Source organism: Streptococcus oralis (assembly GCF_019334565.1).
GTDB classification, from domain to species: domain Bacteria; phylum Bacillota; class Bacilli; order Lactobacillales; family Streptococcaceae; genus Streptococcus; species Streptococcus oralis_CR.
In genome coordinates this window covers 1354919-1585604 of record NZ_CP079724.1, presented here as the reverse complement: position 1 = coordinate 1585604, position 230686 = coordinate 1354919, and the positions used below count along the sequence as shown (strand labels likewise).

General features: G+C 42.5%; 206 protein-coding genes, 2 tRNA genes, 1 other RNA gene and 1 riboswitch (2 of these 210 cut by a window edge). Of the genes, 158 read left to right on the top strand and 51 right to left on the bottom strand.

Annotation, left to right across the window (positions count from 1 at the left end; translation table 11 throughout):
* Positions 1 to 7859, top strand: the 3' portion of a protein-coding gene (locus KX728_RS07730) for an SIALI-17 repeat-containing surface protein (RefSeq protein ID WP_215804349.1). The gene continues 397 nt to the left of window position 1, outside the view; the window shows 7859 of its 8256 coding nt (coding positions 398–8256); its start codon lies beyond the left edge, outside the window; it ends in the stop codon at positions 7857 to 7859.
* A gap of 167 nt (positions 7860 to 8026) precedes the next feature.
* On the opposite strand, the gene pbp1a is transcribed toward KX728_RS07730, so the two are convergent.
* The gene (pbp1a, locus tag KX728_RS07725) at positions 8027 to 10195 is read right to left on the bottom strand and encodes a penicillin-binding protein PBP1A (protein ID WP_001041840.1); all 2169 of its coding nucleotides are present in this window, start codon (positions 10193 to 10195) and stop codon (positions 8027 to 8029) included.
* On the bottom strand, positions 10192 to 10788 hold the full coding sequence (gene recU, locus KX728_RS07720) for a Holliday junction resolvase RecU (protein WP_000248759.1): 597 nt from the start codon (positions 10786 to 10788) through the stop codon (positions 10192 to 10194). The genes pbp1a and recU overlap by 4 nt, the downstream gene beginning before the upstream one ends.
* 66 nt (positions 10789 to 10854) lie before the next feature.
* On the opposite strand from recU, the gene KX728_RS07715 reads away from it, so the two are divergent.
* From KX728_RS07715 to tig, 18 genes are all read left to right on the top strand, one after another.
* Positions 10855 to 11382, top strand: coding sequence for an SLOG family protein (locus KX728_RS07715; RefSeq protein WP_215804350.1), 528 nt, complete (start codon positions 10855 to 10857; stop codon positions 11380 to 11382).
* Positions 11383 to 11451: 69 nt separating this feature from the next.
* Positions 11452 to 11781 (top strand): cell division regulator GpsB, encoded by a 330-nt coding sequence (gene gpsB, locus KX728_RS07710; protein WP_000146523.1) that lies wholly within the window; start codon positions 11452 to 11454, stop codon positions 11779 to 11781.
* Positions 11782 to 11801: 20 nt separating this feature from the next.
* Positions 11802 to 12183, top strand: an RNA gene (gene rnpB / locus KX728_RS07705) — RNase P RNA component class B.
* A gap of 83 nt (positions 12184 to 12266) precedes the next feature.
* Complete coding sequence (locus KX728_RS07700) at positions 12267 to 13424, top strand: THUMP domain-containing class I SAM-dependent RNA methyltransferase (protein WP_215804351.1); 1158 nt, start codon at positions 12267 to 12269, stop codon at positions 13422 to 13424.
* Between the two features lie 12 nt (positions 13425 to 13436).
* Positions 13437 to 14882 (top strand): cell division site-positioning protein MapZ, encoded by a 1446-nt coding sequence (mapZ, locus tag KX728_RS07695; protein ID WP_215804352.1) that lies wholly within the window; start codon positions 13437 to 13439, stop codon positions 14880 to 14882.
* A 75-nt stretch (positions 14883 to 14957) separates the two neighbouring features.
* Positions 14958 to 16382, top strand: coding sequence for an NADP-dependent phosphogluconate dehydrogenase (gnd, locus tag KX728_RS07690; RefSeq protein WP_061587344.1), 1425 nt, complete (start codon positions 14958 to 14960; stop codon positions 16380 to 16382).
* An 11-nt stretch (positions 16383 to 16393) separates the two neighbouring features.
* A complete protein-coding gene (locus tag KX728_RS07685; RefSeq protein ID WP_000518005.1) occupies positions 16394 to 17083 on the top strand; it encodes a response regulator transcription factor in 690 nt (229 codons plus the stop codon).
* Between the two features lie 98 nt (positions 17084 to 17181).
* Positions 17182 to 18060 carry an N-acetylmuramoyl-L-alanine amidase family protein gene (locus KX728_RS07680; protein ID WP_215804353.1) on the top strand — a complete coding sequence of 293 codons (879 nt, stop codon included), beginning with the start codon at positions 17182 to 17184 and terminating at the stop codon, positions 18058 to 18060.
* 17 nt (positions 18061 to 18077) lie between these two features.
* Positions 18078 to 19097 carry a cell wall-binding repeat-containing protein gene (gene cbpC / locus KX728_RS07675; protein ID WP_215804354.1) on the top strand — a complete coding sequence of 340 codons (1020 nt, stop codon included), beginning with the start codon at positions 18078 to 18080 and terminating at the stop codon, positions 19095 to 19097.
* A 117-nt stretch (positions 19098 to 19214) separates the two neighbouring features.
* The gene (gene mvk / locus KX728_RS07670; RefSeq protein ID WP_215804355.1) at positions 19215 to 20093 is read left to right on the top strand and encodes a mevalonate kinase; all 879 of its coding nucleotides are present in this window, start codon (positions 19215 to 19217) and stop codon (positions 20091 to 20093) included.
* Complete coding sequence (gene mvaD, locus KX728_RS07665; RefSeq protein WP_215804356.1) at positions 20075 to 21028, top strand: diphosphomevalonate decarboxylase; 954 nt, start codon at positions 20075 to 20077, stop codon at positions 21026 to 21028. The genes mvk and mvaD overlap by 19 nt, the downstream gene beginning before the upstream one ends.
* The gene (locus KX728_RS07660; RefSeq protein ID WP_215804357.1) at positions 21015 to 22022 is read left to right on the top strand and encodes a phosphomevalonate kinase; all 1008 of its coding nucleotides are present in this window, start codon (positions 21015 to 21017) and stop codon (positions 22020 to 22022) included. Before mvaD ends, KX728_RS07660 begins: the two co-directional genes overlap by 14 nt.
* Complete coding sequence (gene fni, locus KX728_RS07655; protein ID WP_042767917.1) at positions 22006 to 23007, top strand: type 2 isopentenyl-diphosphate Delta-isomerase; 1002 nt, start codon at positions 22006 to 22008, stop codon at positions 23005 to 23007. The genes KX728_RS07660 and fni overlap by 17 nt, the downstream gene beginning before the upstream one ends.
* Positions 23008 to 23173: 166 nt before the next feature.
* Positions 23174 to 23872, top strand: coding sequence for a cell wall-active antibiotics response protein LiaF (liaF, locus tag KX728_RS07650; protein WP_215804358.1), 699 nt, complete (start codon positions 23174 to 23176; stop codon positions 23870 to 23872).
* On the top strand, positions 23869 to 24867 hold the full coding sequence (locus KX728_RS07645; RefSeq protein WP_215804359.1) for an envelope stress sensor histidine kinase LiaS: 999 nt from the start codon (positions 23869 to 23871) through the stop codon (positions 24865 to 24867). The genes liaF and KX728_RS07645 overlap by 4 nt, the downstream gene beginning before the upstream one ends.
* Positions 24868 to 24876: 9 nt before the next feature.
* Entirely contained in the window at positions 24877 to 25509 is a 633-nt protein-coding gene (locus tag KX728_RS07640; protein WP_215804360.1) for a response regulator transcription factor, read from the top strand.
* Positions 25510 to 26166 (top strand): DNA alkylation repair protein, encoded by a 657-nt coding sequence (locus tag KX728_RS07635; RefSeq protein WP_215804361.1) that lies wholly within the window; start codon positions 25510 to 25512, stop codon positions 26164 to 26166.
* Positions 26167 to 26256: 90 nt separating this feature from the next.
* Positions 26257 to 27540, top strand: coding sequence for a trigger factor (tig, locus tag KX728_RS07630; RefSeq protein ID WP_215804362.1), 1284 nt, complete (start codon positions 26257 to 26259; stop codon positions 27538 to 27540).
* A gap of 47 nt (positions 27541 to 27587) precedes the next feature.
* Here tig and recD2 read toward each other — a convergent pair whose 3' ends face one another.
* The 3 genes from recD2 to rnhC form a co-directional block, all read right to left on the bottom strand.
* Positions 27588 to 29957 (bottom strand): SF1B family DNA helicase RecD2, encoded by a 2370-nt coding sequence (recD2, locus tag KX728_RS07625; protein WP_215804363.1) that lies wholly within the window; start codon positions 29955 to 29957, stop codon positions 27588 to 27590.
* A 129-nt stretch (positions 29958 to 30086) separates the two neighbouring features.
* The gene (lepB, locus tag KX728_RS07620; protein WP_001083992.1) at positions 30087 to 30701 is read right to left on the bottom strand and encodes a signal peptidase I; all 615 of its coding nucleotides are present in this window, start codon (positions 30699 to 30701) and stop codon (positions 30087 to 30089) included.
* Positions 30702 to 30704: 3 nt separating this feature from the next.
* Complete coding sequence (rnhC, locus tag KX728_RS07615; protein ID WP_215804364.1) at positions 30705 to 31586, bottom strand: ribonuclease HIII; 882 nt, start codon at positions 31584 to 31586, stop codon at positions 30705 to 30707.
* A gap of 86 nt (positions 31587 to 31672) precedes the next feature.
* Between rnhC and zapA the strand changes: the two genes are divergently transcribed.
* From zapA to KX728_RS07580, 7 genes are all read left to right on the top strand, one after another.
* Positions 31673 to 31975 (top strand): cell division protein ZapA, encoded by a 303-nt coding sequence (gene zapA / locus KX728_RS07610; protein WP_000002028.1) that lies wholly within the window; start codon positions 31673 to 31675, stop codon positions 31973 to 31975.
* A complete protein-coding gene (locus tag KX728_RS07605; RefSeq protein ID WP_215804365.1) occupies positions 31972 to 32520 on the top strand; it encodes a CvpA family protein in 549 nt (182 codons plus the stop codon). Before zapA ends, KX728_RS07605 begins: the two co-directional genes overlap by 4 nt.
* A gap of 100 nt (positions 32521 to 32620) precedes the next feature.
* Positions 32621 to 34957, top strand: a complete 2337-nt coding sequence (locus tag KX728_RS07600; RefSeq protein ID WP_215804366.1) for an endonuclease MutS2 — start codon at positions 32621 to 32623, stop codon at positions 34955 to 34957.
* Positions 34958 to 35125: 168 nt separating this feature from the next.
* A riboswitch (glycine riboswitch) is annotated at positions 35126 to 35214 on the top strand.
* A gap of 89 nt (positions 35215 to 35303) precedes the next feature.
* Positions 35304 to 36626 (top strand): alanine/glycine:cation symporter family protein, encoded by a 1323-nt coding sequence (locus KX728_RS07595; protein ID WP_215804367.1) that lies wholly within the window; start codon positions 35304 to 35306, stop codon positions 36624 to 36626.
* A 131-nt stretch (positions 36627 to 36757) separates the two neighbouring features.
* The gene (locus KX728_RS07590; RefSeq protein WP_215804368.1) at positions 36758 to 37306 is read left to right on the top strand and encodes a carboxymuconolactone decarboxylase family protein; all 549 of its coding nucleotides are present in this window, start codon (positions 36758 to 36760) and stop codon (positions 37304 to 37306) included.
* A gap of 14 nt (positions 37307 to 37320) precedes the next feature.
* Entirely contained in the window at positions 37321 to 38385 is a 1065-nt protein-coding gene (locus tag KX728_RS07585) for an acyl-CoA dehydrogenase family protein (RefSeq protein WP_215804369.1), read from the top strand.
* Between the two features lie 107 nt (positions 38386 to 38492).
* Complete coding sequence (locus KX728_RS07580) at positions 38493 to 39392, top strand: TDT family transporter (RefSeq protein ID WP_215804370.1); 900 nt, start codon at positions 38493 to 38495, stop codon at positions 39390 to 39392.
* 23 nt (positions 39393 to 39415) lie between these two features.
* Here KX728_RS07580 and serS read toward each other — a convergent pair whose 3' ends face one another.
* The 3 genes from serS to KX728_RS07565 form a co-directional block, all read right to left on the bottom strand.
* On the bottom strand, positions 39416 to 40690 hold the full coding sequence (gene serS / locus KX728_RS07575; protein WP_215804371.1) for a serine--tRNA ligase: 1275 nt from the start codon (positions 40688 to 40690) through the stop codon (positions 39416 to 39418).
* Between the two features lie 214 nt (positions 40691 to 40904).
* Complete coding sequence (locus KX728_RS07570) at positions 40905 to 41276, bottom strand: DUF956 family protein (protein WP_215804372.1); 372 nt, start codon at positions 41274 to 41276, stop codon at positions 40905 to 40907.
* Positions 41277 to 41278: 2 nt separating this feature from the next.
* Positions 41279 to 42643, bottom strand: coding sequence for an aspartate kinase (locus KX728_RS07565; protein WP_215804373.1), 1365 nt, complete (start codon positions 42641 to 42643; stop codon positions 41279 to 41281).
* Positions 42644 to 42925: 282 nt separating this feature from the next.
* Here KX728_RS07565 and KX728_RS07560 point away from each other — a divergent pair, with 282 nt between their 5' ends.
* From KX728_RS07560 to KX728_RS07495, 14 genes are all read left to right on the top strand, one after another.
* On the top strand, positions 42926 to 43711 hold the full coding sequence (locus tag KX728_RS07560) for an enoyl-CoA hydratase (RefSeq protein WP_001015588.1): 786 nt from the start codon (positions 42926 to 42928) through the stop codon (positions 43709 to 43711).
* 90 nt (positions 43712 to 43801) lie between these two features.
* On the top strand, positions 43802 to 44236 hold the full coding sequence (fabT, locus tag KX728_RS07555) for a fatty acid biosynthesis transcriptional regulator FabT (RefSeq protein ID WP_215804374.1): 435 nt from the start codon (positions 43802 to 43804) through the stop codon (positions 44234 to 44236).
* Positions 44236 to 45210: a beta-ketoacyl-ACP synthase III gene (locus KX728_RS07550; RefSeq protein ID WP_000852970.1), complete on the top strand. Its 975-nt coding sequence runs from the start codon at positions 44236 to 44238 to the stop codon at positions 45208 to 45210. The genes fabT and KX728_RS07550 overlap by 1 nt, the downstream gene beginning before the upstream one ends.
* A gap of 55 nt (positions 45211 to 45265) precedes the next feature.
* A complete protein-coding gene (locus KX728_RS07545; RefSeq protein WP_000257840.1) occupies positions 45266 to 45490 on the top strand; it encodes an acyl carrier protein in 225 nt (74 codons plus the stop codon).
* A gap of 117 nt (positions 45491 to 45607) precedes the next feature.
* Entirely contained in the window at positions 45608 to 46582 is a 975-nt protein-coding gene (gene fabK / locus KX728_RS07540; RefSeq protein WP_215804375.1) for an enoyl-[acyl-carrier-protein] reductase FabK, read from the top strand.
* A complete protein-coding gene (gene fabD / locus KX728_RS07535) occupies positions 46575 to 47495 on the top strand; it encodes an ACP S-malonyltransferase (protein ID WP_215804376.1) in 921 nt (306 codons plus the stop codon). The genes fabK and fabD overlap by 8 nt, the downstream gene beginning before the upstream one ends.
* A 45-nt stretch (positions 47496 to 47540) precedes the next feature.
* Positions 47541 to 48272 (top strand): 3-oxoacyl-[acyl-carrier-protein] reductase, encoded by a 732-nt coding sequence (gene fabG / locus KX728_RS07530; protein ID WP_001177612.1) that lies wholly within the window; start codon positions 47541 to 47543, stop codon positions 48270 to 48272.
* 28 nt (positions 48273 to 48300) lie between these two features.
* Positions 48301 to 49536, top strand: a complete 1236-nt coding sequence (fabF, locus tag KX728_RS07525; RefSeq protein WP_000774052.1) for a beta-ketoacyl-ACP synthase II — start codon at positions 48301 to 48303, stop codon at positions 49534 to 49536.
* A gap of 2 nt (positions 49537 to 49538) precedes the next feature.
* Positions 49539 to 50027 (top strand): acetyl-CoA carboxylase biotin carboxyl carrier protein, encoded by a 489-nt coding sequence (gene accB / locus KX728_RS07520; protein WP_001052306.1) that lies wholly within the window; start codon positions 49539 to 49541, stop codon positions 50025 to 50027.
* Positions 50024 to 50446, top strand: coding sequence for a 3-hydroxyacyl-ACP dehydratase FabZ (fabZ, locus tag KX728_RS07515; protein ID WP_000565515.1), 423 nt, complete (start codon positions 50024 to 50026; stop codon positions 50444 to 50446). Before accB ends, fabZ begins: the two co-directional genes overlap by 4 nt.
* Positions 50447 to 50457: 11 nt before the next feature.
* The gene (accC, locus tag KX728_RS07510; RefSeq protein WP_000488665.1) at positions 50458 to 51825 is read left to right on the top strand and encodes an acetyl-CoA carboxylase biotin carboxylase subunit; all 1368 of its coding nucleotides are present in this window, start codon (positions 50458 to 50460) and stop codon (positions 51823 to 51825) included.
* 35 nt (positions 51826 to 51860) lie between these two features.
* Complete coding sequence (accD, locus tag KX728_RS07505; protein ID WP_001173376.1) at positions 51861 to 52727, top strand: acetyl-CoA carboxylase, carboxyltransferase subunit beta; 867 nt, start codon at positions 51861 to 51863, stop codon at positions 52725 to 52727.
* The gene (locus KX728_RS07500) at positions 52724 to 53491 is read left to right on the top strand and encodes an acetyl-CoA carboxylase carboxyl transferase subunit alpha (RefSeq protein ID WP_215804377.1); all 768 of its coding nucleotides are present in this window, start codon (positions 52724 to 52726) and stop codon (positions 53489 to 53491) included. Before accD ends, KX728_RS07500 begins: the two co-directional genes overlap by 4 nt.
* 147 nt (positions 53492 to 53638) lie before the next feature.
* Positions 53639 to 54322, top strand: coding sequence for a CPBP family intramembrane glutamic endopeptidase (locus KX728_RS07495; RefSeq protein ID WP_215804378.1), 684 nt, complete (start codon positions 53639 to 53641; stop codon positions 54320 to 54322).
* Between the two features lie 66 nt (positions 54323 to 54388).
* Here the strand turns inward: KX728_RS07495 and nusB are convergent, their stop codons facing one another.
* The 9 genes from nusB to gatC form a co-directional block, all read right to left on the bottom strand.
* On the bottom strand, positions 54389 to 54811 hold the full coding sequence (nusB, locus tag KX728_RS07490) for a transcription antitermination factor NusB (protein WP_215804379.1): 423 nt from the start codon (positions 54809 to 54811) through the stop codon (positions 54389 to 54391).
* On the bottom strand, positions 54804 to 55193 hold the full coding sequence (locus KX728_RS07485; RefSeq protein ID WP_000510584.1) for an Asp23/Gls24 family envelope stress response protein: 390 nt from the start codon (positions 55191 to 55193) through the stop codon (positions 54804 to 54806). The genes nusB and KX728_RS07485 overlap by 8 nt, the downstream gene beginning before the upstream one ends.
* Positions 55194 to 55214: 21 nt before the next feature.
* Positions 55215 to 55775 (bottom strand): elongation factor P, encoded by a 561-nt coding sequence (gene efp, locus KX728_RS07480; protein ID WP_000568642.1) that lies wholly within the window; start codon positions 55773 to 55775, stop codon positions 55215 to 55217.
* Positions 55776 to 55856: 81 nt separating this feature from the next.
* Positions 55857 to 56984, bottom strand: a complete 1128-nt coding sequence (locus KX728_RS07475; protein ID WP_000505816.1) for an SPFH domain-containing protein — start codon at positions 56982 to 56984, stop codon at positions 55857 to 55859.
* 8 nt (positions 56985 to 56992) lie between these two features.
* Positions 56993 to 57709: a zinc-ribbon domain-containing transport protein gene (locus KX728_RS07470; protein ID WP_504224331.1), complete on the bottom strand. Its 717-nt coding sequence runs from the start codon at positions 57707 to 57709 to the stop codon at positions 56993 to 56995.
* A gap of 5 nt (positions 57710 to 57714) precedes the next feature.
* Complete coding sequence (locus KX728_RS09455) at positions 57715 to 57879, bottom strand: hypothetical protein (RefSeq protein WP_504223686.1); 165 nt, start codon at positions 57877 to 57879, stop codon at positions 57715 to 57717.
* Positions 57880 to 58011: 132 nt separating this feature from the next.
* Positions 58012 to 59457 (bottom strand): Asp-tRNA(Asn)/Glu-tRNA(Gln) amidotransferase subunit GatB, encoded by a 1446-nt coding sequence (gene gatB / locus KX728_RS07465; RefSeq protein ID WP_049519382.1) that lies wholly within the window; start codon positions 59455 to 59457, stop codon positions 58012 to 58014.
* The gene (gene gatA / locus KX728_RS07460) at positions 59457 to 60923 is read right to left on the bottom strand and encodes an Asp-tRNA(Asn)/Glu-tRNA(Gln) amidotransferase subunit GatA (RefSeq protein WP_215804381.1); all 1467 of its coding nucleotides are present in this window, start codon (positions 60921 to 60923) and stop codon (positions 59457 to 59459) included. The genes gatB and gatA overlap by 1 nt, the downstream gene beginning before the upstream one ends.
* Complete coding sequence (gatC, locus tag KX728_RS07455; RefSeq protein WP_000705419.1) at positions 60923 to 61225, bottom strand: Asp-tRNA(Asn)/Glu-tRNA(Gln) amidotransferase subunit GatC; 303 nt, start codon at positions 61223 to 61225, stop codon at positions 60923 to 60925. The genes gatA and gatC overlap by 1 nt, the downstream gene beginning before the upstream one ends.
* 165 nt (positions 61226 to 61390) lie before the next feature.
* Here gatC and KX728_RS07450 point away from each other — a divergent pair, with 165 nt between their 5' ends.
* The 14 genes from KX728_RS07450 (at position 61391) to asp5 (ending at position 83715) form a co-directional block, all read left to right on the top strand.
* Positions 61391 to 62083: a YwaF family protein gene (locus KX728_RS07450; protein WP_000468959.1), complete on the top strand. Its 693-nt coding sequence runs from the start codon at positions 61391 to 61393 to the stop codon at positions 62081 to 62083.
* A gap of 143 nt (positions 62084 to 62226) precedes the next feature.
* Positions 62227 to 63771: a peptide chain release factor 3 gene (locus KX728_RS07445; RefSeq protein WP_000155105.1), complete on the top strand. Its 1545-nt coding sequence runs from the start codon at positions 62227 to 62229 to the stop codon at positions 63769 to 63771.
* A gap of 726 nt (positions 63772 to 64497) precedes the next feature.
* Positions 64498 to 70554 (top strand): accessory Sec-dependent serine-rich glycoprotein adhesin, encoded by a 6057-nt coding sequence (locus KX728_RS07440; RefSeq protein ID WP_215804382.1) that lies wholly within the window; start codon positions 64498 to 64500, stop codon positions 70552 to 70554.
* A 219-nt stretch (positions 70555 to 70773) separates the two neighbouring features.
* Positions 70774 to 72000 (top strand): glycosyltransferase, encoded by a 1227-nt coding sequence (locus tag KX728_RS07435; protein WP_215804383.1) that lies wholly within the window; start codon positions 70774 to 70776, stop codon positions 71998 to 72000.
* A gap of 15 nt (positions 72001 to 72015) precedes the next feature.
* Positions 72016 to 73245, top strand: coding sequence for a glycosyltransferase (locus KX728_RS07430; protein ID WP_215804384.1), 1230 nt, complete (start codon positions 72016 to 72018; stop codon positions 73243 to 73245).
* Between the two features lie 85 nt (positions 73246 to 73330).
* Complete coding sequence (gene secY2, locus KX728_RS07425; RefSeq protein ID WP_215804385.1) at positions 73331 to 74548, top strand: accessory Sec system protein translocase subunit SecY2; 1218 nt, start codon at positions 73331 to 73333, stop codon at positions 74546 to 74548.
* Between the two features lie 9 nt (positions 74549 to 74557).
* Positions 74558 to 76138 carry an accessory Sec system protein Asp1 gene (gene asp1 / locus KX728_RS07420; protein ID WP_215804386.1) on the top strand — a complete coding sequence of 527 codons (1581 nt, stop codon included), beginning with the start codon at positions 74558 to 74560 and terminating at the stop codon, positions 76136 to 76138.
* Positions 76122 to 77651: an accessory Sec system protein Asp2 gene (gene asp2 / locus KX728_RS07415; protein ID WP_215804387.1), complete on the top strand. Its 1530-nt coding sequence runs from the start codon at positions 76122 to 76124 to the stop codon at positions 77649 to 77651. The genes asp1 and asp2 overlap by 17 nt, the downstream gene beginning before the upstream one ends.
* Positions 77648 to 78088, top strand: coding sequence for an accessory Sec system protein Asp3 (gene asp3, locus KX728_RS07410; RefSeq protein ID WP_070696606.1), 441 nt, complete (start codon positions 77648 to 77650; stop codon positions 78086 to 78088). The genes asp2 and asp3 overlap by 4 nt, the downstream gene beginning before the upstream one ends.
* The gene (secA2, locus tag KX728_RS07405; protein WP_215804949.1) at positions 78081 to 80453 is read left to right on the top strand and encodes an accessory Sec system translocase SecA2; all 2373 of its coding nucleotides are present in this window, start codon (positions 78081 to 78083) and stop codon (positions 80451 to 80453) included. The genes asp3 and secA2 overlap by 8 nt, the downstream gene beginning before the upstream one ends.
* Before the next feature lie 12 nt (positions 80454 to 80465).
* Complete coding sequence (gene gtfA / locus KX728_RS07400; RefSeq protein WP_215804388.1) at positions 80466 to 81986, top strand: accessory Sec system glycosyltransferase GtfA; 1521 nt, start codon at positions 80466 to 80468, stop codon at positions 81984 to 81986.
* On the top strand, positions 81970 to 83316 hold the full coding sequence (gene gtfB / locus KX728_RS07395) for an accessory Sec system glycosylation chaperone GtfB (RefSeq protein WP_215804389.1): 1347 nt from the start codon (positions 81970 to 81972) through the stop codon (positions 83314 to 83316). Before gtfA ends, gtfB begins: the two co-directional genes overlap by 17 nt.
* Positions 83309 to 83488 carry an accessory Sec system protein Asp4 gene (asp4, locus tag KX728_RS07390; protein WP_000161925.1) on the top strand — a complete coding sequence of 60 codons (180 nt, stop codon included), beginning with the start codon at positions 83309 to 83311 and terminating at the stop codon, positions 83486 to 83488. Before gtfB ends, asp4 begins: the two co-directional genes overlap by 8 nt.
* A 2-nt stretch (positions 83489 to 83490) precedes the next feature.
* Positions 83491 to 83715: an accessory Sec system protein Asp5 gene (asp5, locus tag KX728_RS07385; RefSeq protein WP_044021264.1), complete on the top strand. Its 225-nt coding sequence runs from the start codon at positions 83491 to 83493 to the stop codon at positions 83713 to 83715.
* Positions 83716 to 83751: 36 nt separating this feature from the next.
* On the opposite strand, the gene KX728_RS07380 is transcribed toward asp5, so the two are convergent.
* On the bottom strand, positions 83752 to 84705 hold the full coding sequence (locus tag KX728_RS07380) for an aromatic acid exporter family protein (protein WP_215804390.1): 954 nt from the start codon (positions 84703 to 84705) through the stop codon (positions 83752 to 83754).
* Positions 84706 to 84754: 49 nt separating this feature from the next.
* On the bottom strand, positions 84755 to 85966 hold the full coding sequence (gene sstT / locus KX728_RS07375; protein ID WP_215804391.1) for a serine/threonine transporter SstT: 1212 nt from the start codon (positions 85964 to 85966) through the stop codon (positions 84755 to 84757).
* A gap of 149 nt (positions 85967 to 86115) precedes the next feature.
* Here sstT and KX728_RS07370 point away from each other — a divergent pair, with 149 nt between their 5' ends.
* The 22 genes from KX728_RS07370 (at position 86116) to KX728_RS07265 (ending at position 107655) form a co-directional block, all read left to right on the top strand.
* Positions 86116 to 86676, top strand: a complete 561-nt coding sequence (locus tag KX728_RS07370) for a mechanosensitive ion channel family protein (RefSeq protein ID WP_001150572.1) — start codon at positions 86116 to 86118, stop codon at positions 86674 to 86676.
* A gap of 57 nt (positions 86677 to 86733) precedes the next feature.
* On the top strand, positions 86734 to 87642 hold the full coding sequence (locus KX728_RS07365; RefSeq protein ID WP_215804392.1) for a magnesium transporter CorA family protein: 909 nt from the start codon (positions 86734 to 86736) through the stop codon (positions 87640 to 87642).
* A gap of 17 nt (positions 87643 to 87659) precedes the next feature.
* Complete coding sequence (locus KX728_RS07360) at positions 87660 to 88187, top strand: YqeG family HAD IIIA-type phosphatase (RefSeq protein WP_006153778.1); 528 nt, start codon at positions 87660 to 87662, stop codon at positions 88185 to 88187.
* A gap of 2 nt (positions 88188 to 88189) precedes the next feature.
* On the top strand, positions 88190 to 89296 hold the full coding sequence (gene yqeH, locus KX728_RS07355; RefSeq protein WP_215804393.1) for a ribosome biogenesis GTPase YqeH: 1107 nt from the start codon (positions 88190 to 88192) through the stop codon (positions 89294 to 89296).
* A gap of 98 nt (positions 89297 to 89394) precedes the next feature.
* Positions 89395 to 89706: a ribosome assembly RNA-binding protein YhbY gene (yhbY, locus tag KX728_RS07350; RefSeq protein WP_070657738.1), complete on the top strand. Its 312-nt coding sequence runs from the start codon at positions 89395 to 89397 to the stop codon at positions 89704 to 89706.
* A 51-nt stretch (positions 89707 to 89757) separates the two neighbouring features.
* A complete protein-coding gene (locus KX728_RS07345) occupies positions 89758 to 90387 on the top strand; it encodes a nicotinate-nucleotide adenylyltransferase (RefSeq protein WP_070657739.1) in 630 nt (209 codons plus the stop codon).
* Positions 90387 to 90980: a bis(5'-nucleosyl)-tetraphosphatase (symmetrical) YqeK gene (gene yqeK / locus KX728_RS07340; protein ID WP_070657741.1), complete on the top strand. Its 594-nt coding sequence runs from the start codon at positions 90387 to 90389 to the stop codon at positions 90978 to 90980. Before KX728_RS07345 ends, yqeK begins: the two co-directional genes overlap by 1 nt.
* A complete protein-coding gene (gene rsfS / locus KX728_RS07335) occupies positions 90981 to 91334 on the top strand; it encodes a ribosome silencing factor (protein ID WP_007517833.1) in 354 nt (117 codons plus the stop codon).
* 321 nt (positions 91335 to 91655) lie between these two features.
* Complete coding sequence (locus KX728_RS07330; RefSeq protein ID WP_070657743.1) at positions 91656 to 92396, top strand: class I SAM-dependent DNA methyltransferase; 741 nt, start codon at positions 91656 to 91658, stop codon at positions 92394 to 92396.
* Between the two features lie 9 nt (positions 92397 to 92405).
* Entirely contained in the window at positions 92406 to 93503 is a 1098-nt protein-coding gene (locus KX728_RS07325) for a nucleotidyltransferase (protein WP_070657745.1), read from the top strand.
* Positions 93504 to 93706: 203 nt separating this feature from the next.
* Positions 93707 to 95320 carry a ribonuclease Y gene (locus KX728_RS07320; protein ID WP_033606008.1) on the top strand — a complete coding sequence of 538 codons (1614 nt, stop codon included), beginning with the start codon at positions 93707 to 93709 and terminating at the stop codon, positions 95318 to 95320.
* 134 nt (positions 95321 to 95454) lie between these two features.
* Complete coding sequence (gmk, locus tag KX728_RS07315; RefSeq protein ID WP_000775041.1) at positions 95455 to 96081, top strand: guanylate kinase; 627 nt, start codon at positions 95455 to 95457, stop codon at positions 96079 to 96081.
* Between the two features lie 24 nt (positions 96082 to 96105).
* Positions 96106 to 96420, top strand: coding sequence for a DNA-directed RNA polymerase subunit omega (gene rpoZ, locus KX728_RS07310; protein WP_002875802.1), 315 nt, complete (start codon positions 96106 to 96108; stop codon positions 96418 to 96420).
* Positions 96421 to 96485: 65 nt separating this feature from the next.
* Positions 96486 to 98882, top strand: a complete 2397-nt coding sequence (locus KX728_RS07305; RefSeq protein WP_215804394.1) for a primosomal protein N' — start codon at positions 96486 to 96488, stop codon at positions 98880 to 98882.
* 12 nt (positions 98883 to 98894) lie between these two features.
* Positions 98895 to 99830 carry a methionyl-tRNA formyltransferase gene (gene fmt, locus KX728_RS07300; RefSeq protein WP_215804395.1) on the top strand — a complete coding sequence of 312 codons (936 nt, stop codon included), beginning with the start codon at positions 98895 to 98897 and terminating at the stop codon, positions 99828 to 99830.
* Positions 99823 to 101136 (top strand): 16S rRNA (cytosine(967)-C(5))-methyltransferase RsmB, encoded by a 1314-nt coding sequence (rsmB, locus tag KX728_RS07295; protein ID WP_215804396.1) that lies wholly within the window; start codon positions 99823 to 99825, stop codon positions 101134 to 101136. Before fmt ends, rsmB begins: the two co-directional genes overlap by 8 nt.
* Before the next feature lie 15 nt (positions 101137 to 101151).
* Positions 101152 to 101892, top strand: coding sequence for a Stp1/IreP family PP2C-type Ser/Thr phosphatase (locus tag KX728_RS07290; protein ID WP_215804397.1), 741 nt, complete (start codon positions 101152 to 101154; stop codon positions 101890 to 101892).
* Entirely contained in the window at positions 101889 to 103787 is a 1899-nt protein-coding gene (pknB, locus tag KX728_RS07285) for a Stk1 family PASTA domain-containing Ser/Thr kinase (protein WP_219108621.1), read from the top strand. Before KX728_RS07290 ends, pknB begins: the two co-directional genes overlap by 4 nt.
* Before the next feature lie 87 nt (positions 103788 to 103874).
* Positions 103875 to 104633: a threonine/serine exporter family protein gene (locus tag KX728_RS07280; protein ID WP_070657751.1), complete on the top strand. Its 759-nt coding sequence runs from the start codon at positions 103875 to 103877 to the stop codon at positions 104631 to 104633.
* A gap of 1 nt (position 104634) precedes the next feature.
* Complete coding sequence (locus tag KX728_RS07275; protein WP_000176909.1) at positions 104635 to 105090, top strand: threonine/serine exporter family protein; 456 nt, start codon at positions 104635 to 104637, stop codon at positions 105088 to 105090.
* 118 nt (positions 105091 to 105208) lie between these two features.
* Positions 105209 to 106381: a hydroxymethylglutaryl-CoA synthase gene (locus KX728_RS07270; RefSeq protein WP_215804950.1), complete on the top strand. Its 1173-nt coding sequence runs from the start codon at positions 105209 to 105211 to the stop codon at positions 106379 to 106381.
* Entirely contained in the window at positions 106381 to 107655 is a 1275-nt protein-coding gene (locus tag KX728_RS07265; protein ID WP_215804399.1) for a hydroxymethylglutaryl-CoA reductase, degradative, read from the top strand. Before KX728_RS07270 ends, KX728_RS07265 begins: the two co-directional genes overlap by 1 nt.
* A 151-nt stretch (positions 107656 to 107806) precedes the next feature.
* On the opposite strand, the gene KX728_RS07260 is transcribed toward KX728_RS07265, so the two are convergent.
* Positions 107807 to 108772: a LacI family DNA-binding transcriptional regulator gene (locus tag KX728_RS07260; RefSeq protein ID WP_215804400.1), complete on the bottom strand. Its 966-nt coding sequence runs from the start codon at positions 108770 to 108772 to the stop codon at positions 107807 to 107809.
* A complete protein-coding gene (locus KX728_RS07255) occupies positions 108753 to 110207 on the bottom strand; it encodes a sucrose-6-phosphate hydrolase (RefSeq protein ID WP_215804401.1) in 1455 nt (484 codons plus the stop codon). The genes KX728_RS07260 and KX728_RS07255 overlap by 20 nt, the downstream gene beginning before the upstream one ends.
* Positions 110208 to 110587: 380 nt before the next feature.
* On the opposite strand from KX728_RS07255, the gene KX728_RS07250 reads away from it, so the two are divergent.
* Together KX728_RS07250 and scrK are read left to right on the top strand one after the other, a co-directional pair.
* Positions 110588 to 112474 carry a sucrose-specific PTS transporter subunit IIBC gene (locus KX728_RS07250; RefSeq protein ID WP_215804402.1) on the top strand — a complete coding sequence of 629 codons (1887 nt, stop codon included), beginning with the start codon at positions 110588 to 110590 and terminating at the stop codon, positions 112472 to 112474.
* 158 nt (positions 112475 to 112632) lie between these two features.
* Complete coding sequence (gene scrK / locus KX728_RS07245; RefSeq protein ID WP_000164292.1) at positions 112633 to 113520, top strand: fructokinase ScrK; 888 nt, start codon at positions 112633 to 112635, stop codon at positions 113518 to 113520.
* Between the two features lie 46 nt (positions 113521 to 113566).
* Here the strand turns inward: scrK and KX728_RS07240 are convergent, their stop codons facing one another.
* Positions 113567 to 114184 (bottom strand): TVP38/TMEM64 family protein, encoded by a 618-nt coding sequence (locus KX728_RS07240; protein ID WP_215804403.1) that lies wholly within the window; start codon positions 114182 to 114184, stop codon positions 113567 to 113569.
* 112 nt (positions 114185 to 114296) lie between these two features.
* Between KX728_RS07240 and KX728_RS07235 the strand changes: the two genes are divergently transcribed.
* The 23 genes from KX728_RS07235 to KX728_RS07125 all read left to right on the top strand — a co-directional run bounded on the left by KX728_RS07235 (position 114297) and on the right by KX728_RS07125 (position 138938).
* The gene (locus KX728_RS07235; RefSeq protein WP_215804404.1) at positions 114297 to 117290 is read left to right on the top strand and encodes a type I restriction endonuclease subunit R; all 2994 of its coding nucleotides are present in this window, start codon (positions 114297 to 114299) and stop codon (positions 117288 to 117290) included.
* 406 nt (positions 117291 to 117696) lie between these two features.
* Positions 117697 to 117912, top strand: a complete 216-nt coding sequence (locus KX728_RS07230; protein WP_044021224.1) for a hypothetical protein — start codon at positions 117697 to 117699, stop codon at positions 117910 to 117912.
* Positions 117913 to 117937: 25 nt separating this feature from the next.
* On the top strand, positions 117938 to 118699 hold the full coding sequence (locus tag KX728_RS07225; protein WP_044021222.1) for a DUF6261 family protein: 762 nt from the start codon (positions 117938 to 117940) through the stop codon (positions 118697 to 118699).
* Between the two features lie 300 nt (positions 118700 to 118999).
* On the top strand, positions 119000 to 119659 hold the full coding sequence (locus tag KX728_RS07220; RefSeq protein ID WP_044021220.1) for a DarT ssDNA thymidine ADP-ribosyltransferase family protein: 660 nt from the start codon (positions 119000 to 119002) through the stop codon (positions 119657 to 119659).
* Positions 119660 to 119661: 2 nt separating this feature from the next.
* Positions 119662 to 121599: a restriction endonuclease subunit S gene (locus KX728_RS09390; RefSeq protein WP_223335585.1), complete on the top strand. Its 1938-nt coding sequence runs from the start codon at positions 119662 to 119664 to the stop codon at positions 121597 to 121599.
* 9 nt (positions 121600 to 121608) lie between these two features.
* Complete coding sequence (locus KX728_RS07210; protein ID WP_044021218.1) at positions 121609 to 122148, top strand: KwaA family protein; 540 nt, start codon at positions 121609 to 121611, stop codon at positions 122146 to 122148.
* A gap of 1 nt (position 122149) precedes the next feature.
* Positions 122150 to 122977, top strand: coding sequence for a hypothetical protein (locus tag KX728_RS07205; RefSeq protein WP_044021216.1), 828 nt, complete (start codon positions 122150 to 122152; stop codon positions 122975 to 122977).
* A 41-nt stretch (positions 122978 to 123018) separates the two neighbouring features.
* Positions 123019 to 123774: a hypothetical protein gene (locus KX728_RS07200; protein ID WP_215804405.1), complete on the top strand. Its 756-nt coding sequence runs from the start codon at positions 123019 to 123021 to the stop codon at positions 123772 to 123774.
* Between the two features lie 45 nt (positions 123775 to 123819).
* On the top strand, positions 123820 to 125421 hold the full coding sequence (locus KX728_RS07195) for a type I restriction-modification system subunit M (RefSeq protein WP_044021212.1): 1602 nt from the start codon (positions 123820 to 123822) through the stop codon (positions 125419 to 125421).
* 92 nt (positions 125422 to 125513) lie between these two features.
* Complete coding sequence (locus KX728_RS07190) at positions 125514 to 125918, top strand: YbgA family protein (protein WP_044021210.1); 405 nt, start codon at positions 125514 to 125516, stop codon at positions 125916 to 125918.
* Positions 125902 to 126267 carry a TIGR02328 family protein gene (locus KX728_RS07185; RefSeq protein WP_044021208.1) on the top strand — a complete coding sequence of 122 codons (366 nt, stop codon included), beginning with the start codon at positions 125902 to 125904 and terminating at the stop codon, positions 126265 to 126267. Before KX728_RS07190 ends, KX728_RS07185 begins: the two co-directional genes overlap by 17 nt.
* Before the next feature lie 186 nt (positions 126268 to 126453).
* Complete coding sequence (locus KX728_RS07180) at positions 126454 to 126747, top strand: helix-turn-helix domain-containing protein (protein WP_044021206.1); 294 nt, start codon at positions 126454 to 126456, stop codon at positions 126745 to 126747.
* Between the two features lie 351 nt (positions 126748 to 127098).
* A complete protein-coding gene (gene metE, locus KX728_RS07175; protein WP_044021205.1) occupies positions 127099 to 129348 on the top strand; it encodes a 5-methyltetrahydropteroyltriglutamate--homocysteine S-methyltransferase in 2250 nt (749 codons plus the stop codon).
* 94 nt (positions 129349 to 129442) lie between these two features.
* The gene (gene metF / locus KX728_RS07170) at positions 129443 to 130309 is read left to right on the top strand and encodes a methylenetetrahydrofolate reductase [NAD(P)H] (protein WP_044021764.1); all 867 of its coding nucleotides are present in this window, start codon (positions 129443 to 129445) and stop codon (positions 130307 to 130309) included.
* A gap of 367 nt (positions 130310 to 130676) precedes the next feature.
* Positions 130677 to 132890, top strand: coding sequence for a polyribonucleotide nucleotidyltransferase (gene pnp / locus KX728_RS07165; protein ID WP_215804406.1), 2214 nt, complete (start codon positions 130677 to 130679; stop codon positions 132888 to 132890).
* A gap of 15 nt (positions 132891 to 132905) precedes the next feature.
* Complete coding sequence (gene cysE / locus KX728_RS07160; protein WP_215804407.1) at positions 132906 to 133523, top strand: serine O-acetyltransferase; 618 nt, start codon at positions 132906 to 132908, stop codon at positions 133521 to 133523.
* Between the two features lie 49 nt (positions 133524 to 133572).
* Positions 133573 to 133773, top strand: coding sequence for a YdeI/OmpD-associated family protein (locus KX728_RS07155; protein ID WP_002882686.1), 201 nt, complete (start codon positions 133573 to 133575; stop codon positions 133771 to 133773).
* A 13-nt stretch (positions 133774 to 133786) separates the two neighbouring features.
* On the top strand, positions 133787 to 134551 hold the full coding sequence (locus tag KX728_RS07150) for a nucleoside phosphorylase (RefSeq protein ID WP_215804408.1): 765 nt from the start codon (positions 133787 to 133789) through the stop codon (positions 134549 to 134551).
* Positions 134552 to 134559: 8 nt separating this feature from the next.
* Complete coding sequence (locus KX728_RS07145; protein WP_215804409.1) at positions 134560 to 135081, top strand: dihydrofolate reductase family protein; 522 nt, start codon at positions 134560 to 134562, stop codon at positions 135079 to 135081.
* A gap of 17 nt (positions 135082 to 135098) precedes the next feature.
* Positions 135099 to 136442 (top strand): cysteine--tRNA ligase, encoded by a 1344-nt coding sequence (gene cysS, locus KX728_RS07140; protein WP_215804410.1) that lies wholly within the window; start codon positions 135099 to 135101, stop codon positions 136440 to 136442.
* Positions 136435 to 136821, top strand: a complete 387-nt coding sequence (locus KX728_RS07135; protein ID WP_049504727.1) for a Mini-ribonuclease 3 — start codon at positions 136435 to 136437, stop codon at positions 136819 to 136821. The genes cysS and KX728_RS07135 overlap by 8 nt, the downstream gene beginning before the upstream one ends.
* Positions 136822 to 136824: 3 nt before the next feature.
* Positions 136825 to 137694 carry a PucR family transcriptional regulator gene (locus tag KX728_RS07130; protein WP_215804411.1) on the top strand — a complete coding sequence of 290 codons (870 nt, stop codon included), beginning with the start codon at positions 136825 to 136827 and terminating at the stop codon, positions 137692 to 137694.
* Positions 137695 to 137807: 113 nt separating this feature from the next.
* Positions 137808 to 138938 carry an ABC transporter ATP-binding protein gene (locus KX728_RS07125; protein WP_000229944.1) on the top strand — a complete coding sequence of 377 codons (1131 nt, stop codon included), beginning with the start codon at positions 137808 to 137810 and terminating at the stop codon, positions 138936 to 138938.
* Positions 138939 to 139031: 93 nt separating this feature from the next.
* On the opposite strand, the gene KX728_RS07120 is transcribed toward KX728_RS07125, so the two are convergent.
* Positions 139032 to 141407, bottom strand: a complete 2376-nt coding sequence (locus tag KX728_RS07120) for a bifunctional 2',3'-cyclic-nucleotide 2'-phosphodiesterase/3'-nucleotidase (protein ID WP_215804412.1) — start codon at positions 141405 to 141407, stop codon at positions 139032 to 139034.
* A gap of 292 nt (positions 141408 to 141699) precedes the next feature.
* On the opposite strand from KX728_RS07120, the gene KX728_RS07115 reads away from it, so the two are divergent.
* Together KX728_RS07115 and dtd are read left to right on the top strand one after the other, a co-directional pair.
* Complete coding sequence (locus KX728_RS07115; RefSeq protein WP_215804413.1) at positions 141700 to 143916, top strand: RelA/SpoT family protein; 2217 nt, start codon at positions 141700 to 141702, stop codon at positions 143914 to 143916.
* Between the two features lie 29 nt (positions 143917 to 143945).
* Positions 143946 to 144389 carry a D-aminoacyl-tRNA deacylase gene (gene dtd, locus KX728_RS07110; RefSeq protein WP_215804414.1) on the top strand — a complete coding sequence of 148 codons (444 nt, stop codon included), beginning with the start codon at positions 143946 to 143948 and terminating at the stop codon, positions 144387 to 144389.
* 31 nt (positions 144390 to 144420) lie between these two features.
* Here dtd and KX728_RS09385 read toward each other — a convergent pair whose 3' ends face one another.
* The 6 genes from KX728_RS09385 to KX728_RS07085 form a co-directional block, all read right to left on the bottom strand.
* Positions 144421 to 144834, bottom strand: a complete 414-nt coding sequence (locus tag KX728_RS09385; protein ID WP_000732787.1) for a hypothetical protein — start codon at positions 144832 to 144834, stop codon at positions 144421 to 144423.
* 107 nt (positions 144835 to 144941) lie between these two features.
* Complete coding sequence (locus KX728_RS07105) at positions 144942 to 145592, bottom strand: metal-dependent transcriptional regulator (RefSeq protein ID WP_215804415.1); 651 nt, start codon at positions 145590 to 145592, stop codon at positions 144942 to 144944.
* 83 nt (positions 145593 to 145675) lie between these two features.
* Positions 145676 to 146170: a thiol peroxidase gene (gene tpx, locus KX728_RS07100; RefSeq protein ID WP_000206544.1), complete on the bottom strand. Its 495-nt coding sequence runs from the start codon at positions 146168 to 146170 to the stop codon at positions 145676 to 145678.
* Positions 146171 to 146285: 115 nt separating this feature from the next.
* Positions 146286 to 147218, bottom strand: coding sequence for a metal ABC transporter substrate-binding protein (locus KX728_RS07095; RefSeq protein WP_000733063.1), 933 nt, complete (start codon positions 147216 to 147218; stop codon positions 146286 to 146288).
* A 25-nt stretch (positions 147219 to 147243) separates the two neighbouring features.
* Positions 147244 to 148092: a metal ABC transporter permease gene (locus KX728_RS07090; protein WP_000634601.1), complete on the bottom strand. Its 849-nt coding sequence runs from the start codon at positions 148090 to 148092 to the stop codon at positions 147244 to 147246.
* On the bottom strand, positions 148089 to 148811 hold the full coding sequence (locus KX728_RS07085; RefSeq protein WP_000619158.1) for a metal ABC transporter ATP-binding protein: 723 nt from the start codon (positions 148809 to 148811) through the stop codon (positions 148089 to 148091). Before KX728_RS07085 ends, KX728_RS07090 begins: the two co-directional genes overlap by 4 nt.
* 178 nt (positions 148812 to 148989) lie before the next feature.
* On the opposite strand from KX728_RS07085, the gene KX728_RS07080 reads away from it, so the two are divergent.
* On the top strand, positions 148990 to 150882 hold the full coding sequence (locus KX728_RS07080) for a M13 family metallopeptidase (RefSeq protein ID WP_215804416.1): 1893 nt from the start codon (positions 148990 to 148992) through the stop codon (positions 150880 to 150882).
* 88 nt (positions 150883 to 150970) lie between these two features.
* Complete coding sequence (locus KX728_RS07075; protein ID WP_215804417.1) at positions 150971 to 151735, top strand: hypothetical protein; 765 nt, start codon at positions 150971 to 150973, stop codon at positions 151733 to 151735.
* A 104-nt stretch (positions 151736 to 151839) separates the two neighbouring features.
* Here the strand turns inward: KX728_RS07075 and KX728_RS07070 are convergent, their stop codons facing one another.
* From KX728_RS07070 to KX728_RS07050, 5 genes are all read right to left on the bottom strand, one after another.
* The gene (locus KX728_RS07070; RefSeq protein WP_215804418.1) at positions 151840 to 152469 is read right to left on the bottom strand and encodes an MBL fold metallo-hydrolase; all 630 of its coding nucleotides are present in this window, start codon (positions 152467 to 152469) and stop codon (positions 151840 to 151842) included.
* A gap of 101 nt (positions 152470 to 152570) precedes the next feature.
* Positions 152571 to 153764 carry a ferredoxin reductase family protein gene (locus KX728_RS07065; protein WP_215804419.1) on the bottom strand — a complete coding sequence of 398 codons (1194 nt, stop codon included), beginning with the start codon at positions 153762 to 153764 and terminating at the stop codon, positions 152571 to 152573.
* Positions 153765 to 153926: 162 nt separating this feature from the next.
* Positions 153927 to 155000 (bottom strand): DUF2974 domain-containing protein, encoded by a 1074-nt coding sequence (locus KX728_RS07060; RefSeq protein WP_215804420.1) that lies wholly within the window; start codon positions 154998 to 155000, stop codon positions 153927 to 153929.
* 111 nt (positions 155001 to 155111) lie between these two features.
* Positions 155112 to 155888, bottom strand: a complete 777-nt coding sequence (locus tag KX728_RS07055; RefSeq protein WP_038804854.1) for a ferredoxin reductase domain-containing protein — start codon at positions 155886 to 155888, stop codon at positions 155112 to 155114.
* Between the two features lie 85 nt (positions 155889 to 155973).
* Positions 155974 to 156543, bottom strand: a complete 570-nt coding sequence (locus KX728_RS07050; RefSeq protein WP_215804952.1) for a TetR/AcrR family transcriptional regulator — start codon at positions 156541 to 156543, stop codon at positions 155974 to 155976.
* 325 nt (positions 156544 to 156868) lie between these two features.
* On the opposite strand from KX728_RS07050, the gene KX728_RS07045 reads away from it, so the two are divergent.
* The 3 genes from KX728_RS07045 (at position 156869) to KX728_RS07035 (ending at position 159872) form a co-directional block, all read left to right on the top strand.
* Positions 156869 to 157546, top strand: coding sequence for a response regulator transcription factor (locus KX728_RS07045; protein WP_000548982.1), 678 nt, complete (start codon positions 156869 to 156871; stop codon positions 157544 to 157546).
* Entirely contained in the window at positions 157539 to 158513 is a 975-nt protein-coding gene (locus tag KX728_RS07040; protein WP_215804421.1) for a sensor histidine kinase, read from the top strand. Before KX728_RS07045 ends, KX728_RS07040 begins: the two co-directional genes overlap by 8 nt.
* 309 nt (positions 158514 to 158822) lie before the next feature.
* Positions 158823 to 159872 carry a DUF389 domain-containing protein gene (locus KX728_RS07035; RefSeq protein WP_215804422.1) on the top strand — a complete coding sequence of 350 codons (1050 nt, stop codon included), beginning with the start codon at positions 158823 to 158825 and terminating at the stop codon, positions 159870 to 159872.
* A gap of 212 nt (positions 159873 to 160084) precedes the next feature.
* On the opposite strand, the gene thrS is transcribed toward KX728_RS07035, so the two are convergent.
* From thrS to KX728_RS07025, 3 genes are all read right to left on the bottom strand, one after another.
* Positions 160085 to 162028 (bottom strand): threonine--tRNA ligase, encoded by a 1944-nt coding sequence (gene thrS, locus KX728_RS07030; protein ID WP_215804423.1) that lies wholly within the window; start codon positions 162026 to 162028, stop codon positions 160085 to 160087.
* Between the two features lie 87 nt (positions 162029 to 162115).
* Positions 162116 to 162487 carry a hypothetical protein gene (locus KX728_RS09380; protein ID WP_223335650.1) on the bottom strand — a complete coding sequence of 124 codons (372 nt, stop codon included), beginning with the start codon at positions 162485 to 162487 and terminating at the stop codon, positions 162116 to 162118.
* Between the two features lie 324 nt (positions 162488 to 162811).
* Positions 162812 to 163186, bottom strand: coding sequence for a hypothetical protein (locus KX728_RS07025; RefSeq protein WP_215804424.1), 375 nt, complete (start codon positions 163184 to 163186; stop codon positions 162812 to 162814).
* Between the two features lie 207 nt (positions 163187 to 163393).
* Between KX728_RS07025 and KX728_RS07020 the strand changes: the two genes are divergently transcribed.
* The 4 genes from KX728_RS07020 (at position 163394) to KX728_RS07005 (ending at position 167040) form a co-directional block, all read left to right on the top strand.
* Positions 163394 to 164245 (top strand): metallophosphoesterase family protein, encoded by an 852-nt coding sequence (locus tag KX728_RS07020; RefSeq protein WP_215804425.1) that lies wholly within the window; start codon positions 163394 to 163396, stop codon positions 164243 to 164245.
* 160 nt (positions 164246 to 164405) lie between these two features.
* Positions 164406 to 165347 (top strand): hypothetical protein, encoded by a 942-nt coding sequence (locus KX728_RS07015; protein ID WP_215804426.1) that lies wholly within the window; start codon positions 164406 to 164408, stop codon positions 165345 to 165347.
* 165 nt (positions 165348 to 165512) lie between these two features.
* The gene (locus tag KX728_RS07010) at positions 165513 to 165950 is read left to right on the top strand and encodes an Rrf2 family transcriptional regulator (protein WP_001167392.1); all 438 of its coding nucleotides are present in this window, start codon (positions 165513 to 165515) and stop codon (positions 165948 to 165950) included.
* A 67-nt stretch (positions 165951 to 166017) separates the two neighbouring features.
* The gene (locus tag KX728_RS07005; RefSeq protein ID WP_215804427.1) at positions 166018 to 167040 is read left to right on the top strand and encodes a YdcF family protein; all 1023 of its coding nucleotides are present in this window, start codon (positions 166018 to 166020) and stop codon (positions 167038 to 167040) included.
* A gap of 288 nt (positions 167041 to 167328) precedes the next feature.
* Here KX728_RS07005 and KX728_RS07000 read toward each other — a convergent pair whose 3' ends face one another.
* From KX728_RS07000 to KX728_RS06980, 5 genes are all read right to left on the bottom strand, one after another.
* Entirely contained in the window at positions 167329 to 168111 is a 783-nt protein-coding gene (locus KX728_RS07000; RefSeq protein WP_215804428.1) for a DUF4037 domain-containing protein, read from the bottom strand.
* 130 nt (positions 168112 to 168241) lie between these two features.
* Positions 168242 to 168901, bottom strand: a complete 660-nt coding sequence (locus KX728_RS06995) for an amino acid ABC transporter permease (RefSeq protein WP_215804429.1) — start codon at positions 168899 to 168901, stop codon at positions 168242 to 168244.
* Positions 168902 to 168910: 9 nt separating this feature from the next.
* Positions 168911 to 169588 (bottom strand): amino acid ABC transporter permease, encoded by a 678-nt coding sequence (locus KX728_RS06990; protein WP_042768514.1) that lies wholly within the window; start codon positions 169586 to 169588, stop codon positions 168911 to 168913.
* A 12-nt stretch (positions 169589 to 169600) separates the two neighbouring features.
* Positions 169601 to 170395 carry a transporter substrate-binding domain-containing protein gene (locus KX728_RS06985; RefSeq protein WP_215804430.1) on the bottom strand — a complete coding sequence of 265 codons (795 nt, stop codon included), beginning with the start codon at positions 170393 to 170395 and terminating at the stop codon, positions 169601 to 169603.
* 10 nt (positions 170396 to 170405) lie between these two features.
* Entirely contained in the window at positions 170406 to 171164 is a 759-nt protein-coding gene (locus KX728_RS06980) for an amino acid ABC transporter ATP-binding protein (protein ID WP_215804431.1), read from the bottom strand.
* A 177-nt stretch (positions 171165 to 171341) separates the two neighbouring features.
* Between KX728_RS06980 and recJ the strand changes: the two genes are divergently transcribed.
* From recJ to brnQ, 12 genes are all read left to right on the top strand, one after another.
* The gene (gene recJ / locus KX728_RS06975; RefSeq protein WP_219108689.1) at positions 171342 to 173558 is read left to right on the top strand and encodes a single-stranded-DNA-specific exonuclease RecJ; all 2217 of its coding nucleotides are present in this window, start codon (positions 171342 to 171344) and stop codon (positions 173556 to 173558) included.
* Between the two features lie 286 nt (positions 173559 to 173844).
* Positions 173845 to 174492, top strand: a complete 648-nt coding sequence (locus KX728_RS06970; RefSeq protein ID WP_215804432.1) for a COG3942 and LysM peptidoglycan-binding domain-containing protein — start codon at positions 173845 to 173847, stop codon at positions 174490 to 174492.
* A 510-nt stretch (positions 174493 to 175002) separates the two neighbouring features.
* On the top strand, positions 175003 to 176664 hold the full coding sequence (locus KX728_RS06965) for a ribonuclease J (protein ID WP_215804433.1): 1662 nt from the start codon (positions 175003 to 175005) through the stop codon (positions 176662 to 176664).
* Between the two features lie 68 nt (positions 176665 to 176732).
* Positions 176733 to 177512: an alpha/beta hydrolase gene (locus tag KX728_RS06960; protein ID WP_215804434.1), complete on the top strand. Its 780-nt coding sequence runs from the start codon at positions 176733 to 176735 to the stop codon at positions 177510 to 177512.
* 104 nt (positions 177513 to 177616) lie between these two features.
* Positions 177617 to 178318, top strand: a complete 702-nt coding sequence (locus KX728_RS06955; RefSeq protein WP_215804435.1) for a M57 family metalloprotease — start codon at positions 177617 to 177619, stop codon at positions 178316 to 178318.
* 100 nt (positions 178319 to 178418) lie between these two features.
* On the top strand, positions 178419 to 180266 hold the full coding sequence (gene uvrC, locus KX728_RS06950; protein WP_215804436.1) for an excinuclease ABC subunit UvrC: 1848 nt from the start codon (positions 178419 to 178421) through the stop codon (positions 180264 to 180266).
* Positions 180256 to 181110 carry a metallophosphoesterase family protein gene (locus KX728_RS06945; RefSeq protein WP_215804437.1) on the top strand — a complete coding sequence of 285 codons (855 nt, stop codon included), beginning with the start codon at positions 180256 to 180258 and terminating at the stop codon, positions 181108 to 181110. Before uvrC ends, KX728_RS06945 begins: the two co-directional genes overlap by 11 nt.
* Positions 181111 to 181283: 173 nt before the next feature.
* On the top strand, positions 181284 to 181889 hold the full coding sequence (locus KX728_RS06940; protein WP_215804438.1) for a nitroreductase family protein: 606 nt from the start codon (positions 181284 to 181286) through the stop codon (positions 181887 to 181889).
* Positions 181890 to 181901: 12 nt separating this feature from the next.
* The gene (gene pepV, locus KX728_RS06935; RefSeq protein ID WP_215804439.1) at positions 181902 to 183302 is read left to right on the top strand and encodes a dipeptidase PepV; all 1401 of its coding nucleotides are present in this window, start codon (positions 181902 to 181904) and stop codon (positions 183300 to 183302) included.
* 53 nt (positions 183303 to 183355) lie between these two features.
* On the top strand, positions 183356 to 183946 hold the full coding sequence (locus KX728_RS06930; protein WP_215804440.1) for a uracil-DNA glycosylase family protein: 591 nt from the start codon (positions 183356 to 183358) through the stop codon (positions 183944 to 183946).
* Positions 183943 to 184230, top strand: a complete 288-nt coding sequence (locus KX728_RS06925; protein ID WP_215804441.1) for a rhodanese-like domain-containing protein — start codon at positions 183943 to 183945, stop codon at positions 184228 to 184230. Before KX728_RS06930 ends, KX728_RS06925 begins: the two co-directional genes overlap by 4 nt.
* A 184-nt stretch (positions 184231 to 184414) precedes the next feature.
* On the top strand, positions 184415 to 185740 hold the full coding sequence (gene brnQ / locus KX728_RS06920; RefSeq protein WP_215804442.1) for a branched-chain amino acid transport system II carrier protein: 1326 nt from the start codon (positions 184415 to 184417) through the stop codon (positions 185738 to 185740).
* Between the two features lie 48 nt (positions 185741 to 185788).
* On the opposite strand, the gene KX728_RS06915 is transcribed toward brnQ, so the two are convergent.
* Both KX728_RS06915 and KX728_RS06910 read right to left on the bottom strand, forming a co-directional pair.
* Positions 185789 to 186340 carry a DUF1307 domain-containing protein gene (locus KX728_RS06915; protein WP_215804443.1) on the bottom strand — a complete coding sequence of 184 codons (552 nt, stop codon included), beginning with the start codon at positions 186338 to 186340 and terminating at the stop codon, positions 185789 to 185791.
* Between the two features lie 316 nt (positions 186341 to 186656).
* A complete protein-coding gene (locus tag KX728_RS06910) occupies positions 186657 to 187208 on the bottom strand; it encodes a DUF1307 domain-containing protein (RefSeq protein ID WP_215804444.1) in 552 nt (183 codons plus the stop codon).
* A gap of 136 nt (positions 187209 to 187344) precedes the next feature.
* Here KX728_RS06910 and KX728_RS06905 point away from each other — a divergent pair, with 136 nt between their 5' ends.
* From KX728_RS06905 to KX728_RS06830, 16 genes are all read left to right on the top strand, one after another.
* Complete coding sequence (locus KX728_RS06905; protein ID WP_215804445.1) at positions 187345 to 188382, top strand: M42 family metallopeptidase; 1038 nt, start codon at positions 187345 to 187347, stop codon at positions 188380 to 188382.
* Between the two features lies 1 nt (position 188383).
* Positions 188384 to 188845, top strand: a complete 462-nt coding sequence (locus KX728_RS06900; RefSeq protein ID WP_215804446.1) for an HIT family protein — start codon at positions 188384 to 188386, stop codon at positions 188843 to 188845.
* A gap of 14 nt (positions 188846 to 188859) precedes the next feature.
* The gene (ldcB, locus tag KX728_RS06895) at positions 188860 to 189576 is read left to right on the top strand and encodes an LD-carboxypeptidase LdcB/DacB (protein ID WP_000747739.1); all 717 of its coding nucleotides are present in this window, start codon (positions 188860 to 188862) and stop codon (positions 189574 to 189576) included.
* A gap of 122 nt (positions 189577 to 189698) precedes the next feature.
* Positions 189699 to 190124, top strand: coding sequence for a 50S ribosomal protein L11 (gene rplK, locus KX728_RS06890; RefSeq protein WP_001085808.1), 426 nt, complete (start codon positions 189699 to 189701; stop codon positions 190122 to 190124).
* A gap of 97 nt (positions 190125 to 190221) precedes the next feature.
* On the top strand, positions 190222 to 190911 hold the full coding sequence (gene rplA, locus KX728_RS06885; RefSeq protein ID WP_001085675.1) for a 50S ribosomal protein L1: 690 nt from the start codon (positions 190222 to 190224) through the stop codon (positions 190909 to 190911).
* A 173-nt stretch (positions 190912 to 191084) separates the two neighbouring features.
* A complete protein-coding gene (locus tag KX728_RS06880) occupies positions 191085 to 191597 on the top strand; it encodes an adenine phosphoribosyltransferase (RefSeq protein WP_001049316.1) in 513 nt (170 codons plus the stop codon).
* Between the two features lie 181 nt (positions 191598 to 191778).
* On the top strand, positions 191779 to 192723 hold the full coding sequence (gene metA / locus KX728_RS06875; RefSeq protein ID WP_215804447.1) for a homoserine O-acetyltransferase MetA: 945 nt from the start codon (positions 191779 to 191781) through the stop codon (positions 192721 to 192723).
* An 8-nt stretch (positions 192724 to 192731) separates the two neighbouring features.
* On the top strand, positions 192732 to 193409 hold the full coding sequence (locus tag KX728_RS06870; protein WP_215804448.1) for a DnaD domain-containing protein: 678 nt from the start codon (positions 192732 to 192734) through the stop codon (positions 193407 to 193409).
* 96 nt (positions 193410 to 193505) lie between these two features.
* Entirely contained in the window at positions 193506 to 194264 is a 759-nt protein-coding gene (gene tpiA, locus KX728_RS06865) for a triose-phosphate isomerase (protein ID WP_049490291.1), read from the top strand.
* 188 nt (positions 194265 to 194452) lie between these two features.
* Positions 194453 to 194971, top strand: a complete 519-nt coding sequence (locus KX728_RS06860; RefSeq protein ID WP_215804449.1) for a Dps family protein — start codon at positions 194453 to 194455, stop codon at positions 194969 to 194971.
* A gap of 209 nt (positions 194972 to 195180) precedes the next feature.
* Positions 195181 to 195519 (top strand): zinc ribbon domain-containing protein YjdM, encoded by a 339-nt coding sequence (locus KX728_RS06855; RefSeq protein WP_001061600.1) that lies wholly within the window; start codon positions 195181 to 195183, stop codon positions 195517 to 195519.
* Between the two features lie 2 nt (positions 195520 to 195521).
* Positions 195522 to 196145, top strand: coding sequence for a Pr6Pr family membrane protein (locus KX728_RS06850; protein WP_215804450.1), 624 nt, complete (start codon positions 195522 to 195524; stop codon positions 196143 to 196145).
* 115 nt (positions 196146 to 196260) lie between these two features.
* Positions 196261 to 197412, top strand: coding sequence for an MFS transporter (locus tag KX728_RS06845; RefSeq protein ID WP_215804451.1), 1152 nt, complete (start codon positions 196261 to 196263; stop codon positions 197410 to 197412).
* Positions 197413 to 197508: 96 nt separating this feature from the next.
* Positions 197509 to 198258 (top strand): tRNA pseudouridine(38-40) synthase TruA, encoded by a 750-nt coding sequence (gene truA, locus KX728_RS06840; protein WP_215804452.1) that lies wholly within the window; start codon positions 197509 to 197511, stop codon positions 198256 to 198258.
* Positions 198248 to 199021, top strand: coding sequence for a bifunctional hydroxymethylpyrimidine kinase/phosphomethylpyrimidine kinase (locus KX728_RS06835; RefSeq protein WP_215804453.1), 774 nt, complete (start codon positions 198248 to 198250; stop codon positions 199019 to 199021). The genes truA and KX728_RS06835 overlap by 11 nt, the downstream gene beginning before the upstream one ends.
* Positions 198999 to 199460, top strand: coding sequence for an ECF transporter S component (locus KX728_RS06830; protein WP_215804454.1), 462 nt, complete (start codon positions 198999 to 199001; stop codon positions 199458 to 199460). The genes KX728_RS06835 and KX728_RS06830 overlap by 23 nt, the downstream gene beginning before the upstream one ends.
* Positions 199461 to 199502: 42 nt before the next feature.
* Here KX728_RS06830 and KX728_RS06825 read toward each other — a convergent pair whose 3' ends face one another.
* The 6 genes from KX728_RS06825 to KX728_RS06805 form a co-directional block, all read right to left on the bottom strand.
* On the bottom strand, positions 199503 to 200585 hold the full coding sequence (locus KX728_RS06825; protein WP_215804455.1) for a M24 family metallopeptidase: 1083 nt from the start codon (positions 200583 to 200585) through the stop codon (positions 199503 to 199505).
* Positions 200586 to 200712: 127 nt separating this feature from the next.
* The gene (gatD, locus tag KX728_RS06820) at positions 200713 to 201495 is read right to left on the bottom strand and encodes a lipid II isoglutaminyl synthase subunit GatD (RefSeq protein ID WP_215804456.1); all 783 of its coding nucleotides are present in this window, start codon (positions 201493 to 201495) and stop codon (positions 200713 to 200715) included.
* Positions 201495 to 202838, bottom strand: coding sequence for a lipid II isoglutaminyl synthase subunit MurT (murT, locus tag KX728_RS06815; RefSeq protein ID WP_215804457.1), 1344 nt, complete (start codon positions 202836 to 202838; stop codon positions 201495 to 201497). The genes gatD and murT overlap by 1 nt, the downstream gene beginning before the upstream one ends.
* 83 nt (positions 202839 to 202921) lie before the next feature.
* The gene (locus KX728_RS09375; RefSeq protein ID WP_223335588.1) at positions 202922 to 203623 is read right to left on the bottom strand and encodes a hypothetical protein; all 702 of its coding nucleotides are present in this window, start codon (positions 203621 to 203623) and stop codon (positions 202922 to 202924) included.
* A 16-nt stretch (positions 203624 to 203639) separates the two neighbouring features.
* Entirely contained in the window at positions 203640 to 204125 is a 486-nt protein-coding gene (locus KX728_RS09370) for a hypothetical protein (protein ID WP_223335589.1), read from the bottom strand.
* A gap of 164 nt (positions 204126 to 204289) precedes the next feature.
* Positions 204290 to 205606, bottom strand: a complete 1317-nt coding sequence (locus KX728_RS06805) for an FAD-containing oxidoreductase (RefSeq protein WP_215804458.1) — start codon at positions 205604 to 205606, stop codon at positions 204290 to 204292.
* Between the two features lie 349 nt (positions 205607 to 205955).
* On the opposite strand from KX728_RS06805, the gene cshA reads away from it, so the two are divergent.
* From cshA to KX728_RS06710, 18 genes are all read left to right on the top strand, one after another.
* On the top strand, positions 205956 to 207533 hold the full coding sequence (gene cshA, locus KX728_RS06800) for a degradosome RNA helicase CshA (protein WP_215804459.1): 1578 nt from the start codon (positions 205956 to 205958) through the stop codon (positions 207531 to 207533).
* A gap of 282 nt (positions 207534 to 207815) precedes the next feature.
* On the top strand, positions 207816 to 208604 hold the full coding sequence (codY, locus tag KX728_RS06795; protein ID WP_000940725.1) for a GTP-sensing pleiotropic transcriptional regulator CodY: 789 nt from the start codon (positions 207816 to 207818) through the stop codon (positions 208602 to 208604).
* On the top strand, positions 208604 to 209179 hold the full coding sequence (locus KX728_RS06790; RefSeq protein ID WP_096753642.1) for a cysteine hydrolase family protein: 576 nt from the start codon (positions 208604 to 208606) through the stop codon (positions 209177 to 209179). Before codY ends, KX728_RS06790 begins: the two co-directional genes overlap by 1 nt.
* Positions 209180 to 209259: 80 nt before the next feature.
* Positions 209260 to 209345: transfer RNA gene (locus KX728_RS06785), tRNA-Leu, on the top strand.
* Between the two features lie 393 nt (positions 209346 to 209738).
* Positions 209739 to 211016 (top strand): ABC transporter permease, encoded by a 1278-nt coding sequence (locus tag KX728_RS06780; protein ID WP_215804460.1) that lies wholly within the window; start codon positions 209739 to 209741, stop codon positions 211014 to 211016.
* A gap of 118 nt (positions 211017 to 211134) precedes the next feature.
* On the top strand, positions 211135 to 211767 hold the full coding sequence (vex2, locus tag KX728_RS06775) for an ABC transporter ATP-binding subunit Vex2 (RefSeq protein ID WP_050242291.1): 633 nt from the start codon (positions 211135 to 211137) through the stop codon (positions 211765 to 211767).
* Between the two features lie 308 nt (positions 211768 to 212075).
* Positions 212076 to 213455: an ABC transporter permease subunit Vex3 gene (gene vex3, locus KX728_RS06770; protein ID WP_061087752.1), complete on the top strand. Its 1380-nt coding sequence runs from the start codon at positions 212076 to 212078 to the stop codon at positions 213453 to 213455.
* A gap of 140 nt (positions 213456 to 213595) precedes the next feature.
* Positions 213596 to 214252, top strand: a complete 657-nt coding sequence (gene vncR, locus KX728_RS06765; protein ID WP_049518934.1) for a response regulator transcription factor VncR — start codon at positions 213596 to 213598, stop codon at positions 214250 to 214252.
* On the top strand, positions 214249 to 215577 hold the full coding sequence (gene vncS, locus KX728_RS06760; RefSeq protein WP_215804461.1) for a sensor histidine kinase: 1329 nt from the start codon (positions 214249 to 214251) through the stop codon (positions 215575 to 215577). The genes vncR and vncS overlap by 4 nt, the downstream gene beginning before the upstream one ends.
* A 139-nt stretch (positions 215578 to 215716) precedes the next feature.
* Positions 215717 to 216598, top strand: coding sequence for a class II fructose-bisphosphate aldolase (locus KX728_RS06755; protein WP_001018995.1), 882 nt, complete (start codon positions 215717 to 215719; stop codon positions 216596 to 216598).
* A gap of 321 nt (positions 216599 to 216919) precedes the next feature.
* On the top strand, positions 216920 to 217789 hold the full coding sequence (locus KX728_RS06750) for a hypothetical protein (protein ID WP_096753639.1): 870 nt from the start codon (positions 216920 to 216922) through the stop codon (positions 217787 to 217789).
* Positions 217790 to 218499: 710 nt separating this feature from the next.
* On the top strand, positions 218500 to 219492 hold the full coding sequence (locus KX728_RS06745) for an ABC transporter ATP-binding protein (RefSeq protein WP_200730319.1): 993 nt from the start codon (positions 218500 to 218502) through the stop codon (positions 219490 to 219492).
* 1 nt (position 219493) lies between these two features.
* On the top strand, positions 219494 to 220312 hold the full coding sequence (locus tag KX728_RS06740; RefSeq protein ID WP_096753638.1) for an ABC transporter permease: 819 nt from the start codon (positions 219494 to 219496) through the stop codon (positions 220310 to 220312).
* 1 nt (position 220313) lies between these two features.
* Positions 220314 to 221099, top strand: a complete 786-nt coding sequence (locus KX728_RS06735) for an ABC transporter permease (protein ID WP_215804462.1) — start codon at positions 220314 to 220316, stop codon at positions 221097 to 221099.
* Positions 221100 to 221530: 431 nt separating this feature from the next.
* Entirely contained in the window at positions 221531 to 227962 is a 6432-nt protein-coding gene (locus KX728_RS06730; protein WP_215804463.1) for a S8 family peptidase, read from the top strand.
* Between the two features lie 223 nt (positions 227963 to 228185).
* A tRNA-Thr gene (locus KX728_RS06725) sits at positions 228186 to 228258 on the top strand.
* Between the two features lie 294 nt (positions 228259 to 228552).
* Positions 228553 to 229452, top strand: coding sequence for a DUF6287 domain-containing protein (locus KX728_RS06720; RefSeq protein ID WP_070535579.1), 900 nt, complete (start codon positions 228553 to 228555; stop codon positions 229450 to 229452).
* A 225-nt stretch (positions 229453 to 229677) separates the two neighbouring features.
* Positions 229678 to 229995: a hypothetical protein gene (locus tag KX728_RS06710; protein ID WP_215804977.1), complete on the top strand. Its 318-nt coding sequence runs from the start codon at positions 229678 to 229680 to the stop codon at positions 229993 to 229995.
* Positions 229996 to 230022: 27 nt separating this feature from the next.
* Here KX728_RS06710 and KX728_RS06705 read toward each other — a convergent pair whose 3' ends face one another.
* A protein-coding gene (locus KX728_RS06705) for an N-acetylmuramoyl-L-alanine amidase (protein WP_215804465.1) crosses the window boundary here: on the bottom strand, positions 230023 to 230686 show its final stretch. It continues 1136 nt past the right edge of the window; only the last 664 of its 1800 coding nucleotides appear in the window; its start codon lies off the right edge, out of view; its stop codon occupies positions 230023 to 230025.

The following is a 230686-nucleotide window of genomic DNA, read 5'->3' as shown; positions in this document are numbered from 1 at the left end:
CAGTAAAACCAGCTGAAAAGACAATCGAAGATAGAGAAGATGTCAACCATCTCGAGGGTGCTACTGCTCAGGCAAGCAACCATGAGACTGGTACCAACTTTACTGCGGATAAAGCTATCGATGGAGATGACAATACTCGTTGGGCTACAGACAAAGATGTACCAAAACCAACTTTTGAACTAACTCTGCCAAAGACTACCTTGATCAAACATGTAGAAATTGACTGGGATCGTCGTCTTCGTAATGGGCAAAATGACCCTAATATCAAATCTTGGAGTCTCTACTATGCAGGTCAAGAAGACGTGGGCGCTAATGGAGAAAAACAATGGAAACTAGCTCATACCAAAACTGGAGAACCTGTTTTAGATGAGAAAGTTGACCTAGCTGAAAGTATTCAAGCTAAGTACCTCAAATTAGAGATTAATGACTACCAAGCTGGTACAATGAACTGGAGAAACGTTGGTATCCAAGAAATTCGAGCTTATTCGAATATTCCTGATACAAGTAAGGTAACGGATATCCGCCAAGTAACCGAACTAACAGTAGCAGAAGATGGACAGTCTCTTGTCTTACCAACTTTACCAGGGAAAGTTAGCCTTATCGGAAGCAACAAGCAAGGTGTGATTGACCTTCAAAATCGTATCCATAAACCTCTGACAGATCAACGCGTTAAGGTTATGGTGCAGCAAATCAGAGACAGTCATACCTTTACCAAAGAGTTTGAAGTAGTCATCAAGGGCTTACATCAGGACGAAGGTGTGGGTGTGAAACCAAAAGTAGCACCAGCTGTTCAACAATGGTATGGAAAAGAAGGCCAATCTTCTATCACTTCAGATACAGTCCTTGCGACAGGAGATTCTGGCTTTGATCAGGCTGCAACCTTCTATCAGTCAGACCTTGCCAGCCGTGGATTGGAACTAGCAACAGGTGACAAGCAGGCTCAAAAACGAATCGAATTTAAAAAAGTTGAAAACAAGGGTTATGGTAAAGAAGGGTATGGCATCACTATCCAAAATGATGTGATTACCATCGAAGCTGCCACAAACACAGGAGCCTTCTACGCCACTCGTACTCTTCTTCAAATGGGAGAAAGTAACCTCCAAAATGGCGAAATTCGTGATTTCCCAAGTTTCAGCCACCGTGGCTTTATGTTGGATACAGGTCGTAAATTTATCCCTTATGACACCCTTGTAGACATCATGCTCAACATGGCCTACTACAAGATGAACGACTTGCAGTTGCACCTCAACGATAACTATATCTTCCTTAAGGAACACTTGGCAGGTAAGAGCTTAACACCAGAAGAACAACTCAAGTATGTTCTTGAACATGCCAAGACTGGTTTCCGTGTGGAGACAGACATTGTCGGTAAGAATGGTCAAAAATTGACATCAGATGAGCACTATACCAAGGAAGAAATGCAAAATCTGATTAAACTTGCCAAGGCTTTGCATATCAACCTAGTACCAGAAATTGACACACCAGGTCACGCCTTGTCCTTTGTCAAAGTCCGCCCAGACCTTATGTATCAAGGTAGTTTGAGCGATTATGCAGGCAAGCACAATGTTGAGCGCGTAGCCATGCTAGACTTGGATAACAAGTACGAAGAAACTCTTAAATTTGTCAAATCAGTTTATGACAAACTCCTCGATGGTCCAGATGCACCGCTTCATGGGGTATCAACTGTTCATATCGGAACGGATGAATACTATGGCAGCAGAGAAAGTTACCGTCGCTATGTCAATGATTTGACCCAATATATCAAGTCTAAAGGTTACACCCCTCGTATCTGGGGCTCACTCAGTGCGAAACGTGGGAACACTCCTGTTGATTGGAACGGAGTAGAGGTTGATATCTGGAGTATCGGATGGCAACGACCAAATGAAGCCATTGCTCAGGGAGCTAAGATTATCAATATCACGGATGTACCGACCTATAGTGTGCCAAGTGGAAGCAATAGTCAAGCAGCCTACGGGGACTATGCTAACTACGAACGTCAGTACAATAGCTGGACACCAAATGATTTTAGAACAGGTGGCGGTCCACTTCTACCAGCTTCTCATCCAAGTATCCTTGGTGGTGGTCACGCAGTTTGGAATGATAATATCGACCTTCATGAGACCGGTTTGACCTCTTATGATATCTTTAAACGCTTCTTCAAGAGCATGCAAACCACTGCGGAGCGCACTTGGGGATCTGACCGTGCAGCTGCGACCTTTGCAGAACGCACCCTACCAACGAGCCCTTATGCGCCACAGTCAAATCCTGATAAAGAGATTGATCAAAGCGACTTGTTTACTATCAATCCTGAAACAGTCAAGAACTATGCAAGCAAGAAGGTGAAGACAAGCGAGCAGGGATTGGCTTTTGAGAAAGACAGCAGTATCGAAGGCTTGGCTGGCGATGTTGGTCCAAGTCACGTCTTGAAGTTTGATGTAACTGTCACTGGAGACGGTGAACAAACCTTCTCAACAAGTGGGGACAACCGTATCTATCTAGCTGATAAAGACGGCTATCTTGCTTACCAGTTTGAACAGTTCCATATCCAATTCAAGAAAAAACTTGAAAAGAACAAACGTTATCAAATCTCTATTGTGACCAAACCACAATCTACAGAAGTCTATGTAGATGGTGAAAAGATTGAGCGTATCGCAAATCCAGCCCACCCTCGCTTTGCCCACAATAGCTTGGTTCTACCGCTTGAAAGCATCGGTGGTTTCAAAGGAATCTTGCATAGCGCAGAGTTGTCAGACAAACCATTTGTAAATCCTCGCTTGATTTCAAATGATAAGATTACAGCAACCGCAAGCAGTCAGCAACTTCCAGGAAACGCAACTGAAGGCGCTGTTGAAAAGGCCTTTGACAATGATCCAAATACCTTCTGGCATACTAAATGGACTGGTGACACTGCGCCATACACTCTTACTATGACCTTGAAAGAAGCAGAAAAAGTCAATGGCTTGACGTATCTCCCACGTCCAGGTGGTGGAAATGGTGTTGTGACGCGCTACGAAATCTACGCACAAAAAGATGGCCAAATGGTCAAGGTTTCAGAAGGAAGCTGGGACAACAACGCCCAAGAAAAAACAGTCAACTTTGCGGCGGTACATACCAACAAGATTGAGTTGAAAGTATTGGAAGGCGTTGGTGGTTTTGCAAGTGCAGCCGAAGTTCATCTATTGAAACCTGTCAAAGAAGAGCAAGAAACGCCTGCACCAAGTCAACCAGAAAAACCAACTACACCAGAAAAACCAAAAGTAGAGCAAACAGGTGATGGAACAGTTGAATTGGCAGATCAATTCACTGCAAGTAAACCAGCTAGCGAAGACAGCATTGCCACTGCCAGCAAGAGCGCAGACTATCTCAAGAAAGAGTACAAGGTCTTCCCAACTCCACAAAAAGTGACTTATGGAGAAGGAGTCACAGCCCTTCGCAAGCAAGTCAATCTAGTCATGGGCGATCAACTCGATATCTATACTCGCAATCGCTTGAAGAGTGTCTTGCAGGACAATCAAGTATCTTATACAACTGGTAAGGCAGCAATCGCTGGCGCAACCAATATCTATCTTGGAGTGCATGGACAAGGTTCACAAGCAGAGCAAAACTTGTCCAATGTTTCAGCAGGTCTCTTTGACAAGATTGACGCCTATGTCTTGACCATTAAGGATAACTCGATTTCTATCGTCGGGAAAGATACAGATGCAGTCTTCTATGGTTTGACAACTCTGAAACACATGCTCAAGGAAAGTCAAGTTCCAGTTCTTCGCAATGTGACAGTAGAAGATTACGCAGAGCTCAAGAACCGTGGTTTCATCGAAGGTTACTATGGAAATCCATGGTCGAATGCCGATCGTGCAGAGCTCATGCGTTATGGTGGCGATTTGAAATTGAACCAATACTTCTTTGCACCAAAAGATGATCCATATCACAACAAGAAATGGCGTGAACTCTATCCAGAAGAAAAACTAGCTGAAATCCGTGAACTTGCTCGTGTCGGAAATCAAAGTAAAACCCGCTATGTCTGGACTATTCATCCATTCATGAACAACCGCATCCGCTTTGGCAATGAAGCGCATTACCAAGAAGATTTGGCAACCATCAAGGCCAAATTTACCCAGTTGATGAAAGTGGGTGTCCGCGAATTTGGTATCCTTGCAGATGATGCTCCAAGCCCAGTCGGAGGCTACAATAGCTACAACCGCTTGATGCAAGATATGACCAAGTGGTTGACTGAAATGCAGGGAACTTACAGTGGTCTTCGTAAAGAAATGATCTTTGTTCCTGGCCAGTATTGGGGTAATGGACGTGAGGATGAGTTGAAATCCCTCAATGAAAATCTCCCAAGTTCAACATCCATGACCTTGACGGGTGGTAAGATTTGGGGTGAAGTCTCTGAAAGCTTCCTTTCAACTCTCAAGAACAATCTATCCGCAGGAGGCAAGACCTATCGCCCAGTCTCACTTTGGATTAACTGGCCTGTAACAGATAACTCTAAACAGCACTTGATTCTAGGTGGTGGTGAGAAATTCCTTCATCCGAATGTGGATCCTAGCTTGCTATCTGGTATCATGTTGAACCCAATGCAACAGTCTGAACCATCTAAGATTGCCCTCTTTTCAGGAGCTCAATACTCATGGAAACAATGGAAATCAGAAGAAGAAGCTAAGAAAATCAATGACATTGCCTTCAATTTTGTAGAAAATGGCCATTTTGAGGATAGCAAGGTATCAGCAGCCTTCCGCGAACTTGGTAAGCACATGATCAACCAAAACATGGATAATCGTGTCGTTAAACTAGAAGAATCGGTAGACTTAGCTCCAAAATTAACAGACTTCATGACCAAGCTCAAAGCTGGTCAGGATGTGACTGCCGAACGTGCAGCCTTGCGTGCAGAATTTGCCAAGATTAAAGAAGCAGCCGAACTTTACAAAGCATCAGGAGATAAAAAAATGGTTGCCCAAATCCACTATTGGTTGGATAATGCAATCGATCAAATGAATGCTCTCGATGCCTTCCTTACAGGAACTGAAGCCATGGCTACAAACGATGCAGCCAAACTTTGGGATAGTTACTATAAAGGTTTGAAATTGTACGAACAGTCTCAAACTCACACCTTCCATTATGTAGACCATATGGAAAAGGCTGAATTGGGTGTTCAACATATTCGTCCATTTATCCTATCCTTGAAGGAAGTTCTAGCGTCTGAAGTTCAAAAAGTCTTGCACCCAGACCAAATCATCAGCACCTTTATCACCAATCGAACAGGTGTAGAAGGTGGTTTGGCAGAAGTGACGGATGGCGATTTGGCAACTCATGCGATTATTAAATCACCAAATAGCATCAAGACAGGTGATTATATTGGTATGAAGTTCAACAAACCGATAGCGATTCAAACCTTGACCTTTGCTATGGGAACGCAGGCAAATCCACGTGATACCTTTAGTAAGGCAGAAGTGCAGTATCTAGATGAAAATGACAACTGGGTAACCTTGAAAGAGCCAAGCTATGTCGGAAATGAATCCCTACTTAAGTTTGAAAATCTCACTATCAAGGCCAAGGCAGTTCGCATGATTGCGACAGCAGACCGTGAGAATACCTGGTTTGCAGTTCAGGAAATTGCAGTTAACCGTCCAGTCGAAAAAGCTCGTAGCCAACAAGCAACGACAGTTAGTCTAAGCTCAAACTTAGTTTACAAACTAAATACCTCAGCCCGTCAAATCACTGATGGCAAGGACAATACAGAAGCCATGATGGCAAACGCTGACGGTAGCAATACAACTCCAGTAGATGCCTGGGCACAACTTGACCTCGGTGAAGTCAAGTCAGTCACTAAAGTTCGCCTTCGCCAAGGAACGGGTGATAAACTTGCCGCAGGTGTACTTGAGTATTCTACAGACGGTACTACTTGGCAGGAACTCGATCGCTTGTCAGGTGAGCAAGCCAAGGAAGTGACCAGAGCGATCAATGCTCGCTACATCCGAGTCCGCAATACCAAGGCCCTCGACCTCTGGTGGCGTATCCAAGACTTCTCTGTTGAGACACGTTCTGGAAACAGTGAGTTAACGGACACCAACGTGGACGCCTTGAAGGAAACGCCGGTATTGGATAGCTTGGGCAGTTACGAGCTTCAAATTCCAGCTGGAACCAAACTCCCTGCTCATAGCTATCTAGGAATGAAGCTTGACCGTATCCATCAGATCAAGAGCATCCAGCTCAAAGGTCAGGCCAACCCTGCTCTTACTCTAGAGTACTCTGCAAATGCGCAAGAATGGACGCCAGCTAGCCAGTTGGCAGACAGATCTGTAGTGAGTCATTTGGTACGTTATGTTCGTCTGGTCAATAAAACAGATCAGGAACAAGCTGTGACATCCACTTCTCTCCTTGTGACAACCAAAGAAGTGCAACCAACCAAACTAGAATCTACAACTATGGCCATTCATCCAACATACGGAAGCAATGATGTTCGTAAACTGAACAATCTAGATCAACTGTTTGACGGTGTTTACAACAACTTCGTTGAGTTTTCAGACTATGCCCGTAAAGATGGTCATGTGACCTTGAAACTTGGCAGCGAACGCACCATCAAGAAGATTAGAGCTTACATCCAAGACGGAACTCAAAACTATCTTCGTGATGGTAAGATCCAAGTCAGCCAAGACGGTAAAACTTGGACAGATGTCGTTACAGTAGGAGATGGTGTAGCTAATAGTACACACGATGATTCATTGACAGATGGTTGGACACATGATTCTAAGATGCCAGGAAATCGCTACATCGAAGGTGAATTGACGACACCAGTCAAAGCCAACTATCTCCGTGTCCTCTATACGGCAGACTATGATGCCCGTTTTGTAGGTTTTACAGAATTGGTCATCAACGATGGTGAGTTTGTCAAACCAATCAATGATCCAACAGTAGAAGGAAGTAGTGGAGAAAGCCAAGGCAACTTCTACAATAATCTTGTAGACGGCAAAGTCTTGACCAGCTACAAGTCTGAAAAAGACAAGGGCGAATTGGTGTATCACTTGTCTGAGCCAACTAATGCCAACCACCTTCGTCTCGTTTCCAGTCTTCCTGAAGGAGCTAAGGCACGTGTTCTTGCTAGAACACTTAAGGATGGCCAAGACAGTTGGCTAGACCTCGGTGCCATTACATCCAGTCTCCAAACCTTCGCTATCCGAAATAGTGGCTCTCTTCTAGACGTCAAATTAGTCTGGGAAGGTGGCAAGGCTGAGTTTTATGAATTGGCAAGCTTCCATCAAGAATTAACAGAAGAACCGGTTCAATCAAGCAAGGGCGAAGAGCCAGCACCCGTTCTTGACGTTCCTGAATTCACAGGTGGTGTCAATGCAGTTGAAGCCCTAGTACATGAACTTCCAGAGTACACAGGCGCATTAGCAACAGTAGGTGACCAAGCTGCTCCAATAGTAGAGAAACCTGAGTTCAAGGGTGGTGTCAATGCAGTTGAAGCCCTAGTACATGAACTTCCAGAGTACACAGGCCCAGTAGCGACAGTAGGTGACCAAGCTGCTCCAACAGTAGAGAAACCTGAGTTCAAGGGTGGTGTCAATGCAGTGATGGCTCTAGTGCATGAATTGCCAGAATACACAGGCCCGCTAGCAACAGTAGGTGATCAAGCTGCTCCAACAGTAGAGAAACCTGAGTTTAAACTGAGCTCACTTGCTTCAGATGAAGGTAAGGCACCGGCACCGGAACTAAAACAAGAAGTGACGAAGCGAGAAACAGCTGAACAAAGCTTGCCAGCAACAGGTGAGAGTCAATCTGACACAGCCCTCTTCCTAGCAGGTGTTAGCCTAGCCCTATCTGCTCTCTTTGTAGCAAAAACGAAGAAAGATTAGTATTTAGTAAAACCTCTTAACAAGATTACGAAATCCGTTTCCTATCTTTCCCAATGAGGTTTATAGTACAGAAAAAGCCTGAGAAGATGTCTTCTCAGGCTTTTGTTAAGCACATAAATGCAATAGTGCTATGAAAAAATCACCCAGAAAAATCCGGGTGATAAATGTTATGGTTGTGCTGGTTGAGGATTCTGATTTTGATTCTGGTTTTGTTGACCAGGCGTTGTATTTGGTTGCTGGTTATTGGTATTATTGTTTGCACTATTATTCGTGCTTGGAGTAGTTGAGCTTGACTGTGAAGTTGAACTTTCTGATGTCGAGCTCGAACTTTCAGGTGTTGGGGCTTGTTGCGGAGCAGGGGCAGTCCATGCAGAACGAGCACCGTTTTTAAAGACGAACTCACCACTTCGATAGAGGCCTTCTGGCATAGTCCAGTCGCCAGGGTTGTTATCCTCAGACAGATAAGTCATCATTGAACGGTAAACCTTAGCTGCAACATAGAAGCCATCACCAACGATAGGAGTAAGGCGGTTTGAGTAACCTGTCCATACCGCCATTGAATATTTGCGAGTATAACCAACAAACATTTCGTCTGGAGCTACATAACCAGTATTTTTGATGTAGTTTTCAATTTCATCATCTGTATAGTTTGATGTACCAGTCTTACCAGCTTGAGGTAGCCAAGGGAGATAAGCACCACGACCAGTTCCGTATGCTAAGACAGTCTTCATCATTTCTGTCATCATATAGGCGGTCGTCTCTTTCATGGCACGAGTACCAGGATCAGCGTATTCTTTTGAGCTACCATCGCTAAAGACGATTTTGTTGATATACATTGGTTTATGGTAGATACCACCGTTAGCAAAAGCAGCGTAAGCAGCAGCCATTTTCTCACTACTTGCTCCGTACTTTTTGTTTGACTCAGTTGTATTACTTGAAATCGCGTTGGCATAGTGCATATCGGGATAGTCAATACCGATTCCATTTAGGAAGGTCTTGGCTCTGTCCAAACCAACTTTGTTCAAGGTTTCTACAGCTGTAACGTTCCGTGATTGTTGGAGCGCATATTGGATGGTGATGTTTCCAAAATAACTTCTATCCCAGTTGTAAACAGGGGTATCTGTACCAGGATAGTTGTATGGAACATCATGTACAATCGAAGCAGTTGAGTCGTAGATGTCATACTCTAAGGCAGGAGCATAGTCTGTGATTGGCTTCATGGTAGAACCCCAGTCACGGTTGGTTTCAACAGCTTGGTTGATTCCGAAGGAAACATTGCTTGATTGGTGACGAGAACCTAACTGAGCAATAACTTTCCCGTTTGTCACATCCACGATTGTTGAAGCCACTTGCATTTCATCATCAGGATAGTTGACATACTCGTCGGTATTGTAGATATCCCAGAGATGTTGTTGAACTTTAGGATCAACGTTGGTGTAGACGTCCATACCAGTCGTTAAGAGATTGTAGCCTGTTTCTTGTTCGACTTGATCGATTACCTCTTTGAGATAGTTGTCCATGTATGGAGGATAACTATTAGCTGATTTTAGACTTTGAAGTCCATCTGTAATCGGAGTATTAATCGCTTTTTCATATTGCTCAGCTGAAATGTAACCTTGCCCCTTCATCTCAGAGAGGACGAGATTACGACGTTCTTGAGCAGCTTCTGGATGCGAGTATGGATCATACTGGTTTGGAGCCTGAGGCATACCAGCAAGGAGAGCCAATTGAGGAATACTTAGATCTTTGAGATCCTTGCCATAGTAACTTTGGGCAGCTGTCTGCATTCCGTAGTTCCCGTTTGACATGTAAACCTTGTTGATGTAGTAGGTCAAGATCTCTTGTTTAGTCGCTTTTTGTTCTAGCTGAACGGCTAACCAAGCTTCCTGGGCCTTACGAGAAAGGGTTTGATCAGAAGTTGACGTAGAGAAATAAGTTAACTTAATCAACTGCTGCGTCAAGGTGGAAGCTCCTTGCAGACCTCCACCACCACGAAGGTTTCGTAGGGTAGCACCTAGGATACGGATTGTGTCGATTCCTCGGTGATTAAAGAAGCGATGGTCCTCAATCGAAACAATAGCGTTGACCAAATCGGTCGGTATTTCGTTTGCTTGGGCATTGACTCGACGTTCCGATCCAAGATCAGCAATAAGCTCGTCATTGCTATCATAGATCTTACTTGACGTTGTAGCAACTAGTTTACTTTCAGAAAGTTCTGGAGCCTTGCTAACATAGTAGAGGAAGAGACCTCCACCAAGCATTACAGCTGCGATAAATACAGTTAAGAGACTGATGCTGACATACTTAGCTATTCGCAGAAAAGTTTGTTTGTTCATCTTGTTTTACCACCTAGTAAATGTTCTTTGATAATGTCGAGGTAGGGAATTTGAGGAAAGGCACCAGGCTCAATCCTATATCCATTTTCTCGAATATATCCAAGTGGCATTGACTTCTGTCCCTTATCTTGATGATAGAAACGGATGAGGTCAATAGCCGGTAATAAGTAGGTTTCTTGCTGAGAAGAAAAGTGAAGGAGTACAAAGCAGATTCCTTGCTGGGCAAGGACTTGTTCCATATGCTGGATCTGATGGGGATGAAAATTCTTCATCGGTATCGCATGTTTTTGCCTGGTTTCCTTTGCTTCAAAGTCGATGTAGTATCCATCATAAACCCCTGAATAGTCAGTAGTTGAGGCTTGTCTAAAGTAGGCTTCAACAATCTTGGCACGACTTCGTTGGGGATAATCAACACGTACAATTTGGATGGGAGTCGGTTTCTTGTGAATAACAGCTAACCCATGCGACAAATAGTAGTCGTTCGTAGCATTGATCATCTTTTCAAAAGACATTCCCCGATTTGCGAAATTTTTAGTTTGTGACAGGGGTGCTTGCCTCTTTTGAGATGAAATTTTATGTGGATAGTTGACCATAATTCTCCTTATTGGTACAATAACATCACTCTATTATATCATAAATTTACAAAGAAAGGGTTAAAAATGACATCAGCCTTGATTTTAGGCTATTCAGCCTTCGACCTTGGTCTCTTTAATGACAAGGATATTCGCGTTGATATTATCAAAACAGCCATTCGGAGAGACCTGGAACGTTTAGTAGAGGATGGGGTGACCTGGCTTGTCTTTACAGGGACTTTGGGCTTTGAGTACTGGGCGCTTCAGGTAGCGAAAGACATGAAAGCAGACTATGGATTTCAGCTGGCGACCATTTTTGATTTTGAAACCCATGGCAGTAATTGGAATGAAGCAAATCAAGCCAAATTGAGTGAGTTCAAGCAGGTTGATTTTGTCAAATACGCCTATCCACAATATGAGCACAAGGGACAATTACGCGATTATCAAAAATTTCTGCTGGAAAATACAGATACTTGTTACCTTTTTTACGACGAAGAAAACGAAACCAAGTTACGATATTTTTACCAAATGATGAAAAATCAAGCGGACTATGTTACAAGAAGATTAACATTTGAGGACTTGAATGAAATAGTCGAAAATTTTTCTGAAAAGTAAGCCTTTGACCTTGATTTTTACTTGTCTTTTTTTATATAATAATACTAGTAAACCAGAATGGAGAGAGACATGGCAAGTATTATATTTTCAGCGAAAGATATTTTTGAACAAGAATTTGGACGTGAAGTACGTGGATATAGCAAAGCAGAGGTAGATGAATTCCTAGACGATGTGATTAAGGACTATGAAACCTACGCAGCTTTGGTCAAATCCCTTCGTCAAGAGATTGCTGATTTGAAGGAAGAATTATCTCATAAACCACAGGTAGCTCCAACTCAACCAGACTCTATTGAAGTAACAGCTTCTACCTCAATGACAAACTTTGATATTTTGAAACGCTTAAATCGTCTCGAAAAAGAAGTATTTGGTAAGCAAATCTTAGACAACCAAGATTTATAATTGACTAAGGAATGAGTGCAATTTTTGGATAATCGCGTGAAGAGGTTCTCTTTTCATGAGGAAAGTCCATGCTAGCACAGGCTGTGATGCCTGTAGTGTTTGTGCTAGGCGAATCCATAAGCCTAGGGACGAGAAATCGTTACGGCAGTCGAAATGGCTAAGTCTTCGGATAGGTCAAAATAGGCTTGAAAGTGCCACAGTGACGGAGTCTTTCTGGAAACAGAGAGAGTGGAACGCGGTAAACCCCTCAAGCTAGCAACCCAAATTTTGGTCGGGGCATGGAGTGCACGGAAACGAACGTAGTACTCTGACTGCTAGCAGATTTATGCTGTTAGCAGTAGACAGATGATTATCGAAGGAAGTGGTCCTAGTCACTTCTGGAACAAAACATGGCTTATAGAAAATTGCATATAGGTTGGGGCTGAGAAATCTTTCTCAACCTCATTTTTTAAAGTGAACAAGAGAAAGGTCTTGCAAGACTAGAAATGAAAGAACAATTTAATTTAATCGCAACTGCTGCGGCGGGTCTTGAGGCTGCCGTTGGACGTGAGGTGCGAGACCTTGGTTATGATTGCCAGGTTGAAAATGGGCGTGTTCGCTTTCAAGGAGATGTGAAGGCAATCATCGAGACCAACCTTTGGCTTCGCGCAGCGGACCGCATTAAGATTGTAGTCGGAAGTTTTCCAGCTAAGACTTTTGAAGAGCTTTTTCAAGGTGTTTTTGCTCTAGATTGGGAAAACTATCTCCCTCTAGGAGCACGTTTCCCGATATCAAAGGCAAAATGTGTCAAGTCTAAACTCCACAACGAGCCCAGTGTTCAGGCTATTTCCAAGAAGGCTGTTGTGAAGAAATTACAAAAACACTATGCCCGTCCAGAAGGAGTTCCCTTGATGGAAACTGGTCCCGAGTTTAAGATAGAGGTATCTATCCTGAAAGATGTGGCAACTGTCATGATTGATACGACAGGTTCTAGCCTTTTTAAACGTGGTTATCGTACTGAAAAGGGTGGGGCGCCGATCAAGGAAAATATGGCAGCGGCCATTTTACAACTCTCTAACTGGTATCCAGACAAGCCCTTGATTGATCCGACCTGCGGGTCAGGAACTTTCTGTATCGAGGCGGCTATGATTGCCAGAAAGATGGCTCCAGGCCTTCGCCGTTCCTTTGCTTTTGAGGAATGGAACTGGGTCAGCGATCGGTTAATCCAAGAAGTTCGCACAGAGGCGGCTAAGAAAATGGATCGTGAACTTGAGCTGGACATTATGGGCTGTGATATTGATGCTCGCATGGTGGAGATTGCCAAGGCAAATGCCCAAGCAGCAGGCGTCGCAGGTGATATCACCTTTAAGCAAATGCGGGTACAGGACTTGCGTACAGACAAGATTAATGGCGTTATCATTTCCAATCCACCATATGGGGAACGCTTGTCTGATGATGCAGGAGTTACCAAGCTCTATGCTGAGATGGGACAAGTCTTTGCACCACTGAAAACGTGGAGTAAGTTTATCCTGACGAGTGACGAAGCTTTTGAAAGCAAGTACGGAAGTCCAGCTGATAAAAAGCGAAAACTCTATAACGGGACCTTAAAAGTGGATTTGTATCAATACTTTGGTCAGCGTGTCAAACGCCAAGAGGTAAAATAGAAAGGTGAACTCATGAGTAAGAAAAGACGTGATCGTCATAAAAAAGGACATCAAGAACCACAATTCGACTTTGACGAAGCAAAAGACTTGACTGTTGGTCAAGTCATTCGTAAGAATGAAGAGGTTGAAGCAGGAGTATTGCCTGAGGACAGTATCTTAGACAAATACATCAAACAACACCGTGAAGAAATCGAAGCCGACAAGTTTGAAACTCGTCAGTTTAAAAAAGAAGAACTGGCTTCTACTCAAAACCTAGAGGAAATGATCCAAGAAGTGCGAGAATCTAGTGAGACTTCTGATCAGGTAGACGATTCAGACCTGGTTGCTGAGGAATCTATTGAAGAGATAGGAAATGAAGAGACTACTCAGTTTGTTCCACCACTTCAAGATGAAGAAAATGCTGAAATAGAGCCTCTCGTTTTAACAGAAACAGAGCCCAAGGAAATAAACGAGGAACAAGAAGAGGAGGCCTATACACCTCTATCACGTTCGGCTCAAACAGAACCTGAAACAGGCTCTAAGAAGAAAGGTGTCATCATCATTGCTTCTGTAGTAGCTGCAATCCTTGTGCTTGCTGGAACATATTATGTCTACCGTCAAGTATCTCGTTCAAACCAAGAGATCCAGTCTTCTCAAGCAGCCTCTTCGGATGATCAAGGGACACAAACAGCTTTGAAAGACTTCAATGATCTCTATGATACTTTCTATACAGATGCTAATAAGACTGCTCTGAAAAACAGCCAGTTTGATAAATTGAGCCAACTGAAAACCTTGCTAGATAAGTTAGAAGGTAGCCGTGATTATACACTAGCTAAGTCAAGATATGATAGCCTAGCAACTCAAATCAAGGCCATTCAAGATGTCAATGCCCTCTTTGAAAGCCCAGCAATCACTGACGGTGTCTTGGATACCAATGCGAAAGCCAAAGCAGACGCTAAATTTACAGAAATCAAGACAGGGAACACAGAACTAGACAAACTCTTGGATAAGGCCATTAGTCTTGGCAAGAGCCAACAAACCAGTGCTTCCAGCTCAAGTTCGAGCTCTAGCACGAGTCAAGCAAGCTCAAGTTCAGCTACAGAAAGCAATTCAAGTAGTACGACACCTTCAACAAGCACTACGGCACCAGCTAGAGATACGAATGGTGGTTTGTCTGGCGATGGGGTTAATCTTCAAAGAAGTGCTAGTCGTGTACCTTACAACCAATCAGCTGTAGATGATAGCAACAACCCTGCTTGGACCTTTGCGGATGGTGTATTGGAACAAGTCCTAGCAACATCACGTGCTCGTGGCTATATCACTGGCAATCAATATATCCTAGAACGTGTCAATATCGTAAACGGAAATGGTTATTACAACCTCTATAAACCAGATGGAACCTATCTCTTCACCCTCAACTGTAAGACTGGTTACTTTGTAGGGAATGGTTCTGGTCATGCGGATGACTTGGACTACTAGGAGACCGTTACAAAATTCTTTCCTTTCATAGGTAAAAATGATAAAATAAAACATATTAAACAAGAGGAGTGTCACATGACAAAAGCTAACTTTGGTGTCGTAGGTATGGCCGTAATGGGTCGTAACCTTGCCCTAAATATCGAATCTCGTGGTTATACAGTTGCCATTTACAACCGTAGTAAAGAAAAAACAGAAGATGTAATTGCCTGTCATCCTGAAAAGAACTTTGTGCCAAGCTATGACGTGGAAAGCTTTGTAAACTCAATCGAAAAACCTCGTCGTATCATGCTCATGGTTCAAGCTGGACCTGGTACAGACGCAACTATCCAAGCTCTTCTTCCCCACCTTGACAAGGGTGATATCTTGATTGATGGAGGAAACACTTTCTACAAAGATACTATCCGTCGTAATGAAGAACTAGCAAACTCAGGTATCAACTTTATCGGTACTGGAGTTTCTGGTGGTGAAAAAGGTGCCCTTGAAGGTCCTTCTATCATGCCTGGTGGACAAAAAGAAGCCTACGAATTGGTTGCTGATGTTCTTGAAGAAATCTCAGCTAAAGCACCAGAAGATGGCAAACCATGTGTGACTTACATCGGTCCTGATGGAGCTGGTCACTATGTGAAAATGGTCCACAACGGTATCGAGTATGGTGATATGCAATTGATCGCAGAAAGCTATGACCTCATGCAACACTTGCTTGGCCTTTCTGCAGAAGACATGGCTGAAATCTTTACTGAGTGGAACAAGGGTGAATTGGACAGCTACTTGATCGAAATCACAGCTGATATCTTGAGCCGTAAAGACGATGAAGGTCAAGATGGCCCAATCGTAGACTACATCCTTGATGCTGCAGGTAACAAGGGAACTGGTAAATGGACTAGCCAATCAGCACTTGACCTTGGTGTGCCATTGTCACTCATCACTGAGTCAGTCTTTGCCCGCTACATCTCCACATACAAAGAAGAGCGTGTACATGCTAGCAAGGTCCTTCCAAAACCAGCTACTTTCAAATTTGAAGGTGACAAGGCTGAGTTGATCGAAAAGATTCGTCAAGCCCTTTACTTCTCAAAAATCATTTCATACGCACAAGGTTTTGCCCAATTGCGTGTGGCTTCTAAAGAAAATAACTGGAACTTGCCATTTGCGGATATCGCATCTATCTGGCGTGATGGCTGTATCATCCGTTCTCGTTTCTTGCAAAAGATCACAGATGCTTACAACCGCGATGCTGATCTTGCAAACCTTCTCTTGGATGAGTACTTCTTGGATGTTACTGCCAAGTACCAACAAGCAGTGCGTGATATCGTAGCTCTTGCTGTTCAAGCTGGTGTACCAGTGCCAACTTTCTCAGCAGCTATTACTTACTTTGATAGCTACCGTTCAGCTGACCTTCCTGCTAACTTGATCCAAGCGCAACGTGACTACTTTGGTGCCCACACTTACCAACGTAAAGACAAAGAAGGAACATTCCACTACTCTTGGTATGACGAAAAATAAGTAGGTCTGCCATGGGGAAACGGATTTTATTACTTGAGAAAGAACGAAATCTCGCTCATTTTCTCAGTCTGGAACTCCAAAAAGAGCAATACCGTGTTGATCTGGTAGAGGAGGGGCAAAAAGCCCTCTCCATGGCTCTCCAGACAGATTATGACTTGATTTTACTGAATGCTCGTCTGGGGGATATGACGGCCCAGGATTTTGCAGAGAGGCTGAGTCGGACAAAACCTGCCTCAGTGATTATGGTCTTGGACCATCGCGAAGAATTGCAAGACCAGATTGAGACAATCCAGCGCTTCGCCGTTTCTTACATCTATAAGCCAGTGATTATTGATCAGCTGGTGGCTCGTATTTCAGCGATTTTCCGAGGTCGGGACTTTATCGACCAACACTGTAGTCAGATGAAGGTCCCAACGTCTTACCGCAATTTGCGTATGGATGTAGAACATCATACCGTTTATCGTGGCGAGGAGATGATTGCTCTGACGCGCCGTGAGTATGACCTTTTGGCCACTCTCATGGGAAGCAAGAAGGTCTTGACTCGTGAGCAGTTGTTGGAAAGTGTTTGGAAGTACGAAAGTGCGACAGAAACCAATATCGTGGATGTTTATATCCGTTATCTACGTAGCAAGCTTGATGTAAAAGGTCAAAAAAGCTACATTAAAACCGTGCGTGGTGTTGGGTACACCATGCAAGAATAGAAAAGCAGTTGCAGTTGTGTAACTGCTTTTTTGAGCAATTTCTATATATTGACATACAATAAAGTCTTTGCTACAATCAGTTATGGAGGAAAGATCTAATGAAAATAGTAAAAAAAATAATGCAAGTTGGACTGACAGTCTTTTTCTTTGCTTTGCTAGTGACAAGCACCGTCTTTGCGGATGATGCTGATTCAGAAGGCTGGCAATTTGTCCAAGAAAATGGTAGAACCTACTATAAAAAGGGTGAGATCAAAGAAACCTACTGGCGAGTGATTGATGGGAAGACCTATTATTTTGATCCTTTATCTGGAGAGATGGTTGTCGGCTGGCAGTATATACCTGCTCCACACAAAGGGGTTACGATTGGTCCTTCTCCAAGACAAGAGATTGCTTTTAGACCAGATTGGTTTTACTTTGGTCAAGATGGGGTACTACAAGAATTTGTTGGCAAGCAAGTGTTAGAAGCAAAAACTGCTACAAACACCAACAAACATCATGGGGAACAATATGATAGCCCAGCAGAGAAACGAGTCTATTATTTTGAAGATCAGCGTAGTTATCACACTTTAAAAACTGGTTGGGTTCATGATGAGGGACGCTGGTATTATTTGCAGAAGGATGGTGGCTTTGATTCTCGCATCAACAGATTGCCTGTTGGGGAGCTAGTGCGTGGCTGGACCAATGATAACTCAACTTGGTACTATCTAGATCCAACAACTGCTATAATGCAAACTGGTTGGAAACAACTTGGCAATAAGTGGTACTATCTCCGTTCATCAGGAGCTATGGCAACTGGTTGGGTGAAAGACGGTTCAACTTGGTACTACCTAAATGCAAGTAATGGAGATATGAAGACAGGTTGGACCAAAGTAAATGGAAACTGGTATTATCTCAATTCAAATGGAGCAATGGTTACAGGTAGCCAAACTATCGATGGTAAAGTTTATAATTTCGCCTCATCTGGTGAGTGGATTTAATATTGGAGGGTATATAGATGAAAATTTTGAAAAAAATGATGCAAATCGCATTAGCAGTCTTTTTCTTTGGTTTGCTAGCTACAAATACTGTATTTGCGGATACCACAGGTGGCCAATTTGTTGATAAGGATAATAGAAAATATTATGTAAAAGATGATCATAAAGCAATCTATTGGCATAAAATAGACGGTAAAACTTACTATTTTGGTGATAGAGGAGAGATGGTTGTCGGTTGGCAATACGTAGAAATTCATGGAACAAGTTATCGTGATAATTTATTTAATAATCGTCCAGTCTTAGAAATTGGCCTTCAACAGAAGTGGTACTATTTTGGACAAGATGGTGCTTTGCTAGAACAAACAGATAAACAAGTACTAGAGGCAAAAACGTCTGAAAATACAGGAAAAGTATACGGTGAACAATATACTCCATCTGCTGAAAAGAGAACTTATTATTTTGATAATAATTATGCTGTAAAGACTGGCTGGACTTATGAAGACGGCAATTGGTATTATTTAAATAAGCTAGGAATTTCTGGCGATGATTCTTACAATCCACTACCAATTGGTGAAGTTGCTAAGGGTTGGACTCAAGATTTCCATGTTACTTTTGGCATTGATAGAAGCAAACCTGCTCCATGGTACTACTTAGATCCAACAACTGGCATCATGCAAACAGGTTGGCAACATCTTGGTAATAAATGGTACTATCTCCGTTCATCAGGATCTATGGCGACTGGCTGGTATCAGGAAGGTACCACTTGGTATTATTTAGACCAACCAAATGGCGATATGAAAACTGGTTGGCAAAACCTTGGGAACAAATGGTACTATCTCCGTTCATCAGGATCTATGGCAACTGGCTGGTATCAGGAAGGTTCGACTTGGTATTATCTACATACAAGTAATGGCGATATGAAGACAGGCTGGTTCCTGGTTAATGGAAAATGGTACTATGCTTATAGCTCAGGTGCTTTGGCGGTGAATACTACCGTAGATGGCTACTACGTCAACTATAATGGCGAATGGGTTCAATAATGAAAGAGGCGATTGTGAAGGAAACAATCGCTTTTTTTGTGAAAATATAATAAAATAGATAGGAGAAAATACTACTGTATGAAATGAGACGGTCTTTCCGTCTGGTTAAAGGAAAACATGACAAAAAAAGTTGGTGTCGGTCAGGCACATAGTAAGATAATTTTAATAGGAGAGCATGCGGTAGTCTACGGCTATCCTGCCATTTCCCTGCCTCTCTTAGAGGTGGAAGTGACTTGCAAGGTGGTCCCTGCTGAAAGTCCGTGGCGTCTTTATGAGGAGGATACCTTGTCCATGGCAGTGTATGCCTCGTTAGAATATTTAGAGATTAAAGAAGCCTGCATTCGATGTGAGATTGACTCGGCTATCCCTGAAAAACGGGGGATGGGTTCGTCAGCGGCTATCAGCATAGCAGCCATTCGTGCGGTATTTGACTACTATCAAGCCGAACTGCCTCATGATGTACTAGAAATCTTGGTCAATCGGGCTGAAATGATTGCCCATATGAATCCAAGTGGTTTGGATGCTAAGACCTGTCTCAGTGACCAGCCCATTCGCTTTATCAAGAATGTTGGTTTTACAGAGCTTGAGATGGAACTATCAGCCTATTTGGTCATTGCCGATACGGGCGTTTATGGTCATACTCGTGAAGCCATTCAAGTAGTTCAAAATAAGGGCAAGGATGCCCTACCGTTTTTGCATGCTTTAGGAGAATTGACCCAGAAGGCAGAGGATGCGATTTCACAAAAAGATGCTGAAGGATTGGGACAAATCCTCAGTCAAGCGCATTTACATTTAAAAGAAATTGGTGTCAGTAGCCCTGAAGCAGACTCTTTGGTTGAAACGGCTCTTAACCATGGTGCTCTGGGTGCCAAGATGAGCGGTGGTGGGCTAGGAGGTTGTATTATCGCCTTGGCAACCAATTTGACTCAAGCACAAGAACTAGCAGAAAGATTAGAAGAGAAAGGAGCTGTTCAGACATGGATAGAGAGCCTGTAACAGTACGTTCCTACGCAAATATTGCCATTATCAAATACTGGGGAAAGAAAAAAGAAAAAGAGATGGTACCTGCCACTAGCAGTATCTCTCTGACTTTGGAAAATATGTACACGGAGACGACCTTGTCGTCGCTACCGACGGATGCGACTGCCGATGCCTTTTATATCAATGGTCAGTTACAAAATGAGGCTGAGCATGCCAAGATGAGCAAAATAATCGACCGCTACCGTCCAGATGGTGAGGGCTTTGTTCGTATCGACACTCAAAACAATATGCCTACCGCAGCGGGCTTGTCCTCAAGTTCTAGCGGTTTGTCCGCCTTAGTCAAGGCTTGCAACGCTTATTTTCAGCTTGCTTTGAATCGGAGCCAGTTGGCGCAGGAGGCTAAGTTTGCCTCAGGTTCTTCCTCTCGCAGTTTTTATGGACCGCTAGGTGCCTGGGATAAGGATAGCGGGGAAATTTACCCTGTAGAGACAGACTTGAAACTAGCTATGATTATGTTGGTGCTAGAGGACAAGAAAAAAACAATCTCTAGCCGTGATGGGATGAAACTTTGTGTGGAAACCTCGACGACCTTTGATGACTGGGTGCGCCAGTCTGAGAAGGATTATCAGGATATGCTAGTTTATCTCAAAGAAAATGATTTTGCCAAGGTTGGGGAATTGACTGAGAAAAATGCCCTAGCCATGCACGCTACGACCAAGACTGCTAGTCCAGCCTTTTCTTATCTAACGGATGCTTCCTATGAAGCCATGGACTTTGTTCGCCAGCTTCGTGAGCAAGGTGAAGCCTGCTACTTTACCATGGATGCCGGTCCCAATGTCAAGGTCCTCTGTCAGGAGAAAGACTTGGAGCATTTATCAGAAATCTTTGGTCAACGTTACCGCCTGATTGTGTCAAAAACAAAGGATTTGAGTCAAGATGATTGCTGTTAAAACTTGCGGAAAGCTCTATTGGGCTGGTGAATATGCTATTTTAGAGCCAGGACAGTTAGCCTTGATAAAAGCTATCCCCATCTATATGAAGGCTGAGATTGCTTTTTCTGAGAACTATCGTATCTACTCAGACATGTTTGATTTCGCAGTGGACTTAACACCAAATCCTGCCTACAGTTTGATTCAAGAAACAATTGCTTTGGTGAATGACTTCCTCGCTGATCGTGGGCAGACCTTGCGACCTTTTTCCTTGGCAATCCGTGGCAAAATGGAACGAGAAGGGAAAAAGTTTGGTCTAGGCTCTAGCGGTAGTGTTGTTGTCTTGGTGATCAAGGCCCTGCTGGCTCTATATGATATTACGGTTGATCAGGATTTCTTGTTCAAGCTGGCTAGCGCGGTCTTACTCAAGCGAGGAGACAATGGTTCTATGGGAGACCTTGCCTGTATTGTGGCAGAGGATTTGGTTCTCTACCAGTCTTTTGATCGAAAGAAGGTGGCTGCTTGGCTAAAAGAAGAAAACTTGGCGACAGTTTTAGAGTGTGATTGGGGCTTTTCGATCTCACAAGTGCAACCAGCTCTAGAATGTGATTTCCTAGTTGGATGGACCAAGCAAGTGGCTGTATCGAGTCAAATGGTTCAGCAAATCAAGCAAAACATCAATCAGAATTTTTTAAGTTCCTCAAAAGCAACGGTGTCTGCTTTGGTAGAAGCCTTGGAGCAGGGGAATGCAGAAAAAATTATCGAGCAGGTGGAAACAGCTAGTCGACTTTTAGAAGGCTTGAGCGCAGATATTTACACACCTTCGCTGAGACAGTTGAAAGAAGCCAGTCAAGATTTGCAGGCTGTTGCCAAGAGTAGTGGTGCTGGTGGTGGTGACTGTGGCATTGCCTTGAGTTTTGATGAGCAATCAACTGAAACCTTAAAAAATCGTTGGGCCAATCTGGGGATTGAGCTCTTATACCAAGAAAGGATAGGACATGACGACAAATCGTAAGGACGAGCACATCCGCTATGCCCTTGAGCAGAAAAGTTCCTATAATAGCTTTGATGAGGTGGAGTTGATTCATTCTTCCCTGCCTCTTTATGACCTAGATGAGATTGATTTGTCTACAGAGTTTGCAGGTCGAAAGTGGGACTTTCCTTTTTATATCAATGCCATGACAGGTGGGAGCAAAAAAGGTAAAGAAATCAATCAAAAGCTGGCTCAGGTGGCAGAAGCCTGTGGGATTTTGTTTGTGACGGGATCTTATAGCGCAGCCCTAAAAAATCCTACAGATGACTCTTTTTCTGTCAAGACTAGCCATCCAAATCTCCTCCTTGGAACCAATATTGGATTGGACAAGCCTGTCGAGTTGGGACTTCAGACTGTAGAAGCGATGGATCCACTTCTCCTGCAAGTGCATGTCAATGTCATGCAGGAATTACTCATGCCAGAGGGAGAAAGAAAGTTTCGAAGCTGGCAATCGCATCTAGCAGATTATAGCAAGCAAATCCCAGTTCCTATTGTCCTAAAGGAAGTGGGGTTTGGGATGGATGCCAAGACTATCGAAAGAGCCTATGAACTGGGTGTTCGAACGGTTGACCTGTCAGGTCGTGGTGGCACCAGCTTTGCCTATATCGAAAACCGTCGCAGTGGTCAACGTGATTACCTCAATCAATGGGGCCAGTCTACTATGCAAGCCCTTCTCAATGCCCAAGACTGGAAAGACAAGGTCGAACTCTTGGTCAGTGGAGGGGTTCGTAATCCGCTGGATATGATTAAGTGCCTGATCTTTGGAGCCAAGGCTGTGGGAATGTCACGGACAGTTCTGGAATTGGTTGAAACCTACTCGGTCGAGGAAGTGATTAGCATCATCCAAGGGTGGAAAGACGATCTGCGTTTGATCATGTGTGCCCTTAATTGTGCCACCATAGCGGATCTGCAAAAAGTTGACTACATTCTTTATGGCAAACTAAAAGAAGCAAAAGATCAGATGTAGAGAGGTCGGGACAAGAATCCCGCCCTTTTTTGTAGCCTTTTGTCAACTGTGGTGAGTTGATGAAACCTAGCTTCTAAGAGCAATTTCTGTCCCATCGCCTTTTTCCATCCTTAGACCGAGGTGACTTTTTTGAATTGTGATAAAATAGAAAGGAAAGGATGCAGCTATGAAAAAATTTCAAATCTTTTTATTTATTGAAGCCTGTCTGTTGACGGGAGCTCTGATTTTGATGGTATCAGAGCATTTTTCGCGTTTTCTGCTGATTCTATTCCTCTTTTTGCTCTTGCTCCGCTATTATACAGGGAAAGAGGGCAACAATGTGTTCCTCCTTGTGGCGACTATTCTTTTCTTTTTCATCGTCATGCTCAATCCCTTTGTGATTTTAGCTATCTTTGTGGCAGTTATCTATAGTCTCTTTCTTCTTTATCCAATGATGAATCAAGAAAGAGAGGAGACCGACTTTGTCTTTGAAGAGGTGGTGACGATTAAAAATGAACGCAATCCTTGGTTTGGTAATCTCCATCATTTCTCTAGTCACCAGACCTGCCAGTTTGACGATATCAACCTCTTTCGCCTCATGGGCAAGGACACCATTCATTTGGAAAGAGTTATCCTAACCAATCATGACAATGTCATTATCCTTAGAAAGATGGTCGGAACGACTAGGATTATCGTACCTGTTGATGTGGAAATCAGCCTCAGCGTCAACTGTCTTTATGGAGATCTAACTTTCCTCAATCAACCTAAGAGATCCCTCCGCAATGAACACTATCATCAGGAGACCAGAGACTATCTCAAGAGTAACAAGAGCGTCAAGATTTTCCTAACTACTATGGTTGGTGATGTGGAGGTGGTCAGAGGATGAAAAAGCAATCGTATCTGTTAATTGGGCTGACTTCTTTCCTCTTTATCCTCTTTTTGACTAATAGTTTACTTGATATTTTTGAACTGGATTGGTCCTATTTGCTACAGGATATCGAGAAAACAGAGAAACTCATCTTCTTGATCTTGGTCTTTAGCCTTTCCATGACCTTCTTTTTTGTCCTCTTTTGGCGCGTGATAGAAGAAGTCTCTCGCAGAAAAATGCAAGTCAATCTCAAGCGACTGCTAGCAGGAAAAGAGGTGGTTGCCTTTGCAGATCCAGACTTGAATGCTAGTTTCCAATCCTTGTCTGGCAAGCTCAATCTCTTGACAGAAGCTGTTCAAAAGGCTGAAAATCAAAGCCTGGTCAAGGAAGAAGCAATCATCGAGAAAGAACGGAAGCGGATAGCACGTGACCTGCACGATACAGTTAGTCAGGAGTTGTTTGCAGCCCATATGATTTTATCAGGCGTCAGCCAGCAGGCTTTGAAGCTGGATAGAGAAAAGATGCAGACCCAGTTGCAAAGCGTTGCAGCCATCCTAGAAACAGCCCAGAAAGATCTGCGGGTCTTGCTCCTACATTTGCGACCAGTTGAGTTGGAAGAGAAGAGTTTGATTGAGGGGATTCAAATCCTCTTAAAAGAGCTTGAGGACAAGAGCGATCTCAAGGTTAGTCTCAAGCAAAACGTGTCTAAATTGCCTAAAAAGATTGAAGAACATATCTTCCGTATTCTTCAGGAGTTGATCAGCAATACCCTTCGCCACGCCCAGGCATCTTGTTTGGATGTCTATCTCTATCAGACAGATGTTGAATTGCAGTTGAAGGTGGTGGACAATGGGATTGGTTTCCAGTTAGGGAGTTTAGATGACTTGAGTTATGGACTGCGAAATATCAAGGAGCGAGTCGAAGATATGGCAGGAAACATTCAACTTTTGACAGCTCCAAAGCAAGGACTGGCGGTTGATATCCGTATTCCCCTGTTAGATAAGGAATTATAAGGAGTAGAGATGAAAATTTTACTTGTAGATGACCATGAAATGGTTCGATTGGGCTTGAAAAGCTATTTTGATCTCCAAGACGATGTGGAAGTTGTGGGCGAGGCTGCCAATGGGGCTCAAGGTATTGACTTGGCCTTGAAACTGCGTCCAGATGTCATCGTCATGGATATAGTCATGCCTGAGATGAATGGGATTGACGCGACCTTAGCCATCCTGAAAGAATGGCCTGAAGCCAAGATTTTGATTGTAACTTCTTACTTGGACAATGAAAAAATTATGCCGGTCTTGAATGCGGGTGCCAAAGGTTACATGCTCAAGACTTCTAGTGCAGACGAACTGCTTCATGCCGTCCGCAAGGTGGCTGCTGGAGAGCTGGCTATTGAACAAGAGGTCAGCAAAAAGGTCGAATACCACCGCAATCATATAGAGCTTCATGAAGAACTGACTGCGCGTGAGCGAGACGTGCTTCAACTCATCGCCAAGGGCTATGAAAATCAGCGCATTGCAGATGAACTCTTTATCTCCCTAAAGACGGTGAAGACCCATGTGTCCAACATCCTAGCCAAGCTTGAGGTCAGCGATCGCACTCAGGCTGCAGTCTATGCCTTTCAGCACCACTTGGTAGGGCAGGAGGATTTTTAGATGAATCTTACAGATTTACTTGTGGAGCTAGAAGCGGGAAAAGACCCTGAGAAAGCAGGCCCAATGGAAGCCTATATGCGCCATCAGTTTCCCTTTCTAGGTATTGCAGGTCCTGAAAGAAATTCACTCTATAAAAAGTATTTTCCAGAAGCGAAAAAAACAAAGATGATCGATTGGGATTTTGTAGACACTTGCTGGGAAAAGGAGCCTAGAGAATACCAATATGTGGCTGCCAACTATTTGAAAGCCATGCAGACTTATCTAACGAAGGACGATTTGCCTAAGCTTGAGCGTCTGGTCGTGACCAAGTCTTGGTGGGACACGGTAGATATCTTAGATAGAGTAGTAGGAAGTTTGGTAGCCGACTATCCAGAACTTGAAGAAGTGCTTTTAAAATGGAGCCTATCAGACAATATCTGGCTGAGACGAGTCGCTATTGACCACCAGTTGTTAAGAAAAGAGAAAACAAATGTCCAACTGATGGAAAAGACCCTGCTCAACAATCTGGACCAGACAGAATTTTTTATCAACAAAGCCATAGGCTGGGCTCTAAGAGACTACTCTAAAACCAATCCCGAATGGGTAGCACGTTTTATTGAAAAAAATAAGAAGAGAATGGCTGAACTTAGTATCAGGGAAGCGAGCAAGTACCTCTAGCACTATTGAAAAGCGCATTCATTACTTGAAAAAAGTCGCTATCATATGGTATAATGGACTGTATTAAAAATTTTAAGGAGAAATGACAGAATGTCTGTATCATTTGAAAACAAAGAAACAAACCGTGGTGTCTTGACTTTCACTATCTCTCAAGACCAAATCAAACCAGAATTGGACCGTGTATTTAACTCAGTAAAGAAAACTCTTAACGTTCCTGGTTTCCGTAAAGGTCACCTTCCACGCCCTATCTTCAACCAAAAATTTGGTGAAGAAGCTCTTTATCAAGATGCAATGAACGCTCTTTTGCCAAACGCTTATGAAGCTGCAGTAAAAAAAGCTGGTCTTGAAGTCGTTGCACAACCGAAAATCGACGTGACTTCAATGGAAAAAGGTCAAGACTGGGTTATCACTGCCGAAGTCGTGACAAAACCTGAAGTTAAATTGGGTGACTACAAAAACCTTGAAGTATCAGTTGATGTAGAAAAAGAAGTGACAGATGCTGACGTTGAAGAACGTATCGAACGCGAACGCAACAACTTGGCTGAATTGGTTATCAAAGAAGGCGCTGCTGAAAATGGCGACACTGTTGTGATTGACTTCGTTGGTTCTATCGACGGTGTTGAATTTGACGGCGGAAAAGGTGAAAACTTCTCACTTGGACTTGGATCAGGTCAATTCATTCCTGGTTTTGAAGACCAATTGGTTGGACACTCAGCTGGCGAAACTGTTGATGTTATCGTAACATTCCCAGAAGACTACCAAGCAGAAGACCTTGCAGGTAAAGAAGCTAAATTCGTAACAACTATCCACGAAGTAAAAGCAAAAGAAGTTCCAGCTCTTGACGATGAACTTGCAAAAGATATCGACGAAGAAGTGGAAACTCTTGACGAATTGAAAGAAAAATACCGCAAAGAATTGACTGCTGCGAAAGAAGAAGCATACAAAGATGCCGTTGAAGGTGCAGCAATTGATAAAGCTGTAGAAAACGCTGAAATCGTAGAACTTCCAGAAGAAATGATCCACGAAGAAGTTCACCGTTCAGTAAATGAATTCCTTGGAAACTTGCAACGCCAAGGGATCAACCCTGACATGTACTTCCAAATCACAGGAACTACTCAAGAAGACCTTCACAAACAATACGAAGCAGAAGCTGAGTCACGTACGAAGACTAACCTTGTTATCGAAGCAGTTGCCAAAGCTGAAGGATTTGACGCTTCAGAAGAAGAAATCCAAAAAGAAATTGAGCAATTGGCAGCAGACTACAATATGGAAGTTGCACAAGTACAAAACTTGCTTTCAGCTGACATGTTGAAACACGATATCACTATCAAAAAAGCTGTTGAATTGATCACAAGCACAGCAACAGTTAAATAATCTTAAAAGAGAAAAAGCCCACCTGACTAGGTGGGCTTTCTGTTGCACTATTTTCCAAAAATCTCTTTTAAGTCAGCATCTGTAATTCCAATCATAGCGGGAATACTAGACCAGTTTTCCTCGGTGAGGATGTAGGATTGTTCAGAGTCACTTGCTGTGGCAGTTTCAGAGAAGGCTTGTTTACTTTCTTCAATATTATTTTCAATTAAATCACTGAAACGCTCAATCAGATAGGTCTTGCGGGCAGTCCCGATATGCTTGACTGCATAGTCAAAGGCCTGTAATTCACCGAGAAGGATGAGCTTGCTTTTGGCCCGTGTAATGGCTGTGTAGATGAGATTTCGCTCCAGCATGCGCTTGCTAGAACTGGTGATGGGCAGGATGACAACAGGAAACTCACTTCCCTGAGACTTATGGATACTCATGGCATAGGCTAGTCGAATTTTGTACCATTCGTTACGTGGGTAGATGACCTCATTGCCATCAAAATCAATGACAATCTCGTCTTGTTTGGACTCGGTGTATTTACCAGGAATTAGGTCTGTGATGTAGCCTAGGTCTCCATTAAAGACATTGACTTCAGCGTCGTTGACTAGGTGAATAACCTTGTCCCCTGTTCGATAGTGACACTGAGTGGCTTCAAAGCTAACTTGCCCCTTTTGCTGAGGATTGAGCAGGTCTTGCATGAGTTGGTTGATGGCGTCAATACCAGCAGTACCTCGATACATAGGCGCTAGCACCTGAATATCTCGAGCCGGAATGCCACTTCTGAGGGCAGCACCAAGAATTTTCTCAATCGTAGCTGGGATATGACCGCTAGCGATTTCAAAGTAGGAGCGGTCTGCCTTTTTCTGGGTAAAGTCAGCTGGCAAGATGCCTTGTCGAATTTGACTCGCCAAGGTAACGATAGTTGATTCTTCGCTCTGACGGTAAATCCGTTCCAAGCGGGTCTGCGGAATCAGGGATATCTGGAGCAGGTCAGCAAGGACTTGTCCGGGACTAACAGAAGGTAGCTGATCGCTATCCCCCACGATGAGAATTTTACTGTTAGAAGAGATGTTGGAGAAGAGTTGGTTAGCTAGCCAAGTGTCCACCATAGAAAACTCATCCACGATGATGAAGTCGGCATCCAGATAATCTTCCAGATGACTGGTATCATCGTCTCCTGTCATCCCCAAATGACGGTGTATGGTCGCGCTAGGCAAACCTGTTAATTCATTCATGCGCCGAGCCGCTCGACCAGTTGGAGCAGCGAGAAGAATCGGCAGGTTGCTTTTCTTCCTGAGATCAAGCCCTTCTAAAAGGGCATAAACAGCGATAATTCCATTGATAACAGTCGTCTTACCTGTACCAGGCCCACCTGTCAGGATAAAGACCTTGTTCTGGATAGCGTCGCAGATAGCCTGTTTTTGAATGGTATCGTACTGAATGCCCAGTTCTTGCTCGACAGTAGCGATATACTTGTGAATGGTTTCTAAGTTCTGACTCTTCTGCTTTCCTTTTTCAAGGATACGAACCAAGTGACTGCGAATGCCTTCTTCAGCGAAAAAGAGGCTGTTATCAAAGATTTTGGTATCAATCTGCTGAACCTTGTCTTCTTCGATCAAATGAGATAATTCCTGAGCTACTTGACTGGGGTCTAGTTCCACAGGACGGGAAGACTCGAGGAGAGTCAGGGTTTGTTCCAGCAAATCTCGGGCTTCCATATAGGTATCGCCTGTATCCATACAACCTTGAAAGAGACTATGGACAAGGCCAGCACGGAAGCGCTCGGGAGCTTGACTTTCGATGCCTAGTTCGGCAGCCAATTGGTCTGCAATGGTAAAACCCAATCCTTTGATATCTTCAACCAGTTGGTAGGGATAGTTTTCGACAATATCCAGCGTTTCTTCCTTGTAAAAGTCTTGAATCTGAAAGGCCAGTTTATTGGGAATGCCGTAGTTAGCTAGTTTAGCTAAGACCATCTCGGTTCCGTAGTTAAGACGAAGGGTGGAAACAAAAGCCTCACGGTTTTTGGCAGAGAGTCCTGCAATACTTTCTAGCTTTTCAGGATGTTCCAGAATTTCGTCAATGGTATTTTCACCATAGCTATCGACGATTTTCTGAGCAGTTTTGAGACCAATTCCCTTGAAATGACTGCTAGAAAAGTACTTGACGAGGCCCTTGCTAGTTGGTTTTGCTCGCTCATAACGACTGATCTGTAGCTGTTCTCCATACTTGGAGTGCTGAATGATTTGCCCCCAAAAAGTGTAGTCTTCACCCTCAATCACGTCCGCCATAGTTCCTGTAACAATGATTTCAAAATCGTCAAAGTTCTCCGCATTGGTATCTTCGATATCTAGGAGGAGAATGCGATAAAAATTACTGGGATTTTCAAAAATAATCCGTTCAATAGTGCCTGAAAAATAAACTTCCATAGGTTTCCTTTACATGAGTTCGTGAGAGTTGTACCCTTAGCTTCTTTCAACAAGCTAGGAGACTAAAAGGTCTTCTTCTCGCAATAGAAAAAGAGGCTGAGACTTAGCATTCTCGGCCTCTTCCTTATCTTAAAAAGTTCCGATACGGTTAAGTGGCCAGAAACGGAATTTTGCTTCACCCTTGATATCGCTGGCCTTGAAGGTACCGACATGGCGGCTGTCGCTAGAGACTAGACGATCGTCACCAAGGAGAAGATACTCACCTTGAGGGACAGTAAAGCTGAAGCTGGTATTGGAATTGACATCGACTGTAAAGGCTTGTGCTTTTTGAGCAAGTTCTCTAAAGTAAACTCCCTTATTGCCTTCAAATCCTTTGCCAGTATAGGTGTTTTGCAACTTTTCTGTTTTGAACAAGTTGAGGTATTCAGCTAGGTAAGGTTCATTCGTTTCTTCACCGTTGATAAAGAGTTTGTCATTTTCGTAGCGGATGGTATCACCAGGCATACCGATAACCCTTTTGACAATGTCTTTATTTCCGTCTTCCTCGTGCGCAACCACGATGTCGAAGCGGTCAATTGGGAGGTGTTTAACAACGAAGAGAACTTCTCCGTCGGCTAGGGTAGGGTCCATAGAGTGTCCTTCTACACGGACATTGCTCCAAAGAAAGATACGGCTAAGACCGACCAGTGCGATAATCAGGAAGAAAACTCCCCATTCTTTTAGAAATGTTTTAAACGAATTCATAATTTACCTTTCTAGAAGTGTTTTGGCTTTTTCAGTGTTTTTAAAATGCAGTTTAGCGCAGAAATGAAGTCCCTTCATACCATAGGCTTGAAGGATTTTGCTAGCAACCTTATCAGATGCAGTTCCAGCGCCGCTTGGCAGTTGATAGCCTAGTTCTCGTCCAAGATTTTCTAAGTTTTCGAGGAAGAGATCACGCGCAATGATGGAGCTAACCGCAACAGCCAGATATTTGCCCTCAGCTTTTTCTTCCAAAGTGATCTTATTTGGAAAACGGTTGGCTTCTTGCGCCAAGTACTTGTCATAGTTTTTAGCGCTTGTAAAAGCATCAATCACGATTTTCTCTGGCTGGACTCCTTTTTGAAGCAGGAGAAAGATAGCCTGGTTGTGAAGGGCAACCTTTACAGAAACAGCATTGTAACGCTCTCCGATAACTTCATTATACTTGCTCGGTGAAAGAAGGAGCGCTTGGTGCTGGACCTTTTCTTTAAGGATAGGGGCAATCTGACGAATCTTTTGGTCTGTCAGAGTCTTGGAATCCCCCACACCGAGTTTTCGCAAGAAGTTATGCTGGTCAGGTGTCACGAAGGAAGCCACGACAGCCAGTCCACCAAAGTAGGAACCATTTCCCACCTCATCAGTCCCAATCATAGGAAAATCTTGACCACTGTTTTCTTGTTGAACTTGATAACCAAAGAAACTAGCGTATTGCTCAGCAGCTTCGCCCTGCAGGAGGACTTTTCCAGAAGTATAGATGGAAACCGTTGCCTGAGGCAGTCTCAAAAAATAGCGAATATAGGGATTTTTACTAGGACTGAGAGCCTTATGATACTGACTTAAAAAGCTCTGAATTTCCTGTTCACTTGGTATGAGTGTGATACTTGCCATAGTCTCTATTGTACCACAAAAGCAGGAGAATTGGTAAAAACTGACAAAGTTAGCGAAATTTGGTATAATATCGTGAGGTGAATTTTATGGCAAATCTAAATCGATATAAGTTTACATTCGGAAAAAAGACATTAACCTTAACAACCGAGCATGACAACCTCTTTATGGAGGAAATTGCCAAGGTTGCGACTGAAAAATACCAAGCAATTAAAGAACAAATGCCTGGGGCGGATGATGAAACCATTGCGCTTCTTTTGGCGGTCAATTGTCTGTCTACACAACTCAACCGTGAAATTGAATTTGATGACAAGGAGCAAGAGTTGTTAGAACTCCGCCACAAGTTAATTGCTGTCAAACAAGAACAGAGCAAGATTGAGGACTCCCTATGATTTCAATCATACTCTTATTGGTTCTTGCTTGGGGCTTTTACATCGGCTACCGTAGAGGTTTGGTCCTGCAAGTTTATTATTTCCTCGTGGCAGTGATTTCAGCCTTTGTTGCGGGACAGTTTTATAAATCACTGGGAGATCACTTCCACTTACTTGTCCCTTATGCCAATCCTCAGGAAGGACAGGGAACCTTTTTCTTCCCTTCAGACCAGCTGTTTCAGCTAGACAAGGTCTTTTATGCGGGCCTAGCCTACCTTTTAGTTTTCGGAATTTGTTATAGTATCGGACGTTTTGTCGGTTTGTTCCTGCACTTGATTCCAACTAAAAAGCTCGATGTCAAATGGTTGCGTATTGGATCAGGCCTCTTATCTCTATTGGTAACCTTATTTGTCTTGCAAATGGCTCTGACTATTCTTGCAACAGTGCCTCTGGCAGTCATTCAAAATTCACTCGAAAAAAGTATAGTAGCCAAACATATCATCCAAAGTGTCCCTTTTACGACAAACCTTATCAAACAACTTTGGGTGACAAATTTAATCGGATAAAAAGGGCGGGATTTTTCCTAGCCCTTTGTTTACAGATTGGACGACTAGGTCAAAACCTCTAGTTGCTATAATCTTGTAAACCAGCATACAAGGAAAAAATATGAATACAAAAATACTAGAAACCTTAGAATTTAATAAAATCAAAGCCTTGTTTGAACCGCATCTCCTGACAGAACAAGGACTAGAGGAGCTAAAAGGCTTGGCTCCGACTGCCAAGACTGATAAGATCAAGCAAGCCTTTACAGAGATGGAGGAAATGCAAGCTCTATTTGTGGAGCAACCCCACTTTACCATCCTAGCGACACGTGAGATTTCAGCTGTCTGCAAGCGTCTGGAGATGGGGGCGGACCTCAATATTGAGGAGTTCCTGCTCCTCAAACGGGTCTTGCTTGCTAGCAGAGAGTTGCAAGGTTTTTATGCCAATCTTGAAAATGTACGTTTGGAGCAGTTGGCGAGATGGTTTGAAAAACTACATGATTTTCCACACTTGCAAGGAAGTCTCCAAGCCCTAAATGATGCAGGATTTATCGAGAATTTTGCCAGCGAAGAACTGGCACGCATCCGTCGGAAAATCCATGATAGCGAGAGTCAAGTTCGAAATGTCTTGCAAGACTTGCTCAAGCAAAAAGTGCAAATGTTGACGGAAGGCATAATCGCTAGCCGAAATGGCCGTCAAGTCTTACCCGTGAAAAACACTTACCGCAACAAGATTGCGGGTGTTGTCCATGACATCTCTGCCAGTGGAAACACCGTCTATATCGAACCCCGTGAAGTGGTCAAGCTGAGCGAAGAAATCGCTAGTCTGCGAGCAGACGAACGCTATGAGATGATTCGCATCCTACAGGAACTCTCAGAACGGGTCCGCCCTCATGCTGCAGAGATTGCTAATGACGCATGGATTATCAGCCATTTAGACTTGATTCGTGCCAAGGTGCGTTTCATTCAAGAAAGACAAGCAGTTGTTCCTCAACTTTCAGAGAACCAAGAGATTCAACTCCTTCATGTCCGCCATCCTTTGGTCAAGAATGCTGTCGCAAATGATGTACACTTTGGTAAGGAATTAACGGCTATTGTCATTACAGGTCCCAATACTGGTGGGAAGACCATCATGCTCAAAACCCTGGGCTTGACTCAACTCATGGCCCAGTCAGGCTTGCCCATTTTAGCTGATAAAGGAAGCCGTGTTGGTATTTTCGAAGAAGTCTTTGCAGATATTGGCGATGAACAGTCTATTGAGCAGAGTTTGTCTACCTTCTCCAGCCACATGACCAATATCGTAGATATTCTTGGCAAGGTCAATCAGCACTCGCTCTTATTGCTAGATGAGCTCGGGGCTGGGACCGATCCGCAGGAAGGAGCAGCACTTGCTATGGCTATTCTGGAGGATCTTCGTCTGCGTCAGGTCAAGACTATGGCGACGACCCACTATCCAGAACTCAAGGCTTATGGTATTGAGACAGCCTTTGTGCAAAATGCCAGTATGGAGTTTGATACAGCCAGCCTGCGTCCGACCTATCGCTTTATGCAGGGAGTTCCTGGTCGAAGCAATGCCTTTGAAATCGCCAAACGCCTAGGACTGTCAGATGTCATCGTCGGGGATGCCAGTCAGCAGGTCAATCAAGATAATGATGTCAACCGTATCATTGAGCAATTGGAAGAGCAAACGCTTGAAAGCCGTAAACGCTTGGACAATATCCGTGAGGTGGAGCAAGAAAACCTCAAGATGAACCGTGCACTCAAAAAACTCTACAACGAACTCAATCGTGAAAAAGAAACCGAGCTTAACAAGGCGCGTGAACAAGCTGCCGAGATTGTGGAACTCGCTCTAAATGAGAGTGACCAGATTCTCAAGAACCTCCACAGTAAGTCTCAACTCAAACCCCACGAAATCATTGAAGCCAAGTCTAAACTGAAAAAACTAGCCCCTGAAAAAGTCGACTTGTCTAAAAACAAGGTCCTTCAAAAGGCCAAGAAAAAACGAGCTCCGAAGGTGGGGGATGATATTGTGGTCCTCAGTTATGGACAACGTGGAACCTTGACCAATCAGCTTAAGGACGGCCGTTGGGAAGCCCAAGTCGGTTTGATCAAGATGACCTTGGAAGAGAAAGAATTTGACCTTGTTCAGGCCCAGCAAGAAGCCCCAGTCAAGAAGAAACAAGTCAATGTCGTCAAACGTGCTTCTGATCGTGGTCCGCAAGCCAGACTGGATCTTCGTGGCAAACGGTACGAAGAGGCCATGAATGAGCTGGACGCCTTTATTGACCAAGCCCTGCTCAATAACATGGCGCAAGTCGACATCATCCATGGTATCGGAACAGGTGTCATCCGTGAAGGAGTCACCAAATACCTACAAAGAAACAAGCATGTTAAGACTTTCGGCTATGCTCCACAGAATGCTGGAGGCAGTGGCGCAACCATTGTGACCTTTAAAGGATAGAGAGAAGAAGGATTCGCTCTTTCTGAAAAAGGGAATGAAAGGTCAAAAATTTTCATAGAATATATTGACAAAGGCTAACTTTTCTTGTAGAATAATAAAAAATAAAATACCAACACCGAATGAAGTTTAATAGAAGTGGAGAAAGGTTTGTTTTCCATGACTGTAAATGGACGGAACTCTGGAGAGACCGTAAAGGCACCGAAGGGGCAAGGCAGGTAACTGCTCAAACTCTCAGGTAAAAGGACAGAGCTAGGATAGACCGCTTTTTGGCATTTATCTAAGCATTCCAGAGTACATGTATCTTGCATGTGCTCTTTCTTTTGGGGTTGAAAGATAGGAGAAGGATATGTTAGAATTGCTAAAAGCGCTTGATGCTTTCGTTTGGGGGCCTCCCCTCTTGATCTTATTGGTCGGAACGGGTATCTATTTGACAATCCGACTAGGCCTTTTGCAGGTGGCTCGTCTCCCAAAGGCCTTTCAGTTGATCTTTACCAAGGATAAGGGGCATGGCGATGTGTCGAGCTTTGCTGCTCTCTGTACGGCTTTAGCCGCCACCGTTGGTACGGGAAATATCATCGGGGTTGCAACAGCCATTAAGGTTGGGGGACCAGGGGCACTCTTTTGGATGTGGATGGCGGCCTTCTTTGGGATGGCGACCAAATATGCCGAAGGCTTGTTGGCCATCAAATATCGCACAAAGGATGCAAATGGAGCTGTAGCTGGAGGACCCATGCATTACATTCTTTTGGGGATGGGAGAAAAGTGGCGTCCCCTTGCAATCTTCTTTGCCCTAGCTGGTGTATTGGTTGCCCTTCTAGGGATTGGTACCTTTACCCAAGTCAATTCGATTACAGAATCCATTCAAAATACAGCTCAAATTGATCCAGCCATCACAGCTCTGATTTTATCGATTTTTGTAGGGATTGCTGTCTTTGGTGGCCTCAAATCCATATCAAAAGTTTCGACAGCAGTGGTTCCTTTTATGGCTATTGTCTATATTTTAGGGACTCTTACAGTTATTCTCTTTAATATCGAGAAAATCCCAGCCACACTTGCCCTGATTTTTACTTCAGCCTTTAGTCCAGCTGCTGCGGTAGGCGGTTTTGCAGGTGCCAGCATTCGGATGGCTATCCAGAATGGTGTGGCGCGAGGAGTCTTTTCTAACGAATCTGGTCTTGGTTCTGCTCCCATTGCAGCGGCTGCGGCCAAGACAAATGAGCCTGTCGAGCAAGGCTTGATTTCCATGACAGGAACCTTTATTGATACTTTGATTATCTGTACTCTGACAGGTCTAACAATCTTGGTAACTGGGGTTTGGAGTGGTGATTTGAATGGAGTTGCCTTGACCCAGTCAGCCTTTTCAACAGTTTTTTCACACTTTGGACCAGCTCTTTTGACCATCTTCCTTGTACTCTTTGCCTTTACGACGATTCTCGGATGGAACTACTACGGAGAGCGCTGTTTTGAGTTTCTCTTTGGTGTCCACTTTATCTGGCTTTACCGTGTAGTCTTTGTAGTCATGGTCTTGTTGGGAGGATTTATCGAATTGGACATGGTCTGGATTATCGCAGATATCGTCAATGCCTTGATGGCATTGCCTAACTTGATTGCCCTCTTAGTTTTGTCGCCAGTCGTCATTGCTGAGACTAAAAAGTATTTTAAACATTAACCTAATCACACTTTTAGTGTGATTTTTTTCATTTCATAGACATTTCTTATCAAGGCGATTGAAAATATATATTATCCAAGGGGAAAATTCTATGATAGACTAAATGACAATAAAATGAAAAGAGGTTTCTTATGACAACATTTACAATCCACACAGTAGAATCAGCACCAGCAGAAGTAAAAGAAGTTCTTGAAACTGTACAAAAAGACAACAACGGCTATATTCCCAACCTAATCGGTCTCTTGGCCAATGCCCCAACCGCGCTTGAAGCCTACCGAACTTTCGGAGCTATCAACCGCCGCAATAGCCTGACACCAGTGGAACGCGAAGTAGTACAAATCACAGCTGCCGTAACCAATGGTTGTGCTTTCTGCGTCGCAGGTCACACAGCCTTTTCAATCAAACAAATCCAGATGAATGATGATCTTCTCCAAGCTCTCCGCAACCGCACTCCGATTGAAACAGATCCTAAATTGGACACCCTAGCTAAGTTTACCTTGGCGGTCATCAATACCAAAGGGCGTGTAGGAGATGAAGCCCTTAGTGAATTTTTGGAAGCTGGCTACACGCAACAAAATGCCTTGGATGTGGTTCTCGGTGTTAGTCTTGCCAGCCTTTGCAACTATGCCAACAACCTAGCCAATACGCCTATTAACCCAGAATTACAACCTTATGCTTAAGAGGAGGGAAAAGTATGGGATTTTTTTCCGAAGAGTTTTTGAGCTGGTTAGACCAGCATGCTGATGAAATTGATAAACAGTCTTGTGAGGCTGGAGAGCAACTGATTGAAAGGATTGCAGCAGAAGGAGCTTTTCGGGTAGGTGTTCCAGAATCTCTCGGCGGTTCAGACGGAAGTGATCAAGATGTCATTGATATCCTTGCAGAACTTGCACAACATTCCTTGACGGCCTCCTTTATTTCCTGGGGACAACGTACCCTAATTGACAATATTCTCCAATCAGATAATTCCTATTTGAAAGAAAACTATCTGGAAAAACTCTTGTCTGGTGAATATGCAGGTGCAACTGCTCTGTCTAATGCTGTCAAGTATTTATCTGATTTAGAAGAGCTGAATGTTTATATCGTCGAAGAAAATGGACAATTTTATCTAAAAGGGCGACTGCCATGGGTAACCAATGCCCGTAGAAATCGATTCTTAACCATTTTTGTAGCAGGTTTTGCTGATGATCCAAGTAAAAGTTATGTGGTGGCTGTGCCATCAGATGCAGAGATTTTTAGTCGTTCGGAAGACTTAGAATTCGTTTCTCTTCAGGGAGGAAATACGGCTGCTTTGACCTTTAATCGGGTTCCTTTAAAAGAAGAGTGGATTCTATCTAAGAATGCTAAAGAATTTTTAACTCAAAATCGTCCAGCATTTTTAGGTTACCAATTTGGTTTGGCTTTTGGTTTAGCTGAACGCTCTCTATCAGAAGTAGAAAAAGAATTGGGGAAACGAAGTGTATTAACAGATGAATGGCAATATCGGGTAGAGCAGTTAGATGCTATTCGACAAGCTCTTTATCAGGGATTGTCTGATCGTTCCTATTTCGTTACCAATCCGCGTGAACTCTTTCAGTTAAGAATAGACATTGTGGACATAGTTGCTCAAAGTCTGCTATTAGAGTTACAAGCTGGTGGAGGTAGAGGCTACTTTAGCAAATCAACATCTGGTTTTATCCGTCGTTGGAATGAAGGAGCCTTTCTTCCGATTGTTTCTCCAAGCGCTGTTCAGTTGCGCCATATCTTAGCAACGAGTTAAAAAATAGTAGAATAAAAACGAAGTTTGAATTTCCAACTTCGTTTTTTAAGTCCTCATTTAAGCGCTTTTATGCTATACTAATAATAACATGATTATTGGAGGCTCGGATGAAAAAGCTCCCCTTAGTATTCTCTGGCTGTTTATTAGGTTTAGCAGGTGCAGGAAATCTGATTGCAGATACTTGGCCAGTTCTGTCGCATTTATTGAGTCTGACTGGATTAGTTTTGTGGCTTTTCTTTCTGATTCTTCATCTTTTTAATTGGGAAGAAACCAGGAAAGAATTGACCAAGCCCCCTCTTTTGTCTGGGATGGCTACCTTTCCCATGGCTGGGATGATTTTGTCGACCTATGTCTTTCGCGTATTCCCTGCTCTTCCTATAGTAGCACAAGGGATCTGGTGGTTTTCATTTCTCTTGGATTTGGCTTTGATTGCTACTTTTACCATCAAATTTGCCTGTCCAGGTCGGAAGGTCAATGCGACTCCAAGCTGGACGGTGCTCTATGTGGGGATAGCAGTAGCAGCCTTGACCTATCCTCTGGTAGGCATTATCGAGATTGCCTATGCGACCTTGAGTTTTGGTTTTGTCTTGACCTTCTATCTCTATCCCCTTATTTATAGGGATTTAAAGAAAGATCCACTCCCAGTGGCCTTGCTTGGACAGGAAGGAATCTACTGTGCTCCCTTTTCTCTACTCTTGGCTTCCCTAGTTCGAGTTGGAGGAGCAAGCCTACCGACTTGGCTCTTGATCGTCATGATTTTGGCATCTCAGTCCTTCTTTTTCTTTGTTTTAACTCGCCTGCCCAATATTTTAAAACAAGGATTTCAACCAGCCTTCTCAGCCCTAACCTTCCCAACCATTATCACAGCTACTTCGCTCAAGATGGCTCAGGGAATCTTGAAACTTCCATTTCTGGATTATCTGGTATTGGCTGAAACCGTTATTTGCCTCACTATTTTATTCTTTGTCTTGGTTGGTTATCTGATTTGGTTACGAAAAAAGGTCTAGCTAGAAATAGCTAGGCCTTATTTTTATGGTTTGATAACTTCAGCGCCACCCATGTATGGACGAAGAGCTTCTGGAATGGTTACAGAACCATCTTCATTTTGGTAGTTTTCAAGAATAGCAGCAACCGTACGTCCAACTGCAAGTCCAGAACCGTTCAAGGTATGAAGGAGTTTCACCTTGCCATCGGCTTCATCACGGTAACGGATTTGGGCACGACGGGCTTGGAAATCTTCTGTATTTGAACAGCTTGAGATTTCACGGTAGGTATTTTGTGCTGGAATCCAAACTTCCAAGTCGTAAGTCTTAGCAGCTGAGAAGCCCATGTCCCCAGTAGAGAGGGCAACGACACGGTATGGAAGGTTGAGTTTTTGAAGAATATTTTCAGCGTTGGCTGTCATCTTTTCCAATTCTTCGTAAGATTCTTCTGGTTTGGCAAATTTGACCATTTCAACCTTGTGGAATTGGTGCAGACGAATCAAGCCACGTGTATCACGACCAGCTGAACCAGCCTCAGAACGGAAAGATGGACTCATAGCGGTAAAGTAGATTGGTAGGTCTTTACCGTCAAGAATTTCATCACGGTAGTAGTTTGTTAGAGGAACTTCAGCTGTAGGAATGAGGACATAATTAGTGTCTTTCAATTCAAAAGTATCTTCCTTGAATTTTGGATATTGACCAGTACCAAACATTGAGTCATGGTTAACAATGTATGGTGTGATAACTTCCGTATAGCCCTCTTTACCATGCTCATCCAACATGAAGTTGTAGATAGCACGTTCCAAACGAGCACCGAGTCCTTTATAGAAGAGGAAGCGAGCTCCTGTTACCTTACCACCGCGTTCCCAGTCAAGGATACCCAAGTCTTCACCAAGATCCCAGTGAGCTTTTGGCTCGAAGTCAAACTCGCGTGGACTACCCCAACGGCGAACTTCCACATTGTCATCTTCGTCAGCCCCAACAGGAACGCTGTCAGCAGGGATGTTTGGAAGAGTAGTGGTAAATTCTGTTAATTTAGCATCGATGTCCGCCAATTCAGCATCCAAGGCTTTGACTTCAGCAGATAGGGTTTGCATCGCAGCAATCTTGTCATCGGCATTTTCCTTGTTGCGCTTAGCTTGGGCAATCTCAGCAGAAACTGTGTTACGTTCTGCTTTTAGAGTTTCAACCTTGACCAAGATGTCACGACGTTTAGCATCGATTTCTTTCATCTCATTTAAGATAGCAGCATCTACACCACGTGTAGCTAATTTTTCAGCGACAGCATCAAAATCTGTACGAATACGTTTAATATCTAACATAAGAACTCCTTTATGAAAAAAAGCACACCTGACAAAGTGTTGGAGTGGCAGGGCCACGGTTCCATCCAACTTCACAGGTGTGCACTTGATTCTGTATTTAATTGTGAACAACGGTAGAATTTCACCTATCCCTCCTATCTGCTCGCAACACCCGCAGACTTTCTGAAAGAAGAGGATAACCTACTTATCCGTTGCTATGATTATACTAAAGTTTCTACTTTTTTGCAAATAGATTTTTAAGTTTTTGTCCAATGGTCTGGAGTAGAGTCGGAAGTTTCACAACCTTGTCGTTTCCTAATTTTTCCCGAGCGATTTTGAGGATAGCTCCAGAGTCTTTTGAAGCAAAAAGGAATTTTCCTTGATCAGTGAAGACTTCAAAGTGGCGGCTGATCTTGCGACCACTTACGTTAGCTCCTATTTGCTGAATGCTGGACCAAGGGATTTGGATATATTGTTCGACATTGACATCAGGATAAAACTCTAAGGCTTGATCCCCGACTAAAAATTTTCCAACTTTTCCAGAGATAGAGAGGTAAGATGTCCCAGTGGTTTGGAGGACAATGACTTGATTGAGTGATTGGGCCATGATTAGTCTTCCTTACTTTCACCGAAAAAGGCATGATAGAGAGCCTTGATAGCTGCTTTTTCTTGCTCTTTATTGACAACAAACATGATGGAAACTTCACTTGAACCTTGGGACATCATCTGGATGTTAATCTTGTTTTCAGATAGAGCTCGTGTTGCAGTAGCAGTTACCCCGATATGGCTCTTCATCTTTTCTCCAACAATCATAATGATGGAAAGGTCATGTTCGATTTCAGCATGGTCCACTTCAGCCTTTTGAACGAGTTGACGTAGAATTTCTTCTTCTTTGATAGGAGTCAATTCGCGGGAGCGGAGGATGATTGAAAGATCGTCAATACCTGTAGGCATGTGTTCCCAACCGATGTTGAGGTCCTCAAGGATTTGAAGAACCTTGCGACCAAATCCGACTTCGCGGTTCATGAGGTATTTAGACATGTTGATGCTGACGAATCCTGAGTCACCCGCAATCCCTACTACTGGGAATTTATCACTACTGTGTTCTAAAACAATGCGTGTTCCTGGGTGGTCAGGGTTGTTGGTATTCTTGATAACAAGAGGAATTTTTCCGCGGTAGGCAGGGAGAAGGGCTTCATCATGAAGAACTGAAAATCCAGCATATGCCAACTCACGCATTTCACGGTAGGTTAATTCAGGAATGGAGTGAGGTTGGTGGATAATACCAGGATGGGCAGCAAAGATACCATCTACGTCTGTAAAGTTCTCATAGAGATCAGCCTTAACACCTGCTGCAATGATAGAACCTGTGATATCTGAACCTCCACGTGAAAAAGTACAGATTTGATTTTCCTTAGTCACACCAAAGAAACCAGGGATGACAAGGACTTCGGTGCTATCAGCCAAGGCTTCAATCTTGTCATAACTAGATGGAATGATACGTGCGTTTCCAGGTTCACTTGTGACAACAATTCCAGCTTCTCTTGGGTGAACATAGCGTGCATCGATACCGTTTTGGTTAAAGTAGGCTGCAATCAATTTGGCATTGTTATTTTCTCCAGCCGCTAGGAAGGTATCATAGAGAAATTCATTGTCCTCTATAGGAAGAGTTGCCAAGGCCCGAATACTTTTAGAGATTTTTTCTAAAACAGCAGGTTTTAACCCTAGTTCACTAACCATAGCGGCATAACGGTCAATGATCCAGCTTTGACTAGCACTGATGTCATTACCAGCCACATAGTCACGATAGTATTTGATCAAGGCATCGGTTACCTTAGTATCTTCAGCATTGCGTTTGCCGGGTGCAGAAACGACTACAAAACGGCGTTCTTTATCACTTTTAACGATGTTTAAGACTTTTTCTAACTGACCAGCAGAGGCAAGCGAGCTTCCACCAAATTTTACAACCTTCATAAGGACTCCTCAAGTAAGTATTTTATACGATTATAGCAGAAAGAGGGGCATTTTTCAATGAAGAAAATAACTTCCTATTATAATAGAAGAAAACACTAACTTATTCTGAAAAGCGATAACGGTTTAAAAGTAAATGTGTAAAATTTCTCTCACATTCATAATGAATGGAAAAATAATCAGCTGAGACACTTTCCTTTAGTTTTTCCTTGCCTCTTTATCCAAAAAAAGGTATACTTTGATAATAAAACGATTTTATTACCTTATAAAAGAAAAGGAGAAGCTATGAATCATATCTTATATCAGATCGTAGATGATCTTGCTATCATTACTTTGAATCGTCCCGAAGTGGCAAATGGTTTCCATATCCCAATGTGTGAGGAGATTTTAGAAGCTTTGACCCTAGCAGAGCAGGATCAAGCTGTGCAGTTCATCTTGATTAATGCTAATGGGAAGGTTTTTTCAGTTGGGGGAGACTTGGTTGAGATGAAACGAGCAGTAGACGAAGATGATATCCCTTCTTTGAATAAGATTGCAGAATTAGTCAATACAATTTCTTTTAAAATCAAGCAAATTCCAAAACCTGTTTTGATGGAGGTAGATGGAGCGGTTGCTGGTGCTGCAGCAAATATGGCAGTAGCAGTCGATTTTTGTTTGGCGACTGATAAGGCAAAATTTATTCAAGCCTTTGTCGGAGTTGGATTGGCGCCAGACGCTGGTGGGATTCATCTCTTGAGTCGTAGCATCGGGGTAACACGAGCTGCACAACTTGCCATGACAGGAGAAGCCTTAACTGCTGAAAAAGCATTAGAATGGGGCGTGGTATACCGTGTTTGTGAAGTTGACAAATTAGAAAAAACAAGAGAACAAGTTCTGAAAAAATTAAGAAGAGGTTCAGCAAACTCATACGCAGCGATTAAAAAGTTAGTTTGGGAAAGTCAATTCAAGGATTGGCAGAATTATGCTGAATTAGAATTGAAACTACAAGAATCGTTATCTTTAACTGAAGATTTTAAAGAAGGGGTTCGAGCACATTCTGAAAGAAGAAGACCGAAATTTACAGGAATGTAAAAAAATACTTGCACAATTTTTTGAAGTTTGTTATACTTCTTTTATCAAATGTTTTGATTGTAAAAGTTTTTTGAGGGGGAGGGAAACGATTTGGACTACCAACAAGTAAATGATTATCTAACATCTATTTTTAATAACGTCCTTGTGATTGAGGAGGTTAGCTTACGAGGTAGTCGATTCAAAGACATCTCCATCAAAGAAATGCACACGATCGATGTGATTGGGAAGTTCCCGGAGGCAACGCCAAGTAAGGTTTCAAAAGAACTGATGGTAACTCTTGGGACAGTGACGACGAGTTTGAATAACCTGGAGAGAAAAGGTTATATTGAGCGTATTCGTTCTGACCAAGACCGTCGATTGGTCTATCTGCATTTGACAAAGAAAGGTCGTTTGGTTCACCGCCTTCATAAACGATTCCACAAGGCTATGGTCGAAAAAATCATTGATGGCATGAGCCCTGAGGAAAAAGAAGTCATGGGCAGAGGCTTAACGAACCTTTATCAATTTTTGGAGGATTTGAAATAATGGCTTTTGCAAAGATAAGCCAGGTTGCTCATTATGTTCCAGAGCAAGTGGTCACTAATCATGACTTAGCCCAAATCATGGACACAAGCGATGAGTGGATTTCAAGTCGGACAGGAATTAAACAGAGACATATTTCAAAAACAGAGTCTACAAGTGACTTGGCGACAGAAGTAGCTAAGAGCTTGTTGGCTAAAGGGAGCTTAACAGCGGATCAGATTGATTTTATCATTGTAGCGACGATTACCCCAGACTCGATGATGCCTTCCACAGCAGCTCGAGTTCAGGCAAATATCGGAGCGCATAGAGCTTTCGCCTTTGATCTGACAGCAGCTTGCAGTGGCTTTGTATTCGCTCTCTCAACTGCAGAAAAGTTTTTAAGTTCTGGACAGTTCAAAAAAGGGATTGTTATCGGGGCTGAAACCTTATCCAAAGCAGTTGATTGGTCAGATCGTTCGACAGCTGTTCTCTTTGGGGATGGTGCTGGAGGGGTTCTCTTGGAAGCGAGCGAAACACGTCACTTCCTTGTGGAAAGTCTCTATACGGATGGCTCTCGGAGCGAGTGTTTGACCTATGGTCAAACGGCTTTGGCTTCTCCTTTCTCGGATCAAGAAGCAGTTCCTGCTTTTTTGAAGATGGATGGACGAGCAGTTTTTGATTTTGCAAATCGTGATGTTGCTAGATCGATCAAAGAAACCATTGAAAATGGTCCAATCGCAGCATCAGAATTGGATTATCTATTGCTTCATCAGGCAAATATCCGCATTTTGGATAAGATGGCTAAGAAGATCGGCGTAGACCGAGACAAGCTTCCTGCCAATATGATGGAGTATGGAAATACCAGTGCAGCAAGTATCCCGATTTTGCTCTCAGAGTGTGTGGAAAATGGCATGATTCGTTTAGATGGTAGCCAGACGATTCTCCTATCAGGCTTCGGTGGAGGTTTGACATGGGGCACACTCATTCTTACAATCTAGGTAATCATGTGGAACACATAGTTATAAATTTTTTATATTTTAAAGGAGTCCTATCATGGCAGTATTTGAAAAAGTACAAGAAATTATCGTTGAAGAACTTGGGAAAGATGCATCAGAAGTAACACTTGAATCTACTTTTGATGATTTGGATGCAGATTCATTGGACTTGTTCCAAGTAATCTCTGAAATCGAAGATGCTTTCGATATCCAAATCGAAGCAGAAGATAACTTGAAAACAGTTGGTGACTTGGTTGCCTACGTTGAAGAGCAAACAAAATAATTAACATATTACTAGAAGGAGTAGGGGAAACCCACTCCCTCTTGTTTAGGTAATAGTTTGAAACTCAAATGATAAACTCATCGAACTATTACGTAAGCAAGGAATGATGGAGGCACTATGAAAACACGTATTACAGAATTATTGAACATTGATTATCCTATTTTTCAAGGAGGAATGGCCTGGGTTGCGGATGGTGACTTGGCTGGTGCAGTATCAAAAGCTGGTGGTCTAGGGATTATCGGTGGTGGGAATGCACCTAAAGAGGTCGTAAAGGCTAATATCGATAAAATCAAATCACTTACGGACAAACCTTTTGGTGTCAACATCATGCTCTTGTCACCTTTTGTAGAAGACATCGTTGATCTCGTGATTGAAGAAGGGGTCAAGGTTGTTACAACTGGTGCAGGAAATCCAAGTAAATACATGACTCGTTTCCATGATGCAGGAATTACAGTTATTCCCGTTGTTCCAAGTGTTGCTTTGGCAAAACGCATGGAAAAAATTGGTGCAGATGCAGTTATTGCAGAAGGAATGGAAGCCGGTGGACATATTGGTAAATTAACAACGATGACCTTGGTTCGCCAAGTTACTGCAGCTGTTTCAATTCCAGTTATCGCAGCTGGAGGAATTGCGGACGGTGAAGGTGTTGCTGCAGGCTTTATGCTTGGTGCTGAGGCTGTTCAAGTTGGTACGCGTTTCGTAGTAGCTAAGGAATCTAACGCCCATCCAAAATACAAGGAAAAAATCTTAAAAGCGCGTGATATCGATACGACTATTTCCGCTCAACACTTTGGACATGCTGTTCGTGCCATTAAAAATCAGTTGACACGTGACTTTGAGCAGGCTGAAAAAGATGCCTTTAAACAAGAAAATCCTGATTTAGAAATCTTTGAACAAATGGGAGCTGGTGCTCTAGCTAAAGCCGTTGTTCATGGAGATGTAGAAGGTGGGTCTGTCATGGCAGGTCAGATCGCTGGTTTGGTTTCTAAAGAGGAAACTGTCGAAGAAATTCTAAAAGATCTATACTATGGCGCAGCCAAAAAAATTCAAGAAGAAGCCTCTCGTTGGGCAGGAGTTGTAAGAAATGACTAAAAAAGCCTTTCTATTTGCAGGTCAAGGTGCTCAGTATCTAGGAATGGGGCGTGATCTCTATGATCGCTACCCTATCGTCAAGGAAACAATTGACCAAGCCAGTCAGGTTTTGGGTTATGACCTTCGTGACTTGATTGATAAGGAAGAAACCAAGTTAAACCAGACTCGCTACACGCAACCAGCTATTCTAGCTACATCCGTTGCTATTTACCGATTATTGAAAGAAAAAGGCTATCAGCCAGACATGGTGGCAGGACTGTCCCTCGGAGAATATTCAGCTCTTGTAGCAAGTGGTGCCTTGGACTTTGAGGATGCAGTTGCCTTGGTTGCTAAGCGTGGGGCTTATATGGAAGAGGCTGCACCTGCAGGATCTGGAAAGATGGTTGCCGTTCTTAATACTCCAGTTGAAGTGATTGAGGAAGCTTGTGAAACAGCCTCTAAAGTTGGAGTAGTGACTCCAGCTAACTACAACACCCCAAGCCAAATCGTTATCGGTGGCGAGGTGGCTGCGGTTGACCGAGCAGTTGAACTCTTGCAGGAAGCAGGAGCTAAACGATTGATTCCTTTAAATGTATCTGGTCCTTTTCATACGGCCCTTCTTGAGTCAGCCAGTCAGCAACTAGCTGGAGCCCTTGAGGGAGTGAGTTTCGCTGATTTTACTTGCCCACTAGTTGGCAATACGGAAGCTGCTGTTATGGAAAAAGATCGAATCCCAGAGCTTTTGACGCGTCAGGTCAAAGAACCTGTTCGTTTTTATGAAAGTATTGCTGTGATGCAGGATGCTGGGGTAACCAACTTTATTGAAATTGGTCCTGGCAAGGTCCTATCAGGCTTTGTCAAAAAAATTGATAAAACAGCTCAGCTAGCTAACGTTGAAGACCAAGCAAGCTTGGATGCTTTGTTAGGAAACTAATGATCCCTTCTCCCACAAAATACAACAGGAAATAGGAGAAATAGAATGCAACTTACAAACAAAAATGTCTTTGTAACAGGTTCAAGTCGTGGTATCGGACTTGCCATTGCTCACAAATTTGCCCAACTAGGCGCTAATGTAGTTTTGAATAGTCGCGGAGCAATCTCAGAAGAATTGCTGGCTGAGTTTTCAAACTACGGCGTCAAAGTAGTACCGATTTCAGGTGATGTTTCAGACTTTGCAGATGCCAAGCGTATGGTAGATCAAGCGATTGCGGAACTCGGTTCTGTCGATGTCTTGGTCAACAATGCTGGGATCACTCAAGATACGCTTATGCTCAAGATGACCGAAGAAGACTTCGAAAAAGTGATAAAGATCAACTTGACAGGTGCCTTCAACATGACGCAAGCAGTCTTGAAACAGATGATCAAGGCACGTGAAGGTGCGATTATCAACATGTCGAGTGTGGTCGGTTTGATGGGAAATATCGGACAAGCCAACTATGCAGCTTCTAAAGCAGGTTTGATTGGTTTTACCAAGTCAGTTGCACGTGAGGTTGCCAATCGTAATGTGCGCGTAAACGCTCTTGCACCAGGAATGATCGAGTCAGATATGACTGCTGTTTTGTCTGATAAGGTCAAGGAAGCGACATTGGCCCAAATCCCAATGAAACATTTTGGTCAAGCAGAACATATCGCAGATGCTACAGTGTTCCTGGCTGGACAGGATTATTTGACTGGACAAGTTCTCGCTGTTGATGGCGGACTTAGCATGTAAAAAATAAGGAAAGATATAGGTAAGACAGATGAAACTAAATCGAGTTGTAGTAACAGGTTACGGATTGACCTCTCCTATCGGAAATACTCCAGAAGAATTTTGGAACAGTTTGCAAACTGGGAAAATTGGAATTGGAGAAATCACTAAGTTTGACCACAGCGAATTTGCTGTGCACAATGCGGCAGAAGTTCAAGATTTCCCATTTGATAAATACTTTGTCAAAAAAGATACCAATCGTTTTGACAACTATTCTTTGTATGCCTTATATGCGGCTCAAGAAGCAGTGACAAATGCAAATCTTGATGTAGAAGCAATCGATAAGGATCGCTTTGGTGTCATCGTGGCTTCTGGTATTGGGGGAATTAAAGAAATCGAAGATCAGGTTATCCGTCTTCATGAAAAAGGTCCAAAACGCGTTAAACCAATGACACTTCCAAAAGCCTTGCCAAATATGGCTTCAGGAAATGTTGCCATGCGTTTCGGAGCAAACGGTATCTGTAAATCAATCAATACAGCCTGTGCTTCATCAAACGATGCCATTGGGGATGCCTTCCGCTCTATCAAGTTTGGTTTCCAAGATGTCATGTTAGTTGGTGGATCAGAATCATCTATCACTCCTTTTGCTATCGCTGGTTTCCAAGCTTTGACCGCCCTATCAACTACAGAGGATCCAACTCGTGCTTCTATCCCATTTGACAAAGATCGTAACGGATTTGTGATGGGAGAAGGTTCAGGAATGTTGGTTCTTGAAAGCCTTGAACATGCTGAAAAACGTGGTGCAACTATCTTGGCTGAAGTAGTTGGCTACGGTAATACCTGTGATGCTTACCATATGACTTCACCTCATCCAGAGGGTCAAGGTGCGATTAAGGCTATGAAGTTGGCTTTGGAAGAAGCAGAAATTTCTCCAGAGCAAGTGGCTTACGTCAACGCCCACGGAACTTCAACTCCTGCTAATGAAAAAGGAGAAAGTGGTGCGATCGTAGCTGTCCTTGGTAAAGAAGTACCTGTATCTTCAACCAAGTCCTTTACAGGACACTTGCTTGGTGCTGCAGGGGCAGTAGAAGCCATCGCTACCATCGAAGCCATGCGTCATAACTATGTACCAATGACAGCTGGTACAAGCGAGTTGTCAGACTATATCGAAGCCAATGTCGTTTATGGACAAGGATTGGAGCAAGAAATCCCTTATGCTATTTCAAACACTTTTGGTTTTGGTGGACACAATGCGGTTCTTGCTTTCAAACGTTGGGAGAATAAATAATTATGAATTTAAATGAGATCAAGGACTTGATGGCTCAATTTGACCAATCAAGTTTGAGAGAATTTTCTTATAAAAATGGAACGGACGAATTGCAGTTCAGTAAGAATGAAGCAAGAATGGCTTCTGAAGTACCAGCTCAAGTTGTTCCAGCGCCAGCTGCAGTAGCTGCAAGTCCAGTAGTTTCGGCCCCTTCAACTCCAGTTGAGAGTGCAGTGGAAGAAGCTCCAGCACCAGCTGAAACGACGGTTGCTCCAGCGGGTGATGTCGTTGAAAGTCCACTTGTAGGGGTGGCTTACTTGGCTGCTGGACCAGATAAACCTGCCTTTGTCACAGTCGGAGACAGTGTTAAAAAAGGTCAAACTTTGGTGATCATCGAAGCCATGAAAGTCATGAATGAGATTCCAGCGCCTAAGGATGGTGTGGTGACAGAAATTCTCGTTTCAAATGAAGAAATGGTTGAGTTCGGTAAAGGATTGGTACGCATCAAATGATCGATATTCAAGGAATCAAAGAAGCTCTACCCCATCGCTACCCCATGCTCCTAGTGGACCGTGTCTTGGAAGTGAGCGAGGATACCATTGTTGCCATTAAAAATGTGACCATCAACGAACCTTTCTTCAATGGTCATTTTCCACAATACCCAGTCATGCCAGGTGTTCTTATCATGGAGGCCTTGGCTCAGACTGCTGGTGTCTTGGAATTGTCCAAACCTGAAAATAAAGGGAAACTGGTCTTCTATGCTGGCATGGACAAGGTTAAGTTCAAGAAGCAAGTTGTACCAGGTGACCAATTAGTCATGACGGCTACTTTTGTTAAACGTCGTGGTACGATTGCTGTGGTTGAAGCGAAGGCTGAAGTAGATGGTAAGCTTGCAGCGAGTGGTACTCTTACCTTTGCAATTGGAAACTAAGGAGGATCTCCATGTTTCGTAAAATTTTGATTGCCAACCGTGGTGAGATTGCGGTTCGCATTATTCGAGCTGCGCGTGAATTGGGCATTGCGACCGTGGCAGTTTATTCAACTGCTGATAAGGAAGCTCTTCACACACTCCTAGCGGATGAAGCTATCTGTATCGGACCTGGTAAGGCGACAGAGTCTTATCTCAATATCAATGCGATTTTGTCTGCTGCAGTCTTGACAGAAGCAGAAGCCATCCATCCAGGTTTTGGATTTCTTAGCGAAAACTCCAAGTTTGCCACGATGTGTGATGAAGTGGGAATTAAGTTCATCGGCCCTTCTGGTGCTGTGATGGATACCATGGGAGATAAGATCAATGCGCGTGAGCAAATGATCAAGGCTGGGGTTCCAGTTATCCCAGGATCTGATGGTGAAGTTCACACGGCTGAAGAGGCGCTTGCAGTTGCAGAAAAAATTGGCTATCCAGTCATGCTTAAGGCATCGGCAGGTGGTGGTGGAAAAGGGATTCGTAAGGTTGAAAAGGCAGAAGACTTGGTCGCAGCCTTTGAGACAGCATCCAGTGAAGCCAAGGCCAATTTTGGAAATGGCGCTATGTATCTTGAGCGTGTGATTTATCCAGCTCGCCATATTGAGGTTCAGATCCTTGCGGACCAAGAGGGTCATGTTGTCCATCTTGGTGAACGGGACTGTTCACTTCAACGGAATAACCAAAAGGTCTTAGAAGAAAGCCCATCTATTGCGATTGGCAAAACCCTTCGTAATGAAATTGGTGCTGCAGCCGTTCGTGCAGCAGAATCTGTAGGCTATGAAAATGCAGGTACGATTGAATTTCTTCTCGATGAAGCGAGTGGCAATTTCTACTTCATGGAAATGAATACTCGTGTGCAAGTGGAGCACCCAGTCACAGAGTTTGTTTCAGGTGTTGATATCGTGAAGGAACAGATTCGCATTGCTGCCGGGCAACCTTTACCTTTCAAACAAGAAGATATCGTCCTACGAGGTCATGCTATCGAGTGCCGGATCAATGCGGAAAATCCAGCATTTAACTTTGCTCCAAGCCCAGGTAAAATTACCAATCTCTATCTACCAAGTGGTGGAGTTGGCTTGCGCGTGGACTCAGCAGTTTATCCAGGTTATACCATTCCCCCTTACTATGATAGTATGATTGCTAAAATCATTGTTCATGGGGAGAATCGTTTTGATGCTCTTATGAAGATGCAACGGGCACTTTATGAACTTGATATTGAAGGAGTGCAAACCAATGCAGACTTCCAGTTGGATCTGATTTCAGACCGCCGAGTTATCGCTGGTGACTACGATACTTCCTTCTTGATGGAAACTTTCTTGCCAAAATACCAAGAAAAAGAATAGACTTTCAAATAGTATGAGAACTAAAAGGGGGAGTTATGGCTCTATTTAGTAAAAAGGATAAGTATATTCGGATCAATCCTAACCGTTCCGTAAGGCAGAAACCACAAGCCAAGCCTGAGGTTCCGGATGAACTCTTCTCCCAGTGTCCTGGTTGTAAACACACCATTTACCAAAAGGATCTTGGGAGCGAACGAATTTGTCCCCATTGCAGCTATACTTTCCGTATTTCAGCTCAGGAACGCTTGGATTTGACGATTGATTCTGACACCTTTGTGGAGATGTTTACGGGTATTGAAACTCAAGATCCATTAAACTTTCCTGGCTACCAGAAAAAACTAGCTAGTATGCGTGAAAAGACAGGTTTGGATGAAGCAGTACTGACTGGTACAGCTAGCATCAAGGGACAAAAAGTTGCCCTTGGGATCATGGATTCAAACTTTATCATGGCTTCTATGGGAACCGTTGTGGGTGAAAAAATCACGCGCTTGTTTGAGTATGCAACGGTAGAAAACTTGCCAGTCGTTCTCTTCACAGCTTCTGGTGGAGCCCGTATGCAAGAAGGAATCATGAGCTTGATGCAGATGGCTAAGATTTCTGCGGCAGTTCAACGTCATTCCAAGGCAGGACTTTTTTACCTAACTATTTTAACCGATCCGACAACAGGTGGGGTGACCGCTTCTTTTGCTATGGAAGGGGATATTATCCTAGCTGAGCCACAGAGTTTGGTTGGTTTTGCTGGACGTCGTGTTATCGAAAATACAGTTCGTGAGACCTTACCGGATGACTTCCAAAAGGCAGAATTTCTGCTTGAACATGGATTTGTTGATGCAATTGTCAAACGGAGAGAATTGCCTGAAACAATTGCTAAATTAGTAAGATTGCATGGAGGAAGTCGCGGATGAATAGTGCAAAAATAGTCAGAGAGGCACGCGAGCAGAGTCGCTTGACTGCACTTGATTTTGCCAATGGAATTTTTGACGAGTTTATCGAATTGCATGGAGATCGCTCTTTCCGTGATGATGGTGCGGTTATCGGTGGAATTGGTTGGTTAGGTGACCAAGCAGTAACTGTCGTTGGTATCCAAAAGGGGAAGAGTCTTCATGATAACCTCAAACGAAATTTTGGGCAACCACATCCAGAAGGCTATCGTAAGGCCTTGCGCCTGATGAAACAGGCAGAAAAGTTTGGCCGTCCAGTTGTGACCTTTATCAATACGGCGGGTGCTTACCCAGGTGTTGGTGCCGAGGAACGTGGACAAGGTGAAGCAATTGCCCGAAACCTGATGGAAATGAGTGATCTCAAGGTTCCAATCATCGCGATTATTATCGGTGAAGGAGGATCTGGTGGGGCCCTAGCTCTAGCCGTAGCTAACCGTGTCTGGATGTTAGAAAACTCAATCTACGCCGTTCTTAGCCCTGAAGGCTTTGCCTCTATCCTTTGGAAGGATGGAAGTCGTGCTATGGAAGCAGCGGAGTTGATGAAAATCACTTCACACGAACTTCTAGAAATGGGAATCGTAGACAAGGTAATCTCAGAAGCAGGGCTGTCAAGTAAAGAACTGCTAGGTTGCGTTAAAAATGAATTGCGTGCAGAACTAGATAGGTTGCAAGAACTACCACTCGACCAACTTATCGAAGAACGTTACCAACGCTTTAGAAAATACTAAGAAAATTTAAAAGCTAGAACATTTTGTTCTAGCTATTTTGATAATAGAGCATGGATAAACATGAATACTCTAGATAAATAAGAAAAACAATCAATGGTCTATCCTCTATATTGCCCTAATAGAGAGTTTACCATTAGGAGAGAAAGAATGAAAAAGACAATACATTTAGGAATCTGTATGATTTTAATGTTCCTGTACATTTATTTAACGCCATTAGGGGCTATAACTCTAGCTAGAACCTTTGGTTTAGGAATGGACAGCTATATAATCTTCCTAGTTGGAGAAGTGTTGCTTATTTTCTTTTTATTCGTTTTGTGGTTGAAAAAGAAGAAGATGCTCTTTATCTTCGACAAAAAGGATTGGCACTGGTCTTATCTCGCTTTCTTGGTAGGTTGTTTCCTTATCTATTCTTTTTTAAATGGATTTAGAATGCAGAATATTCGATTGATTGACCATAGCTTTATTTTCCAAGACCTTCTTTCAGAACTATACTTAAACGGGAGAGAAACGACTCTATCAAGTCTTATATTTTTAATCTTTAACATTTCGATTGTACCTGTTGTTGAGGAGACAATCTATAGGGGTTATTTTATGAATACCTTCTTTCCGAAGTCGGAGTTTTATTTGGATGTGATCTTGTCTTCTTTCATCTTTGGGCTCAGTCACTTGGTTCTATCTCATCGTGACCCCATCAGTCTCATCATTTATAGTATTCTTGGTCTTCTATTTGCAGTCGCTTATCGAGTTACGGGTAGTCTTCGATTTACCATTGTTTGTCATAGTTTCTATAATGTTATTCCCTATGCTCCGTCGATTTTATTTTATATTTAATATTTGATTTTTAGATGGTAGGAAGTAAAGAAAAAGTGTTTGATAATTTTCAAACACTTTTTCTATTTACTGTTCTTCTGTTACAAACTGGCTGAGTAGTCCGTTGATAAAACGGGCAGATTTTTGATCTGAGAAGTCCTTTGCAAGCTCGATAGCTTCATTAACCGCAACCAGCTGTGGAGTGTCAAATGAAGTGATTTCAAAGACTCCCAAGCGAAGGAGGTTTCTCTCCACGATCGTTAAACGCTCGATGGTCCAACCTGCTTTTAAATGCTGTGTGATTTGCTTGTCCAGTTCTTCCTTTTTAGCCTGAACACCAGAAACTAGCTCTGTCAAAAAGGCTGGAAGTTGCACATCCGTATCTTCACGATCATGAGTATAGGCGAAACGACAAGCAGTTTCGACATCCGTACCGAATTCAAGGCTCATGAGAGCTTGAAAAGCGCATTTACGGAGTTGGCGTCTAGATTCTAATAGTGGACTAGTCATTGAGGAAGTCCTCGTCAAATAGATCTTTCAATTCTGGTTTTGGTGTTTTATCTGGGACGATACCTGCAACGTGAATATTGATAGCAGCGAGTTCTACATCAGCCATATTGCGGACTGCATCTTTAACAGCTTTCTGGATAGCAACAGCTACCTTAGGAACTTTTACTCCGTACTCAAGGTAGAGATAGATATCTGCTGTGAGTTCTTCGTCCACGTTTTTTAGATAAACACCACGGCCGAGTGAAAGTTTTGAAAGGGTGTCAGATACTGATTTGTTTGAAAAAGAGTGAACACCCTCTACTTTTGCAGTAGCAATAGCAATGATTTTTTCAAGTACACGTGGGGCGATAACGATTTCGCCAAGTTGTTCTTCAATTCCCATAGAATGACCTCTTTCTAGAGATTAGGCACGAGAAACGTAAGTTCCTTCTGCAGTGTTGATAACGAGTTTTTGTCCTGCTTCGATGAAGTCTGGAACGTTTACGACAAGTCCAGTTTCCATCGTTGCTGGTTTACCAGAACCTGTAACAGTAGCACCTTTGATAGATGGTTGAGTTTCTGCAACTGTCAACTCAACAGTAGTAGGAACGGTAACACCAATCACTTCAGTTCCGTAGAATTGGATCTTCACTTCTGAGTTTTCAAGGATGTAAAGCAACTCGTTTTCAACGTTGACTACAGGAATTTCGTATTGGTCGTAAGTTTCTGTGTTCATGAAGTAGGCTGTGTCATCCATTTTGTACAAGTATTGAGCTGGGACAGTCTCGATGATAGCTTGTTCAAATTTTTCCTCTGGACGGTAGCTTGTGTCAAATGTAGAACCAGTACGGACATCACGTAATTTCATACGCATGATTGTGTTTCCTTTACCTGGTTTGTGGTGGCTAGCTTCCAAAACGCGGATCAATTTTCCGTCAGCTGTTTCAAAGGTCATACCAGCCTTTAATTTACTTGCTTCAATCATGTTTTTACCTCTTTAATAAAATAATTTACTCTTTATTGTACCATAAAAGACAACATTACTCAAATGTCAGAAGGAGCTTAATTAGTTGACTGGTACGATATTTCCATCTTCGTCTTTGGTAACGAGGACGTATTTTCCATCGACTTCGATGTAAAAATTCTTGCTGGCAGTTTGTCCAGTGTTTTGAGCAGGTGCTTGATTTTGGACTTGTTGGCTTAGTTGACCACCGAGAGTTTGGCCAAGATTCATGCCCATAAACATGTTCATCCCATTGCCATTTCCTTCGTTGGCAGCTGCAGCAATAAGCGCTTCGTTACGAGCACGGCGTTCTTCGATTTCAATCGTGTTGTACTTCATTGCCACGAGCTCGCTATCAAGCTTGCGAACGATATCTAGACTTTCTTGGTCGTAGCTGAGGTCTTCAAGCAAGATATTGGTTGCTTCAATCCCGTAGAGGCCTGTCCAAACCTTGTTGACCTCTTGTTTAGCGAGTTCGTTAAAGGTGTCTTGGTTGGCATTGAGGCTATAGATATCAACCTTGTTTTCGTTGGTGTATTTGGCAATGGCAATCGCGATTTTCGGTGCGATATTTTGACGGAGCGTTCCTTGAGCTACATCTTGGAGAGTAAATGGCTGTCCGTCAGTAATTTGACGGCTAACAGAACTCACGTAGAAGAGGACTGGGTCTGCTATTTTTACATCAAACAAGCCATAGAAACGGATGTTAAGCAGTTGTTGGTAACGTTCGCTGAAGTATTCGACCGCATTTTGTGTGCCGAACTTATTGCCTGCAATAGGTTGCATGCGGATAAAGATAATTTCCTGTTGGGTGATGACTTGTCCACCAAAAGAGAAACGGTTTTTAAAGTTTTCCCAAGTGCCCTTTAAACCACCTTTTTCAAGGAGCCAGGCATTATCACCAGCTTGCCATTCGTGGCTACCAGCTTCGAGAACTTCACCAAGGAAGGTACCGTTGTTTACCAAAACAGCGCTATAGCCTTGGGGAACGATAACCACACTGCCATCCGACAAGAGTCCAGTATTTTGATTGCTGTGACGAGAACGTCCATCTGGGTCTTTTGTGAGTAATTGTCCCTTGACGGCCAAGGCATCGCCAGAGACATTATCTGGAAGGACAATGGCTTCCTTGAATTTACTATCATTAAAACTATTTAAGCCTGCTGATAAGGCTGCACGTATAAATCCCATAATTCCTCCTAATTATAAAGCTCGTCTTCATCCACAACATCATAGGTATCCAGTACCCATTGGTTTGGACTGCGAGAGAGATTGGCACCACAGTAGTCGCACTCACTAACTGCAGAGATTTTCAATGGGGCGCCACAGTTTGGACAGTGGTCGCTCACAACTTGGTCTGGATTGACTGCTTGCGTTTGGCTACCGTGTTGACGGATAAAGTTCAATTGATACACGGTGAAGAGATCCTTTTTAGGATCTCCTTCAAGGACACGAAGAGTCTCATCGTCAATGACATAGTCCCGCAAGGTAGATGACAGAATCACCACTAAGGTATCGTTTCCGTCAGGATTTTCAATGAACTCCTTGATGCGAACATTTTCGATACAAACTTTCTCTAAAACATTAGTTGTTTTAGCTCGAATATGGTCCTCAAGTTGGGTACTATGTTGAGAGTAGAGACTGGTACTTTCCAAAGCGCGGACAGAGTTCCAATTTTTCTCAGTCCAGGCAACCTGCAATTTAAGGTAGACTTCCTTAACCCAAGATGTGAAGGCTTCCGCGTCAAAGTTCGGATCTCCGTATTTCACACGGCTAATGGCCAGTGTGTTGTGTTCAACTCGACGATGGAGCGTTTGATAATCATTACTAGTGTAGGTTGAACTCGAATCTCCAGACTTATTCTGCAAGGATTTGACGATAACAACTAGTATGATTCCTCCGACTAATATGAACATAAATCCTAGGTAGGGAGAGCTAGCAGAACTGTCAGAGGATGATCCATATCCAGAGCGGTAGTAGTGGTAGGATGATCCACCAGAACGACTTCCACCTCCACTTGAGCGGCTGCTACTTCTGGAGCTACTGCGGCTGCTCCCTCCACTTCTGGAATGTCCGACACCCGCATCAACGATTTGAGGCACGGATAGAAAAACAAGTAATAAACAGGTCATTAAAAGAGCATAAAACTTTTTCATGTGTCTCCTAACTATATGATTGGAAAGGTAGTTGGCTAGACTACTGGGTGGCTACTAGCGAATTACTCACTTTCTTTCAACTTCGCCAATTCCTGTGCAAGGAGTTTAAGGGCAACTTGTGGATTGGCTTGGCCTTTGGTTGCCTTCATAAGGAATCCTGTGAAGGCCTTGTCTGCGTTGCGTTTGCCTGACTTGAAGTCGGCAACGGCAGCTTCGTTATCCGCAAAGACTTGGTGGATGATTGGAATCAGAACATCTGGATCTGAGATTTGGACCATACCTGCTTTTTCCACGTATTCACGCGCGCCACCACCATTTTTAGCTAGGTGGACAAAGACTTTCTTGGCAATCTTAGAAGAGATCGTGCCGTCTTCGATGATGGCAATCATTTCTACCAAGTTTTCTGGTGTCAATTCGATTTGTTCTAGTGTTTTACCTTCGGCGTTCAAGAACTGAGCAACTTCACCTTGGAGCCAGTTAGAAACTTGTTTGGCATCGCCACCGAGTGCAACAGCTTTTTCAAAGAAGTCAGAAGTGACCTTATTTGCAGTCAACTGACTAGCATCGTAGTCTGACAAGCCAAGGTCAGCAACGTAGCGAGCACGGCGTTCTTTTGGAAACTCTGGCAATTCTGTGCGCATTTCCTCAATCCACTCATCTGAGATTTCAAAGAGGGGTAGGTCTGGTTCTGGGAAGTAGCGGTAGTCAGCAGCGCCTTCCTTAACACGCATGAGGATGGTTGCCTTGTTAGCTTCATCGTAACGACGTGTTTCTTGGCGAATTTGACCACCTGAGCGAAGGATTTCAGCCTGGCGTTGGACTTCGTATTCGAGACCCTTACGAACGTTTGAGAAGGAGTTGAGGTTTTTCAACTCAGTCTTGGTACCGAATTTTTCTTGACCATAAGGACGAAGGGAGATATTGGCATCCACACGCATAGAACCTTCTTCCATCTTAACATCAGAAATTCCAGCGTACTGGATGACTTCCTTTAGGGCAGTTAGATAAGCATAGGCTTCTTCTGGGGAACGCATGTCCGCTTCAGATACAATCTCAATCAATGGCACCCCTTGGCGGTTGAGGTCAACATAAGAGTAGCCATCTGTACCGTGGGTGTTTTTACCAGCGTCTTCTTCCAAGTGGGCGCGTTCGATACCGATTTTCTTGGTCGTACCGTCTTCTAGCTCCACTTCAATCCAGCCGTTGTAGCCGATTGGCTCATCAAACTGAGAAATTTGGTAGGCTTTAGGATTGTCAGGATAGAAGTAGTTCTTGCGGTCAAAGTGCATCTTCTTATGGATGTCCATGTTAAGAGCGAGTGCAGCCTTGATACCAGCATCGACAACACCTTTATTGAGAACTGGTAGTACGCCTGGGAAAGACCAGTCAATCACGTTGGTATTGGCATTTTGGTCATTTCCAAAGTGGGCAGAAGTAGGTGAGAAGATTTTTGAATTGGTGTTGAGCTCTACGTGGACTTCAAGTCCAATGACTGTTTCAAAGTTCATTAGTTGTCACCTCCAAAAATCACGGGTTGTTGTTTGTGGTAGTCTGTTGTTGCTTCAAAAGCAGCAGCAGCTTGGTAAATGGTCTCTTCTGAGTATTTAGGACCGATCAATTGGAGACCGACAGGTAGACCCTGAGAGAATCCAGCAGGGATGGAAATTCCTGGGAGACCTGCTAAGTTGACTGGGATGGTCAAGAGGTCAGCCAAGTACATGGCAACTGGATCATGGTTGAGTGAATCCAAGTCATAGGCAACACTAGGAGCAGTTGGTCCCAAAATCAAGTCGTAATTCGCAAAGACTTTTTCGAAATCTTGGATGATGAGGGTACGGACCTGACCAGCTTTCTTATAGTAGGCATCATAGTAACCTGATGAAAGGCTGAAAGTACCTAGCATGATACGGCGTTTTACCTCTTCACCGAAACCTTGGCTACGGCTGTTTACATAGATTTCATCAAGATTAGTCGCATCCTCTGCGCGGTAGCCGTAACGGATACCGTCAAAATGTTGCAGGTTTGAGGAGGCCTCTGATGAAGCGATGATGTAGTAAACGGCAACACCGTATTTAGAGTGAGGAAGGCTGACTTCTTCGACGATAGCACCAAGTTTTTCAAAGTGTTTGGCTGCACTCAGAATGGTTTCCTTAACCTCTGGATCAATCCCTTCACCAAGGTATTCCTTAGGCAAAGCAATTTTTATTCCCTTGATATCTTGGCCGATTTTTGAAGTAAAGTCAGCGATGCGGACAGGAGCAGAGGTAGAGTCTTTGGCATCTTCGCTGGCAATCGCATTGAGCAAGAGGGCATTTTCCTTAACAGTTGGAGCAAAAGGTCCGATCTGGTCTAGCGAACTACCGAAGGCAATGAGACCGAAACGAGAAACTGTTCCGTAGGTAGGTTTGAGACCAACGATCCCGTTGAAGGCAGCAGGTTGGCGGATGGAACCACCCGTATCAGAACCAAGTGACAAGCGGACTTGTCCAGAGGATACAGCTGCGGCAGAACCACTTGATGAACCACCAGGAACCTTGTTGTGGTCCCAAGCATTTTTAGTAGCACCATAGTAAGAAGTCTCACCAGAACCACCCATGGCAAACTCGTCCATGTTGGTTTTCCCAACGACAATCATGCCCTTGGCTTTTGCATTGGCAACGGCTGTCGCATCAAAGATTGGCTCGTAGTTGTAGAGCATTTTTGAGGCTGCAGTTGTCAGGATACTGTCTGTAGAGATATTATCCTTAACAGCCAGTGGAATTCCTGAAAGGACATTATCCGCGTCGATTCCAGCTTCATCAATGGCTTTAGCTTGAGCAAGGGCTTGTTCTTCAGCGATAGTGACAAAAGCGTTGATAGCTGTCTCGCGAGACTTGATATCTTCAAGCGTGGCTTGTGTCAATTCAGTTGCAGAAATTTCCTTAGAGACAAGGAGGTTGTGCAAGTCTTCAATCGTTTTGTTATTAAAAGTCATTAAGCATCTCCTCCATCATCTAGGATAGCTGGTACCTTGATATAGTAGTTGTCTTTTTCAGGTACGTTTTTAAACAAGCGGTCACGGTCAGTTCCTTCTTCGGCCACATCAGGGCGGAGTACGGTCTTACGGTCGGCCATAGTCGTAGTAGGTGCGACACCAGTTGTGTCGACTTCGCCCAGCAATTCAACCATGTCAACAATTTTAGACAAGGTTGTCGCAAAGGCAGCAGTTTCTTCTTCAGAGAATCTTAATTTTGAAAGATTGGCAACGTGTGTTACCTCTTCTTGCGTAATTTTCATCTTGCATCCTTTCGTGAAATGATGATTTTTAGTCTGTTCTATTTTACCATATTTTCCTATAAATAAGGGAGCCAAACTGAAAAGAAATAGAAATTGAAAAATCGCTTTTAATTCGCTATAATGGTTAAACTAGAGAATAGAAAAAATAAGAGTTAGGATAGAAATATGTTCCATCAATTTATCACCAGAACTCAGACAGTCCCTCCTCCCATTTCGCTCTTTTGGTATGGGATTATGATGCTCCTATTAGTGCTTTGTATTTATGGAGCGCTTGTTTATCACAAAAATCCGAAATTTGTCCGCTTGTTTAAGGGGATTCAGATCCTCCAGTTACTAGCCCTATATAGCTGGTATGTTGGTTTTGGGATTCCATTTTCTAATAGCCTTCCATTTTACCATTGCCGTTTGGCTATGTTTGCGGTGGTTTTCTTGCCAGATAAATGGCGGAGCAAGCAATATTTTGCCCTCTTAGGAGCAAGTGGAGCGGTCTTTGCTTTGGTTTACCCTGTTTTTGACCCCTATGATTTCCCCCATATCACCAGTTTTTCATTTTTGATTGGGCACTATGCCCTTCTAGTGAATTCCTTGGTTTACTTGATGAATCACTATGACAAGACCTTGCTCAAGAAATATATGATTGTGGCCTATACCTTTATTCTCAATCTCTTTCTAGTTGGGGTTAATCAGGTAACGGGTGGAAATTATGGTTTGTTAAGAGATACCCCGTTTATCTCGAATGCTCCTCTATGGCTAAAGTACCTTCTTGTGTCCGTCATCCTCTCACTGGCTCTGGTTCTCTTTGATATCTTGTTCAAGAAACGGTGGAAAAAGAGAAATCAGGTGAAATCTGTGCTCTAGCTCGCCTTTTCATCGGATGAGCAATTGAAAAACTCCCCAAAATCCGCTATAATGGAGAGTTGAAAGGAATAGTACAATCCAATGTAAAAATTATTCTTAGCTACTGAAACAACTAAAAATAGAGAATCAAAGAAAGAGAACTTATGACTATTCAAGAAGAAATCAAGAAACGCCGTACCTTTGCCATCATCTCCCACCCGGACGCTGGGAAAACAACCATCACTGAGCAGTTGCTCTACTTTGGGGGCGAGATTCGTGAGGCTGGTACGGTTAAAGGAAAGAAAACAGGGACTTTTGCCAAATCTGACTGGATGGATATTGAGAAACAACGTGGGATTTCGGTCACTTCATCTGTGATGCAGTTTGACTACGACGGCAAGCGCGTGAATATCCTCGACACACCAGGGCACGAGGATTTCTCAGAAGACACCTATCGGACCTTGATGGCGGTGGATGCTGCGGTCATGGTCGTAGACTCTGCCAAGGGTATAGAGGCTCAAACCAAGAAATTGTTTGAGGTTGTGAAGCACCGTGGCATTCCAGTCTTTACCTTTATGAACAAGCTGGACCGTGACGGTCGTGAGCCACTGGACCTCTTGCAAGAACTAGAAGAAGTCCTTGGTATTGCGAGTTATCCAATGAACTGGCCAATCGGGATGGGGAAAGCCTTCGAAGGCTTGTATGACCTCTATAACCAACGCTTGGAACTCTATAAAGGAGATGAGCGTTTTGCCAGTCTGGAAGAAGGGGATAAGCTCTTTGGAAGCAATCCTTTCTACGCTCAGGTTAAGGACGATATCGAACTGTTGCAAGAAGCAGGGAATGAATTTTCAGAAGAAGCTATTTTAGCGGGTGAATTAACACCAGTCTTCTTCGGCTCAGCTTTGACAAACTTTGGGGTGCAGACCTTCCTTGAGACTTTCCTTAAGTTTGCTCCAGAACCACATGGCCACAAGAAAACAGATGGCGAAATTGTGGACCCTTATGACAAGGATTTCTCAGGATTTGTTTTTAAAATCCAAGCCAACATGGACCCTCGTCACCGTGACCGCATTGCCTTTGTCCGTATCGTATCAGGTGAGTTTGAGCGAGGGATGAGTGTCAATCTGCCTCGTACTGGTAAGACTGCCAAACTATCTAATGTCACTCAGTTTATGGCCGAAAGTCGTGAAAATGTGACCAATGCTGTTGCAGGTGATATCATCGGGGTTTACGATACCGGTACTTATCAGGTTGGAGACACCTTGACGGTTGGAAAAAACAAGTTTGAATTTGAACCCCTTCCAACCTTTACACCTGAGATTTTCATGAAAGTTTCTGCTAAGAACGTTATGAAACAAAAATCCTTCCACAAGGGTATCGAACAATTGGTGCAAGAAGGAGCCATTCAGCTTTATAAGAATTACCAAACTGGCGAGTACATGCTAGGGGCTGTGGGACAACTCCAGTTTGAAGTCTTTAAGCACCGCATGGAAGGCGAGTACAATGCAGAAGTTGTCATGAGCCCAATGGGTAAAAAGACTGTTCGTTGGATCAAGCCTGAGGACTTGGACGAGCGCATGTCCTCAAGCCGCAATATCTTGGCCAAGGACCGTTTTGACCAACCTGTCTTTCTCTTTGAAAACGACTTCGCCCTCCGCTGGTTTGCGGACAAGTATCCAGACGTAGAGTTGGAGGAAAAAATGTAACTCAGCACCAACAATTGGAACTAAAGTTCCTAATTGTTGGACGCTAGTCGCTATTTGGCGAACTAGCTAACTGCCTTACTAACTACGTTTGGCAAATAGAATCGATTTGCCAAACTCCGTGTCGTAGTGTAAAATCGGCTTACCTAAACGCTTCACTAGGAAAAATCCACGAATATTATCGATTCGTGGATTTTTCCGTCGTAACCACGTTTTACAAATGAAATCGATTTGTAAAACTCAGTGTCGTAGATTACGGCTATTAATTAGTATGGCATTTTGCTTAAATGCGACGTAAGAAAAGTCCTCGAATGTTTTTGATTCGTGGATTTTTTTGTTGGAAAGGATAGAAAGTTACCTCGGCTACTGGCCTCATTAATTCATTTGTGAAACTGACTTTAAATACTCTACTTCTAAAAGTCTGTGGATGCTATTGATTCATGGACTTTTTCTATATTTTGAATAAAAATCAATTCCCTGAGTGATTGGAATTGATTGCTAAAATTTTAAAGCATTTAGAAATGTTTAAAAATAAATAAAATATATTAACAGAACAATAAAATGAAGATTATATTGAAAAAACAGAATAGATTTGAAATAGAGTTATTTTTGAAATCATTTTCTTTCTTTAGAGTGTGTTATAGATATTGAATTGTCGGTATATTTGGTATATAATAAGGAGATAGTTTTTATAGGTGAATAGATCTTTTTCAAGTTGAGGGGATGAACATGTTTTTTAGACGCCAGAAGGGTGAATATAGAGAAACAGACCGTGTAACTCGGTTCAAATTAATCAAATCAGGGAAGCATTGGCTACGGGCCTCGACTTCCCTTTTTGGCTTATTTAAGGTGATGCGTGGAAGTGCGGATACGAGCCAAGTAAAGACAGAAATTGTTGAAAAGCAAGAAGGTCAGAAGTTGACCGGCTTGGATGTCTTGAAAGGGATAGCAGCTACGGGGACGATCTTAGGTGGTTTTGCTGCGACGCAAACGCGTGTTTATGCCAATGATGCAGTCGCTGTTGAAAAGACTGTCGAATCAAAAGATACCCTGGCGACGAGAGATTCAGTAGTGCTAGGGACGACACAGGATCATCAAGATGCTGCTAGCTTGTCTTTGTCTACCAGTCAAAGCCAGTCATTGTCAGAATTCAATTCGCAGAGCGCCAGTCAATCTGCCTCTACGAGTCAGTCTGTCAGTGCCTCAAGCTCTTCTAGCATGAGCCAGTCGATGAGCCAATCTGCTTCTACTAGTCAATCCTTTGCAAACAGTCAAAGTGTAACTGCTAGTTCAAGTGAATCCCTTGGGACACAAAATCAAGCGAATAGTAATCTGTCAGAGAGAGCTTCAGTTGGTGTTCAAAGTCAGTACCAAGCAAGTGAGTCAGCTCGGGAGACAGTGAAAGAATCACAACCTTCGAAAGAATTAAAAGCAGTTGATTTTTCTACAGAATCCTTGCCTCAAAGTCAGTCTGGTCGTGTAAAGAATGAAGGTGTGACGGCTGAATCGAGTCTCACAATGACTTCCCTAGCCTTGACAGAAAAGCAAAGTGAAGAAAAACGGAAGAAATTAGAGGCTTTGTCTGCTGAGATTGGGCAGTTTCTAGCTCAAGCTCAGGGGCTTCCAAACTCGGATGAGGCGATCACGAAGGCTAGTCTAGCGAAGAATGAGATAGCAGATGCCTTGAAAGGGGAGCTTTCTGATTTTACTTCTATTTTGAATAAGGCTACAGAAGCTCGAAATAGCATTGCAAATGCTGTGTTACGTGCCAAGTCTGGACTTCGTGACAGCAGAAACGGACAAGCTTTGACCAAAGCTTCAAATACCGCTAGCTTCAGAGCTGCTAGGGATACTGAGAAGCCAGAACTTCAGAAAATAACCGTTACAGGTGGCGCAGTTCTAGAAGGACAAAAATTTAAAATTTATCGAGAAGAAAATTTTTCTGCGACCATTGAGTTTACTGATAACAGTGGTCGAATTGAACATGCAAAATTTGTCCCTACTGCTGTTCCCGCGGCCTATCCGGCTACTTCAACTGTTGTCTCATTCACTACGAGTAATGGTCAAAGTATCAGAATGATTGTTCCGACAGATAGGCTAGCGAAGGATGGAAATGCGACAACAACCAATCCTTTCACCGTTTCAATCACGGGTTCTGTTGGAAAAAATCAAGCAGTAAATAGTTTGTGGACCCGTTATGTTTTCACCTATGATCAGGAAGGTAATTTTAGCGGAAATACTACTGACGTAGGTCTTGTAAAAGATTTAACAGCCAACCCTGCCGCAATTCAATTTGAAGTCCATGCTCAGTCTGAAAAGTACGAACCAGCCATCAATGCTGAGGTGAATCGAAACTTTACTCTTACGACAAATTCGGGAACAATCTCTGTTGGTGAAGCTAGTCAGTACATCACGAATGCCCAAGGGACTCCGGAGTTTCCTACCTCAGGAATTACTAAGGGAACTAGAACAACCTATACTTGGAAATCTGGAACCAATACAGATTTACCAGCTGGTCGTCATCAGTTAACAGCCGTGGTAACTTATCCAGATGGAAGTACGGATGAAATTGACGTGAGCTTTACTGTGCGTCCTCAGACGCCAAGGATAGAGAATCAATATCTTAACGAAAAAGGTGGGCTCTCAAATCAAGCGATTACGGTGGATGGGGTTGCTCCAGGTGGGACAGTTACTTTAACAATTGCAGGTGAAACATTTACCAAACAGGCAACGGGGAGTTCTACTAGTGTAACCTTTACTGCAACTGACTTGAAGAAAGTATATGATCGCAATGGAGGACGACTTCCTAGTGGACCAGTGACTGCTAGTACGACAGTGGATGGTTTGGTTTCAGATGTGTTTAATGGACAAATTACGCCAAATCAAGCGTCAATTTCAGTAAGTAATAGCCAGTCTGCCTCGGTGAGCTCGAGTGAGTCAGCCTCGGTGAGCTCGAGTCAGTCAGCGTCTGCAAGTTCGAGTCAGTCCGCTTCAGCGAGTGCGAGTCGATCAGCTTCAGTGAGCGCAAGTCAGTCTGCTTCAGTAAGTTCGAGCCAATCAGCGTCAGCGAGTGTCAGCCAATCCGCTTCAGTGAGCGCAAGTCAGTCTGCTTCAGTAAGCTCGAGTCAATCCGCATCTGCAAGTTCGAGTCAATCCGCTTCAGTGAGCGCGAGTCAGTCAACTTCAGTAAGTTCGAGCCAATCAGCGTCAGCCAGCGCTAGCCAGTCAGCGTCAGCAAGCTCGAGTCAGTCTACCTCAGTAAGTTCGAGTCAATCAGCGTCAGTGAGCGCTAGCCAATCAGCATCATTGAGTTCGAGCCAGTCAGCGTCAGCTAGCGCTAGCCAGTCAGCGTCTGCAAGCTCGAGTCAGTCAGCCTCAGTAAGTGCAAGTCAGTCAGCGTCTGCAAGCTCCAGCCAATCAGCTTCAGTAAGCGCAAGTGAGTCCGCATCGGCAAGTGCAAGTGAATCGGCTTCAGCCAGCGCGAGCCAGTCAGTTTCAGTAAGTTCGAGTCAATCGGCTTCAGCGAGTGCTAGCCAATCCGCATCAGTAAGCTCAAGCCAGTCCGCATCAGTAAGTTCGAGTCAATCCGCCTCAGCGAGCGCTAGCCAATCAGCATCATTGAGTTCGAGTCAATCCGCATCAGTCAGCTCAAGCGAATCGGCTTCAGTAAGTGCCAGCCAGTCAGCTTCAGTAAGCGCCAGTCAATCCGCTTCATTGAGTGCTAGTCAATCTGCTTCAGTAAGTGCGAGTGAGTCAGCGTCAGTGAGTGCCAGTCAGTCTGCATCTGCAAGCTCCAGCCAGTCCGCTTCAGTCAGCGCAAGTCAGTCAGCTTCAGTCAGCGCTAGTCAATCAGCGTCTGTAAGCTCAAGTCAATCGGCTTCATCCAGCGCTAGTCAATCTGCGTCGGCAAGTTCGAGTCAATCGGCTTCAGTGAGTGCCAGTCAGTCTGCATCTGCAAGTTCGAGTCAGTCAGCTTCAGTCAGCGCTAGTCAGTCCGCCTCAGTAAGTTCGAGCGAATCGGCTTCATTGAGTGCTAGCCAGTCCGCCTCAGTAAGCGCAAGTCAATCCGCCTCAGCGAGCGCAAGCCAATCCGCTTCAGCGAGCTCAAGTCAATCAGCCTCAGTGAGCGCAAGTCAGTCTGCCTCAGTAAGCTCGAGTCAATCTGCATCATTGAGTGCAAGTGAATCTGCATCAGCGAGCTCGAGTCAATCGGCCTCAGCAAGTGCAAGTCAGTCTGCCTCAGTGAGTGCTAGCCAATCAGCCTCAGCGAGCTCCAGCCAGTCAGCCTCAGTAAGTTCAAGCCAGTCAGCTTCAGCGAGTGCTAGCCAATCAGCGTCAATGAGTTCAAGTCAATCAGCGTCAGTGAGCTCTAGTCAATCGGCTTCATTGAGTGCTAGCCAATCCGCTTCAGTAAGCTCCAGCCAATCAGCATCCGTGAGCGCCAGTCAATCAGCCTCAGCGAGCTCCAGCCAATCAGCATCCGTGAGCGCCAGTCAATCAGCGTCTGTAAGCACAAGCCAATCCGCTTCAGCCAGCGCGAGTCAATCAGCCTCAGTAAGTTCAAGCGAATCTGCATCTGTAAGCTCGAGTCAATCTGCATCATTGAGTGCAAGTGAGTCAGCATCAGTAAGTGCTAGTCAGTCAGCTTCAGCGAGTGCTAGTCAATCCGCTTCTGTAAGTGCGAGTGAGTCAGCCTCAGCGAGCGCAAGTCAATCAGCCTCAGTAAGTTCAAGCGAATCAGCCTCAGCGAGCGCTAGCCAATCCGCTTCAGCGAGTGCAAGTCAATCAGCATCAGTGAGCGCAAGTCAGTCTGCCTCAGTAAGCTCGAGTCAATCTGCATCATTGAGTGCCAGCCAGTCAGCTTCGGTAAGTGCCAGCCAATCCGCTTCAGTAAGTTCGAGCCAATCCGCTTCAGTGAGTGCCAGCCAGTCTGCGTCCGTAAGCTCAAGCCAATCCGCTTCAGTGAGCGCAAGTGAATCAGCATCATTGAGTGCAAGTCAGTCTGCTTCAGCGAGTTCGAGTCAATCTGCATCTGCAAGTGCAAGTCAGTCAGCGTCAGTGAGCGCAAGTCAGTCTGCCTCAGTCAGCTCAAGCCGATCTGCATCAGTAAGTGCCAGTCAATCCGCTTCAGCCAGCGCGAGCCAATCCGCTTCAGTGAGCGCAAGTCAGTCAGCATCGGTAAGTTCGAGCCAATCCGCATCATTGAGTTCGAGTCAATCTGCATCTGCAAGCTCCAGCCAATCAGCCTCATTAAGCTCGAGTCAATCAGCATCAGTAAGTTCGAGTCAGTCAGCTTCAGTGAGCGCAAGTCAATCGGCGTCGGCAAGTTCGAGTCAGTCAGCGTCTGTAAGCTCCAGCCAGTCTGTCTCAGTAAGTTCGAGCCAGTCAGCATCAGTGAGCGCAAGTCAGTCAGCATCAGTAAGCTCGAGTCAATCAGCTTCGGCAAGCTCAAGTGAGTCAGCATCCGTAAGTTCGAGTCAATCTGCATCATTGAGTGCCAGTCAATCCGCATCAGTGAGTGCCAGTCAATCCGCATCAGTAAGTTCGAGTCAATCCGCCTCAGCGAGCTCGAGCCAATCCGCCTCAGTGAGTGCTAGTCAGTCTGCTTCAGCGAGTTCGAGTCAATCTGCTTCAGCAAGTGCCAGCCAATCTGCATCGGTAAGCTCAAGTCAATCAGCATCCGTAAGCTCGAGCCAATCCGCATCAGTAAGTGCCAGTCAATCCGCTTCATTGAGTGCCAGTCAATCCGCCTTCGCGAGCGCTAGCCAATCAGCTTCAACGAGCGCAAGTCAATCAGCTTCAACGAGTGCAAGTGAATCTGCATCAGCGAGCTCGAGTCAATCAGCGTCAGTGAGCTCTAGTCAATCCGCTTCATTGAGTGCCAGCCAATCCGCTTCTGTAAGTGCAAGTCAATCAGCCTCAGCGAGCTCCAGCCAGTCAGCGTCAGTAAGCTCAAGTCAATCTGCCTCAGTAAGTTCGAGTCAGTCAGCGTCAGTGAGCTCGAGTGAATCTGCATCAGCAAGTTCGAGCCAATCCGCCTCAGCGAGCGCAAGTGAATCTGCATCAGCAAGTTCGAGCCAATCGGCTTCAGCAAGTTCGAGTCAGTCAGCCTCAGCGAGTGCCAGCCAGTCTGCCTCTGTAAGCTCCAGCGAATCCGCTTCAGTAAGCGCAAGTGAGTCAGCCTCAGTCAGCACAAGTGAGTCTGTATCGGCAAGTTCGAGTCAATCCGCTTCAACAAGTACTTCAACTTCTGCAAGTATGCTAGCGGACGAGTTGGCGTTGGAAAGTGCTTCGATCTCAACAAGTACTTCATTGAGCGAATCTACTTCAACGAGTGCATCACTCTCAGCTAGCGTATTAGCCAGTGAATCTGCTCTAACAAGTGCCTCGATCTCAGCAAGTACATCAGTGAGCGAATCTACTTCAACGAGCGCATCACTCTCAGCTAGCATGTTAGCCAGTGAATCGGCTCTAACAAGTGCTTCGATTTCAGCAAGCATGTCAGCGAGCGAGTCAATGTCGATTAGTACTAGTCTCTCGGCTTCAGATTCTATTAGTAGATCTGCGTCAGCAAGTGCTCTGGTATCTACTTCAACAAGCACCTCTCTCTCAATGGCCAGCATTGCAAGCCAAGGTCAATCCGCTTCAAGCAAGCCGAAACAAGTCTTGCCAAATACAGGAGCGTCGACTTCGGTAGCATCTGCTTTGTTGGGAGCATTGGCAGCTGTGACAGGTATCGGTCTTCTTGCCAAGAAGGATCAGAATGACGATCAAGAAAGTCATTGATAAGATATAAAAATCAATGAATAAATAGTAAAATGGAAAACCTTTGAAAACATGATTTTTCAAAGGTTTTTTCTATATGTGAGAAGGGGAAAATCCTCTTTCGAGTTTGAAATAAACTAGGGGAAAAGGTATAATAGGAAGGTGAGATAATCATCGAAAAAATTAGAACTACAGTAGTAGAAAAGTAGCCAAAAGAATGTGAAAAGAAAAGGGGACGAAATGAAAAAAGAGCTTCAAAAAGCCATTGTACTCGGTGGTGATAATGCATATATGGACAAGATTGAGACAACAATCAAGTCAATCTGTGCCCATAACCGAGCAGTGACTTTTTATGTTTTCAATGATGATTTGCCATCTGAATGGTTTCAGCTCATGGAGAGACGTTTAGAACCTCTAGCCTCAAAAATCGTCAATGTCAAGATTAGTCATCATGGCTTAAAGGAGTATCATCTTCCCTTGGCTCATCTAAGTTACGCGGCTTACTTTCGTTATTTTATTCCTCAGTATGTCAGCGAAGACCTAGCCTTGTACCTGGATTCGGATATCATCGTTAGATCAAACCTAGATCAACTCTTTTTAGAAGATATGGTGGACTGGCCGGTAGCTGCTGTAGCAGATGCTCTAGTTCCTAGCACTTTTAATTCTGGTGTCTTGCTGATTAATGTGGCCCTCTGGCGTCAAGAAAAGGTGACGGAGCACTTGTTGAGCTTGACAGACCAACTGCATGACCAAGTTTTTGGTGATCAGGGCGTGTTAAATCACCTTTTTGAAGGTCGTTGGAAATCGCTGCCAGCTACCTATAATTTTATGGTTGGTATGGATACAGTGGCTCGAAATTACCAGATGGATTCTTGGTATAGGGACTCTCTTGCTACTGAGAAGACAGCCAAGATTATCCATTATACAGGGGACAAGCCTTGGTACCAAATCAACCTCAATCGTTTTAGGGAGGACTGGTGGTTTTACTACGGACTAGAGTGGCCTGATATCGTCATGAAAAAATGTGATTTCCATAAAGGATTGGCATCTTTAGTTCAAGCTCCCCAGTATGCGACCGCTATTTTTACCAATACATGTCACATAGAGAGAATCGAACACCTGATCCAAGAATTGCCCGATGTAGAGTTCTCTATCCTAGCTCATACCAATTTTGCGCCGGAAATCATGAACTTGCAATCGTATCTGAATGTACGACTCTATCCTTACTTTAATCCCATGAATGTCAAAAAAGTCTTGGAAAAGATTGACTTTTACTTGGATATCAATCATGAGGATGAAATTGCAAACATTATCCAAGAGGTGCAGCAAAGAGAAATCCCTATATTTGCTTTTGAAACCACTAGTCATGACTCGAGTGGTTACAGTCACGTATACTCACCAGCAGCCGTAGATCAAATGATCGAGTCTATCCGCACGCTTTTGGAATCAAAGAAGCAGTCGTTGTAAACTGAAGGAAACTAAATGAAAAAAACAATTGTTCTCGCAGGAGATTATGCCTATATTCGCCAGATTGAAACAGCGCTCAAGTCTCTCTGCTACCATAATAGCCATGTCAAGGTCTATATCTTTAATCAGGATATTCCTCAGGAGTGGTTCCGCGCTCTCAGACCGATAGTAGAGCAAATGGGCGGTGAATTAGTGGATGTCAAGATGCTTGGCGCCCAGTTTCAGATGAACTGGAGCAACAAACTGCCCCATATCAATCATATGACCTTTGCCCGTTACTTTATTCCTGATTTTGTCGAAGAGGACAAGGTACTTTACTTGGACAGTGATTTGGTAGTGACGGCTGACCTGACGCCCCTCTTTGAAATGGACTTAGGTGAAAACTACCTGGCTGCTGCGCCATCTTGTTTTGGAGTTGGGGTTGGCTTTAATGCAGGTGTTCTCTTGATAAACAACAAAAAGTGGCGGTCAGAAGCTGTAAGAAAAAAACTTGTTGAGCTGACGGAACAGGAACACCAACATGTGAGTGAGGGAGACCAGTCCATCCTCAATATGCTCTTTCATGACAGCTATGCTTCTCTGGATCAAAACTATAATTTCCAGATTGGTTTTGACAGTGGGGCTGCCTCACATGGACATGAGTTTATCTTCCAGATTCCTTTGGATCCCCTGCCGGCCATCTTGCATTTCCTATCCCAAGACAAACCTTGGAACACTCATTCGGTTGGGCGTTTGCGTGAGGTTTGGTGGCACTATCATCTGATGGAGTGGTCTGCCATTACTGAAAAATGGCGTCAGGCAGGAATTGACTATCCAGTCACAGTCTACCAGCCAGCTATGACTTGTGTTAATTTGACCAATTCCTGGCATCTTGAGAAAATCGACTATCTGGTTCAAGCCTTGCCAGAGGTGCATTTCTACATTGCAGCCTATACAACGATGGCACCGGAACTCATGCTCTTGTCACGTTTTGAAAATGTGACCCTCTATCCCAACACCTTCCCTCTCTTGGTTGAGAAATTGATCCAGCAGACAGATGTCTATCTCGATATTAACCACGATGACAAGTTGAGTGTTGTTTATGACTATATTTCACGCTTTGAGAAACCAATCTTGACTTTTGACAATACCCAGTCGCAGGAACTGCCTGAAAGTGCTTATGCGGGTATTTTCTCAGCAGAAAGACCAGAAGAAATGGTAGCTACTTTGAAGGCTTATCTGGACGAGAAAACTCATGAAAACTGAGATAGAGATTTGAAAATTCTAAGATGGAAGGACAAGATTGTTCCCGTGTGACAGGACAGAAAGATAAAAAGAAAAGGAGGAGCCAGTGAAAGAATTTCGTTCATCGATAGCGGTAAAAAAAGGGATGCGCACCCTATTTTTGCTCTTTATTTATGTGCTCGGGAGTCGTCTGGCTCTTCCTTTTGTTGATCTCAATAGTCAGGATTTTCTCGGAGGAAGCGCAGCCTATCTGGACTTTTCAGTAGCCCTGACTGGTGGAAATCTTCGGAGCCTCTCTCTCTTTTCCATCGGGCTCTCACCTTGGATGTCAGCTATGATCTTGTGGCAGATGTTTTCCTTTTCAAAGAAACTGGGCCTAAACTCGGTTTCTTCAGAAGTCCAGGATAGACGGAAAATGTACTTGACGTTAGGGATTGCCTTGATTCAGGCTTTGGCCTTGACTACAAACCTTCCTGTCCAAGCTCCCTACAATCCCTTCTTGGTCTTTCTCCTCAATACCAGCCTTTTGGTTGCGGGGACCTTCTTCTTAGTTTGGCTGTCAGATATCAATGCGTCTATCGGAGTTGGAGGACCTGTCGTCATTTTATTGGCGAGTATGGTGGCTTCACTCCCTCAGGACATCATCCAATCAGTCCAAGTTCATAAGATCTCCCCTTGGTTGCTTTTCCTATTGGTAGTGCTTGGTGTTCTCTTTACCTATCTAGTCGTGCTCTTTTACCGAGCTAGATACCGCATCCCTATCAATAAAATCGGGCTTCATTCTCGCTTTAAACGCTATTCCTATCTGGAAATCATGCTCAATCCTGCTGGTGGCATGCCTTATATGTATGTGATGAGTCTCATGGGCTTGCCTTCTTATCTCTTGCTCTTACTTCAATATCTGGATAAGGGAAATCCCCTCTACCCTGCCCTACTGGAGCAGTATGCGATGGGGAAACCCTTATGGATATACGCTTATATCCTTATCCTCTTTGTCTTTAGCATTGCCTTTGCCTTTGTCAATGTGAGTGGTCAACAGATCGCAGATCGGATGAAGCAATCAGGAGATTACATCTACGGGGTCTATCCTGGTGAGGATACCAGTCGCTTTATCAATCGCTTGGTTCTTCGATTTGCTCTGATAGGTGCAGTCTTTAACGTTACCTTGGCTGGACTTCCAATCTTGTTTGTCTTGAAGGATGAGAGTCTGTTAAAAGTCAGCATGATTCCTGGACTCTTTTTAATTTTGAGTGGTATGCTGTTTACGATTCATGATGAATTGCAGGCGCTCAGATTAAATGAAAGGTATCGGCCACTATTCTAGGAGGTTTTGATGTATTACTTTATCCCAGCCTGGTATGGCAAGGAGCGTCCCTGGCATGCCGATTTGACACCTTGGTATTTTTCTCATTTTAAGCTAGAATTTGATGACACCTTCAATCAGATTCGTCTGATGCAACGCCAAGGGGTCCCTGCACAGGTCCTTCTTTTGTCCTATCAGCCTCATTTGCGCTATTTTCTCCATCGCCAAGGTATTTTAGAAGCACCAGTTTATTCCTTATTTGATGAATTGCAGGATTTTCATGAGATTCGACCACAGGTCTTGCAGCTCAGAGATATTGAGTGGGATGAGGATTGCGACTTTGTTTACAGTCCCTTTACTATTCTGGTGCTGAAGGATGGCAAGCCCTATGCTCAGGTGGAGCATGGGATAGAAGGTTTTATCAGTACGATTCAGTACTTCAAGGAAGATGGACTCTTGTCTGCCAACTACCTGATGGATGATCGGGGGCTGGTTTCCAGTGTGATTTACTACGAAGAGGGCCAGGCTCTCTACCAAGATTACCTCAATCCCAAGGGATTGTGGCAGTTTAGAGAGCATTTGCAAGATGATGGCCGTATCGAGGTCAATCCTATCTTTGCTTTTCGCTTCCAAAAAGAGGCTTACCAAGATATGGGAGAATTGATTTCGGAGTTTTTTGAGAAGAAAATAGCTCAACTCCCCGAGGAAGGAGCGACCTATTTTCTGCCTGCTTGTGACCAGCACAATGACTTCCTTTTAGAACGATTGCCTCACCAAACCACTAAGGTTCTCAGTCTTTTTATCGGACGAAATCCTCAAGAGCAATTACCTCAGTTGGCAGGTCTGCTGGATAAGGTGGATCTTGTTCTGGTCGACAGAGAGGACACCCTGCGCTTGGTTCAGTCTGTCTTTTCAAATCAAGCAACGAAATTTCGTCATTTATCACCTTTTGATACGCGCTTGGAGCTAGGAAAGAGCCAGACTCGGAAGGAGTCAATCCTCTACTATCAACTGGACTTTGAGCAGGGGATAGAGGACCAAGCGCTCTATCAGGTCTTGCATTTCCTTTCTGAAAACAAGGATACGGAGTTGGTCTTTGGAGCCTTTGCTGCTAGTCAAGAAGAAATGAAGCAGCTGGAAATACGTGTTTCTGAGATGGTTGCAGAGCAGTTTCAGGACCAGGAACTGGAAAAAGAAGTTGATTACCAAGGAGCCGAAAATCCGCTTGAGGACAATCGCCATCAGGCCATGCGCTATTCGTTTGTCAATATGAAGGATGAGTCGGAGTTAATCAAGCAGTTGGAATTTGTTCGTTTGATTGTCGATTTGAACTGTCAGCCTCTTCTCTATACTCAGATAGCGGGGATTAGTGCTGGTATCCCTCAGATCAACAAGGTCAAAACAGAGTATGTTAGTCATAAAAAAAATGGCTATCTGTTGGAAAACACTGCCGATTTTGCTCAAGCGGCCCATTACTATCTCGATAGCCTGCAGGTGTGGAATGATGCTTTGATCCATTCCATCGAAAAGATAAAGGAACACACTGGAGAGCAATTCCTGATCAAGCTAGAAAAGTGGTTGGAGGAGGTGACTCATGGAAAAGAAGTATAAGATCTTGCAAATCGGTCCAGAGGATTGGCAAGATACGCTTGCCCTACCAGCTCAACTAGACTGGCATCATGTTCCTCCCAACACACCGTCTGCTATCCAGAAAATCATGGATGAGAAAGACTTGGAGCAATTTCATGCTGTCATTCTCACGGATGGGGCTTACCTAGTAGATTTGTTGCCTTTTGCATCTAGCTTGGAACCCTATACGGTTTTCTATCCCGAACAGTTTGCAAGTCAGGATAAAAACATTCAGAACCTCATCAAACAGCACTGCATGCAGGCGATGGACCTAACAGACCGACAGGGCTTTGTTCGAGACCTTTCCACCTCCCTCTTTGAAGGTGGTTATGGAGACAAGCTGAGTCCAGCTACGATACGAATTCAACCGAGTTTTCAAGGCTCTGTCTCCTATCAAGGATTTGAGCATCTGGAGTTAGAAGGAGATTTTGGAAAAAACTATACGCAACTAGCCTCTTGGGCCTATAATCAGTCTGTCCAAGCCCATTCGCCAATCGAACTCTGGCTCGAATATGAAAAGAGTGGACCAGTGGAATTGCGCCTGCGTTTGCGAAAAATCCCAGCAGGATCCGTTTCAGAGATTAGACAGGACATTCTCCTTGAGGAAGCAGACTTTGCCTCAGCAATCATAGTGGAGCAAGACTATGATGCTTATCTGAGCATTTCTCTTGAAGCGCGTGGCCAGGGAAAGGTCAACATCGGCAATCTCCACCAACGCTGGAGCCGGAAACAGTTTGGAAAGTTTGTTCTCGGAGGCAATATCCTGCATGACAAAAAACGTGAGGAAATCAACTATTTCTTTCACCCGGGGGATTTCAAACCTCCTCTAGCAGTCTATTTCTCTGGTTATCGTCCGGCGGAAGGCTTTGAGGGTTACTGGATGATGAAGAATCTCCAATGTCCCTTTCTCCTCTTTTCGGACCCTCGATTAGAAGGGGGAGCCTTTTACCTAGGAACTGAGGAATTGGAAGCCAACATACAAGCAAAAATCCAACACTATCTAGACTATCTAGGCTTGGATAGAAGTGACTTGATCCTATCTGGCCTGTCAATGGGGACCTTCCCAGCACTCTACTATGGGGCTTACTTTGAACCCAAAGGAATCGTAGTCGGAAAACCCTTGACCAATCTAGGAACCATCGCACAGCGGGGCCGACTAGAGGCGCCAGGAGTCTTTCCGACTAGCTTTGATGTCTTGCACCTTCAGACTGGAGGAGTGAGCCAGAAAGACATGAAGGACTTGGACCAACGTTTTTGGACCCGATTTAAACAAGCTGATTTTTCCCAGACGACCTTTGGTCTTTCTTACATGAAGGACGAGGATATGGATAGTGGTGCCTATGACCAGCTAGTGGAGACACTTTGCCAGACAGGAGCTAAGATTTTGTCCAAAGGGACAGCAGGTCGACACAACGATGACACAGGAACAAACGTTGCCTGGTTTATTCATTTTTACAAGATGATACTAGAAGAATACGGAAGAGGTGAGACATGATTATCATCAAGAGAGAGGATATTAGGTGGGGCGAGATGGGAGCTACTTATCTTTATGGGAGCCAGATCACCTATCATGCAGATGGTCACGTTACCCTGAAAAATCCTTTGTTGGCTTCAGGAGAAACCCTTAAAACATGGTTTTCTAGTGTCAACTATCAGGCTACTAGAAGCCAGCCGAGCCTCCCTCTTCTTAAGAAAAATCATACCTACCGCTTATCCATGAAGATGCGGGTTCAACCGGTCAATGGACTTTATCTCAAACTGACCTTTTTAAATCGTTATGAGGAAATCATAGAGGAGAAGATTGAAAGGCAATTTTCCTTTAGCTTCACCTATCCTGAAGCGGCCTACACCTATCGCCTCTCCTTGATTAGCGCAGGTTTTGAGGCTCTTGACTTTGTTTCGTTTTCTATTGAGGAGGATGATGGTGTTTAATCGTTTGTATCAAGAAAGACAACTGAGAAAGGTCAAGAAACTTTTAAGCCAAATCAACGCCCTCAAAGAAGAGATGGCTGCCCTCAGTAATGAGGAAATGGCTGCAAAGACAGAGGAGTTTCGCCAGCGCCTTGCCCAAGGAGAAACCTTAGATGAGCTACTGGTAGAAGCCTATGCCCTTGTCCGTGAGGCGGATAAACGGGTCTTGGGTCTCTTTCCCTATGATGTGCAAGTCATGGGAGCCATCGTGATCCACCAAGGAAATGTGGCTGAGATGAATACGGGTGAAGGCAAGACCTTGACTGCCACCATGCCCCTCTACCTCAATGCCCTAACGGGAAAAGGCAGTATGTTAGTCACGACAAATGACTATCTGGCTAGACGGGACGCAAGTGAAATGGGCCCAGTCTACCAATTTTTAGGTCTAACTGTCGGTCTGCCTTTTTCAGAAGATCCAAAAGAGGACTTGACTACCGAAGAGAAAAGAAAGATCTACACCTCAGACATCGTCTACACAACCAATAGTGTACTGGGCTTTGACTATCTCAATGACAATCTTGCTTCTACTCATGAAGGAAAGTTCCTGCCTCCATTTAACTATGTTATCATCGATGAGATCGATGATATTCTACTCGATAGTGCCCAAACTCCCTTGATTATCGCAGGCTCTCCCCGCGTCCAGTCTAACTATTATGGGATGATTGATACCCTAGTGACGACCTTGGTTGAGGGAGAAGACTACATCTACAAGGAAGAAAAAGACCAAGTTTGGTTAACCCGAAAGGGGGCCCAGACGGTTGAAGGATTCCTAGGAATCGATCATCTCTACAAGGAAGAGTACGCTAGTTATGTTCGGCATCTGGTCTATGCTCTTAGAGCCCATACGCTCTTTACCAGAGACAAGGACTACCTGGTTCGAGGGGAAGAAATGGTCTTGTTAGACAAGGGAACAGGGCGTTTGATGGAAATGACCAAGCTTCAAGGCGGTCTCCACCAAGCCATCGAAGCCAAGGAACATGTGAAGCTTTCTCCTGAAACCAGAGCCATGGCTTCAATCACCTACCAGAGTCTCTTTAAGATGTTTCGCAAAATCTCAGGTATGACAGGAACGGGAAAGGTGGCTGAAAAAGAGTTTTTCGAAACCTACAATATGGCCGTCATTCGTATCCCGACCAATCGCCCACTTAGGCGAATGGACCATCCGGACAATCTCTATGTGACCCTCCCTGAGAAAGTGTATGCCTCTCTCGAAGCTATCAAGACTTACCACGCCAAAGGCAATCCACTCCTGATTTTTGTCGGATCTGTAGAAATGTCCCAGCTTTATTCGTCCTTGCTCTTGCGAGAGGGGATTTCTCACAATGTCCTTAATGCCAATCATGCGGCGCGTGAAGCCCAGATTATCGCAGAGTCTGGACAGATGGGGGCAGTGACCGTTGCGACTTCTATGGCAGGTCGAGGGACAGATATCAAACTCGGTCCAGGAGTCGCAGAATTGGGCGGTTTGATTGTGATTGGTACCGAGCGGATGGAGAGCCGACGAATTGACCTGCAAATCAGAGGTCGTTCCGGCCGGCAGGGCGATCCAGGCATGTCTCAATTTTTCGTATCGCTTGAAGATGATGTGATCAAAAAGTTTGGACCGTCTTGGGTTCACGACCTGTATCAAGACTACCAAGTGGAAGATATCAGCAAACCCATCCTACTCAAGGCTCGCAAGTACCGCAATCTCGTCAGAAAAGCTCAAGAGGCTAGTGATAGTGCCAGTCGCTCAGCGCGCAGACAAACCTTAGAGTATGCGGAAAGCGTCAATATCCAGCGTCAGATGGTCTACCAAGAAAGAGATCGTTTGCTGGATGGGAGCCGTGATTTAGAGCATATCCTTGAGGACATACTGGCAGACTATACCAAACAAATCTCAGAAAAAGCCTATAGCAGCCCCCAAGAACTCTTTCACTTCATCGTAACAAATATTAGCTTTGGGATAAGAGAATTACCGGCTGATCTGGATTTAGCTGATGCAGATCAGATTCGGGAGTTACTAGAGGAAATAATAGCCAAGGAAATCGAAGCTAAAAAGGAAGTCCTCCAACCTCACCAGCTCTATGACTCCTTTCTGAGAATATCCATGCTCAAGGCTATTGATGACAACTGGGTTGAGCAAGTCGACTACCTGCAACAGCTCAGTCTAGCAATCGGGAGCCAGTCTGCTTCTCAAAAGAACCCTATCGTGGAGTACTATCAGGAGGCCTATGCGGGCTTTGAAACCATGAAGCAACAAATCCGTACAGATATGGTACGCAATCTTCTCATGGGGATTGTGGAAGTAACGCCCAAAGGTGAGATTCTCACCCATTTTCCATAAAAAGAGGATCATATGACAATTTACAATATAAATCTAGGAATCGGTTGGGCGAGCAGTGGTGTCGAATATGCCCAGGCCTACCGAGCAGGGATTTTTAGAAGCTTAGACCTAGCATCTAAGTTTATCTTTACCGACTTGATTTTAGCAGACAATATCCAGCACTTAACGGCCAATATCGGCTTTGCGGATGATCAGGTAATCTGGCTTTACAATCATTTTACAGATATCAAGCTAGCACCGACCAGTGTTACAGTTGACGAGGTTTTGGCCTCTTTTGGTGGCCTTGAGAGTCATAGGGAACAGGATGGCAAGGTCTTGCGCGTCTACTTTTCAGATGAGGATAAGTTTGTGACCTGCTACTTGGTAGACTCGGCTAAGAATCTAGTACAGCATGCAGAGTATGTGTTTGGGGGGAACTTGATTCGCAAGGATTATTTCTCCTACACACGCTACTGTACAGAATATTTCGCACCTAAAGACCAGGTGGCTAGGCTCTATCAACGAAGCTTTTTTAATGAAGACGGCAGTACTGCTTACGATATCTTGCTGACTGAAGGCCAAGAAGAGGTCTATCGATTTAAGGACCGGATTCTGTACGGAAAACCAGCCTTTATGCGCTATTTTATGCAACGTTTGAACTTGAGCAAGTCTGATTTGGTCATCTTGGACAGGGAAACAGGGATTGGTCAGGCTGTTTTTGAAGAAGCACAAAAGGCCCATCTAGCAGTTGTCGTTCACGCAGAGCACTATAGTGAAAATGCTAGTAACGAAGACTATCTCCTCTGGAATAACTACTATGAGTATCAGTTTACAAATGCGGACAAGGTCGATTGCTTTATCGTGTCTACGGATCGGCAGAAGGAAGTTCTCGAAGGTCAATTTGCCCAGTACAGTCAGCATCGTCCACGAATCGTCACGATTCCAGTTGGGAGCATTGATCAGCTGACGGAGCCTGCTAGGGAACGCAAGCCCTTTTCTCTCATTACCGCTTCGCGTCTGGCCAAGGAAAAACACATCGACTGGCTCGTCAAGGCGGTTATCCAAGCGCATCAAGTCCTCCCTGAGCTCACCTTTGACATTTATGGCAGTGGGGGTGAGGAATCCCTTTTAAGGGAAATCATCACGGCTCACCAAGCGGAGAACTATATCCAGCTCAAAGGGCATGCAGATCTAGCTCAGATCTATCCCCAGTATGAGGTCTATCTGACAGCCTCAACCAGCGAAGGCTTTGGTCTGACCTTGATGGAGGCAGTTGGTTCAGGCTTGCCCCTGATTGGCTTTGATGTGCCTTATGGAAACCAGACCTTTATCAAGGATGGTCAAAATGGCTACTTGATCCCAAGTTCGGATGACCATGTTGAAACGGCGATTAAAAGATCCTTTGCGGAAAAGATCTGCCAGCTCTATCAGGAAAATCATTTGCCAGATATGCGAACAGCATCTTATGACCTAGCTAGAGAATTTTTAACAGATAAGGTAAGGGACAAGTGGAAGAAAACGATAGAGGAGGTCCTGCATGATTCAACTATTTGATCGTTATGGCCAGGAAAGCCGCGATTTGCACGAAAGTTTAGAAGCTGCTGGTCTATCCCATGCCACAGTTGTGAGCGAACCAGATGGATTTCTCCCAGATGGGATTCTCTCTCCCTTTACCTACTATCTAGGTTACGAGTCGGGAAAAGCTCTTTATTTCAACCAAGTAGCCGTACCTGAATTTTGGGAGATTGCGGGCAATAACCAGTCGGCGCATATCCTAGAGGATTCTCGGGAGAGGGGCGTGATTCACTATGTGGATGCTCCTCAGGCCCGTTTGGTCAAGCAAGTCGACTGGAAGGACCTATCCGGTCGCATCTACCAAGCAGACCACTATAACCGATACGGAGCCTGCTTTGCCAAGACCACTTATAGTGTGGATGGACAGGCTATCCTGACCAAGTATCAGGATGCAAAGGGACAGGAAATTGTCCTAGAAAATCATGTGACAGGCGATATCCTCCTAACCTTGCCCGGACAAGCCCTGCGCCATTTTAAAAATCGAGTAGAATTCACGATTTTCTTTTTGCAAGATTTGGGAATCGACACTCGCCACCTTCTCTTTAACACTCTCGCCACCTCTTTCTTAGTTTCATACCATTATCCAGACAAGACTGGACAGGATATCTTAGTCTGGCAAGAACCGCTAGATGATTGTCTTCCTGGAAATATGCAGCTGCTCTTGGAGCAAGAGGGGCTGAGAGCCAAGCAGATCCTCATACCAGACAAGGCTACCTATGAACAGGCCTTGGTCTTGACCAATCCAGCCTATCATGACAAGTTTGTCCATCTAGGTTATCATTATCAGTTCAAAAGAGAAAACTTCGTTCGACCAGATGCCTTGATCCTTACCAACTCAGATCAGATCGAGCATATCGAAACCCTGATTGAGTCCTTGCCAATGGTGACCTTCCGAATCGCGGCAGTGACTGAAATGTCGTCCAAATTGCTGACTTTGCTTTCCTATCCCAATGTCGTTCTCTATCAAAACGCTAGTCCGCAAAAGATTCGAGAACTCTACCAGCTGTCGGATCTCTATCTAGACATCAATTACGGAAACGAGCTTTTGGATGCTGCCCGTCAAGCCTTCGAGCACAATATGCTCATCCTAGCCTTTGACCAGACAGCTCATAACAGACTTTACACAGCTCCAGAACACCTCTTTGATGTGCAGGCTGTTGGAGACATGATTGTGAGGATTCAAGAAGCTCTCAGCAGTCTTGACAAGATGGGCCAAGCCCTTGGACATCAAGGCCGCCATGCCAACTATGTGGACTTGGCTACTTACCAAGAGAGGATGGAAAGGATAATAGGGGAAGGACATGACTAAAAAAGATTTATTTTACAAGGATGTCGAAGGACGTATGGAAGAGTTAAAGCAAGGAGCGCTTAAGAAAGAAAAGCCTACCCGAGGAGAAAAGATCAGTAAAACCTTCTCCATTTTACTCGGCTTGCTCATCCTTCTTACCCTGATCTTTACATTATTAGGAATCTTGAGGTGAAAATGATGGAAGTTTTGATGCTTATAGGAATAATCCTAGCCGTCGCCTTAATTGTCCTGGTTCTCATCCAACCTCGCCAAAGCCAACTCTTTTCCATGGATGCGACTAGCAATATCGGAAAACCAGGCTACTGGCAGAACAACCGCTTGGTGAAAGTTTTAACTCTCTTGATTAGCATAGCCTTGTTTGTATTGCTCCTCGTTTTTATGTTGGTGACCTATCAGTAAAGAATCTCAGAGGAATTCTCTGAGGTTCTTTGCGTTCTAGTTTCCATATTTTTGGTAAAAATCGACCTTAACCTGGATAAAGGTTTCAGCTTCGCGTAGTAGTTGCAGGAGGGTGGCACGGGTTTCAAACTCCTCACGTGTTTTAGGGAGACTCCGATTGCGGAAGACTTGCAGATAGCGTTCGATGTCATCAAGTAGGTCATGAGCAGGATTGGTCTGGCTTAGCTGAGCAGCAATCTTTGAAAAGAGCTGGGCCAAAATCAAACTCTCACTTGCGGCCAGATGACAGGTATTGATCTGCTGGGCCATATTTCGCAGGATGCGACTTTGTCGCTGTCTCATCTCAAAGTAATGGATGTGGTAGTTCGTCTGGTGAAAGAGATGGTCCGAGTGATCCAGGTAGACCAGTTTGAGAGCTTCATCGAGGAGCTTGTCTAATTGGTCAACGAGTTGAGCTTGATTGCGTCCGTCTCCTCTTGACAGATAGTATTTAAAGCGAAGCAGGATGTCTTTTAACTTTTCCTCGACCTGAAGGTGGTAGCTTTGGATGGCTTTCTCACGAGAGGGCATATAAAGGTTGACCAATAGTGCAAAGCTTGTCCCGATGAGAAAGAGGAGCACTTCATTAAGCAAGAGCTCTGGGGAAGTAGACTCCTGTACCAAGAGATGACCGACCAAGACACTGCTAGGGGTGATGCCGATTTCCCAACCCATTTTATAGGCTAAAGGGACATAGAGAGCCAGATAGAGGCCCAGACTCCAGATGTGAAAGCCCGTCAGCTGAAAGGCTAGAACACCGATAGCGAGCGCTAGGATCATGGAAAAGAGGCGGTTACGTGCTAATTTCAGCGTGCTTCTGCGTGTGTCGGAGAGGCTTAAGAGAGCGATGATTCCAGCTGAAACTGCTGATGATAAATCTAAAAAATAAGCGAGAAAACAAGCGAGACAGGTCGCTAAGACCAGTTTGGTAGTACGTTGAGTGAGAGACATGAAAATTTCCTAAACTAATAGAGCCAAGTGTTTAACGAGGAGTTAGAGACTAGGGACGAAGTTTTCGGTTTGTAGCATACTCAGCAACCGCTGTAAAGAGGACATCTGTTGAAGAGTTCAGAGCTGTTTCGCAGGAGTCTTGAACGACCCCAATCACAAAACCGACTCCGACAACCTGCATAGCCAAGTCGTTGGAAATCCCAAAGAGGCTACAAGCTACAGGAATGAGGAGAAGGGATCCCCCAGCAATTCCAGAGGCTCCGCAGGCAGAAATGGCAGCCACCACACTGAGAACAAATGCTGTCCCAAAGTCTACCGAAATTCCGAGTGTGTTGACGGCAGCCAAGGTCAGGACATTTATGGTAACAGCAGCGCCAGCCATGTTGATGGTTGAACCAAGCGGGATGGAGACAGAGTAGGTGTCAGGATTCAGCCCCAAGTCTTGACAGAGTTTCATATTGACAGGGATATTGGCGGCAGAGCTACGAGTGAAAAAGGCTGTAATACCACTGACACGTAGGCATTTCAAAACAAGGGGATAGGGATTTTTCCTCATAAAGAGAAAGGCGATGAGTGGGTTGACGATGAGAGCAACAAAGGCCATGGTAGCAATCAAGAGTCCTAGGAGGACACCGTAGTTAGCCAGACTGGCAATGCCCTTGTCAGAGATGGTCTTGAAAACCAAGCCTAAAATCCCAAAGGGAGCTAGGTTGATAATCCATTCGACAATTTTAGAGGTGACATCCGCCATGGTTTTCAGCAATTCTTTACTGTGTTTACTTGCCTCTCTCATAGCCAGACCAAAGATGACTGCCCAAGAGAGAATCCCGATATAGTTGGCTTCAACAATGGCATTCAAAGGATTGTCCACCAGTTTGAGTAGTAGATTGCTGAGGACTTGACCGATACCGTCAGGAGCAGCAACTTCTGTATTTGCGCTGGTCAGGGTGATTTGCACAGGCAGTAAGAAACTAGCTAGAACGGCTACTAATGCAGCAGCAAAGGTTCCAAGCAAGTATAGGAAAATAACCGTCTTCATATTGGTGTTTTGTCCCTTTTGGTGTTGGGAAAGGGCATTGGCAACAAGGGCAAAAACTAAAATAGGAGCGATGGCTTTCAGTCCGCCTACAAAGAGGTCTCCAAGCAGACCAATTCCTGTAAGGTTTGGAAAGAGCATCCCTAATGTAGCTCCCAAAATCATTCCAATAAGGATTCGTTTGATGAGGCTTGCCTTGATCCAGGCTCTAATGATTCGTTTCATAGCAGTCTCCTTCAAATGTATTGTTTATAATTATAGTATAAATATGCTATGGAGGCAAGTGATATTTTGAAAATAGGAACAATAATTGAATAATTATGAAAGAAAAGAGAAGGACGATTTTATGGTATAATAGGAAAAAGGAGTTTTATATGCAAGATTTTTTTCAACGCTATTTTGATAAACTTGATTTAACAACCATGTTAGAGAATCTCTTGACCAAGGTGATTTCTCTTTTGATTTTGTTTTTGCTATTTTATATAGCAAAAAAGATGCTTCATGCAACTGTACGAAAGATTGTCAAGCCCTCGCTTAAATTTTCCAATCGAGATGCAGGAAGGCAAAAGACCATTTCTCGTTTGCTAGAGAATGTCTTTAACTACATTCTTTATTTCTTCTTGCTCTATTGCATCCTGTCTATTTTAGGACTTCCAGTTTCTAGCCTCCTTGCTGGTGCGGGGATTGCTGGGGTGGCCATTGGTATGGGGGCACAAGGCTTTCTATCCGATGTCATTAATGGCTTCTTCATCCTTTTTGAACGCCAGCTTGATGTGGGTGATGAAGTGGTTCTCACAAATGGACCGATTACCGTTTCTGGAAAGGTCGTTAGCGTAGGGATCCGTACAACGCAACTGCGAGGTGACGATCAAGCCCTTCACTTTGTTCCCAATCGTAATATCACCGTCGTCAGCAATCTATCTCGTACTGAATAGGCCGGCTATTTTAGCAGATTTGTGGTACAATAGAAGGAGTTTGGTAAAGGAGAGAGTATGCTATTTGTAGAGAAAAAATTAGGTCACGATTGTACGTGGATAGACCTTGATGTGGACAAAATTAAAAACATGGAAGACCTTTCGGATGTCTATGGATTGGACAAGGAAACTATCGAGTATGCTCTGGATAGAAATGAGCGTGCCCACATGGACTATCACCGTGAAACGGGAACGGTAACCTTCATTTATAATGTTCTTGATTTAGAAAAAGACAAAGAATATTATGAAGCGATTCCGATGACCTTTATCGTTGAAAAACAACGGCTGATCACAATTAGCAATCACAAGAATAGTTATGTGATTAAACGTATGGCAACCTACCTTGAAAGCCATGAAGTTGTTTCAATCTACAAATTTCTTTTTGCCAGTTTAGAGATTATTAGCAATGCTTATTATCCGGTTATTGAAGAAATGGATAAAAGTAAGGATGAAATCAGTGCACTTCTTCGTCAAAAAACAACTAAAAAAAATCTTTTTGCCCTCTCTGACTTGGAAACTGGTATGGTTTACCTGACAGCAGCTGCCAAACAAAATCGTCTCCTCTTAGAACATATCCAAGGGCATGCTCTTTATCGCAATTTTGATGAGGTAGAAAGAGAGCAGTTTGACGATGCCATGATTGAAGCCCATCAGTTGGTTTCGATGACAGACTTGATTTCTCAAGTTTTGCAACAACTCTCATCCTCTTACAACAACATCCTAAATAATAATCTAAATGATAATTTGACAACTTTGACAATTATCTCAGTCTTGCTAGCTATCCTTGCGGTTATTACAGGATTCTTCGGAATGAATGTTCCCTTACCGTTTGCAGATGAACCAAATGCTTGGATTTATATTTTGATAGCTAGTCTCATTTTATGGGTAGTCTTAGCCCAATGTTTAAAGAATATTGCTAGAAATTAAAAGGAAAAGGAGCCAGAATGGCGATTGAAAATTACATGCCAGACTTTGCTGTGGAAGCAGTCTATGATCTGACAGTCCCAAGCCTGCAAGCGCAGGGTATCAAGGCTGTTTTGGTCGATCTGGACAATACCCTCATTGCTTGGAACAACCCTGATGGGACGCCAGAGATGAAACAGTGGCTACATGACCTTCGGGATGCAGGTATTCGCATCATCGTGGTATCAAATAATACCAAAAAACGGGTCCAACGCGCAGTTGAGAAATTTGGAATTGATTATGTTTATTGGGCTTTAAAGCCTTTCACCTTTGGAATAGACCGTGCCATGAAGGAATTCCACTATGAGAAAAATGAAGTGGTCATGGTCGGCGACCAGCTCATGACAGATATTCGCGCAGCCCATCGTGCAGGCATTCGCTCAATCTTAGTCAAACCCTTGGTCCAACACGACTCTATCAAGACGCAGATTAACCGAGCTCGCGAGCGCCGTGTCATGAAGCAAATTACTGAAAAGTACGGACCGATTACATATAAAAAAGGAATCTAACTATGGAAGAAATTCTCTGTATTGGTTGTGGAGCAACCATTCAGACGACAGACAAGGCTGGTCTTGGATTTACTCCCCAGTCGGCACTCGAAAAAGGATTGGAGACAGGCGAAGTCTATTGCCAACGCTGTTTCCGTCTCCGTCATTACAATGAAATCACAGATGTCCAGTTGACGGACGATGATTTCCTCAAGCTCTTGCACGAGGTGGGGGACAGTGATGCCTTGGTGGTCAATGTCATTGATATTTTTGACTTTAATGGTTCTGTCATCCCAGGCTTGCCACGCTTTGTATCGGGTAATGATGTCCTCTTGGTTGGAAATAAAAAAGATATCCTGCCCAAGTCTGTTAAACCGGGCAAGATTAGCCAATGGCTCATGGAACGTGCCCACGAAGAAGGTCTTCGCCCTGTGGATGTCGTCCTGACTTCGGCACAAAACAAGCATGCCATCAAGGAAGTCATTGACAAGATTGAACACTACCGAAAGGGTCGTGACGTCTATGTGGTCGGTGTGACCAACGTTGGAAAATCAACCCTCATCAATGCCATTATCCAAGAAATAACGGGTGACCAGAATGTCATCACGACTTCGCGCTTCCCAGGGACAACCTTGGACAAGATTGAGATTCCGCTTGACGACGGATCTTATATCTACGATACACCGGGAATTATCCACCGTCACCAGATGGCCCACTACTTGACGGCAAAAAACCTCAAGTATGTCAGTCCTAAAAAGGAAATCAAGCCCAAAACCTATCAGCTCAATCCTGAACAAACCCTGTTTCTAGGTGGTCTCGGACGCTTTGACTTTATTGCAGGAGAAAAGCAAGGTTTTACAGCCTTCTTTGACAATGAACTAAAACTCCACCGTACCAAGCTCGAAGGAGCGAGTGCCCTTTACGACAAGCACCTCGGAACCCTTTTAACGCCACCAAATAGCAAGGAAAAAGAAGATTTCCCAAAATTAGTCCAGCATGTATTTACCATTAAGGACAAGACAGACCTGGTCATCTCAGGCCTAGGCTGGATCCGCGTAACAGGAAGGGCAAAAGTCGCTGTCTGGGCACCAGAAGGCGTAGCAGTCGTCACACGAAAAGCAATCATTTAAAATAAAATCACTGAGCGAACAAAGTGAGCTCATAAAAAGATAGTTCCGACCGTCCCCCACCACCTAAAATAACTATCAAAAAACAAGGAAGAAAGATTATGTCATTAACATCGAAACAACGTGCCTTTCTCAACAGCCAGGCACACACCCTCAAACCCATCATCCAAATCGGGAAAAATGGACTTAACGACCAAATCAAAACCAGCGTCCGCCAAGCTCTTGACGCCCGTGAATTGATTAAAGTTACTCTCTTGCAAAATACAGATGAAAACATCCACGAAGTGGCTGAAATCTTGGAAGAAGAAATCGGTGTGGATACTGTCCAAAAAATCGGACGCATCTTGATTTTGTTTAAACAATCCAGCAAGAAAGAACATCGCAAGATTTCCAAAAAAGTCAAAGAAATCTAAACACCTACTCCAAACAACTGTTTTTACAGAGAATTAAAGGAAGACGAGCCTATGGCAATCGAATTATTGACTCCCTTTACCAAGGTAGAGTTGGAGCCAGAAATCAAGGAGAAAAAACGCAAACAAGTCGGGATTCTAGGGGGAAATTTTAACCCTGTTCACAATGCCCATCTTGTTGTGGCGGACCAAGTACGACAACAGTTGGGGCTGGACCAGGTCCTGCTTATGCCCGAATACCAACCACCTCATGTAGATAAAAAGGAAACCATCCCCGAGCACCACCGTCTCAAGATGCTTGAGTTGGCGATTGAGGGGATTGAAGGCTTAGCCATTGAAACTATTGAGCTGGAGCGCAAGGGCATTTCTTACACCTACGACACTATGAAGATTTTGACAGAGCAACATCCAGATACGGATTATTACTTCATTATCGGGGCTGATATGGTGGACTATCTGCCTAAGTGGTACCGAATTGATGAGCTGGTCGACATGGTTCAGTTTGTAGGGGTTCAGCGTCCGCGCTACAAGGCAGGGACTTCCTATCCAGTTATCTGGGTGGATGTGCCTCTCATGGACATCTCGTCCAGCATGGTGCGTGACTTCATTGCTCAAGGTCGGAAACCTAACTTTCTCCTACCTCATCCAGTGCTAGACTACATCGAGAAGGAGGGGCTTTACTGATGGCATACCAAGACTATATCAACTGTTCCCGAGAGGCTTTGTTGGAAAAAATGGCAGAGCTTCTACCTGAAAAACGGTTAACCCATTGTTTGGGGGTGGAGCGTGCAGCCATAGAGTTAGCGGAGAGATTTGGAGTCGATACCGAGAAAGCGGGTCTAGCAGGCCTTCTTCATGATTATGCTAAAAAGCTGTCAGATCAGGAATTTCTAGACTTGATTGACCGTTACCAATTAAACCCTGACCTCAAAAACTGGGGCAATAATGTCTGGCATGGGATGGTTGGTATCTACAAGATTCAGGAAGATTTGGATTTGCATGATCCAGAAATCCTGCGAGCTATTGAAATTCATACAGTCGGGGCTGACCAGATGACTGATCTTGATAAGGTTATATACGTTGCAGACTATATCGAGCATAACCGCGCCTTTCCAGGAGTGGATCAGGCGCGTGAAATTGCTGAGCTATCGCTCAATAAGGCAGTGGCCTACGAAACAGCTCGTACCGTGGAGCATCTAGCTCATCAGGGATTCCCCATCTATCCCCAAACCCTTGAAACCTATAACGCCTTTGTGCACTATTTGAAAGAGGACTAAATGAACGAAAAAGAATTACTAGAACTAGTCGTGAAAGCGGCTGATGAGAAACGTGCGGAGGATATCCTCGCACTTGATGTACAAGATTTGACCAGCGTGACGGACTACTTTGTCATCACGAGCTCAATGAATAGCCGCCAGTTGGACGCTATCGCAGATAATATCCGTGAAAAAGTAGCGGAAGCAGGCTTTAAAGGCAGCCATGTTGAAGGTGATGCAGCAGGAGGCTGGGTTTTGCTAGACCTCGGTGGTGTCGTTGTGCATATCTTCTCAGAAGAAATGCGTGCCCATTATAACCTAGAAAAACTATGGCATGAGGCGAGCTCAATAGACATTTCAGAAGCCTTAGCATAGGATATGAACTCAGTTGCAGTCAACTGGGTTTTATTTGCTTATTTTAGAAAAAATGGATAGAAAGGTGAGGGCGTCGTGTTTTGTTCATCTCGAAACTGAACACGAGCTAAAAGCTGCGAGAAAAAGAGTAACTTCCTTTGTATCTGACGATACAGCAGAAAGTTTCCTATTTTCTCCTTGCTTTTAACGCTCTTTGTATCTTAGAAAGGATTTGAACCCGTCCTGTAATCGTCGGAAAATAGATAGCCTTCCTTGGAGCTCGGCTCCATCGTCAAGCTCCTAATTTTCATTCCGATTACGGGCGGACTTGGTATCATGAATATGGCTACTTATGAAACCTTTGCGGCGGTCTATGATGCGGTCATGGATGATAGTTTATACGATAAATGGACGGATTTTTCCCTCCGTCATTTGCCAAAGACCAAAGAGAGAAAGAAACTCTTGGAATTGGCTTGTGGAACAGGTATCCAGTCTGTCCGCTTTTCTCAGGCTGGTTTTGATGTGACAGGACTTGACTTGAGCGCGGATATGCTGAAGATTGCGGAGAAGAGAGCAACATCTGCCAAGCAAAAGATTGATTTTATTGAAGGCAATATGCTGGACTTATCCAAGGCTGGTAAGTACGACTTTGTTACGTGTTACTCTGACTCTATCTGCTACATGCAGGATGAGGTAGAGGTAGGAGACGTCTTTAAGGAAGTGTATAATGCCCTCAATGAAGACGGAGTATTCATCTTTGACGTGCATTCGACCTACCAAACAGATGAGGTTTTTCCAGGCTATTCTTACCATGAAAATGCGGAAGATTTTGCCATGCTTTGGGACACCTATGAGGATGAAGCACCTCACTCCATCGTGCATGAGTTGACCTTCTTTATCAAGGAGGCTGACGGTTCCTTTAGTCGCCACGATGAAGTGCATGAGGAGCGGACCTATGAGGTCTTGACCTATGATATATTGCTGGAACAGGCTGGTTTCAAGTTCTTCAAACTCTATGCGGACTTTGAGGACAAGGAGCCGACAGAAACCAGCACCCGTTGGTTTTTTGTCGCGCAGAAGTAGGAGAACATCATGACCATCACAGGTATTATCGCGGAGTTCAATCCTTTCCATAATGGGCACAAATACTTGCTTGAGCAGGCGAAGGGACTGAAAATCGTTGCCATGTCTGGGAATTTCATGCAGCGTGGAGAACCTTCTATAGTGGACAAGTGGACACGGGCTCAGATGGCGCTGGAAAATGGAGCAGATCTGGTAGTGGAATTGCCCTTTTTAGTCAGTGTTCAGGCGGCAGATTTCTTTGGCCAAGGAGCTGTGGATATCTTGGTTCGCTTGGGTATTGATACTCTAGCTTTTGGGACAGAGGAAGTTTTGGATTATCAGAAAATTGCTGACTTATACACAGAGCAAGGTAGAGAGATGGAGAATTTTGTGGATAATCTGCCTGATTCCCTCTCCTATCCCCAGAAAACCCAAACCATGTGGAAGGAATTTGCAGGTCTTGATTTCTCTGGCAATACGCCCAATCATGTTCTAGCTTTGGCCTATGCCAAGGCGGTTGCGGGACGTAGAATCAAACTCCATCCGATTCAGCGTCAAGGAGCTGGCTATCATTCTGTGGACAAGGAAGTGGACTTTGCCTCGGCAACAGCCCTCCGTCAGCACCAATCAGACAAAGATTTTTTAGAACGCTTTATGCCCTCTGTTGCCCTCTTTGAGCAAGCGAGTAAGGTGAGTTGGGATGACTATTTTCCATTTCTCCGCTATCAAATCTTGTCAAATCCAGACCTGACCACCATCTATCAGGTCAATCAAGAAATGGCGGTGCGTATCAAGGATGCCATCAAGATAGCCCAGTCTGTGGAGGAATTGGTCGAGGCAGTTGTCACTAAACGTTACACAAAAGCGCGTGTCAGACGCCTCTTGACCTATATCTTGGTGCAGGTCAGAGAAAGTGACTTGCCAGAAGCCATTCATGTCCTTGGTTTTACTGAAAAAGGCAGACAACACCTCAAGTCTCTGAAAGAACAGGTCCATCTAGTCAGCCGAATTGGCAAAGAACCTTGGGATGCTATGACTCAAAAGGCAGACCAGATTTACCAACTAGGACACCCAAGCATCGTAGAGCAGAATTTCGGCAGAGTCCCGATTAGGATAGAAACAAACTAAGTCTACTGAAAGGTAGGCTTTTTTATTATATGTTTTAATGAAAATGTCATTTTTAAGAGTTAGAAAGTTTGTTTTGTGATTTCAGAACTTTCTTCTAAAATTCACACAAAACTCTTCAATTTGGGTTTGTGAAAATTGTTTTTTTATGATAGAATATTAAGGAATGTATGTCATTCGATAAACAAATTTAATGAGGTAAAAACATGGAAATCATGACACTTGCGATTGCTGTTTTTGCCGTCATCATTGGTTTAGTCATTGGATATGTCAGCATCTCAGCTAAGATGAAATCATCTCAAGAGGCTGCAGAGTTGATGCTTCTAAATGCTGAACAAGAAGCAACTAATTTACGAGGACAAGCTGAGCGCGAAGCGGATTTATTACTAAATGAAGCCAAGAGCGAAAGCAAGTCTCTTAAAAAAGAAGCACTATTGGAGGCCAAAGAGGAAGCCAGAAAATACCGTGAAGAAGTGGACGCTGAATTTAAGTCAGAACGTCAGGAGCTCAAGCAAATTGAAAGTCGTTTGACAGAGAGAGCTACGAGCCTTGACCGTAAGGACGACAATTTGACGAACAAAGAAAAAACACTTGAACAAAAAGAACAAAGTATTTCTGATAGAGCAAAAAACCTTGATGCACGTGAAGAGCAATTAGAGGAAGTCGAAAGACAAAAAGAAGCTGAACTTGAACGTATCGGTTCCCTTTCCCAAACTGAGGCTCGAGATATTATCTTGGCTCAGACGGAGGAAAACTTGACCAAGGAAATTGCTAGCCGCATTCGTGAGGCTGAGCAAGAAGTCAAGGAACGTTCAGACAAGATTGCGAAAGATATCTTGGTTCAGGCTATGCAGCGTATCGCTGGTGAGTATGTAGCGGAGTCAACAAACTCTACAGTTCATCTACCAGACGATACCATGAAGGGACGCATTATCGGTCGTGAAGGACGCAATATTCGTACCTTTGAAAGTTTGACAGGGGTAGATGTCATCATCGACGATACACCGGAAGTGGTGACCTTGTCAGGATTTGATCCGATTCGTCGTGAAATTGCTCGTATGACCATGGAAATGTTGCTCAAGGATGGCCGCATCCACCCAGCTCGTATCGAGGAGTTGGTGGAGAAAAACCGTCAAGAGATTGACAATAAAATCCGTGAATATGGTGAGGCTGCTGCTTACGAGATTGGTGCGCCAAACCTCCATCCAGACTTGATGAAGATCATGGGACGCTTGCAGTTCCGTACTTCTTATGGACAAAATGTCTTGCGTCATTCGATTGAGGTTGCTAAGTTATCTGGTATCATTGCGAGTGAACTTGGTGAAAATGCAGCTCTTGCCCGTCGTGCTGGATTCCTTCATGACATCGGGAAAGCTATTGACCGCGAGGTTGAAGGTAGCCACGTTGAGATTGGTACAGAGTTGGCACGCAAGTACAAGGAACACCCAGTTGTGGTGAATACGATTGCTAGCCACCACGGCGATGTGGAAGCCGAAAGCGTCATTGCAGTGATCGTTGCTGCAGCAGATGCCTTGAGTGCAGCGCGTCCAGGTGCTCGTAGTGAATCTCTTGAAAGCTACATCAAGCGTCTCCATGATTTGGAAGAAATCGCCAATGGCTTTGAAGGAGTGCAAAATAGCTTTGCCCTTCAAGCAGGACGTGAAATCCGTATCATGGTTAATCCAGGACAAATCAAGGACGACAAAGTCACAATCTTGGCTCACAAAGTTCGTGAGAAAATTGAAAACAATCTCGATTACCCAGGAAATATCAAGGTAACCGTGATTCGCGAACTTCGTGCAGTAGATTATGCTAAATAAATAAGAAAGAGCAGTTGAAATATTACTGCTTTTTTGTTACACTAGATAGAAAGACTGTAGAAGGATAACTGACGTGATCATCAGTATCCGAGAGAAATTTCACTTTATTTCACAGACTAACTAAAGGAGACATAATGGCAGACCGAGGCTTGCTAATCGTTTTTTCTGGTCCTTCAGGAGTTGGGAAAGGAACGGTTAGAAGAGAGATTTTTGAGAGTTCTGAGAATCAATTTCAATACTCTGTATCGATGACGACGCGTGCACAACGTCCTGGTGAAGTGGACGGAGTGGACTATTTCTTCCGTACTCGTGAAGAGTTTGAAGAGCTGATCCGTCAAGGTCAGATGTTGGAATATGCAGAATATGTCGGTAACTACTATGGAACTCCTCTGACCTATGTCAATGAAACTCTGGACAAGGGAATCGATGTCTTTCTTGAGATTGAAGTGCAGGGAGCCCTTCAGGTTAAGAAAAAAGTTCCAGATGCTGTCTTTATCTTTTTAACGCCACCAGATTTGGATGAATTGCAAGATCGTTTGGTAGGTCGTGGAACAGATAGCGCTGAAGTGATTGCCCAACGAATCGAAAAAGCCAAGGAAGAAATTGCTCTCATGCGTGAGTATGATTATGCCATTGTCAACGATCAGGTGCCCCTCGCTGCTGAACGTGTCAAGCGTGTAATCGAAGCAGAACACTTCCGTGTGGACCGTGTCATTGGTCACTACCAGGAGATGTTGCCAAAATCTCCAACTACTCGATAAACTATAGGAAACAGGTACAAGCAAATGATGTTAAAACCCTCTATCGATACCTTGCTGGACAAGGTACCATCAAAATATTCACTCGTAATCTTGGAAGCAAAGCGTGCCCACGAACTAGAAGCTGGTGCGCCAGCAACTCAAGAGTTTAAGTCTGAAAAATCAACTCTTCGTGCTTTGGAAGAAATCGAGTCAGGAAATGTAACCATTCACCCAGATCCAGAAGGAAAACGTGAAGCAGTTCGTCTCCGTATCGAAGAAGAAAAACGCCGCAGAGAAGAAGAAGAAAAGAAAATCAAAGAGCAAATCGCTAAAGAAAAAGAAGATGGTGAAAAAATTTAAGGTTGGGGGGACTCAATCTTATTTTTTCTATTGCAAGAATTTACTGACAAGAAGGAGGTGAGAAGATGGCTATCGCAAAGATTATCGTGGATGTTCCCCTAATGCAGACGGACCAGCCATACAGTTACAAGGTCCCTGAGGAATTTGTAGAGATGCTGGAAGTCGGTATGCGGGTCCATGTCCCCTTCGGCAAAGGCAATCGTTTGATCCAAGGGATTGTGCTAGGATTGGAGTCCCAGTCGGATGAAGAAGTGACAGATGAGGACTTGAAAGAGATTGCGGAGGTGCTAGACTTTTCTCCCGTCTTGACCCAGGAGCAACTCTGGCTGGCTGAGGAATTACGTAAGTCTGTCTTTTCTTACAAAATCTCCATCCTAAAAGCCATGCTTCCAGGATTTTTAAACTCCAGCTATGATAAGATTCTCTATCCTTTAGAAGTCCTAAGTCAGGCAGACAAAGAGCGTTTGTTTGGTTCAGAAGATTCGCTCGCCTTTTCTTCTTTAGACCTTGCCAAGCAAGCTGAAATGATGCGCTTGACCAGAAAAGGGTTGCTCCGTCTGGAGTACCAGGCTGTTGATCAGAAGAAGGTCAAGACCCAATCTTGGTATGAGGTCCATGTTGAGCAGTTAGAAGGTGTTGAGATTTCTGCGCGTGCTAAGAAAAAGGCAGAGCTGAGAGACTATTTACTGTCTCGTCCTGAGAGTGCTCCTCTGGCTAGCTTGTTAGAATCCTACTCACGCGAGCAAGTCAATTTCTTTGTGGAGCAAGGAGCTCTAATCCTAGTCCAAAAGGAAGTGCAACGCTCAGCCGCTTATTTTGAAGGCATTGAAGCCAGCCAACCTTTGGAATTGAATCCTGAACAAAGACAGGCGCGTGATGCGGTTGTCAGTGCTATTGGCAGTCAACAGCCTCCATTCCTCCTTCAAGGGATTACAGGAAGTGGGAAAACTGAGGTGTACTTGCAGATTATACAAGGGGCCTTGGATAAGGGTAAGACGGCCATTTTGCTGGTACCTGAGATTTCTCTGACGCCACAAATGACGGAGCGTTTCATTGCTCGTTTTGGCGAGAAAGTGGCCATTCTTCACTCAGGCCTGTCCAATGGTGAAAAGTATGACGAATGGCGCAAGGTTGAGCGTGGCGATGCTCAGGTAGTGGTTGGGGCCAGATCAGCTATCTTTGCTCCTCTGAAAAATCTGGGTGTCATGATTATCGATGAGGAACATGAAGCTAGCTACAAGCAAGACAGCAATCCTCGTTATCATGCCAGAGAGGTCGCCATCTTACGGGCCCAGTACAATCAAGCGGCCCTGGTCCTTGGTTCGGCAACACCGAGCTTAGAGAGCCGTGCGCGGGCTGGAAAAGGTGTCTATCAACACTTACGTCTGACCCAACGGGCCAATCCTTTAGCCACCATTCCTGAGGTTCAAGTGATTGACTTTCGGGACTATATCGGGCAGAATGAGACATCAAACTTTACCCCTCCTTTGCTAGAAGCTATCCAAGACCGTCTGGATAAAAAAGAGCAGGTAGTCCTTATGCTCAACCGTCGGGGCTATTCTAGCTTTGTTATGTGTCGGGAGTGTGGGACGGTAGATAGTTGTCCCAACTGTGACATTTCTCTAACCTTGCACATGGATACCAAGACCATGAACTGCCATTACTGTGGCTTTTCTAAGGGGATTCCTCATGTTTGTCCCAACTGTCAGAGTCGCAGCATTCGCTACTACGGTACAGGGACTCAGAAAGCTTACGATGAGCTGGCAGAGCTCTTTCCTCAGGCTCGCATTCTGCGGATGGATGTGGATACGACCCGCAGGAAGGGTAGTCACCAAGCTCTTCTTGACCAGTTTGGCCGAGGGGAAGCAGATATCTTGTTGGGAACTCAGATGATTGCCAAGGGCTTGGATTTTCCAAATGTGACTCTGGTCGGAGTTCTTAATGCAGATACGGCCTTGAATCTGCCTGATTTCCGTTCTTCTGAGAGAACCTTCCAACTCTTAACTCAGGTGGCTGGTCGTGCAGGTCGAGCGGAAAAAGCTGGTCAGGTCTTGATCCAGTCTTACAATCCTGAGCACTATGCCATTCGTTTTGCCAAGGAACAGGATTATGAAGGTTTTTATGCTTATGAAATGAGTATCAGGCGCCAACTCGGCTATCCGCCTTATTATTTCACTATTGGGATTACCCTCTCTCACAAGAAAGAAGAAGAGGTCGTCAAACGTGCCTATGAAGTTATGGGAATTTTGCGATCAGGTTTATCGGAAACTAGTAAAATCCTTGGACCGACACCAAAACCCATTGCCCGTACCCACAACCTTTACCATTACCAGATTTTGATTAAATACCGTTTAGAAGATGAGCTGGGCCCAACCCTCAACCAGGTCTTGGCCTTGACTCAAGAACGGGAAAATAGCGAGCTTCGTCTCAGCATTGACCACGAACCACAGCAATTTTTATAAGAAGGAGAAGAAATGACAAAACTAATCTTTATGGGGACACCTGATTTTTCAGCGACAGTTTTGAAGGGCTTGTTATCAGACGACTGTTACGAGATTCTAGCTGTTGTGACCCAGCCAGATCGCGCTGTCGGCCGTAAAAAAGTAATCCAAGAAACCCCAGTTAAGCAGGCTGCCAAAGAAGCAGGCCTTCCCATTTACCAGCCTGAAAAATTATCTGGAAGTCCAGAGATGGAAGCCATTATGAATTTAGGGGCAGATGGGATTATCACTGCTGCTTTTGGACAGTTTCTCCCAAGTAAACTCCTTGATAGCATGGATTTTGCGGTCAATGTTCACGCCTCCCTTCTTCCCAAACACCGTGGTGGCGCACCCATTCATTATGCCTTGATTCAAGGGGATGAGGAAGCTGGTGTGACCATTATGGAGATGGTCAAGGAAATGGATGCAGGAGACATGATTTCCCGTCGCAGTATTCCTATCACTGATGAGGATAATGTTGGAACCTTATTTGAAAAATTAGCGATTGTTGGTCGTGACTTGCTTTTGGATACGCTACCTGGCTATATTGCTGGGGAGATCAAACCTGTGCCTCAGGACCCAAGCCAAGTCACTTTCTCGCCAAATATTAAGCCAGAAGAAGAGAAACTCGATTGGACTAAAACCAATCGCCAACTCTTCAACCAAATCCGTGGGATGAATCCTTGGCCTGTTGCCCATACTTTTCTCAAAGGCGACCGCTTTAAGATTTATGAAGCCCTACCAGTAGAAGGTCAGGGAAATCCAGGGGAGATTCTCTCTATTGGCAAAAAGGAATTAATCGTCGCAACGGCTGAAGGAGCTCTGTCGCTCAAACAGGTTCAGCCAGCAGGTAAGCCTAAGATGGACATTGCTTCCTTCCTCAACGGAGTTGGACGGACATTGACTGTAGGAGAACGATTTGGTGACTAAAGTAGAAACGGCTAGAAGTCTAGCTCTGGCAGTGCTAGAGGATGTTTTTGTCAATCAAGCATACTCAAATATTGCTTTAAATAAACACCTCAAGGGGAGTCAACTCTCAGCAGCAGACAAGGGTTTGGTGACAGAGATTGTCTACGGAACGGTAGCCCGCAAACTCACCTTAGAATGGTATCTATCCCACTTTATCCAAGACCGAGACAAGCTAGATAACTTGCTCTATGTTCTTCTTCTCATGAGTGCCTACCAACTCCAGTACCTAGACAAGGTACCTGACCATGCTGTGGTCAATGAAGCAGTGGAAATAGCTAAAGCACGTAAAAAAGGCAGTGAAAAGCTAGTCAATGCTGTTCTTCGTCGTATCTTGCGAGAAGGGTGGCCAGATATTGCAACTATCAAACGCAAAAACAAGCGTGATTCCATTGCCTATTCTCTCCCAGTTTGGCTAGTGTCTAAGCTCAAGGAAGAATACGGTGAAGAGCGAGCCCAAGCCATCTTTGAAAGTCTCTTGGTGCGCAACAAAGCCAGCATCCGAGTGACCGACTTGAGTCGAAAAGAGGAAATCAAAGCCGTGTTAGAGGCGACTGATTCTCCTTTGACTTCCACTGGTCTGGTCAAGGAGCAAGGCCACTTTGCAGGACATGATTTGTTTTCTGAAGGGGCCATTACCATCCAAGACGAGTCCAGTCAACTGGTTGCTCCGACCCTTCATCTACAAGGTGATGAACAGGTCCTAGATGCCTGTGCCGCTCCGGGTGGGAAAACAGCCCATATGGCTTCTTATCTCACGACAGGTCAGGTTACTGCTCTGGATCTTTATGATCATAAGTTGAACTTGATCCAAGAAAATGCGGAGCGTTTAGGTGTGGCAGATCGAGTGCAAACGAAAAAATTGGATGCCAGAAAGGTACATGAGTTTTTTGAAAAGGACTCCTTTGATAAGATTTTGGTAGATGCTCCCTGTTCTGGGATTGGACTTTTACGTCGCAAACCAGACATCAAATACAATAAAGAAACAGCAGATTTCACCTCCTTACAGGAAATTCAGCTGGAAATATTAGGTAGTGTTTGTCAAACACTACGAAAAGGTGGTATAATAACGTATAGTACCTGTACTATTGTCTCTGAGGAGAACTTTCAAGTCGTTGAGGCGTTTTTAGAAAGTCATCCCGAGTTCGAGCAGGTTAAACTAGAACACGAATGTAAAGATATCCTGAAAGATGGCTGCATCCTGATTACTCCTGAATTGTATGGAAGTGATGGATTTTTTATCAGCCAATTTCGCAAGATATCAGAATAGGAAGGAACTGACACAATGGAAATAGCATTATTAACAGATGTTGGTCAGAAACGGACAAATAATCAGGACTATGTCAATCACTTTGTCAACCGAGCAGGACGCACTATGATCATCTTGGCTGACGGGATGGGAGGACACCGTGCAGGAAATATCGCTAGTGAGATGGCGGTAACAGACCTCGGTGTGGCTTGGGTGGATACCCAAATTGACTCAGTAAATGAAGTTCGTGAGTGGTTTGCCCACTACCTGGAGATTGAAAATCAAAAAATTCATCAACTAGGTCAGGACGAAGCCTACAGAGGCATGGGAACAACGCTAGAAGCTGTTGCGTTTATTGACAACCAAGCCATCTATGCTCACATTGGGGATTCTCGTATCGGTTTGATTCGTGGAGAAGAATACCACCAGTTGACAAGTGACCATTCCTTGGTCAACGAATTGCTCAAGGCTGGTCAATTGACTCCAGAAGAAGCAGAAACTCACCCTCAAAAGAATATCATCACCCAGTCTATCGGACAAAAAGATGAAATCCAGCCAGATTTTGGGATGATTACACTGGAGTCAGGAGACTATCTCTTGCTCAATAGTGATGGTTTGACCAATATGATTTCGGCAAGCGAGATTTATGATATTGTAACCAGCGATATTTCCCTAGCAGACAAGGCGGCAACCCTCATTCGCTTCGCTAACAATGCAGGAGGTTTAGACAACATTGCGGTTGCCCTTGTTTACATGAACGAGGAGGCAGCAGAATGATCCAAATCGGCAAGATTTTTGCCGGGCGGTATCGGATTGTCAAGCAGATTGGTCGAGGAGGCATGGCAGATGTATACTTGGCCAAGGATTTGATCCTAGACGGGGAAGAAGTTGCAGTGAAGGTCCTGAGGACCAACTACCAGACGGACCCGATTGCTGTGGCACGTTTCCAGCGTGAAGCGAGAGCCATGGCGGATCTGGACCATCCTCATATCGTTCGGATAACAGATATTGGTGAGGAAGATGGTCAACAGTACCTAGCTATGGAATACGTAGCAGGCCTTGACCTCAAGCGTTATATTAAAGAACACTATCCTCTTTCAAATGAAGAAGCGGTTCGGATCATGGGGCAAATCCTCTTGGCCATGCGCTTAGCCCATACTCGAGGAATCGTTCACCGGGATTTGAAACCTCAAAATATCCTCTTGACACCAGACGGCACAGCTAAGGTCACGGACTTTGGGATTGCCGTAGCCTTTGCGGAGACCAGTCTGACCCAGACCAACTCAATGTTAGGCTCCGTTCATTATTTGTCACCTGAACAAGCGCGTGGTTCTAAAGCGACCTTCCAGAGTGATATCTATGCAATGGGGATTATCTTCTATGAAATGCTGACGGGACATATCCCTTATGATGGGGATAGCGCGGTTACGATTGCCCTCCAGCATTTCCAGAAACCACTTCCGTCCGTCATAGCTGAAAACCCATCTGTCCCTCAGGCTTTAGAAAATGTTGTCATCAAGGCGACTGCTAAGAAGCTGTCAGACCGTTATCAGTCTGTTTCAGAAATGTATGTGGACTTGTCAACTAGCTTGTCTTATAATCGTCGGAATGAACCGAAACTGGTCTTTGACGATGCGAGTAAGGCAGACACTAAGACTTTACCTAAAGTTCCACAAAGTACACTGACATCGATTCCTAAAGCACCTGCGCAGGAAGAACGCCCTCAGCCAAAGAAACCGACTCAACCAGTGGCAGAACCGGTTCCAGCGCCAAAGCCAGCTAAGAAACGGAAATTTAAGGCTCGCTATATGATTCTTTTGGCCAGTCTTCTATTGGTTGCGGCCTCTTTAATCTGGATTTTGTCTAGAACACCTGCAACGATTCCCATTCCTGATGTGGCTGGACAAACCGTTGCAGAGGCCAAAGAAGCACTCAAAAAATCCAAGTTTGAAGCTGGTGAAGAGAAATCGGAGGCTAGCGATACAGTAGCGGAAGGACGCGTTATTCGAACGGATCCAGAAGCTGGTAGTGGCCGAAAAGAAGGAACCAAGGTCAATTTGATTGTTTCTTCTGGGAAGCAATCTTTCCAATTGAGCAATTACGTCGGACGTAAGTATACGGATGTTGTAGCCGAACTCAAGGAGAAGAAGGTTCCTGAAAATCTAATCAAGATGGAAGAGGAAGAATCCAGCGAAAGTGAACCTGGAACCATCCTTAGACAGACTCCTGCTTCGGGTTCGACTTATGATCTCTCAAAAGCTACTACGATTACCTTAACAGTAGCTAAGAAGGTGACTAGTGTCAGCATGCCTAGCTACATCGGCTCAAGTCTTGAATTTACTAAGAATAATCTGACTCAGATTGTCGGTGTAAAAGAGGCTAATATCGAAGTTGTTGAAGTATCGACTCCTGAAGGAACAAAAGAGGGCACGGTTGTAGATCAAACGCCAAAAGCAGGAGAACTGGTTGATCTTGCAAGTACGCGTATCAAACTTTCCATCTACAAACCAAAAACACCACCATCAACTTCATCCTCTAATCCTGCCCAACGTGGGAACCAGGGTTCTCCTACAAGTCCAAACCAGGGGAACCAACAAGGAAATCAACAAGGGAACACTCCTTCGAGCAGTTCATCCAATAATGAAGGTTCTCACGAAAGTTCGCGAGATTAAACGAATCTTTGTCATGATTTCATGACAAAGATTTTTTTTCACAAGATTTTGTGATAAAATATAGGAAGTAGAAAAAAGGAGGAGAAAATGGACGAATCGAGAGAGTTGAATGCCGTCATTGATGTGATTATGCTAGCAGGAACTATTCTCCTGAAAAGTGGCTCAGAGATTCATCGGGTTGAGGATACTATGATCCGTATTGCCCATTCGCAGGGAATTATGGATTGCAATGTTCTTGCCATGCCCGCAGCTATTTTCTTTTCTATCGAAAATACTAATATTTCTCGTATGAAACGGGTGACGTCATCCTCTTATAACATCGAAAAAGTTTGTGATGTCAACCAAGTATCACGGGAGCTTGTTGGAGGGCAGATTGATCTTTCGACAGCCTTTAAAAAGCTCAAAGAAATTGGTAATCAAACCCTTCCTTATACCAAGTTCCAAGTGACCGTAGCAGCGACCCTCAGTGCCCCTTTCTTCTCGATTATGTTTGGGGGCAATGTCTATGACGCTTTTGGCGCAGCTATTGCGACCTTATTTGGATTTGCCTTCTCTCTCTACGTAGAGAGGTTTGTCCGCATTCCTTTTGTAACGGCCTTTGCGGGTGCCTTTGTTTTCGGATTGATCGCCCAGTTCTGGGCCCGCTATACAGGATTTCCTTCGACGGCAGACCTGATTATAGCAGGAGCGGTCATGCCCTTTGTTCCAGGGATTGCTCTGACAAATGCGGTACGGGATATCATGACCAACCATATCAACTCTGGTATGAGCAAGATGTTTGAATCTTTGCTCATTACCCTCGCTTTAGGGGCTGGCACCTCTGTCGCCCTGGTTTTGATGACATAAGATGACTCTAACAAGTATTTTGCTCCAAGCAGTGGCGAGTTTACTCGCCATTATCACCTTTCTAATCGTACTGAATGTTCAACGCTCCATGCTCCTACCTGGTGGTGTTTTGGGAATGGGCGTTTGGCTCCTCTATCTCGTCCTCAAAGAACCAACCAATGTTATTGTCGCGACCTTTATCGCAGCAGTAATTGGCTCTTGCATCAGTCAGATTTTAAGTATTGTCTATAAGACACCAGCGGTGGTCTTTGTCTTGGCTATTCTTGCCCCCTTGGTGCCAGGTTATTTATCCTATCGAACGACAGCTTTCTTTGTGACAGGCGATTACAGCCATGCAATTGCTAGCGCGACTTTGGTGGTTATGTTAGCTCTTGTTATTTCTATTGGAATGGCAAGTGGAACGGTGATTTTAAAGCTTTATTACTACATCCGCAAACAACGAGGAATCTCTTCCTAATGCAGTCAAAGCAAAGACTTGATTTGTTGAATCAAGTCTTTTTTCTCTCTTTTGTTCCTATTTGTGATAAAATAGAATGAAACGATTTTTTACAATGAATGAAAATACAGAGGTAAATATGACAATCGGTATTGATAAGATTGGTTTTGCGACCAGTCAATATGTCTTGAAATTACAAGACTTAGCAGAAGCGAGGGGAGTTGACCCCGAAAAATTTAGCAAGGGACTCTTGTTAAATGAAATTAGTATTGCTCCACTGACTGAGGACATTGTTACCTTGGCAGCTAGTGCAAGCAACTCTATTTTAACAGACAAAGAAAAAGAAGAAATCGATATGGTCATCGTGGCGACTGAGTCAGGGATTGACCAGAGTAAGGCAGCGGCAGTCTTTGTTCATGGCCTATTAGGCATTCAGCCTTTCGCCCGTAGCTTTGAAATCAAAGAAGCCTGCTATGGAGCGACAGCTGCCCTTCATTATGCTAAATTGCATGTGGAAAATTCTCCAGAGTCTAAGGTTTTGGTTATTGCCAGTGATATTGCCAAGTACGGTGTCGGAACTCCGGGTGAACCAACTCAGGGTGCTGGAAGTGTGGCGATGTTGATCACCCAAAATCCGCGCATTATGGCCTTTAACAATGATAACGTTGCCCAAACGCGCGACATCATGGATTTCTGGCGTCCGAACTATTCAAGCACTCCTTATGTAAACGGCATGTACTCGACCCAACAGTATCTTGATTGCCTGACAACGACTTGGGATGAATACAAGAAGCGCTACGATTGGACCATGGGTGACTTTGCGGCCATCTGTTTCCACTTGCCTTATCCTAAGTTAGCCCTAAAAGGCTTGCGCAAGATGATGGATAAAACTTTGTCTAAAGAAAAACAGGATAGTTTGCAAGAAAACTTTGATAAGTCCATTCTCTACAGTCAGATGATTGGGAATATCTATACAGGTTCCCTCTTCCTCGGTCTCCTCTCCCTTTTGGAAAATGCAGAGACTTTGAAGGCTGGCGATAAAATTGCCCTCTACAGTTACGGAAGTGGAGCTGTTTCAGAGTTCTTTAGTGGTGAATTGGTCGAAGGCTATGAGGTTTACCTTGATAAGGATCGCTTGAGCAAACTCAAACAACGTACAGCATTGTCTGTTACAGACTATGAAAAAGTCTTCTTCGAAGAGGTACAGTTGGATGAATCTGGTTCAGCCCAATTTGCAGGCTATGAACATCAAGACTATGCCTTGGTTGAAATTATCGACCACCAACGCCGTTATAGCAAGGTTGAAAAATAATGAAGATAAGTTGGAATGGATTTTCTAAAAAAACATACCATGAGCGCCTAGAGTTGTTGAAAGCTCAGGCGCTCCTTAGTGCTGAAAGGCAAACCAGTCTCGAGCAGGATGAACAAGTCAGCTTGGCAGTTGCAGACCAGCTGAGTGAGAATGTGGTAGGAACTTTTTCTCTGCCTTATTCCATCATTCCAGAGCTTGTGGTGAATGGTCAGGACTACACAGTTCCCTATGTGACAGAAGAACCGTCCGTGGTTGCTGCGGCCAGCTATGCCAGCAAAATCATCAAGCGAGCAGGTGGCTTTACTGCTCAAGTACATGAGCGCCAGATGATTGGGCAGGTAGCCCTTTATCAAGTTGCTGATCCAGAGCTAGCGCAAGAGAAGATTGCCAGCAAGAAAGCCGAACTCTTGGAACTTGCCAATCAAGCCTATCCTTCTATCGTCAAACGTGGTGGCGGGGCGCTTGATTTGCATGTAGAGCAGATCAAAGGTGAAACAGACTTTCTCGTTGTTTATCTCCATGTTGATACCCAGGAAGCCATGGGAGCCAATATGCTCAACACCATGCTAGAAGCCTTGAAGCCAGTCTTAGAAGAACTCAGTCAGGGACAGAGTCTCATGGGAATCCTATCCAATTACGCGATAGATTCTCTGGTGACTGCCAGCTGTCGAATTTCCTTTAGGTACTTGAACCCTCAAAAGAACCAAGGACGTGAAATTGCAGAGAAGATAGCTTTAGCCAGCCAGTTTGCGCAGGCTGATCCTTACCGAGCGGCTACTCACAATAAAGGGATTTTTAATGGTATTGATGCCATTTTAATCGCCACGGGTAATGACTGGCGTGCCATCGAAGCAGGGGCTCATGCCTTTGCTAGTCGAGATGGACGCTATCAGGGGCTTAGTCAATGGACGCTGGATATGGAAAGAGAAGAATTGGTCGGTGAGATGACCTTACCTATGCCCGTAGCGACCAAGGGTGGCTCTATCGGTCTCAATCCTCGTGTAGCACTCAGCCATGAACTACTGGGAAATCCTTCAGCTAAGGAATTAGCTCAGATTATCGTGTCCATCGGTCTTGCCCAAAACTTTGCGGCCCTCAAAGCTTTGGTCAGTACGGGCATCCAGCAAGGCCACATGAAATTACAGGCCAAATCGCTAGCTCTCCTAGCTGGTGCTAGTGAGTCCGAGGTTGCTCCCCTCGTTGAGCGCCTTATTGCAGACAAAACCTTTAACCTAGAGACAGCTCAGCGCTATCTCGAAAACTTAAGATCATAAAAAAACTCAGACGAATTCGTCTGAGTTTTTTTGTGTTTATACTCAATGAAAATCAAAAAGCAAACTAGGAAGCTAGCCGCAGGCTGCTCCAAACACTGTTTTGAGGTTGCAGATGGAAGCTGACATGGTTTAAAGAGATTTTCGAAGAGTATTAAATACTTTTTCCAGATAATAAGGTAACTGGTAAGAAGTAACCAGTTGTCGCGACTTCCTTGCCTTCGATCTTCTGCAAGAGAAGATCAACAGTGAGGTGGGCAATCTCTTCCAAGGGTTGCTTGATGGTCGTGAGTTGTGGGTAGTAGTTCTCAATAAAGTAAGTCCCGTCATAGCCGATGATTTTGAGCTCCTCAGGAACAGAGATTCCTAGTTCCTGAGCAATTTTAATAACCAAAATGGCTGTCAAATCATCCGAAGCAAAGATGGCATCGGGTTTCTGATGGGTCAAGATATTCTTGATTTCCATTTCTTTTCGGACGGGAGAAAAGTCACTCGAAACATTGATAATAGGCGCTTTCGGGAGTACAGAGGCAAATCCAGCATGGCGCAGTCCAGTCGGTGAGTTGGAATTGTCATTTCCTGTAATCATGATGATAGACTGGGCGCCAGTCTTGACCAGAGTTTGGGCGGCGAGGACCCCGCCACCGTAGTTATCGGAGGAGACGACAGGGATGTCTGGTGATAGATTTCGGTCAAAGGAAATAATCGGTGCCGTCACACGATTGTAGTCTTCGATTCCAAGATTGTGACTTCCAGAAATGATACCATCGACCTGATTGGCCTCCAGCATTTCAATGTACTCTCGTTCTTTTTCAGAGTCGTGTTCGCTGTTACAGATGATGGTCTTGTAGCCATTTTTGAAGAGCTGGTGTTCCAACTTGTCGATCAACTCCGCATAAAAGACATGACTGATGTTAGGAAAAATAAGTCCAATTAACTTGGCAGATTTTCCTTGGAGGCTTCGAGCCAGATTATTGGGCTTGTAGCCCAATTCTCGCATGGCTTCATTAACCTTTTGAATGGTTTTCTCAGATAGATACCCCTTTTTATTGATGACCCGTGAGACGGTAGTGGGGCTGACGCCTGCAAGTTTTGCGACATCAGTTAGTTTTGCGACCATAATCTAATTCATAGTAAGTTCCAGTTGGGTTTCCAGACTTGATGAGGATACCATTTTGGTCCGCATGTGGGAAGACACGACCAGAAAATACTTTTTCTCCTTTATTGATGAAAATTTCAAAGACCGACTTGTCGATGAAGATAGTGGCAGTAGTAGCTTGGTTATCGATAGGGCAAGAACGAGTCGTACCAAATTCTTGAGCATACTGTTCACCAGCCTGACTACGATCCACTGTCACCTGTCCATTGACAAGGTCAAAGTTGATGGAAAGCCCCTTGCCTTCTTTATCAGCGAGCAAGACAATCTCGCTTTGGCTATTGGCCTCCAAGTTGAGCTCCAGTTCATAGGTGTTATTGGTTTGGGTACGATTTGAGAAGACCTCTTCAGAAGAACGAAGTTCTTTGACGGCTGCGACAGGGTATTGGTAGAGTTTGCCATCTTTGATAGCGAGTTCTTTGACCAATGAGAAAGTTCCTTGGTGGTCAAAACGGTCAGATGGGTAGGAAACATCTGGTAACCCAAGCCAACTTACTGCCAATGCACGTCCATCCGGAGCGTTGAAGGCTTGCGTTGCATAGGCTTCGAAACCATAGTCTAGATTTTGCAATGGAGACACATCTACCATTTTGGCATTTTCAGGGGCAAAGGAAGCTCCGATTTTGTACATGTTTGGATAGATATTATCATAGTCTAGGACACCCTTATCCAATCCTTGTGGACAGTAGAGAAGGACAGGTTGCTCCCCTACAAAGACCAGATTTGGACATTCCATCATGTAGGCAGTGCGGTCGTTAGCAAAGTCAAGGTCGCCAACTGCTTGCCAGTTTGTATAATCATTGTCCACAGCCTTGTAGAGACGGACGAAGCCTTTTTTTTCCAAGTCCTGTCCACCGACGATAGCATAATATTGACCCTTGAAGTTAAAAATTTGCGGGTCGCGGAAGTGGTCTGTAGAGTCTGCTGGCTGGTCAATCAAGATCTTGTCAATCTTTGTAATCTTGCCATCCTTATCCATCAAAGCACCAATCTGGTAGGGGTGACGGATCCAGTTTTCATCACGGACATTTCCAGTATAGAATAGGAACAACTGATCGCCAAACTGCATGGCAGAACCAGAGTATGCACCGTGGCTATCCGATGGAGTATCTGGCAAAACTTTGACTCCAGTTTCTGTAAAGTGCACTAAATCATCACTTTCAAGCTGCACCCAAGACTTCAACCCATGGGCTGCACCGAAGGGGAAGTTTTGGTAAAAGAGAATCCATTTGCCATCAAAATAAGAAAAACCATTTGGATCATTGAGAAGGCCCATTTTAGGCTCGACATGGTAACGAGTATGCCAAGGAGATTGTGCCATCTTTTCCTTGATTTGCTTGATTTCATCATTAGACCAATCTTCATAGCGTCTATAACGACGCTCAGTTGTCCATTCCATTTTATCTTTCCTCCATAAGTTCTATTCTATTATTAATAGTAAACGTTTTCGGCAAAAAAAGCAAGTCTTTTATGTTAAAAAAAAGAAAAATATGTCAAACGATTGCCATAAATCAAGTAAAGGAAATATGGCAAATTTTCACGAAAATATGAAAGAAAATGTAAATAAAAACCTTTATTCCTCAAGTATAAAGATATTTTTTTGAGGAAAAAGAGAATAACCCTCAAAAACGAGCAAAAATAATCAGAGAAAAAAGAAAGGGTTTAAAAATTTCTGCAAAACGCTTGACATATTTTAGAAACGTGATAAAATAATAGTCGTGGGGCGAATAAAATCGCTTTCAAACACTTTACAAAATTTTTATAAGGAGATTTTTGCAAATGAACAATCAGGATATTGCAAAAAAAGTCATCGAAGCCCTTGGCGGACGTGAAAATGTCAACAGTGTAGCCCACTGTGCGACTCGTCTACGTGTCATGGTCAAAGATGAAGGGAAAATCAATAAGGAAGTGATTGAGAACTTGGATAAAGTTCAAGGAGCTTTCTTTAACTCAGGTCAATACCAAATCATCTTTGGTACTGGTACAGTAAACAAGATGTACGACGAAGTCGTTGCACTTGGTTTGCCAACCTCTTCTAAAGAAGACATGAAAGCAGAAGCTGCTAAACAAGGAAACTGGTTCCAACGTGCTATCCGTACTTTCGGTGACGTCTTCGTGCCAATCATCCCAGTTATCGTAGCGACTGGTCTCTTCATGGGTCTTCGTGGTCTCATGAACGCTCTTGGAATGACACTTCCAGAAGATGTTACCATTTACAGCCAAATCCTCACAGATACAGCCTTCATCATCTTGCCAGGTTTGGTTGTATGGTCAACCTTCCGCGTATTCGGTGGTAACCCAGCTGTTGGTATCGTCCTTGGTATGATGCTGGTTTCTGGTTCGCTTCCAAACGCTTGGGCAGTAGCATCAGGTGGTGAAGTAACAGCTATGAATTTCTTTGGCTTCATTCCTGTTGTTGGTTTGCAAGGTTCCGTTCTTCCAGCCTTCATCATTGGGGTGGTCGGAGCCAAGTTTGAAAAAGCTCTCCGCAAAGTGGTTCCAGATGTCTTGGATCTCTTGGTGACGCCATTCGTGACACTTTTGGTGATGTCTATCCTTGGACTCTTTGTCATCGGACCAGTCTTCCATGTTGTTGAGAACTACATCCTTATCGGTACAAAAGCGATTCTTGGCTTGCCATTTGGTCTTGGTGGTTTCTTGATTGGTGGGGTTCACCAATTGATTGTCGTATCAGGTGTACACCACATCTTCAACTTGCTTGAAGTGCAATTGCTTGCTGCCGATCATGCCAACCCATTCAACGCCATTATCACTGCAGCTATGACAGCTCAAGGGGCTGCAACTGTTGCCGTTGGTGTCAAAACTAAAAATCCTAAACTGAAAACACTTGCTTTCCCAGCTGCTCTTTCTGCCTTCCTCGGTATTACAGAGCCTGCTATCTTCGGGGTGAACTTGCGTTTCCGTAAACCATTCTTCCTTTCATTGATTGCTGGTGCTATCGGTGGTGGACTGGCTTCAATCCTTGGTCTTGCTGGTACTGGTAATGGTATCACCATCATCCCTGGTACAATGTTGTACATTGGTAACGGTCAATTATTCCAATACATCCTTATGGTAGCTGTATCATTCGTTCTTGGTTTTGCACTTACTTACATGTTTGGTTACGAGGACGAAGAAGAAGTTGCTAGTGAAGTAGCGACAGAACGTTTGGTTCAAGAAGAAACAACTGGTAACATTCCAGTAGCTCCTCAAAATGAAACAATCCAAACTCCAATCGTTGGGGACGTAGTTGCCCTTGAGAATGTTGATGACCCAGTCTTTTCAAGTGGTGCAATGGGACAAGGGATTGCAGTGAAACCAAGCCAAGGCGTGGTTTACGCACCAGCTGATGCAGAAGTATCAATCGCCTTTGCTACAGGACATGCTTACGGTTTGAAGACAGCAAACGGAGCTGAAATCTTGATCCACGTTGGTATCGACACGGTGACTATGAACGGTGAAGGCTTTGAACAAAAAGTTGCTCAAGGCGACAAGGTCAAAGCTGGTGATGTTCTCGGAACCTTTGACTCAAACAAAATCGCTGCTGCAGGTCTTGACGACACAACAATGGTTATCGTAACCAACACAGCAGACTACGCTTCTGTGACACCAGTCGCAAGCGGTTCAGTTGTCAAGGGTGACGCTATCATCGAAGTGAAAGCCTAGTCCTCTTCGAAAATCAGATTTAAAAATAAAACGAACAAATATTATGTTTGTTCGTTTTTACTTGGATGGTAAGATTTACAGAGGAAAATCTAAAATATTGAGAAATCTAGCCCTTTAAAATGTGCTATAATAGAGAAAACAAAGATAAGAGGTTTATCATGACAAAATTATATGGAAGCTTAGAAGCGGGCGGTACAAAGTTTGTCTGTGCTGTCGGTGATGAAAACTTTAATGTTGTGGAAAAAACACAATTTCCAACAACAACTCCTATCGAGACTATCGATAAAACCATCGAGTTCTTTTCAAAATTCGATAATCTTGCTGGTCTTGCTGTCGGTTCATTTGGTCCGATCGATATCGACAAAAACTCAAAAACCTATGGCTTTATCACAACGACTCCAAAACCTCACTGGGCAAATGTAGACCTACTTGGGGCTCTCCGTCGTGCCCTCAACGTACCCATGTATTTCACCACAGACGTAAATAGCTCTGCCTATGGTGAAGTAGTTGCTCGTAACAATGCTGGTGGCCGTATCGAAAACTTGGTTTACTACACGATCGGTACAGGGATCGGTGCAGGTGTTATCCAACGTGGTGAGTTTATCGGTGGTGTCGGTCACCCTGAGATGGGTCACTACTATGTGGCTAAACACCCAATGGATGTAGAAAAAGAATTTAACGGCGTCTGTCCTTTCCATAAGGGTTGTTTGGAAGGCTTTGCGGCTGGACCAAGTCTAGAAGCTCGTACAGGTGTTCGTGGCGAAAACATCGAACTCAACAGCTCTGTCTGGGATGTTCAAGCCTACTATATCGCTCAGGCTGCGGTCAATGCTACTGTGACTTTCCGTCCAGATGTGATCGTCTTTGGTGGTGGGGTTATGGCCCAACAACACATGCTGGACCGTGTGCGTGAGAAATTCACTGCTCTTCTCAATGGCTACCTACCAGTACCAGATGTGCGTGACTATATCGTGACTCCAGCAGTCGCAGGCAATGGCTCCGCAACACTTGGGAACTTTGTCCTCGCTAAAAGCGTCGCAAAATAAAACAAAGAAAATATCCGCTTGGGAAACCAAACGGATTTTTCGATTCTTAAAACATCTGCCAGAAGAAATCAATAATATAGGTCAAGCCATAAGTATAAACCACTAGGGTAAAGGGCTTGGTCAAAATGATGATAATCATATAGCGCTTGAAGGTCATCTTGGTGAGGGCAGCCAGCATGCAGAGAAAGTCAGCGGGGCTAACTGGCCAAATCATCATAAAGATAAAGAAACGATCGAAGCGATTGCCCTTATCAAGCCAGCCGATGTATTTGTCATAGGTGCGCTTGCTGACGACTGACTGGACAAAGGCGGCTCCGTAGAGGCGCACGAGGTAAAAGATAATGGCACAGCCAATCACGATGCCGATATAGTTATAGATAGTCCCAATGATGTGGCCGTAAATAAAGACCCCAGCCACTGAGGTCAAAGCTCCCGGAATAATCGGAACAACGGTTTGTAGAATCTGTAAAAAGATAAAGAGTGGTGGCCCCCAAACCCCAGCTTGCTGGATAAAGGCCGATAGGGTTTCCTTGGACTGTAAAACACCCGCCTGATAGGCCCAAATACAGAAAATCAAGGTGCCGACTCCCCCGACGATAGATGAGATATTGATGACTTGCTGTAGAAGGGGAGAAACAGCTTTCAATTGCTTATCCTGTGACATGTAAACTCCTCATAGATAGTATGATTCTACTATACCATATTTTGCAAAAGAAGGGGGAATTTAATGATAAACATGTTATAATGAAGAAAGTAGAACATCGTTAAAGGAGAGAATGATGCAAGTAAAACCAGAACTGGAGATAGAAGAACAACTAATCACCCAACTGGTAACTGGGGAAAGTCAATGGACTTATAGAGAAGACCTCAAAACAGAAGAACAACTATGGGACAATTTCTTTGAGAAACTGGCTCAAAACAATGTTGCTCTACTAGCAGATCATCCCTTGACTGATCAGGAAAAACGCCAGATTCAGAACCAACTCAACTTTGTCAGCTACTATGATGCTGCTAAGTGGTTGGTCGGTGAAAATGGCATTGCCAAAGTCGAAGTTCAAAGAGAAGATGCGAGTCTAGGCACCATCCGTTTGTCAGTCATTTGGCGTGACAATATCGCAGCAGGTAAGTCTAGCTACGAAGTTGTCAATCAAGTCCAACGCGAAAAAGTAAATCCTCTGGATCAAGACCGCAGACTGGATGTTACTCTTCTCATTAACGGCTTACCCATGATTCAAATCGAGCTCAAGAGTTCCCAAGCAGCATTTGTCGATGCCTTTCATCAGATAAAAAAATATGACCGTGAAGGGAAATTCCGTGGTATCTACTCTAGCTTGCAGATGTTTGTTGTGACCAACAAAGTAGATACTCGCTATATCGCTGCAGCTCGTGAAAATAAACTCAACAAGCAATTTCTAACCAAGTGGGTAGATAAGGACAATCATCCTGTGACAAACTTGACCAGCTTTGCCCACGAAGTACTTTCTATCCCTCGTGCTCACCAGATGGTCATGCAGTATTCTGTCATTGATGATAGCAAAAAATCTCTCATCCTCTTGCGTCCTTATCAGATCCATGCTATCGAAGCGGTGCAGGAAGCTTCACGCCAGCAAGCATCAGGCTATGTTTGGCATACGACAGGTTCAGGAAAGACTCTGACTTCTTATAAGGTGGCTCGGAATCTCCTCCAGATTCCATCCATCCAAAAGACGATTTTTGTCGTTGACCGCAGGGACTTGGACCAACAGACCACTTCATCTTTTCTCTCCTATGCAACCAATGATGTCATTGATATCGATGAGACGGATAATACTCATGATTTGGTCAAGCGCTTAGGAAGTAATGATAAGCGGGTCGTGGTGACCACTATCCAGAAAATCACCACCATGATGCGCAAATTTGACCAAGGTCTTTACCAAAGAGATGCGGACAAAATCAAGGGACTCCGCGTGGCCTTTGTCGTGGATGAATGCCACCGTGCAGTGACACAACAAACACAAAAAGACATTAAAGCCTTTTTCCCTCAGTCCCTCTGGTATGGATTTACAGGAACGCCTATCTTTAAGGAAAATAAACGCCAGCAGGTCGGCGACCTCGCCCAAACCACCCAGCAACAGTATGGAGACCGTCTCCATGAGTATACAGTCAAGGAAGCCATCCATGACGGAGCTGTCTTAGGCTTTAAGGTAGACTATCGCAATACCCTCATCACAGACCAGTCTGAAAATGAAATACCTGATAGCGTCTATGAGAATGAGGAGCACATGCTGGAAGTCTTGGATGCCATTATCAATAAATCCCGCCAACAGCTAGGCTTCCAAAAGGGAGTAGGTAAGACCTACAATGCCATCCTAACCGTCAAATCCATCCCTCAAGCCCAAGCCTACTATGACTTGCTCAAACGAGTCAAGGCTGGTCAGACACGTGTCAAGGTATCTGAGAGGGTCAAGCAGGTCCTTCCAGACTTTCCAAAGGCGACCATCACCTACTCCGTTACGGAAAATGAAGAAGAGTCAAGAGCCAACCAAGACCACATGAAGCAGGTCTTAGAGGACTACAACCAAGAGTTTGATACTCACTTTACCATGGCGGATCTTCGTGGCTTTAACACCGATGTCAATAACCGTCTAGCTAGGAAACAGGATAAATACCTCTATCGCAATGAGCAGTTGGACTTGGTTATCGTGGTCAATCGTCTCTTAACAGGATTTGATGCGCCTTGTCTATCGACCCTCTTTATTGACAGAAAGCCCATGCAACCACAGGATCTGATTCAGGCCTTTAGTCGAACCAACCGTATTTTTGATTCTAGTAAGACCTATGGTCATATCATCACCTTCCAAAAGCCTCTAGCTTTTAAGGAAGCGGTGGACAATGCCCTCAAGCTCTACTCAAATGGTGGAGAAAATGAGGTTCTAGCGCCTAGCTGGGAAGAGGAAAAGAGAAACTTTTTGCGGAGTTGCAGTGATTTCCAAAATCTCATCACAGATGATCCGGAAGAAGGGCTTCAAATCGAGCAAATTTCTACACCTGAGTTGAGAAAGCTCGCCAAGGCCTATCAAGTCTTTGATAAATATCTAGCCTCTATCCGAGTGTATAAAGAGTATGATGAGGAAGAAATTTACGCCCAGACAGGACTAAGCGCAGAAGAATTGGAAAACTATCTAGGCTTTTATCAAAATATCCTTGCAGAATTAAAAAGCCGAAGAGATGATGGTGATGAGGATGGGGAACCCCTTGATATCCACTATGAACTAGAGTCTATCCAAGTGGATGAGATCAACTATGCCTATATCCTAACCTTAATCCAAAGTCTGATCGAGCAAGGTCAGAGTCAAGAAAAGAACCTAAGCGCTCAAGATAGAGAAGCGGTGGATACCTATATCCAAAGTCTGGAGAAGACTAACCCCAATCTTGCCCAGATTATCACTGAACTGTGGAGAGAAGTCCAAGCAAATCCAGAAAGCTATCGTGGTCAGTCTATCGCAAATATCTTGGATCAGATGATCGAGGCGGTTATCCAGCAACACATCCAAGTCTTTAGCAAGCGTTGGTATGTCGGAGAGGATGAACTCCGTTACTATGTCGAACACTACCGCAAGGGAGCCAAAAAACAACTAGGAGAGAGCCAGCTGACCAAGAGCCAGCGTTATCAGGACTATAAGATAGAAGTGGCAGACGCCCTCAATCCTCTCCTCTATAAAAAACAAATCAAGGAAGCCTATAAGCAACTTGTCGAAGAAGTGATTGAGCCGTTGAGGGTGGGGAGATAGTCCTTCTAAGTTTCGAAGACATAGACTTCCTAAGGTTTATATGCATTCTAAACTTAGAATGATAAGAAATACATAAATTTATGAGTATTCTAAGCTTCGAATAGTCTATCTGAGAAAGTTTTGGGGTCTTCGAACTTTCGAATAGTCGTCTTTCCTAAAGTTTAGATGTATTCTAAGGCTAGAAAAGTTAAAATCTGAAAATAGTAAGAGTCTCTATCTGACAGACGGAGTGTATTTCCAGTCAGATAGGGATTTTTGTTTTTGAAATGACGGATTTATTCTATAAAAGTAAAAAATAGCCCAAAAAAGTGCTGTTGGGATGATAAAGTAGACAGTTGAGCGGATGAGTGTCATAAGTTCTTTGCTATTTGTTAGAATTGTCTTATCAACTTAAAGGAGAAATCTGATGAAGAAAGATAAAGAAAATGAGGAGAGTTTTCTATCGGCCCTTCCTCTATGGGGACTCCTATTTTTGGTCTGTGTATTGCTTCAAGTCTATGTAAGAAAGGATAGACCTTTGATTCAACCTCCTAGACAAGGAAGCATTGTAAAAACAGATCAAAAACAGGTCTATCTTCCAGAACTAATCCAGTCTTTATTTGATAAAGAAAAAACGAAATGATTCGTTAAATAGAAAGGTTATCATCATGACAAAAATATTCAATATCCGTCCGCTAAGCTATACCAACTTTACCAACCGTGAGTTTGAAAGTCTCATGGTAGACACGGGTCAAGTACTAGAAGTTTTTGCTAAGGCTCATAAGGACGAGACTATGTATAGTAAGCACCTTGATTCCTTCAAGAGCAAGCTAGCAGACTTCCAAGGCCAACTCGCTATCGTAGAAAAGAAAGAGGCGACGAACCTGACCGAAGTCGATCGCAATCGTGACAGCGCCCTAGTCGGTCTCTTTACTCTTCATCGAGGATTTGCTAAGATCAAGGAGACCAAACTCAAAGAAGCTCATGAGATCTTGAAACCAGTCTTTGCCAAGTACAAGGATATCACCAAGCACAGCAATGATGTGGAAACGGCAGAAATCAAGAGTTTGCTCAAAACCCTCAGTGAAGAACCCTACCACACGGCAGTGACCAGCCTAGGACTGACACCTATGCTACAGGCGGTGATCAGTGCGCAGGAAGACTATGATAAGGTGGAAAGTCAGGCGCGTGCGCATAAGTCTGCCAAGGAAGTCGGCAAGACCAGACAAGTCCGTACCGAACTAACCAGTATCTACGATCTCTTTATGCGCTATACCGCAGCCAGTGCAGAAGCCTATCCAGAAAAAGAACACCTGACTAAACTCCTTAAAGACCTGAATACAATCCGAGATAGTAAGCGACGATTGACTGGTTTCAATAAGAAGGAGAAGAAAGTGAAAACAGAAGAAGCGACACAAGTGGCAGGATAAAAAATAAACGTCTTTAGATATATTATTATCTAAAGGCGTTTTTTGGTGGATTCATGGTATAATTTTAGTAGAACAAAAATATATCTCTACCAAGGATTAATTAAAATATCTTTGTAAACAATATGAAAAGACTATTATTTTATTTGATGTAAGACTTAGTTTTATGGGAGACTGAGAAATAAGAAATATATGCAGGAATTGTTGAATGGTTTTAAAGAAATATTTGGAGATAAATTTCTAGAATATTTTGAGAAATAAGTGATTTTATACTAAAATAATTTATAAAGTGGAGGATAAAAAATGCCTTATAACAATCCATATGATTTAATTACTAAATCTAGACAAATCCATAGGCTTTGTCATTTCACACATGTTTCAAATTTAAGTAATATACTAAAAAATGGTATTTTGTCATCAAGAAATATTCCTTATAGTAAATGGAATGATAAAGATAGAGCTGATGGTTATACAGAGTACGTATGTACATCTGTAGAATTACCTAATACATATTGTTTGAATAACATGGTACAGAAAACCGGAACGAATATTGAAGACTGGATTATCTTTAAAATTAATCCTTATATTATTGACGATACAAGCCTGTTTTGCCCTGTCAATGCAGCTAAGGAATGTGGTAAATATGTGAGTGATGGAGTTGAAGCTTATGAATCTATATTTCTGAATGATGGATGGGATAGGAATTCTAAATGGATTTCTAGTATCCCTTCTAATTTACAGGCAGAAGTATTGATAAAAGAGTGCATTCCAGTTAGCCAAATTGAAGCTATTATTTTTCATGAAAATTTTTTTGACGATGATATCTTTAAATTAGTAAATCAAGCAAATATTGAGTTAAGACAATCAACAGATTTATTTGATAGTTACAAGACACTTAGATGGTTAAATAGTGGAAGAGTTCCATTCGACTTTCCAGTAAATTTAAATGATTATAGGGAGTAAAGATGGCTTATAGACCAGTATTTTATGGAGATGCTTTTGGGTATAAAAAGCACATGATTGATTTTGAGTTTTTCACAGGATTTTCTTTGTCTCAAAAACAAAAGTCAATTCAATCCTTGCATAATAGTATTATTAGGAATTTTCCAGGTAGAAAGATACTAGAAGTATCTAGTAAATCTCTTGACGAAATAGGTAGACAAGCTAGTGCATTTAACTTAAATGTAATTTTAAAATCTGGAAAAGAGTTTTCTGTTGAACAGATTTTTCAAGGGAGTAAGAAATTTAGGCGAGGTGGCTCTCAACTGCACTTGATAGATCAAATGACGTCAAAAGAATTAAAAAAGTATATTGGTAAACTTCACCAAGTTGATGAATTAGTTTCTTTTGAATCTTTTGGTCAAATATTTCCACTAAAACCTCAAACATTTTTTTATAATTGGCTTTATATTAACTCTCTTCACAAAAACCAATTCTTGGCTAATCAAATTATAAATTATGATACATTTACTGATATAGAATTTAATCCAAATAAATCAAAAAATTGTCAAGCTGAAGCATGCTCTATTTATGTTTACTTATACAAGAGTAATTTGCTAGATTATGCTTTATCTAGTAAAGAGAATTTTCTGCAAGTTGTTTACCGAGAACAAACATGCAACTCTTGCTCTAATATTGAAGGGAATGATAGTAAAGAAATTTCATTGTTTGGTTATGAAGAAGAACTCAAATCATTAAGAGAATCTTATTCCAAAAAAGTTCCTAAATATAGAAATAGTAGCTTTAATGATGAATGGATTCGCCAAAGCCTTGGAAAAACTGTCGAAATAATTATGGGGCAATCACCCGATAGTAAAAACTATACTGATAATCCAAATGATTATATATTAGTACAAGGTAATGCAGATATGCAGAATGGTAGGGTTGTCCCAAGAGTCTGGACAACACAGATTACAAAGTTAGCTGAAAAAGGTGATTTTATATTAAGTGTTCGAGCACCTGTTGGAGATATAGGTAAGACAGATTATAATGTTGTTATCGGACGTGGGGTAGCGGCAATAAGAGGAAATGAGTTTATATTTCAATTATTGTCAAGGATGAAGCAAACAAATTATTGGGCAAAATTTTCTACAGGTTCAACTTTTGAGAGCATTAATTCAAGTGATATAAAATCAGCTGAAATTTATTTACCAAGTCAAGACGAACAATCCGCCATCGGCTCCCTCTTCCACACCCTCGATGACCTTCTGTCTAGCTACAAGGACAATCTCGCCAACTACCAATCTCTCAAGGCGACCATGCTCTCAAAGATGTTTCCGAAGACTGGACATACGGTACCTGAGATTCGCTTGGATGGATTTGAAGGTGAGTGGGAAGTTCAAACTTTAAAAGAATTAGCTAGTTTTTCTAAAGGGAATGGTTATACCAAAAATGATTTGGTTAATTCGGGCAAAGAGATAATTCTATATGGTCGACTTTATACTAATTATCAAACTATAATTTCTAAAGTTAACACTTTTGTCACATCAGTAAAAGTAAATACTGTGATTAGTAAAGGTGGAGAAGTTATAGTTCCAGCATCTGGTGAAACTGCAGAAGATATTTCAAGAGCATCAGTTGTTGAGAAATCAGGAATTATTTTGGGTGGTGATTTAAATATAATCTATCCAGATGAAAATAAAGTGGACTCTATTTTCTTAGCTTTAACTATTTCAAATGGAAGTCAACAGAAAGAATTGATTAAAAGAGCACAAGGGAAGTCAGTCGTACACTTAAGAAATAACGATTTAGAAAAAGTTGTCTTACACTATCCTTCTATGGAGGAACAACGTGCTATCGGCTCCTATTTCTCTAACCTTGATAACCTCATCAATTCTCATCAAGAAAAAATTTCTCAGCTTGAGACTTTGAAAAAGAAACTCTTGCGGGATATGTTTATATAGAATTTTGTTATGAAAAAAATTAGAAGATTATGTTTGTCGTTTTGTTTATCAATTTGTTCTTTTTCGCCAGGTTTAGTCTTGTATCTATTTACTATAGATATTTTTCCCTCACAGGATTCTTATGTATGTAGTTTTCTAAAAATAGGAGTGTTGATTTTCCTGATGCTTTCTTTTTCTTTTGGAGTCTTACAGTATTTGAAAAGATTTAAAGAAGCAAATGATACTGCTCAAGTTGAAAGTATACAACCAGTAGAAAATGAAATCATTCCAACTTACTTAGGCCTTTTTGTAATTATGCTGGGTTTAGGTGAATTAACATTCTTATATCAGATTGTAGTAATAGTCCTCATTTTTCTAATATGGTGGATTCTTATGGAGAGGTCATACTATTTTAATTTGATATGGTTGCTCTCATATCGTTATTACAGAGTCACTGATAAAAACGGCAATGTCTTTATTATTTATAGTAAGAAAAAAGATGTTAAAGAAACTGGGACTATAAAAGGACTAGTTAGAATAAATAATTTTACTTTTTTGGAGAAGGAATAGTATGTTTTTAGTAAAAGTAGGTCGAACGTATAGAAAATTGGATAACACGGATGATATTTCTGAATTAGTTGCTCCGGAGATTGATCCTGAAAATAGTAGAGAATTTGATCCAGAAATAAAGTTAGAACATGAGGAATGGTTCTATATTGAAATTGATGATGAACATATGTCTATGGTCAAAGAATATGGGGATAAGTTTTCAAGTACTGTAAGTTTAAATGATGTAACTGAGGAAGAGTTCTCGAAAATTGATTTGATTTTTCGAAAAGTTGAAAATGACGGTTTAGTTTTTCAAAAAATAACTAAATCAAAGAGAATGGTTGATAAGTCAATCTTGAAATGGAGACGTAGAAAAGCTGAGAGAACAATTATTGAAAATGGTATAGAATTAAAATCTGAGAACGATGCCTATTTTGATGGAAATAATAAATTGTACTTTAGAAGTTTTAGGACGATTCATAGTCTATTCAAAGGTATTGATGATTATTACCGTATAGCTAGTCTTGCAGAAGTTGATGAATTAAAAAGAATTGATTTAGTTACTTTCTCAGATTTTGAAATTAAATCTAATAATTTAAAAATGGTGGCAATTCTAAAAGATGATGAAATTGACCTATCTGATACCTCAATAATTAGCACCTTATTAACATCATATGAACAATATCCAGAGCAGGATTTCAAGGTTTCAGAAGGAAAATTTATTATTGATACCAACAAACGATTGACAAGTTTCTTAAAATTGGCGTTAGGGAGATTATATACTAATCCAATTACAAGTCATCAGATGGAAGCCAGCTCTGCTAGGCGATTACGGAAGAAGGAAAACTGAAGTAACATTCTTTAAAAAATTATCTATAAAGAGGAGTATTAATGGTATCTGTAACACAACGTATAAAAGAAATTAACCAACCTCGAGGTGGTTATCTGCCCATCAAGTTATTTTCAGTAGAGCAGTTCGAAGACCATAGAGTTCTGCATCCTGTAGAGTCTGTATCTCCTAATTTAGTGGGCATTTGTGTGGACTACTTGACACGCTTTATGAAAGGGACAGAAGCCCATGATGCTTTCAGAATTTCTCTCAAGGGAGCTCAGATGGTGGGCATGGGAGACCTAGCAGAAGCACTGCTCGATTTGGTGACAGGATTGGACGATTTATCGATAGAAAGTGCGTGTCGTTTGGTTTCTTTTGATGTTGTTTATCGTGCGGGGAAACAGTATTATAAGCCTTTTGAGGAAATTTTGGTGGATGCAGAAACGATAGAGAATATTCGTATCATGGTAGAACGAAGTCTTTGCTTTTTCGACCTCTATGGTCCTTTGGTAAAGGATGGCTTTCATTTTCTTGGAGGTTATACAGAAACGATTGATAAGGGTGATGGAGATTTTCTGACCAAGGATACACTGTGGGATTTTAAGGTTACTAAAACAGCTCCAAATAAAGACCATACGCTACAAGTACTTGTATACTACATCATGGGTTTACATTCCTATGATCCTGACTTCCTTTCTATCGAAAATCTTGGATTTTATAACCCTCGAAAAAACATCGTTTATCAACTTCCAGTCTCCTCTATTCCTTTAGATTTGATTCGAACGATTGAAAAAGAAGTGATTTGTTATAAATGATTGCTTGTTTAAAAAAATTAATTGCAAAACTTAGAAAGAAACATTATGGAAACAACACAAACTTCCCAGTCGCTCTATCAAGCCCTGTGGAACTCAGCGGATGTTCTCCGCTCTAAGATGGATGCCAACGACTACAAGTCTTATCTTTTGGGCATGGTCTTTTATAAGTATCTGTCAGACAAGATGCTCTTTTTCGTGGCGGAGACTATGGAAGAAGGGACGGATAGTCTTGAGGATGCTCTTGAGGTCTATCGTAACTACTACGAGGATGCGGACACTCACGAGGATCTTATTGCAGTCATGAAGGACGAACTCAACTATAGTATCAAGCCTGACCTGACCTTTACGGCTCTGGTAGCACGTGTCAATGAGGGGACTTTTCAGCTAGAAGATCTGGCTCAAGGTTTTCGTGATATCGAGCAGAGTGACGACCTTTATGAAAACCTCTTTGAAGATATTGATCTCTATTCCAAAAAGCTAGGGGCAACTCCACAAAAGCAAAACCAAACAGTGGCGGCAGTCATGAAAGAGTTGGCTGTGCTAGATGTGGCTGGTCATGCTGGTGATATGCTGGGGGATGCCTATGAGTATCTGATCGGTCAGTTTGCGACTGACTCGGGTAAGAAAGCAGGTGAATTCTATACGCCTCAACCTGTTGCCAAGCTCATGACTCAGATTGCCTTTTTAGATCGTGAGGACCAGCAAGGATTTACCATCTATGATGCGACCATGGGCTCTGGCTCTCTCTTGCTCAATGCCAAGAAATACTCTCATAAACCGCAGACAGTGGTCTACTTTGGTCAGGAGCTCAATACCTCAACCTATAACCTAGCTCGGATGAATATGATTCTACACGGTGTTCCAGTTGAGAATCAATTTCTCCACAATGCCGATACACTAGACGAAGACTGGCCGACACAGGAACCGACCAACTTTGACGGGGTTCTCATGAACCCTCCATACTCTGCCAAGTGGTCCGCAAGTTCTGGCTTCCTGAATGATCCTCGTTTCTCTCCTTTTGGGAAACTAGCGCCCCAATCCAAGGCTGATTTTGCCTTTCTTTTGCATGGTTACTACCATCTCAAGCAGGATAATGGTGTTATGGCTATCGTCCTTCCCCACGGTGTCCTTTTCCGTGGTAATGCGGAAGGGACCATTCGTAAGGCTTTGCTAGAAGAAGGTGCTATTGATACGGTTATCGGTCTACCTGCCAATATCTTCTTTAATACCAGCATTCCGACCACGGTTATCATTCTCAAAAAGAACCGTACCAATCGGGATGTCTACTTTATCGATGCTTCTAAGGAGTTTGATAAAGGCAAAAACCAAAATATCATGACGGATGCTCATATTGAGAAGATTTTGGAAGCCTACAAGTCACGTGAGGAGATGGATAAGTTTGCCCACCTAGCAAGCTATGAAGAAATCGTCGAAAATGACTACAACCTCAATATCCCTCGCTATGTAGATACCTTTGAGGAAGAAGAAGTAGAGCCACTGACAGAAATCGTCAGCAAGATTAACGAGACAAATAAAGCTATCGAAAGCCAAACAGCTTCATTATTGGAAATACTCAACCAACTCCACGGAACCACACCAGAAGCCGATGCTGAACTTAAAGAGTTTTTGAAAAACTTTAAAGGGTGATGGGCTTAATTGATCCGCTCGTAATTCGCTCATTTTTTAGATACAACTTTGTTTCCATATTTCCTGGAAACTGATAGACAGCAAGGAGGAACATGGAACAAATTAACCAAAAATCCCAGTGCCAACAACTCTGGGCTAGAAACAAATACCTCGTTTTGAGCCATTCCAGTAATATTTATAATGAGATTCGCCAATACTTGAAGAATGAACAGGTGGAGGTGAGTCAGGTTCAAGAGATGATTGACCGTGCCTGTCAAATCCCCGAACACAGGGGTCAGGTTTGCAATGCCTTTCAGCATATTTGGGGCTATTTCAAAAAGAAAGCGACAGATGTTGAGCGTAAGGACTATATGCTCTTGCTGGATCGCTACCGCTTTGGTCAGGCTTCCAAGGAAGACTTAGTCGTTAAAACTCGAGACTTGCTTGAACACTATCCAAATACCTACTTGCAATATTCGACCTTACTGAAAGGAGACTCCAATGAGACTTTGGCATGAGGATTTGATTTCACAACTTCCCCGTCCGCAACTCTTGGGACAACATCGAGAGTGCTGTGCCCTGCGTGGCAATGGCTGGGGGAGAAAGCATGCGACGGTGGACTATGTCTTTACTCACTCGCCCTATCAACTCTATGCTTATCATCGCTTGATCATGGAGGAGATGGCTAACCGTGGCTACAATGTCAGTCCAGAGTGGTTGGACAAGAACTACCGAGGTAAGACCTGCCCTCCTTATGAAGACTTGCCTGAGGAAAAGTTGGGCAAGCCCATCTATAGTGAGCATGATGCAGGATACTATGAGGAATGTCTGGCTAATCTCCGTGAGAAAGGCATTGAGTTGGTGTAAGAGTCAGGATTAGCTCCACATTATAACTCTTCTCATAATTTTTTCGAATAATAAAGATGAGACCTTTAGAGTTTTTCTGAAGGTCTTCTTTTTATGAATATTAGGATTTATTTTTAATAACTTTTAAGTTATAATTTAAAAAAGCCAAGCGTGAACTGAAGGACATAAAAGAAAGAGGGTTAAGTGATGAAGAATAGTACCATTGGAAGTAATTGGAAGGATGTCCGAACAGAACTCTTTACCAAGGAAGAAATTCTTGAAAGTGATATGCGAGTGGCTATTATGAGTGAGTTGATTGAGGCTAGACATGAGCAAGGTATCAGTCAGAAAAAGCTAGAGGAACTCAGTGGAGTAAGCCAGCCTGTCATAGCTAGGATGGAAACAGGAAAGACTAGTCCTCAGTTGGATACGGTCTTAAAAGTCTTAGCCAGTTTAGGAAAGACACTAGCAGTCGTCCCACTTGAACAGGAAAAAAATTGATAGGATGAAATTCCTTGGATTTCTAAAATCATCCACTGGACAATTTCATCTCCCGTCCGCATTTTTTCAGGGAAATATCAGAATTACAAAAGAAAACCAGCCTATAGTCTTTTCTAATAGCAAGCCATAGTCGCTTATAAGAATTGTCAATAGCTCGTTTGAGCATTCCAACTAAAATACAGTCATAAAATAAGCAATACAAAGGATTTGAGACACTGGTCTCAAGTCTTTTTCTTTTGTCCAAAAGAATGATATAGTTTCAAACTATATCAAAGCCTAATTATTTACAATTATACAGACCCTTTCTTTTCTGTTAAGATAGTTTCAACAACAAATTTTGGAGGACACATCATGTCAACTACGATCATCGGTTTCCCTCGTTTGGGCGAATTCCGCGAATTAAAATTTACAACTGAAAAATACTTTAGAAAAGAAATCTCAGAAGAAGAACTCTTGGCAGCAGCAAAAGACTTGCGTGCTAAACACTGGAACATTGTCAAAGAAAAAGGCATCACTGAAATCCCTTCAAATGACTTTTCTCACTATGACAACTTCCTAGATGCAGCTTTCCTTTTCAACGTGGTACCTGCTTCAGTTCAAAACTTGGACTTGTCTGACCTTGAGCGTTACTTTGCTTTGGGACGTGGTTACCAAGGAGAAAAAGGGGATGTTCGTGCCCTTCCGATGAAGAAATGGTTCAACACCAACTACCACTACATCGTTCCTAAATTTGAAAAAGACACTCAAGTTAAATTGGCTGGTCACAAGATCTTTGATGAGTTCCAAGAAGCAAAAGAACTTGGTCTCAACACTCGTCCTGTTCTTGTAGGTCCATTCACTTTCCTTCAATTGTCAGACTTTGAAGAAGGCGTGAAAGCTGAAGACTTCGTAGATAGCTTAGTGGCTGCATACCAAGAAGTTTTTGCTAAATTGGCGGAGCTTGGTGCAACTCGCATCCAACTCGACGAAGCGGCTCTTGTCAAAGACTTGACAGCTGAAGAAAAAGCTCTCTTCTTGAACCTCTACAACAAGCTTTTGGCTGACAAGAAAGGTCTTGAAGTCTTGCTTCAAACTTACTTCGGTGACGTTCGTGACGTCTACTCTGATCTTGTGAACTTGCCAGTAGATGCCATTGGTTTGGACTTCGTTGAAGGTAAGAAAACTCTTGAACTCGTTAAAGGTGGTTTCCCAGCTGACAAGACTCTCTATGCTGGTATCGTCAATGGTAAAAACATCTGGCGCAACAACTACGAAAAGAGCTTGGCTGTTCTTGAGCAAATCCCAGCTGAAACCATCGTATTGACAAGCTCATGCTCACTTCTTCACGTGCCATTTACAACTGCTAACGAAGAATTTGAACCAGCTATCTTGAACCACTTTGCATTTGCAGTTGAAAAATTGGATGAGATCCGTGACTTGGATGCTATCCGCAATGGTCAAGGTGCAGAAGCTCTTGCAGCTAACAAAGAACTCTTTGCGACTGAGCGTGTGGGTGAAAATGCAGAACTTCGTGCGCGCATCGCTGGATTGACTGACGCAGACTACACTCGTTTGCCAGCCTTTGCAGAACGTGAAGCCATCCAAGAAGAAGCCTTTAAACTTCCAGCTCTTCCAACAACAACCATCGGTTCATTCCCTCAAACTAAGGAAGTCCGTGCCAAACGTTTGGCCTTTCGTAAGGGTGAATTGTCACAAGAAGAGTACGACGCTTTCCTTGCTGAAACCATCGACGAATGGATCAAATGGCAAGAAGAAGTTGGATTTGACGTGCTTGTACACGGTGAGTTCGAGCGTAACGACATGGTTGAGTACTTCGGTCAAAACTTGTCCGGTTACCTCTTCTCTAAGAATGGTTGGGTACAATCATACGGTATGCGTGGGGTGAAACCACCAATCATCTGGGGTGACGTCACTCGTCTTAACCCAATCACTGTCAAATGGTCTAGCTACGCACAAAGCCGTACAGACAAGCCTGTCAAAGGTATGTTGACTGGACCGGTTACCATCCTCAACTGGTCATTCCCACGTGAAGACATCTCTATCAAGGACTCAACTCTTCAAATCGCCCTTGCTATCAAGGATGAAGTTCTTGACCTTGAAGCTGCAGGTGTGAAAATCATCCAAATCGACGAGGCTGCTCTTCGTGAGAAATTGCCACTCCGTCGTAGCGACTGGTACGAAGACTACCTTGACTGGGCTATTCCAGCCTTCCGCTTGGTACACTCTACAGTTGCGCCAGATACTCAAATCCACACTCACATGTGTTACTCAGAATTTACAGATATCATCCCAGCTATCGACAACATGGATGCGGACGTTATTTCATTTGAGGCAAGCCGTTCAAACCTTGAAATCTTGGACGAACTCAAAGCGAAAAACTTCCAAACAGAAGTGGGACCTGGGGTTTACGATATCCACTCACCTCGTGTGCCAAACGAAGGCGAAATCGACCACACGATTGATGCTATTCTTGCCAAAGTACCAAGCAAGAAAGTTTGGATCAACCCTGACTGTGGTTTGAAAACACGTGGTATTCCAGAAACAAAAGAAAGCTTGATCCGCCTTGTCGAAGCAGCAAAAGCTGCGCGTGAGAAATTGTAAGATAAGATTTCTCTCTTGACACTGACTGATCAAGGAACTGCTTGGCCCAAGCCGGCTCAGCAATCATGAAATCAAAAAGAAAAGGATAATGACTATGTCACGCCAAACACCGTCACTTTCATTTGAAGTGTTCCCTCCAAACCCAGCAGTGGGTAATGATAAAATTATTTCAGCCTTGCAGGATATGCGGGAGCTGACACCTCACTTTATCAGTGTGACTGCCAGCAATAATAAATTTAATATCAAGGAAACAACGGTTCGTTTGGCTGATTTTATCCAGAATGACTTGGCGATTCCAACTATTGCCCACTTGCCAGCTATCTATCTGACCAAGGATAAAGTTGCTGAAACCATTGCAGACTTGGATAAGGTTGGGGTACAGAAAATCTTGGCCTTGCGTGGGGATATTATCCCTGATGTGGAACCACAAAAGGATTTCCGCTACGCAACGGATTTGATCGAGTTCATCAAGGAACAAGCCCCTCAATTTGATATTATTGGCGCTTGCTACCCAGAGGGGCACCCTGACTCTCCAAACCAGATCTCAGATATTCAAAATCTCAAGAAGAAAGTGGATGCAGGCTGTTCCAGCCTCGTAACGCAGCTTTTCTTTGACAATGAGCGCTTCTATGATTTTCAAGATAAGTGTACCTTGGCAGGGATTGATGTTCCCATTCATGCGGGGATCATGCCCATTCTTAACCGTAACCAAGCGCTTCGTCTCTTGAAAACGTGTGAGAATATCCATCTTCCGCGCAAATTCAAAGCCATCTTAGACAAGTATGAGCATGACCCTGAGTCGCTCAGAGCAGCAGGACTTGCCTATGCAGTGGATCAAATCGTGGACTTGGTAACCCAGGATGTCGCAGGTGTGCATCTCTACACCATGAACAATGCTGAAACAGCCAAATACATCCACCAAGCAACCCACGCCTTGTTTAATCATCAGTCTTTAGGATAATAAAAAGCAAACCATTCTTCTCAGGTGAGGGGAATGGTTCCTTTTTAATAGAAAAGCCCGCACTTTTTAAGAAAAATATGATAAAATAGACTCTGTACGTACTTGATACAAAGATGAGGGTATAAACAGATTCTTAGCTATTCAAATCTGCTATAAAAGGTACAAATGCTAAAGAATAATATTTTTAAACTTTTCAAAGTGCCTAGATAGTTGAACACGGGCTGAATCCCTAGTGAAAAAGATAGATTTCCTGGTGTGCATCGCACACTGCGTCAAACTCCTATTTTCATACGGGATTCTTTACGTCCTTAGTATCTTGATCTTTGTAGGCAAGGCGTATAATTTCATCAATCCAAAGGGGATTAAAATGACAAAACAAGTGTTTCAAACGACTTTTGCGGGTCGTGAGTTAATCGTAGAGACTGGTCAGGTTGCTAAGCAAGCAAATGGCGCAGTTGTTGTGCGTTACGGTGAGTCAACTGTCTTGACTGCGGCAGTTATGTCTAAGAAAATGGCAACTGGGGATTTCTTCCCACTTCAAGTCAACTACGAAGAAAAAATGTATGCGGCTGGGAAGTTTCCTGGTGGCTTTATGAAACGTGAAGGACGTCCTTCAACAGATGCGACTTTGACAGCGCGTTTGATTGACCGTCCAATCCGTCCTATGTTTGCGGAAGGTTTCCGTAACGAAGTGCAAGTGATCAATACGGTCCTTTCTTATGATGAAAATGCCTCTGCTCCAATGGCAGCAATGTTTGGATCATCCTTGGCACTTTCTATCTCAGACATTCCGTTTGACGGTCCAATCGCTGGGGTACAAGTGGGTTATGTCGATGGCCAAATCATCATCAATCCTACTCAAGAACAAGCAGAGCGTTCGCTTCTTGAATTGACAGTAGCTGGTACCAAACACGCTATCAACATGGTTGAGTCTGGTGCCAAAGAATTGTCAGAAGAAATCATGCTGGAAGCTCTTCTTAAAGGGCATGAAGCTGTCAAAGAATTGATTGCCTTCCAAGAAGAAATAGTTGCGGCAGTCGGTAAGGAAAAAGCAGAAGTGGAATTGCTTCATGTGGATGCTGACTTGCAAGCTGAAATCATCGCAGCCTACAACAGCGACCTCCAAAAAGCGGTTCAAGTAGAAGAAAAATTGGCTCGTGAAGCTGCAACTCAAGCAGTTAAAGACCAAGTGACTGCTGTGTATGAAGAAAAATATGCAGACCACGAAGAATTTGACCGTATCATGCGTGATGTGGCTGAAATCTTGGAACAAATGGAGCACGCTGAAGTGCGTCGCTTGATTACAGAAGATAAGGTTCGTCCTGACGGTCGTAAGGTCGATGAAATCCGTCCTTTAGATGCGCAGGTCGACTATCTTCCTCGTGTACATGGTTCTGGTCTTTTCACTCGTGGACAAACTCAAGCTCTTTCAGTCTTGACCTTGGCTCCGATGGGAGAAACTCAAATCATCGATGGTTTGGATCCTGAGTACAAGAAACGCTTTATGCACCACTATAACTTCCCTCAATACTCTGTAGGGGAAACAGGTCGTTACGGTGCGCCTGGTCGTCGTGAAATTGGTCACGGTGCTCTCGGTGAACGTGCTCTTGCTCAAGTCTTGCCAAGTTTGGAAGAATTCCCATACGCGATCCGCTTGGTAGCAGAAGTATTGGAATCAAATGGTTCTTCATCTCAAGCTTCTATCTGTGCGGGAACTCTTGCCCTTATGGCTGGTGGTGTGCCAATCAAGGCGCCAGTAGCTGGTATTGCCATGGGTCTCATCTCAGATGGAAATAACTATACAGTATTGACAGATATCCAAGGATTGGAAGACCACTTTGGAGACATGGACTTTAAGGTTGCCGGTACTCGTGACGGGATTACAGCCCTTCAAATGGATATCAAGATTCAAGGGATTACTGCAGAAATCTTGACTGAGGCCCTTGCTCAAGCCAAGAAAGCGCGTTTTGAAATCCTTGATGTGATTGAAGCAACCATTCCAGAAGTTCGTCCAGAATTGGCTCCAACTGCACCGAAAATTGATACCATCAAGATTGATGTGGACAAGATCAAGATTGTTATCGGTAAGGGTGGAGAAACCATCGACAAGATTATCGCTGAAACAGGCGTTAAGATTGATATCGACGAAGAGGGTAATGTGTCTATCTACTCTAGCGACCAAGATGCCATTAACCGTACCAAAGAAATTATTGCTGGCTTGGTTCGTGAAGCCAAAGTGGATGAAGTTTACCATGCCAAGGTTGTTCGTATTGAGAAATTTGGTGCCTTTGTCAACCTCTTTGATAAGACAGATGCACTTGTGCACATTTCTGAAATGGCTTGGACTCGTACCAACCGTGTCGAGGACTTGGTAGCTATCGGTGATGAAGTCGATGTTAAGGTTATCAAGATTGATGAAAAAGGCCGTATCGATGCCTCTATGAAGGCTCTTCTTCCTCGTCCGCCAAAACCTGAGCATGATGAAAAAGGCGAAAAGTCTGAGCGACCTCACCGTCCACGTCATCACAAGGACCACAAACTGAAGAAAGAATTTACAGAAACACCAAAAGATTCAGAATAAGAAAAGGAGAAATGTATGGGATGGTGGCGCGAAACCATTGATATTGTAAAAGAAAATGATCCAGCGGCACGCACCACTTTGGAAGTTTTGCTGACTTATCCAGGTGTCAAGGCCTTAGCTGCCCACCGTCTCTCGCATTTTCTCTGGAAGCACGGCTTCAAACTCTTGGCTCGGATGCATAGTCAGTTTTGGCGCTTTTGGACCCAGATTGAGATCCATCCGGGTGCTCAGATAGAATCAGGTGTCTTTATCGACCATGGCTCAGGTCTGGTGATTGGAGAGACGGCGATTGTTGAAAAAGGCGTTCTTCTCTATCACGGAGTGACTCTTGGTGGAACAGGGAAGGATGTTGGCAAACGCCATCCGACTGTCCGAAAAGGGGCGCTGATTTCGGCCCATGCCCAAGTCATCGGACCGGTAGAAATCGGTGAAAATGCCAAGGTTGGTGCAGCAGCAGTTGTCGTGGCAGATGTACCTAGTGATGTGACGGTTGTCGGTATTCCAGCTAAGATCGTCCGAGTTCATGGACAGAAGGATGAACCAACGATCCACGAAGTCGAAGAAAAACGAGAGTACTACGTCAATAAACTAGAGCAGGCTAGAGAAGCCAGTCACAGATCGTCAGGGTTGTAGGATAGGGTAGCAAAGTTATCGAGGTGAAGTATGACAGGAGGTAAGAACTATGTCAGATTTATCAGACGCAATTTTGAACCAGGCAGTTCTTGAGTTGCAAGAACGCTTGGATGGTCTTGCTAAGGAGCGCTTTATTAAACTGCCACCTAGCCACCAGCGTGAATGGGCTCATTATATCAGTGAAGCCAAAAAAGATGAGACCAAACTGCGCCGTCTAAATAAAATGAAGGCGGATTTGCTGGAGCCTTAAAGAAAGAGAAGTTATGCTATTAGAGGAATTTGAAGATGTAGCAGCAGTTATTGAGCCAACTGAAAAGCCAGTCCATGACAAGGGAGAGGTATGCGAAACCATCATCCTGTCCTTTAATGGCGAAATTCTGAAACGTTTGATTGAGTCAGAAGATGTCTATCTGGGAGGCTATTTGAAAAGCATAAACGGCCATCATCCATGGTATATTTATGGGCAAGGACCTAGCAAGCTAGCAGTTATGTTGGCTCCAATTGGAGCTCCCATGATAGTCGGCCAGCTGGAGGAGTTAGCGGCTAGAGGCTTCAAGAATTTCATCATTCTAGGTTCCTGTGGCGTTTTGGACCGCTCAATTGAGGCGGATAAAATCATCCTGCCTGCGGCCGCATTGCGAGATGAAGGGACTAGCTATCACTATGCCCCACCGGGTGACGAAGTAGCCTATGACGAGTCTCTACTGGTCGAGCTGGAAGCCATCTTTGACAAGCACAATATCGAGCATATCCGCACCAAGTCTTGGACGACTGATGCCTTTTATCGAGAAACGCCTGATAAGGTCAAGCGTCGCTTGGCTGCTGGTGCACAAGTGGTGGACATGGAAGCTTCAGCTATCATGGCTTGGAGTCAATTTCGCAAGAGTAAAGTCTATCAGTTCTTCTACACAGCTGACTATGTGGATCATCATAACCGAGCCTGGGATGCCCGCCATGAAGAGCGGACAGCTGATGCCATGACTTTTTTCACTATCGCTTTGATAATAGCCAAGGAACTAGAAAGGTAACTACAAGAATGGCAGTATATTTTTACGGCTGTATCACCATGGATGGCTACTTGGCAGACAGTCAGCACAGGATAGACTGGCTGCATCAGCTTGGTTCTGTAGAGGATACAGGCTATGATGACTTTTACAGGCAAATGGATATCACCATCATGGGCAAGCGGACCTTTGAGGAAATCCAAGATTTGCAAGATGTAGAAAGTTTTTATCAAGCTACGGAAAACTATGTCTTTACGCATGATAGGCACCTGCCTGTCAGCAATTACCAGCCAGTAGCTGGGGATGTGGTGGACTTTGTTCGCCAGATTGACAAAGGCAAAAATGTCTTTGTGATTGGTGGTAATTCCTTAGTAGGACCGCTCTTGGATGCGGATCTTTTCGACCACCTCATTATTCAGATAGCACCCCTTATCCTAGGAAAGGGGGTTCCCCTCTTTACCCAAGAGGAAGGGCGGCGCTTTTACCAACTGGATAGCCTCAGACAATTTGGCCCTTTTGCAGAGCTGGTTTTCAGCCGAAAAAGTCAGAAATAGAGAAGGGAGTTGACCGCATGATTAAAATTTACGACACCATGTCTCGTGATTTGAGAGAATTTGTCCCAATCGAGGACGGTAAAGTTAAGATGTATGTCTGTGGGCCTACGGTATACAACTATATCCACGTGGGGAATGCCCGTTCGACGGTGGCTTTTGATACCATTCGTCGCTACTTTGAGTACCGTGGCTATGAGGTTGCCTATATTTCCAACTTTACCGATGTGGATGATAAGATTATCAACCGTGCCAAGGAAGAAGGCATCACGCCTCAAGAGGTTGCGGACAAGTACATCGCTGCCTTTCGTGAGGATGTGACAGCTTTGGGAGTGAAACCTGCGACTCGCCATCCACGTGTAGTAGAGTTTATGGCTGATATCATTCGTTTTGTGGAAGACTTGATTGAAAAAGGTTATGCTTACGAGAGTCAAGGGGATGTCTATTTCCGTGTAGAAAAATCCCATAACTATGCTAAGTTGGCTAATAAAACCTTGGAAGATTTGGAGCTGGGTGCTTCAGGTCGTACCGATGAAGAAACAGCTCGCAAGGAAAATCCTGTAGACTTTGCTCTATGGAAAACAGCTAAAACAGGTGAGATTTCTTGGGACAGTCCTTGGGGAGCAGGCCGTCCGGGCTGGCATATCGAGTGTTCGGTCATGTCAACAGAGATTTTGGGCGATACCATTGATATCCACGGTGGTGGAGCTGATCTGGAGTTTCCGCATCACACCAATGAAATTGCCCAGTCAGAAGCAAAAACAGGCAAGACTTTCGCCAATTACTGGATGCACAATGGCTTTGTCAATATCGACAATGTCAAGATGTCCAAGTCCTTGGGTAACTTTATCACCGTCCATGATGCCTTGAAGACTATTGATGGTCAAGTGCTGCGTTTCTTCTTTGCGACTCAGCATTACCGTAAGCCTATCAACTTTACGGAAAAAGCAGTGCTAGACGCCGAGACTAATCTCAAATATCTAAAGAACACTTACGAACAACCATTTACAGGAAACGTGGATACCCAAGAGTTACAAGCCTTTAAAGACAAGTTTGTAGCTGCTATGGATGAGGATTTCAACTCTGCCAACGGTATCACAGTTGTCTTTGAAATGGCCAAATGGATCAACTCAGGAAACTATGATGCAAGTGTTAAGGAAGCTCTTGCGGATATGTTGGAGGTCTTTGGGATTGTCTTTGTTGAGGAAGTTTTGGATGCAGACATTGAAGCCTTGATCCAAAAACGCCAAGAAGCGCGTGCCAATCGTGACTTTGCGACAGCAGACCAAATCCGTGATCAATTAGCGGCTCAAGGAATTAAGCTCCTTGACACCAAGGATGGAGTGAGGTGGACTCGTGATTGATGTCAATCTCATTAACGGGATTGCGCTAGCTTTTGAGGGAGATGCAGTTTACTCCATGTATATCCGTCGCCATCTCATCCTCAAGGGCATGACCAAACCCAATAAACTCCACCAAGAGGCGACCAAGTATGTCTCAGCCAAGGCTCAGGCTCGCCTGATTGCCCTCATGTTGGAGGAGCAAGTCCTGACGGAAAAAGAAGAAGAAATCTACAAACGTGGCCGCAATACCAATAGCCACACAAAGGCTAAAAATGCAGATGTCGTGACTTATCGTATGTCCACGGGATTTGAGGCGGTCATGGGCTATCTCCATCTGACTGAAAATCTGGAGCGTCTAGAGACCTTGATTTCTTGGTGCATCCAAAAAGTGGAGGGCTAGGATATGATTGCAAAGGAATTACAGGACTGGTTTCCTGAAGCTCAGATTTCAGATCAGCCGATTGAGAAACCAGGCTATCTTACTCTCCCTTTAGCTTCTCAGCAGTGGATTTTACTGGAGGAAGCTGGGCTCAGTGAGCGTGAAAAGCAGTTGGTTGCCCTTTTGACCCAGCAGGAGCAGGCTCGTTCGCTCAATCCTTGGTATCCCTATCTGATTGAGGGGAAGGGGCAGGCGCCTCAAACTTTTAAAAAGATTCAGCTGGTTTATTGCCATCTATCCTATTACCAACAGGAAAATCTAGCCTCTTGGCTGGATATGATGCAGACCCTCTTTCCCAACTGCCAAACAGTGTTACAGGTCGGGGCTCAGGATTATGTGTTTGTGCTTCAACAAGATAAATACAGCTCTGTCCGCTCAATCTTATCTGATACGATTGAGGCAGTAGAGTATGACTTTAGCCTTCGTCTGTCTATCATGTTGGGGCAGGTGTGGTCTCAGACAGGCTATCAAGCCCTGTCAGACCTGATCAAAGCGGAGCGGGATTTGTTTAAGACATGGTGGCGTCAAGGTCATCAAGGTGTACACACCTTTTCACAACTCTATCTTTGGAGTATGGGAGAAAGGATTGTGGACCTGAGAGTCATTAAAGAATGTCTGCACCAGATGATTTTGGCTCAGGATCAGATTCAGGAAATTATCCTTTCTCTCTGGGAAAATAGTGCTGTCCTAACTAAAACAGCCCAGCAACTCTATCTACATCGCAATTCTCTCCAATACAAGATTGACAAATGGGAAGAATTGACAGGGCTTCAGTTGAAGGAGTTAACGGATCTTACCTTGTGTTATCAGTTGATTTTACCAGATATTCTTTAAAGTTTTGTGCAAGTTGCACAGAACTTTTTTATTTTTTTGGTCACCTTGCCATAGAAATGTAAAGCGTTTTCATCTATAATAAAACTATCAAAAGACAAAAGGAGTTCACCTCGATGGTAGAATTAAATCTTAAAAACATTTACAAAAAATATCCAAACAGCGAACACTACTCAGTTGAAGATTTCAACTTGGACATCAAAGACAAGGAATTTATCGTTTTCGTAGGTCCTTCAGGATGTGGTAAATCAACAACACTTCGTATGATCGCTGGTCTTGAAGACATTACTGAAGGTACTGCATCTATCGATGGTGTGGTTGTCAACGACGTGGCTCCAAAAGACCGTGACATCGCCATGGTATTCCAAAACTACGCTCTTTACCCACACATGACTGTGTATGACAACATGGCTTTCGGTTTGAAATTGCGTAAATACAGCAAAGAAGACATCGACAAACGTGTGCAAGAAGCGGCAGCAATCCTTGGTTTGAAAGAATTTTTGGATCGTAAACCAGCTGACCTTTCAGGTGGTCAACGTCAACGTGTTGCCATGGGTCGTGCCATCGTCCGTGATGCAAAAGTGTTCTTGATGGACGAACCTTTGTCAAACTTGGATGCCAAACTTCGTGTATCTATGCGTGCTGAAATTGCGAAGATCCACCGTCGTATCGGTGCTACAACCATCTACGTAACGCACGACCAAACAGAAGCGATGACATTGGCAGACCGTATCGTTATCATGTCAGCTACTAAGAACCCTGCTGGTACAGGTACTATCGGACGTGTTGAACAAATCGGTACTCCTCAAGAAGTTTACAAAAACCCAGTTAACAAATTTGTAGCAGGATTTATCGGAAGCCCAGCTATGAACTTCATCAATGTGAAATTGGTTGGTAGCGAAATTGTTTCTGATGGTTTCCGTTTGAAAGTGCCAGAAGGTGCTTTGAAAGTTCTTCGTGACAAAGGCTACGAAGGAAAAGAATTGATTTTCGGTATCCGTCCAGAAGATGTGAATGCAGAACCTGCTTTCCTTGAAACATTCCCAGAATCAGTGGTTAAAGCAACTATCTCAGTATCAGAATTGCTTGGTTCAGAATCTCACCTTTACTGCCAAGTTGGTAAAGACGAATTTGTTGCAAAAGTGGATGCTCGTGACTACTTGCAAACAGGTGCAACAGTTGAACTTGGATTTGACTTGAACAAAGCACACTTCTTCGATGTAGAAACTGAAAAAACAGTCTACTAAGCAAATGAAATGTCAAAACACTGCTAGAGAAATCTGGCAGTGTTTTTGGTGGTTAAAAAGAAGCAAGACGAGTCTCGCCTTGCTTCTATTATGTTATTCTTCCTTTTTCTTGAGAGAAAGTCCAAGCCCTGCTAGAATGACACCTAGGAAGGTTAGGATAGACGTTTTCTCACCTGTATTTGGTAGAGTAGTAGCTACTGGATTATGAGCGCTTGGTAAAATAATAGTTTGCCCACCGTTTGAAAGAGTGATTGCATCGCCTTGATTTTGTCTCTGAATATCTTGGATCTCGTGGTGATTTGTTGCTGCAGGTTCAGCCTTAGGCTCTACATAGAGAAGGCGGTATTCGCCGAAACCTTCTTGGTCAGAGCTTGCTAGATATTGAATATCACCATCTGTGCTGACTAAGTCTTTGGCCTTATCGGCTGTCAAGAAACGAACGTCCAACCCTTTTATGCTATTTGTGAAGTGCCAGTTTTTATCTGCACTTGGGTTGATATTTTTTACATCGAGGATATAGTTGATGATAACCTGGCGATTTTCAAGTCCGAGGAGACGATTGAGGCTAGCATCACGAACGCCAGGGAATTTACCATTTGCGCGATAATTGTTGGTTACCACGATGAATTCCTGATCTGGACGTACATCTTTTCCTTGGTATTTAAGATTGCGGACACGACTAGCATCTGGGTGGATCAACTTACCTTCGCGGTCGTATTTATTTGGTTGGGTGGCGTCGTACTCATAGGTCACACCGTCAATCACATCAAAATTATAAGTACGATAGCTTGGATTGATGAGCTGTTGCGCTTCTTTTTTAGTTGGATCAATCGTGTTGAACTGACCAGCAGACATTTCCAACCATTCTTTAAGTTGAGCTCCAGTGACTTTTAGGATGGCCGTGACATTGTCGTAGAGGTAGAGATCGGCTACGTTTTTGATGGCGATTGGGCCAGCTGGAATATCTGTATAGGCAGTAGCATCTCCACGGGTTCCCGCCTTAAATGGTGCCGCAGCCGAGAGAATAGGAAGATCTCCTTCAGGAGTTCCTGCTAGTTCTTTCTTAGCATACCAGATTTGCGCGTTATTGACGATTTGAACAGATGGATCATCCTTGACAAGGGCAAAATAACTTGTGATTGGTGCGGTTGTTGTTCCGACTTGTTGGCGAACGTATTGGATGGTTCCTTCGTGAGCTGTTTTGGCAATTTCTTTGATTCGTTCATCAGCTTCTTTGGACTTAGTGTGAATCTTACGAATAGAGCCTTTGCTGTTGGCAACAGTCCATTTTCCGTTTTTGTAGATAAGGTTGAGGTCGATAATGCCGAGGTGATCCCCATATTTTCCAGCCATGGTTACAGGAGTACCATTAATCTTACCATTTACGCCATCAACACCAGCATATTTTTCATAAAAGCCAGTGCCATTTCCACTTGGAAATTCAGCGTGAGAATGCCCTGTTACAACTGCATCCACACCGGGTAGACTTGCAATTTGATAGCCTTCGTTTTCTTCCCCTTTTTCGTACTTATCATCTCCGATGCCTGAGTGAGAGAGTACAAGAGTGATGTCTGCACCTGCTTTGCGCATTTCAGGGATAATCTTTTGAATAGCTTCTACGGAGTCATTAACCTGAATCTTTCCTTCAAGGTTGGCCTTATCCCAGCTGAGAATTTGAGGGGGAACGATTCCAGTCACCCCGATTTTGACGGTCGTTTTGCGACCAGTTTTATCAACAAAGGTTTTGCTGATGATTTTATAGGGGTCGTAGACATAAGCGCCCGTTTTAGGATCTACAACATTGGCGTTGACAATTGGCATTCCAGCTGTATCAATGACACGTTTGAGGTAGTCTAAACCATAGTTAAACTCATGATTTCCTAGTGTACCAGCTTCAAAACCGAGCTTTTGAAGGGCTGCATACATAGGGTGTTGTTCTCCTTCTTTGACTGGGTTAACGATTGCCTTGTAAGTTCCAAGTGGCGTTCCTTGAATCGTGTCTCCATTATCTACGAGAAGTGTATTGCTATTTTCTTTTTTAGCTTCTTCGATGAGAACAGCTGTTTTTGCTAGTCCAACGTTCTCAGCAGGTTTGTCTTGGTAATAATCATAGTTAACTAGATTGGTATGAAGGTCAGTTGTTGCAAGGATGCGGACATCGACTTCCTGTCCTTCTGTTGGTTGAAGGGCTTTGTCGTCTGCAAGGCTTCCTTCTTTAGAAGGGGTTGTTTCAGTGCTTGCTACTGGAGTAGCATTTTCATCTTGCTTAGCAGGAGCGTCTGTTTTTTCAGATGCCGTTCCCTTTTCATTTCCAGTAGCTGCAACGGGTTTCTCTGATTGATTTGCTACTGGTGTAGGTGTAGTGCTAGGATCTAGATTTGTAGCTTTTTCATCTGCTTGAGCAGTAGAAGCCGCAAATACAGCTGCAGTCAGACCTAAAAGGGCTGCTTGTTTACGAAATGATGACATAAAAATCTCCTCAAAAATAGTTTCACTCTATTATAAAGGATGGAAGCCAATCAATCAAGTTAAATACGAATGTTTTTATAAAATTTATTAAAAATGATAAGAAATAGCTAGTTCGTTTATAAAATCCACTCATTAATTATAAAAGTAAATAGAAATAATAAAACAGTTTAAAGTTTATTGTTCTTTTTGAGATCCTTGTAAGGAATGGAGTAAATTATAGAACTGCAGAGCTTTTCTAGTTTTCATATCCTTAAAAAAGTGATAAAATGGTAGGAAGAATTGGAGAGTATAGATGCCGAAAGAAGTGAATTTGACGGGCGATCAGGTAGTCGCTTTAACGAGAGAATATTTAACAAAGGAAGACGTTGCTTTTGTACAAAAAGCATTGATTTATGCGGTAGATTGTCATAGTGGGCAGTTTCGGAAATCAGGTGAGCCCTATATTATCCATCCCATTCAGGTAGCAGGAATTCTGGCTAAGCTCAAGCTGGATGCCGTAACCGTTGCCTGCGGTTTTTTGCATGACGTTGTTGAAGACACAGATGCGACACTGGATGATCTGGAGAGAGAGTTCGGTCATGATGTTCGGATTATCGTTGATGGTGTGACCAAGCTTGGTAAGGTTGAGTACAAATCGCTCGAGGAACAATTAGCTGAAAATCACCGCAGGATGCTTATGGCCATGTCAGAGGATATCCGTGTTATCTTGGTTAAATTATCGGACCGTTTGCACAATATGCGGACTCTAAAACACCTGCGAAAGGACAAGCAAGAACGGATCTCCAGAGAAACCATGGAAATTTACGCACCACTTGCTCATCGTCTAGGGATTTCCAGTGTCAAGTGGGAGTTGGAAGATCTATCTTTCCGTTATCTCAATCCAACTGAGTTTTACAAGATCACCCACATGATGAAGGAAAAACGCAGAGAACGTGAGGCTTTGGTCGACGAAGTCGTAACCAAGTTGGAGGAGTATGCTACCGAACGCAATCTCAAAGGGAAAATCTATGGTCGTCCTAAGCATATCTATTTGATCTATCGCAAGATGCAGGATAAGAAGAAACGCTTTGAGGAAATTTATGACCTGATTGCCATTCGCTGTATTTTGGATACCCAGAGTGATGTTTACGCCATGTTGGGTTATGTGCATGAACTTTGGAAACCCATGCCAGGCCGCTTCAAAGACTATATCGCTAATCGTAAGGCCAACGGTTACCAGTCTATTCATACGACTGTTTATGGGCCAAAAGGGCCGATTGAATTCCAGATTCGGACCAAGGAAATGCACGAAGTGGCTGAGTACGGGGTAGCAGCTCACTGGGCTTATAAGAAAGGCATTAAAGGGCAGGTCAATAGTAAAGAATCAGCTATTGGAATGAACTGGATCAAAGAGATGATGGAGCTCCAAGACCAGGCTGATGATGCCAAGGAATTTGTGGACTCTGTTAAAGAAAACTATCTGGCAGAGGAGATTTACGTCTTTACTCCAGATGGTGCGGTTCGCTCCCTTCCAAAAGATTCAGGACCGATTGACTTTGCCTATGAAATCCATACCAAAGTCGGTGAAAAAGCGACTGGTGCCAAGGTCAATGGCCGTATGGTTCCACTGACAACCAAGCTCAAGACAGGGGATCAGGTTGAAATTATCACCAACCCCAACTCCTTTGGTCCGAGTCGTGACTGGCTCAATATGGTCAAGACCAGTAAGGCACGCAACAAGATTCGTCAGTTCTTTAAAAATCAAGACAAGGAATTATCCGTAAACAAGGGCCGTGAGATGCTGATGGCCCAGTTCCAAGAAAACGGCTATGTAGCCAATAAATTCATGGACAAGCGTCACATGGACAAGGTCCTTCAAAAGACCAGCTACAAGACAGAGGAAGCTCTCTATGCAGCCATTGGTTTTGGAGAAATTGGCGCTATTACCGTCTTTAACCGTTTGACAGAAAAGGAACGTCGTGAGGAAGAACGTGCCAAGGCCAAGGCGGAAGCAGAAGAGCTTGTCAAAGGTGGCGAAGTTAAGGTCGAAAACAAAGAAACCCTCAAGGTCAAGCATGAGGGTGGTGTGGTCATTGAAGGTGCTTCAGGTCTCTTAGTGCGGATTGCTAAGTGTTGTAATCCAGTGCCAGGTGACGACATTGTCGGCTACATTACTAAGGGTCGTGGTGTAGCTATTCACCGTGTGGACTGTATGAATCTCCGTGCCCAAGAAAACTACGAGCAACGTCTTCTTGATGTGGAGTGGGAAGATCAATTCTCAAGCAAGGAATACACTGCCCACATCGATATCTATGGTCTCAACCGTACAGGGCTCTTAAATGATGTTCTGCAAGTTCTCTCCAACACAACTAAGAATATCTCAACTGTTAATGCTCAACCAACTAAGGATATGAAATTTGCTAATATCCATGTCTCATTTGGTATTTCCAACCTCTCTACACTGACCACAGTCGTGGACAAGATTAAGAGTGTGCCAGAGGTCTACTCTGTCAAACGGACCAACGGCTAATTCTCCCTTCAGTTACTAGAAAGGCGCTTATGAAAATCATTATTCAACGGGTTAAAAAAGCTCAAGTCAGTATCGAAGGTCAGGTTCATGGAAAGATCAATCAGGGACTCTTATTGCTGGTCGGTGTTGGCCCAGAGGACCAAGAGGAAGATCTGGACTATGCTGTGAGAAAGCTCGTCAACATTCGGATTTTTTCAGACGCAGAAGGCAAGATGAACCTGTCTGTCAAGGATATTGAAGGAGAAATCCTTTCTATTTCCCAGTTTACCCTCTTTGCAGATATCAAGAAAGGCAATCGTCCCGCCTTTACAGGAGCAGCCAAGCCGGATATGGCAGCTGCCTTCTATGACGCTTTCAACCAAAAGCTAGCTCAGAAAGTGCCCGTTCAGACAGGCATCTTTGGAGCGGATATGCAGGTGGAGCTGGTAAATGATGGGCCAGTTACCATCATTCTTGATACTAAAAATAGATAAGAAAACCAAGCCCAGTTGGCTTGGTTTTTGTTTATAGACACTCCCAGAAGGCGATGTGTTTGTTGTAAAAGTCGGGATAGTTTTCTCTTAGGTGGCTAGCCGTCATATAATATAAAGTAGAATGACAGGAAGTAAAGACTGGAGTAAGAGAGTAGAAATATTGAGGGTCAGTGATGGCTAAAAAGACAAATAATAGAAAATCGCTGATGAGCACTCCTAAATAGTAGAAGCGAATTTTTTTGTTCATCTGAGGATAAATCTCAGAGAACTGTTTTTTGAGTCGATTGACCAATCGAAATAGCAGTAGTCCTTGAGCAAGGATGAAAATGAAGCAAAAAATCAGGCCTCTCTCCAAAGAAAGTTCGTATCGGGGTCTGAAAGTTACCAACAGTAGCAAATCGCTGACTACAATGGCTGCAAAATGGATTCTAAAGAGCTTTTTCATAGGAAGACCTCCCTCTTTTATCTAGCTTCATTCTACATCAAACGAATGGAACTTACAACTAAAATAATAAAAAATCCCTGAAAGGAATTTCTTTCAAGGATAAGGGCTTAGTTGATTTTTTCGACATAGAGTTGTTTGGCGATATCCATACTAACTTGGAGGTCTTCACCTTTGTTGACCAGTGTAAAAGTATTGGAAAAATTATCAAACTGCTTGACTTTGACTTGGTCACCGATATGGATTTCATGCTTTTCTAGATATTTGAGTAGTTCAAAACTATCATGAACGCGAGTCAGGAGATAGGTTCCAGCTTCTTGGACGTCTGCCAGTGGTAAGTTGTTGATTTCAACCAAGAGTTCTCCCTCAGCTGGTATGGTTCCTCCGTGGGGGCAGGTTTTAGGGAAGCCAAGCAGTTTATCCAGTCTCTCTACGAAGAGGTCGGATACAGTGTGCTCTAGGACCTCAGCTTCTTCGTGGATCTGATCGCTAGTATAGTCGAGATGGTGAACTAGAAAGACTTCAATCAACCGGTGTTTGCGATAGAGTTCGGAGACTAGTTTGAGGCCGATATCTGTCAATAGATAGCCATTCTCCTTGTCCTTGAGGATGAGATTCTCACTTTTCATACGTTTGATCATCTCTGTTACGGCAGGTGGAGAGACTTGCATACGGGCAGCAATTTCCTTATTGGTGATTTTCTGCATCTCCGTACCGATTTCATAAATACATTTTAGGTAGTCTTCTTTATTTGGCGTCATTCGTTTCCTCTTGTCTTTTCTCTCCATCTAGTATATCAAAAAAAGCTAGATTTCTCTAGCCTTCTGCCCTAATGGCTTTGATTTTAGTCCAGTTCTTTCACTGCAGCAATAGCAGCTTCAAAGTCTGGTTCTGTGTTGATGTTGTCAACGTATTCTACGTAACGGATGACATTGTCAGTATCGAGAACAAAGACAGCACGTGCAAGGAGATGCCATTCGTTGATCAAGAGGGCATAATCGCGCCCGAAAGAATGGTCAAAATAGTCTGAAAGCATGATGGCATTGTCAAGACCTTCAGCCCCACACCAGCGTCCTTGGGCAAATGGTAGGTCCATAGAAACAGTAAGAACGACGGTGTTGTCGAGGTTAGCTAGTTCTTGGTTGAAACGACGAGTTTGCGTTGAGCAGATACCAGTATCGATAGAAGGGACAACACTCAAGACTTTTTTCTTTCCTTCAAAGTCAGCTAGCGTTTTTTTAGAGAGATCGGTTGTCGTAAGAGAAAAGTCAAGTGCCTTGTCTCCGACTTGCAGTTGTTTACCTGTAAAAGTTACAGGATTTCCGAGAAAAGTGGTCATGAAACTACTCCATTCTTTTTTCTTTCATTTTACCGAGAATTATCAGATTTTTCCAATGATTTGACCGGAAAGTGTAAAAAAACGCCAATTCGGTGAGAATGACGTTTTTAATGGATTATTTTGACAAACCTTCAGCAATCTTGTCAAGGTTGTATTTCATCATGTTGTAGTAGCTGTCACCTTCTTTACCTTCTTCAGCGATTGAGTCAGTAAAGATTTGTGCGTAAATTGGGATATTTGTGTCTTGTGAAACAGTCTTCATTGGACGGTCATCGACACTTGATTCAACAAAGAGTGATGGAACTTTTGTTTGGCGAAGTTTTTCAACCAAGGTCTTGATTTGTTCAGGTGTTCCTTCTTCTTCTGTGTTGATTTCCCAGATGTAGGCACTTGGAACTTCGTAAGCTTTAGAGAAGTATTTGAAGCATCCTTCGCTGGTTACAATGAGTTTTTTCTCAGCAGGGATATTGTTAAATTTCTCTTTAGCTTCCTTGTCCAGTTTGTCTAGCTTTTCAGTATAGTCTTTGAGATTTTTTTCGTAGAATTCCTTGTTGCTAGGGTCTTTTGCAATCAACTGTTTAGCGATATTTTTAGCATAAATTATCCCATTTTCAAGGTTGAGCCAAGCGTGTGGGTCTTCTTTGCCTTTCTCGTTTTGACCTTCAAGGTAGATGATATCTACGCCGTCACTAACTGCATAGTAGTCTTTGTTTTCAGTTTTCTTGGCATTTTCGACCAATTTGGTAAACCAAGCATTGCCACCTGTTTCAAGGTTGATACCGTTATAGAAAATGAGGTCAGCCTCAGAAGTTTTCTTTACGTCTTCAGGAAGTGGTTCGTACTCGTGTGGGTCTTGACCAACAGGAACGATACTATGAAGATCAATCTTGTCACCAGCGATATTTTTAGTAATATCAGCAATGATAGAGTTAGTCGCTACAACCTTTAGTTTTTGGTTTGTAGATGCTGTATCTTTTTTCCCACTAGCACAGGCAGCTAATCCAATGATAGAAAGAAAAAGAACGAGCAATGTACCTAATTTTTTCATTAGATTCCTCCAGAAGGGTTTCCCCTTATTTATTGATTTTTTTATTTTTTAGTTTCAAGTATCGTTGCTTTGGAGAGATAAAGAAACTGATTAAGAAGAAGCTGGCAGATGTGAGCACGATGCTGGATCCTGCTGCGAGGTTGAAGCTATAGCCGATAAAGAGTCCCAAAACAGAAGCGGTTGCCCCTAGGGTTGATGAAAGAAAAATCATGCTCTTTAGGCTATTAGCATAAAGGTAAGCCGTCGCAGCTGGGGTGATCAACATGGCCACGATAAGAATCGTTCCAACACTTTGCATGGCAGTGACTGACACAAGGGTCAAGAGCACCATGAGTAGATAGTGATAGAAATTAACAGGCATTCCCATGGCTTTAGCCAAAAGCTCGTCAAAGGATGTAATCAATAGTTGTTTAAAGAAAATCCCGATAATCAAGAGAATCAATGCCCCCACACCAATGGTGATCCACATGTCCGTATCTTGGACAGCGAGGATATTCCCAAAAAGGATATGGAAGAGGTCTGTCGAACTCTTGGCAACACTAATCAAGATGACACCTAAGGCTAAGAAAGATGAAAAGGTAATACCAATGGCAGTGTCACTCTTGATGATAGAGTTCCCCTTGATGTAGGTAATGATGATGGAAGCCATCAAGCCAAAGATGATCGCTCCAATAAAGAAATCAATTCCCAGGATAAAGGAAAGGGCTACGCCGGGCAAAACTGCGTGAGAGATGGCATCCCCCATGAGAGACATTCCACGTAAGATGATAAAACATCCCACGGCTCCAGCAACCACCCCGATGACTATAGCTGTTATCAGGGCATTTTGTAGGAAATGGAAATGTTGCAATCCATCGATAAATTCTACTATCATAGGTCACCTCCATTAAAGAAGAGCTTACTACCATAAGCTTTTTTGAGATTGACTTCGGTAAAGGTTTCTTCAGTTGAACCAATAGCAACCAATTCTCGATTGAGAAGCATAACTTGGTCGAAATAATGAGGGACTTTGCTGAGGTCATGATGGACGATGAGAACTGTTTTACCAGCTTTTTTAAGGTCTCTCAGTGTATTCATGATAATCTCTTCACTGATCGAGTCAATCCCGACAAAAGGCTCATCTAAAAAGATGTAGTCAGCTTCCTGCACTAAGCAGCGGGCAATCAAAACACGTTGGAATTGTCCTCCAGAGAGCTGACTGATTTGGCGATCAGCATAGTCTGAGAGTCCAACGATTTCAAGTGCATCCGCCACTTTTTTCCAGTGGCTGGCCTTTAAAGTGTGGAAGAGCGGGATAGATGGATAGAGTCCCAGTGAGACACATTCCTTGACCTTGATAGGGAAATTGTAGTCGATATGGATTTTTTGCTCGACATAGGCAACTCGATGTAAAGATTTCTTGACTTCTTTGTCATCGAGAAAGGCCTGACCTTCGTGTGGGATAATTCCCAACATACTTTTTAATAAAGTTGATTTTCCAGCACCGTTTGGACCAATAATTCCGGTAATAGTTGGTCCGTGGAGCACTAGTGAAATATCCTTTAGTGCCAACGTTTCTTTGTAGGAGACACTGAGGTTTTCGATACGTATCATACAGTTATTTTCCTCCTGTCTTTTAATATACATTAAAAAAAAATTAAGTCAAGTTAATTTTTAAAAAATTTAAAATAATAACTGAAAAATGAAGAAAAAAGAGAGACCATTTTTAATTGCATTCCCAAGTGTTTTTTGCTAAGCTAAGAATAAGTGAAAAAATGAAAGCGAGAACAAGATGACACGTTATCAAGACGATTTTTATGATGCAATCAATGGAGAATGGGAAAAAACAGCTGTTATTCCAGCTGATAAATCTCGAACAGGTGGCTTTATTGACCTTGATGAGGAAATTGAAGAGTTAATGCTGGCAACTACGGACAAGTGGTTGGAAGGCGAAGATGTTCCAGAGGACGCTATCCTCGCAAATTTTGTTAAGTACCATCGTATGGTACGTGATTTTGATAAGAGGGATGCAGATGGAATCAAGCCTGTCCTTCCTCTGCTCAAGGAATACCAAGATTTGGAGAGCTTTGCAGATTTTACCAGCAAACTGGCAGAGTTTGAACTAGCAGGTAAACCAAACTTCCTTCCATTTGGAGTATCACCAGACTTTATGGATGCCAGAACCAATGTTCTCTGGGCAAGTGCACCAGGAACTATCTTGCCAGATACAACCTACTATGCTGAAGACCATCCTCAACGTGAGGAGCTCTTGACGCTTTGGAAGGAAAGTAGCGCAAATCTTCTCAAAGCCTATGATTTTTCAGATGAGGAAATCGAAGACTTACTAGAGAAGAGATTGGAATTGGACCGTCGTATCGCAGCGGTGGTTCTTTCTAACGAAGAAAGTTCAGAATATGCCAAACTCTACCATCCATATGCTTATGAAGATTTCAAGAAATTTGCCCCTGCCCTCCCTTTGGATGATTTCTTCCAAGCAGTGATTGGACAAACTCCAGATAAGGTTATCGTAGACGAGGAGCGTTTCTGGCAAGCAGCAGACCAATTTTATAGTGAAGAAGCTTGGCCTTTGCTTAAGGCAACCTTGATTTTAGCTGTGGTCAATCTTTCAACCAGCTATCTCACAGACGAGATTCGTGTCTTGTCAGGTGCCTACGGACGTGCCCTTTCAGGTGTTCCAGAAGCTCAGGATAAGGTCAAGGCAGCCTATCACTTGGCCCAAGGTCCCTTTAAGCAAGCCCTTGGTCTCTGGTATGCGCATGAAAAATTCTCCCCAGAAGCTAAGGCAGACGTAGAGAAAAAAGTGGCGACTATGATTGACGTTTATAAGGAACGTTTGGCTAAGAACGACTGGCTCACGCCTGAAACGCGAGATAAGGCCATTGTCAAACTCAATGTCATCAAACCTTATATCGGTTATCCAGAGGAATTGCCAGAACGCTACAAGGACAAAGTAGTGGACGAAACTGCCAGTCTCTTTGAAAATGCTCTAGCCTTTGCGCGTGTGGAAATCAAGCACAGCTGGAGCAAGTGGAACCAGCCTGTTGATTACAAGGAATGGGGCATGCCAGCTCATATGGTCAATGCCTACTACAATCCTCAGAAGAACTTGATTGTCTTCCCAGCTGCCATTTTACAGGCTCCATTCTATGATTTGCATCAGTCGTCTTCTGCTAACTACGGTGGTATTGGTGCTGTTATTGCCCATGAGATTTCTCATGCCTTTGATACAAATGGCGCTTCTTTTGATGAAAATGGTAGCCTCAAAGATTGGTGGACAGAAAGCGACTATGCAGCCTTTAAAGAAAAAACGCAGAAAGTTATCGACCAGTTTGATGGTCAAGAATCATACGGCGCAAGGATCAACGGAAAACTAACCGTATCAGAAAATGTTGCCGACCTAGGAGGAATTGCTGCAGCCCTTGAAGCTGCCAAGAGAGAAGCAGACTTCTCTGCTGAAGAATTCTTCCACAACTTTGCTCGTATCTGGCGTATGAAAGGCCGTCCGGAGTTGATGAAACTCATGGCCAGTGTCGACGTGCACGCGCCTGCTAAACTCCGTGTCAATGTGCAAGTGCCAAACTTCGATGACTTCTTTACAACCTATGATGTCAAAGAAGGCGACGGTATGTGGCGTTCACCAGAGGACCGTGTGATTATTTGGTAAAGTAAGTCTCTAACCAAGTATCATCTTGGAATTAATGGTTCATTTTTGAAGTTTATCAATCTGAAAATGCAATGCTATCGAGGTTAACATGAAGAAATTTTTAATGATGCTATCAGCTATTCTTTCGATTTCAGTTTTAGCATCTTGTAGTCTCAATAAAAATAGGAACAATACAGAACCTTCATCTGCACTATCATCTGTCTCCAAAGACGATAAGACTAGTGTATCAACAGAAGCTAAGGCTGAAAATACTAGTGACTCGTCAACCAAGGAATCGCAATCGACTGCTGAAAATAAGAAAGAAACCAGACAAGATTTATATAAAGAAGTGATTGAACGCTATAAACACTTTACAGACCTTTTAAAACAAGGTAATAGAGAAGATTTATACAAGGAAAATAAACAAGATAAGATTACTTCAGAAGAATATGGCTTAGTTTTCTCTCGAATGGATTATCATAATGCACCCGATTGGAAATACGCAATTGTTGATTTGAATAAGGATGGTCAAGACGAGTTGCTTATTGGCGATGAAAAATTTGTTTCAGCTATTTATTATTTGGAAAATCAAAAACCTAGCTTACTTCACACAGCATATATAGCTTCTGCAGGTGGTTTTCGCTCAGGATTTGATATTTATGAAAATGGTCAAGTCTCTTATGCAGACTGGCAGTCAACTCGTCCAGAAATGAATCTGGCTCTATATTCGTTTGATAAAAATGGAGTGCAGAAGATTAAAGAAGCAACTATTCAAATCGGTGGCAATGAAAAAGCAGAGCAAGTTTTAGATATCTCTTCTGAAAAGCTTAATTTATCAAATATTGACTGGAAAGAATTGAATCGAGCTAATTAGTTTTGAATTATTTTTCTAGTCAATATTGATTCTTCTGAGCAAATATTGACATAGAAATTGAAGCTACAAAAAAACCAAGGAAATTACCCTTGGTTTTTTGTTTGCTAAAAAAAGGGATTAAAGGTCTTTTCGTGAGCGATCGTCGTAGCTGGACCATGCCCAGGATAGACATCGTAGTTAGGAAGGGTGAAGAGCTGCGTCTGAATGCTATGGAGGAGTTGTTCCGTGCTACCTGTAGGAAGGTCTGTCCGTCCGATGGTTTCTCGGAATAGAGCATCTCCCGTCAAGACTAGATGAGCATCAGGAAAGACCAGGGAAACACCGCCAATAGAGTGCCCTGGGGTTGGTAGAACTGTAAAACGAAACTCTTCGATCTGGTATTCCTCATGAAAGACAAAGGTGTGTTCAGCTGGTTTGCAGATGACATCAGCCATATCATCATGACGAGGTAGGCCAGAGAGATTGTCAACGGGAGTATAGAGCCAGCTGGCTTCACTTTCTGCTACATAAACGGGGGGATTTCCAAAAGTGTCACGAACCAAGTCCAGACTCATAATATGGTCGTAGTGGGTGTGGGTCAGGAGAATCGCGCAGACTGGTTTGTTGATTTTCTCGATAGTCTTGCGAATAGCTTCCCAATGGCTACCTGGGTCAACCACAATCAGGTGTTGGTCTCCTTCCAGATAATAAGTGTTTTCATAGGCAATGGGATTCACGGTTTTATGGATTTTCATACTGGCTCCAATCTCAAAGAATGTACTAAATTAAGTATAGCACAGAAGAGGGAAATAAAGTGAAAAGAAAGTCCCTCTTTTGTGTTAGAGGGACAATGATCTTATTTAAACTTGAAATCTTCGTAAATGAGTTTTGCTTTGGGATTCTTTTTCTTGATTTGCTTGGCAAGGGTCTTCATCATAGGAAGAGGTCCACACATATAGACTGTAGTCTGGTCAGGGATTTCTTCTTGATCCAAAGTCAGGTATCCTTTTTCATTGCTATCGACCAGCTGCAGGTCAAAGTTAGCATTTTGACGGGCGTAGTCTCGAAGTAGATCTAAGTAGACAGCATTTTCCTCTCCACGGAAACTATAGTAGAAGCGGACGTTCCTGTCTAGGATAGGGTGTTCTCGGATATAAGAGATGAAAGGTGTCATTCCAATTCCACCTGCAATCCAGATTTGCTGCTTTGGACCATGTTCCATAGTCATATGTCCATAGGCGCGATCAACTGCAACCTTGCTACCAACTTGAAGATTGTCATAGATATTCTTGGTGTGGTCACCAGAGTTTTTTATCGTAAAATAAAGAGTTCGTCCTTGTCCTCCTGAGATGGAGAAAGGGTGTGGAGCAGTCTCAAAACCTTTTTGGAAAATTTTTAGAAAGGCAAATTGTCCATATTCGTAGGTGAAAGGATGACTAAGTTCGATTTCAATTTCAGTTGTATCGTGATTGACGCGTTTGATTCCTACGATTTTTCCAAGATAGGTGAAACCGACCTTTTGATAAAGGAAAATAATATAAAAACCTGCAAGCAAGCCTAAAAGAGCATAGATTCCAAAGATAAGACCTAGGAAACTAAAGGAGAGGAGACGATTTCCCATGATCATCAAAACATGAAAAAGGCCAAAGATATAGGCTAGATAAACCAATCGATGAATCCATCTCCATGCTTCATACTGGATATATTGTCCCAGATAGGCAACCAGAACGATGCTGATAAAGATATAGATAGCGATATTTCCAAACTGGGCGGCTAAATGCGAACCCCAGAGACCGCCCATGCTAAAGTTGTGTAGGGTTAGTAGGAGAATGGATAGAAAAGCAGTGAATTTATGAGCTAGATACATCTTTTCAAGTCCGTTAAACCAAGCTTCAAGCAAGGGTAAACGGCTAGCTAGTATAAAAGTAAGTGAGAGGGTAGTGAGAGCTAAACCAGGGATTAGAAACTGACTAGCGCCTGAACTGAGCCAAGCTAGAATAGTCAGAAGCATACTAAGTCCGATAAATAAAATACCTTTTAATGATTTCATGGTAGAAGTCCTTTCATGGATTATCTTACGTTAGATGTAATAATATTTGTTACATTTTAACAAAAAATGAGTCTGTCGTCAAGGTTTGTGATTTAGGCTAACTTTTCTGACCCTTTTTTCTAAAAAAGCCAAGGAATCGGGTGATTCATTGACTTTCTTATTTTAACGATTTTTCCAAGCTTGGTAGCGGGTGTCGATCAAGAGTTGGGTTAGTCGTCCCATGGTTTCTCTTTCTTCGGGAGTGAGGGATTGAGCTTGGACAAAGAGATGGTGAACGTGTTCAATAACCTTGAAGGAAGAGAGGTCGTTGATAGAGGAGATGCCTGCATCGAGAATGATTCCAAAAAAGAGGTCAAAGTAGAGCTGCAGTTCAGTATCAGGGACCGTCTCAACCCATTCCTTGAAGGTGGTATCGACTTGCTGGCTGTCACTATTGGTCTCGTCTAGTTGGACAAAGTGTTTGTCTTCAACCTGCCAACTAAAAGTGTCGTGCTGGGCAAGACCACCCAAGGCAGTGCTTCGAACGATGATTTTTTTATCCGGAATTTCCAGCATCATCCCGATGATAGACCCTTGCGGGATAAACACTTTCGTTCTTTCCATCATGTTTTGATAGCCAGGTGTTTCGGTTAGTTCCTTGTGAAGCCCAGGGGCATCAAAAGTATAGACAGCTACAATGTTTTTTTGTAAGAGTGGATCGAGTTGACTGGCAGCATAGACAGCTAGATTTCCCCCTTTTGAGTGTCCTGCTAGGATAACCTTTTGGTTAGGATGTTTGGCAAAAAAGTTCTCTAAATACTGGAGGGCATGTTTTTGAGCTGGGATTTCCTTCATATAGGTCATATGGAAATCTTCTTTCCAGCCGATGATACTATCATCCGTCCCACGAAAAACAAGCAAATAGGTATCGAGACTGATACGATAAGTCATAGCCGCAAACTGTTTTTGCAATTCAGGATCAATATCGTTGATAAAGTCTGAGAGCTTGCAATTTTTAAAGCGTTTGTGTTGAGCGAGCTGATCTAACAATTGGAGACGGTTCTTATTGGTCAGCATCGTCGTGTCTCTAGGGATTTGAGGTGCAAGATCTATGAGACGCTTTGGTTCTTGGGTGACTACATCATCGAAAGCAAGATAGGTTAATTCAGTCAAGGCAAGAACATCTAACTCATTCATGGGGAGATCATAAAAGGAATCGTATGCTACATCATTCAGGTAGTCAAAAATATTAGCCATAAAAGCTCCTTTCTCTATGTTTATCCTATCACATTTACCTAGAATTAGCTAGTAGACTTGTTCGAATGACCTAGTAGGGTTTGATTGAAATATATAGAAGATAGATTGCTCCTATTTCAAACCTCTAAACGAGCTTACTTGTATGTTATTGCTATCAATCCCATTTTCCTTTAAAAAATTCGTCATTTCTTTAACATCATCAGGCTGACCTGTGATGAGATAGCTGGCTTGATTGCCGTATTCATCAATAGCACGTTTTACAAATTCTTGACTTTGAGAAAAATCATCGCTAGTTTTATAAGTAAAATTCGGTGTTTTTTGAGCCAGTTCTTTCATCTCATTATCGAAAATAGTAACTCCTTTGTCAAAATGGTTGAGAATAATCGGACATTTACCAGCCCATTCTTTGATAAGGGGGCGTAGAGTAGAAATACCAACATCAGATGCAAAGCAAACTAGTGGCTGATTCGTATCTTTAATGGTTAAAGAGGAATCCAACCAACTCATCTCAATCTTACTGCCAGACGGTAAATGTGTCAAGGTGTTCTTAAAGTGGCTACCACTATGATGAGTTAAAATGAGGATTTCATCTTCATCAGGTGTGGAGGCAATGGTTAGCCATCGACTGGTTTGCTCTCCCTTAGCTTCATATTTACTAGCAGTAGACGAGGTATCAGGGAGTGTAAACTTAGCATAAGCCCCAGCTTTCCAGATTTGATGACTCGGTTTTGTGATATGAATTAAATATAGATCTCCGCTGGGGTTTTCGATGGATTTTATCGATAATGTCTGGCTTCGTCCAAGATAAGCGATGGCACCCCAAGTTATAATACATAGCGCTCCAAGTGTTGATAGAATGATAATAAACATTTTTTTACCTCTTTTCATTTTTTATGACTCCTGTTCTTAAATTTATGAATGAACTTAAAAATAATTCATTCATATCTTTTCAAAAAATAAAGAAATCCATTCTTTATTTTAGAACTCCTTTAATGAAGTTGGTTGCAAGTATTTCAACAGTTTTGCCAATATCTGGAAAATCTTTTTCCGTGATATGCATATCCATATAGTAAAAAAGATTATAAACCTGTAAAATATCTTGAATCTTTTCTGGCGAGTACCCTTCAGCCTGCATGCGATTTGTAAAAGTTTTAACTAGAAACTGATGAAAAGGATTTGCGACTTTGCCTTCTTCCGAGGAATAGTAGCTGTGCAACTCATCTGCGATGGCAGGATTGTACCATTCTGCAAGGATTTTATTGGAAGAAACGAGAGTTCTGGACTGAGCAAATAGTTGACCAATGAGGTCGATCATGTCAATTTCCCAATCCAGTTCTTCGATCATAGCTTGGCGAACACGGTTGTTTTCATCTATATAGATGTCTAGAAAAATGGCTTCTTTACTCTCGTAATAGTTATAAAAAGAACCAACTGCAACACCAGCTTGCCTAGCAATTTCTGAAATACTTGTTGCCTTGTAACCTTTTTTCGAAAAAACTTCATAGGCTGCTGTCTTTAAAGATTGTTTTTTGTCCAATAGGATTTAACCTCCTTTATTTTATGAATGAATGAATAGAATTTTTTGTTCATTCATATTCTAACAAATCATGGCTAGCTTGTCAATAAGAAGGCTAGATCTATTAAATAAGTTAAAGAAACGCTAACTAAATGAGCACAAAAAGGAAAATATAGGATAAGGCTGGAACTATAATTAAAAATAAGGTATGATATCAGTGGGAATGTTCTCTATTTAGCATCTGTTTTCTTATCTGGATTTGGGAAATAGGCTTCTAAACAGTATGAGATACTGATCCGTAAATCTGATATGAAGGGTTTTGATACTTTGAGAAATAACAAAGGAGGAGCGCATGCACAAGATTTTACTAGTAGAAGATGACCAAGTTATTCGGCAACAAGTGGGGAAACTGCTCTCTGAGTGGGGCTTTGAGGTCGTTTTGGTAGAAGATTTTATGGAAGTATTGAGCCTTTTTGTCCAGTCAGAACCTCATTTGGTCCTCATGGATATTGGCCTGCCACTCTTTAATGGTTACCACTGGTGCCAGGAAATTCGTAAGATTTCCAAGGTACCTATCATGTTTCTGTCTTCGAGAGATCAGGCTATGGATATCGTCATGGCAATCAATATGGGAGCGGATGACTTTGTAACTAAGCCTTTTGACCAGCAGGTCCTCCTTGCTAAGGTTCAGGGCTTGTTGCGCCGTTCCTATGAGTTTGGGCGGGATGAAAGTTTGCTAGAGTATGCAGGTGTAATCCTCAATACCAAGTCTATGGACCTGCACTATCAGGGGGAGGTCCTGAGTTTGACCAAGAATGAATTTCAAATTTTGCGAGTGCTGTTTGAACATGCTGGCAATATCGTGGCGCGTGATGACTTGATGCGGGAACTCTGGAATAGCGACTTTTTCATCGATGACAATACCTTGTCTGTCAATGTTGCTCGCTTGCGTAAAAAGTTGGAGGAGCAAGGTTTAGTAGGCTTTATCGAAACCAAGAAAGGGATAGGATACGGACTGAAACATGCTTGATTGGAAATCATTTTGTCTAGCCTATCTGCGTTCTCGCAGTCGTGTTTTTACCTATATTTTTTCATTAGGCTTTCTCGTCCTTCTCTTTCAGTTTTTATTTGCTAGTCTAGGAACTTATTTTCTTTATTTCTTTCTGCTCAGTAGTTTTTTGACCTTCTTATTTTTGGCTTGGGATATTTTTGCAGAAGCTCAGGTTTACCGGCAGGAAGTACTCTATGCTGAGCGAGACCCCAAGTCTCCTCTAGAATGTGCGCTAGCAGAAAAGCTCGAAGAGCGTGAATCTGAATTGTATCAAAAGAAGTCTGAGGCTCAGAGCAAGCTGACGGATTTGCTGGATTACTACACCTTGTGGGTTCATCAGATCAAGACCCCCATTGCGGCTAGTCGACTTTTAGTGGCAGAAGTCTCTGATCGGGAGGTCAAGCAGCAACTGGAACAGGAAATCTTTAAGATTGACTCCTATACCAACCTGGTGTTGCAGTACCTGCGTTTAGAGAGCTTCCATGATGACTTGGTATTTGAAAAGGTTCAAGTGGAGGATTTGGTGAAGGAAGTGGTTCGCAAGTATGCCCTTTTCTTTATCCAAAAAGGACTGACGCTCAATCTCCATGACCTTGACAAAATCATCGTGACTGATAAGAAATGGCTGTTGGTCGTCATTGAACAAATCCTTTCAAACAGTCTCAAATACACCAAGGAAGGTGGGCTAGAGATTTATATGGAAGGTCAGGAGCTCTGTATCAAGGATACGGGAATCGGGATTAAAAACAGCGATGTGCTCCGAGTCTTTGAACGTGGCTTTTCAGGCTACAATGGGCGTTTGACCCAGCAGTCATCTGGACTTGGACTTTATCTATCTAAGAAAATTTCTGAAGAACTGGGTCACCAGATTCGCATCGAGTCTGAGGTTGGAAAAGGAACGACGGTGCGAATTAAGTTTGCGGAAGTGAACCTACTTATTGAGTAAAAAGAAATGCTAAGAACTTGGAAGAAATCTTTCAAGCTCTTCTTTAGATTTCTATGTAGTGAGAAAATAGGATAGAACAAAGAAAAAGGTAACTGGAATTTTTCCCGTTCACTATCTTTTAAATTGATTGAGTTCTTCAGAGAAAGGTTGTAAAATTTTTGATATAATATCAAGGATAGACTGACGGATGCTTAAAGGATAATTTTCAAAAACATAACAGGTGAGAAGAAAAATATGTAAGATTGGACAGAAGTCCCTCTACCATCATCCATGCAGAAACAAGAGTATATGAAATAAAAGGAGTAACCAATGTCCAGAAACTATTCAACACGTGAATTCCGCGAGAAACTATATGATGACCTTCATGTTCGATTAAGAGATACAGTGATTTTGATGTGTGCGATTTTTATTGCCTCTATAGGTCTAAATATGAATTCAACAGCGGTCATTATTGGAGCCATGCTGATTTCCCCTCTTATGACACCGATTGTTGGACTGGGTTTTGGTTTATCTATTTTTGATACCCGTTTAATCAAACAATCTCTAGGGGTTTTATTTACTCAAGTATTGGTCAGCTTGCTTGTCTCGGCTCTGTATTTCTGGATTTCTCCCTTATCTTATGAAAGTAGCGAATTGATTGCACGAACCTCTCCAACCATTTGGGATGTTCTCATAGCTATTGCTGGTGGGATAGCAGGTGTAATTGGGTCAAGGAAAAAAGAAGCAAACAATATTGTTCCAGGAGTAGCTATTGCAACAGCTCTGATGCCACCTATCTGTACTGCAGGTTATGGTTTAGCTAATGGAAATGTACGATTTTTATTTGGGGCTCTCTATCTTTTCTTGATCAACTGTGTCTTCATCATGTTAACAAACATTGTTGGAACAAGAATTTTGATGAGGAAATCTCCCTTAAGTTCATTTAAAGAGCTAAACATTAAAATGAGAATTGGCTTGATATCCTTGATTGTATTATTGATTCTTCCAGCTAGTTATTCAGCAGTCACTCTGACGATAGATCAAGCGCGAAAAGAAGGAATCAAACAGTTTGTAGGAAAAGAGTTCGCCAATCACACGGTCATTAATCAAGTCTACAAGTCAAGGGACAATGAATTAGTCTTGACGGTTGTTGGAGATCCGATTTCAGAAGAAGAATTAGAAAGGATCCACCAAAAACAAGCCTCTTACGGTATTCAATCTGTTCAATTAAAAGTCAATCAAGTCCATAATTCGATAAAATTAGATAGTGAGATGACCAAGGAATTTTATGAAAACATTAACAAGTATATCGATCAAAAACTCTCTGAAAAAGATTCACAAAAAGATCTCGTAAAAGAAAATGAAGCAGACAAGGATTGAGGATATTGAACTTTTCTAACTCGAGGAAGCAAATCTTGGGAGGATATCCTATATCCAACAGTTAGTGGATAGAAAGGATTGTTGATGAGGCTGCCATTTGTGATGGTTTGACCAATCACGACTAGCTCAGGTTAAATAAAATATAAAAAAGCAACAACTATTTCAGTTGTTGCTTTTTCTTACTGAAAAATGTTTCTCAGACAGTGATCGTTTTATTTTTCCACACGTGATTTGTTAGCAATGTCAGCAAGGATAGCTTGAACAAAGTCATCAACTGAGACAGTTTGTGTTTCTTTTTGGCCATAGCGCCGAACGTTGACTGTTCCGTCTTCCATTTCCTTATCACCAACAATCAATTGGTAAGGAATTTTGCTAGTTTGTGAAGCACGAATCTTGAACTGCATTTTTTCATTGCGTTCATCTACGTCTGCACGGACACCATGGTCACGGAGTTTCTTAGCCACTTCCCATGCGTAGTCTACGTGTTTTTCGTTAGAAACGGGGATGAGAGTTACTTGGTGTGGGGCAAGCCATGTTGGGAAAGCTCCCTTGTAGTTCTCAATCAAGATAGCTGTGAAGCGTTCCATAGTTGAGATAACCCCACGGTGGATCATAACTGGACGGTGTTCTTCACCATCAGCTCCGATATATTTGAGGTCGAAGCGTTCTGGAAGCAAGAAGTCAAGCTGGATAGTCGAAAGGGTTTCTTCTTTTCCGAGAGCAGTCTTAACTTGGATATCCAATTTTGGTCCGTAGAAGGCTGCCTCACCTTCAGCTTCAAAGTAGTCCACTCCCATTTCATCAAGGGCTGCACGAAGCATGGTTTGGGCATTTTCCCACATCTCATCGTTGTCAAAGTACTTGTGAGTATCTTGAGGGTCACGAAGAGAGAGACGGAAGCGGTATTCAGTCAAGTTGAAGTCTTCATAAACATCGATAATCAACTGAAGGGCACGTTGGAATTCTTCTTGGATTTGTTCTGGAGTGACAAAGAGGTGACCGTCGTTGAGTGACATTTCACGCACACGTTGAAGACCAGTGAGGGCACCAGATTTCTCGTAGCGGTGCATCATACCGATTTCAGCGATACGGATTGGCAATTCACGGTAAGAGTGAACATGGTGTTTAAAGACTTGGATGTGGTGTGGGCAGTTCATTGGACGAAGGACAAATTCTTCCCCGTCACCCATGTCCATGGTTGGGAACATGTCTTCTTGGTAATGATCCCAGTGACCAGAAGTCTTGTAAAGCTCCACAGAAGCAAGTGGTGGAGTGTAAACGTGTTGGTAGCCAGAAGCCAACTCTTTGTCGACGATGTAGCGTTCCAATTCACGACGGATCGTCGCACCGTTTGGCAACCAGAATGGAAGTCCTTGTCCAACTTCTTGTGAAATCATGAAGAGGTCAAGTTCTTTACCAAGTTTACGGTGGTCACGTTCTTTAGCTTCTTCACGCATTTGAAGGTAGTTTTTCAAGTCTTTCTTGTCAAACCAAGCTGTACCGTAGATCCGTTGCATCATCGCGTTGTCGCTATTTCCACGCCAGTAAGCACCAGCTACATGGAGAAGGTGGAAGATTTGGATGCGGCCTGTTGACGGAACGTGTGGGCCACGGCAAAGGTCTACATATTCACCCTGACGGTAGATAGTCAAACCGCCTTCGTCCTCAGAGTGTTCTTCAATCAATTCCAACTTGTAAGGGTCGTTTTTAAAGATTTCACGTGCCTCGTCTTTCGTCACTTCTTCACGGATTGATGGGAAGTTTTCTTTAACGATTTTTTTCATTTCTTCTTCGATACGAGGCAGGTCTTCGTTAGAGATTTGACCAGCAGTATTGTCGGTATCGTAGTAGAAGCCATCTTCAATAGCCGGACCAACTCCCAAGTGAATATCAGGGAAAAGGCGACGAGCTGATTGGGCAAACAAGTGAGCAGCTGAGTGACGCAAGATTGGAAGGGCATCTTCGTGATCAGGTGTCACGATTTCAATGCTTCCATCTTCAGTGATAACACGAGTCGTGTCAATGAGTTTGCCGTTGAATTTACCAGCCAAGGCTTTTTTAGCTAGGGAATTGCTGATAGATTGGGCAATTTCAAAAGTAGTAACGCCAGATTCGAATTCACGAACAGCGCCATCTGGGAAAGTAATCTTAATCATGGTTTTCTCCTTAAAAATTTATCATATTTAAAAACTGAGGTTGAAGAAGTAGAGAATTCGTTATCTACAAAGAATGAAAACAATTGATTATCTAAGCAAATGATGGTTTAACTTTCTCATTCTAAGGATAAAGAAAGCTGTTGAAACGAATAGATAGCATACCAAAGAAAGGATTAGAGAAAGATATTGTTCATCAGTCATCTCGCCTCTCATGTATATCCTTAGCGGATAGTTTCTTATAGCATTGATCAAATAGATAGCAGCTGTCAAACTTAAAAGATATCCTGTTATAATGAGTTTCTTGTTGTTAAAAAACATTAAGATACCAAGAAAGGGAGCAAGGAATGGTAAGAGAGGAATGAGTAGAAAAAATGAAAAGACGACAATGTTTTCCGTCCCCCATAGACTGAGAGTTTTCATTAGCCAGACATAGACTATAAGGAAGGTACAGGGAATCACCCAAGACAATGATTTATTCATATCAACCTCCATCTTCTTTTCTTAGCTATGTTTCATTTTACCTGGCAATATCTCTATTCTCCAAACAAAAAACGACATCCTAAAAGGACGTCGCAACGTGGTTCCACCTTCATTCATGTTCCTCAAAAAAGAGGGACACCTCAGATTGGCTTTAACGTAGCCACCGTTTTATGTTTTCATAAAAGTCAGTAGAGTAGTATCAGTTTAGACTTTCTATGCGTTTCCAGCAACCACGCACTCTCTAGTAGAAAGGGACTAAGTGACTTGTCTCTATGCATTATTATAGCATGATTGCGAGAATTTTCAAGGTTTTTGTATAATTTTTTTGTTTTTCTCTCTTTGGAAGAGATGCTTGATACCCACACCAGAAACCAACCCAAGTAGGGCAAAGAGTTCATAGGCTAGGAAGTAAAGCAGGATGAACTCGCCAAAGGTGATGATGGTAAAGCAAAAGACCAGACCGATACCGAGTAGCCACCAAAGTGAGAAATGAAATCGATAGCTATAAAGTAGCGATACGATAAAGGTTACCAGAGGTGAAAAGAGGATGATGTTGTAAATGTACAGTCCCTTCAGTGTATATGGGTCAGAGATGAGTAGAGAGAGGAGTTCATAGAGTGGCCAGTAAAAAAAGAAAATAACAAGGTAGTATGGGATATACTTAAGATAATTCCGCATGGCAATAGTCCTCCAATCTGCAAAAAATTGAGAGATATTTGAGAGATATTGTAGACCACATAATCCTAAATGAAGGGGAAATCTCTACTTATATTATAGCACGATTTAGAAGCTCTTACAATTTAATCCAGTGATCGGTGATAGTGATCTTTTCGAGTGTTTTCTGTTATAATACTAACAAAAGAAGTAAGAGAGTAAGGAGAAAGAATGACCAAAATAGCGGTTCTTTCAGACATACATGGAAATACGACAGCTTTGGAAGCTGTACTGGCTGATGCTAAGAAGGTAGAGGTAGACCAATACTGGCTTTTAGGGGATATTCTGATGCCAGGAACAGGACGTAGAAGGATCTTGGATCTCTTAGCAAGTTTGCCTATCACTGTAAGAGTGCTGGGAAATTGGGAGAATAGTCTCTGGCGAGGTCTGCATCGCAAGTTAGATCCTACAAAAGCGAGCCATCGTTATCTCCTGCGCCTAAGTCAGTACATCTTAGAGGAGGTCAGCCCTAAAGAAATCGAAGACCTCAATAATCAACCTATGCAAGTTCATCGTCAGTTTGGTGATTTGATGGTGGGAATCACTCACCATCTCCCTGATAAAAACTGGGGAAGAGAATTGATCCATACGGGAAAACAAGAAGATTTTGATAGATTGGTGACGAATCCACACGCCTCCATCGCAGTATATGGCCATATCCACCAACAGTTGCTTCGTTACGGAAGTGACGGACAGTTGATTCTTAATCCAGGATCCATTGGGCAACCTTTCTTTCTAGATGCGAAGTTGCGTAAGGACCTGCGGGCTCAGTATATGATCTTAGAGTTTGATGAAACTGGTTTGGCTGATATTGATTTTCGTCGAGTGGATTATGATGTAGAAGCTGAATTGCAGTTGGCTAAGGATTTGAAGCTCCCCTATTTCCAAATCTACTATGAAAGTTTGGTAAATGGGATTCACCATACTCATAACCACGAATTGTTAGGTCAAATCAGTGAACAAGAAGGCTATGATCAGGATGTTGAACTCTGGATGGAAAGAGAAAAGAAAGATTGGTTTTAAGAGGACTTCTAGCTAGAAATAAGATAGTCTAGTGACTGCTGTTTTGCGATAAGTCGAACTGGATACGAATTGACGGCTTCTCAAATTTATGTTAGAATAACGGAATAAAACTAATTTGAATCTCATACTAATTGATATTCAAAATAAGAGGAGACAAATAATGAAACCAGAAGAGTTACACGCAATTGCCTCGGAGTTGGGCTTGCAATTTGACGAAGATTCGCGTAGTATTTATGGCACGCAGTCAGGCTATTTACTTTTCCTGCAAGAAACTGACGTGAAAAATCAGTTTCGACTTTGTGTCAGTGTGAGTTTGAATGGCAATCCTGCGGATTCAGAAGAAAACGAAATGATTTGGGATGAGTTTAAGAGTGAATCTCTTCCAAACTTGTCGACCTTGTCTATCAACCAGTACCTTGTTTCTTTTGTTGTAAAAGGTGCCATGCGCAAATCAAAAACAATTGAGAAGTTACAGACGCTCATAACAGATCTCGTTGCCTTCCTTGAAACCCATCATTTCGTCCAAGTGTGTGCCTACAGTGGTCAGGAGGGTCCTGTTGGTCTCTATCAATTAGGTGATTCAATTTTCCTTATCAATGAGGAAAGTTATCAATTGCTGAAGAGCAATCTTCAGATTGAGGTGGATTCTTATCAAAATCAAAAGGAAAATGTTCTTCTTGGAGCAGTTGGTGCGTTGCTTGGAGCCTTGATTGGTGGAGCAGTTGCTCTATTTATCGCTCGTCTAGGTTATGTAGCTATGGTAGCGGGTATTGTTCTGGGGATTTGTACCATTAAAGGATATGAAATACTTGGAAGAAAGGTATCTCGAAAGGGGATTGTAATTTCCTCTATTTGGATGGTGATTACTGTCTTTCTAGTGAATCAAATTGATTTGGCGATGGAAGTCGTTGCCAAACTAGGGGTTGAGTTTGCCTTTGCTTTCCGAGTGGTGAATCAATTAATCTTTAGCGGTGATTTCCCAGATAACTATTTTTATAATCTAGCTATGTTAGCTGTGTTTACCTTAGTTGGTGCTGGGGTGTCTATCAGCTCGGTTTGGTCAAGTCATAAAACAAAAGGGATTGTCCGTAAAATTGCATAAAAAAATAAGTCTTTGTATGTCCTCCGCTGTTCTGGTTGCCAAGAGGGATACAGGACTTTTTGCATGGAAAAGGTAATCAGTCGATAATATTTGACAGGAAAATCAAAAAAGGTATAATGTTTATACGGGAAAAGATGAATAAAATATCAATGAAAGGAGAAGAAGATGCAAATTTCAAGCCGATTTACAATTGCGACTCATATGATGATTATTATTGCAATGCAGGATACAGAAAGTAAAGTAACCAGCGATTTTCTTGCGGCAAGTGTCGGAGTCAATCCAGTTATTATCCGTAAGACTTTATCGCAACTCAAAAAAGCTGGATTGATTTCAGTTGCTCGTGGTACGGGAGGAACTGAGATTATAAAAGACCTTCAGGATATCAGTTTGTTGGATGTCTACCAAGCTGTAGAGTGTTTAGGAAAGTCTGGTAAGCTCTTTAGTTTCCATGACAATCCAAATCCTAATTGCCCAATTGGTGCTAATATCCATGCAGTCTTGGACCAAAAGTTGTTCGATGTTCAAGCAGCTATGGAGAATCAACTTCGTCAGACAAGTCTGGCTCAGGTTGTAGCAGATGCTCAGAATAAACTCTCTAAGTAAGAGGACTAAGGTTCTCTTTTTCTATTGCTATAATTATGGTACAATGTAGTCATCAAAGGAGGAGACTATGTACTTTATCACAGGATTTTTTGTCCTACTTTTTCTCGTTTCGTTTTTAAGGGACAATCGCAGTCTCTGGAATCCAGCTCTCTTGCTTTTGTCTCTGCTCTTTTCTTATATGTCCATTGCCAATCTTTTTTACGAAGCTGGGCAGAAAGAAGTGCACATGGTTTTCTTTGCAGGGATTTTTCTCCTGCTGCCTCTTTTAGTTTTTCTAAGTGGTTTTTTCCTTATTTATAATGGATTTGTGTTATTAAAAAAAGAAGGAAAATCCAAGGCAAATTATTTGTCTCTAGGATTAGGTTGCGTGATTCTATTCTTTTTTGTAATCATGGCGATTCGAGTGGGCGATACCAATGGCTTGTTCTACACCAATCATCTAGTGAATATATTCTTTTTCTTTTTGATTTATTCGTATTTAATTTTTGGTTTTGCCTTTGCAGGATTTTTGCTTTATTCTATCCTGTATCTTTTTATTCCTAAGAAAAAATATTATGATTTTATCATCATTCACGGAGCAGGCTTATTGAATGGAGAAAAAGTGACTCCCTTACTGAAGAGTCGCATTGATAAGGCAGTAGAAGCTTATCACCAGTCTCTCAATCCCAATGTTAAAATCATCGCTAGTGGTGGTCGAGGAGGGGATGAGAAGATTTCCGAGGCTCAGGCAATTTGTAACTATTTGTTGGAAGAGACGGATGTTCCGAGAGAAGCAATTCTCCTAGAGGAAGACTCAACGACAACCTATGAGAATCTTCTCTTCTCAAAAGAAATGGGAGAGAGGCTGATGACCAGTCCACGTTTTCTCTTTGTAACCAATGATTATCATGTTTTTCGTACTAGTACCTATGCTCGCCGTATTGGTATGAAGGGGGATGGCCTTGGTTGTCGTACAGCCGCCTACTATATTCCATCGGCCTTTATCAGAGAATATATTGCTCTATGTGTTAAGATGAGATGGCTTTTTATCGCCTTCTATATTTTATTAATTTTAGCTCTGATTTTCTCCTATAGAGGTGTTCTATGGTAATATGTAAAATTCATATTGTAATTCTTGTTAGAATCTCTAAAAAATCTTGTAGTAACCCTAAGGGAAAAATTGTCACTAGTAATGAAAGAGCAGGGTAAGTGATTGTGAGTGCGGTTTTTGGAACGGCTTCATGATTGCTCGTCAATCAATTGAACAATTTCTAACCTAGTTGCAGATTTTCAGAGAGAGAGTCAAAAATAGGCAACTGAATATGAGTAGATTAGAATTTTACAGTCAACGACAAATAAAAATGTGAACAGCAACAGAGGTTCACATTTTCTTTTTGGTCTATGGCAAAATGGCTTTTAGTTCCTTCAGGATAGTTTGCAAGGTTACGATCGCTTGTTCTCCTTGTTGTGGTTGATAGAGTAGTTGGAAATACTTGCGAATAGTTTCTTCAAATTGCTTAGGGAGGAGAGTACAATTGGTCTTTGCGTACTCCAACATTCGTTTTTCCCCAGGATGGGTTTGCTCATTGAGCGCAAATAACAAGTCAAAATAGGAAGCAAAAAATTCACTTGTACGATGATTCATACTGAGAAAATCTTGGCGTTTGATAGCTTTTTCTATTTGGTGAGAGAAGGCAGGCATGGCTTGTTCTAGCAAAAGGAGTTGCCTTTCAATGATATGCTTTTTGAGTTCCTGTGGATAGGGAATCTGGTAGGCTCTTTGGAGCGAAGCATAGTTTCCATTCGGATCGTATAGAATCTTGCTGTGGAGTAGATTATGCCACATGCAAGTTGTATAAGCATTTTGAGCTTTGTGTTGAAAAACGGTTGAGTTCAATTCTTGTTCAAACGACTCCAGCGAACGATAAATCAACTCGATTTGGATACCGTTGTTTAGTACACAGTCGTCCTCTAATTCCCAAAACTGGTTTCCAATTTCCATATAGGAGCAATAGTTGCTAAGAATGATTTGACGAGTCGCCTCATCAATAGAAGAGTTGAGATAGATATAAACATCATAGTCAGAATTTTGATCGTAGGCTTGTCCTGCACGAGAACCACCAAGAGCAATTGCTTCTACTTGTTTCAGTTGAGAGAATTCTTTGCAAAGTTCGTGGATCATGATTTTTCTCCTTGCTTTATGGTTTTAAAGTCATTTTACCAAAAAGTAAAACGTTTGCATAGTATTGAGATACTCTTTTTCATTTATAGCAAAAAATGTGAACCCTTGTTTTGAGTTCACATTTCTTTTTTTATTCTGCGGCTTGTTGCCAACGTTTTGCCAGCTTATGAGACAAGCTAGAAATAGCAAAGTTAAAGATAAAGTAAATCAAGGCAATCAGGATATAAAGACTGAAGACCTGCTCTGGTTCGAAATAACGTCCCATGAGGATTTGACTGGCGCCAAAGAGTTCTTGTAGAGCGATAACAGAATAGAGCAGACTGGTATCCTTAATCACGGTCACAAACTGAGAAATGATAGCTGGCAGCATTTTACGGATTGCTTGTGGGAGAATGATGTGGTAGAGGATTTGGGCAGAAGTGAATCCTTGTGACATTCCTGCTTCGTACTGCCCCTTGTCTACGGCATTGAGGCCACCTCGGATAATCTCAGCCAAGGCTGCTGATGTAAAGAGGGTGAAGGCGGTAATGCCAGCTGGCGTCGACTTCATCTTGAACACCAAAAAAATGGTGAAAATCCAGAGAAGGTTGGGAACGTTACGTACAAACTCGATATAAATGCTGGAGATGATCCGTAAGACAGGATTTTTCCCATTTCTCATGACGGCTAGTACTGTTCCGATAAGGGTCGAGAGGACGATAGCAATTAGAGAAATGTAGAGGGTCAAGCCAAATCCTTTAAAGATAAAGACTAGGTTATCTGGGGTCAAAACTTCTAAAATAGATTCCATAGTAACCTCCTAAAGTGAATAGGCTTTTTTGTTGGCTTGCTCCATCTTGCGACCAAACTGGGCAACAGGGAAGCATAGAGCAAAGTAGAGAAGAGCAGCGCCTAAAAAGGCTGGGATATAGTTTCCGTTGAGGGCCGACCAAGATTTGGTCACAAACATCAAGTCTACTCCAGAGATGATAGCTACGGTAGAGGTGTTCTTGATGAGGTTGACGATTTGGTTGGTCAAAGGTGGGAGAATGATACGGAAGGCTTGAGGCAAGATAATCAAGCGCATGGCACTGATATAGGTGAAACCTTGCGACAAGGCGGCCTCCATCTGACCGCTAGGAATAGACTGAATCCCTGAACGAATAACCTCCGCAATATAGGCACCGTGATAGAGTCCCACACAAAGTACAGCAGTCCAATAAATTGGAATCATGATGGTGTGATCACTGATAAGAGGCAAACCATAAAAGACGATGACAAACTGCACCAAGAGGGGAGTATTTTGGTAAAATTCGACAAAGATACGAGCCAAAACACGCAAGAATGGGCGTTTGCTGGTTGACATGGCCCCAAAGAAGATGCCCAAAACCATGGCGAGGATAAAGGAACCAACCGCTAGGGCAAGGGTGAAGAGGAAACCATTGAAAAATTGTCCAAAATCCTGAAAATAGGCTGTCCAAGATGATAAATCTGTCATGGGGTGTCCTCCTTAATCTGCGGTATGGCTAGATGGTTTGAGCTTGTAACGGTCATAAAGTTTCTGCAAACTACCATCCTTGGTCCATTTAGTGACCAAGCTATCAAGATAATCGTTGAGCTCGGTGTTTGATTTCTTGGTGACGATACCGTAGTCAGATGGCTTAAAACTATCATCTAGTAGTTCTGTCCGTTTACTAATGTAGCCAGACAGGATAGAGCGGTCCACGGAAAAGGCATCAATACGGTGAGCGTGAAGGGAAGTAATCAATTCTGGGTAGGAACCAAGTTCAACGAATTTAAAGGTTAGACCTTTCTTTTTGCCCAGTTCAGTGATCAAGCGCTGGGTGATGGATCCTTGGGCAACCCCAATGGTTTTACCGTTTAGGTCCTCAATGCTTTTGATGTTGGCGGATTTATTGACCAAAAAGCCGGAAGCATCCGTATAGTAGGGACTGGTGAAATTGTACAATTTTTTACGTTCATCTGTGATGGTGAAGGTTGCGATATCCATGTCGACCTGTTCGTTGTCTAGTAGTGGTCCACGAGTTTGTGCGGTAACAGGAACGTAGCGAATCTTGACTTTGAGTTCGTCTGCAATCATCTTGGCTAAGTCGGTTTCGATACCAGAATAATTCCCTGTCTTGGGATCCTTGTAGCCAAAATTGGGAACGTCTTGTTTAACGCCGACAACTAGTTCGCCTCTTTTTTGAATGTCTGCGACGCTAGTATCGGCTTGCACTGGTTTGGCAGCAGAAAGACCGAAAAGGCTAATCAATAATGCTGATAAAAAGAATTTCTTTTTCATAGGCGCCTCCTTATTTGACTTTGTCACTTTCGTGGTTGATAATTTTGCTGAGGAATTGTTGGGCACGAGGTTCGCTTGGATTGTCGAAAAAGTCATCGACATCTATCGTATCTACTAAAACCTCTCCGTCGGCCATAAAGATAATGCGGTCCGCAACCTCTCGAGCAAAGCCCATTTCGTGGGTAACGATGATCATGTTCATCCCGTCATGTGCCAGTTTTTGCATAACTGCTAGAACATCACCGATAGTCTCAGGATCAAGAGCAGATGTTGGCTCATCAAAGAGGAGGAGTTCGGGATGCATAGCGAGTCCGCGTGCAATGGCAATCCGTTGCTTTTGTCCACCAGATAGCATGGCTGGATAGGAATCTTTCTTGTCCCACATATTTACAAATTCCAGATATTTTTGGGCTGTTTTTTCAGCTTCTTTTTTATCAATTCCTAGAACCTTTATGGGCGCTAGTGTAACATTTTCTAACACTGTTTTGTGTGGATAAAGGTTAAAATGTTGAAAAACCATGCCAACTTCCTTACGAAGAGGAACTAAATCTTTCTGACTAGCACCTGCGACTTGGTGTCCATTGACCAGGAGACTTCCTTTGTCAATAGCCTCTAAACCATTGATCGTACGGATAAGAGTGGACTTCCCAGAACCAGAAGGTCCAAGCAGGACAACAACTTGTCCTTTTTCAAAACGGAGATTGATGTCGCGGAGTGCGTGATAGTCTCCATAATATTTTTCGACGTTTTTAAATTCTACTAAAGCCATGAGAGATCTCCTTTGTGTTAGATTTTATAACATGATTCTACACCAAAAGAATGTTCTTGTCAAATCATATCTGAAAAAAATTCACTAAAATGTTATAAAAAAGCAATCTGGATAGAGAAAATGCCTAAATCATGTTATAATGAAACGATAGAATTCTTAGAAAGAGCGGATGTCTTTTTGATAACACCTACTTATGAATGGCAGTTTGCCCCGCAGGTTGAAGATGCGGATTTTACAAAGATAGCCAAGAAGGCTGGACTGGGTCCTGAGGTGGCTCGCTTATTATTTGAAAGAGGGATTCAGGATGAAGAAAGTCTAAAGAAGTTTTTAGAACCTTCTTTAGAGGATTTACATGACCCCTATCTGCTCCATGATATGGACAAGGCAGTGGAACGGATTCGTCAGGCCATTGAGGAAGGGGAGAATATTCTCATCTATGGAGACTACGATGTGGATGGTATGACTTCAGCTTCGATTGTGAAGGAAAGTTTGGAACAGCTTGGTGCTGAGTGCCGTGTTTACCTACCCAATCGTTTTACCGATGGCTATGGTCCCAATGCCAGTGTTTATAAATACTTTATCGAGCAAGAGGGTATTTCCTTGATTGTGACAGTGGATAATGGGGTTGCGGGTCACGAAGCCATTGAATTGGCCCAGTCTATGGGAGTGGATGTCATTGTGACCGACCACCATTCCATGCCTGAAACCCTTCCTGATGCCTATGCGATTGTTCACCCTGAGCATCCAGATGCAGATTATCCCTTCAAATATTTGGCCGGATGCGGAGTGGCTTTCAAGCTGGCTTGCGCTCTTTTAGAAGAAGTGCAAGTTGAGTTGCTCGATTTGGTAGCTATCGGTACCATTGCAGATATGGTGAGCTTGACGGATGAAAACCGTATCATGGTTCAATATGGTCTGGAAATGTTGGGACATACCCAGCGCATTGGACTACAAGAAATGCTGGACATGGCAGGGATTGCTGCGAATGAAGTAACAGAAGAAACAGTTGGTTTTCAGATTGCCCCTCGTTTAAATGCCTTGGGGCGATTGGATGATCCCAATCCTGCCATTGATTTGCTGACTGGGTTTGACGATGAGGAAGCACATGAGATTGCCCTCATGATTCACCAGAAAAACGAAGAGCGCAAGGAAATCGTTCAGTCAATCTATGAAGAAGCTAAGACCATGGTGGATCCTGAGAAGAAGGTCCAGGTTTTGGCCAAGGAAGGCTGGAATCCTGGCGTTCTGGGTATCGTGGCTGGGCGCTTGCTAGAGGAATTGGGGCAGACAGTCATCGTTCTTAATATAGAAGATGGTCGTGCCAAGGGTAGCGCTCGTAGTGTGGAAGCAGTCGATATTTTTGAAGCTCTGGATCCCCATCGAGACCTCTTTATCGCCTTTGGCGGCCATGCTGGTGCAGCTGGAATGACGCTGGAAGTTGAGAAACTTTCAGATTTATCTCAAGTCTTGGAAGACTATGTCCGTGAAAAAGTTGCAGATGCTAGTGGTAAGAACAAGTTAAATCTAGATGAAGAGTTGGATTTGGAGACTCTTAGCTTGGAAACGGTTAAAAGCTTTGAACGCTTGGCACCCTTTGGGATGGATAATCAGAAACCTGTCTTTTATATCAAGGATTTTCATGTCGAAAGTGCTCGTACCATGGGAGCAGGCAATGCCCACCTCAAACTAAAAATTTTCAAGGGAGAGGCGAGTTTTGAAGTGGTGGCCTTTGGACAAGGTAGATGGGCAACAGAATTTTCTCAAACCAAGAATCTAGAATTAGCAGTCACCTTGTCTGTCAACCAATGGAATGGGCAAACTGCCCTCCAGTTGATGATGGTAGATGCGCGTGTGGAAGGTGTTCAACTCTTTAACATTCGTGGGAAAAATGCAGTCTTGCCAGAAGGGGTTCCAGTCTTGGATTTCTCTGGAGAGGTGCCAGATCTAGCGAATAGTGATGCTGTGGTTGTGAAAACCATTCCTGAAGATATTACCTTGCTGAAGACAATTTTTCAAGAACAGCACTTCTCTGCGGTCTATTTCAAAAATGACATTGACAAGGCCTACTATCTGACAGGTTATGGGACTAGAGAGCAGTTTGCAAAATTGTACAAGACTATTTACCAGTTCCCAGAGTTTGATATTCGTTATAAGCTCAAGGATTTAGCGGCTTATCTCAATATCCAACAAATCTTGCTGGTCAAGATGATCCAAGTCTTTGAAGAGCTGGGATTTGTGACGATCAAAGATGGTGTCATGACAGTCAATAAAGAAGCGCCGAAAAGGGAAATTGCTGAAAGTCAGATTTACCAAAATCTCAAACAGACCGTTAAAGACCAAGAAATGATGGCGCTGGGTACCGTGCAAGAAATGTATGATTTTTTAATGGAGTAATAGATAGAAAGGAACTGAGATGACCTATCTCGGTCTCTTTTTGACGGATAAATGCTTGGTGTGGAAGTGGTTGAGAAGACGGTCTTTTGAGTGGTTTACTGATGTAAAGATTGGGGAAAACGATTCATTTTTTATTAGCTTCTATCACTTTATACGATGTCTGCTTTTAAACCTTATGTAGTAAAAGTATAAATTTTTGTAACATGACTAAAATATAACTCTAAACGAACTGACATGTAAATCAAGTATGATTTTCTTATCAAGAAAATATAAGGGGAATCTAGTTATGAAAAAAGCAGTTACGAAACTGACTCTTGGTTTGACTTCTACCGCTATTTTAGCTACAGTTGGGGCTCAAACTGTTCATGCCAACTCTTACGTTGTCCAAGATGGTGATTCATTTTATGCCATTGCAACTGCAAACGGAATGGATCCGCATGAGTTGGCAGCTTTGAATGGAAAAACCATCTTTGACACTATCCACCCAGGCGATGTATTGGAAGTGAGTGGTTCCGCTCAGCCTAGCTCTACCTACAGTGCTCCAGCTAGCACTGCGAATGTGGTATCAGATACAGAAGATGTTGTTGAAAAGACTCCGACAAACTATGGAAACTCTTATCCTGTTGGTCAGTGTACATGGGGTGTGAAAGAATTGGCGCCTTGGGCTAGCAACTGGTGGGGAAATGCCAACACGTGGGCAATCTACGCGAGAGCTCAAGGCTATAAGACAGGAAGTGTTCCAGTAGTAGGAGCAATCGCCGTTTGGGACGGTGGTGAATATGGACACGTTGCTTATGTAACAGATGTTCAAAGTGAAAACTCTATCCAGGTATTGGAAGCAAACTACAGACGTCAAAAGCAGATTGCAAATTACCGTGGCTTCTTTAATCCTCATGAATTTTTAGGTAACGTCACTTATATCTATCCAAACTAAAGATGATAAAAAGATTTAGAATTTCTAAGTCTTTTTTCTTTTTGAAAAAATTTCCTAACGTTATCCTCTATCTTAGTGGCTAATTGCTGAAAATTTTTTAGATTTTGAAGCGAACAGGAAATTCTCGCTTTTGGATGTAGATAAACCATGTCTTTGTAGAAAATAGTTCTCAAGTCGAGAGGTAAAGGGCAAGAATTTAACTTGTTTTGAACGAAAAGAGAAATTTAGAGTTCGAGAAAGGTATCTGAAATTAAATTGATTCAGAAAATCCATATTTTTGATGGTACAATCGTTCTAATATCTTCGATGAAGCCTCCAAAAGAGAAGTCAAAGTAAAAGAATTCGATTCACAGTAGTGACTAATCTCTAGTTAAAAACCGATCTTCGTTTTGAAAATAATCAAAAAAATGGTATAATGGTAGGAAAAGATTCGGCTGAAAGTTTTAGAACTTTTAGAATAAAAGGGTAAATTCACCCTATAATCAAGATAAATGAAGTTTCGGAGGAAAAATGAGTAATATTAGTTTAACAACACTAGGTGGTGTACGAGAAAATGGGAAAAATATGTACATCGCTGAAATCGATGGTTCTATTTTTGTTTTGGATGCAGGGCTTAAATACCCTGAAAATGAACAACTAGGGGTAGATGTCGTCATTCCAAATATGGACTACCTTTTTGAAAACAGCGATCGTATCGCTGGTGTCTTCTTGACCCACGGACATGCGGATGCCATTGGTGCCCTGCCTTATCTTTTGGCAGAGGCTAAGGTGCCTGTGTTTGGTTCTGAGTTGACCATTGAGTTGGCCAAACTCTTTGTCAAAGGAAACGATACGGTTAAGAAATTCAATGACTTCCATGTGATTGATGAAGATACGGAGATTGACTTTGGAGGGACTGTTGTTTCCTTCTTCCGTACAACTCACTCTATCCCAGAAAGTTTGGGAGTTGTCTTGAAAACAACTGAAGGTAGCATCGTTTATACAGGTGACTTCAAGTTTGACCAGACAGCCAGTGAATCCTATGCGACGGATTTTGCGCGTTTAGCCGAAATCGGCCGTGACGGTGTCTTGGCCCTCCTCAGTGATTCCGCCAATGCAGATAGCAATATCCAGGTAGCGAGCGAGAGTGAAGTTGGGGATGAAATTACCCAAACCATCGCTGACTGGGACGGCCGTATCATCGTTGCAGCGGTTGCCAGCAACCTTTCTCGTATCCAGCAGGTTTTTGATGCTGCAGCAGATACAGGTCGCAGAGTTGTTTTGACTGGATTTGATATTGAAAATATCGTCCGCACTGCGATTCGTCTCAAAAAATTATCTCTAGCCAACGAAAGTCTCTTGATTAAACCCAAAGAAATGTCTCGTTTTGAAGACCATGAGTTGATTATCCTTGAGACGGGCCGTATGGGTGAACCTATCAATGGACTTCGTAAGATGTCCATTGGTCGCCACCGCTATGTGGAAATCAAAGATGGAGACTTAGTTTATATCGTAACGACTCCATCTATCGCCAAAGAAGCCGTCATGGCGCGTGTGGAAAACATGATCTACCAAGCTGGTGGTGTGGTGAAACTCATTACCCAAAGCTTGCGAGTATCCGGACATGGGAATGCGCGTGATTTGCAGTTGATGATCAATCTTCTGCAGCCAAACTACCTCTTCCCTATCCAAGGGGAGTACCGTGAGTTAGATGCGCATGCCAAGGCTGCCATGGCAGTTGGGATGTTGCCGGAACGCATTTTCATCCCTAAAAAGGGAACGACCATGTCTTATGAACATGGAGATTTTGTTCCAGCTGGAGCAGTTTCTGCAGGGGATGTCTTGATTGACGGAAATGCCATCGGGGATGTTGGAAATGTCGTCCTTCGTGACCGTAAGGTCTTGTCAGAAGATGGAATCTTTATCGTGGCAATCACTGTCAACCGTCGTGAGAAAAAAATTGTGGCCAAGGCCCGTGTTCATACGCGTGGGTTTGTTTACCTCAAGAAGAGCCGCGATATTCTCCGTGAAAGTTCAGAATTGATTAACCAAACGGTAGAAGATTATCTTCAAGGTGATGACTTTGACTGGGCAGATCTCAAAGGCAAGGTTCGTGACAATCTGACCAAGTACCTCTTTGATCAAACCAAGCGTCGTCCAGCAATCTTGCCAGTCGTGATGGAAGCAAAATAATAAGCAGAATACCTACAGAAAAAGTCGAAATTCGGCTTTTTCTTATAGAATAGTAAAAGGAGACAACCATGGCAGTTATGAATATTGAGTATTACTCAGAAGTTTTGGATATGGAGTGGGGCGTTACCGTACTCTATCCAGATGCCAGTCGGGTGACTGAACCAGATTGCACAGATATTCCTGCCCTTTATCTTTTGCACGGAATGTCAGGAAATCAAAATAGCTGGCTCAAACGTACCAATGTCGAACGCTTGTTGCGTGGAACCAATCTCATTGTTATCATGCCCAATACAAATAATGGCTGGTACACAGATACTCAGTATGGCTATAACTACTATACAGCTCTAGCAGAAGAACTCCCCCAGGTAATGAAACGTTTCTTCCCCAATATGACCAGCAAGCGAGAAAAGACCTTTATAGCAGGCCTCTCCATGGGAGGTTATGGTTCCTTCAAACTCGCTCTATCGACGAATCGTTTTTCTCATGCGGCTAGTTTTTCTGGTGCGCTCAGTTTTCACGAATTTTCTCCTGAAAGTCAGGATCTGGGATCGCTTGCCTACTGGCGAGGAGTTTTTGGAGAGATTAAAGACTGGACAGCTAGTCCTCATTCGCTTGAAAGCATGGCTGCAAAATCCGATAAAAAGACCAAACTATGGGCTTGGTGTGGAGAGCAAGACTATCTCTACTCTGCCAATAATCTCGCAGTGAAAAACCTCAAAAAACTTGGTTTTGAGGTGACCTATAGTCACAGTCCAGGTAAGCACGAGTGGTACTACTGGGAAAAACAATTGGAGCGTTTTTTGGCTACTCTACCAATTGACTTTGTTTTGGAAGAACGTTTATCTTAGTTTTAGGTTTCTTTCAGCTTTCTTCAGTAAAATAGAGAATCTATCTTGATCAAGGAGAATGTGATTTCAAGATAGGTTCTTATTTTTATGAAAGGTGGGGCGTCATGTTCTGGATTATTCGATTATTCTTCCGATTTCTTTTGGGAATTTGGCGTTTCTTCTGGCGTCTGGTCTGGACCTTGGTTATCATCCTTCTCCTTGCTTTTGGAGTGGTTTGGTATCTGTCTGGTGATTTTCATTCTGCGGTCAATCAGGTTGAAAAAATGAGTAAGATTGGTCAAGGTGGCTGGAATCAATGGAAGGAGACGGGAACGCTGGAAGTCTTGTCTCAGACAGACAGTCACCAACATGCAGAAGGCAAGTGGGCTCAGGCCTCAGCTCGCATCTATATTGAGCCTCAAATGGATGAAACCTTCCAAGGTGCCTATGCAGAAGCTATAAAAAACTGGAATCAAACGGGAGCCTTTACCTTTGAGGTGGTTGCGGATCCTAGCCAGGCAGATATTGTGGCAAGTGAGATGAATGATGGATCGACCGCTGTAGCTGGTCAAGCCGAGAGTCAAACCAATTTGTTAACCAAACAATTTATATCTGTAACGGTTCGCCTGAATCACTATTATCTATCCAATCCAAACTATGGTTATTCTTATGAACGGATTGTGCACACGGCGGAGCATGAGCTGGGGCATGCCATCGGATTGGATCATACCAACGAGACTTCTGTTATGCAGCCGGCAGGTTCCTACTATGGGATTCAGCCCCAGGATGTGAAGGCTGTTCAAGAACTCTATACCAGTAGCGACTAGATGAAGTCGTGAAATCCGAAAAGAAATCAAAGTTCCTCCATCAAGCGGTTGGTGGGGCTTTTTGTTCGTCCTGTTACGGCCTTTTTGCTATAATGGAACTATGAATAACTTGATCAAATCAAAACTGGAGCTCTTGCCGACCAGCCCCGGTTGTTACATTCACAAAGATAAAAACGGCACTATTATCTATGTAGGAAAGGCAAAAAATCTGCGCAATCGCGTGCGGTCCTACTTTCGTGGCAGTCACGATACCAAGACAGAAGCTCTGGTATCTGAAATTGTAGATTTTGAATTTATCGTTACCGAGTCTAATATTGAGGCCCTCCTTCTGGAAATCAACCTTATCAAGGAAAATAAGCCCAAGTACAATATCATGCTCAAGGATGATAAGTCCTATCCCTTTATCAAAATCACCAATGAGCGCTATCCGCGGCTTATTATTACTCGTCAGGTCAAAAAGGATGGAGGGCTTTATTTTGGTCCTTATCCAGATGTGGGGGCGGCCAATGAAATCAAGCGGCTACTGGATCGGATTTTCCCTTTTCGTAAGTGTACTAATCCGCCGTCTAAGGTCTGTTTCTATTACCATATCGGTCAATGTATGGCCCACACCATCTGTAAAAAAGATGAGGCCTACTTCAAGTCCATGGCTCAGGAGGTTTCTGATTTCCTAAAAGGACAGGATGACAAAATCATCGATGATCTCAAGGGTAAAATGGCAGTGGCAGCCCAAAGTATGGAGTTTGAACGGGCGGCGGAATACCGTGATTTGATTCAGGCCATTGGAACGCTTCGAACCAAGCAACGGGTCATGGCCAAGGACCTCCAAAACCGTGATGTCTTTGGCTACTATGTGGACAAGGGCTGGATGTGTGTACAGGTTTTCTTTGTTCGTCAAGGCAAGCTCATCGAGCGCGACGTCAACCTCTTCCCTTACTACAATGATCCGGACGAGGACTTTCTAACCTATGTGGGACAATTTTATCAAGAAAAATCTCACCTGGTTCCCAATGAAGTATTGATTCCACAGGATATTGACGAAGAAGCAGTCAAGGCCTTGGTGGATACCAAGATTCTCAAACCCCAGCGTGGAGAGAAAAAACAGCTGGTCAATCTAGCCATCAAAAATGCCCGTGTCAGTCTGGAGCAGAAGTTCAATCTGCTAGAAAAATCTGTCGAAAAGACCCAAGGAGCTATTGAAAATCTAGGACACTTGCTTCAAATACCAACTCCGGTTCGCATTGAGTCCTTCGACAACTCCAATATCATGGGAACTAGCCCTGTTTCGGCTATGGTGGTCTTTGTCAACGGTAAACCGAGTAAGAAGGATTACCGTAAGTACAAGATAAAAACGGTTGTGGGTCCAGACGATTATGCGAGTATGCGAGAAGTCATTCGCAGACGTTATGGTCGAGTACAACGAGACGGTTTGACCCCACCAGATTTGATTGTGATTGATGGGGGACAAGGGCAAGTCAATATTGCTAAGCAGGTCATCCAAGAGGAGCTGGGCTTGGATATTCCCATTGCTGGGCTGCAAAAGAATGACAAGCACCAAACCCATGAATTGCTCTTTGGAGATCCGCTGGAAGTGGTGGAGTTGTCTCGCAATTCTCAAGAATTCTTTCTCCTCCAACGCATCCAGGATGAGGTGCACCGTTTTGCCATCACCTTCCACCGTCAACTGCGCTCGAAAAATTCTTTTTCTTCACAACTGGATGGGATTGATGGTCTGGGACCTAAACGCAAGCAAAATCTCATGAAGCATTTCAAGTCTTTGACTAAAATCAAGGAAGCCAGTGTGGATGAGATTGTCGAAGTTGGAGTACCAAGAGCAGTCGCAGAAGCTGTGCAAAGAAAGTTGACCCCGCAGGAAGCAGTGAAACTGGCTCAAGTTGCGGAAGAAAGAGTAGATTATCAAACAGAAGGAGAACATCATGAACCATAAAATCGCAATTTTATCAGATATTCATGGCAATGCGACGGCCCTAGAAGCAGTGATTGCAGATGCTAAAAATCAAGGAGTCAGTGAATATTGGCTTCTGGGAGATATTTTTCTTCCCGGACCAGGTGCAAATGACTTGGTCGCCCTTCTAAAAGACCTTCCGATTACGGTGGCTGTTCGTGGGAACTGGGATGATTGTGTCCTGGAGGCCTTGGATGGCGAATACGGTTTGGAACATCCGCAAGAAATCCAGCGCATGCGAATGACCCAGTTTTTGATGAAGCGAATGGATCCTGAAACGATTGTCTGGCTACGAAGCTTGCCTTTGCTGGAAAAGAAAGAAGTTGACGGGCTGCGCTTTTCTATCTCTCATAATTTACCTGACAAAAATTATGGTGGTGATTTGTTGGTGGGGAATGATACAGATAAATTTGACCAACTGCTAGATGCGGAAACGGACGTGGCAGTCTATGGTCATGTCCACAAGCAGTTGCTTCGTTATGGAAGTCAAGGGCAACAAATCATCAATCCAGGTACGATAGGCATGCCCTATTTTAATTGGGAAAAGTTAAAAAATCACCGTGCTCAGTATGCCGTGATAGAAGTAGAAGATGGGGAGTTGGTCAATATCCTATTTCGAAAAGTTTCTTATGATTACGAAGCGGAGTTAGAATTGGCCAAGTCCAAGGGTCTTCCCTTTATCGAAATGTATGAAGAACTACGCCGAGATGACAAGTATCGGGGGCACAATCTAGAACTCTTAGCTAGTTTAATTGAAAAGCATGGGTATGTAGAGGATGTGAAGAAATTTTTGGAGGCTATAAAGTCAAAGTATAAGATAGACTAGTTTCTTTAAACCCCTGAAAATTAGTTGGAACTGGATGAGGGAATCCCTGACTTAAATGATGGCCTTCGTTTGGTTACTCATCCGTGTTCCAATTTCTTTCTATGAAAAATCTCTGCAAGCTCTTTCAGAATATGGTAGAATGGAAGCAGTAGAATTAGAAAAGGAAATCGATTATGAAATTTCTTGAATTAAATAAAAAACGTCATGCGACCAAGCATTTTATTGACAAGCCTGTGGATCCAAAAGATGTTCGTACAGCTATCGAAATCGCAACTTTGGCTCCAAGTACCCACAATAGCCAACCATGGAAATTTGTGGTGGTTCGTGAGAAAAATGCTGAATTGGCAAAATTGGCTTATGGTTCGAACTTTGAGCAGGTTTCGTCTGCGCCAGTGACCATTGCCTTGTTTACCGATACAGATCTAGCCAAACGCGCTCGCAAGATTGCCCGCGTCGGTGGTGCAAAGAATTTCTCAGAAGAGCAACTCCAATACTTTATGAAAAATTTGCCTGCCGAGTTTGCCCGATACAATGAGCAACAGATTAGTGACTACTTGGCCCTTAATGCTGGTTTGGTTGCCATGAACTTGGTTCTGGCTTTGACAGACCAAGGGATCGGTTCCAATATTATCCTTGGTTTTGACAAATCAAAAGCCAACGAAGTTTTGGACATCGAAGACCGTTTCCGCCCAGAACTCTTGATTACAGTGGGCTATACAGATGAGAAATTGGAACCAAGCTACCGCTTACCAGTAGATGAAATCATCGAGAAAAGATAGAAAGAAGAAAAAATGACAGCAATTGATTTTACAGCAGAAGTAGAAAAACGTAAAGAAGACCTCTTGGCTGACTTGTTTAGCCTTTTGGAAATCAACTCAGAACGTGACGACAGCAAGGCGGACGCTCAGCATCCATTTGGACCTGGGCCAGTAAAAGCCTTGGAAAAATTCCTTGAAATCGCAGACCGCGATGGCTATCCAACTAAAAATGTTGATAACTACGCAGGACATTTTGAGTTTGGTGAAGGAGAAGAAGTTCTCGGAATCTTTGCCCACATGGACGTAGTGCCAGCTGGTAGCGGTTGGGACACAGATCCGTATACACCAACTATCAAGGATGGTCGTCTCTATGCGCGTGGAGCTTCAGATGACAAGGGCCCTACAACAGCTTGTTACTATGGTTTGAAAATCATCAAAGAATTGGGTCTTCCAACTTCTAAGAAAGTTCGCTTTATCGTGGGAACTGATGAAGAATCAGGCTGGGCAGACATGGACTACTATTTTGAACATGTAGGCCTTGCCAAACCAGACTTCGGTTTCTCTCCAGATGCTGAATTCCCAATTATCAATGGTGAAAAAGGAAACATTACTGAATATCTCCACTTTGGTGGTGAAAATGCAGGTGCTGCTCGTCTTCTCAGCTTTACAGGTGGCTTGCGTGAAAACATGGTACCGGAGTCAGCAACAGCAGTTGTTTCAGGCGACTTAGTTGATTTGCAAGCTAAGCTAGATGCCTTCGTTGCAGAGCACAAACTGAGAGGAGAAATCCAAGAAGATGCTGGCAAATACAAGGTGACCATCATTGGTAAATCAGCTCATGGTGCTATGCCTGCTTCAGGTGTCAACGGTGCAACTTACCTGGCCCTCTTTCTCAGTCAGTTTGACTTTGCAGGACCAGCCAAAGACTACCTCGACATCGCTGGTAAGATTCTCTTGAATGACCATGAGGGCGAAAATCTCAAGGTGGCTCATGTGGATGAAAAGATGGGTGCCCTTTCTATGAATGCAGGTGTTTTCCGCTTTGACGAAGCAAGTGCTGACAATACCATTGCCCTCAACTTCCGTTATCCAAAAGGAACCAGTCCAGAGCAGATCCAGTCAATCCTTGAAAACTTGCCAGTTGCTTCTGTTAGCCTTTCTGAACACGGTCACACCCCTCACTATGTGCCAATGGAAGATTCGCTTGTGCAAACCTTGTTGAATGTTTATGAAAAACAAACTGGTCTTAAAGGTCACGAGCAAGTCATCGGAGGTGGAACCTTTGGTCGCTTGCTGGAACGTGGGGTTGCCTACGGTGCTATGTTCCCGGACTCAATCGATACCATGCACCAAGCCAATGAATTTATCGCCTTGGACGATCTCTTCCGAGCAGCAGCAATCTATGCTGAAGCTATTTATGAATTGATCAAATAAAACGATAGAAGTCTGAGATGTTATGCTTGGACTTCTTTTTGGAGGGAAAACAGATGTCTCAAATCGAAAGAATCAAGCAAGCCATTATGGCGGATCCACAGAATACCAGCTATACCGAACGCGGAATAGAGCCACTCTTTGCAGCGCCAAAGACAGCTCGCATCAATATTGTCGGTCAGGCTCCTGGACTTAAAACACAAGAAGCAGGTATTTATTGGAAGGATAAGAGTGGTGACCGCTTGCGGGACTGGCTAGGTGTGGATGAAGATACCTTTTACAATTCGGGTTATTTTGCAGTATTGCCCATGGATTTCTACTTTCCGGGGCATGGCAAGTCAGGTGATCTTCCACCTCGTAAAGGCTTTGCCGAAAAATGGCATCCGCAACTCTTGCAAGAGTTGCCCGATATCCAATTAACTCTCTTGATTGGGCAGTATGCCCAAGCCTATTATTTACATGAGAAAGTTAGTGGCAAGGTGACAGAAAGGGTAAAACATTACCAGAACTACTTACCAACCTATTTTCCACTAGTTCACCCCTCACCACGAAATCAAATCTGGATGGCTAAGAATCCTTGGTTTGAGTCAGAAGTGGTGCCCGATTTGAAAAAAAGAATTAAAACGATTTTAGGAGAAAAAGAATGAAAGAAATTTCCTTCGATGAATTTTACAAGCTTTACCAGAAAGGGTCCCTTTCCGTTTTAGACGTGAGAGAAGTGGATGAGTTTGAGACGCTTCATTTAGAAGTTGCTCAGAACCTACCACTTAGTCAATTGGCTGATACTTATGATCAATTGGACAAGGACCTCTTGTATTATGTCATTTGCAAATCTGGGATGAGGTCAGCACGTGCTTGTCAATTTCTAGCTGAACAGGATTATGACGTTATCAATGTTCAAGGTGGAATGACGGCCTTTGAAAATCTTTAAACCTATATGGCGATAGATCCTAGTCTTCCCTTGCTCGGTTCCAACTGAGTAAGGGATTTTGTTTTTAGATAATTCTTATTTTTAAAAATATTGAAAACATTCAATGATTAATTTTGGATACTTTTTTCAGAGTCTTAATCATGGTATACTAGGTCAGTATTTTAGAAATATGAAGGAGATTTTTATGGCTAAAAAAGGTGCCCTAACAGGCTTGCTCCTGTTTGGAATATTTTTTGGTGCGGGAAACTTGATTTTTCCGCCTTCTCTAGGTGCCCTATCTGGAGAACAGTTTCTTCCTGCCATCGCAGGTTTTGTATTTTCGGGTGTCGGGATTGCTGTCCTAACGCTCATCATCGGAACGCTCAATCCTAAAGGATACATTTATGAGATTTCTAAGAAAATCTCACCTTGGTTTGCGACTCTTTATCTTGCAGTCCTCTATCTATCGATTGGCCCCTTCTTTGCTATTCCACGTACAGCAACAACAGCTTACGAGGTCGGTATCAGCCCTCTCTTGTCTGAAGCAAATAAAGGCTTAGGATTGATTATCTTTACCGTGCTTTACTTTTCCGCAGCCTATCTGATTTCACTCAATCCATCAAAGATTTTGGATCGTATCGGACGAATCTTGACACCAGTCTTTGCTTTGTTGATTGTTATCTTGGTTGTCCTAGGTGCCTTTAAATATGGTGGAACAAGTCCTCAAGCTGCTTCAGAAGCCTATCAAGCTTCTGCTTTTGGTACAGGTTTCCTAGAAGGCTATAATACCTTGGATGCCCTTGCCTCAGTGGCCTTCAGTGTCATCGCTGTTCAAACCTTGAAACAACTTGGATTCTCAAGTAAGAAAGAATACATTTCAACTATTTGGGTTGTTGGTATTGTTGTAGCTCTTGCCTTTAGTGCTCTTTATATCGGTTTAGGATTCCTTGGAAATCATTTCCCAGTACCAGCTGAAGTGATGAAGGGTGGAACACCAGGTGTTTATATCTTGTCGCAAGCAACTCAGGAAATCTTTGGTTCAACAGCTCAACTCTTCCTTGCTGTTATGGTAACTGTAACCTGCTTCACAACGACAGTTGGATTGATTGTGTCGACAGCAGAGTTCTTTAACGGACGTTTCCCACAAATCAGCTACAAGGCCTATGCCACTGCCTTTACCTTGATTGGATTTGCCATTGCAAACCTCGGTCTGGATGCTATCATCAAGTACTCAATTCCAGTATTGGTAATCTTGTATCCAATCACTATTGCCATTGTGATGATTGTGATTGTGAATAAGTTTGTACCCCTATCAAAACCGGGTATGCAACTAACAATGGGAGTTGTCACAGCAATCGCCGTTGCAAGTGTTCTTGGAAGCTCCTTTAAGATTGAGTTTCTAGAAAATCTTGTGAATGCTTTGCCTTTTGCTAAGGCATCCCTCCCATGGTTGGTACCTGCTATCATTGGAATCTTGCTTTCATTGGTTCTACCAAACAAACAAGAGAGTGATGTTTTTGAGATGGAATAAAAAAATTCTTGGTCAACGACCAAGAATTTTTTGTATAAGCACGACTCATTAGTTGGTTTGTTCAGTATAACCAGCCTCTTTAAGCATTTTTTTCGAGGCAGCAAAGCTTACACGGTTTCCAATACCAGAATATTCGTTCGGCATTGCTTTTTTCAATTCGTCAAGACTCGCGACAGTCATGTCAACCTCGATGTTTTGGATAACTTTTTCGTCTTGAATTTCAACTTTTTGTGTAACTCCTTTGACCCCTTCATAACCTTTATAAGTATCGTCAACAATTTCCTTAATACCTTCCGCGGTATTATTAAGTTTTTCAGGGTCAAGTACATTATGAACAGTTTGTTTTACAACGTCATCTCCCTTCACAGTATAAGTCAAGGTAGAATGAATTCCAGGTTTGCTATTGTGGACAAATGTGTGGGTTTCTGTCTCATCTTTCTTTTCAGATGATTGTTGACTGCTTTGCTTGGTCTCGCTTGACTGAGTTGTGTTGTCTTCTTTGCTACTGCTGTTAGTAGGTGTTGATGCTTGTTTGGAGCATCCGAGCAGGAGGACAAGTGAAGCCACTAGGGCTAGTGAAGTTTTAACAAGAGTTTTCATAGAATTTCCTTTCATAATCAAAGTATTTTGTATTATAACATGATTCTACTACAAAATCAACTAGACCTACCCTTTTATCTGAACTGACATTCCAATGAACAGAAACTAGTCTGACAATTAAAGTTTTATCTCTATCTATTTCAAAGAACTTTTATCGTATGGTTTTTTAAGGGGAGGGATTTAAATGCTCTTTTTATGGGACTGAGAGGGGGCTATTGGACTCATCGGTCAGGACTATAAAAAAATACCCCAAGAGTCAGAGTTGTGTCTAACTTTTGGGGTGGACCTACACTAGTCTATATGAAATTTTAGGGGATTAGTTTGTCTTTTCTGTGAATCCCATCTTTTCGAGAGATTTCTTCGAGTTTGAAAAGCTTACACGATTTCCAATACCAGAAAATTCTTCAGGAAGAGCTTTTCTAAGTTCGCTAATGCTTGCAACTGAGAAGTCAACTTCGAGATCTTGAACAACTTTTCCATCTTTGATTTCAATGGTTTGTTTAACACCTTTTAGCCCGTAATAACCTTTATAGGTATCCTCGAGTGTACTCTTGACCTCTTCTGGAGTTGCACCAAGGATTTCAGGATCTGCAACATTCTGAGCGGTTTGCTTGGTAACATTGTCGCCTTCTACAGTATAAACCAAGGTAGAAGTGATTCCAGGATTGCTTTTGTTGACAAAAGTATGTTTCTTGGCTGTTTCTTTCTTCTCAGAAGATTGCTCAGTGCTTTGTTTGGTCTCGCTTGATTGAGCAGTTTTGTCTTCCTTGGCACTGTTATTAGTAGGTGCTGATGCCTGTTTAGAGCATCCTATTAGAATGAGCAAAGCAGCCGCAAGGGCAAGTGAGGTTTTAAAGTAAGATTTCATATCCTTTACTTTCCTTTCATAATCAAAGTATTTGTATTATAACATGGATCCATAGTGAAATCAACTAGAAGGATAAGACCCTTTTCCAAAGGGATTCAGCTAGAAAAGTGATATAATGGTAGGAAGAGGTGAAGAAATGAATCAAACTGTAAACTATATCAAAGAATTAACCGCTATTGCTTCTCCAACAGGCTTTACTCGTGAGATTTCAGACTACCTAGTCCATACTTTAAAAGAGCTTGGTTACCAGCCTGTTCGCACAGCCAAGGGTGGTGTCAATGTGACCATTAAAGGTCAAAATGATGAACAACAACGCTATGTGACTGCCCATGTGGATACGCTGGGTGCTATTGTTCGTGCAGTCAAACCGGATGGTCGTCTCAAATTAGATCGTATCGGTGGTTTCCCTTGGAACATGATTGAAGGGGAGAACTGTACGGTTCATGTAGCTAGCACTGGTCAAAAGGTATCTGGGACTATTCTCATCCATCAAACTTCTTGCCATGTCTACAAAGATGCGGGAACTGCAGAACGTACGCAGGACAATATGGAAGTGCGTTTGGATGCAAAAGTAACCAATGAAAAAGAAACCCGCGCCTTGGGCATCGAGGTCGGTGATTTTATCAGTTTTGATCCGCGAACTGTCGTGACAGAGACTGGTTTTATCAAGTCTCGTCACTTGGACGACAAAGTCAGCGCAGCGATTTTGCTCAATCTTCTTCGTATTTACAAGAAAGAGGAGATTGAATTGCCAGTAACAACTCATTTTGCTTTTTCAGTCTTCGAAGAGGTGGGCCACGGTGCTAATTCCAATATTCCAACTCAAGTGGTGGAATATCTAGCTGTGGATATGGGGGCAATGGGAGATGACCAGCAGACGGATGAGTATACAGTGTCTATCTGTGTCAAGGACGCTTCAGGTCCCTATCACTACGACTTCCGTCAACATTTAGTGGCTTTGGCAAAGGAGCAAGATATTCCATTTAAGTTGGATATCTATCCGTTTTATGGTTCGGACGCTTCGGCAGCTATGTCAGCAGGAGCAGAGGTTAAGCATGCCCTCCTTGGAGCTGGTATTGAGTCCAGTCACTCTTACGAACGAACACACATTGATTCAGTAGTGGCGACTGAGCGTATGGTCGATGCTTATCTCAAGAGCACCTTGGTAGACTAATATGTGCTTGATTTGTCAAAGAATTGAATGGATCAAGGCAGGGGAAAATCCCTACTTTGTAAAAGAACTAGAAACAGGCTATGTTGTCATTGGAGACCACCAATACTTTAAGGGCTATACCTTATTTCTGGCAAAAGAGCATGTCACAGAACTCCACCATATGGAGACTTCTGAAAAATTGCGTTTTCTAGAGGAAATGAGTTTGGTCCAAGAAGCTGTTGCCAAAACGTTTAAAGCTGAAAAAATGAATATTGAACTCCTAGGAAATGGAGATGCCCACGCTCACTGGCACCTCTTTCCAAGACGATCAGGTGATATGAGGGGGCATGGATTGAATGGCCGTGGTCCAGTCTGGTGGGTGCCCTGGGAAGAAATGGCGGCAGAAGATTGCCAAGTGAAATCCCATGAGTTGGAACAAATGATTAAAGCATTATCCGATGAATTAGAGAAGCACTTGGTATAAGAGAGGAAGAAAAAATGAAAAAAAGATACATCGTTTTATCTGGTTTGCTGGCAGTAACACTAGCAGCATGTTCGCAAGAAAAACCTAAAAATGAAGAAAACACTCAAAAAACGGAACAAACTAGTCAACCTGAAGGAACTGTGGGGAGCAAATCTCAAGCCTCTAGTCAGAAGAAGGCAGAAGTTGTCAATAAGGGAGACTACTATAGTATTCAAGGGAAGTACGATGAAATCGTCATAGCTAATAAGCACTATCCTTTGTCAAAAGACTATAATCCAGGAGAAAATCCAACAGCGAAAGCAGAATTGCTGAAGCTCATTGCAGCAATGCAAGCAGCTGGCTACCCAATCAGCGATCACTACAGTGGTTTTAGAAGTTATGAAACCCAAACCAAACTTTATCAAGACTATGTGAATCAAGACGGTAAGGAAGCAGCAGATCGCTACTCGGCTCGCCCAGGTTATAGTGAACACCAAACAGGTCTTGCTTTTGATTTGATTGGGACTAATGGAGAATTGGTGACAGAGGGGAAGGCGGCTCAGTGGCTCTTGGATCATGCGGCTGACTATGGCTTTGTTGTTCGCTATCTCAAAGGCAAGGAAAAAGAGACTGGCTACATGGCGGAAGAATGGCATCTTCGCTACGTCGGAAAAGAAGCCAAAGAAATTGCTGCAAGTGGTCTCAGTTTGGAAGAGTACTACGGCTTTGAAGGCGGAGATTACGTCGATTAAAAAAGTAATTTTTCTCTTGCATTTTTAGATAAATAGTGTATAATGGAAAGGTATGTGTAAAGCATACTTGTGGGAGGTAAAAATCTTTAATTACCGCCAAAACCACAAAGGAGGATTTAAAAATGGCTAAAAAAGTCGAAAAACTTGTAAAATTGCAAATCCCTGCTGGTAAAGCTACACCAGCTCCACCAGTTGGACCTGCTCTTGGTCAAGCTGGTATCAACATCATGGGATTCACAAAAGAGTTCAACGCTCGTACAGCTGACCAAGCTGGTATGATCATTCCAGTTGTTATCTCAGTATACGAAGACAAATCATTTACTTTCGTTACAAAAACACCACCAGCTGCTGTTCTTTTGAAAAAAGCTGCAGGTGTTGAAAAAGGATCAGGTACACCTAACAAAACTAAAGTTGCTACAGTTACTCGTGCACAAGTACAAGAAATTGCAGAAACTAAGATGCCAGATTTGAACGCAGCAAACATTGAGTCTGCAATGCGTATGATCGAAGGTACTGCTCGTTCTATGGGATTCACTGTTGTTGACTAATCAATAACACCCCCAATATAACCCGCAAGACTTCATCATTTCGAGAAGTGACGTGGGAGATGAAAATCGATTGAACCACTTACAAGGAGAATAGAAAATGGCTAAAAAAAGCAAACAACTTCGTGCTGCTCTTGAGAAAATCGACAGCACAAAAGCATACAGTGTAGAAGAAGCTGTAGCACTTGCAAAAGAAACTAACTTTGCAAAATTTGACGCAACTGTAGAAGTTGCTTACAACTTGAACATCGACGTTAAAAAAGCTGACCAACAAATCCGTGGCGCAATGGTATTGCCAAACGGTACAGGTAAAACTTCACGCGTTCTTGTTTTCGCACGTGGTGCAAAAGCTGAAGAAGCAAAAGCTGCTGGTGCAGACTTTGTTGGTGAAGATGACCTTGTTGCAAAAATCAACGACGGTTGGTTGGACTTCGACGTAGTTATCGCTACACCTGACATGATGGCTCTTGTTGGACGTCTTGGACGTGTCCTTGGACCACGTAACTTGATGCCAAACCCTAAAACTGGTACTGTAACAATGGATGTTGCTAAAGCAGTTGAAGAGTCTAAAGGTGGTAAAATTACTTACCGTGCAGACCGTGCAGGTAACGTTCAAGCAATCATCGGTAAAGTATCATTTGAAGCTGAAAAATTGGTTGAAAACTTCAAAGCTTTCAACGAAACAATCCAAAAAGCAAAACCAGCTACAGCTAAAGGAACTTATGTAACAAACTTGACTATCACAACTACTCAAGGTGTTGGTATCAAGGTTGACGTAAACTCACTTTAATCAGTAGTTTATAAAAGAAAGGACGAGTGCGAAAGTGCTCGTTTTTTTATGAGTATGAGCTTTTAGAAAAATCAGCTCATTGATCAGGTTTATAGCAATAGTGCTTTTCCTCTTCTTCTTTCACAGAAAATATGCTATAATAGAGAGTAAAAAACTTTGAAAGAAAGAAAAAGATGAATTTAAAAGATTATATCGCAACGATTGAAAATTATCCTAAGGAAGGTATTACCTTCCGTGATATCAGCCCTTTGATGGCAGATGGAAATGCTTATAGCTACGCTGTTCGTGAAATTGTTCAGTATGCAACTGATAAGAAAATCGACATGATCGTGGGCCCAGAGGCTCGTGGATTTATTGTTGGCTGCCCAGTTGCTTTTGAGTTGGGAATTGGCTTTGCACCTGTTCGTAAACCAGGGAAATTGCCACGTGAAGTCATTTCTGCTGACTATGAGAAAGAGTACGGTATTGATACCTTGACCATGCATGCTGATGCGATTAAGCCAGGTCAACGTGTTCTCATCGTAGATGATCTTTTGGCAACAGGTGGAACTGTCAAAGCAACCATTGAGATGATTGAAAGACTTGGTGGAGTTGTAGCCGGTTGTGCCTTCTTGATTGAGTTGGATGAGCTTAAAGGCCGTGAAAAAATCGGAGATTACGATTACAAGGTACTTATGCATTATTAATGAAAAACAGTCCTTGGGGCTGTTTTCTCTTCATCTGCTATATAAACAAACTATAGCTAGTTAGAGAAAAACTATAATTGAAAACTATATCTTCTTGCAGTATAATAAAAGGACTAAGTGTTTGAGATTTGACTTCAAACACATTCAATTATTTCTAAAAGAGTACAGTTAGGAGAAGGTTATGCCGATTAGAATTGATAAAAAATTGCCAGCTGTTGAGATTTTACGGACAGAGAATATCTTTGTCATGGATGATCAACGTGCGGCCCACCAAGATATCCGTCCCTTGAAAATTTTGATTTTAAACCTAATGCCCAAAAAAGTGGTCACAGAGACCCAGTTGTTACGGCATTTAGCAAATACTCCTTTGCAATTGGACATAGACTTTCTCTATATGGAGAGCCACCGTTCCAAGACGACTCGTGCAGAGCATATGGAGACTTTTTATAAAACTTTTCCTGAAGTCAAGGACGAGTATTTTGATGGGATGATTATCACAGGGGCTCCGATTGAGCATTTACCATTTGAGGAAGTGGACTATTGGGAGGAATTCAGTCAGGTGCTTGAGTGGTCCAAGACGCATGTTTTTTCAACCCTGCATATCTGTTGGGGTGCACAAGCAGGTCTTTATGTTCGCTATGGCGTTGATAAACACCAGATGGAGCAGAAATTGTCAGGCATTTACCCGCAGGATACCTTGAAAGAGGGCCATCTTCTCTTTCGTGGTTTTGATGATAGCTATGTAGCTCCCCATTCTCGTTATACAGAAATCTATAAGGAAGAGATATTAGGAAAAACCAATCTGGAAATCCTGTCAGAAGGTCCTGAGGTTGGGGTTTCTATCCTGGCTAGTCGGGATCTTCGTGAGATTTATAGTTTTGGTCATTTAGAATATGACCGTGATACTCTAGCAAAAGAGTATTTTCGTGATTGTGAGGCAGGACTTGATCCTCACATTCCGGAAAATTACTTCAAAAATGATGATGTGAATGAGACACCGTGTCTCTGTTGGTCTTCATCAGCTGCCCTCTTTTTCAGTAATTGGGTTAACTATGCCGTTTATCAGGAAACTCCTTTTGACTGGAAAAAGGTAGAGGACGATGCAGCTTCATTTGGATATTTATAAGAGGAATTATGACATATTTTGACGCTTTTAAATCAGGGAACTTGGTTTTGCCAAGTGCCCTGCTCTTGCATTTTAAGGAACTCTTTCCTTCCAGCGAAGATTTTCTCGTCTGGCAATTTTTCTATCTACAAAACACCACAGCCTTAGGAGATGTTTCGCCTAGCCAGATTGCTGAAATCATTGGGAAAGAGGTGGCAGATGTCAACCAATCCATTTCGAATTTGACTGAAAATGGTTTGCTACAATATCGGACCATTGAACTAAATGGGGAAATTGAGCTGATTTTTGATGCTAGTTTGGCTTTTGAACGCTTGGATAGCTTGCTAGACAACCAAACTCCAGATACAACTGCCCCCAACCCGCAGAATCAATTGAAGGATCTGGTTGAAACTTTTCAGCAAGAATTGGGACGCTTATTAACACCATTTGAAATCGAGGATCTTTCTAAGACTGTCAAAGAAGATGGAGTTAGGGCGGATTTGATCAAGGAGGCTCTCCGAGAGGCCGTTCTCAATGGCAAGCCAAACTGGAAATATATTCAGGCAATCCTACGAAACTGGCGCCATGAAGGCATCCAGTCTGTTGCCCAAGTAGAGGCCAAACGAGCAGAGCGAGAAGCCAACAATCCTAAACAAGTTCAAGCTTCAGCTGATTTTCTCGATGCCATGAATTTGTGGCAAGATTAGTCGCTTGAAAAATCTTGAAAATTAGAGTAAGGTTTGCAAGCTCTTTATAAATATGATAAAATAATAGAAAATAAAATGAAAAAAGAGGTATGTGAAATGTCACGTAAACCATTTATCGCTGGTAACTGGAAAATGAACAAAAATCCAGAAGAAGCAAAAGCATTCGTTGAAGCCGTTGCCTCCAAACTTCCTTCATCAGACCTTGTTGAAGCTGGTATCGCAGTTCCTGCACTTGACTTGACAACTGTTCTTGCTGCTGCTAAAGGAACTAACCTTAAAGTTGCTGCTCAAAACTGCTACTTTGAAAATGCAGGTGCTTTCACTGGTGAAACAAGCCCACAAGTTTTGAAAGAAATCGGTACAGACTACGTTGTGATCGGTCACTCAGAACGCCGTGACTACTTCCACGAAACTGACGAAGACATCAACAAAAAAGCAAAAGCAATCTTTGCAAACGGTATGCTTCCAATCATCTGTTGTGGTGAGTCACTTGAAACTTACGAAGCTGGTAAAGCAGCTGAATTCGTAGGTGCTCAAGTATCTGCTGCTTTGGCTGGATTGACTGCTGAGCAAGTTGCTGCATCCGTTATCGCTTATGAGCCAATCTGGGCTATCGGTACTGGTAAATCAGCTTCACAAGACGATGCACAAAAAATGTGTAAAGTCGTTCGTGACGTTGTAGCTGCAGACTTTGGTCAAGAAGTTGCTGACAAAGTTCGTGTTCAATACGGTGGTTCAGTTAAACCTGAAAACGTTGCTTCATACATGGCTTGCCCAGACGTGGACGGTGCCCTTGTAGGTGGTGCGTCACTTGAAGCTGAAAGCTTCTTGGCATTGCTTGATTTTGTAAAATAATTTAAGTTATTCCAGACAGTCTGCTAAGACTGTCTTTTTTTTAAAGACTGTATATTTTTCTTAAATTATCAGTCAATTACAACTTTTTTAATATGGGTTAATTTTCTTGCTTTTGTCTACTAGGAGTAGTATACTGAGATAGTAATCAATAAATATGGTTGCAAAAATAATATTATGAGGTGATCAATATGGTTGAATTGAAAAAAGAAGCAGTAAAAGACGTAACAACATTATCTAAAACAGCGCCAGTAGCATTGGCAAAAACAAAGGAAGTATTGAACCAAGCAGTAGCAGACTTGTATGTGGCTCACATTGCCCTTCACCAAGTTCACTGGTATATGCGTGGTCGTGGTTTCCTCGTATGGCATCCAAAAATGGATGAATACATGGACAGCCTTGATGGCTATCTTGACGAAATCAGTGAACGTTTGATCACTCTTGGTGGCAAACCTTACTCAACTTTGACAGAATTCCTTCAACACAGTGAAATCGAAGAAGAAGAAGGAGAATTCCGTAACGTTGAAGAAAGCTTGGAACGTGTTCTAGCGATTTACCGCTACCTCATTGCTCTTTTCCAAAAAGCTTTGGATGTGACAGATGAAGAAGGCGATGATGTTACAAACGATATCTTTGTTGGGGCTAAGGCTGAACTTGAGAAAACAGTTTGGATGCTTACAGCAGAACTTGGACAAGCTCCTGGTTTGTAAAATATAGTTGCTACCCCTTTTATCATGAGGTATCTGATAAGTGCCCATGACCAATCATCTTTTAAAAGTCATGTAACTGTAAACAGTTGCATGATTTTTTTGTTTGCTGGACTTAGGACACATTGTCAAAAGTAGGATTTTACGGTATAATAGTTGCTGTTCAATAACATATGAATTTTAAAGAATAATTGTTAGTTTAAGGAGGACTTATGAACAACTTACCAAATTGCCCAAAATGTAATTCAGAATATGTCTACGAAGACGGAAGTCTCTTGGTCTGCCCAGAGTGTGCCTATGAGTGGAATCCTGCAGAAGTTGCAGAAGTAGAAGAAGGTGTTGTTGCTATCGATGCTAATGGAAATAAATTGGCTGACGGTGATACTGTAACCCTCATCAAGGATTTGAAAGTAAAAGGTGCGCCAAAGGATTTGAAACAAGGAACTCGTGTTAAAAATATCCGTATCGTAGAAGGTGACCACAACATCGACTGTAAGATTGATGGTTTTGGAGCTATGAAACTCAAGTCAGAATTTGTTAAGAAGATCTAGCCATGAAAATGAACCTGAAATTTATCTTTTATAGCCGTGTGCTCTTGTTCTTAGCGGCTTTCACAGGAGTTTACCTAGAGATTACCAAGCGAGGTGGTTTTGGTATGCTCCTTTACTACACAGTGCTATCCAATCTCTTGGTAACAGTTTTTACAGCTTACCTGCTTTATGTGATGAGACGATCTGGTGAAAATTGGCAAAGTCAGCGTCTACTCCGTCTCAAGGGCGGAGTTACCATGAGTATCATGATTACTTGTGTCATTTACCATTTTATGTTAGCGCCGATAGCGACTGATTTTTACCGTTTGGAAAATTTCCTCTGTCACTATATCGTTCCACTTTGGTTTCTAGCTGATACCTTATTATTTGATAAGCAAGGTCAATACAAGATCTGGGATCCAGTATTGTGGACCATCTTGCCCTTGGTTTACATGCTTTTTGCCCTTTTTAATGGCTTAGTATTGAAACTACCGGTACCAAATTCCAAGGTTAGTCCTTTCCCTTATTTCTTTTTAGATGTGGCTAAAGGTTGGGACGTGGTTATTAAATGGTGTTTGATTATCTTTGTGGCCTATATGGTTGCAGGATTTATCTTCTACCTGATCAAGCAATTCAAGCGAAAATAGTCTTCCTGTAAAGGAAATTAGGACGGAGTCCCTATGTCAGTTGGGCTCCTTCTTTTCTTGCCATATCCTATAAAAAAAGATATGATAGTGAGAGAAAAAAACAGAAAGAGAATCCATGAAACAATATTTAGAACGGGCTAGCATTCTAGCCCTCTCCCTCGTTTTGATTACTTCCTTTTCCATCTCGAGTGCTCTACCAGCTATGTTTGACTACTATCAGGGCTATCCCAAAGAACAAATTGAGCTTCTCGTTAGCCTCCCTTCTTTTGGGATTATGATCATGCTAGTCTTAAATGGGGTTTTGGAACGTTTGTTGCCTGAACGTCTTCAGATTAGTCTGGGCCTTGTCATCCTCTCTATCGGTGGAACAGCTCCCTTCTGGTATCAGGATTATAACTTTGTCTTTGCTATGCGGATTTTATTTGGTTTGGGTGTGGGGATGATTAATGCCAAGGCCATTTCCATTATCAGTGAACGCTATCACGGAAAGACACGGATCCAGATGCTGGGTCTCCGCGGATCAGCAGAGGTGGTTGGTGCTTCGATTTTAACTCTAATGGTAGGTCAACTCCTTTCCTTTGGATGGACAGCGACCTTTTTAGCTTATAGTGCTGGATTTTTAGTGTTGATCCTTTATCTGCTATTTGTCCCTTATGGCAAAGAAAAGAAAGAGACTAAGAAAAAAGAGGTTGAAAGCGCTCGTCTGACAGGACAGATGAAAGGCTTAATTTTTCTATTGGCTGTCGAAGCAGCAGTTGTTGTCTGCACCAATACAGCTATCACCATTCGTATTCCTAGTCTGATGGTGGAAAGAGGTCTAGGGGATGCCCAGTTATCGAGTTTGATTTTAAGTATCATGCAGTTGATTGGTATCTTGGCAGGTGTGAGTTTTTCTTTCTTTATCTCTCTGTTTAAAGAAAGGTTGCTCCTTTGGTCAGGTATCACCTTTGGATTGGGTCAGATTGTGATTGCCTTGTCTCCGTCATTGGGTGTGATGGTAGTTGGAAGTGTTGTGGCAGGTTTTGCCTACAGCGTAGCCTTGACCACTGTCTTTCAGATTTTATCGGAGAGAATTCCAGCCAAGCTCCTTAATCAAGCAACTTCCTTCGCAGTGTTAGGATGTAGCTTTGGTGCCTTTACCACACCATTCGTTTTGGGGGCTGTCGGCATGATAACTCAGAACAGTATGATGATTTTCACCATTCTAGGACTCTGCTTAATCGCGACCTCTATATTTGTGATGTTTGTACTACAAAAGAAAGCTTAGGATTGATTCCTAGCTTTTTCTTTATCACTTCTGTACCCAGACAATTTGTGTTCTTTGAACTTGTTTGCAGGATTATTTCTTGATAAAATAGAAGTTATGACAAGATATAAAGCAATCATTTCCTATGACGGGTATGCCTTTGCTGGTTTTCAGCGCCAGCCTCATGCGCGGAGCGTTCAAGAGGAAATCGAAAAAACCTTAACGAGACTGAATAAGGGGCAAGCCATCGCTGTTCACGGTGCTGGTCGGACGGATAGTGGGGTTCATGCTCTTGGTCAGGTCATCCACTTTGATCTCCCCTATCAGATGGATGAGGAGAAGCTTCGTTTTGCTCTGGATACCCAATCTCCTGAAGATATCGATGTAATCTCGATGGAGCTTGTGGCGGATGATTTTCATTGCCGCTATGCAAAACATAGCAAGACCTATGAGTTTATCGTGGATAGAGGGCGTCCCAAAAATCCTATGCGCCGTCACTATGCCACTCACTTTCCTTATCCGCTCAATGTGGAACGCATGCAGATGGCAATCAAAAAATTAGAGGGAACCCATGATTTCACCGGTTTTACAGCCTCTGGGACTAGTGTGGAGGACAAGGTTCGCACCATCACAGAAGCGAGTTTAACAGTCGATGAGACAGGTCAGTTTTTAACCTTCACCTTTTCCGGTAATGGATTCTTATATAAACAGATTCGTAATATGGTGGGGACTCTTCTCAAAATCGGCAACAACCGCATGCCAGTTGAGCAGATTGACTTGATTTTGGAGAAGAAAGATAGGCAACTTGCTGGTCCCACTGCGGCACCAAATGGCTTGTATTTGAAGGAGATTCGATATGAAGAATAATCGTATTTTAGCACTTTCTGGGAATGATATTTTTAGTGGTGGAGGTCTGTCAGCTGATTTGGCTACCTATACCTTGAATGGCCTGCATGGCTTTGTAGCAGTGACTTGTTTGACGGCCTTGACCGAAAAGGGCTTTGAAGTCTTTCCAACTGACGATGCCATTTTTCAACATGAATTAGATAGCTTGCGTGATGTGGAGTTTGCAGGGATTAAGATTGGCCTTCTCCCTACTGTCAGTGTGGCTGAGAAAGCCTTAGACTTTATCAAGCAACGTCCAGGAGTGCCTGTGGTATTGGACCCCGTTTTGGTCTGCAAGGAAACGCACGACGTGGCTGTTAGTGAGCTCTGCCAAGAGTTGATTCGTTTTTTCCCTCATGTCAGTGTGATTACGCCAAATCTTCCTGAAGCAGAATTATTGGCTGGTCAGGAAATCAAAACTTTGGAAGACATGAAAGCTACAGCGCAGAAATTGCATGATTTAGGAGCGCCAGCAGTCATTATCAAGGGAGGCAATCGCCTCAGTCAGGACAAGGCTGTGGATGTCTTTTATGATGGACAAACTTTTACTGTTCTAGAAAACCTAGTCATTCAAAGCCAAAATGCTGGTGCAGGTTGTACCTTTGCCTCAAGCATCGCCAGTCACTTGGTTAAAGGGGATGAACTTTTACCAGCAGTAGAGAGCTCAAAAGCTTTCGTTTACCGTGCTATTGCACAAGCAGATCAATATGGAGTAAGACAATATGAAGCAAACCAAAACAACTAAAATCGCCCTTGTATCCCTTTTAACCGCTCTTTCAGTAGTCCTAGGTTATTACTTGAAAATTGGAACGCCAACAGGAATATTGACTCTCTTGGACGCAGGTATTTTCTTTACTGCCTTTTACTTTGGCAGTAAAGAAGGAGCTGTCGTTGGAGGACTAGCAGCTTTTCTGCTTGACCTTCTATCAGGCTATCCACAGTGGATGTTCTTTAGCTTGGTAAACCATGGCTTGCAAGGATTTTTTGCAGGTTTTAAAGGGAAATGGCAATGGCTGGGCCTAGTCTTAGCTACTATCGTCATGGTAAGTGGCTACGCTCTGGGCTCAACCCTAATGAATGGCTGGTCAGCAGCCTTACCAGAAATTCTTCCAAACTTCCTGCAAAATACCTTGGGAATGGTTGTGGGGTTTGTAGTCTTTCAGAGTGTTAAGAAGATAAAATAAAAAAGTCAGCTTCAACAGCTGACTTTTTGCTTGTCTCTAAGTTTAATCAAAATAAAGCAAATCTTTGCTGGTGCTTGTAAAGAGGTCAAAGCCATCCTTGGTAACAACACCGCAATCTTCGATACGAACACCGACCTTACCAGGGATATAGATGCCTGGTTCAACAGAGAAGCACATGCCTTCTTCGATGACCATGTCATTTCCTTCCATGATAGAAGGGAATTCGTGGACATCCATACCGATACCGTGACCAAGACGGTGGTTGAAGTACTCGCCGTAACCGGCTTTTTCGATGACTTCACGGGCGGCGCGGTCCACTTCATGAGCTGTTACACCTGGCTTGATAAAGTCAAGGGCAGCTTGTTGGGCTTCAAGGGTTAAGTTGTAAATATCCTTCTTGAACTGGTCTGGTTTGCCGACAGCTACTGTACGAGTCATGTCTGAGGCGTAGCCATTAACCATAACACCGAGGTCAAAGAGGAGAAGGGCGTCTTTTTCGACCTTGTTTGCACCAGGAATTCCGTGTGGATTTGCAGCATTATCACCAGTCAATACCATGGTATCAAAACTCATTTCATAGCCTTCACGTTTCATGGCAAAGTCGATTTGTGCAATGATATCTGTCTCAGTCTTATCAAGAGAAATATTATCAAAACCAACTTTGACCGCCTTGTCGGCATAGAGACCTGCAACCATCATTTTTTGGACTTCGTCAGCTGATTTGATGAGGCGCATGCGTTGGATGCGAGGAGTGAGGTTTTCAAACTCAGCAGTTTCAAAGACAGTTTTCAGACCATGGTATTTGGTCAAGATGAGATTGTCAAACTCAACAGCGACACGTTTGAAGTCAAGTTGAGGCAAAGCGTTTTTGATTTTTTGCCATGGATTTTCAGAATCCACATATCCGACAACTGGGAAGGAAACGGTGCTACTCGCACGTTCTACTTCAAGGGCTGGGACAAAGAGGAGAGGTTCCTGATCTGCTAGAACAAATAGGAACATTTGGCGTTCATGGGGATCACTGTAAAAGCCAGTGAGGTAATTGATAGTGACGGGGTCAGATACGACAGCGACGTCTAGTTTTTCTGATTCAAGATATGTTACGATTTGTTGTAATTTAGACATATGCTACCTTCTTTCTACCCCTCTATTTTGGCAAAAAATGAGAGAAATTGCAAGGGGGAAGGGTAAAAGAACAGGCAAAAAGAACCCCGACAAGATAGGGGAGTTCTTTGATCTATTTTTCCTTAGTTTAGGTAAAGTCAGCCTTGCTTTTGACGTCGCTGTATTCTTCAGCGATTTCTTGGCTGAGAATGTCCTCATAGGCAGGGAGTTGGATGTCCTGTCCGTATTTTTTCTTGAGTGCAGTAGTGACTAGGCGATAAGCCAGATTGGCATTACGAGAGAGGATAGGTCCGTGGAAGTAGGAACCAAAGACATTCTTGTAATGAACTCCTTCGCCGACCTTTTCTTCGTTGTTTCCATTTCCATAGACAACCAGTCCCAGTGGTTTTTGGTCATCTGAGAGGAAGGTACGGCCCTGGTGATTCTCAAATCCATAATAGGTTTCATCAAATTCGTCATTATGAATCTTGATGTCACCGATAAAGCGGTTATTGGTCTGGTTGAGGGTGTAGTGGCCCATGACTCCTAGCCCTTCGATGCGTTTCCCTGAAGCTTCAACATAATATTGCCCCAATAGTTGGAAACCACCGCAGATAGCGAGAACTACTCCGTCGTTTTGGATGTAGTTGTCAATGCTCTCTTTTTTAGCAGGTAGGTCTCCTGCAATAATACTTTGTTCAAAGTCTTGACCCCCACCGAAAAAGGCGATATCGTAGTGATTTTCGTCAAAGTCATCATGGAGAGAAACGATGTCAACCGTTACATGAGCCCCCAGCTTTTCAGCTACATACTTGAGCATGAGGATGTTTCCATTGTCCCCGTAGGTATTCATGAGGTTTCCATAGAGGTGGGCGATGTTGAGCTGATAAGGGTAGTTGCCAGCTTTTGAGGAAAGTGAAGTATAAACCATCAGTTCATCTCCTTTCTAACAATCTGACGACTAGCCAGCAGTTCGCGGAATTCAAGCATAGCAGTATAGGTAGCCAGGATATAGGCATGCTTACAATCTTGGTTCTCAATGGTCTTGAGAACTTGTTCCAGATTGCTTGTTTCAGTGATTTTCTCAGCTGGATAGCCTGTCACTCGTAGACGACGCGCGATTTCAGAATGACGAACACCACCAGCGTTGATTTCAGGAATGTCCATGTCAGTGATTTGTTCAAAGTCAACATCCCAGATCCAGCTGGTGTCAATCCCATCAGCATAGTTGGCATTAAGAAGAACAGATAAACTAAATGGATAAGGCGCTAGTTTGATCATCTCGATAGCTTGGGTAGCGCCAACAGGATTTTTAATCAAGACGAGAGTACATTCTTTATCACCGATATGGAAGGTTTCCTGGCGTCCAAAGACAGCACGGCTCTTATCAAATCCTTGCTTGATCCGTTGCGAATCAGCCCCGAGAAAACGGGCGATGGCAACCGCAGCAAGAGCATTGTAGATATTATAGAGTCCACCGATTTGAATGCCGTATTCTTGCCCGTCAATGACAAAGCGGGAGCGATTGTTGCTCAACTCAACCAGTTCTGTCAAACGATAGTCTAGATCAGGACGTTTGCAGCCACAATTTTCACAGATATAGGCCCCCAAGTTGGCATAGGTATTGTGCTCATATTTGAGAATGCCTTGACAGTCAGGACAGAGGATTCCTTCGGTATTGTAGTGAGCTAGTTTGGCTGGTCCTTTTTCCAAGTCAAAACCAAAATACTGTACTGGGTTTGGAATAGCTGGTTTGTAGAAAAGTGGACTGTCACCATTGAGGAGAACAGTAGCCGTAGGCACCTTACGAATGGCATCCAAAATCATGTTATAAGTCGTGTAAATCTCACCATAGCGATCCATCTGGTCACGGAAAATATTAGTGATGACAAAAAGGCTAGGATGGATGTAGTCACAGATACGAGAAAGACTGGCCTCGTCAATTTCTAGAACGGCAATGTTTTTTCCAGTTTTAGAAGATTTGGCAGTCAAGAAAGTTGTCGTAATCCCTGTAATCATATTGGCACCGCTTGGATTGGTCAGAACCTGACCATAAACTTCTTTTAAAATGCCGACAGTGAGGGCAGTTGTTAGGGTTTTTCCATTGGTTCCAGTTACCACGACGATCTCGTAGTTCTTCGCTAGATGTTGTAAAATATCTTTATCAAATTGAAGGGCGAGTTTTCCTGGGAGCGTGCTTCCACGGCCAAGACGGCTTAAAACGAAGTGGGAAGAACGCCCAGCAAGAAGGCCCAAAGTAGTTTTTAATTTCATGTTTCTATTATATCATAAAAGAGGGAAAAGACAGTTTTGAGATTTCGCAGAAACAAAAACAGCCCTAAGAGGGCTGTGAGTGATTAGTTCTGAAACCAAGTTGCGATTGGGAAGTCATTTTGCTTCAGTTCCAGTTTTGTTTTGGTTAGAAGTTGCCCATTTTCTAAGGAATACAATAACAAATGTTGATTGGTTACGACTAATACCTTGTTTGTCAAACTTGTATCGATGTGTATTATCTCTTCGGTAGAGTCAGGTAAATCTTTTCTGACATTGATTAGATAGCTAGATTCATCAGAGAGATTGACAATAGATAAGGCGCAGCGATCATTTCCATCCGCCTCATGTTTTACAATCAAACGATCCTCTTTCGGTGTTTTATAAAGAAGATTTGGATTGTCCTCTGGTAGCGTGATGAAGTGCTTCTCTTTGCTAGACAAGTTCATAACAAGTATGCGATTGTCTGGATCTTTAGAGAAAGTTTCTGTATTTCGGGTATAAGCAACACTACTGTAATAATTGTCACCGATTAATTCAGAAGACGTCAACATTTCAACGATCTTTCCTTCGCTTGTCAGAGGTGTGCGAGACAATTCTTTTAGTTGATCATTTTCGTCCAATTCAACTAAATAACCATCGAACACTAAAGCGGATCGTTGACGGGACTCATCATGAAATCCCAGACCGAGGTAGAGGCGATTCCCTCTTCCATGAAACTGGATTGGAAAGGAAGTGGATTCGGAGAATGTTTTCTGAGTGATCAGCTTTCCCGAGATATCAAACATACTGAGAACCCCATCCTCAGTATGTTTGGCCTGTGTAGAAGAACTTGTCTGATATTCCAGCTCCCGAATAAGCATAGAAGGGAGTTGAAGTTTTCCGGATGTCCCCTGTCTGAAAGTCAAGGGATACGATGCTCTGAGTGGATGCTTTCCCTCTGGTATTTCCAGATGAAAAGACGAGATAGCGATTGTCAAACCGTCCCTGAGGAAACCAGAAATTGACATCTTCTGCAATAGAAACGTCCTCGGTCTTCGTGAGCTGAAACTGATCGTTTTGCAACTGATAACTTTGAATGGATTTCGAATTAACAAGGTAAAAATCAGCAGCTTGATTGACTGTGAATCGCTGTTTTTGAGGTGAAATCAAGCGAAAAAGTACCCAGCAAAGCAGGAGAAAAATGAAGACTATACTGACACAGAAAACCAGTGTTTTCATAGCCGGATTTTTTCCTTTAAATAGAAAGGAAAAAGGAGAGTGTGTTGGTAGTTTAACTTGCTTTCCCATGTGACTAGCCTCCTTTTTGAACAGAAAATGAAGACAACATCCTACATTTATATTATAAGCTTTTACAGCTAAAAGCACAAATAATCTTGCAAGGAAACTATAGACTGGATAGAAAAAGACAAACATCGAAATGGATGCTTGTCTTGTGGAGAATATCTGAAAACTTAAATCGCAAACAAGTCATTCAAGTTCTCAGCCAAGGTTGGGTGAGTGAAGATTTGTTTTGTGAAGTAAGTGTAAGGAATCTTGTTGTCCATGGCAACAGTGATGATGTTGATGATTTCTTGAGAACCTTCTGAGAAGATAGTTGCACCAATAATTTCTTTTGTTTCAGTATTCACAACAGCTTTGAAGGCTCCACGAAGGTCGCCATTTACGTGACCACGAGGCATGGCAGCAACAGGGATTTCCTTCACTGCGTATGGAAGTTTCAAATCAGCTGCTTGGCTTTCAGTCAAACCAACTTGTGAAAGTGCAGGTGTGATGAACATAGTGTTTGGCACATTGAGACGGTCTTCAAGTGTGTAGCTGCCATCTCCAGCAAGGTAGCTGTAGACAACACGGAAGTCATCAAGTGAAATGTAGGTAAATTGAGGTCCACCGTTGACATCTCCGACTGCAAAGACACCAGGAACGTTTGTTTGACAATGTTTGTCTACCTTGATAGCACCACGTTCCGTTAGTTCAATATCCGTATTCTCAAGTTGAAGTGGTTCTACGTTTGGTTTACGTCCAGTTGCGTAGAGAAGAGCGTCGAAACGGTACGTTTCGTTTTCAGTTACGACAAGGACTTGGTCACCGTCGTTTCTGATTTCAGTAGTACGGATGTTTTGAAGTAATTCAATACCGTCTTCTTCCATGTATTGTTTAGCAAGAGCTGCAATGGAAGGCTCTGCACGAGGTAGGAAAGTATCCAAGGCATCTAGGACTGTAACCTTGCTTCCAAGTTTGTTGTAAAGACCTGCAAATTCAAGACCGATGTTTCCGCCACCAAGAACTCCAAGTTTTTCAGGCAATTTGTCCAAGTTTTGGATACCTGTTGAGTCAAAGACGTTTTTGCTTGTAGCAAGTCCAGGGATTGGCAAGACGTTTGAAACAGCACCAGTGTTGATAACGATAGTTTCAGCAGTGAGTTCTTGTTTTTCGTCACCAGCTTGGATTTCGATGACTTTGTTTGAAAGGAAGTGAGCTTCCGCATCAAAGATATCCACGCCTGTACCCGCAACAGTCGCATAGTTTTTACCATTGAGGCGACCAGTGATCGTGTTTTTAGTAGCAATCACTTCTTCAAAAGACAAGTCTTTCTCAGCAGCAACTAGTAAGGTTTTAGTCGGGATACAACCGATGTTGATACAAGTTCCGCCGTACATAGCCTTGCTACGTTCAACGAGGGCAACTTTTTTACCAGCTGAAGCCAATTTACCAGCTAGTGTTTTCCCCGCTTTACCAAATCCGATAACGATTAAATCATAAGTTAACATTTATCTTCCTCCTATTCGCATTTCATTCTAGCACAAGAAAAAAACTTTTGCACAATTCTGCTACGGGAAATGAAGTGAGCTTGAAATGGTCCCTTCAAATCCTTTGAAAAAGAAGTTTCAGGCCACTTTACTGTTAAAAAATCGTTTACATGATTTTCCTAAAGGATTCTACTATCTTTTGCTTCCCTCTTGTGTTATACTAGATAGGTTGCAAAGAAACTAGTACTTTTCTTTCGTGGAAAAGAAGCAACATGGTATCTCTTTTTTGTAGAAGATACGTCATGAAAAGAAAAGTATAAACTAAAGCCCTATAGGGTGGCTTCGCACCACCTTTAGAAAGAAGAATAACGTGAAATTTAATGAATTTAACTTGTCTGCTGAATTGCTAGCAGAGATTGAAAAAGCTGGATTTGTAGAAGCCAGTCCCATCCAAGAACAGACCATTCCCTTGGCTCTCGAAGGAAAAGACGTTATCGGTCAAGCTCAGACAGGTACAGGAAAAACTGCAGCCTTTGGCTTGCCAACCCTTGAAAAAATCCGTACAGAAGAAGCGACCATCCAAGCCCTGGTTATCGCTCCAACTCGTGAACTCGCTGTCCAAAGCCAAGAAGAACTGTTCCGCTTTGGCCGTAGCAAAGGAGTGAAAGTTCGCTCAGTTTACGGTGGTTCCAGCATTGAAAAACAAATTAAGGCTCTTAAATCTGGTGCCCACATCGTGGTAGGAACACCAGGCCGTCTCTTGGACTTGATTAAACGGAAGGCCTTGAAATTACAAGATATTGAAACTCTGATTCTTGACGAAGCGGATGAAATGCTCAACATGGGCTTCCTTGAAGACATTGAAGCCATCATTTCCCGTGTCCCTGAAAATCGTCAAACCTTGCTCTTTTCAGCAACCATGCCAGATGCTATCAAACGTATCGGTGTTCAGTTTATGAAAGACCCAGAGCATGTGAAGATTGCTGCCAAGGAATTGACAACAGAGCTAGTGGATCAGTACTATATCCGTGTCAAGGAACAAGAGAAATTTAATACTATGACACGTCTCATGGATGTGGAACAACCAGAACTTGCTATCGTATTTGGTCGTACCAAACGCCGTGTAGATGAATTGACTCGTGGACTTAAAATTCGTGGCTTCCGTGCTGAAGGAATTCATGGTGACTTAGACCAAAATAAACGTCTTCGTGTCCTTCGTGATTTTAAAAATGGGAATCTTGATGTTCTAGTTGCGACTGACGTGGCAGCACGTGGTTTGGATATCTCAGGTGTGACCCATGTCTACAACTACGATATTCCACAAGATCCTGAAAGTTACGTTCACCGTATCGGCCGTACAGGTCGTGCTGGTAAGTCAGGTCAATCCATTACCTTTGTTTCTCCAAATGAAATGGGCTACCTTCAAATTATTGAAAACTTGACTAAGAAGCGCATGAAAGGCTTGAAACCAGCAACAGCGGAAGAAGCCTTCCAAGCTAAAAAGCAAGTGGCGCTCAAGAAAATCGAACGTGATTTCGCAAATGAAGAAATTTGTTCCAACTTTGAGAAATTTGCTAAAGACGCTCGTAAATTAGCGGCTGAATTTAGTCCTGAAGAATTGGCTATGTATATCTTAAGTCTGACTGTCCAAGATCCTGACAGCCTTCCAGAAGTTGAGATTGCACGTGAAAAACCACTGCCATTTAAACCATCAGGTAATGGCTTCGGTGGCAAAGGTAAGGGAGGTCGTGGAGGCCGTCGTGGGGACGACCGTCGAGACCGTGATCGCCGCGGCAATGGTCGCCGTGATGATTTCAAAAAAGGCAGTCGTGGGAACGATCGTTTTGATAAAGACAGACGTTACCGTAATAAAGACAATAAAAAACCTCGCAACACTTCAAGCGAAAAGAAGACCGGCTTTGTTATTCGTAACAAAGGAGACAAATAGAAAAAAGCGATTCACTGGGTGAATCGCTTTTATATATAAGGAGACCAAGGGTAAAAGAAGATGGTTGATAGTAAAGGATAGGTGAAACGGAAAGGGATTTATCATGTCATCTTCTTATAATGTTATAATATCAAAAATAAAATAGGATGTCAATAAAAAATTGCTTTTTTTCTAAAATATTTTTGCTGTTCAAAATTGCAATTAAATAAGCAATTTTCAGATAATAATTGAAAATTCAGGCTCTTTATGTTATAATGATAGCGATTAAATGCGAGGTAAAAAATGGCACATTTATTAGAAAAAACAAGAAAAATTACTTCCATCTTGAAGCGCTCTGAGGAGCAACTTCAAGATGAACTTCCTTACAATGCGATTACACGCCAGTTAGCTGATATTATTGACTGTAACGCTTGTATTGTGAATAACAAGGGACGTCTCTTGGGTTACTTTATGCGTTATAAGACCAATAATGACCGTGTAGAACAATTCTTCCAAACCAAAACCTTCCCTGAGGTCTATGTACAAGGGGCAAACATGATTTATGACACGGAAGCCAATCTTCCTGTTGAACATGATTTGACCATTTTCCCTGTAGAGAGTCGTGCGGACTTTCCAGATGGGTTGACAACCATCGCTCCGATTCATGTATCAGGGATTCGTCTAGGTTCCTTGATCATTTGGCGCAATGACAAGAAATTTGAAGATGAAGATTTGATCCTTGTCGAGATTGCGAGCACGGTTGTGGGAATTCAACTGTTGAACTTCCAACGTGAAGAAGATGAGAAGAATATTCGCCGTCGTACGGCTGTTACCATGGCGGTCAACACCCTTTCCTATTCAGAACTTCGTGCCGTATCAGCTATTTTAGCTGAATTGGATGGAAATGAAGGGCAGCTGACTGCGTCTGTTATTGCAGACCGTATTGGCATTACACGCTCAGTGATTGTCAATGCGCTTCGTAAACTGGAGTCAGCGGGAATTATTGAGAGTCGTTCATTAGGAATGAAGGGGACTTATCTCAAAGTTCTAATTGGTGATATTTTTGAGGAAGTGAAAAAGAGGGATTACTAATGGCAAAAGCTTTAATCTCGATTGACTATACAGAGGATTTCGTAGCAGATCATGGAAAGCTAACTGCTGGAGCACCCGCTCAAGCAATATCAAAAGCCATTGATCAGGTAACCAGACTGGCTTTTGAACGTGGGGATTATGTCTTTTTTACCATTGATGCTCATGAGGAGAAGGATACATTCCACCCAGAAAGTAAGCTTTTTCCACCGCACAATATCATCGGAACTAGTGGGCGTAACCTTTATGGCCCCCTAGCTGATTTTTATGCTGAGCATGAGGCGGATAGTCGCGTCTTTTGGATGGACAAACGTCACTATTCAGCATTTTCAGGAACGGACTTAGATATCCGTTTGCGGGAACGTCGGGTTGATACTGTTATCTTAACTGGAGTCCTGACGGACATTTGCGTCCTTCATACGGCTATTGATGCCTATAATTTAGGTTATCAAATCGAGATTGTCAAGCCTGCAGTTGCCTCTATTTGGCCAGAAAATCATCAGTTTGCTCTTGGGCATTTTAAGAACACATTGGGAGCAAAATTACTGGATGAAAACCTTGCTGAAATTGAACTATAAGACTGTTGGAAAAATGAAAAAAATCTGAAAAAAGTGTTGACAAAGATTTTGAAAGTTGATATACTAGTAAAGTAATCGACGCGGGGATGGCGGAATTGGCAGACGCGCAGGACTAAGGATCCTGTGACCGCTTTAGGTCGTGAGGGTTCAAGTCCCTCTCTCCGCATAGGGTAAGAGTTAGCTTTGGCTAGCTCTTTTTTGTTTTTACAAATAAGATTAGAGGCTACGTTTCCTATATCGAAAAATATTGGCATCAAGAACAGTCATTGTATCAGAACATTTAAACTGAGTTTTCCATTTCATCCTATCAAGAATTTCCTCAAACACAAGTCAGAAAATGAAGAACTTAGGAGATGGAAAAATACTAATCAGAAAGATGTGACTATCATTTTTAAAATGAAGTAGATTTTTGATTGGTACTATACATCCTTATATAAGAAGGAAAGTTAGCGTTTGCTAGCTTTTTTGTTTTTTTCAAAAATAAATCAAAAAAATTTTCGATTTCATAAACATTTCATATTTGGATTTTATAATAGTCTTACAAACATGGAGGTGACAAATGAATCCAATCCAAAGAGCTTGGGCTTATGTCAGCAGAAAACGACTGAGAAGTTTTATTTTATTTCTGATTTTATTTGTCCTTTTAGCAGGAATTTCAGCCTGTTTGACTCTGATGAAGTCCAACAAAACAGTAGAAAGCAATCTTTACAAATCACTCAATACTTCATTTTCTATCAAAAAGATAGAAAATGGACAGACCTTCAAGTTGTCTGACCTAGCATCCGTGAGCAAGATTAAGGGACTGGAAAATGTCTCTCCTGAACTTGAGACGGTCGCAAAACTGAAAGACAAGGAAGCGGTGAGTGGTGAGCAGAGCGTAGAACGTGATGATTTGTCAGCTGCAGACAAGAACTTGGTTAGCTTAACGGCTCTCGAGGATTCATCCAAGGATGTCACCTTTACCAGTTCGGCTTTCAATCTAAAAGAAGGGCGACACCTTCAAAAAGGAGATTCCAAGAAAATCCTTATCCACGAAGAGTTGGCCAAGAAGAACGGTCTTTCGCTTCACGACAAGATTCGCTTGGATGCTGGTCAGTCAGAATCTGGAAAAGGGCAAACAGTAGAGTTTGAAATTGTCGGTATCTTTTCTGGTAAAAAACAAGAAAAGTTCACAGGCTTGTCTTCTGACTTCAGTGAAAACCAAGTCTTTACAGACTATGAAAGCAGCCAAACGCTTCTGGGAAATAGTGAACCGCAAGTCAGTGCAGCTCGCTTCTATGTAGAAAATCCTAAGGAAATGGACGGACTCATGAAGCAGGTAGAAAACTTGGCTTTAGAAAGTCAAGGCTACCAAGTCGAGAAGGAAAACAAGGCCTTTGAACAAATCAAAGACTCAGTGGCAACCTTCCAAACCTTCCTCACCATCTTCCTTTATGGGATGTTGATAGCAGGAGCAGGAGCCTTAATTTTGGTCTTGTCTCTCTGGTTGAGAGAAAGGGTCTACGAAGTGGGAATTCTTCTGGCACTTGGAAAAGGCAAGAGTTCGATCTTCCTCCAGTTCTGTTTAGAGGTAGTTTTGGTATCTCTCGGAGCTTTGCTTCCATCATTTGTTGCAGGAAATGCCATCACATCCTATCTACTCCAAACTGTACTAGCCAGTGGAGATCAGGCAACCTTACAGGACACGCTGGCCAAAGCAAGTGGTCTATCAACCAGTCTCCTATCCTTTGCAGAATCCTATGTCTTTCTGCTCCTGATTGGTTGCTTATCAGTAGCCCTTTGTTTCGTATTCTTATTTAGAAAATCGCCGAAAGAAATTTTATCATCTATTAGTTAATACTCTTCGAAAATCAAATTCAAACCACGTTAGCTTCGCCTTGCCGTACTCAAGTACAGCCTGCAGCTAGCTTCCTAGTTTGATCTTTGATTTTCATTGAGTATAAGAAGGAGAAATCATGACTTTATTACAATTACAAGACCTTACCTACCGTTATAAGAACACTGCTGAAGCAGTCCTATATCAGATCAATTATAATTTTGAACCCGGGAAATTTTACAGTATTATTGGTGAGTCAGGAGCAGGAAAATCCACTCTCTTGTCTCTACTTGCTGGTCTAGATAGTCCTGTTGAAGGTTCAATCCTTTTTCAAGGAGAGGACATTCGTAAGAAGGGATATTCTTACCATCGCATGCACCATATTTCCCTGGTCTTTCAAAATTATAACTTGATAGATTATCTTTCTCCACTGGAAAATATCCGCTTGGTCAACAAAAAGGCAAGCAAGGATACACTGCTTGAGCTTGGTTTAGATGAAAGTCAGATCAAGCGGAATGTTCTCCAGTTATCAGGTGGTCAACAGCAACGTGTTGCCATTGCTCGCAGTTTGGTATCAGAAGCTCCAGTAATTTTAGCAGATGAGCCAACAGGAAATCTGGACCCTAAAACTGCTGGAGATATTGTCGAACTGCTCAAATCACTTGCCCAGAAAACAGGTAAATGTGTCATCGTCGTAACTCACAGCAAAGAAGTGGCACAAGCATCAGATATTACACTTGAGTTGAAGGATAAGAAACTGACTGAAATATAGAATCTAGTTATTAAACTTTAAAATAGTATTAGTTGGTAATCAGATACGTGTATAGTACTAATAACCGAAGTGAATCATTAACAACTATTTCCCGCAGTAGTGATAGCCTAGATAATAACTTTGTTATTATCTAGGCCGGAATTTTTGAGACATATGGCTCAAAAATTAGGGATGAAATTCCCTGGATTTCTAAAATCATCCACTGGATAATTTTACCTCCCGTCCGCACAATCTAAGGGAAATAGTAAAAAATTATTTTATATAAGTTATAAGACATTGAAATAGAACAACATCTAGAAAGGGAACCTATGTTACACAACGCATTTGCCTATGTTACAAGGAAGTTTTTCAAATCGATTGTCATCTTCCTGATTATTCTCCTCATGGCGAGCTTGAGTTTGGTTGGCTTGTCAATCAAGGGAGCTACTGCCAAGGCTTCTCAGGAGACCTTTAAAAATATCACCAACAGCTTCTCCATGCAAATCAATCGTCGCGTCAATCAAGGAACGCCACGTGGTGCTGGGAATATTAAGGGTGAAGATATCAAAAAAATCACCGAAAACAAGGCCATCGAGTCTTATGTGAAACGCATCAACGCTATCGGAGATTTGACTGGATATGAACTCATCGAAACGCCAGAAACCAAGAAAAATCTGACACCTGACCGTGCCAAACATTTTGGAAGTAGCTTGATGATTACAGGTGTCAATGACTCCTCTAAAGAAGACAAGTTTGTCTCTGGTTCTTATAAGTTGGTCGAAGGTGAGCACCTAACCAACGATGACAAAGACAAGATCCTCCTGCACAAGGACTTGGCAGCCAAACACGGCTGGAAAGTAGGGGATAAGGTTAAACTAGACTCTAATATCTACGATGCAGACAATGAAAAAGGAGCCAAGGAAACAGTCGAAGTGACAATCAAGGGACTCTTTGATGGCCACAATAAGTCGGCAGTAACCTACTCACAAGAACTATACGAGAACACAGCTATCACAGACATCCATACGGCTGCTAAACTATATGGTTATACAGAAGACACAGCTATTTATGGGGACGCAACCTTCTTTGTAACAGCGGACAAGAACTTGGATGATGTTATGAAAGAGTTGAATGGCATCAGTGGTATCAACTGGAAGAGCTATACACTCGTTAAGAGCTCATCTAACTACCCAGCTCTTGAGCAATCCATCTCTGGTATGTACAAGATGGCCAACCTCCTCTTCTGGGGTAGCTTGAGCTTCTCAGTTCTTCTTCTTGCCCTCTTGCTCAGCCTTTGGATCAATGCCCGTCGCAAGGAAGTGGGTATTCTCCTCTCTATCGGTCTCAAGCAGGCAAGTATCTTGGGTCAATTCATCACTGAATCCATCTTGATTGCCATCCCTGCTCTTGTTTCTGCATACTTCTTAGCTACTTACACAGCGCGTGCAATCGGAAACACCGTTCTTGCCAATGTCACTTCAGGTGTTGCCAAGCAAGCCAGCAAGGCAGCTCAAGCCTCTAATCTTGGTGGCGGTGCAGAAGTAGATGGTTTTAGCAAGACCTTGTCGAGCCTAGATATTTCTATTCAGACATCAGACTTTATCATCGTCTTTGTCCTTGCCTTGGTTCTAGTGGTTCTCGTTATGGCGCTTGCTTCAAGCAATCTCCTTAGAAAACAACCAAAAGAACTCTTGCTCGATAGCGAATAAAAAACTTGCTACCTATTCTCCCCTAAATGGGGTATAATATAGGTAGCATTTTTATGTATTTCATCTCCCTAAAGCCTTTCCTTTCAGGATGAAACAGGGATGATTTAAAAGAAAATTAAAGAAATGTGAAAGGTTTTTCTATGAAAATTTTAATTGTAGAAGATGAAGAGATGATTCGTGAGGGAATCAGTGACTATTTGACAGATTGTGGTTATGAGACCATTCAGGCTGCGGACGGCGAGGAAGCCCTAGAACAATTTTCCAGCTATGAAGTAGCACTAGTTTTACTGGATATCCAGATGCCCAAGCTCAATGGTTTAGAAGTCCTAGCGGAGATTCGTAAGACCAGTCAGGTTCCTGTTTTGATGCTGACAGCCTTTCAGGATGAAGAATACAAGATGAGTGCTTTTGCTTCTCTAGCAGACGGCTATCTGGAAAAACCCTTCTCCCTCTCCCTCTTAAAAGTGAGGGTAGACGCGATTTTCAAGCGCTACTACGATACAGGACGAGTCTTCTCCTATAAGGACACCAAGGTGGACTTTGAGAGTTACAGTGCAAGCCTCGCAGGTCAAGAAGTGGCCATTAATGCCAAAGAGTTGGAAATTTTGGACTATCTGGTAAAAAATGAAGGACGAGTCTTGACCCGCTCTCAGATTATTGATGCCGTCTGGAAGGTGACAGATGAGGTTCCCTTTGACCGTGTCATTGATGTTTACATCAAGGAACTGCGGAAAAAGCTAGACTTGGATTGTATCCTCACAGTGCGCAATGTTGGTTATAAATTGGAGCGAAAATGAAACGAACAGGTTTATTTACAAAGATATTTATCTATACCTTCTCGATTTTTAGTGTTCTGGTTATTTGTCTTCATTTAGCTATTTATTTTCTCTTTCCGTCAACTTATCTGAGTCATCGTCAGGAAACCATTGGCCAGAAAGCGACAGCCATTGCCCAGTCCCTAGAAGGAAAGGATAGGCAGAGTATCGAGCAAGTCTTAGACTTGTATTCCCAGACTAGTGATATCAAAGGAGCTGTCAAGGGAGAGATGACTGAGGACAAGTTAGAGGTCAAGGACAATCTTCCACTAGACGCGAATCGCCAGACCACCTCTCTCTTTATCGAGGAGCGTGAGGTGACAACCCAAGATGGTAGCACTATGACACTTCAATTTCTAGCTTCCATGGACCTGCAAAAGGAAGCAGAGCAGATTAGTCTCCAATTTCTCCCTTATACCTTGCTGGCATCCTTTCTGATTTCCCTCTTGGTAGCCTACATCTACGCTCGAACCATTGTTGCCCCGATTTTGGAAATCAAGCGGGTGACCCGTCGGATGATGGAACTGGATGCTCAAGTACGGTTGCGCGTGGACTCTAAGGATGAGATAGGTGATCTTAAGGAACAGATCAATAGCCTTTACCAGCATCTCTTGACTGTCATTGCGGACTTGCATGACAAGAATGAAGCTATTCTCCAGCTGGAGAAGATGAAGGTTGAGTTCCTACGAGGGGCCTCTCATGAATTGAAAACACCTCTGGCTAGTCTCAAAATCCTAATCGAAAATATGAAAGAAAATGTCGGCCGTTATAAGGATAGAGACCACTATCTTGGAGTTGCCTTGGGAATTGTGGATGACCTCAGTCACCACGTTCTCCAGATACTTTCTCTTTCTTCTGTTCAGGAATTGCGAGAGGAGAAGGAGAACATTGACCTAGTCCAGATGACGCAAAGTCTGGTCAAGGATTATGCTTTGCTCGCCAAGGAGAGAGAACTTCAGGTGGACATTAGCCTAACCCATCAGCAGGCTTACATAAACCCATCTGTTATGAAACTGATATTATCGAATCTCATCAGCAATGCTATCAAGCACTCCACTCCAGGCGGCTTGGTTCGAATTGGTGAAAGAGAAGGGGAGCTCTATATCGAGAATAGCTGTAGTCCTGAAGAACAAGAAAAACTGGCCCAGTCTTTTTCTGACAATGCTAGTCGCAAGGCCAAGGGTTCGGGGATGGGGATCTTTGTGGTCAAAAGTTTATTAGAACATGAGAAATTACCTTATCATTTTGAGATGCAGGGCGATCGCTTGAGTTTCTTCATACGTTATCCCAAAGTCACTCAGGACTAAGGAGAAGAAAGGGGTTACATTGATTGGATTGGAAGAAATTCAATCTAAAGTATGGGAAAAACTAGCTTTTTTTATCAAAAAGTGATAAAATGAACAATGTAAATGGGATGTCCCAAAAAATATATAGGAGGCCTGACAAATGGCAATCGTTTCAGCAGAAAAATTTGTCCAAGCAGCTCGTGACAACGGTTATGCAGTTGGTGGATTTAACACAAACAACCTTGAGTGGACTCAAGCTATCTTGCGCGCAGCAGAAGCTAAAAAAGCTCCAGTTTTGATCCAAACTTCAATGGGTGCTGCTAAATACATGGGTGGTTACAAAGTTGCTCGCAACTTGATCGCTAACCTTGTTGAGTCAATGGGTATCACTGTACCAGTAGCTATTCACCTTGACCACGGTCACTACGAAGATGCACTTGAGTGTATCGAAGTTGGTTACACTTCAATCATGTTTGACGGTTCACACCTTCCAGTTGAAGAAAACCTTAAATTGGCTAAAGACGTTGTTGAAAAAGCACACGCTAAAGGTATCTCAGTAGAAGCTGAAGTTGGTACTATCGGTGGTGAAGAAGACGGTATCATCGGTAAAGGTGAATTGGCTCCAATCGAAGACGCTAAAGCAATGGTTGCAACTGGTATTGACTTCTTGGCAGCTGGTATCGGTAACATCCACGGTCCTTACCCAGCAAACTGGGAAGGTCTTGACCTTGACCACTTGAAGAAATTGACAGAAGCTCTTCCAGGCTTCCCAATCGTATTGCACGGTGGTTCAGGTATTCCTGATGACCAAATCCAAGCAGCTATCAAACTTGGTGTTGCGAAAGTTAACGTTAACACTGAATGCCAAATCGCATTCGCTAACGCAACTCGTAAATTTGCTCGTGACTACGAAGCAAACGAAGCAGAATACGACAAGAAAAAACTCTTCGACCCACGTAAATTCTTGGCTGACGGTGTAAAAGCTATCCAAGCATCAGTTGAAGAACGTATCGACGTATTCGGTTCAGAAGGTAAAGCTTAATCTAGCTGAATAATACAATACAGAAACCTGCCCATTGGGTGGGTTTTTTGGTTTTCTTTTACCGTATTCGTTGACTTTCTATATTGTATTACTTCACTTATTTTAGTAATACTTTCTATAGTGAAATCTAGCATCAGACTAATTAAGCAATTATTTAATTATTAATAAAAACAATGTCAAATACGATGATGTAAAATTTGTTACCTAGGAATATTTTTGTTATACTAAAAAGAGAAGTTATCATGATAATAGATTTTTAATGATTAAGTATTTTATTGTTATGAGTATTCATAATTATTAATTATATTGAAAGGATTTTTTATGGATAGAGAAGAGTATAGAACGACTCCAGATTTTTTTAAATCTTTAGATATTGTAAAAAGTTTTGTTAGTGATGCATTAAATGGAGACGTTAATATGTTAAAAAATGAGGATATTACTCTTCTTGTTAATAGAATTAGTGATCGAGAAAAAAGAAACTTTTATTTTGGTAGTATAGCTGATCCTGACATGTATTACATAACTCAGGCAATATATATATTGATTTGGGGACATGTTTTTGATTTAACTTTTGAAAAATTAGGTTCCTGGGGGGCAGTAGAACATCCTTTTAGAGGAGATACAATGAATTCTTTTAATAGTGTTTTTGGAAAGGAATATTTAATTGCCAAAAGATATAAAGTAAATAAAAACTTATTGAAAAATATTGAAGAATATTTAAGTTTATACCACTCTATTGGTAATTTTATTGTGATACCTAACAAATTAAATTTAAATAGGCAGAGAGCGAACTACTATACTCTTCAAGATTATTTTGATAGCTTTCTTGGAGCATTGTTTCAGTATAAGTATCCGGATATAGAAACTGAGTATAGAACCTTTTCTGAAGTATTACATTCTTCGTTAATAGAAAATACTATTTTTAATAAAATTGAATTTAAAAAATATATATATGATTTCTTTTTGGAAAGCTATGTAGAAGACGGAAAACCGTACAATGTTTTTGATATACCTCTTGAAATTCGAAGAAAAGAGTATATTGGCAGAAATAGACGTTCTCGGTCTGACTTTATTACTAGAGATGAATATATCGATTTGGCGTCTAATTACTATAATAAATCAAAGGAGATAATTAGTTATAGAGCAGAATGTATAGTAGATGTTTTGAAGAATGAAATTGAAAATAGTTGACTAAGTTCTGTACAAGATAGTTTATGTTATCTAAATAGATTAAATGGATTATGGATTCAATAATGTTAGTTACCATCAATCCAGATTATAAAGTTAAGAGTAGTTTTAGCTCACTTTTTCTTAGGTAGTTCCTACTTTTAGTCAACACAGGTACATTACTTTAAATCATAGAAGTTAATAGTTTATAAGTAAACTATTATATAGAAAGGTTAGCATACACTGAATTACTTCTCCATCAAACAAGGACATTTAGTTCATAGAAAAAAATTAAATTTTGTCCCCAATTTGCCTTGCTTTTTAAGAACTAAAGAGTGTAATTAATAATCGTTCCAATACAGTGTGGGGAGAAGAATACCTGAATATAGCCCTTTTTAGTGTATGAGAAAGTATAGTGAATAAATGATTTAGGTTCAGAAGGTAAAGCATAATCTAGCTGAACAATACATACAGAACCTGCCCATTGGGTGGGTTTTTTGCTGTTTTAAAGAAATTATCAAACCAGAATTTTTGTTTAAAAGTATGATTTTAAGAGAGAAATCTCTAATTTCATAATCTATAGGCAAACGCTTGCATTCTAGTTTTTATTGGACTATAATAGGTTGGTATAAAGCCTTCTGTAGTAATAAAATGTAGAAGTTGTAGAAAGTAAGGATTTAGATATTTGTAGTCAAAAATACAATGTTGCTATTCCTTGCGATAGGGAGAGATTTATGGCAATGATAGAAGTGGAACATCTTCAGAAAAATTTTGTGAAGACAGTGAAGGAGCCGGGGTTAAAGGGAGCTTTGCGCTCCTTTATTCATCCTGAAAAGCAGACCTTTGAAGCGGTCAAGGATTTGACCTTTGAGGTTCCCAAGGGGCAGATTTTAGGCTTTATCGGGGCCAATGGTGCTGGGAAGTCGACAACCATCAAAATGCTGACAGGAATTTTAAAACCGACATCTGGTTTTTGTCGGATTAACGGCAAGATTCCACAGGACAATCGTCAAGACTATGTCAAGGATATCGGGGTTGTCTTTGGACAACGCACCCAGCTATGGTGGGATTTGGCACTGCAAGAGACCTATACGGTCTTGAAAGAGATATACGATGTGCCAGACTCGCTCTTTCATAAACGCATGGATTTTTTGAATGAAGTCTTGGATTTGAAGGAATTTATCAAGGATCCTGTGCGAACTCTTTCACTGGGGCAACGGATGAGGGCGGACATTGCGGCTTCCTTGCTTCACAATCCCAAGGTTCTCTTTTTAGATGAGCCGACCATTGGTTTGGATGTTTCGGTCAAGGACAATATTCGTCGGGCAATTACTCAGATCAATCAAGAGGAAGAAACAACCATTCTCTTGACCACTCACGACCTGAGCGACATTGAGCAACTCTGTGATCGAATTTTTATGATTGATAAGGGGCAAGAGATTTTTGATGGAACGGTTAGCCAGCTCAAGGAAACCTTTGGCAAGATGAAGACTCTTTCCTTTGAACTGCTACCAGGGCAAAGTCATCTTGTCTCTCACTATGAAGGCTCTTCGGATATGACCATTGATAGACAAGGAAACAGCCTCAATATTGAATTCGACAGTTCCCGCTACCAGTCGGCTGATATTATCAAGCAAACCCTGTCTGATTTTGAAATCCGCGATTTGAAGATGTTGGATACGGATATCGAGGATATTATCCGTCGCTTCTACCGAAAGGAGCTCTAAGATGGTCAAATTGTGGAGACGTTATAAACCCTTTATCAATGCAGGTGTTCAGGAGTTGATCACCTATCGAGTCAACTTTATTCTCTACCGGATTGGGGATGTTATGGGAGCTTTTGTGGCTTTTTATCTCTGGAAGGCTGTCTTTGATTCCTCGCAGGAGTCTTTGATTCAGGGCTTTAGTATGGCAGATATCACCCTCTACATCATCATGAGTTTTGTGACCAATCTGTTGACCAGGTCAGATAGCTCCTTTATGATCGGGGAGGAGGTCAAGGATGGTTCCATTATCATGCGTTTGTTGCGACCAGTGCATTTTGCGGCTTCTTACCTCTTTACAGAGCTTGGATCCAAGTGGTTGATTTTTATCTCTGTTGGACTGCCATTTTTAAGTGTTATTGTCTTGATGAAAATCTTATCTGAGCAAGGGATAGTAGAAGTGCTGGGACTAACTACCCTTTATCTTTTTAGCTTAACGCTGGCCTATCTGATTAACTTTTTCTTTAATATCTGCTTTGGATTTTCAGCCTTTGTGTTTAAAAATCTATGGGGTTCCAATCTACTCAAGACTTCCATAGTGGCCTTTATGTCTGGAAGTTTGATTCCCCTGGCTTTCTTTCCAAAGATTGTTTCTGATATCTTGTCCTTCTTGCCTTTTTCATCCTTGATCTACACTCCTGTCATGATCATTGTTGGGAAATACGATGCCAATCAGATTCTTCAAGCTATCTTGCTACAGGTTTTCTGGCTCATAGTGATGGCGGGCTTGTCTCAGCTGATTTGGAAACGAGTCCAGTCATTCATCACCATTCAAGGAGGTTAGTATGAAAAAATATCAACGCATGCACCTGATTTTTATCAGACAATACATCAAGCAAATCATGGAATACAAGGTCGATTTTGTGGTGGGCGTGTTAGGAGTTTTTCTAACTCAAGGCCTGAACCTCTTGTTTCTCAATGTACTCTTTCAACACATCCCCTCGCTAGAAGGCTGGACTTTTCAAGAAATCGCCTTTATCTATGGATTTTCCTTAATTCCCAAGGGATTGGACCATCTCTTTTTTGACAATCTCTGGGCACTGGGGCAACGTTTGGTGCGAAAAGGAGAGTTTGACAAGTACCTGACGCGTCCCATTAATCCTCTTTTTCACATCTTGGTTGAGACCTTTCAGATTGATGCCTTGGGCGAACTTTTGGTCGGAGGTATTTTGCTAGCGACAACGGTATCTAGTATTGCTTGGACTTTTCCCAAATTCCTGCTTTTCTTAGTCTGCATTCCTTTTGCGACCTTGATTTATACTTCCTTGAAAATCGCGACAGCCAGTATCGCTTTTTGGACCAAGCAGTCAGGCGCCATGATTTACATTTTTTATATGTTTAATGACTTTGCCAAGTACCCGATTTCCATTTACAACTCCCTTCTTCGCTGGTTGATTAGCTTTATCGTGCCTTTTGCTTTTACGGCCTACTATCCTGCTAGCTATTTCTTACAGGACAAGGATGGGATCTTTAACATTGGTGGGTTGATGTTGATTTTCCTTGTTTTCTTTTTCATTTCGCTCAAACTCTGGGATAGAGGATTGGATGCTTACGAAAGTGCAGGTTCTTAAGAGATTAAATAGAATGAGATTTAAAAATTAAATATGTTACAAACAACCGTTGAAAATTATAGCGGTTGTTTTTGCATATTTATTGAGGCATAAGTTGTATCCATCCCCACTTTTTGCGATTTTGGTAATTATTCCAGTTGATTGATAATATTTTTGATGGTAGGAATGAGTTTATATTGTAGCCAGTTAACTATAATATTTATTGACTAGATTTTTTGTTAACATGGATTAAAAAAAAAATTAATGCGTGTTAATTTTTCTTGACTTAAATTTTTTTAATTGATATACTATTTTTCAGAGAGCTAACAATTATATATAAATGTACTACTCTATCCCACTAGATAATACGTCATAAAACTTTTTATAACAAAGGCTAGCAAGGTTAAAGTTTTCTATCTATTGGGTTTAAAATAAAATATGAAGGAATTATAATGAAAAAAAGTACGGTATTGTCATTAACTACTGCTGCAGTTATTTTAGCAGCATATACCCCCAATGAGGTAATTTTAGCAGATGCACCTAGTTCTGAAGATGCTTTAAGAATTTCTGATAAAGAAAAAGTAGTAGCAGATAAAGAAACAGAAAACAATGAACAATCTGAAGATATTCATAATGTTATAGAAACTTCAAAGGATACTGAGGAGAAGAAGACAACAGTTATTGAGGAAAAAGAAGTTGTTAGTAAAAAGTCTGTGATAGACAAAAAAACTAGTAACGAAGGAGCAAGTATCAAAGAGGACTCCAATCAATCCAAAGGAGATAATGCAGACTCGTCTGCAAGTAAGGACACGGAAAGTCCCAAAAAAGAAGATAAACTTGTCTATATTGCTGAATTTAAAGATAAAGAATCTGGAGAAAAAGTAATTAAGGAACTATCCAATCTTAAGGATACAAAAGTTTTATATACTTATAATACGATTTTTAATGGCACTGCCATTGAAACAACTCCAGATAATTTGGACAAAATTAAACAAATAGGAGGTGTTTCGTCGGTTGAACGATCACAAAAACTCCAACCAATGATGAATCATGCCAGAAAGGAAATTGGAGTTGAGGAAGCTATTGATTACCTAAAGTCTATTAATGCTCCATTTGGGAAAAATTTTGATGGTAGAGGTATGGTCATTTCAAATATCGATACTGGAACAGATTATAGGCATAAGGCTATGAGGATCGATGATGATGCCAAAGACTCAATGAAATTTAAAAAAGAAGACTTAAAAGGCACTGATAAAAATTATTGGTTGAGTGATAAAATCCCTCATGCGTTCAATTATTATAATGGTGGTAAAATCACTGTAGAAAAATATGATGATGGAAGGGATTATTTTGACCCACATGGGATGCATATTGCAGGGATTCTTGCTGGAAATGATACTGAAAAAGACATCAAGAACTTTAATGGCATAGATGGAATTGCGCCTAATGCACAAATTTTCTCTTATAAAATGTACTCTGACGCAGGATCTGGGTTTGCGGGTGATGAAACAATGTTTCATGCTATTGAAGATTCGATCAAACACAATGTCGATGTTGTTTCGGTATCATCTGGCTTTACGGGAACAGGTCTTGTAGGCGAGAAATATTGGGAGGCTATTAGAGCATTAAGAAAAGCAGGAATCCCAATGGTTGTTGCTACAGGTAATTTTGCGACTTCTGCTTCAAGTTCTTCTTGGGATTTAGTAGCAAATAATAATCTGAAAATGACAGATACTGGAAATGTAACACGAACTGCCGCACATGAAGATGCTATAGCGGTCGCTTCTGCTAAAAATCAAACCATTGAGTTTGATAAAGTTAACATAGGTGGACAAAGTTTTAAATACAGAAATATAGGGGCTTTTTTCGATAAAAATAAAATCCTAACAAATGAGGATGGCTCAAAAACTCCAAATAAATTAAAATTTGTATATATAGGCAAAGGTCAAGACCAAGATTTGATAGGCTTGGATCTTAAGGGCAAAATTGCAGTAATGGATAGAATTTATACCAAGGATTTAAAAGATGCTTTTAAAAGAGCAACGGATAAAGGTGCACGTGCTATTATGGTTGTAAATACTGTAAATTACTACAATAGAGATAATTGGACAGACCTTCCAGCTATGGGATATGAAGCGGATGAAGGGACTAAAAGTCAAGTATTTTCAATTTCAGGAGATGATGGTGTAAAATTATGGAACATGATTAACCCTGATAAAAAAACTGAAGTCAAAAGAAATAATAAGGAAGATTTTAAAGATAACTTAGAACAATACTATCCAATTGATATGGAAAGCTATAATTCTAATAAACCGAATGTAGGTGATGAAAAAGAAATTGACTTTAAATTTGCAGCTGACACAGACAAAGAACTTTATAAAGAAGATATTATAGTCCCAGCAGGGTCTACATCTTGGGGGCCAAGAACAGACTTGCTTTTAAAACCGGATGTTTCAGCACCTGGTAAAAATATTAAATCCACTCTAAATGTTATCAATGGTAAATCCACTTATGGTTATATGTCAGGAACTAGTATGGCAACTCCAATCGTAGCAGCTTCTACTGTTTTGATTCGACCAAAATTAAAGGAATTGCTTGAAAGACCTGTCTTGAAAAATCTTAAGGGAGATGACAAAATAGACCTTACAAGTCTTACAAAAATAGCTCTACAAAATACTGCAAGACCTATGATGGATGCAACCTCTTGGAAAGAAAAGAGTCAATACTTTGCATCACCTAGACAGCAGGGAGCGGGGCTAATTAATGTTGCCAACGCTTTGAGAAATGAAGTTGTAGCAACTTTCAAAAATACAGATTCTAAAGGTTTGGTAAATTCATATGGTTCCATTTCTCTTAAAGAAATAAAAGGTGATAAAAAATACTTTACAATTAAGCTTCACAATACCTCAAACAGACCTTTAACCTTTAAAGTTTCTGCATCAACTGTAACTACAGATGCTCTAACTGATAGGCTAAAACTCGATGAAACATATAAAGATGAAAAATCTCCGGACGGGAAGCAAATTGTTCCAGAAATTCACCCAGAAAAAGTCAAAGGAGCAAATATCACATTTGAGCATGATACTTTCACTATAGGTCCAAATTCCAGCTTTGATTTAAATGCGGTTATAAATGTTGGAGAAGCTAAAAACAAAAATAAATTTGTAGAATCATTTATTCATTTTGAGTCAGTGGAAGAAATGGAAGCTCTAAACTCCAACGGTAAGAAAAGAAACTTCCAACCTTCTTTGTCGATGCCTCTAATGGGATTTGCTGGGAATTGGAACCACGAACCAATCCTTGATAAATGGGCCTGGGAAGAAGGATCAAAATCAAAAGCAATGGAAGGTTATGATGATGATGGTAAACCAAAAATTCCAGGTACCTTAAATAAGGGGATTGGTGGAGAACATGGTATAGATAAATTTAATCCAGCAGGAGTTATCCAAAATAGAAAAGATAAAAATACAACATCCCTAGATCAAAATCCAGAATTATTTGCTTTCAATAACGAAGGAATCAACGCACCTTCATCAAGTGGCTCTAATATTGCTAAAATCTATCCTTTAGATTCAAATGGAAATCCTCAAGATGCTCAACTTGAGAGAGGATTAACGCCTTCTCCACTTGTATTAAGAAGTGCAGAAGAAGGGGTGATTTCAATAGTAAATACAAATAAAGAAGGAGAAAATCAAAAAGACTTAAAAGTCATTTCGAGAGAACACTTTATTAAAGGAATTTTAAACTCTAAAAGAAATGATGCAAAAGGAATCAAATCATCTAAACTAAAAGTTTGGGGTGACTTGAAATGGGATGGACTCATTTATAACCCTAGAGGTAGAGAAGAAAATGCCCCAGAAAGTAATGACAAAAAAGATCCTGCTACTAAGATACGAGGACAATTTGAACCGATTGCGGAAGGCCAATATTTCTATAAATTTAAATATAGATTAACCAAGGATTACCCATGGCAGGTTTCCTATATTCCTGTAAAAATTGATAACACACCTCCAAAGATTGTTTCAATTGATTTTTCAAACCCTGAAAAAATTAAGTTAATTACAAAGGATACTTATCACAAGGTCAAAGAGCAATACAAGAATGAAACGTTATTTGCGAGAGATCAAAAAGAACATCCTGAAAAATTTGACGAGATTGCCAACGAAGTTTGGTATGCTGGGGCCGCTCTTGTTAATGAAGATGGAGAGGTTGAGAAAAATCTTGAAGTCACTTATGCAGGTGAGGGTCAAGGAAGAAATAGGAAACTTGACAAAGACGGAAATACCATTTATGAAATTAAAGGTGCAGGAGATTTAAGAGGCAAAATCATTGAAGTGATTGCATTAGACGGTTCTAGCAATTTCACAAAGATTCATAGAATTAAATTTGCTGATCATGCTGATGAAAAGGGGATGATTTCCTATTATCTAGTAGATCCTGATCAAGATTCATCTAAATACCAAAAGCTTGGCGAGATTCCCGAATCTAAATTTAAAAATTTAGAAAATAGAAAAGAGGATAGTCTTAAAAAAGATACAACGGAAGTAGAACATCATCAAGAAAATGAAGAGGCTACCGAAGAAAAATCTAGCTTGACTATTCATAAAACTATTTCAACAATTAGAGATTTTGAAAGTAAAGACTTAAAGAAACTCATTAAAAAGAAATTCAGAGAAGTTGATGACTTTACAAGTGAAACTGGTAAGAGAATAGAGGAATACGATTATAAATACGATGATAAGGGAAATATCATTGCTTATGACGATGGTAGTGCCTTACAATATGAAACTGAAAAACTTGATGAAATCAAATCAAAAATTTATGGCATTCTAAACCCGTCTAAAGATGGACACTTTGAAATTCTTGGAAAGATCAGTAATGTTTCTAAAAATGCCAAGGTATATTATGGCAATAATTATAAATCGATAGAAATCAAAACGACCAAGTATGATTCCCACTCAAAAACGATGACATTTGATTTATACGCTAATATTAATGATATTGTGGATGGATTAGCTTTTGCAGGCGATATGAGGTTTTTTGTCAAAGATGATGATCAGATAAAAGCTGAAACTAAAATTAGAATGCCTGAAAAAAATAAGGAAACTAAAGCAGAATATCCGTATGCATCAAGTTATGGGAATGTAATAGAATTAGGAGAAGGAGATCTTTCAAAAAATAAACCAAACAATTTAACGGACATGGAATCTGGTAAAATCTATTCTGATTCAGAAAAACAACAATATCTATTAAAGGATAACATCATTCTAAGAAAAGGCTATGCACTAAAAGTGACTACCTATAATCCTGGAAAAACGGATATGTTAGAAGGGAATGGAGTCTATAGCAAGGAAGATATAGCAAAAATCCAAAAGGCCAATCCTAATCTAAGAGTATTATCAGAAACAACAATTTATGCTGATAGTAGAAATGTTGAAGATGGAAGAAGTACTCAATCAGTATTAATGTCGGCTTTGGACGGCTTTAACATTGTAAGGTATCAAGTGTTTACCTTTAAAATGAATGATAAAGGGGAAGCTATCGATAAAGATGGAAATCTTGTGACAGATTCTTCTAAACTGGTATTATTTGGTAAGGATGGTAAAGAGTACACTGGAGAAGATAAGTCCAATGTAGAAGCTATAAAAGAAGATGGCTCTACGTTATTTATTGATGCAAAACCAGTAAATCTTTCAATGGACAAGAACTACTTTAATCCATCCAAATCTAATAAAATTTATGTACGAAATCCAGAATTTTATTTAAGAGGTAAGATTTCTGATAAGGGTGGTTTTAACTGGGAGTTGAGAGTTAATGAATCGGTTGTAGACAATTATTTAATCTACGGAGATTTACACATTGATAACACTAGAGATTTTAACATTAAGCTTAATGTTAAAGACGGTGACATCATGGACTGGGGGATGAAAGACTATAAAGCAAATGGATTCCCAGATAAGGTAACAGATATGGATGGAAATGTTTATCTTCAAACTGGCTATAGCGATTTGAATGCGAAAGCGGTTGGAGTACACTATCAATTTTTATATGATAATGTAAAACCTGAAGTAAGCATTGATCCTAAGGGAAATACTAGTATCGAATATGCTAACGGAAAATCTGTAGTCTTTAACATCAATGATAAAAGAAATAATGGATTCGATGGTGAGATTCAAGAACAACATATTTATGTAAATGGAAAAGAATACAAATCATTTGATGATATTAAACAACTAACAGATAAGACACTAAACATTAAGATTGTTGTAAAAGATTTTGCAAGAAATACAACTGTAAAAGAATTCATTTTAAATAAAGATACGGGAGAGGTAAGTGAATTAAAACCTCATAGGGTAACCGTGACCATTCAAAATGGAGAAGAAATGATTTCAATGATAGTGTCGGAAGAAGATTTTATGTTACCTGTCTATAAGGGTGAATTAGAAAAAGGATACCAATTTGATGGTTGGGAAATTTCTGGTTTCGAAGGGAAAAAAGACGCCGGCTATGTTCTTAATCTATCAAAAGATACCTTTATAAAACCTGTATTCAAGAAAATAGAGGAGAAAAAGGAGGAGGAAAATAAACCTACTTTTGATGTATCGAAAAAGAAAGAAAAAACACAATCTAATCCAACTAATGATGTCAACAGTATTGTTTCTGATGAGAATGATAAAAACTTTGAAATTAACAAGAACGTTTATCTAAATGAACAAGTGAACTTAACTAATAAAAATACCAACATCAATAGTAAATCAACTATTAACAATCCTAATCAGTTGCCAAAAACCGGAACAGCAAGCGGAGCCCAGACACTATTAGCTACCGGAATAATGTTTATAGTAGGAGCTTTTCTAGGATTGAAGAGAAAAAATAAAGATTAAGACAAAAGCTATAGAAAAAATGGTTTATGTACTGAGATTAGATTGTGAGGTGATGACATAGTTTTGTGAAAATTTTGATTTATAAATATATTATTTAGATTTCTATGAAAATAGGAGATTTTAAAGAGATATATGTAAAAGCCTCGTCTCAGGACAGGCTTTTTTAATCGTGATGAAAATTTCTTGACATCTATTCTCAGAGTGCTATACTAAAAGGGTAATCGCCGATTTAGCTCAGTTGGTAGAGCAACGCACTCGTAACGCGTAGGTCACAGGTTCAAGCCCTGCAATCGGCAGAATCAAGAAGTCCAAACGGGCTTCTTTTTTTGTAACTATAGGAAAGGTGGAACGTTTGAGATAGGTTCTATTTAACGTCTGAAACTCCTGCTTATAAATAAAAACTAAAATTTATATTTTGTGGTATAATATATATTAATAAGCACTTGTTTTCGTTCCGTTTTAGAGGACTATAGGCTGTTAATCATTCTAGAATTTTTTGCATAGGTTTTCTAAAAATTATAAAAATCCATGGATAATAACGAATGAAGTCTCGCAAGCTTGGCTGAATAGAAATCAAAAAGGAGAAAATTATGAATAAGAAAGAATGGGTAAAACAATTTGAGGAGGCGAATGGCCGCAAGCCGACTGCATCAGAATTAGCAGAGGCGCAGTCAACTAAAAAGTTTGCGAGAGGAACTGGAAACATCAAAATCTATATTGGGTTAGTCCTCGGTATTTTAGTTGCTCTAATCCTAGTAAGTGTTTTCTCTCATTCTTTGATTGGAAAGAAAGAGTCAAATCAAGCATCGTCTGCTGTTTCAACTACAGAGTCAACAAGTCAATCGTCTACAAGCCAAGGAAAAGCAGATGAGACTGATAAGGATAAACAAGAGGAAATTCAAAAACTCAAGGATCAACTGACTGCTTTAGATACCAAAATTACGGAAGCAGAAGCACTTGTTAGCAAGTTCAAGAAAGAAACTACCGTTCCAAAACTAGATATTGAAGCAATCAAGAACAATGATTTGTCTAGTTTAGAAGGTACTTGGCGTAGTCAATCTGGCAATGAATACATTATTAATGATTCTGGAGAAGTACGTGCGACTTGGTTTACAAATGATCAAAAGTACGAATCTGTAGTTGGATTAAAGGTATCAAAAGGACAAGATAGTCGTAACCCTGAGACAGCGTCTATCAGTGCGTGGGTAAAAGATTCTGTTGCTGGAGGATTTGTAGTAGTAGCTGTGCCAAGTGGAGTTGTTATGCAACCTGCTGATGACGGAAAGATTACGGATAAAAGCAATCATGCTGAGGAAAGACTACTTTCAGGACAAGATTATGGGTCTATGTTAATGAAACCAGAAAATGTTTATTATCGTGTGAAACCAGATACCAGTAAACTTGAGGAAGCAGAAAAGAACTTAGCTCAACTACAAGCAGACCGTGAATCAATCAAATCTTCTCTAGAGTCAAAGGAAAAGAAAAACTAGATGGTATTCGTTCAAAAATACTGTTACAATCGGCAAAATCAAGAAGTCCATTAGGGCTTCTTTTTCTTTTATCACTACTATTCAACCACTTAGACAGAGATATTGACCAGATAGGCAAAAGGGCTTGTTCTTGAAAAATTCCTCTGCTATAATGGTTCATGTAAGGGACATGAGGGGTCAGTATTAGACAACTCAAGAACCCAAAAAAGAAAATGGAGACAAAAAATGAAAAAATTATTGGGACTTGTATTTTTAGTAGCTGCAGCGCTAGTATTGTATTTCGGTTCTGTTGGTTGGCCACGTTTGGATGTCAACCTCTGGTCACTCATTCCGGTAGGATTGTTCCTCTATTTCACTCTGGAAAACTTTTTGAAAAAAGACTACAAGGCTAGTCTGATGTGCTTGATTATTGCTTTTATCATTGCAAATGCAATTTTTGATATTTTGCCAATCTCAAGTGGTTTGGTAATTGGTGCGGGAGTGCTAGCTTGTGTAGGACTTGGCTACCTCTTTCCTGATAAAGATAAAAAAGAAGGCAAATAAAAAGTCTCGAGATTTCTCGAGACTTTTTTACTGACCAGCGTAGTATTTTTGGATCCCTTTTACAATGCCTGCGACCAGTTTATCTTGGTAGCAGCTATCTCTGATTTGTTGGCTTTCAGTGAAATTATCCATATAACCAAGTTCAAGGAGGACGGCTGGTTTGGCTGTTTCGCGTAGTACAGCATAGCTGCTCTCCAATAAGCCAGCATCCTTGGCCCCTGTTTCTGCTAGAAGAGAGGAGTGGATGTCAGCGGCGAGGCGTCTGCTTTCACTCATACGATCAGGGTGATTGTGCCAGTATTTATTAATCTTGCTTGGGTAATCAGGTTCATCGCTATAGGAGTAGGTTTGAATACCGCTTGCTTTTGAGTATGCGCTACCAGTTGCATTGAAGTGAATACTGATAAAGATGTCAGAGTTGGTCTTATTAACCATACGAGAACGTTCGGTTACAAAATCAACGTCAATATCACTATCACGAGAGGTGAGGACCTTGTAGCCTAGTTCTTCTAACTTAGCACGAAGTTTACGGTAAATCTGCATGTTGAGATCTTTTTCAGCGACATTGTAGTAAAAGGCACCGGAATCTCGACCACCATGTCCAGGATCTAGGAAGATGGTATTGCTGTATAGGCCTTTTGTAAATCCACCTTCAGTTGAAACTTCAGAAATCCATTGGCCGTATTTTTGG

Bases quoted from the DNA above. Each gene is read 5' to 3' on its own strand.
- thrS (WP_215804423.1), bottom strand. From the start codon at position 162,028: ATGATTAAGATTACTTTCCCAGATGGCGCTGTTCGTGAATTCGAATCT.
- KX728_RS07365 (WP_215804392.1), top strand. From the start codon at position 86,734: ATGCTATTTGTAGAGAAAAAATTAGGTCACGATTGTACGTGGATAGAC.
- KX728_RS07660 (WP_215804357.1), top strand. From the start codon at position 21,015: ATGATTGCTGTTAAAACTTGCGGAAAGCTCTATTGGGCTGGTGAATAT.
- KX728_RS07235 (WP_215804404.1), top strand. From the start codon at position 114,297: ATGATGCAAGTAAAACCAGAACTGGAGATAGAAGAACAACTAATCACC.
- mvk (WP_215804355.1), top strand. From the start codon at position 19,215: ATGACAAAAAAAGTTGGTGTCGGTCAGGCACATAGTAAGATAATTTTA.
- KX728_RS06960 (WP_215804434.1), top strand. From the start codon at position 176,733: ATGGCAGTTATGAATATTGAGTATTACTCAGAAGTTTTGGATATGGAG.
- KX728_RS07080 (WP_215804416.1), top strand. From the start codon at position 148,990: ATGACACGTTATCAAGACGATTTTTATGATGCAATCAATGGAGAATGG.
- KX728_RS07585 (WP_215804369.1), top strand. From the start codon at position 37,321: ATGGGATTTTTTTCCGAAGAGTTTTTGAGCTGGTTAGACCAGCATGCT.
- KX728_RS06850 (WP_215804450.1), top strand. From the start codon at position 195,522: ATGAAAATGAACCTGAAATTTATCTTTTATAGCCGTGTGCTCTTGTTC.
- fabK (WP_215804375.1), top strand. From the start codon at position 45,608: ATGAAAACACGTATTACAGAATTATTGAACATTGATTATCCTATTTTT.
- KX728_RS06870 (WP_215804448.1), top strand. From the start codon at position 192,732: ATGACATATTTTGACGCTTTTAAATCAGGGAACTTGGTTTTGCCAAGT.
- tpx (WP_000206544.1), bottom strand. From the start codon at position 146,170: ATGACCACTTTTCTCGGAAATCCTGTAACTTTTACAGGTAAACAACTG.
- KX728_RS07190 (WP_044021210.1), top strand. From the start codon at position 125,514: ATGGAACAAATTAACCAAAAATCCCAGTGCCAACAACTCTGGGCTAGA.
- KX728_RS07150 (WP_215804408.1), top strand. From the start codon at position 133,787: ATGCTATTAGAGGAATTTGAAGATGTAGCAGCAGTTATTGAGCCAACT.
- KX728_RS07045 (WP_000548982.1), top strand. From the start codon at position 156,869: ATGCACAAGATTTTACTAGTAGAAGATGACCAAGTTATTCGGCAACAA.
- rnhC (WP_215804364.1), bottom strand. From the start codon at position 31,586: ATGGCAAGTATCACACTCATACCAAGTGAACAGGAAATTCAGAGCTTT.
- KX728_RS06750 (WP_096753639.1), top strand. From the start codon at position 216,920: ATGGATAGAGAAGAGTATAGAACGACTCCAGATTTTTTTAAATCTTTA.
- yqeK (WP_070657741.1), top strand. From the start codon at position 90,387: ATGGCATACCAAGACTATATCAACTGTTCCCGAGAGGCTTTGTTGGAA.
- cysS (WP_215804410.1), top strand. From the start codon at position 135,099: ATGATTAAAATTTACGACACCATGTCTCGTGATTTGAGAGAATTTGTC.
- KX728_RS09375 (WP_223335588.1), bottom strand. From the start codon at position 203,623: ATGTTTGATATCTCGGGAAAGCTGATCACTCAGAAAACATTCTCCGAA.
- KX728_RS07225 (WP_044021222.1), top strand. From the start codon at position 117,938: ATGACAAAAATATTCAATATCCGTCCGCTAAGCTATACCAACTTTACC.
- KX728_RS07230 (WP_044021224.1), top strand. From the start codon at position 117,697: ATGAAGAAAGATAAAGAAAATGAGGAGAGTTTTCTATCGGCCCTTCCT.
- codY (WP_000940725.1), top strand. From the start codon at position 207,816: ATGGCACATTTATTAGAAAAAACAAGAAAAATTACTTCCATCTTGAAG.
- KX728_RS06995 (WP_215804429.1), bottom strand. From the start codon at position 168,901: ATGGAATCTATTTTAGAAGTTTTGACCCCAGATAACCTAGTCTTTATC.
- vncS (WP_215804461.1), top strand. From the start codon at position 214,249: ATGAAACGAACAGGTTTATTTACAAAGATATTTATCTATACCTTCTCG.
- KX728_RS07330 (WP_070657743.1), top strand. From the start codon at position 91,656: ATGGCTACTTATGAAACCTTTGCGGCGGTCTATGATGCGGTCATGGAT.
- KX728_RS07000 (WP_215804428.1), bottom strand. From the start codon at position 168,111: ATGATCCACGAACTTTGCAAAGAATTCTCTCAACTGAAACAAGTAGAA.
- KX728_RS07085 (WP_000619158.1), bottom strand. From the start codon at position 148,811: ATGATACGTATCGAAAACCTCAGTGTCTCCTACAAAGAAACGTTGGCA.
- rplK (WP_001085808.1), top strand. From the start codon at position 189,699: ATGGCTAAAAAAGTCGAAAAACTTGTAAAATTGCAAATCCCTGCTGGT.
- KX728_RS09370 (WP_223335589.1), bottom strand. From the start codon at position 204,125: ATGGGAAAGCAAGTTAAACTACCAACACACTCTCCTTTTTCCTTTCTA.
- KX728_RS06970 (WP_215804432.1), top strand. From the start codon at position 173,845: ATGAAAAAAGCAGTTACGAAACTGACTCTTGGTTTGACTTCTACCGCT.
- KX728_RS07570 (WP_215804372.1), bottom strand. From the start codon at position 41,276: ATGGCCCAATCACTCAATCAAGTCATTGTCCTCCAAACCACTGGGACA.
- KX728_RS07035 (WP_215804422.1), top strand. From the start codon at position 158,823: ATGTCCAGAAACTATTCAACACGTGAATTCCGCGAGAAACTATATGAT.
- KX728_RS06745 (WP_200730319.1), top strand. From the start codon at position 218,500: ATGGCAATGATAGAAGTGGAACATCTTCAGAAAAATTTTGTGAAGACA.
- KX728_RS07240 (WP_215804403.1), bottom strand. From the start codon at position 114,184: ATGTCACAGGATAAGCAATTGAAAGCTGTTTCTCCCCTTCTACAGCAA.
- vex2 (WP_050242291.1), top strand. From the start codon at position 211,135: ATGACTTTATTACAATTACAAGACCTTACCTACCGTTATAAGAACACT.
- yqeH (WP_215804393.1), top strand. From the start codon at position 88,190: ATGGAAGAAATTCTCTGTATTGGTTGTGGAGCAACCATTCAGACGACA.
- KX728_RS06735 (WP_215804462.1), top strand. From the start codon at position 220,314: ATGAAAAAATATCAACGCATGCACCTGATTTTTATCAGACAATACATC.
- mvaD (WP_215804356.1), top strand. From the start codon at position 20,075: ATGGATAGAGAGCCTGTAACAGTACGTTCCTACGCAAATATTGCCATT.
- KX728_RS07040 (WP_215804421.1), top strand. From the start codon at position 157,539: ATGCTTGATTGGAAATCATTTTGTCTAGCCTATCTGCGTTCTCGCAGT.
- pnp (WP_215804406.1), top strand. From the start codon at position 130,677: ATGACAAAACAAGTGTTTCAAACGACTTTTGCGGGTCGTGAGTTAATC.
- vncR (WP_049518934.1), top strand. From the start codon at position 213,596: ATGAAAATTTTAATTGTAGAAGATGAAGAGATGATTCGTGAGGGAATC.
- KX728_RS07120 (WP_215804412.1), bottom strand. From the start codon at position 141,407: ATGTCATCATTTCGTAAACAAGCAGCCCTTTTAGGTCTGACTGCAGCT.
- KX728_RS07590 (WP_215804368.1), top strand. From the start codon at position 36,758: ATGACAACATTTACAATCCACACAGTAGAATCAGCACCAGCAGAAGTA.
- KX728_RS07640 (WP_215804360.1), top strand. From the start codon at position 24,877: ATGAAAATTTTACTTGTAGATGACCATGAAATGGTTCGATTGGGCTTG.
- gtfB (WP_215804389.1), top strand. From the start codon at position 81,970: ATGATTCAACTATTTGATCGTTATGGCCAGGAAAGCCGCGATTTGCAC.
- KX728_RS07260 (WP_215804400.1), bottom strand. From the start codon at position 108,772: ATGGTCGCAAAACTAACTGATGTCGCAAAACTTGCAGGCGTCAGCCCC.
- KX728_RS07145 (WP_215804409.1), top strand. From the start codon at position 134,560: ATGGCAGTATATTTTTACGGCTGTATCACCATGGATGGCTACTTGGCA.
- KX728_RS07545 (WP_000257840.1), top strand. From the start codon at position 45,266: ATGGCAGTATTTGAAAAAGTACAAGAAATTATCGTTGAAGAACTTGGG.
- KX728_RS07445 (WP_000155105.1), top strand. From the start codon at position 62,227: ATGACTATTCAAGAAGAAATCAAGAAACGCCGTACCTTTGCCATCATC.
- KX728_RS07600 (WP_215804366.1), top strand. From the start codon at position 32,621: ATGAATACAAAAATACTAGAAACCTTAGAATTTAATAAAATCAAAGCC.
- KX728_RS07115 (WP_215804413.1), top strand. From the start codon at position 141,700: ATGCCGAAAGAAGTGAATTTGACGGGCGATCAGGTAGTCGCTTTAACG.
- KX728_RS07550 (WP_000852970.1), top strand. From the start codon at position 44,236: ATGGCTTTTGCAAAGATAAGCCAGGTTGCTCATTATGTTCCAGAGCAA.
- KX728_RS07305 (WP_215804394.1), top strand. From the start codon at position 96,486: ATGGCTATCGCAAAGATTATCGTGGATGTTCCCCTAATGCAGACGGAC.
- KX728_RS06755 (WP_001018995.1), top strand. From the start codon at position 215,717: ATGGCAATCGTTTCAGCAGAAAAATTTGTCCAAGCAGCTCGTGACAAC.
- brnQ (WP_215804442.1), top strand. From the start codon at position 184,415: ATGGCTAAAAAAGGTGCCCTAACAGGCTTGCTCCTGTTTGGAATATTT.
- gtfA (WP_215804388.1), top strand. From the start codon at position 80,466: ATGACAATTTACAATATAAATCTAGGAATCGGTTGGGCGAGCAGTGGT.
- truA (WP_215804452.1), top strand. From the start codon at position 197,509: ATGACAAGATATAAAGCAATCATTTCCTATGACGGGTATGCCTTTGCT.
- KX728_RS07265 (WP_215804399.1), top strand. From the start codon at position 106,381: ATGAAGATAAGTTGGAATGGATTTTCTAAAAAAACATACCATGAGCGC.
- KX728_RS06915 (WP_215804443.1), bottom strand. From the start codon at position 186,340: ATGAAAACTCTTGTTAAAACTTCACTAGCCCTAGTGGCTTCACTTGTC.
- KX728_RS06790 (WP_096753642.1), top strand. From the start codon at position 208,604: ATGGCAAAAGCTTTAATCTCGATTGACTATACAGAGGATTTCGTAGCA.
- nusB (WP_215804379.1), bottom strand. From the start codon at position 54,811: ATGACTAGTCCACTATTAGAATCTAGACGCCAACTCCGTAAATGCGCT.
- KX728_RS07360 (WP_006153778.1), top strand. From the start codon at position 87,660: ATGGCGATTGAAAATTACATGCCAGACTTTGCTGTGGAAGCAGTCTAT.
- KX728_RS06780 (WP_215804460.1), top strand. From the start codon at position 209,739: ATGAATCCAATCCAAAGAGCTTGGGCTTATGTCAGCAGAAAACGACTG.
- KX728_RS06965 (WP_215804433.1), top strand. From the start codon at position 175,003: ATGAGTAATATTAGTTTAACAACACTAGGTGGTGTACGAGAAAATGGG.
- KX728_RS06945 (WP_215804437.1), top strand. From the start codon at position 180,256: ATGAACCATAAAATCGCAATTTTATCAGATATTCATGGCAATGCGACG.
- KX728_RS07645 (WP_215804359.1), top strand. From the start codon at position 23,869: ATGAAAAAGCAATCGTATCTGTTAATTGGGCTGACTTCTTTCCTCTTT.
- asp4 (WP_000161925.1), top strand. From the start codon at position 83,309: ATGACTAAAAAAGATTTATTTTACAAGGATGTCGAAGGACGTATGGAA.
- tig (WP_215804362.1), top strand. From the start codon at position 26,257: ATGTCTGTATCATTTGAAAACAAAGAAACAAACCGTGGTGTCTTGACT.
- metE (WP_044021205.1), top strand. From the start codon at position 127,099: ATGTCAACTACGATCATCGGTTTCCCTCGTTTGGGCGAATTCCGCGAA.
- gatD (WP_215804456.1), bottom strand. From the start codon at position 201,495: ATGGTTTATACTTCACTTTCCTCAAAAGCTGGCAACTACCCTTATCAG.
- KX728_RS06905 (WP_215804445.1), top strand. From the start codon at position 187,345: ATGAATCAAACTGTAAACTATATCAAAGAATTAACCGCTATTGCTTCT.
- KX728_RS07380 (WP_215804390.1), bottom strand. From the start codon at position 84,705: ATGTCTCTCACTCAACGTACTACCAAACTGGTCTTAGCGACCTGTCTC.
- asp2 (WP_215804387.1), top strand. From the start codon at position 76,122: ATGGAAAAGAAGTATAAGATCTTGCAAATCGGTCCAGAGGATTGGCAA.
- KX728_RS06925 (WP_215804441.1), top strand. From the start codon at position 183,943: ATGAAAGAAATTTCCTTCGATGAATTTTACAAGCTTTACCAGAAAGGG.
- gpsB (WP_000146523.1), top strand. From the start codon at position 11,452: ATGGCAAGTATTATATTTTCAGCGAAAGATATTTTTGAACAAGAATTT.
- zapA (WP_000002028.1), top strand. From the start codon at position 31,673: ATGGCAAATCTAAATCGATATAAGTTTACATTCGGAAAAAAGACATTA.
- KX728_RS07440 (WP_215804382.1), top strand. From the start codon at position 64,498: ATGTTTTTTAGACGCCAGAAGGGTGAATATAGAGAAACAGACCGTGTA.
- KX728_RS07070 (WP_215804418.1), bottom strand. From the start codon at position 152,469: ATGAAAATCCATAAAACCGTGAATCCCATTGCCTATGAAAACACTTAT.
- KX728_RS09455 (WP_504223686.1), bottom strand. From the start codon at position 57,879: ATGCGGGTGTCGGACATTCCAGAAGTGGAGGGAGCAGCCGCAGTAGCT.
- fabG (WP_001177612.1), top strand. From the start codon at position 47,541: ATGCAACTTACAAACAAAAATGTCTTTGTAACAGGTTCAAGTCGTGGT.
- KX728_RS07075 (WP_215804417.1), top strand. From the start codon at position 150,971: ATGAAGAAATTTTTAATGATGCTATCAGCTATTCTTTCGATTTCAGTT.
- KX728_RS07255 (WP_215804401.1), bottom strand. From the start codon at position 110,207: ATGGAATGGACAACTGAGCGTCGTTATAGACGCTATGAAGATTGGTCT.
- asp5 (WP_044021264.1), top strand. From the start codon at position 83,491: ATGATGGAAGTTTTGATGCTTATAGGAATAATCCTAGCCGTCGCCTTA.
- KX728_RS07005 (WP_215804427.1), top strand. From the start codon at position 166,018: ATGTACTTTATCACAGGATTTTTTGTCCTACTTTTTCTCGTTTCGTTT.
- KX728_RS09390 (WP_223335585.1), top strand. From the start codon at position 119,662: ATGGCTTATAGACCAGTATTTTATGGAGATGCTTTTGGGTATAAAAAG.
- uvrC (WP_215804436.1), top strand. From the start codon at position 178,419: ATGAATAACTTGATCAAATCAAAACTGGAGCTCTTGCCGACCAGCCCC.
- fmt (WP_215804395.1), top strand. From the start codon at position 98,895: ATGACAAAACTAATCTTTATGGGGACACCTGATTTTTCAGCGACAGTT.
- KX728_RS07565 (WP_215804373.1), bottom strand. From the start codon at position 42,643: ATGAAGGTTGTAAAATTTGGTGGAAGCTCGCTTGCCTCTGCTGGTCAG.
- KX728_RS07320 (WP_033606008.1), top strand. From the start codon at position 93,707: ATGGAAATCATGACACTTGCGATTGCTGTTTTTGCCGTCATCATTGGT.
- KX728_RS07200 (WP_215804405.1), top strand. From the start codon at position 123,019: ATGGTATCTGTAACACAACGTATAAAAGAAATTAACCAACCTCGAGGT.
- KX728_RS07470 (WP_504224331.1), bottom strand. From the start codon at position 57,709: ATGTTCATATTAGTCGGAGGAATCATACTAGTTGTTATCGTCAAATCC.
- KX728_RS07010 (WP_001167392.1), top strand. From the start codon at position 165,513: ATGCAAATTTCAAGCCGATTTACAATTGCGACTCATATGATGATTATT.
- vex3 (WP_061087752.1), top strand. From the start codon at position 212,076: ATGTTACACAACGCATTTGCCTATGTTACAAGGAAGTTTTTCAAATCG.
- yhbY (WP_070657738.1), top strand. From the start codon at position 89,395: ATGTCATTAACATCGAAACAACGTGCCTTTCTCAACAGCCAGGCACAC.
- KX728_RS07155 (WP_002882686.1), top strand. From the start codon at position 133,573: ATGTCAGATTTATCAGACGCAATTTTGAACCAGGCAGTTCTTGAGTTG.
- KX728_RS06985 (WP_215804430.1), bottom strand. From the start codon at position 170,395: ATGAAAAAGAAATTCTTTTTATCAGCATTATTGATTAGCCTTTTCGGT.
- accD (WP_001173376.1), top strand. From the start codon at position 51,861: ATGGCTCTATTTAGTAAAAAGGATAAGTATATTCGGATCAATCCTAAC.
- KX728_RS06845 (WP_215804451.1), top strand. From the start codon at position 196,261: ATGAAACAATATTTAGAACGGGCTAGCATTCTAGCCCTCTCCCTCGTT.
- KX728_RS06955 (WP_215804435.1), top strand. From the start codon at position 177,617: ATGTTCTGGATTATTCGATTATTCTTCCGATTTCTTTTGGGAATTTGG.
- KX728_RS06825 (WP_215804455.1), bottom strand. From the start codon at position 200,585: ATGTCTAAATTACAACAAATCGTAACATATCTTGAATCAGAAAAACTA.
- KX728_RS07195 (WP_044021212.1), top strand. From the start codon at position 123,820: ATGGAAACAACACAAACTTCCCAGTCGCTCTATCAAGCCCTGTGGAAC.
- KX728_RS07220 (WP_044021220.1), top strand. From the start codon at position 119,000: ATGCCTTATAACAATCCATATGATTTAATTACTAAATCTAGACAAATC.
- KX728_RS06910 (WP_215804444.1), bottom strand. From the start codon at position 187,208: ATGAAATCTTACTTTAAAACCTCACTTGCCCTTGCGGCTGCTTTGCTC.
- KX728_RS07020 (WP_215804425.1), top strand. From the start codon at position 163,394: ATGACCAAAATAGCGGTTCTTTCAGACATACATGGAAATACGACAGCT.
- asp3 (WP_070696606.1), top strand. From the start codon at position 77,648: ATGATTATCATCAAGAGAGAGGATATTAGGTGGGGCGAGATGGGAGCT.
- KX728_RS07025 (WP_215804424.1), bottom strand. From the start codon at position 163,186: ATGCGGAATTATCTTAAGTATATCCCATACTACCTTGTTATTTTCTTT.
- KX728_RS07580 (WP_215804370.1), top strand. From the start codon at position 38,493: ATGAAAAAGCTCCCCTTAGTATTCTCTGGCTGTTTATTAGGTTTAGCA.
- lepB (WP_001083992.1), bottom strand. From the start codon at position 30,701: ATGAATTCGTTTAAAACATTTCTAAAAGAATGGGGAGTTTTCTTCCTG.
- KX728_RS07180 (WP_044021206.1), top strand. From the start codon at position 126,454: ATGAAGAATAGTACCATTGGAAGTAATTGGAAGGATGTCCGAACAGAA.
- KX728_RS06980 (WP_215804431.1), bottom strand. From the start codon at position 171,164: ATGGCTTTAGTAGAATTTAAAAACGTCGAAAAATATTATGGAGACTAT.
- fni (WP_042767917.1), top strand. From the start codon at position 22,006: ATGACGACAAATCGTAAGGACGAGCACATCCGCTATGCCCTTGAGCAG.
- KX728_RS07130 (WP_215804411.1), top strand. From the start codon at position 136,825: ATGATTGCAAAGGAATTACAGGACTGGTTTCCTGAAGCTCAGATTTCA.
- KX728_RS07185 (WP_044021208.1), top strand. From the start codon at position 125,902: ATGAGACTTTGGCATGAGGATTTGATTTCACAACTTCCCCGTCCGCAA.
- KX728_RS07485 (WP_000510584.1), bottom strand. From the start codon at position 55,193: ATGGGAATTGAAGAACAACTTGGCGAAATCGTTATCGCCCCACGTGTA.
- KX728_RS06940 (WP_215804438.1), top strand. From the start codon at position 181,284: ATGAAATTTCTTGAATTAAATAAAAAACGTCATGCGACCAAGCATTTT.
- KX728_RS07205 (WP_044021216.1), top strand. From the start codon at position 122,150: ATGTTTTTAGTAAAAGTAGGTCGAACGTATAGAAAATTGGATAACACG.
- KX728_RS07325 (WP_070657745.1), top strand. From the start codon at position 92,406: ATGACCATCACAGGTATTATCGCGGAGTTCAATCCTTTCCATAATGGG.
- pbp1a (WP_001041840.1), bottom strand. From the start codon at position 10,195: ATGAACAAACAAACTTTTCTGCGAATAGCTAAGTATGTCAGCATCAGT.
- KX728_RS07495 (WP_215804378.1), top strand. From the start codon at position 53,639: ATGAAAAAGACAATACATTTAGGAATCTGTATGATTTTAATGTTCCTG.
- KX728_RS09385 (WP_000732787.1), bottom strand. From the start codon at position 144,834: ATGAAAAAGCTCTTTAGAATCCATTTTGCAGCCATTGTAGTCAGCGAT.
- serS (WP_215804371.1), bottom strand. From the start codon at position 40,690: ATGTTAGATATTAAACGTATTCGTACAGATTTTGATGCTGTCGCTGAA.
- KX728_RS07090 (WP_000634601.1), bottom strand. From the start codon at position 148,092: ATGATAGTAGAATTTATCGATGGATTGCAACATTTCCATTTCCTACAA.
- KX728_RS07560 (WP_001015588.1), top strand. From the start codon at position 42,926: ATGAATCATATCTTATATCAGATCGTAGATGATCTTGCTATCATTACT.
- KX728_RS07715 (WP_215804350.1), top strand. From the start codon at position 10,855: ATGACATCAGCCTTGATTTTAGGCTATTCAGCCTTCGACCTTGGTCTC.
- KX728_RS07680 (WP_215804353.1), top strand. From the start codon at position 17,182: ATGAAAATAGTAAAAAAAATAATGCAAGTTGGACTGACAGTCTTTTTC.
- KX728_RS07290 (WP_215804397.1), top strand. From the start codon at position 101,152: ATGGAAATAGCATTATTAACAGATGTTGGTCAGAAACGGACAAATAAT.
- recD2 (WP_215804363.1), bottom strand. From the start codon at position 29,957: ATGGAAGTTTATTTTTCAGGCACTATTGAACGGATTATTTTTGAAAAT.
- KX728_RS07055 (WP_038804854.1), bottom strand. From the start codon at position 155,888: ATGAAAAGAGGTAAAAAAATGTTTATTATCATTCTATCAACACTTGGA.
- scrK (WP_000164292.1), top strand. From the start codon at position 112,633: ATGACAAAATTATATGGAAGCTTAGAAGCGGGCGGTACAAAGTTTGTC.
- recU (WP_000248759.1), bottom strand. From the start codon at position 10,788: ATGGTCAACTATCCACATAAAATTTCATCTCAAAAGAGGCAAGCACCC.
- gatB (WP_049519382.1), bottom strand. From the start codon at position 59,457: ATGAACTTTGAAACAGTCATTGGACTTGAAGTCCACGTAGAGCTCAAC.
- mapZ (WP_215804352.1), top strand. From the start codon at position 13,437: ATGAGTAAGAAAAGACGTGATCGTCATAAAAAAGGACATCAAGAACCA.
- KX728_RS07450 (WP_000468959.1), top strand. From the start codon at position 61,391: ATGTTCCATCAATTTATCACCAGAACTCAGACAGTCCCTCCTCCCATT.
- cbpC (WP_215804354.1), top strand. From the start codon at position 18,078: ATGAAAATTTTGAAAAAAATGATGCAAATCGCATTAGCAGTCTTTTTC.
- liaF (WP_215804358.1), top strand. From the start codon at position 23,174: ATGAAAAAATTTCAAATCTTTTTATTTATTGAAGCCTGTCTGTTGACG.
- accC (WP_000488665.1), top strand. From the start codon at position 50,458: ATGTTTCGTAAAATTTTGATTGCCAACCGTGGTGAGATTGCGGTTCGC.
- KX728_RS06880 (WP_001049316.1), top strand. From the start codon at position 191,085: ATGAATTTAAAAGATTATATCGCAACGATTGAAAATTATCCTAAGGAA.
- KX728_RS07125 (WP_000229944.1), top strand. From the start codon at position 137,808: ATGGTAGAATTAAATCTTAAAAACATTTACAAAAAATATCCAAACAGC.
- gnd (WP_061587344.1), top strand. From the start codon at position 14,958: ATGACAAAAGCTAACTTTGGTGTCGTAGGTATGGCCGTAATGGGTCGT.
- KX728_RS07475 (WP_000505816.1), bottom strand. From the start codon at position 56,984: ATGGGATTTATACGTGCAGCCTTATCAGCAGGCTTAAATAGTTTTAAT.
- KX728_RS07280 (WP_070657751.1), top strand. From the start codon at position 103,875: ATGGACGAATCGAGAGAGTTGAATGCCGTCATTGATGTGATTATGCTA.
- KX728_RS06720 (WP_070535579.1), top strand. From the start codon at position 228,553: ATGAATAAGAAAGAATGGGTAAAACAATTTGAGGAGGCGAATGGCCGC.
- fabF (WP_000774052.1), top strand. From the start codon at position 48,301: ATGAAACTAAATCGAGTTGTAGTAACAGGTTACGGATTGACCTCTCCT.
- accB (WP_001052306.1), top strand. From the start codon at position 49,539: ATGAATTTAAATGAGATCAAGGACTTGATGGCTCAATTTGACCAATCA.
- KX728_RS07635 (WP_215804361.1), top strand. From the start codon at position 25,510: ATGAATCTTACAGATTTACTTGTGGAGCTAGAAGCGGGAAAAGACCCT.
- KX728_RS06740 (WP_096753638.1), top strand. From the start codon at position 219,494: ATGGTCAAATTGTGGAGACGTTATAAACCCTTTATCAATGCAGGTGTT.
- KX728_RS07500 (WP_215804377.1), top strand. From the start codon at position 52,724: ATGAATAGTGCAAAAATAGTCAGAGAGGCACGCGAGCAGAGTCGCTTG.
- metA (WP_215804447.1), top strand. From the start codon at position 191,779: ATGCCGATTAGAATTGATAAAAAATTGCCAGCTGTTGAGATTTTACGG.
- KX728_RS06710 (WP_215804977.1), top strand. From the start codon at position 229,678: ATGAAAAAATTATTGGGACTTGTATTTTTAGTAGCTGCAGCGCTAGTA.
- KX728_RS06730 (WP_215804463.1), top strand. From the start codon at position 221,531: ATGAAAAAAAGTACGGTATTGTCATTAACTACTGCTGCAGTTATTTTA.
- ldcB (WP_000747739.1), top strand. From the start codon at position 188,860: ATGAAAAAAAGATACATCGTTTTATCTGGTTTGCTGGCAGTAACACTA.
- KX728_RS07105 (WP_215804415.1), bottom strand. From the start codon at position 145,592: ATGACGCCAAATAAAGAAGACTACCTAAAATGTATTTATGAAATCGGT.
- KX728_RS07065 (WP_215804419.1), bottom strand. From the start codon at position 153,764: ATGAAATCATTAAAAGGTATTTTATTTATCGGACTTAGTATGCTTCTG.
- KX728_RS06855 (WP_001061600.1), top strand. From the start codon at position 195,181: ATGAACAACTTACCAAATTGCCCAAAATGTAATTCAGAATATGTCTAC.
- KX728_RS07270 (WP_215804950.1), top strand. From the start codon at position 105,209: ATGACAATCGGTATTGATAAGATTGGTTTTGCGACCAGTCAATATGTC.
- efp (WP_000568642.1), bottom strand. From the start codon at position 55,775: ATGATTGAAGCAAGTAAATTAAAGGCTGGTATGACCTTTGAAACAGCT.
- KX728_RS07700 (WP_215804351.1), top strand. From the start codon at position 12,267: ATGAAAGAACAATTTAATTTAATCGCAACTGCTGCGGCGGGTCTTGAG.
- fabD (WP_215804376.1), top strand. From the start codon at position 46,575: ATGACTAAAAAAGCCTTTCTATTTGCAGGTCAAGGTGCTCAGTATCTA.
- KX728_RS07275 (WP_000176909.1), top strand. From the start codon at position 104,635: ATGACTCTAACAAGTATTTTGCTCCAAGCAGTGGCGAGTTTACTCGCC.
- gatA (WP_215804381.1), bottom strand. From the start codon at position 60,923: ATGACTTTTAATAACAAAACGATTGAAGACTTGCACAACCTCCTTGTC.
- KX728_RS07060 (WP_215804420.1), bottom strand. From the start codon at position 155,000: ATGGCTAATATTTTTGACTACCTGAATGATGTAGCATACGATTCCTTT.
- KX728_RS07210 (WP_044021218.1), top strand. From the start codon at position 121,609: ATGAAAAAAATTAGAAGATTATGTTTGTCGTTTTGTTTATCAATTTGT.
- KX728_RS07605 (WP_215804365.1), top strand. From the start codon at position 31,972: ATGATTTCAATCATACTCTTATTGGTTCTTGCTTGGGGCTTTTACATC.
- KX728_RS07095 (WP_000733063.1), bottom strand. From the start codon at position 147,218: ATGAAAAAATTAGGTACATTGCTCGTTCTTTTTCTTTCTATCATTGGA.
- KX728_RS06930 (WP_215804440.1), top strand. From the start codon at position 183,356: ATGTCTCAAATCGAAAGAATCAAGCAAGCCATTATGGCGGATCCACAG.
- pepV (WP_215804439.1), top strand. From the start codon at position 181,902: ATGACAGCAATTGATTTTACAGCAGAAGTAGAAAAACGTAAAGAAGAC.
- cysE (WP_215804407.1), top strand. From the start codon at position 132,906: ATGGGATGGTGGCGCGAAACCATTGATATTGTAAAAGAAAATGATCCA.
- KX728_RS07345 (WP_070657739.1), top strand. From the start codon at position 89,758: ATGGCAATCGAATTATTGACTCCCTTTACCAAGGTAGAGTTGGAGCCA.
- KX728_RS07595 (WP_215804367.1), top strand. From the start codon at position 35,304: ATGTTAGAATTGCTAAAAGCGCTTGATGCTTTCGTTTGGGGGCCTCCC.
- KX728_RS06805 (WP_215804458.1), bottom strand. From the start codon at position 205,606: ATGTTAACTTATGATTTAATCGTTATCGGATTTGGTAAAGCGGGGAAA.
- gmk (WP_000775041.1), top strand. From the start codon at position 95,455: ATGGCAGACCGAGGCTTGCTAATCGTTTTTTCTGGTCCTTCAGGAGTT.
- KX728_RS06830 (WP_215804454.1), top strand. From the start codon at position 198,999: ATGAAGCAAACCAAAACAACTAAAATCGCCCTTGTATCCCTTTTAACC.
- tpiA (WP_049490291.1), top strand. From the start codon at position 193,506: ATGTCACGTAAACCATTTATCGCTGGTAACTGGAAAATGAACAAAAAT.
- rplA (WP_001085675.1), top strand. From the start codon at position 190,222: ATGGCTAAAAAAAGCAAACAACTTCGTGCTGCTCTTGAGAAAATCGAC.
- KX728_RS07435 (WP_215804383.1), top strand. From the start codon at position 70,774: ATGAAAAAAGAGCTTCAAAAAGCCATTGTACTCGGTGGTGATAATGCA.
- metF (WP_044021764.1), top strand. From the start codon at position 129,443: ATGTCACGCCAAACACCGTCACTTTCATTTGAAGTGTTCCCTCCAAAC.
- sstT (WP_215804391.1), bottom strand. From the start codon at position 85,966: ATGAAACGAATCATTAGAGCCTGGATCAAGGCAAGCCTCATCAAACGA.
- KX728_RS06835 (WP_215804453.1), top strand. From the start codon at position 198,248: ATGAAGAATAATCGTATTTTAGCACTTTCTGGGAATGATATTTTTAGT.
- rsfS (WP_007517833.1), top strand. From the start codon at position 90,981: ATGAACGAAAAAGAATTACTAGAACTAGTCGTGAAAGCGGCTGATGAG.
- pknB (WP_219108621.1), top strand. From the start codon at position 101,889: ATGATCCAAATCGGCAAGATTTTTGCCGGGCGGTATCGGATTGTCAAG.
- rpoZ (WP_002875802.1), top strand. From the start codon at position 96,106: ATGATGTTAAAACCCTCTATCGATACCTTGCTGGACAAGGTACCATCA.
- murT (WP_215804457.1), bottom strand. From the start codon at position 202,838: ATGAAATTAAAAACTACTTTGGGCCTTCTTGCTGGGCGTTCTTCCCAC.
- KX728_RS06860 (WP_215804449.1), top strand. From the start codon at position 194,453: ATGGTTGAATTGAAAAAAGAAGCAGTAAAAGACGTAACAACATTATCT.
- KX728_RS07685 (WP_000518005.1), top strand. From the start codon at position 16,394: ATGGGGAAACGGATTTTATTACTTGAGAAAGAACGAAATCTCGCTCAT.
- KX728_RS07015 (WP_215804426.1), top strand. From the start codon at position 164,406: ATGAAACCAGAAGAGTTACACGCAATTGCCTCGGAGTTGGGCTTGCAA.
- gatC (WP_000705419.1), bottom strand. From the start codon at position 61,225: ATGAAAATTACGCAAGAAGAGGTAACACACGTTGCCAATCTTTCAAAA.
- KX728_RS07370 (WP_001150572.1), top strand. From the start codon at position 86,116: ATGCAAGATTTTTTTCAACGCTATTTTGATAAACTTGATTTAACAACC.
- KX728_RS06900 (WP_215804446.1), top strand. From the start codon at position 188,384: ATGTGCTTGATTTGTCAAAGAATTGAATGGATCAAGGCAGGGGAAAAT.
- fabZ (WP_000565515.1), top strand. From the start codon at position 50,024: ATGATCGATATTCAAGGAATCAAAGAAGCTCTACCCCATCGCTACCCC.
- KX728_RS07430 (WP_215804384.1), top strand. From the start codon at position 72,016: ATGAAAAAAACAATTGTTCTCGCAGGAGATTATGCCTATATTCGCCAG.
- KX728_RS06990 (WP_042768514.1), bottom strand. From the start codon at position 169,588: ATGACAGATTTATCATCTTGGACAGCCTATTTTCAGGATTTTGGACAA.
- asp1 (WP_215804386.1), top strand. From the start codon at position 74,558: ATGTATTACTTTATCCCAGCCTGGTATGGCAAGGAGCGTCCCTGGCAT.
- dtd (WP_215804414.1), top strand. From the start codon at position 143,946: ATGAAAATCATTATTCAACGGGTTAAAAAAGCTCAAGTCAGTATCGAA.
- KX728_RS07250 (WP_215804402.1), top strand. From the start codon at position 110,588: ATGAACAATCAGGATATTGCAAAAAAAGTCATCGAAGCCCTTGGCGGA.